Annotated in this window: 186 protein-coding genes, 2 tRNA genes and 1 pseudogene (2 of these 189 running past the window's edge); 76 read left to right on the top strand and 113 right to left on the bottom strand. The window is 56.9% G+C overall.

Annotated features, from left to right (window positions below; translation table 11 throughout):
• From QMZ18_RS01505 to QMZ18_RS01540, 8 genes are all read right to left on the bottom strand, one after another.
• Nucleotides 1–777, bottom strand: partial view of a hypothetical protein gene (locus QMZ18_RS01505; RefSeq protein WP_282604458.1) — the 5' portion only. 489 nt of this gene lie to the left of the window's left edge; 777 of the gene's 1266 nt are visible here — the first part of the coding sequence; it begins with the start codon at nt 775–777; its stop codon lies off the left edge, out of view.
• 222 nt (nt 778–999) lie between these two features.
• Nucleotides 1000–2028: a serine protease gene (locus tag QMZ18_RS01510; RefSeq protein WP_282604459.1), complete on the bottom strand. Its 1029-nt coding sequence runs from the start codon at nt 2026–2028 to the stop codon at nt 1000–1002.
• A gap of 2 nt (nt 2029–2030) precedes the next feature.
• Entirely contained in the window at nt 2031–3242 is a 1212-nt protein-coding gene (locus QMZ18_RS01515) for a hypothetical protein (protein WP_282604460.1), read from the bottom strand.
• On the bottom strand, nt 3239–3487 hold the full coding sequence (locus QMZ18_RS01520; protein WP_282604461.1) for a hypothetical protein: 249 nt from the start codon (nt 3485–3487) through the stop codon (nt 3239–3241). The genes QMZ18_RS01515 and QMZ18_RS01520 overlap by 4 nt, the downstream gene beginning before the upstream one ends.
• Before the next feature lie 83 nt (nt 3488–3570).
• On the bottom strand, nt 3571–5106 hold the full coding sequence (locus QMZ18_RS01525) for a heme peroxidase family protein (protein ID WP_282604462.1): 1536 nt from the start codon (nt 5104–5106) through the stop codon (nt 3571–3573).
• A gap of 434 nt (nt 5107–5540) precedes the next feature.
• Nucleotides 5541–7460, bottom strand: coding sequence for a S8 family serine peptidase (locus QMZ18_RS01530; protein WP_282604463.1), 1920 nt, complete (start codon nt 7458–7460; stop codon nt 5541–5543).
• A 19-nt stretch (nt 7461–7479) separates the two neighbouring features.
• A complete protein-coding gene (locus QMZ18_RS01535; protein ID WP_282604464.1) occupies nt 7480–8658 on the bottom strand; it encodes a phosphatase PAP2 family protein in 1179 nt (392 codons plus the stop codon).
• Nucleotides 8659–8676: 18 nt separating this feature from the next.
• Complete coding sequence (locus tag QMZ18_RS01540; RefSeq protein WP_282604465.1) at nt 8677–10038, bottom strand: hypothetical protein; 1362 nt, start codon at nt 10036–10038, stop codon at nt 8677–8679.
• Between the two features lie 814 nt (nt 10039–10852).
• On the opposite strand from QMZ18_RS01540, the gene QMZ18_RS01545 reads away from it, so the two are divergent.
• The gene (locus QMZ18_RS01545) at nt 10853–11158 is read left to right on the top strand and encodes a hypothetical protein (protein WP_282604466.1); all 306 of its coding nucleotides are present in this window, start codon (nt 10853–10855) and stop codon (nt 11156–11158) included.
• Between the two features lie 84 nt (nt 11159–11242).
• On the opposite strand, the gene QMZ18_RS01550 is transcribed toward QMZ18_RS01545, so the two are convergent.
• From QMZ18_RS01550 to QMZ18_RS01590, 9 genes are all read right to left on the bottom strand, one after another.
• Nucleotides 11243–12538 carry a relaxase/mobilization nuclease domain-containing protein gene (locus QMZ18_RS01550; RefSeq protein WP_282604467.1) on the bottom strand — a complete coding sequence of 432 codons (1296 nt, stop codon included), beginning with the start codon at nt 12536–12538 and terminating at the stop codon, nt 11243–11245.
• Nucleotides 12535–12987, bottom strand: coding sequence for a hypothetical protein (locus tag QMZ18_RS01555; protein WP_282604468.1), 453 nt, complete (start codon nt 12985–12987; stop codon nt 12535–12537). The genes QMZ18_RS01550 and QMZ18_RS01555 overlap by 4 nt, the downstream gene beginning before the upstream one ends.
• Before the next feature lie 210 nt (nt 12988–13197).
• On the bottom strand, nt 13198–13569 hold the full coding sequence (locus QMZ18_RS01560; protein ID WP_282604469.1) for a carboxymuconolactone decarboxylase family protein: 372 nt from the start codon (nt 13567–13569) through the stop codon (nt 13198–13200).
• 5 nt (nt 13570–13574) lie between these two features.
• On the bottom strand, nt 13575–15263 hold the full coding sequence (locus tag QMZ18_RS01565; protein ID WP_282604470.1) for a thiamine pyrophosphate-binding protein: 1689 nt from the start codon (nt 15261–15263) through the stop codon (nt 13575–13577).
• A 19-nt stretch (nt 15264–15282) separates the two neighbouring features.
• Entirely contained in the window at nt 15283–16080 is a 798-nt protein-coding gene (locus QMZ18_RS01570) for an alpha/beta fold hydrolase (RefSeq protein ID WP_282604471.1), read from the bottom strand.
• A gap of 45 nt (nt 16081–16125) precedes the next feature.
• Nucleotides 16126–16728, bottom strand: coding sequence for an amino acid synthesis family protein (locus tag QMZ18_RS01575; RefSeq protein WP_282604472.1), 603 nt, complete (start codon nt 16726–16728; stop codon nt 16126–16128).
• Between the two features lie 41 nt (nt 16729–16769).
• A complete protein-coding gene (locus tag QMZ18_RS01580; RefSeq protein ID WP_282604473.1) occupies nt 16770–17807 on the bottom strand; it encodes an LLM class flavin-dependent oxidoreductase in 1038 nt (345 codons plus the stop codon).
• Between the two features lie 60 nt (nt 17808–17867).
• Nucleotides 17868–19349: an aldehyde dehydrogenase gene (locus tag QMZ18_RS01585; protein WP_322097114.1), complete on the bottom strand. Its 1482-nt coding sequence runs from the start codon at nt 19347–19349 to the stop codon at nt 17868–17870.
• Nucleotides 19337–19885 (bottom strand): flavin reductase family protein, encoded by a 549-nt coding sequence (locus QMZ18_RS01590; protein ID WP_282604474.1) that lies wholly within the window; start codon nt 19883–19885, stop codon nt 19337–19339. The genes QMZ18_RS01585 and QMZ18_RS01590 overlap by 13 nt, the downstream gene beginning before the upstream one ends.
• 132 nt (nt 19886–20017) lie before the next feature.
• On the opposite strand from QMZ18_RS01590, the gene QMZ18_RS01595 reads away from it, so the two are divergent.
• Entirely contained in the window at nt 20018–20863 is an 846-nt protein-coding gene (locus QMZ18_RS01595) for a LysR family transcriptional regulator (RefSeq protein WP_282604475.1), read from the top strand.
• Nucleotides 20864–20892: 29 nt separating this feature from the next.
• On the opposite strand, the gene QMZ18_RS01600 is transcribed toward QMZ18_RS01595, so the two are convergent.
• From QMZ18_RS01600 to QMZ18_RS01615, 4 genes are all read right to left on the bottom strand, one after another.
• Nucleotides 20893–22539, bottom strand: coding sequence for an ABC transporter ATP-binding protein (locus QMZ18_RS01600; RefSeq protein ID WP_282604476.1), 1647 nt, complete (start codon nt 22537–22539; stop codon nt 20893–20895).
• A complete protein-coding gene (locus QMZ18_RS01605; RefSeq protein WP_322097115.1) occupies nt 22539–23438 on the bottom strand; it encodes an ABC transporter permease in 900 nt (299 codons plus the stop codon). Before QMZ18_RS01605 ends, QMZ18_RS01600 begins: the two co-directional genes overlap by 1 nt.
• Entirely contained in the window at nt 23435–24376 is a 942-nt protein-coding gene (locus tag QMZ18_RS01610) for an ABC transporter permease (protein ID WP_282604477.1), read from the bottom strand. The genes QMZ18_RS01605 and QMZ18_RS01610 overlap by 4 nt, the downstream gene beginning before the upstream one ends.
• Nucleotides 24377–24480: 104 nt before the next feature.
• A complete protein-coding gene (locus QMZ18_RS01615; RefSeq protein ID WP_282604478.1) occupies nt 24481–26073 on the bottom strand; it encodes an ABC transporter substrate-binding protein in 1593 nt (530 codons plus the stop codon).
• A gap of 209 nt (nt 26074–26282) precedes the next feature.
• Here QMZ18_RS01615 and QMZ18_RS01620 point away from each other — a divergent pair, with 209 nt between their 5' ends.
• Nucleotides 26283–27773: a M81 family metallopeptidase gene (locus tag QMZ18_RS01620; RefSeq protein WP_282604479.1), complete on the top strand. Its 1491-nt coding sequence runs from the start codon at nt 26283–26285 to the stop codon at nt 27771–27773.
• A 55-nt stretch (nt 27774–27828) separates the two neighbouring features.
• Entirely contained in the window at nt 27829–29352 is a 1524-nt protein-coding gene (locus tag QMZ18_RS01625; protein WP_282604480.1) for a M81 family metallopeptidase, read from the top strand.
• A 20-nt stretch (nt 29353–29372) separates the two neighbouring features.
• Here QMZ18_RS01625 and QMZ18_RS01630 read toward each other — a convergent pair whose 3' ends face one another.
• Together QMZ18_RS01630 and QMZ18_RS01635 are read right to left on the bottom strand one after the other, a co-directional pair.
• Complete coding sequence (locus tag QMZ18_RS01630; RefSeq protein WP_282604481.1) at nt 29373–30365, bottom strand: carbon-nitrogen hydrolase family protein; 993 nt, start codon at nt 30363–30365, stop codon at nt 29373–29375.
• 243 nt (nt 30366–30608) lie between these two features.
• Entirely contained in the window at nt 30609–31829 is a 1221-nt protein-coding gene (locus tag QMZ18_RS01635) for a urate hydroxylase PuuD (protein WP_282604482.1), read from the bottom strand.
• A 227-nt stretch (nt 31830–32056) separates the two neighbouring features.
• Here QMZ18_RS01635 and QMZ18_RS01640 point away from each other — a divergent pair, with 227 nt between their 5' ends.
• The 5 genes and pseudogenes from QMZ18_RS01640 to QMZ18_RS01655 all read left to right on the top strand — a co-directional run bounded on the left by QMZ18_RS01640 (nt 32057) and on the right by QMZ18_RS01655 (nt 36156).
• The gene (locus QMZ18_RS01640; RefSeq protein WP_282604483.1) at nt 32057–33004 is read left to right on the top strand and encodes a LysR family transcriptional regulator; all 948 of its coding nucleotides are present in this window, start codon (nt 32057–32059) and stop codon (nt 33002–33004) included.
• Nucleotides 33005–33128: 124 nt separating this feature from the next.
• A pseudogene (gene puuE / locus QMZ18_RS36920) lies at nt 33129–34019 on the top strand (allantoinase PuuE); the annotation flags it as partial.
• A gap of 54 nt (nt 34020–34073) precedes the next feature.
• Nucleotides 34074–34562: a 2-oxo-4-hydroxy-4-carboxy-5-ureidoimidazoline decarboxylase gene (uraD, locus tag QMZ18_RS36925; RefSeq protein WP_322097160.1), complete on the top strand. Its 489-nt coding sequence runs from the start codon at nt 34074–34076 to the stop codon at nt 34560–34562.
• A gap of 50 nt (nt 34563–34612) precedes the next feature.
• The gene (alc, locus tag QMZ18_RS01650; RefSeq protein WP_282604485.1) at nt 34613–35650 is read left to right on the top strand and encodes an allantoicase; all 1038 of its coding nucleotides are present in this window, start codon (nt 34613–34615) and stop codon (nt 35648–35650) included.
• Nucleotides 35647–36156, top strand: a complete 510-nt coding sequence (locus QMZ18_RS01655) for an ureidoglycolate lyase (RefSeq protein WP_282604486.1) — start codon at nt 35647–35649, stop codon at nt 36154–36156. The genes alc and QMZ18_RS01655 overlap by 4 nt, the downstream gene beginning before the upstream one ends.
• Before the next feature lie 98 nt (nt 36157–36254).
• On the opposite strand, the gene QMZ18_RS01660 is transcribed toward QMZ18_RS01655, so the two are convergent.
• Nucleotides 36255–36869 (bottom strand): TetR/AcrR family transcriptional regulator, encoded by a 615-nt coding sequence (locus QMZ18_RS01660; protein ID WP_282604487.1) that lies wholly within the window; start codon nt 36867–36869, stop codon nt 36255–36257.
• Between the two features lie 132 nt (nt 36870–37001).
• Here QMZ18_RS01660 and QMZ18_RS01665 point away from each other — a divergent pair, with 132 nt between their 5' ends.
• Nucleotides 37002–39914, top strand: a complete 2913-nt coding sequence (locus tag QMZ18_RS01665; protein ID WP_282604488.1) for a DUF2339 domain-containing protein — start codon at nt 37002–37004, stop codon at nt 39912–39914.
• Between the two features lie 16 nt (nt 39915–39930).
• On the opposite strand, the gene QMZ18_RS01670 is transcribed toward QMZ18_RS01665, so the two are convergent.
• The 6 genes from QMZ18_RS01670 to QMZ18_RS01695 all read right to left on the bottom strand — a co-directional run bounded on the left by QMZ18_RS01670 (nt 39931) and on the right by QMZ18_RS01695 (nt 45587).
• Nucleotides 39931–40608 carry an ureidoglycolate lyase gene (locus QMZ18_RS01670; protein ID WP_282604489.1) on the bottom strand — a complete coding sequence of 226 codons (678 nt, stop codon included), beginning with the start codon at nt 40606–40608 and terminating at the stop codon, nt 39931–39933.
• 138 nt (nt 40609–40746) lie between these two features.
• Complete coding sequence (locus QMZ18_RS01675) at nt 40747–41466, bottom strand: PEP-CTERM/exosortase system-associated acyltransferase (RefSeq protein ID WP_282604490.1); 720 nt, start codon at nt 41464–41466, stop codon at nt 40747–40749.
• A gap of 886 nt (nt 41467–42352) precedes the next feature.
• Entirely contained in the window at nt 42353–43339 is a 987-nt protein-coding gene (galE, locus tag QMZ18_RS01680; RefSeq protein ID WP_282604491.1) for a UDP-glucose 4-epimerase GalE, read from the bottom strand.
• Between the two features lie 231 nt (nt 43340–43570).
• A tRNA-Leu gene (locus QMZ18_RS01685) sits at nt 43571–43646 on the bottom strand.
• A gap of 188 nt (nt 43647–43834) precedes the next feature.
• Nucleotides 43835–44047: a hypothetical protein gene (locus QMZ18_RS01690; RefSeq protein WP_282604492.1), complete on the bottom strand. Its 213-nt coding sequence runs from the start codon at nt 44045–44047 to the stop codon at nt 43835–43837.
• Between the two features lie 106 nt (nt 44048–44153).
• Nucleotides 44154–45587 (bottom strand): mannose-1-phosphate guanylyltransferase/mannose-6-phosphate isomerase, encoded by a 1434-nt coding sequence (locus QMZ18_RS01695; protein WP_282604493.1) that lies wholly within the window; start codon nt 45585–45587, stop codon nt 44154–44156.
• Between the two features lie 764 nt (nt 45588–46351).
• On the opposite strand from QMZ18_RS01695, the gene QMZ18_RS01700 reads away from it, so the two are divergent.
• Entirely contained in the window at nt 46352–47203 is an 852-nt protein-coding gene (locus tag QMZ18_RS01700; protein ID WP_282604494.1) for a THxN family PEP-CTERM protein, read from the top strand.
• Nucleotides 47204–47608: 405 nt separating this feature from the next.
• Nucleotides 47609–48454: a THxN family PEP-CTERM protein gene (locus QMZ18_RS01705; protein WP_282604495.1), complete on the top strand. Its 846-nt coding sequence runs from the start codon at nt 47609–47611 to the stop codon at nt 48452–48454.
• Nucleotides 48455–48752: 298 nt separating this feature from the next.
• Here the strand turns inward: QMZ18_RS01705 and QMZ18_RS01710 are convergent, their stop codons facing one another.
• Nucleotides 48753–49967, bottom strand: coding sequence for a fatty acid desaturase (locus QMZ18_RS01710; protein WP_282604496.1), 1215 nt, complete (start codon nt 49965–49967; stop codon nt 48753–48755).
• A gap of 304 nt (nt 49968–50271) precedes the next feature.
• On the opposite strand from QMZ18_RS01710, the gene QMZ18_RS01715 reads away from it, so the two are divergent.
• A complete protein-coding gene (locus tag QMZ18_RS01715; protein ID WP_282604497.1) occupies nt 50272–51633 on the top strand; it encodes a right-handed parallel beta-helix repeat-containing protein in 1362 nt (453 codons plus the stop codon).
• 5 nt (nt 51634–51638) lie between these two features.
• Here QMZ18_RS01715 and QMZ18_RS01720 read toward each other — a convergent pair whose 3' ends face one another.
• The 3 genes from QMZ18_RS01720 to QMZ18_RS01730 form a co-directional block, all read right to left on the bottom strand.
• Complete coding sequence (locus QMZ18_RS01720; protein WP_282604498.1) at nt 51639–52184, bottom strand: YdcF family protein; 546 nt, start codon at nt 52182–52184, stop codon at nt 51639–51641.
• A gap of 160 nt (nt 52185–52344) precedes the next feature.
• Nucleotides 52345–55155, bottom strand: a complete 2811-nt coding sequence (gene prsT / locus QMZ18_RS01725) for an XrtA/PEP-CTERM system TPR-repeat protein PrsT (protein ID WP_282604499.1) — start codon at nt 55153–55155, stop codon at nt 52345–52347.
• 260 nt (nt 55156–55415) lie between these two features.
• Nucleotides 55416–57104 carry an FAD-binding oxidoreductase gene (locus QMZ18_RS01730; RefSeq protein ID WP_282604500.1) on the bottom strand — a complete coding sequence of 563 codons (1689 nt, stop codon included), beginning with the start codon at nt 57102–57104 and terminating at the stop codon, nt 55416–55418.
• 312 nt (nt 57105–57416) lie between these two features.
• Here QMZ18_RS01730 and prsK point away from each other — a divergent pair, with 312 nt between their 5' ends.
• The 5 genes from prsK to QMZ18_RS01755 all read left to right on the top strand — a co-directional run bounded on the left by prsK (nt 57417) and on the right by QMZ18_RS01755 (nt 65975).
• Nucleotides 57417–59525: an XrtA/PEP-CTERM system histidine kinase PrsK gene (prsK, locus tag QMZ18_RS01735; protein WP_282604501.1), complete on the top strand. Its 2109-nt coding sequence runs from the start codon at nt 57417–57419 to the stop codon at nt 59523–59525.
• 44 nt (nt 59526–59569) lie between these two features.
• On the top strand, nt 59570–60925 hold the full coding sequence (gene prsR, locus QMZ18_RS01740) for a PEP-CTERM-box response regulator transcription factor (protein ID WP_282604502.1): 1356 nt from the start codon (nt 59570–59572) through the stop codon (nt 60923–60925).
• 213 nt (nt 60926–61138) lie between these two features.
• A complete protein-coding gene (locus QMZ18_RS01745; protein ID WP_282604503.1) occupies nt 61139–63583 on the top strand; it encodes an RND family transporter in 2445 nt (814 codons plus the stop codon).
• A 36-nt stretch (nt 63584–63619) separates the two neighbouring features.
• Entirely contained in the window at nt 63620–64543 is a 924-nt protein-coding gene (locus QMZ18_RS01750; RefSeq protein WP_282604504.1) for an outer membrane lipoprotein-sorting protein, read from the top strand.
• A 13-nt stretch (nt 64544–64556) separates the two neighbouring features.
• Entirely contained in the window at nt 64557–65975 is a 1419-nt protein-coding gene (locus tag QMZ18_RS01755; RefSeq protein ID WP_282604505.1) for a DUF1302 family protein, read from the top strand.
• 223 nt (nt 65976–66198) lie between these two features.
• Here QMZ18_RS01755 and QMZ18_RS01760 read toward each other — a convergent pair whose 3' ends face one another.
• The 19 genes from QMZ18_RS01760 to QMZ18_RS01850 all read right to left on the bottom strand — a co-directional run bounded on the left by QMZ18_RS01760 (nt 66199) and on the right by QMZ18_RS01850 (nt 89642).
• Nucleotides 66199–67017, bottom strand: a complete 819-nt coding sequence (locus QMZ18_RS01760) for a PEP-CTERM/exosortase system-associated acyltransferase (protein WP_282604506.1) — start codon at nt 67015–67017, stop codon at nt 66199–66201.
• Between the two features lie 231 nt (nt 67018–67248).
• Nucleotides 67249–68403, bottom strand: a complete 1155-nt coding sequence (locus QMZ18_RS01765) for a glycosyltransferase family 4 protein (RefSeq protein ID WP_282604507.1) — start codon at nt 68401–68403, stop codon at nt 67249–67251.
• 2 nt (nt 68404–68405) lie between these two features.
• A complete protein-coding gene (locus QMZ18_RS01770) occupies nt 68406–69581 on the bottom strand; it encodes a glycosyltransferase family 4 protein (RefSeq protein ID WP_282604508.1) in 1176 nt (391 codons plus the stop codon).
• 40 nt (nt 69582–69621) lie between these two features.
• The gene (locus QMZ18_RS01775; protein WP_282604509.1) at nt 69622–70731 is read right to left on the bottom strand and encodes a glycosyltransferase family 4 protein; all 1110 of its coding nucleotides are present in this window, start codon (nt 70729–70731) and stop codon (nt 69622–69624) included.
• A gap of 90 nt (nt 70732–70821) precedes the next feature.
• Nucleotides 70822–71994 (bottom strand): glycosyltransferase, encoded by a 1173-nt coding sequence (locus QMZ18_RS01780; RefSeq protein ID WP_282604510.1) that lies wholly within the window; start codon nt 71992–71994, stop codon nt 70822–70824.
• Between the two features lie 97 nt (nt 71995–72091).
• Nucleotides 72092–73465 carry a TIGR03013 family XrtA/PEP-CTERM system glycosyltransferase gene (locus QMZ18_RS01785; RefSeq protein ID WP_282604511.1) on the bottom strand — a complete coding sequence of 458 codons (1374 nt, stop codon included), beginning with the start codon at nt 73463–73465 and terminating at the stop codon, nt 72092–72094.
• A gap of 251 nt (nt 73466–73716) precedes the next feature.
• The gene (locus QMZ18_RS01790; protein WP_282604512.1) at nt 73717–75651 is read right to left on the bottom strand and encodes an XrtA/PEP-CTERM system amidotransferase; all 1935 of its coding nucleotides are present in this window, start codon (nt 75649–75651) and stop codon (nt 73717–73719) included.
• Nucleotides 75652–77358: an exosortase A gene (gene xrtA, locus QMZ18_RS01795; RefSeq protein ID WP_282604513.1), complete on the bottom strand. Its 1707-nt coding sequence runs from the start codon at nt 77356–77358 to the stop codon at nt 75652–75654.
• A complete protein-coding gene (locus QMZ18_RS01800; RefSeq protein WP_282604514.1) occupies nt 77351–78619 on the bottom strand; it encodes a TIGR03087 family PEP-CTERM/XrtA system glycosyltransferase in 1269 nt (422 codons plus the stop codon). Before QMZ18_RS01800 ends, xrtA begins: the two co-directional genes overlap by 8 nt.
• The gene (locus QMZ18_RS01805; RefSeq protein WP_282604515.1) at nt 78616–79590 is read right to left on the bottom strand and encodes a FemAB family XrtA/PEP-CTERM system-associated protein; all 975 of its coding nucleotides are present in this window, start codon (nt 79588–79590) and stop codon (nt 78616–78618) included. The genes QMZ18_RS01800 and QMZ18_RS01805 overlap by 4 nt, the downstream gene beginning before the upstream one ends.
• Before the next feature lie 70 nt (nt 79591–79660).
• On the bottom strand, nt 79661–80599 hold the full coding sequence (locus tag QMZ18_RS01810; RefSeq protein WP_282604516.1) for an XrtA system polysaccharide deacetylase: 939 nt from the start codon (nt 80597–80599) through the stop codon (nt 79661–79663).
• Nucleotides 80600–80707: 108 nt separating this feature from the next.
• Nucleotides 80708–81700: an XrtA/PEP-CTERM system-associated ATPase gene (locus QMZ18_RS01815; protein WP_282604517.1), complete on the bottom strand. Its 993-nt coding sequence runs from the start codon at nt 81698–81700 to the stop codon at nt 80708–80710.
• A 74-nt stretch (nt 81701–81774) separates the two neighbouring features.
• The gene (locus QMZ18_RS01820; protein WP_282604518.1) at nt 81775–83013 is read right to left on the bottom strand and encodes an XrtA-associated tyrosine autokinase; all 1239 of its coding nucleotides are present in this window, start codon (nt 83011–83013) and stop codon (nt 81775–81777) included.
• Nucleotides 83014–83040: 27 nt separating this feature from the next.
• Nucleotides 83041–84702, bottom strand: coding sequence for an XrtA system polysaccharide chain length determinant (locus QMZ18_RS01825; protein WP_282604519.1), 1662 nt, complete (start codon nt 84700–84702; stop codon nt 83041–83043).
• Nucleotides 84703–85460: 758 nt separating this feature from the next.
• The gene (locus tag QMZ18_RS01830) at nt 85461–86096 is read right to left on the bottom strand and encodes an XrtA/PEP-CTERM system exopolysaccharide export protein (RefSeq protein WP_282604520.1); all 636 of its coding nucleotides are present in this window, start codon (nt 86094–86096) and stop codon (nt 85461–85463) included.
• Nucleotides 86097–86309: 213 nt separating this feature from the next.
• Nucleotides 86310–87824: a glycosyltransferase family 39 protein gene (locus tag QMZ18_RS01835; protein WP_282604521.1), complete on the bottom strand. Its 1515-nt coding sequence runs from the start codon at nt 87822–87824 to the stop codon at nt 86310–86312.
• A complete protein-coding gene (locus QMZ18_RS01840; RefSeq protein WP_282604522.1) occupies nt 87821–88249 on the bottom strand; it encodes a GtrA family protein in 429 nt (142 codons plus the stop codon). Before QMZ18_RS01840 ends, QMZ18_RS01835 begins: the two co-directional genes overlap by 4 nt.
• A gap of 1 nt (nt 88250) precedes the next feature.
• Complete coding sequence (locus QMZ18_RS01845; protein ID WP_282604523.1) at nt 88251–89258, bottom strand: glycosyltransferase family 2 protein; 1008 nt, start codon at nt 89256–89258, stop codon at nt 88251–88253.
• Nucleotides 89259–89414: 156 nt separating this feature from the next.
• The gene (locus tag QMZ18_RS01850) at nt 89415–89642 is read right to left on the bottom strand and encodes a hypothetical protein (protein ID WP_282604524.1); all 228 of its coding nucleotides are present in this window, start codon (nt 89640–89642) and stop codon (nt 89415–89417) included.
• A gap of 423 nt (nt 89643–90065) precedes the next feature.
• Here QMZ18_RS01850 and QMZ18_RS01855 point away from each other — a divergent pair, with 423 nt between their 5' ends.
• The 3 genes from QMZ18_RS01855 to wecB all read left to right on the top strand — a co-directional run bounded on the left by QMZ18_RS01855 (nt 90066) and on the right by wecB (nt 94159).
• Entirely contained in the window at nt 90066–91409 is a 1344-nt protein-coding gene (locus QMZ18_RS01855; RefSeq protein WP_282604525.1) for a putative O-glycosylation ligase, exosortase A system-associated, read from the top strand.
• A 263-nt stretch (nt 91410–91672) separates the two neighbouring features.
• On the top strand, nt 91673–93043 hold the full coding sequence (locus QMZ18_RS01860; RefSeq protein ID WP_282604526.1) for a glycosyltransferase: 1371 nt from the start codon (nt 91673–91675) through the stop codon (nt 93041–93043).
• A 9-nt stretch (nt 93044–93052) separates the two neighbouring features.
• Nucleotides 93053–94159, top strand: coding sequence for a non-hydrolyzing UDP-N-acetylglucosamine 2-epimerase (wecB, locus tag QMZ18_RS01865; protein ID WP_282604527.1), 1107 nt, complete (start codon nt 93053–93055; stop codon nt 94157–94159).
• Nucleotides 94160–94234: 75 nt separating this feature from the next.
• Here wecB and QMZ18_RS01870 read toward each other — a convergent pair whose 3' ends face one another.
• Entirely contained in the window at nt 94235–95287 is a 1053-nt protein-coding gene (locus tag QMZ18_RS01870; protein WP_282604528.1) for a polysaccharide deacetylase family protein, read from the bottom strand.
• A gap of 282 nt (nt 95288–95569) precedes the next feature.
• Between QMZ18_RS01870 and QMZ18_RS01875 the strand changes: the two genes are divergently transcribed.
• Entirely contained in the window at nt 95570–98068 is a 2499-nt protein-coding gene (locus QMZ18_RS01875) for a right-handed parallel beta-helix repeat-containing protein (RefSeq protein ID WP_282604529.1), read from the top strand.
• A gap of 238 nt (nt 98069–98306) precedes the next feature.
• Here QMZ18_RS01875 and QMZ18_RS01880 read toward each other — a convergent pair whose 3' ends face one another.
• Nucleotides 98307–98885, bottom strand: a complete 579-nt coding sequence (locus QMZ18_RS01880; RefSeq protein ID WP_282604530.1) for a lectin-like protein — start codon at nt 98883–98885, stop codon at nt 98307–98309.
• Nucleotides 98886–99067: 182 nt separating this feature from the next.
• Nucleotides 99068–100147, bottom strand: a complete 1080-nt coding sequence (locus tag QMZ18_RS01885; protein WP_282604531.1) for a GNAT family N-acetyltransferase — start codon at nt 100145–100147, stop codon at nt 99068–99070.
• 190 nt (nt 100148–100337) lie between these two features.
• Here QMZ18_RS01885 and QMZ18_RS01890 point away from each other — a divergent pair, with 190 nt between their 5' ends.
• Nucleotides 100338–101531 (top strand): GNAT family N-acetyltransferase, encoded by a 1194-nt coding sequence (locus tag QMZ18_RS01890; RefSeq protein ID WP_282604532.1) that lies wholly within the window; start codon nt 100338–100340, stop codon nt 101529–101531.
• A gap of 138 nt (nt 101532–101669) precedes the next feature.
• Entirely contained in the window at nt 101670–103568 is a 1899-nt protein-coding gene (locus QMZ18_RS01895; protein ID WP_282604533.1) for an asparagine synthetase B, read from the top strand.
• Between the two features lie 27 nt (nt 103569–103595).
• Here QMZ18_RS01895 and QMZ18_RS01900 read toward each other — a convergent pair whose 3' ends face one another.
• The gene (locus tag QMZ18_RS01900; RefSeq protein WP_282604534.1) at nt 103596–104348 is read right to left on the bottom strand and encodes a YdcF family protein; all 753 of its coding nucleotides are present in this window, start codon (nt 104346–104348) and stop codon (nt 103596–103598) included.
• 237 nt (nt 104349–104585) lie between these two features.
• On the opposite strand from QMZ18_RS01900, the gene QMZ18_RS01905 reads away from it, so the two are divergent.
• The 3 genes from QMZ18_RS01905 to QMZ18_RS01915 are packed head-to-tail and all read left to right on the top strand — an operon-like array spanning nt 104586 to nt 106914.
• Complete coding sequence (locus tag QMZ18_RS01905) at nt 104586–106181, top strand: FAD-dependent oxidoreductase (protein ID WP_282604535.1); 1596 nt, start codon at nt 104586–104588, stop codon at nt 106179–106181.
• The gene (locus QMZ18_RS01910; protein WP_282604536.1) at nt 106178–106618 is read left to right on the top strand and encodes a hypothetical protein; all 441 of its coding nucleotides are present in this window, start codon (nt 106178–106180) and stop codon (nt 106616–106618) included. The genes QMZ18_RS01905 and QMZ18_RS01910 overlap by 4 nt, the downstream gene beginning before the upstream one ends.
• A 47-nt stretch (nt 106619–106665) precedes the next feature.
• On the top strand, nt 106666–106914 hold the full coding sequence (locus tag QMZ18_RS01915) for a hypothetical protein (protein ID WP_282604537.1): 249 nt from the start codon (nt 106666–106668) through the stop codon (nt 106912–106914).
• Between the two features lie 199 nt (nt 106915–107113).
• On the opposite strand, the gene QMZ18_RS01920 is transcribed toward QMZ18_RS01915, so the two are convergent.
• Nucleotides 107114–108517, bottom strand: coding sequence for an MBL fold metallo-hydrolase (locus tag QMZ18_RS01920; protein WP_282604538.1), 1404 nt, complete (start codon nt 108515–108517; stop codon nt 107114–107116).
• Nucleotides 108518–108770: 253 nt separating this feature from the next.
• On the opposite strand from QMZ18_RS01920, the gene QMZ18_RS01925 reads away from it, so the two are divergent.
• Together QMZ18_RS01925 and QMZ18_RS01930 are read left to right on the top strand one after the other, a co-directional pair.
• Complete coding sequence (locus tag QMZ18_RS01925) at nt 108771–109946, top strand: glycosyltransferase family 2 protein (protein ID WP_282604539.1); 1176 nt, start codon at nt 108771–108773, stop codon at nt 109944–109946.
• 121 nt (nt 109947–110067) lie between these two features.
• Nucleotides 110068–111144, top strand: coding sequence for a glycosyltransferase (locus QMZ18_RS01930; protein ID WP_282604540.1), 1077 nt, complete (start codon nt 110068–110070; stop codon nt 111142–111144).
• A 147-nt stretch (nt 111145–111291) separates the two neighbouring features.
• Here QMZ18_RS01930 and QMZ18_RS01935 read toward each other — a convergent pair whose 3' ends face one another.
• From QMZ18_RS01935 to QMZ18_RS01960, 6 genes are all read right to left on the bottom strand, one after another.
• A complete protein-coding gene (locus tag QMZ18_RS01935; RefSeq protein WP_282604541.1) occupies nt 111292–112749 on the bottom strand; it encodes a lipopolysaccharide biosynthesis protein in 1458 nt (485 codons plus the stop codon).
• 324 nt (nt 112750–113073) lie between these two features.
• On the bottom strand, nt 113074–115911 hold the full coding sequence (locus tag QMZ18_RS01940) for a tetratricopeptide repeat protein (protein WP_282604542.1): 2838 nt from the start codon (nt 115909–115911) through the stop codon (nt 113074–113076).
• A 446-nt stretch (nt 115912–116357) separates the two neighbouring features.
• Nucleotides 116358–117938 (bottom strand): SEL1-like repeat protein, encoded by a 1581-nt coding sequence (locus tag QMZ18_RS01945; RefSeq protein ID WP_282604543.1) that lies wholly within the window; start codon nt 117936–117938, stop codon nt 116358–116360.
• 309 nt (nt 117939–118247) lie between these two features.
• Nucleotides 118248–118871, bottom strand: a complete 624-nt coding sequence (locus tag QMZ18_RS01950; protein ID WP_282604544.1) for an HD domain-containing protein — start codon at nt 118869–118871, stop codon at nt 118248–118250.
• A gap of 110 nt (nt 118872–118981) precedes the next feature.
• Nucleotides 118982–119404: a fasciclin domain-containing protein gene (locus tag QMZ18_RS01955; RefSeq protein WP_282605579.1), complete on the bottom strand. Its 423-nt coding sequence runs from the start codon at nt 119402–119404 to the stop codon at nt 118982–118984.
• Nucleotides 119405–119606: 202 nt separating this feature from the next.
• Nucleotides 119607–120029 (bottom strand): nuclear transport factor 2 family protein, encoded by a 423-nt coding sequence (locus tag QMZ18_RS01960; protein ID WP_282604545.1) that lies wholly within the window; start codon nt 120027–120029, stop codon nt 119607–119609.
• A gap of 340 nt (nt 120030–120369) precedes the next feature.
• Between QMZ18_RS01960 and QMZ18_RS01965 the strand changes: the two genes are divergently transcribed.
• The gene (locus tag QMZ18_RS01965; protein WP_282604546.1) at nt 120370–120939 is read left to right on the top strand and encodes a TetR/AcrR family transcriptional regulator; all 570 of its coding nucleotides are present in this window, start codon (nt 120370–120372) and stop codon (nt 120937–120939) included.
• 3 nt (nt 120940–120942) lie between these two features.
• Here the strand turns inward: QMZ18_RS01965 and QMZ18_RS01970 are convergent, their stop codons facing one another.
• On the bottom strand, nt 120943–121119 hold the full coding sequence (locus QMZ18_RS01970; RefSeq protein WP_282604547.1) for a zinc-finger domain-containing protein: 177 nt from the start codon (nt 121117–121119) through the stop codon (nt 120943–120945).
• Between the two features lie 448 nt (nt 121120–121567).
• Here QMZ18_RS01970 and QMZ18_RS01975 point away from each other — a divergent pair, with 448 nt between their 5' ends.
• On the top strand, nt 121568–122539 hold the full coding sequence (locus QMZ18_RS01975) for an ABC transporter ATP-binding protein (protein WP_322097161.1): 972 nt from the start codon (nt 121568–121570) through the stop codon (nt 122537–122539).
• The gene (locus QMZ18_RS01980) at nt 122536–123717 is read left to right on the top strand and encodes an alpha/beta hydrolase (RefSeq protein ID WP_282604549.1); all 1182 of its coding nucleotides are present in this window, start codon (nt 122536–122538) and stop codon (nt 123715–123717) included. Before QMZ18_RS01975 ends, QMZ18_RS01980 begins: the two co-directional genes overlap by 4 nt.
• A 16-nt stretch (nt 123718–123733) precedes the next feature.
• On the opposite strand, the gene QMZ18_RS01985 is transcribed toward QMZ18_RS01980, so the two are convergent.
• Nucleotides 123734–124312 (bottom strand): septation protein A, encoded by a 579-nt coding sequence (locus tag QMZ18_RS01985; RefSeq protein ID WP_282604550.1) that lies wholly within the window; start codon nt 124310–124312, stop codon nt 123734–123736.
• 275 nt (nt 124313–124587) lie between these two features.
• Between QMZ18_RS01985 and QMZ18_RS01990 the strand changes: the two genes are divergently transcribed.
• The 13 genes from QMZ18_RS01990 (at nt 124588) to QMZ18_RS02050 (ending at nt 139742) form a co-directional block, all read left to right on the top strand.
• Nucleotides 124588–125757: a 2OG-Fe(II) oxygenase gene (locus QMZ18_RS01990; RefSeq protein ID WP_282604551.1), complete on the top strand. Its 1170-nt coding sequence runs from the start codon at nt 124588–124590 to the stop codon at nt 125755–125757.
• A 92-nt stretch (nt 125758–125849) separates the two neighbouring features.
• Nucleotides 125850–126371 (top strand): rhodanese-like domain-containing protein, encoded by a 522-nt coding sequence (locus QMZ18_RS01995; RefSeq protein ID WP_282604552.1) that lies wholly within the window; start codon nt 125850–125852, stop codon nt 126369–126371.
• A gap of 360 nt (nt 126372–126731) precedes the next feature.
• Nucleotides 126732–127061 carry a heat shock protein HspQ gene (gene hspQ / locus QMZ18_RS02000; RefSeq protein ID WP_282604553.1) on the top strand — a complete coding sequence of 110 codons (330 nt, stop codon included), beginning with the start codon at nt 126732–126734 and terminating at the stop codon, nt 127059–127061.
• Nucleotides 127062–127205: 144 nt separating this feature from the next.
• On the top strand, nt 127206–127883 hold the full coding sequence (locus QMZ18_RS02005; RefSeq protein ID WP_282604554.1) for a GNAT family N-acetyltransferase: 678 nt from the start codon (nt 127206–127208) through the stop codon (nt 127881–127883).
• 137 nt (nt 127884–128020) lie between these two features.
• Nucleotides 128021–128097, top strand: a tRNA-Arg gene (locus tag QMZ18_RS02010).
• Nucleotides 128098–128349: 252 nt separating this feature from the next.
• Nucleotides 128350–128883, top strand: coding sequence for a molybdopterin-dependent oxidoreductase (locus QMZ18_RS02015; RefSeq protein WP_282604555.1), 534 nt, complete (start codon nt 128350–128352; stop codon nt 128881–128883).
• Nucleotides 128884–128932: 49 nt separating this feature from the next.
• A complete protein-coding gene (locus QMZ18_RS02020; protein WP_282604556.1) occupies nt 128933–130816 on the top strand; it encodes an ATP-binding protein in 1884 nt (627 codons plus the stop codon).
• A gap of 167 nt (nt 130817–130983) precedes the next feature.
• Entirely contained in the window at nt 130984–133413 is a 2430-nt protein-coding gene (locus tag QMZ18_RS02025; RefSeq protein ID WP_282604557.1) for a PAS domain S-box protein, read from the top strand.
• A gap of 11 nt (nt 133414–133424) precedes the next feature.
• Nucleotides 133425–134894 carry a sigma-54 dependent transcriptional regulator gene (locus QMZ18_RS02030; protein ID WP_282604558.1) on the top strand — a complete coding sequence of 490 codons (1470 nt, stop codon included), beginning with the start codon at nt 133425–133427 and terminating at the stop codon, nt 134892–134894.
• Nucleotides 134895–135418: 524 nt separating this feature from the next.
• The gene (locus tag QMZ18_RS02035) at nt 135419–135592 is read left to right on the top strand and encodes a hypothetical protein (RefSeq protein WP_282604559.1); all 174 of its coding nucleotides are present in this window, start codon (nt 135419–135421) and stop codon (nt 135590–135592) included.
• A 271-nt stretch (nt 135593–135863) separates the two neighbouring features.
• A complete protein-coding gene (locus tag QMZ18_RS02040; protein WP_282604560.1) occupies nt 135864–137282 on the top strand; it encodes a nucleotide sugar dehydrogenase in 1419 nt (472 codons plus the stop codon).
• Between the two features lie 102 nt (nt 137283–137384).
• Entirely contained in the window at nt 137385–137570 is a 186-nt protein-coding gene (locus QMZ18_RS02045; protein WP_282604561.1) for a transposase, read from the top strand.
• A 48-nt stretch (nt 137571–137618) separates the two neighbouring features.
• Nucleotides 137619–139742, top strand: a complete 2124-nt coding sequence (locus QMZ18_RS02050; RefSeq protein WP_282604562.1) for a DUF4114 domain-containing protein — start codon at nt 137619–137621, stop codon at nt 139740–139742.
• Between the two features lie 465 nt (nt 139743–140207).
• On the opposite strand, the gene QMZ18_RS02055 is transcribed toward QMZ18_RS02050, so the two are convergent.
• The 7 genes from QMZ18_RS02055 to QMZ18_RS02085 form a co-directional block, all read right to left on the bottom strand.
• Nucleotides 140208–140354, bottom strand: a complete 147-nt coding sequence (locus QMZ18_RS02055; protein ID WP_282604563.1) for a hypothetical protein — start codon at nt 140352–140354, stop codon at nt 140208–140210.
• Nucleotides 140355–140470: 116 nt separating this feature from the next.
• Entirely contained in the window at nt 140471–142426 is a 1956-nt protein-coding gene (locus QMZ18_RS02060) for a hypothetical protein (RefSeq protein WP_282604564.1), read from the bottom strand.
• Nucleotides 142427–142436: 10 nt separating this feature from the next.
• Nucleotides 142437–143954 carry an MBOAT family protein gene (locus tag QMZ18_RS02065; RefSeq protein ID WP_282604565.1) on the bottom strand — a complete coding sequence of 506 codons (1518 nt, stop codon included), beginning with the start codon at nt 143952–143954 and terminating at the stop codon, nt 142437–142439.
• 78 nt (nt 143955–144032) lie between these two features.
• Nucleotides 144033–145220 carry a tetratricopeptide repeat protein gene (locus QMZ18_RS02070; protein WP_282604566.1) on the bottom strand — a complete coding sequence of 396 codons (1188 nt, stop codon included), beginning with the start codon at nt 145218–145220 and terminating at the stop codon, nt 144033–144035.
• Nucleotides 145213–146502, bottom strand: a complete 1290-nt coding sequence (locus QMZ18_RS02075) for a hypothetical protein (protein WP_282604567.1) — start codon at nt 146500–146502, stop codon at nt 145213–145215. The genes QMZ18_RS02070 and QMZ18_RS02075 overlap by 8 nt, the downstream gene beginning before the upstream one ends.
• A 190-nt stretch (nt 146503–146692) precedes the next feature.
• Entirely contained in the window at nt 146693–148315 is a 1623-nt protein-coding gene (locus QMZ18_RS02080; RefSeq protein ID WP_282604568.1) for a glycosyltransferase, read from the bottom strand.
• Nucleotides 148299–149912 carry an HlyD family efflux transporter periplasmic adaptor subunit gene (locus tag QMZ18_RS02085; RefSeq protein ID WP_282604569.1) on the bottom strand — a complete coding sequence of 538 codons (1614 nt, stop codon included), beginning with the start codon at nt 149910–149912 and terminating at the stop codon, nt 148299–148301. The genes QMZ18_RS02080 and QMZ18_RS02085 overlap by 17 nt, the downstream gene beginning before the upstream one ends.
• Before the next feature lie 321 nt (nt 149913–150233).
• On the opposite strand from QMZ18_RS02085, the gene QMZ18_RS02090 reads away from it, so the two are divergent.
• The 3 genes from QMZ18_RS02090 to QMZ18_RS37005 all read left to right on the top strand — a co-directional run bounded on the left by QMZ18_RS02090 (nt 150234) and on the right by QMZ18_RS37005 (nt 152327).
• On the top strand, nt 150234–151715 hold the full coding sequence (locus QMZ18_RS02090; RefSeq protein WP_282604570.1) for a mannose-1-phosphate guanylyltransferase/mannose-6-phosphate isomerase: 1482 nt from the start codon (nt 150234–150236) through the stop codon (nt 151713–151715).
• Between the two features lie 178 nt (nt 151716–151893).
• On the top strand, nt 151894–152112 hold the full coding sequence (locus tag QMZ18_RS02095) for a hypothetical protein (protein ID WP_282604571.1): 219 nt from the start codon (nt 151894–151896) through the stop codon (nt 152110–152112).
• 29 nt (nt 152113–152141) lie between these two features.
• Nucleotides 152142–152327, top strand: coding sequence for a helix-turn-helix transcriptional regulator (locus QMZ18_RS37005; RefSeq protein ID WP_367575937.1), 186 nt, complete (start codon nt 152142–152144; stop codon nt 152325–152327).
• Nucleotides 152328–152457: 130 nt separating this feature from the next.
• Here the strand turns inward: QMZ18_RS37005 and QMZ18_RS02100 are convergent, their stop codons facing one another.
• The 5 genes from QMZ18_RS02100 to QMZ18_RS02120 form a co-directional block, all read right to left on the bottom strand.
• On the bottom strand, nt 152458–153549 hold the full coding sequence (locus tag QMZ18_RS02100; RefSeq protein ID WP_282604572.1) for a DUF2927 domain-containing protein: 1092 nt from the start codon (nt 153547–153549) through the stop codon (nt 152458–152460).
• Between the two features lie 31 nt (nt 153550–153580).
• Nucleotides 153581–154318: a sulfite exporter TauE/SafE family protein gene (locus QMZ18_RS02105; RefSeq protein WP_282604573.1), complete on the bottom strand. Its 738-nt coding sequence runs from the start codon at nt 154316–154318 to the stop codon at nt 153581–153583.
• Nucleotides 154319–154321: 3 nt separating this feature from the next.
• Nucleotides 154322–155347 (bottom strand): TauD/TfdA family dioxygenase, encoded by a 1026-nt coding sequence (locus QMZ18_RS02110; RefSeq protein WP_282604574.1) that lies wholly within the window; start codon nt 155345–155347, stop codon nt 154322–154324.
• 195 nt (nt 155348–155542) lie between these two features.
• On the bottom strand, nt 155543–157762 hold the full coding sequence (locus QMZ18_RS02115; protein ID WP_282604575.1) for an ATP-binding protein: 2220 nt from the start codon (nt 157760–157762) through the stop codon (nt 155543–155545).
• The gene (locus QMZ18_RS02120; protein ID WP_282604576.1) at nt 157746–158741 is read right to left on the bottom strand and encodes an ABC transporter substrate-binding protein; all 996 of its coding nucleotides are present in this window, start codon (nt 158739–158741) and stop codon (nt 157746–157748) included. Before QMZ18_RS02120 ends, QMZ18_RS02115 begins: the two co-directional genes overlap by 17 nt.
• Nucleotides 158742–159217: 476 nt before the next feature.
• On the opposite strand from QMZ18_RS02120, the gene QMZ18_RS02125 reads away from it, so the two are divergent.
• The 3 genes from QMZ18_RS02125 to QMZ18_RS02135 all read left to right on the top strand — a co-directional run bounded on the left by QMZ18_RS02125 (nt 159218) and on the right by QMZ18_RS02135 (nt 162337).
• Entirely contained in the window at nt 159218–160396 is a 1179-nt protein-coding gene (locus tag QMZ18_RS02125; protein ID WP_282604577.1) for a metallophosphoesterase, read from the top strand.
• A gap of 185 nt (nt 160397–160581) precedes the next feature.
• Nucleotides 160582–161202, top strand: a complete 621-nt coding sequence (locus QMZ18_RS02130) for a helix-turn-helix transcriptional regulator (protein WP_282604578.1) — start codon at nt 160582–160584, stop codon at nt 161200–161202.
• Between the two features lie 187 nt (nt 161203–161389).
• The gene (locus QMZ18_RS02135) at nt 161390–162337 is read left to right on the top strand and encodes a PEP-CTERM sorting domain-containing protein (RefSeq protein WP_282604579.1); all 948 of its coding nucleotides are present in this window, start codon (nt 161390–161392) and stop codon (nt 162335–162337) included.
• A gap of 55 nt (nt 162338–162392) precedes the next feature.
• Here the strand turns inward: QMZ18_RS02135 and QMZ18_RS02140 are convergent, their stop codons facing one another.
• Nucleotides 162393–164624 (bottom strand): mechanosensitive ion channel family protein, encoded by a 2232-nt coding sequence (locus QMZ18_RS02140; RefSeq protein WP_282604580.1) that lies wholly within the window; start codon nt 164622–164624, stop codon nt 162393–162395.
• Nucleotides 164625–164842: 218 nt separating this feature from the next.
• On the opposite strand from QMZ18_RS02140, the gene QMZ18_RS02145 reads away from it, so the two are divergent.
• From QMZ18_RS02145 to QMZ18_RS02175, 7 genes are all read left to right on the top strand, one after another.
• Nucleotides 164843–165322, top strand: a complete 480-nt coding sequence (locus tag QMZ18_RS02145) for a Tat pathway signal protein (RefSeq protein ID WP_282604581.1) — start codon at nt 164843–164845, stop codon at nt 165320–165322.
• A 50-nt stretch (nt 165323–165372) separates the two neighbouring features.
• Complete coding sequence (locus QMZ18_RS02150; protein WP_282604582.1) at nt 165373–166158, top strand: MotA/TolQ/ExbB proton channel family protein; 786 nt, start codon at nt 165373–165375, stop codon at nt 166156–166158.
• Nucleotides 166118–166555, top strand: coding sequence for a biopolymer transporter ExbD (locus QMZ18_RS02155; RefSeq protein ID WP_282604583.1), 438 nt, complete (start codon nt 166118–166120; stop codon nt 166553–166555). The genes QMZ18_RS02150 and QMZ18_RS02155 overlap by 41 nt, the downstream gene beginning before the upstream one ends.
• Nucleotides 166556–166579: 24 nt before the next feature.
• On the top strand, nt 166580–166996 hold the full coding sequence (locus tag QMZ18_RS02160) for a biopolymer transporter ExbD (RefSeq protein ID WP_282604584.1): 417 nt from the start codon (nt 166580–166582) through the stop codon (nt 166994–166996).
• 111 nt (nt 166997–167107) lie between these two features.
• Entirely contained in the window at nt 167108–167701 is a 594-nt protein-coding gene (locus tag QMZ18_RS02165) for a hypothetical protein (protein WP_282604585.1), read from the top strand.
• Nucleotides 167702–167787: 86 nt separating this feature from the next.
• Nucleotides 167788–168099, top strand: coding sequence for a DUF3303 domain-containing protein (locus tag QMZ18_RS02170; protein ID WP_282604586.1), 312 nt, complete (start codon nt 167788–167790; stop codon nt 168097–168099).
• Between the two features lie 291 nt (nt 168100–168390).
• Entirely contained in the window at nt 168391–169335 is a 945-nt protein-coding gene (locus tag QMZ18_RS02175) for a LysR family transcriptional regulator (RefSeq protein ID WP_282604587.1), read from the top strand.
• 189 nt (nt 169336–169524) lie between these two features.
• On the opposite strand, the gene QMZ18_RS02180 is transcribed toward QMZ18_RS02175, so the two are convergent.
• From QMZ18_RS02180 to glmS, 3 genes are all read right to left on the bottom strand, one after another.
• On the bottom strand, nt 169525–170808 hold the full coding sequence (locus QMZ18_RS02180; RefSeq protein ID WP_282604588.1) for a methylaspartate ammonia-lyase: 1284 nt from the start codon (nt 170806–170808) through the stop codon (nt 169525–169527).
• A 26-nt stretch (nt 170809–170834) separates the two neighbouring features.
• A complete protein-coding gene (locus QMZ18_RS02185; RefSeq protein ID WP_282604589.1) occupies nt 170835–172295 on the bottom strand; it encodes a methylaspartate mutase subunit E in 1461 nt (486 codons plus the stop codon).
• Nucleotides 172296–172375: 80 nt separating this feature from the next.
• A complete protein-coding gene (gene glmS, locus QMZ18_RS02190) occupies nt 172376–172873 on the bottom strand; it encodes a methylaspartate mutase subunit S (protein ID WP_282604590.1) in 498 nt (165 codons plus the stop codon).
• Nucleotides 172874–173238: 365 nt separating this feature from the next.
• Here glmS and QMZ18_RS02195 point away from each other — a divergent pair, with 365 nt between their 5' ends.
• Nucleotides 173239–175752, top strand: coding sequence for a response regulator (locus tag QMZ18_RS02195; protein WP_282604591.1), 2514 nt, complete (start codon nt 173239–173241; stop codon nt 175750–175752).
• A 128-nt stretch (nt 175753–175880) separates the two neighbouring features.
• Here the strand turns inward: QMZ18_RS02195 and QMZ18_RS02200 are convergent, their stop codons facing one another.
• The 6 genes from QMZ18_RS02200 to zwf form a co-directional block, all read right to left on the bottom strand.
• Nucleotides 175881–178184, bottom strand: a complete 2304-nt coding sequence (locus tag QMZ18_RS02200) for a spermidine synthase (protein ID WP_282604592.1) — start codon at nt 178182–178184, stop codon at nt 175881–175883.
• 180 nt (nt 178185–178364) lie between these two features.
• Nucleotides 178365–179285 (bottom strand): transcriptional regulator HexR, encoded by a 921-nt coding sequence (gene hexR, locus QMZ18_RS02205; RefSeq protein WP_282604593.1) that lies wholly within the window; start codon nt 179283–179285, stop codon nt 178365–178367.
• A gap of 32 nt (nt 179286–179317) precedes the next feature.
• A complete protein-coding gene (gene eda / locus QMZ18_RS02210) occupies nt 179318–179959 on the bottom strand; it encodes a bifunctional 4-hydroxy-2-oxoglutarate aldolase/2-dehydro-3-deoxy-phosphogluconate aldolase (RefSeq protein WP_282604594.1) in 642 nt (213 codons plus the stop codon).
• 34 nt (nt 179960–179993) lie between these two features.
• A complete protein-coding gene (edd, locus tag QMZ18_RS02215) occupies nt 179994–181835 on the bottom strand; it encodes a phosphogluconate dehydratase (RefSeq protein WP_282604595.1) in 1842 nt (613 codons plus the stop codon).
• Between the two features lie 99 nt (nt 181836–181934).
• Nucleotides 181935–182681 carry a 6-phosphogluconolactonase gene (pgl, locus tag QMZ18_RS02220; protein WP_282604596.1) on the bottom strand — a complete coding sequence of 249 codons (747 nt, stop codon included), beginning with the start codon at nt 182679–182681 and terminating at the stop codon, nt 181935–181937.
• The gene (gene zwf / locus QMZ18_RS02225; RefSeq protein ID WP_282604597.1) at nt 182665–184158 is read right to left on the bottom strand and encodes a glucose-6-phosphate dehydrogenase; all 1494 of its coding nucleotides are present in this window, start codon (nt 184156–184158) and stop codon (nt 182665–182667) included. The genes pgl and zwf overlap by 17 nt, the downstream gene beginning before the upstream one ends.
• Nucleotides 184159–184632: 474 nt before the next feature.
• On the opposite strand from zwf, the gene pgi reads away from it, so the two are divergent.
• The 4 genes from pgi to QMZ18_RS02245 all read left to right on the top strand — a co-directional run bounded on the left by pgi (nt 184633) and on the right by QMZ18_RS02245 (nt 190448).
• Nucleotides 184633–186336, top strand: coding sequence for a glucose-6-phosphate isomerase (gene pgi / locus QMZ18_RS02230; RefSeq protein ID WP_282604598.1), 1704 nt, complete (start codon nt 184633–184635; stop codon nt 186334–186336).
• Between the two features lie 65 nt (nt 186337–186401).
• Nucleotides 186402–188234, top strand: a complete 1833-nt coding sequence (locus QMZ18_RS02235; protein ID WP_282604599.1) for a methyltransferase domain-containing protein — start codon at nt 186402–186404, stop codon at nt 188232–188234.
• Between the two features lie 161 nt (nt 188235–188395).
• Nucleotides 188396–189568 carry a mechanosensitive ion channel family protein gene (locus QMZ18_RS02240; RefSeq protein WP_282604600.1) on the top strand — a complete coding sequence of 391 codons (1173 nt, stop codon included), beginning with the start codon at nt 188396–188398 and terminating at the stop codon, nt 189566–189568.
• Between the two features lie 574 nt (nt 189569–190142).
• Nucleotides 190143–190448 (top strand): hypothetical protein, encoded by a 306-nt coding sequence (locus QMZ18_RS02245; RefSeq protein WP_282604601.1) that lies wholly within the window; start codon nt 190143–190145, stop codon nt 190446–190448.
• A gap of 110 nt (nt 190449–190558) precedes the next feature.
• Here the strand turns inward: QMZ18_RS02245 and QMZ18_RS02250 are convergent, their stop codons facing one another.
• Nucleotides 190559–191176 carry a DNA-3-methyladenine glycosylase I gene (locus QMZ18_RS02250; protein ID WP_282604602.1) on the bottom strand — a complete coding sequence of 206 codons (618 nt, stop codon included), beginning with the start codon at nt 191174–191176 and terminating at the stop codon, nt 190559–190561.
• 316 nt (nt 191177–191492) lie between these two features.
• On the opposite strand from QMZ18_RS02250, the gene QMZ18_RS02255 reads away from it, so the two are divergent.
• Complete coding sequence (locus QMZ18_RS02255) at nt 191493–191894, top strand: hypothetical protein (protein ID WP_282604603.1); 402 nt, start codon at nt 191493–191495, stop codon at nt 191892–191894.
• Between the two features lie 41 nt (nt 191895–191935).
• On the opposite strand, the gene QMZ18_RS02260 is transcribed toward QMZ18_RS02255, so the two are convergent.
• The 3 genes from QMZ18_RS02260 to QMZ18_RS02270 all read right to left on the bottom strand — a co-directional run bounded on the left by QMZ18_RS02260 (nt 191936) and on the right by QMZ18_RS02270 (nt 195583).
• A complete protein-coding gene (locus tag QMZ18_RS02260; protein WP_282604604.1) occupies nt 191936–193216 on the bottom strand; it encodes an EAL domain-containing protein in 1281 nt (426 codons plus the stop codon).
• A gap of 270 nt (nt 193217–193486) precedes the next feature.
• A complete protein-coding gene (gene rfaE1 / locus QMZ18_RS02265; protein WP_282604605.1) occupies nt 193487–194962 on the bottom strand; it encodes a D-glycero-beta-D-manno-heptose-7-phosphate kinase in 1476 nt (491 codons plus the stop codon).
• A 21-nt stretch (nt 194963–194983) separates the two neighbouring features.
• Entirely contained in the window at nt 194984–195583 is a 600-nt protein-coding gene (locus QMZ18_RS02270; RefSeq protein ID WP_282604606.1) for a D-sedoheptulose 7-phosphate isomerase, read from the bottom strand.
• A gap of 303 nt (nt 195584–195886) precedes the next feature.
• On the opposite strand from QMZ18_RS02270, the gene QMZ18_RS02275 reads away from it, so the two are divergent.
• Nucleotides 195887–197176: a hypothetical protein gene (locus QMZ18_RS02275; RefSeq protein ID WP_282604607.1), complete on the top strand. Its 1290-nt coding sequence runs from the start codon at nt 195887–195889 to the stop codon at nt 197174–197176.
• A 61-nt stretch (nt 197177–197237) separates the two neighbouring features.
• On the opposite strand, the gene QMZ18_RS02280 is transcribed toward QMZ18_RS02275, so the two are convergent.
• From QMZ18_RS02280 to cobT, 3 genes are all read right to left on the bottom strand, one after another.
• Nucleotides 197238–197807 (bottom strand): ActR/PrrA/RegA family redox response regulator transcription factor, encoded by a 570-nt coding sequence (locus QMZ18_RS02280; protein WP_282604608.1) that lies wholly within the window; start codon nt 197805–197807, stop codon nt 197238–197240.
• Between the two features lie 73 nt (nt 197808–197880).
• Entirely contained in the window at nt 197881–199305 is a 1425-nt protein-coding gene (locus tag QMZ18_RS02285) for an ActS/PrrB/RegB family redox-sensitive histidine kinase (protein WP_282604609.1), read from the bottom strand.
• Between the two features lie 103 nt (nt 199306–199408).
• Nucleotides 199409–200434: a nicotinate-nucleotide--dimethylbenzimidazole phosphoribosyltransferase gene (gene cobT, locus QMZ18_RS02290; RefSeq protein WP_282604610.1), complete on the bottom strand. Its 1026-nt coding sequence runs from the start codon at nt 200432–200434 to the stop codon at nt 199409–199411.
• A gap of 285 nt (nt 200435–200719) precedes the next feature.
• Here cobT and cobS point away from each other — a divergent pair, with 285 nt between their 5' ends.
• Both cobS and QMZ18_RS02300 read left to right on the top strand, forming a co-directional pair.
• Nucleotides 200720–201517 (top strand): adenosylcobinamide-GDP ribazoletransferase, encoded by a 798-nt coding sequence (cobS, locus tag QMZ18_RS02295; protein WP_282604611.1) that lies wholly within the window; start codon nt 200720–200722, stop codon nt 201515–201517.
• Nucleotides 201518–201527: 10 nt separating this feature from the next.
• A complete protein-coding gene (locus tag QMZ18_RS02300; RefSeq protein WP_282604612.1) occupies nt 201528–202181 on the top strand; it encodes a histidine phosphatase family protein in 654 nt (217 codons plus the stop codon).
• A 45-nt stretch (nt 202182–202226) separates the two neighbouring features.
• Here QMZ18_RS02300 and betC read toward each other — a convergent pair whose 3' ends face one another.
• Nucleotides 202227–203762, bottom strand: a complete 1536-nt coding sequence (betC, locus tag QMZ18_RS02305) for a choline-sulfatase (protein ID WP_282604613.1) — start codon at nt 203760–203762, stop codon at nt 202227–202229.
• 148 nt (nt 203763–203910) lie between these two features.
• Here betC and QMZ18_RS02310 point away from each other — a divergent pair, with 148 nt between their 5' ends.
• The 3 genes from QMZ18_RS02310 to QMZ18_RS02320 all read left to right on the top strand — a co-directional run bounded on the left by QMZ18_RS02310 (nt 203911) and on the right by QMZ18_RS02320 (nt 206088).
• Nucleotides 203911–204816 (top strand): LysR family transcriptional regulator, encoded by a 906-nt coding sequence (locus QMZ18_RS02310; RefSeq protein ID WP_282604614.1) that lies wholly within the window; start codon nt 203911–203913, stop codon nt 204814–204816.
• Nucleotides 204817–204901: 85 nt separating this feature from the next.
• Nucleotides 204902–205057, top strand: a complete 156-nt coding sequence (locus QMZ18_RS02315; RefSeq protein WP_282604615.1) for a hypothetical protein — start codon at nt 204902–204904, stop codon at nt 205055–205057.
• Between the two features lie 287 nt (nt 205058–205344).
• A complete protein-coding gene (locus QMZ18_RS02320) occupies nt 205345–206088 on the top strand; it encodes a lipid-binding SYLF domain-containing protein (RefSeq protein WP_282604616.1) in 744 nt (247 codons plus the stop codon).
• A 149-nt stretch (nt 206089–206237) separates the two neighbouring features.
• On the opposite strand, the gene QMZ18_RS02325 is transcribed toward QMZ18_RS02320, so the two are convergent.
• On the bottom strand, nt 206238–207260 hold the full coding sequence (locus QMZ18_RS02325; RefSeq protein WP_282604617.1) for a cobalamin biosynthesis protein: 1023 nt from the start codon (nt 207258–207260) through the stop codon (nt 206238–206240).
• Nucleotides 207261–207360: 100 nt separating this feature from the next.
• On the opposite strand from QMZ18_RS02325, the gene QMZ18_RS02330 reads away from it, so the two are divergent.
• Both QMZ18_RS02330 and QMZ18_RS02335 read left to right on the top strand, forming a co-directional pair.
• Nucleotides 207361–207534, top strand: coding sequence for a hypothetical protein (locus tag QMZ18_RS02330; protein ID WP_282604618.1), 174 nt, complete (start codon nt 207361–207363; stop codon nt 207532–207534).
• 73 nt (nt 207535–207607) lie between these two features.
• Complete coding sequence (locus tag QMZ18_RS02335) at nt 207608–208240, top strand: SCO family protein (RefSeq protein WP_282604619.1); 633 nt, start codon at nt 207608–207610, stop codon at nt 208238–208240.
• A gap of 42 nt (nt 208241–208282) precedes the next feature.
• Here QMZ18_RS02335 and QMZ18_RS02340 read toward each other — a convergent pair whose 3' ends face one another.
• The 4 genes from QMZ18_RS02340 to QMZ18_RS02355 all read right to left on the bottom strand — a co-directional run bounded on the left by QMZ18_RS02340 (nt 208283) and on the right by QMZ18_RS02355 (nt 212495).
• Nucleotides 208283–209353: an ABC transporter ATP-binding protein gene (locus tag QMZ18_RS02340; RefSeq protein ID WP_282604620.1), complete on the bottom strand. Its 1071-nt coding sequence runs from the start codon at nt 209351–209353 to the stop codon at nt 208283–208285.
• A 3-nt stretch (nt 209354–209356) separates the two neighbouring features.
• The gene (locus tag QMZ18_RS02345; RefSeq protein WP_282604621.1) at nt 209357–210211 is read right to left on the bottom strand and encodes an ABC transporter permease subunit; all 855 of its coding nucleotides are present in this window, start codon (nt 210209–210211) and stop codon (nt 209357–209359) included.
• 21 nt (nt 210212–210232) lie between these two features.
• Entirely contained in the window at nt 210233–211111 is an 879-nt protein-coding gene (locus QMZ18_RS02350; RefSeq protein ID WP_282604622.1) for an ABC transporter permease subunit, read from the bottom strand.
• A 76-nt stretch (nt 211112–211187) separates the two neighbouring features.
• Nucleotides 211188–212495, bottom strand: a complete 1308-nt coding sequence (locus QMZ18_RS02355) for an extracellular solute-binding protein (protein ID WP_282604623.1) — start codon at nt 212493–212495, stop codon at nt 211188–211190.
• Between the two features lie 551 nt (nt 212496–213046).
• Here QMZ18_RS02355 and QMZ18_RS02360 point away from each other — a divergent pair.
• Both QMZ18_RS02360 and QMZ18_RS02365 read left to right on the top strand, forming a co-directional pair.
• Nucleotides 213047–213910: a bifunctional transcriptional activator/DNA repair enzyme AdaA gene (locus tag QMZ18_RS02360; RefSeq protein WP_282604624.1), complete on the top strand. Its 864-nt coding sequence runs from the start codon at nt 213047–213049 to the stop codon at nt 213908–213910.
• Nucleotides 213911–214006: 96 nt separating this feature from the next.
• On the top strand, nt 214007–214711 hold the full coding sequence (locus QMZ18_RS02365; protein ID WP_282605580.1) for a M48 family metallopeptidase: 705 nt from the start codon (nt 214007–214009) through the stop codon (nt 214709–214711).
• 51 nt (nt 214712–214762) lie between these two features.
• Here the strand turns inward: QMZ18_RS02365 and QMZ18_RS02370 are convergent, their stop codons facing one another.
• Nucleotides 214763–215182, bottom strand: a complete 420-nt coding sequence (locus QMZ18_RS02370) for a glyoxalase/bleomycin resistance/extradiol dioxygenase family protein (protein ID WP_282604625.1) — start codon at nt 215180–215182, stop codon at nt 214763–214765.
• A gap of 149 nt (nt 215183–215331) precedes the next feature.
• Here QMZ18_RS02370 and QMZ18_RS02375 point away from each other — a divergent pair, with 149 nt between their 5' ends.
• Complete coding sequence (locus QMZ18_RS02375; RefSeq protein WP_282604626.1) at nt 215332–216591, top strand: multidrug effflux MFS transporter; 1260 nt, start codon at nt 215332–215334, stop codon at nt 216589–216591.
• On the opposite strand, the gene QMZ18_RS02380 is transcribed toward QMZ18_RS02375, so the two are convergent.
• Nucleotides 216569–218689, bottom strand: coding sequence for a transglycosylase domain-containing protein (locus tag QMZ18_RS02380; RefSeq protein ID WP_282604627.1), 2121 nt, complete (start codon nt 218687–218689; stop codon nt 216569–216571). The two genes, QMZ18_RS02375 and QMZ18_RS02380, sit on opposite strands and share 23 nt — an antisense overlap.
• A 291-nt stretch (nt 218690–218980) precedes the next feature.
• Between QMZ18_RS02380 and QMZ18_RS02385 the strand changes: the two genes are divergently transcribed.
• Entirely contained in the window at nt 218981–219709 is a 729-nt protein-coding gene (locus tag QMZ18_RS02385) for a hypothetical protein (protein WP_282604628.1), read from the top strand.
• Here the strand turns inward: QMZ18_RS02385 and QMZ18_RS02390 are convergent.
• From QMZ18_RS02390 to mutM, 10 genes are all read right to left on the bottom strand, one after another.
• Nucleotides 219651–220556: a hypothetical protein gene (locus QMZ18_RS02390; protein ID WP_282604629.1), complete on the bottom strand. Its 906-nt coding sequence runs from the start codon at nt 220554–220556 to the stop codon at nt 219651–219653. The genes QMZ18_RS02385 and QMZ18_RS02390 overlap by 59 nt on opposite strands.
• Before the next feature lie 60 nt (nt 220557–220616).
• The gene (locus QMZ18_RS02395) at nt 220617–220988 is read right to left on the bottom strand and encodes a helix-turn-helix domain-containing protein (RefSeq protein WP_282604630.1); all 372 of its coding nucleotides are present in this window, start codon (nt 220986–220988) and stop codon (nt 220617–220619) included.
• Nucleotides 220989–221182: 194 nt separating this feature from the next.
• Complete coding sequence (gyrB, locus tag QMZ18_RS02400) at nt 221183–223624, bottom strand: DNA topoisomerase (ATP-hydrolyzing) subunit B (RefSeq protein WP_282604631.1); 2442 nt, start codon at nt 223622–223624, stop codon at nt 221183–221185.
• 35 nt (nt 223625–223659) lie between these two features.
• On the bottom strand, nt 223660–225039 hold the full coding sequence (gene recF, locus QMZ18_RS02405) for a DNA replication/repair protein RecF (protein WP_322097118.1): 1380 nt from the start codon (nt 225037–225039) through the stop codon (nt 223660–223662).
• A gap of 60 nt (nt 225040–225099) precedes the next feature.
• Nucleotides 225100–226218, bottom strand: coding sequence for a DNA polymerase III subunit beta (gene dnaN, locus QMZ18_RS02410; RefSeq protein ID WP_282604632.1), 1119 nt, complete (start codon nt 226216–226218; stop codon nt 225100–225102).
• Between the two features lie 361 nt (nt 226219–226579).
• Nucleotides 226580–228121, bottom strand: a complete 1542-nt coding sequence (dnaA, locus tag QMZ18_RS02415) for a chromosomal replication initiator protein DnaA (RefSeq protein ID WP_322097162.1) — start codon at nt 228119–228121, stop codon at nt 226580–226582.
• Nucleotides 228122–228942: 821 nt separating this feature from the next.
• A complete protein-coding gene (gene rpsT, locus QMZ18_RS02420; protein WP_282604634.1) occupies nt 228943–229206 on the bottom strand; it encodes a 30S ribosomal protein S20 in 264 nt (87 codons plus the stop codon).
• A 138-nt stretch (nt 229207–229344) separates the two neighbouring features.
• Nucleotides 229345–230121: an enoyl-CoA hydratase gene (locus QMZ18_RS02425; protein ID WP_282604635.1), complete on the bottom strand. Its 777-nt coding sequence runs from the start codon at nt 230119–230121 to the stop codon at nt 229345–229347.
• A gap of 84 nt (nt 230122–230205) precedes the next feature.
• Nucleotides 230206–230658: a hypothetical protein gene (locus tag QMZ18_RS02430; RefSeq protein ID WP_282604636.1), complete on the bottom strand. Its 453-nt coding sequence runs from the start codon at nt 230656–230658 to the stop codon at nt 230206–230208.
• A gap of 15 nt (nt 230659–230673) precedes the next feature.
• Nucleotides 230674–230686, bottom strand: the final stretch of a protein-coding gene (mutM, locus tag QMZ18_RS02435) for a bifunctional DNA-formamidopyrimidine glycosylase/DNA-(apurinic or apyrimidinic site) lyase (RefSeq protein ID WP_282604637.1). 860 nt of this gene lie beyond the right edge of the window; the window shows 13 of its 873 coding nt (coding positions 861–873); its start codon lies off the right edge, out of view; the stop codon is at nt 230674–230676.

The following is a 230686-nucleotide window of genomic DNA, read 5'->3' on the forward strand; positions in this document are numbered from 1 at the left end:
AAGATTTGCCCTCCGCTGTTTCTCAAGATCGGAAATTTCATTATTCGGTGACCTTATCCACTTGTTCCAAATTCTTTCGGCCGTTGCTCTTCTATTAAGGCTGAACTCGCTGAGAACAAGGTTTTTAAGTCTTTCCAATTCGCGAGTGGCTTTGCTTAAATCTTCTTCGGTGGAAAGCGATGATTGGAGCACCGTCAAGCCTTTCAACCAAGCTTTAATTTCAAGCGTCGACATCCAATGATAGCGCAACGCATCTTCGACCCGGAGGTTCTCTATTTTATCTGCGACGAGGTATGAGCCTGGGCTATGCTCGGCGAGACGAAGCGCAGATTGCCCTTCTAGAAATGGAAACTCTGCTTCCAGACCCATTGGGTCATTTAGGAACATCAAGCCGCCAATTGTGTTGAGGGGGCTGTTAATTGCAAGGCGTTGACTGCTCGAGAGTCCAATCTCTGGATTGGTCATCGCTTTTACAGTGCGGCGAACCTCGGCAAACAACCGACTGCGATTTCTTCTGAGTTCGTCAATCGAACGCCGCTCGTTATGGTAGTCTGGTTGGAGATACATGAAGGAACGAAGTTGAAGTGCAATTTCCAGTGCATCAGACTCCATATCGGAATAGAATTTTATCAGTTCTTCATTGCTACGCTCTTCGATATTATGGGATCTGAAGTCGATGAACGATGTGACTAGGATAAGAGCAGTCAAACTCCACATCAAAATGTAAAAGTTATTGGCTCGACTAAAGCTGTCTTCAGCGGCTTCGAGATGGGTCATGTACTGTCACTCGACAATTTAGAGATTTGAGCTCTCGTGTCGCTTAGGGTTTCATTTCAGACACGAACGTTGAGCACGATGCTTTCTTCTGGCGTTTCATAAGTGTTCTGAGAATTTGGCAACTTATACGTAAAATATTGATATTTATCGCATAAATCACAAAAACGTCACGAGAATTTTTGAACTGGCACAGTCATAAGGGCGCTCTGGAGAGCTACGCACTCAAGACGACCAATTGGAGATTGCATCAAAAATCTCGTTCGTTACACGGCGACCTAGGTTTGCAGTTCCTTGCGTGTAAACATGAGTAGCAACGACCCAACGTTGTCCACTTTTGTTTGAAAAAAAAATGGGTGCGCCGCTTTGCCCCGCTTCGGTATCCACCCGGTAGTATATGAATGCCTCGTCGTAGTCAGTTGATCGGCCTGCATCATACCACTGCGTACCGAATGCCTTAGACTCTCCAGGATACCCAGCGCTTTGGATGAGGGGCCGTGCAGATAAATCACTATCGGTGAAAACCGCATAGCCAAACCAACCGGTGGCCGACCCGATTGTCTTATCGGCCGTCTTTATCATACCGAGATCGTATTGCTCGTCTCCCCGATCAACCCAACCAGCGAGAGCATCTCTTTTCACTCCGTAGGTTTCGCCGAATGGCGCAATTCGTCCGTCGCGCCCAGGAATCACCCGGATATTCCTCGCCCAGGACTTAGAATGTCGATCGAAAACATTGTGGCCCGCGGTGATCAGGGTGTCAGGGCCCGAGAACCAAGCGCTACCTGTCGCTCTCGAGCCGTTTTCATAGACAATTTCCAGATGGCAAATACTGCGAAAGGGAACACGCGACGTATCGTTAATTTTTACCCACGGCTGCCCCTCGAAAAAGGCATTTTCGGGCTGTAGCCACTTTCGCACTCCTTTATCGAGAAGAGTGTTGGAAGAGGTAGTGCATAGCACATCCGACAAAGATGTCTGATCGACAATTTGCGATCCATAGCCATGACTATAGGCACGACTTAAGGGGAAATCCGAAACCCTTTCCAATATTCCGCCAAGATGCGTTTCCGTCATCCAGCTTCTTTGTATCCGCCTTTCACGCTCCTGCTCCAATGGCTCACGCTTTTGCGAAGAATGATCCGGCCCTGCGTGGACGGGTACTTTAAGTTCTCCCTGCGTAACATCAGTTCCGATCGCATAGGGGTTTTCGTCATCTGTGATTTCAAGATGCACTTTTGAATCGTCAGCCATAACTACCTTCCTGTTCCAGACGAACCGGTTGTCGAAGCTCCACTGGGTGCGCCACCATTCTCTGGTGCTTCGGCCTCTGGCTGAACTGTCTCGCTTCCAAATTGCAACCCTGCGTTCCCCACCGAGAGGTTAAACAGCATGGATCCTGGCTTATAGTTTTCCTGCTTTAACTTTGCCTCCCTTGCTTCCTTCTTCTTTGCGTCAAGGTTGATTTTTTTGTCGATCAGGGTTGAGCGCGCATCAAAAAGCTCTCCTTGCTTTGTTATGCCTTGTATGAATGAACCGACGAGCTCGAAGGGAAGAGCTGCAAGGCGTTCGGCTTCACTACCGTCTGTAACGTACTTGTAGTCGACGAGCATCCCATTGTGCAGGCTTACGTCGCTTGACCACTTGGTAAAGACGCCACGCTTAACCGCAGCGGCGTAAGTCGGGCTGCCGTTAGGCAGGTACACATTGGTTTGTTGGATTGTGTCGTCGAAAAATCGTGCCGTGACGGTGTAGGAAACAGGCAAGCGGTAACAAAAGCCGACACTGCATTTACTGCTATCATCGATAGGGTCTAGCGCCTTATCGGCACCAAACGACCGTACGACGGAAAGCGCCACAACAGAACCTTGCTGTCCTAACAAACTTTCGGCTTCTAAGAGGAAAGGTTTTTCCGCCAATTCCTCCCGATCAATCGACCCAAAAGCTCCTAGGATTGCCTGATTGATTTCACTATTGAGGATGTCAATCTCGCTGACCAAATCTTCGGAAACGGAAGGTTTGGTCAAGGCCTCGAGATCGACCTCTCGACTGAGCACTAACTTGCCATCGGCGGGCTGGCTTTGCGCGACCAGAGCGCCCACTGATTTAAGGGCGTTCTGAGCAGCTTCATCCAGGCGCCCGTCTGATTCGTAGTTGAGTGTGTTCAAGAGCCCAGTTCTACTAACCTTCGCATCGAAAGTCTCAGCGTGAAAGGGACTGTAAATTGACTTCAATCGATACCGGTGTTGTTCGTCGGCGATGTAGACAGGCTCAGACGCAGAAATTGATATACCATCGCCATTAGTATCGACCGATACGAAGAGTGGAAGTTTTGTCGTCGGCAGGAAGTAAACCGGACCGAGGTTGTTATCGTCTTTGTCACCAACCGCGACCGAACTGACACCTGTACAAGACTGAAGACTTAATGTTGTAAAGCTCAAGGCGATGAGCGAGAGCTTGATATTCATGATGCCTGCCTCCCCAATGGGGTATTCGGCTTGCTGAGTTCGACAACTTGCTCTTTCTTGCCAGGAGGGATGAGATAGCCCACGGCGAAAACAACGATTGTTGTGATTGCAGCCGAAACCCCAGCAGGAATTTTTATTGGATCACTTTCGACCTCCACAAACCAGATCAGGACTTGCACGATAGCCGCACCAAGGGCCGCTGCTGTGACCTTCTGTCCAGGAGAGTTAGAATTCATACGGAACATTTTTTTCCTCCCTTAACTTGAAGTTCGAAATTATCGAACTTCAGGATTTTAAAGTTTGACGCGAATTGAACTGTCGTTGCTCACTACCCAATGGGATTGACGTCATCGACGAACTTGATGAGGTCGGCCATTGTGAAGTTACCGGCGTCGCTTCCCGGAAGTTCAGGACGCCAGTTTGAGCGTTGCCAGAGAAACGACCCGTGATCTCCATGCACCAAACCAAGGAAGGTCTCTGCGATAATTGTCGAACCCACAGGTCCAAGCCGTTGACCCCCGTGAAGGACCTCGGCTTCTTTGAGAATGTAGTACCAAAGAGGCGTATTCGCCTGCAGCCCATGCTCCTGAACGACGGCGCCATCCGGTCCGCTGATTAGGTCTCCTGCAGAGAGCAGGTCGGCTCCAATGAACGCTGCAATTGCCTGGCCGGAAGGTAGTCTGAGTTGAACGCCGCGCTTTAGGTTTCTAAAGGCAAGGACACCCTGCAAACCGGATTCTCCCGGTAAACTGTGCAGATCAGAAGCAAGTTTCGGATCGATCAATCGCGAAGCGTTGACTGGCGTGCCGTCCAATCCAAGATCATAAAACCGACGCCAATCAATGATCCAATTCCCAGGGAGCGAAGCGAGTTTCCCGCCAGGAATGCCCGGTGTTGGGTCAACGCTGGGATCATTAACTAGATCACCTACGATCGCACCGGACTTGCCAGTGAACCCGAAGAGGAGACGAAGAGTGGCTGGCGTTAAGCCGCCTTCACGGAAGACCCTGTTGAAGTCGTAAACCTGCCTAACCATTGAATGGCCTAGGCGATAGGCCGCGGCAGAAAATTCGACGGGCATGAAGGGAGTGGTCTTGAAGCGGTAGAAACGGCGGCCTTCATGTTTGATCTTTCGGATCAATCCCGGTTCTGTCAATCGCTCGACAAAATCGAACAGCACAATCCACTGATAGTGCCAGGCAACGATTCGACGAGCTTCTGTATACTGGTCTGCACCGGTGAGATCCGGGCGGTTTGACGAAAGAAAATCGATCACCGCGTTATGAAACTTCAAAAAAGCGAGATGCGTTTGAGCAACGACGAGGTTCTCGTCATTGCGTTCATCTCCGATGAGGGGGCGACCGACGCGGTTTCGCGGTAGGTCATTTGGCAGTGGGTTTGGGATGTCCTGCTCTTCGCTTGGCAGAGTCACACCCAAAAGGAACTTGTTACTTGGACCATATGGCGTCCTTGACTTTCGAGCGTAAAGCTCAGGACGAACGCCGGGACCATCGCCGTACAATGAGTCGAGATCCAATGCAGGAGTCCGAAAGTTTTCGGTTATTGTCGGATCGGTCGCCTGATCGGATATTGGCGTCGTATCCAGCGTAAGATCGTGATCAACAAATTGTCCTAAATAGGTGAAGCCTGCGGGGATAGTGCCGTTGTCTCCCGAAGGCGCTGTTCCAGGCTGGTCAAGCATTGACGCAGCGAGGTCAGCGAGCTTTGCGTCCGACACCTGGAGAGCAGGGAGATTGGGAAACATTCGCCCGAACTTCCCTGGGTCGCTGTTGGTCGAGAAAGCGTCGAGAGTAGAGATATCCAAATCTCGGGTGCTGCTACCATGGTTGTTTGAATAGGACATGTGCCACCTCCATTTTTTCACTGTGTTTGAAGAACACTGTTGGTCCTGTCGAAAAATCCGAAATCAACAGCGACTAAGTTGACTGGCTCTCAGCAGTTCTTGAGAGACGACAGTAATTGTGCTCGGATCGGAGGTGCGATCTGCTTTTGGTCGTGCGGTCCGGACACTTCGAGCAAACCAACGTTCAGTGCGAACGTTTAAGGCCTTCGTCTATCAAAGCACCGTAGAATTAAACATTGGAAACTCGGTTTCGCGTGAGTTAGTAAAGAGTTATTAATTCGTTATTTTGGTTAAAAATATAAAAGAAAGCCTCGCTACAATATGTAGCGAGGCTTATTGCATTCGTTGACGCTCAAATAGATAGATCAAGTCTTATATCTACAGAGATTTCTAAGAGCTTTAGCGCGGAGGTTAATTGAAACGGAATGCCAGCCCTAAGTTCGATTCCATCTAGCATCCGCAAAAATCACCAGCCCATCGCCTCCGCGTTCCTTGTTGGGTGCCGGAGCTCCCTGTGCATGGGCAATCAATTGCGCTTTTGCGTTCGCGAAAGTAGATTGGCCATCAGACATTAAATCCGCCAGAAAGCGTGTGACCTGAGGCGCGGCAACACTCGTTCCATTGATTGGAAGACTTGATCCTGAAAACGTCCCGGAAGCTAACACACCGGGTTGGGATCGCGAGCGATCGGATACTGCTGAAACGTCTGGCTTGAAAGGGACATGTAGAAGATTTTGTTTTTCATCTCCGCGTCCCGAATAGCGTGCTATCGTCACTGAATTCTTCGTATAACCCGCGACAACGATAGTTCGTGAATTCGTGGAGAGGCCGCTTTGTGTGCCGCAACGCTTGACGACACTGTTATCTTGGTCTTCCAATTCCAACCGCCCTTGCTCGTCAAATCTCTTGTAGTTCGGGTCGTCAAAATAGGACTGACGGCCATTGGTGCGATATCGATAGGGAGCTTCGTCGCGCTGTACCCAAGCATCGATCTGTTCGCCTGGCCGTAAGAATGTCTCGACAATCACCTTCCAAAGGCCGGCGGGTGCTCGTTGACGGGTACTATCGAAAATCTCTGTAGGCGCTACGGCAATGAGTATCCGTTGTCGATCGGAATTGGGATTGTCCAGAGTAACTCTGGCAATCACATCGCCGTTTGGACCATCACGCAAGAGCTGTGCCTCCCCGGCCAGGGCTAGAGTTGTCGAAACGCCCCCAGGTGGTGAAATTTCCACTGTCGGTGTCGTGTCCGCCGGTATCCAGATCTCTAGATAGCTCGAGGTTTGATCGCAGGGTTGAATCCGCCAAGGCAACGACAGAAGCTGGCGCGCATCTCTTCCAATTTCACTACAAGCGTGTTGGCGATTTAGATGGCGGTTTCCCGCAGGCAGAACAACTTGCATCATTACGCCTTTGCCCGCTGTTTGATCGTTGGCAAGCTCCTTCTCTAAGATTTGTTCAACCTGCCCTTTGCTGTTATGCGGCCCTCCACTGATCGCGTAACTGAAGTTGATGACAACTGGCAGGCGGTCGAGTTTCAAAGCAATTCTCATCTTTTCCGCTTGCTTTCGGATAAATTTGACCGCGGCGGTGACGAAGGGCACATAAGTGGCCCCCGAAGTTTCCTGTGTCATTAAAAATGGTAACTGGACTGTAATCATGCGCCGAAGATGTGATTTATCGAAGCCCTTTTCATCTGGTCCGTAACCAGCAGCAAGATCCGCCATATGGGTTCCGTGTGACGCTCGTCTTACCAGAGCAGACTCGTCAAATGCCTTGTCTTTGACCAAGCCGAGCTGTGAAAGAACTACTGCTTCATCGGCACATGCAGCGCGTTTTTGATCAATTTCAGTCGAGGTGATGACCTTACCGTAGGGAACGTCGCCAGCACTATCGGCGTCTTGCACCCAGGCGTAATCGACACGAGATCGACCAAGGGCATCGACGAAACGATCATTGGCGATGTTGATCCCATCGTCGATCACCGCAACAATCACGATTTCCTTTTTCTCTTCCTCTGTCAGTCCCTGTAGAGCTGGCGGCACTTCGTAAACGGCCTTTGAATCCTCAGTTCCATTTCTATTGAAACTCCTTTCTCGAAGCGGCATCGGGAAACGCACATCTTCACGAGCGCGGGCTGGCGGTGCAGACGGCCCGCGTGCGGGCGACGCACTCACTGGATTACCCGGAGCGAGCTTTAGATCGATCGTTCTGGCAAAGTCTTCTGAATGATCGTTTGGTCGTTTAGCTCTCTTACGGACCGTAAAATCCTCCCCAAGTCCAAGAAGCCAATCGCAGTAAGGATCACCGCATTCGGGTGTGGTGGAGTCTGGAACCCAAGTTAATGTTGCCATTTTCTTATCCTCCGAGAACTCATGCCCACTCTTCGAGCGCTAAATCCCACAGACCCTTCAGTGGCAAACAGACGTCTTGATCTCCAACACTTAGTTCATTCGATCCGACCTTAACGACATTTTTGACTGGGTTATTATTTTCTTTGGAATAGTCGACTAGTTGTGCAGAAACACGCTTCAATTCGCTGTCGAAGTTAAGCAACTTTTGGTAATCGAAATCCTGTTCACCAATTCCGGCTGCATTAAAAGTAGCTGATTTCAGATTTTTACTTGACCCGGTGGCCCTGTCAGCAAGGTAGTGTCCTAATACTACTCCCATCATTGCGCCTGCAATACTGTCGATCGGGAAGTGAACACCTGCGACCGTTCGATTGACCGCGATACGCGCGGCTTGGCGCAAGAGCATGTCTTCGACGCCCGAATTGACAGTGGAACTAACGAGACGAGAGAGCATTGTTGCGACAGCGAAGGCCTCGGTCGCATGGCCACTTGGCAATGCCCCGTGACCCGGAGTCTGGATCATTGGTTGAACCTGTGACGAGAAGCGGTCGGGGCGCACACATGCTAAGGAGTGCTTCGCACGCTTTGCCGCCATCGTCGCAAAGAACTGCGCAACTGTAATCAACTCCAATGTGTATTTATTTTTTTCCGGATAGATGCCAAGAACATTTGCGAAGAACGGGGTGGGATAACCCAGTTGCGAAACAATTTCCGCCGCACGATCCACGCGGAGATCGATGTAGTTGCGCACAACTTTCATTTGTTCCGCGAAGTCGGTCATCGAAGGACGAATGAGTTTAAGCATCTCCTGTCTTTGTAGGGTAGCCGTTGCACCTAAATCACCGCTTTCAGCCACGTGATACATGACAATGCCAGGCAGCTGATTATTATCGATATCTAATTTCGAGTCGGAAATCTGCTCAAAAGCCACTCGGGACAGCAAGTCAGCTTCAATCGTAACTGCCCGCACCTGTGGGTCCCAAGCCTTGATGTTGGCTGAGGCATTTCCCCTCATTGGTGAAGGAGTTGCCACTTCAAAGCGACCAGCGATGGCGTCTCGGGCTGTTATCAGGGCGCCGGTGACAGCCATACTGCCGCCGCTCTCACCACCGCTTGCACCACTAGCGCCGCTTGCGCCGCTTGCGCCGCTGGCTCCACTTGCACCGCTCGCTCCACTTGCAATACTTGCAATAGACATTGTTTATCTCCCCAAGATTTAGTTTGTTGGCACACCAGATTTACGAAGGGCCTCCGCCCATTCACGCCCTGTGGCGAAAAGGGCGGCTGGATGATCCTTCAGATAACCCTCAACAGTCAGTGAAGGCTGGAGCCGAACCAGTTCAACGGCTGAAGTGAGAGCTTCTTCTGTTCGGCCCAGTGACTGAAGCGCGATTGTCCGTACACGCAGTGTTGAGATGTGTCGCCTGTTGGCCTTGAATGACCGGTTCGCCAATTCGAGCGCGCCGGTGAAATCGCGCAAGGAAAGCCGGGCAGTGGCCGCAAGGCTATCGTATAGGTATTTGTATGGATCGACCGGCGAAAGCCTTTGTGCCCGATCGGTACAAGAGACAGCTTCGGAACCTTGGTCGACAAAAGCATGCATCGTCCCTTTGAGCAGCCATGCGAGCGCATTGTTGGGATCAAGCTCGATGGCTTCGTCAAAGCGTGCAGCTGCGACATCGAAGCGCTTTACCAGATTGTTCTGAACAAATCCGTCGACCGCCAATGAAAAGGCGCATTCCGGATCGATGTCGAGGGCACGCCGACCACTGTCCGCAGCAGTTGCTGCGTCTCGGGCGAAATCCACACTCCAGCCTTGACCAACACTCAGCACGTACCACATCGCGAGCCAGGCATGTAACGCTGCGCAGCGTGGAGCGCGTGAAATGAGTTCCTCAAGTCTGGGCCTAGCTTGGGAAAAGCTACCGAGTGCCTGCCGGTGCATGAGAGCAATTGCGGAGACAAGAAGATAATGGCTCTCTACGTCATACAGTTGCCGGGCATTCGTGGTTTCGATCGATGCCGACACCACTTCTCTGCCGATAGCACGTGCCAGTAAGTAGGCAACTTCATCGTTGCCGTCGACGAACTTAGAGACCTGCCCGGTCAGATCTTGAGACCAGCGTAGGGTTCCGCTTTCCACGTCCGTAAAGTCAACGCTCAGATGGTAAGCATCGTTTCGTACTCTGACTCGCCCAGAGAGCACATAGTCGACCCCGATACTCTGCTGAAGGTCACCCAATGTGATGACTGTCGTATCGACGTTCCGACAGGAAAGATGGGAAATGACATTCATGAGCGTTGAGCGCGATAGAGCGCGAGTAGCTTCCTCAGAAAGCATATCCCCAATCAGAGATTCGTAATCGCTTCCTGGCTTGCTCTGTAGTGGCAATACGGCGATTGTCGGACGGATATCAGTTATCTGGCGCGATGGTTGCACCAACTCAGCGATGGCTAGAACTGGGTTGGAGTGGCGATAGTTATTGAGCCATGTTTCGAATGCCGGTGTCGCCACACTGAGGCCTTCGAGGAATGTGCCGTCAGACTTATGTCCGACCAATTCCCACGTATCGGGCACTAACTGTATGTCGTCGTTAGTTGTCTTTAGCAGCGTTTCAAATCGGTCATCGAAGAGCTTCTTTAACTCGCTAAGCGCCCCTCTTAAGCTCAGCCTCTGATGCTCCGCACCAGATCTCCACAACATATCGCCAAGATGAGCTCGTGTTCGACGCCCATCCGGCGCTGTCGCAAGTAATGCCAACAACGCGCGCTTCTTGTTACCAGCAATTCTGACTTCTGTGCCGTCAGACCATTTTGCAGAAAACGGGCCGTACAAACGTATCTGCAATTTTGGGACACCGATAATCTTTGGCATTACTGCTTCCCCCAATATTGGGGAGAGTTTCTAACATAAATTTACTCTTGAAAAGTGTTCTAACGATTAATTAACGGATTTCAAACACCTGCTCCGCGGACGGGCGAGCAATATTGAGACTGCTGGAATCAACGATTGGAATGCACCCGTGGTCGATTGGAAAAGTGAAACAGACGACAGCATACGTGCTGACAAAATTGAGAAACTTCGTGACCTCAGCGACTTCTGCCAGAACTGGCCCGAACTACGTGAATTTTTAGATCCAGACACTGGGCACAATGCTGAGGCAGTGAAATCGAAACGTGCGATCGTAAGCTGGCTTGTTTTGCTCGCAGATCGTATCTGCGCAGCGGACGAAATCTAGCTCTATCGACCGCCGTGCCCAGCATCGATTTTAACAGTATCGGTCTCGGCTAACGACAAAGGATGGAGGCTTAGTGGCTCTGATCTTTGGAGCTGTGAGACTCAAAGAAAGTACAGGTTTTACAAACTTACTTACAGAATAATGGAGGAAAAAATGGCTTGGAATTTACCCGATAACTACGATCCACCTGCACTTGAAAACTTGAAACGCCACTTTGCAACTATGCAGTTGGGCGTGAACTCTACCGCCCTAAGAATGTATCAGATTGTTGTGAAGGGCAAAGTCCCTATTTATGCGGACGACTTTGATGAAGTCCACGTAGTTACGACTCGAGAGGAAGAAGGTATTACATCTTCTCAAGCACGAACCGCGTTCTCAAGGAGCTGGGTGCCGAGCGAGCATGTCGCGGCCATGACTGATATAGCCATGCGTGATGGCCAATCCTACTACGCGGATTAACTACCAAAGTTTATACTCGGTTTGCGGATGCGGGGAAGTTTCCTCCTGGGCGCCCGCATTCGCAAAACCGATTAAAAATGCAATTCAAGGGCTTTCCAGTGAAGGATTGTTTGTCAGTGTGCGTGACTTCCGCTTGCGTTTATGCTTGCCACCGCCATCGGGTTGCTGCTTCCGCAGCCCGAGATAAAACGACACATCCTTCCTCAAGTCGTCCAATTGCTTTGTCGCCTCGCGCCTCATTGTGCGCAAGTCCTGTTGCAGGGTGCGGCGTTCCGATAGCTGCCCTTTGATCAGTTTTTCGCGCTCTAATACATCCCGTTTTGCGGCATTTTGCGCCTCCATTTCGTTCTGCTTTCTGATTTTTCGCGTTTTACCACTGATCCAGTCCCACAATCCCAACACGCCTTTTCGGAACCGCGACGCCCGTGCTTGGGCTTCCATATCGGCACGTGCAGCCAGCTTTTCTTTCAGCGCCTGCCTTTTTGCGCGTTGATCGGTCCGCAGCACCGCTTTCTTCTGCTGGATTGCCTTCGATGTGCTTTCGGCTTGCGCTTCAACGCTGCGGATCAGCTCCTTCAGCTTGTCGGTCATCCGGCCGGTGATTGTTTCTCTTGCCTGCGCGACGCTTTTCAATCCGTCAGGGTCCCCGAGCTTCGCCTTAACCGCGCTGGTCCTTTCGCCCGTCAAACGCGCTACCGGGTACACTTCTCCCCGCCAATCCACTGCAACAAAAGTACGCCTATCTCCTCGTGCGAGCACAAAGCCTTGTTCTTCTATCGCATGCGCAAAGGCGGCGCGGCTGTCCGATACCGCCCAGCAATCCATGAATGTTAGTTTCAAGGCACGCGGGTCCTGCTTTGTTCGCTTGGCTTGTTGCCATTCCGCTTGTGTGAAGTTCAAAGGATTGCGCTTTGTCCTGTCTCGTAATCCCTTGGGTAGCCGCCATCCATGCTCAAGAAAGAGTTCTCGTGATACGACCTGCAGCTTCATCTTGAAGTACGGCAGGGTGATTGCTGTCATGCTTTCGACATTGATCCGCGACCAGACAACATGCGCATGCCGACGGCCTTCCTTCTCATGGAAGACAATCGCGCGTGGCTGGCCGTTCAGCTTGAGCCTTTGTTCGATTGTCTCTATAGCGTCCTCAAAGGCCTCTACGGGTACGTCCTCCGTTTCCGGCGGGTTGAGGCTTAGCGAGAACAGGAACTGGCGACAGCGTGTGCCTTTGGCCACCGCATCGGCCTCTTGCAACGCCCCGCGCAAATCCCGAGAGGATAAACCCCGCAGCTCATGCACCTCGACATGATCGTTTTCATCAAGGCGCAGCAAATGGGCGGCCAACTTCAACGCGCTGCCACGTTGAGAGCCTTTGAGGATCATTCAGATTCCTCTACCGGATATCCGAGCGCCCGCATCAACTCTGCCCGTATGGCCAACACAGCGGCACAGGCCTTGATGATTTCCTGCTCAGTCTCCTCGGTCAGGGGAAGCGCACCGATTGACGCCGCTTTGGCAAGCTCATCAAGGTTACTGACCAATCGAAGTTGCCCGATCATCCCCAAAACCTGCGCGAGGGCCGCATGATCCTTCACAGGGGCATAACCGCGCGTCCGGCGGGGTTTCAGATCACCTTCAAACAGCTTTGTCTTGATAAATGCTCCAAGAGGCGTGCCTGCCGCTGCAACTTCAAGCTTTTGACGCTCTTCGATATTCAGGCGCAAGGAAAAAGGTGGATCTTTCTTTCGCCTGCGGCGCGGCTTCACATTCACCGCAACCGCGAATGAATGTTCTACGTTTTCAGGGGGACTCTGGTTCGGGAGATGGCTCATGGTTCCATCTCCATATGTGGGAATTCACTATGCTTTAGCTGGTGTTCCCAGTCCTGCAAAACCTCGAAGAGTTGGTTCGATTCCTCTACTTCAAGGCCCACCAAATTTCCACAAAATTTGTCCCCACCTCGGTTGGCTATTTGCTATCGAGGCCTCGCCGATATCCCCCAAATCTGATCGCTGCGCAGTGCTGCATAGAATTCCATGCGTTCAGCCTTCGAATTTCTCGACTTCCTCTACCAAGATTGGTGCAGCGAGGCTGAGTGAATGAATACCCATGATCGTGGTCAGCTGGATCGTCTCCAGAATCTCCTCTTTCGTCGCACCCGCTCTTAGCGCGTTCTGAATGTGCCGCCGGACACCGGGGCCATGCAAATGGGTCGTTGCGGCATTGATCGCGATGAAGATCAATTCCTTATACTTCTGCTCAAGTGGCCCCTGACGCTGAGGGACAGAACGGAACGCCAAAAAAGCCTCCAGAAAGTCGGGATCCAGTTCTCGAAACTGATCCCAAGCCGGGTTCCAGTCGCCGGTCGCCTTTTGGGCGTCCATATGCGGATATTTCTTTTGATCGTCGGACATTGGACTCATCCCCCCCGGTGTTTGAAACTGTCGCGGCGGAAGCTGTAGAGCGCCGCCGGGTCGACCGCGACATCGACAACTGCCGGTTTGCCGCAAACCAGCGCCGCTTCGATGGCTTCACGCATCTCATCAAGTGTTTGAGCCCGGAACCCGGCAGCTCCATAGAGCTCTGCAACCTTATCGAATCGTGGGCTACTTATGTCGGCACCGATATAGCGTCCGCCAAAGAAATCACGCTGATAGGCTTTCTCTGCCCCCCAGCATTTATTGTTCATCACCACCGTGACCGTATTGATTTTGTGATCGACGGCGGTGCTGAGTTCCGACAGGGTCATCCCAAAGCCACCGTCTCCCATCAGACTAACCACGGGACGTTCGGGCTGCGCGAGTTTCACGCCCAAACCGCAGGCAAAAGAGAAGCCGACCAACCCGAAGTCGAGCGGCGTGAAGAGGCTTTTTGGATGCCAATAGTTCAAGGCATCCGTCGCCTGAAGACACAGTGTGCCCGCGTCCATGGTCACAGCTGTATCCTTGGGCAAAACCTCGCGCAGCGCCTTGAATAGACCAGACGGCTGGATCGGCAGAACATCCGTGGCGGCATCCTCATCCCGCGTCGCAAGATAAGCAACGCGTTCAGACTTGTAGGCTCCGGTCCAGGCTTCAACTTCAGCTCTTTTGTTCATGGATGTGATGGCTGCGCGCAGCTGAACCGCTGCAGTTGGCGCATCCGCCCAGATACCGACTTCGATGGGAAAATACCGGCCAATGGCGGTCGGCTCGAGTTCCACATGAATGATCGCGGCATCCTCGTTGATGTTGTCGTAGCTGTAGAAGGTTGCATTGAATCCGATCCGCGTGCCGAGCGCGAGGATGACATCGGCCTCCCGCACAAGTCGCGACGCGACAGGGTTGCCGCGCGGTCCCATCTGGCCCGCGTTCAGGGGATGGTCGAAGGGGACTGCGTCACCGTGACCGGGAGAGGTAACCACCGGTGCATTCAGAGTCTCGGCCAACTCCATCGCCTGGACATGACCGCCGGTGTTCTTAATCCCACCGCCGGCGATGATGACGGGGCGCTCAGCGTTGCGCAGCAATTCCGCCGCTTGAGCGATGGCGTCTGCTGCGCCTGCGGGCACGGATTGGGAACGGTAAGCTCTGGGCTTCTGAAATGCGGGAAATTCAGCAGTCGCGGACAGTACGTCGCGCGGCAGGTTTAGCTGGACAGGGCCCTTACGCGGCGTCATCGCGACTCGAAAGGCTTCGCGGAACATTTCCGGTACCCGGTCGGCACCCGTGGCCGTCCAGGTCTTTTTCGTGATCGGACTGAAGAGCGCCTGCTGATCGACCTCCTGAAAGGCATCGCGATAGACATGCGACGAGGAGAGAGCGCCGGCGATGGAGACGATCGGCGTAAAGGCCGCAGCGGCCTGCCCCAGACCCGTCACGAGATTTGTCGCGCCCGGGCCATTTTGCCCTGCAAGAATGACCCCAGCATTACCGCTGGCACGTGCATAACCATCGGCCATATGGGTACCGGTGCGCTCGTCATGGACCCCGACAAAGTTGATTTCGGATGCGTCGTAGAGCGCATCGAACATTTCCATGGTGGCCGAGCCGATGAGTCCAAATACCTGTTCGACCTTCTCCGCCTTCAGGGATTCGACAGCGGCCTGACCGCCCGTAAGCTTTTTCATCTCGGGTTCCTTTACGTCTCTATACCGGCACATCATCGAGAAACGCCTCGAGGGCCGCAGCAAAAAGATCGGGCCTTTCCACCACCCCCATGTGCTGCAGACCAGGCACGATGACGGTCTGCGCCGCTTCGATTTCAGAGGCGATGGCGTAGGACATCGCCGGTGTGCTGCCACTATCGTTTTCACAGGTCATCACCAGTGCGGGCAACGTGATCGGCGGATTCGGGCGGATGAGTTCAACCACGCCCTTCGCCAGCACTTGCCGATGCAGTGCATAGTTTTTTGGATCATTATCGAGCACGAGGCTGCGCACCTGCTCGATAATCTCCGGCCGTTCGGCCCGGAACTCAGCCGTAAACCAGCGTTCCAGTGTTGTTTCAATCGTCGCCGCGGGCCCGCCCGCTTCGGTTCGTGCCGCCCGCTGCTCGACCAGCGCCTGCGCTTCCGGGCTCCGTTCGTGCGGCGAATTCAGGATGCCGAGCGCCGTGACCCGGTCAGGAAAATCCATGGCGAATCGGCGGTTGATCATGCCACCCAGCGAAAAACCCACGACCGCTAAGCGGGCAATCACCAGTTCATTCAGGAGATCGCGCAGCTGTTCGGACAGAACCGTCAGCGAAGGCGTTCGCTCAGGTAATGCACTTTCCCCATGACCACACAAGTCGTAGGTCAGAACGCAGTAATGTCTGGAGAGGATCGGCAAGTAATCGTCCCAGGTCGCACGCGTCAGGCCAAGACCGTGGATCAGCACGACAACGGGTGCATTCAGCGACCCGTGTAGATCGTAGGCCGTTCCCTTGCTGCTTAGTTTGGTCATCTGTTGCCGCCCTTCGCGACCCTGCTGCAGAACCACCGAGCTGGCTTAAACGCCGGCTGGATTATCCAAATCCAGGTTGTATTCTCTCAAGTCGTCTTCGCGGCAGCCCAGCCGGTCATGCGGACGGCCTCCGACCGAGGCGCCCAGCGCCACGATCAGTTCATCATGGGCAGGAGCGTCGGGGATCGACAGCTGAATCGTCAGGTAATGGGACCGGCGACCGCCATCGTGCTTATCCATCAGCGGGATGGAAATCGGCGCGTTGGCGCCACCCCGGGTGTTGGAGAAAGCCAGATAGGTCTTGGCCCCGACGGCCGACCGGTATTGATTGCCGAAGGGCACGGTGTGGATCAGCGCGGCGGCATGCTCCATCTCGCCACCCATGCCGACGACGGAACACTTCCCATAGGCTTCGACCGCATCACCCGAGCCTGCGGCCTCCACTATCATATCCGAGAGTTTTTTTCCTATGACGGGAGAAATCTCACGGATCTCAGGACGCAGATTCTCGACAAATCCGCTACCGGCCCAAGGGTTCTTCAGTATCGCAACAGCGGCAATCAATTTCAGTGGACGTTCCGCGACACGGCCACCGTCTACGAAGGTATCTTCCACATGCAAAAGGGTGCGGCGTATCTCCAGAGGCATTTCATCGTCCTGTCGTTGGCAGTCGGACTGCAGAATTGGGGTCAGCCGAAGGCCGGGATAACTTCATTGCAGAAGAGCTCAAGCGAGCGTTTCTGTTCTTTCAAGCCGAGTCCCATGCTGGCGTAGTAAATGAACTCGTCCACGCCGCGTTCCTCATAGAGTTTCAGCTTTGCGATCGCCTCATCCGGCGTGCCGAACATAAGGTTTTCGGTCAGCATCTGCGGGTCATATTCGTCCCGGTTCTCGAGCTCTTCGAGAGGGATCTGTCTTGGAAACCCGTTCTCCACATCGCCGAGGTTCTTAAAGAGGTTCTCGAACTGCCCAAGCTGGCGCTGAGCGGCCTTGACCGGAACGTCTCGTTCCGACGCCGTATCGTAAATTGCGGTGTGGCGCATCATCGCGATGGTGGGACGTTTCAGTCCAGGATTCGCCGCCATCGCCTCTTCAAGACGCTGCAGATAAAGATCCACTTCGGCCATGGGCCGAGTCAGCGGCCAGGACATGATGTTGTAACCATTCTTTACGGCATAATCGAAGGTGATCGGCGCGCGTGCCGCGACCCAGATCGGCGGATGCGGCTTTTGAACCGGCTTAGGCACGGAGGTCGCGGTCGGAAAGGTCCAGAATTCGCCGTCATGGGCGTAGTCGCCTTCCCAGAGAGCTTTTACCGCCGGCAGCATTTCGTGCATGTAGCGCCAGGCGTCCGACTGCTTTAACCCAGGCGCCATTCGGTCGAACTCGCGCTGATAAGCGCCCGAACCAATACCGAATTCCAGCCGGCCGCCGCTGATCAGATCCGTAAAGGCTGCCTCGCCCGCCAGCTTAATCGGGTTCCAGTAAGGCGCCACGGCTACCGCCGTACCCAGCCGGATGCGATCCGTGTGGCTCGCCCACCAGGTCAGGATTTGAAAGGGATTAGGCGCAATTGTCATTTCGAGCGCGTGATGCTCAGCCGCCCAGACGATGTTGAAGCCACCACGGTCGGCCATCTGCACCATGTCCAAGGTGTGCTGACGCACGTCTTCCATAGCGGTGTTGCCGTCCATGCGCTCCATATTGATCGCGAGTTGAAATTTCATCGATATCTCCCATGGTGTTCAGCGGCGGCAGGCTTCTTCACTGACGCCGCCGTTTATTCTTCAACGCGCGACGAACTGACTGCCCAAGGGTTCGTCGGAAGTGTTCATCCAGACCGTCTTGGGACGGGTATAGTCATAGATCGCCTGGAGCCCGCTTTCGCGCCCATAGCCCGAGTTTTTCATGCCGCCAAATTCTGCAATGGGAGAAACCGCGCGGTAGGTGTTGACCCAAACGATCCCTGCCTTCACTGCTTTCACCATCCGAAGCGAGCGTGCGCTGTCGCGGGTAAAGATGCCCGCAGCCAAACCATGTTCGGTTTTGTTGGCCAAACGGATTGCATCCGCTTCGTCCTTGAAGCGCACGACACTGAGCACCGGGCCAAAAAGTTCCGTGTCCACGATCGTCAGATCAGAGTTCGGGCAATCGATGATGGTGGGCTCGTAGAACCTGCCGCTCATCCCTTCGACCGGCCTACCGCCGCAGAGCAGCTTGCCGCCTTCAGTCTGAGCACGGGCGACTTCGCGCTCGATATTTTCGAATTGCCCCTGAGTGCAGATCGGCCCCATTTCGGTCTCTTCAGCCAGCGGGTCGCCGATCCGGATCTGTTTGGCCAGAGCCGTCATGCGTTCAAGAAATTCATCGGCGATCGAGTCTTGAACTAACAGGCGGGAGCCGGCAACACAGCTCTGTCCTGCCGCACCGAAGATTCCCGAGATGGCACCGTTTACCGCGCTTTCGACGTTGGTGTCTTCAAACACGATGAAAGGCGATTTGCCGCCCAATTCCAACGACACTTCCGCAAAATTTTGAGTGGAATTTTGAAGAACCTTTTGAGCCGCAACGGGCCCGCCGGTGAAGGAAATTCGCGCGATAAGCGGATGCGAGGTCAGCACCTTTCCGCAGGGGTCGCCGTGACCGGTAACGATGTTCACGACACCCGTCGGGATGCCGGCGCGTTCGATCAGTTCGCCGAACTCCAGCATCGCTGCAGAGGCAAATTCAGATGCCTTCAGGACAACCGTATTCCCGGCCGCGAGGGCAGGGCCGATTTTGACCGCCGACAGGAATAGCTGGGAATTCCATGGCACCACGGCCGCGATCACACCCAGCGGCTCACGGTTCGTAAAGACGAAGAGATCGGGTTTGTCGATCGGCAGGGTTTCGCCGTGAACCTTGTCTGCGCAGCCGGCGTAGAAGTGAAAAAACTCGCTGATGTATTTTGCCTGCCAGCGCGTCTCCTTCAGCATCTTGCCAGTATCGATCGTTTCCGTCTGGCCAAGGGATTCGGAAGTTTCCGCGAGCAAATCGCCGAGGCGGCGCAGGCAATGACCGCGTTCCGTCGGCGACATCTGCGACCAGGGACCGTCGTTAAAAGCGCGGTCGGCGGCGGTGACGGCTCGATCGACATCTTCTGCGGTTGCTTCGGGAATCCGCGCCCAGACTTCACCGGTCGCTGGATTACTGCTCTCAAAGGTTTTTCCGTTGGAGGCCGCAACCCATTGACCGTCAATCAACATTTTGTAGGTTTTTATGTCCGACACCGGTGTGTTCCTCCCGAAGTTGCCTGTTGCGGAACCACACGATGGTAAGCGCCATCAAGGTAGGCCAGGGGTTCGGCCATGCCGCCCCGTACCGCAGCCACCCGGCCGACGAAAATGCTGTGACTCCCGGAGGTCACGACCTGCTCTACGACGCAGGAAAAGATCGTTGCGCCATCAATTTCGGGAGCTGCTCCGGAGCTGTCGTCAAAGTCGATCCCATCAAAACGGTCGCGCACACGATCGTCGTCGCAGCCGGCAAATCTGTTCGCGATCTCGGGGTTCGTCCGTGACAGGACATTCACACAGAAATTGCCATTCTTGGAGACGGCCCGCGCAATACGGCTGTCGGTCCGCAGGCAAATCAGTGTTGTCGGTGGATCCGCAGAAACCGAAGAAAACGCGCTGACAGTTGCACCGTGTCGACCTGCCGGTCCGTCGGTCGTAACGACCGTGACGCTGCTCGCGACCGTCCGCATCGCTCGAATAAAAGCATCGCGCGGGACCGGATGATTGCCGGCCGTATCATGCTGCGGCATTGCTCACCTCCATTTCGGCCTCATTGTTGTCTGCCCTCGGGCCGATCCGCGGAGAATGGCAGCATCAGATACATTTGAAAATTGAATAATTTGGCACTATAAATTAAAAATTATTGCATTAAGGCTTTCCAATTGAACACCGCTAACCTGCAGACTTTCCTGGCGATCGTAGAGACCGGCAGCCTTGTTCGGGCCTCGGAACGATTGAATGTCACCCAATCCGCCGTCACCGCCCGTCTGCGAAGCCTGGAGGATGAACTCGGCCAAACCCTGCTGAACCGGCAAAAATCCGGTGCAACGCTGACCGCCTCCGGAACCAGGTTCTTGCGGTATGCGCAGGTCATGACCGGGCTCTGGCGTCAGGCGCGGCAGGAAACGGCGCTACCGGAGGGGACGGAATCAGTCTGCAACTTCGGCTGCCACGTAGATCTGTGGCCCGGTGCCGGAAAGATCTTCTTCGATCAGCTTTACAGGGAACGACCACAGATGGCGCTCTCTGCCTGGCAGGGTGTGCAAAGCGAACTTGATCAATGGATGGGTGCGGGGCTTATCGATGCGGCGTTGGCGTACGAGCCAACGGCCCGTGGCAAGCAGACCATCCATACGCTACGTGCGGATAGACTTCTGCTCTGTTCCGACCGGGCAGACACCCCGATACGCTTCGACCCCCGCTATATTTACGTGGATCTGGGTGAAGAGTTCCGCAATCAGCACGCGGCCGCCTATGCGGATGCCGGAACCGCCCGTGTGACTTTCGGATGCGCTGCCTGGGCACTGGAATTTCTGCTGGCAAACGGCGGCTCTGCTTATCTGCCGGAACACATGGCCCGGACCTACCTTGCGTCCAGCCGGCTATTCACGCTGACCGACGCACCGGTCTTCACCCGCAACAGCTATCTGATAACCAATGACGCCACAGCCGGCGAATGGCCCTGGTTAAAGGAGCTGCTGGACAGGCTGTCGGCCAAAATCCCTTAGAGACTTCGGTAGAGGCTTAATCGCCTAACCTATTCTGCAGCGGCACCGAAAGTGGTGTTGCGGCCTGGGGCGGCAGCAAGCAGGGATTTTGTGTAAGCATGACTTGGCGAAGCGTAGACCTCCGCGGTCCGCCCCTGCTCAACCACTACACCCCGCTGCATCACCATGATCCGGTCGCAGACCTGGGCCGCGACCCGCAGATCATGGGTGATGAATAGCATCGCCAGATCGAAGCGCTGACGCACGTCATCCAGCAACTCCAGCACCTGCGCCTGCACCGAGACATCCAGGGCCGAAACCGCCTCATCGGCAATCAGAACCTTCGGCTCCATGGCCAAGGCTCGGGCAATGCAGATTCGCTGCCGCTGACCGCCTGAGAACTGGTGCGGAAAACGCTCCAGCGCATCCGGCGAAAGGCCCACCACATTCATCAGATCGCGCGCCCGTACGATCGCATCTTGTTTCGTCAAACCGAAATTCATCGGCCCTTCGACAATCGACTGACCGACCGTACGGCGCGGATTGAGGGAACGATAGGGATCCTGGAAAACGATCTGCACGTCGCGCCGGTAAGGGCGCAGCGCGCGCTCGCCCAGTCCTGCGATATTGTTCCCGGCGATCATGATCTCACCGGCGGTCGGGTCAATCAGACGGACGATACAGCGCGCCACGGTCGATTTTCCGGAACCTGATTCTCCGACCACGCCAAGGGTCTCGCCGCGGTGAACCACCAGTTCGACGTTCTGTGCCGCATGTACCTCGCGTCCGCGCTTGAACCATCCCAGGGAGCCATAGGTTTTGTTGAGGTTGCGGGCGGTCAAGGCCGGGCGCTCCACATCGACCGCCTCACGTGCCGGCGGCGTCAAGCTCGGGACCGAGGCCATCAGCATCCTGGTGTAGGGATGCTGCGGGCTGCCGATAACTTCGGCAGCCGCCCCCTGCTCCACGACCTTACCGTGCTGCATCACGATCACCCTATCGGCGATCTCGGCGACCACGCCGAAATCGTGAGTGATGAACATAACGCCGGTCCCGTGCCTTCGTTGAATATCCTTGATGAGCTCCAGGATCTGCGCCTGGGTCGTCACATCCAGGGCCGTGGTGGGTTCGTCGGCGATCAGCAGGCCCGGCTCCAGGGCAAGCGCCATGGCAATCATGATGCGCTGCCGCTGGCCGCCCGAGAGCTGGTGCGGGTAGGAATGAAACAGCTGCTCGGGTTCGGGCAGATTTACATCCTGCATTACCTCGAGAACCCGGGTGTTGCGCTCCTGCGCAGACATCGGACTATGGATCTCAAGCATTTCGGCAATCTGATCGCCAACCTTCATGACCGGGTTCAGCGCGGTCATCGGCTCCTGAAAAATCATCGCCATGCGCTCGCCGCGCAGTGCGCGGAGCTGGGTCTCGCTCTTGGTCAGGAGCTCATCGCCCTGCAGCAGAACCTCACCGGCTACGGGCGTCAGATCCTTGCGCGGTATCAAACCCATGACCGTATGGGCGGTCACCGACTTGCCTGAGCCGGACTCGCCGACCACGCAGACGATTTCTCCCGCACCGACTTCAAAGGAAACATCCTCGACAGCGAAATCCCGGTCGGCACCCTCGGGTAGCCGGACCGTCAAGCCACGGATCGACAGAACGCTGGTATCGGTCCTCTTCGCGTCATCGCGGCTCATCACATTTTCCTCGCGATGCGTGGATCCAGGGTATCGCGCAAACCGTCGCCAACCACATTGACCGCCAAGACCGTGATCGCCAGCGCAATGCCTGGATAGAAGATGATCCAGGGCGAAAGCTGAAAATACGTCCTGCCTTCAGACATGATGTTCCCCCAACTCGGGATCTCCGGTGGTATTCCGGCACCGATAAATCCAAGGATCGATTCCGTCAGCATTGCAGAACCGCAGATATAGGTCGCGAGCACAATCAGCGGAGCAATTGTGTTGGGCAGAATATGCCGGATCAGGACAAGGTGAAGCTTGGTGCCCGATGCGATCGCGGCTTCAACGTAAGGCTCTTCCCGAACCGAGAGCACAACAGAACGTACAAGGCGGACCACACGGGGAATTTCCGGAATCATTATCGCGGTCACAACAGTCATCATGGTCGCGCCTGACAGCGAAATCAGTGCGATGGCCAGCAGGATACCAGGGATCGACATCAGTCCATCCATCACCCGCATGATAACGGCATCAAGCGCGCGGATATAACCGGAGACCATGCCGACCACCAACCCGATCGAGACCGCGATGATCGACACCGCAAGACCGACAACAAGCGAAACGCGTGCGCCGTAGATCACCCGGGCAAAGGTGTCGCGCCCCAGATAATCGGTGCCGAACCAGCTTTCGCCGGACGGCGGCTTGAGACGTTTGATTGGATTGAGTTCAATCGGATCGCCGGTGAAAAGCGGCCCGAAAATGGCAATCAAAACCATAATCGACAGCAGGATCCCGCCCCAGAAAATGGAGGGATGGCGCCACAGCAAAACGGCGAGATTTGGGTCCGATGCCGATGACGGCGGCACAGCGAGCAACTCGTCCGTTTTGCCGGAGCTAGTGGGCGTGTCCGTCAATATCTGATCCTCGGGTCAAAGAAGCAGTAGCTCAGATCGATCAGCAGATTGATCAGGATATAGACGAAGCTGAACAGCAGGATGAGCCCCTGAATGATCGGGTAGTCCCGCTTCAGGATGGCATCCAGCACCAGCCGGCCCAGACCGGGAATATTGTAGACGCTTTCGGTCACCACGACGCCGCCGATCAAAAGGGCAATACCCAGGCCAATGACGGTGACAATTGGCACCGCAGCGTTGCGCAGGGCGTGGCGCAGCAACACTTTCAATTCGCTCTGCCCCTTGGCACGTGCCGTGCGAACGTAGTCCTCTTGCAGGACTTCCATCACCGATGCGCGTGTCATGCGTGAGACCAGGGCAATGAAGATTACCGACAGCGTGAGGGTCGGCAGAATGATATGGCGGACGAACGGCCAGACACCGTCGAAGATACTCTTGTAGCCTTGAACCGGTAGCCACCTCAGTTCCATCGAGATTACGTAGATCATGATGTAGCCGAGAACGAAGACTGGGACTGAAAAGCCGCCGACTGAAAACAGCATCACAAAGCGGTCGATCAAGCTCCCCGACTTCCAGGCCGCCAAGGTGCCAAGCGGGACGGCAACCACCACCGTGAAGATGATCGTGGTCAGCGTCAGTGAGATCGTCGGCTCCAATCGCTGGCCGATTAGAGTCGTAACCGGCAGATTGGTGAAGATGGATATCCCCAAATCGCCTTGTAAAAGGCTGCCGATCCAGGTCACGAACTGAACAACAATCGGCTCATTCAGACCAAGCTGTTCGCGAATGCGGATGATGTCTTCCGCGGTAGCATAGTCACCTGCAATCACGGCGGCGGGATCACCGGGTGACAGCCGTAGCATGAGAAAAACAAACAGCGCAACCACACCCATGACAGGAACGGTCGCGAGAATACGTCTAAAAATATAGCCGATCATAATGCCTCCGGCATTTCCGCCATCCGGACAACGACCAGTCTATATGACCTGGCCGGGCCGGACAGCGGAAACGGATCCAGTTGCTGTATAGCGTGCCGGAAGCGTTACTCGACGGACATGTTCCAGAAGAACTGTACCGGCGACTTGATAAGCCCCTTCACATTGGAGCGGTAGGCGACGGGGACAAAAAACTGGCCCAGCTCACCCGAGGCGCCGATTGACCAGAGACGTTCCTGGACCTTGGCGGCGATTTTCTTTTGCTCCTCAACACCTGTTGCTTTGGCAAAGGCCGCGCGCTGCGCTTCGAGTTCCGTATCGCTCGGCCAGCCGAACCAGCCCTTGTCTGGATTGCCGGAAAAGGCAATCGACATCGGGTTGATAACATCGGCACCAATCCACCAGGTATGGAACATGTTCCAGCCACCGTCGGCCACTGGATCACGCTTCGCGCGCCGGGACGTCAAGGTCGACCAATCCATTGCTTGAACTTCGACCGTCATGCCGATTTTGCGAAGTTTTTCCGCGGTAATCAGCGAGAATGCGGACAGCAGCGGAATATCGGTCGGCTGCATGATCACGACCGGCGTTCCGTCATAGCCGGCAGTCTTGAGTGCCGCGGCAGCCTTCTCGATATCACCGGTCTTCATGACCTCACTGCCAACTGAGTTCTCCAGCGGCGTGGCGCAAGGATAGACGCTGTAACAGGTCTTCCAGAACTTCTGGTCTCCAACAGCACCGGCCATATAGTCTTCTTGTTTCATGGCCATGATCGCTGCCCGGCGAACGTCCGCATTATCGAACGGCGGCAAGAGGTGGTTGAAACGCGCGAAACCGATGTTGCCGAGGGGATCGTTGATCTCGACCGTGATGCCTTCCTGGTTTTCGAGCAATTGCATCAGATCGTTTGCAGGTGATTCGAAGTAATCGACCTCGTCGTTGATCAGAGCGTTCATCGCCGTCGTCTGATCCGGGAAGTAGGTCCATTCGACACGATCGACCTTGGCGACTTTGCCGCCGGCCGCAGCCGAAGGCGGCTCGGAGCGCGGCACGTAGTCATTGAATTTGACATAGACGACCTTCGAACCCGGCACCCATTCATCCTTCTGGAACATAAAGGGACCGGAGCCGACATATTCTTCAATCTGTTTGAAAGGATCGGTCTCGGCGATCCGCTTTGGCATCATGAAGGGCACGTTTGAAGAGATCTTGCCGATGGACTCCAGCACCAGGCCATAGGGCTCTTTCAACTTCATCACGATGGTTTTGGAGTCGCCTGCCGTCAGACTTTCGATCGACGCAAAAAGCTGCTGACCCATACCGTCGCGCTTGCCCCAACGATCGAGCGAAGCAATGCAGTCCTCTGCGGTGACGTCGGCACCGTCATGCCATTTCAGCCCGTCGCGCAGCTTGAAAGTCCAGGTCAATTTGTCGTCGGACACCTCCCAGCTATCGACCATCTGCGGCTGTGGCGTGAAGGATTCGTCCATCGCAAACAGTGTATCGTAAATCAGATAGCCGTGGTTGCGGGAGATGTAGGCCGTGGTCCAGATCGGGTCCAAATTCTTCAGATCCGCATGCGGGATGACACGTAATACCGACTCCGCAGCCGCCGGCGTTGCCGTTTGCACAGCCCCCATTGAAAGCGGCAGCATGATTGCCGCAGCCGTTAAAAATTGTCGTTTTGTCCAGCGTAACATTTTCCTGCTCTCCTGTTTGCACGAGTCGTGAGCGCTCGGGCGATTTAATTTTTAATTACGGAAAAAGACATGGTTACTGTCGCAATTGTACGGAGCGAAGCCATTGAAGAGTCAATGACGTTTTTTGCGCTTGACCCAAAGATCCTTCGTCAACACCCTCATAGAACCGGCCGTAAGCCCGGAGAAAAACAGCAAAAATGAGGGTGTCGATGCGAATTCTGACCGCGATGATGAAGCATGAAACAAATTCCTTTTCGCCGGTAAAAACGGACCTCGCACGATTCGAAGCCTGGGGATTACATCGTAATGAAGCGGTCCTCGAGGCCTATCGCGGCACCAATATGCCGATTGCGGCTTACATAGAGTTGGCTGAACAGAGGGGCGCCGAAATCGTCGCCCCGGTCGCGTCGGAGGCCATGCCCAGCGGATTGGTGGAGCGCGAAGCATATGAGACTCTGGTCACGTGGATTCTGGAGCCGCTCCAGGAAGGCGGCATCGATGCGGTTTTCCTGGATCTTCACGGGGCCATGACCGCAGAACATGTTCCCGACGGCGAGGGTGAACTCCTGCGCCGAATTCGCGAAATAGCGCCCGATGTGCCGATCGCCGTCACCCTCGACATGCACACCAACCTGACGGAAACCATGGTTTCCAATTGCGATGTCATGATCGGTTACAAGTCCTATCCCCATACCGATATGTACGACGTCGGCAAACAGATCGGCATTGTACTATGGGATAAGATCGAAGGCCGCACGAACCCGGTGATGGTCTGGGGCCCGGCACCTGTCCTGGCCCAAACCCTGCGCATGGGCACCTCCGACGAGCCGATGAAATCGCTTCAGGACGCGACCCGGCAGGAAGAAGCGCAAGCTCCCATTCTTGCTGCAACGGTTTTCGGCGGCTTCCCCATGGTGGACGTCGAACATGCCGGCGTTTCTGTTGTAACCGTCGCGGACGGCAACCTGGATGCGGCCGAAGCCTGTCGGAACCGCCTTCTGGAACAGGTCTGGCAGGTACATGAAGATCTGGTCTACGAACACCGCACGATGGCAGGCGCACTAACTGAAGCGAAAGAAAGAAACGTCGCGCCCATTGTCCTGCTCGATCATGCGGACAATGTCGGTTCGGGAGGCACTTCGGACGTCATGACCGTAATCGAGGCTGTCATCAAGCGCGGGTTACAGGGTGTTGCCGTCGCCACCGTTTTTGACCCCGAAGCCGCAGCTCAAATGCATGCCGCGGGCGAAGGGGCGGTGATCGAGACTAATCTCGGCGGAAAACTGGCAATGCCCTCGATCGGTTTGGAAGGAAGACCCCTGCGGCTGTCTGGGAAAGTCCTCAAAATCACCGACGGCCGCTGGATTGTCCGGGGCCCGATGTACACCGGCGTTGAAGTGGATACCGGGCCAACCGCCGTGTTTGAAACAGGCGGTGTTAAGATCGTCGTGACCTCGAAACATCATGAGCCCTGGGACAGCGGTATCCTGTCCGAGAACGGGATCGATCCACTTGCCTGCCGCTACATCCTGCTCAAGTCGCGAATTCATTATCGCGCTGGTTTCGCGCCGCTTGCCAAGGCAACCTACACGCTGGACGGAGAAGGCGTGACGACATCAGATAATTCAATTCTGACCTATGAAAATATTCGTCGGCCGATTTACCCACTGGATCCGGCTGAAGCAGTCGAGCAGATGTAGATCCACGCCTGAGTCGCACCGGATCTATCACTATTCCTGAACCTTCGGAGATACCATGAGCCGCCCCAGAATTGCCGTTGCCGGATTCCAGCATGAAACCAATACCTTTTCGCCGGTGCCGACAAGGTACGAGGACTTCGAGGCCAGCGGCGCTTGGCCGGCTCTGACCAAGGAGACGGATATCTTTGCCGTCTTTCACGGGCTTAATATCCCGCTCGGAGGATTCATCGACGCGGCGCGAGACGAGTGGGATCTGGTGCCTATTCTTTGGAGCAATGCGGAACCGGGTGGTTACGTCGCCCAGGACGCCTTTGATCGCATTGCCGCCATGATCTGCGACGGCATCGCTGAGGCGGGCGCCCTCGACGGTATCTATCTGGACCTCCACGGAGCGATGGTCACCGACGATTTCGAGGATGGCGAAGGCGAGCTGCTGCGCCGTTTGCGCGACGTGGTCGGGCCGGACCTGCCAATCGCGGTAAGCCTGGATCTGCACGGCAACTTGACCAGGGAGTTCGTCGAGCTGGCTTCGGTGCTGGCGATCTACCGCACCTATCCTCACGTAGACATGGCGGCGACCGGTGCGCGGGCGAAGCTGTTGCTGGCGCAACTGCTGGCCAGCGGGCAACCTTTCGCGAAAGCATTTCGGCAGCTCGACTATCTCATCCCCTTACAGGCGCAGTCGACCATGCGCGAGCCCGGAGAACGGCTTTATGGACTATTGCCGGGTTTGGAAGGTTCCGCTGTTGCCTGCATCGATCTCGCGTTCGGGTTCCCGCCCGCCGATATCCATCACTGCGGCTCATCGGTCGTGGCCTTCGGGACCGAGCAGGCGGCCGTCGATCACGCAGCCGACGAGATGCTGAAAGCGCTGCAGGAAAGCGAAAGCGAGTTCCACAATCCGCTCATCCCGGCCAACGCGGCCGTGCGGCAGGCCATGGAAATTGCCGCGACCGCCGGCAAGCCGGTCATCCTGGCAGATCCCCAGGACAACCCCGGCGCCGGCGCGATCGGCGATACCACGGGCCTACTGAAAGCGCTGGTACAGGAAGGGGCAAAGCAAGCCTGTCTCGGAATGCTTTGGGATCCGGAAACTGCGTCCAAAGCCCACGAGGCCGGTGTCGGCAGTTCCTTCACGGCCTCTATCGGCAACTGCGTGCCGCAGCCGAATTGCGGCGCCCTGGATGTCCAGGTCCGGGTCGAGGCTCTGTCCGACGGGAAGTTCCTCTTCACCGGTCCGATGTACGGCGGCACCCATGCCGATCTCGGCTCTATGGCTGTGCTTCTGATCCTCGACGACAACAGCGAGGTACGCGTGGTCGTTGGCTCGCACCGGGCGCAGAATGCCGACCAGGCGATCTTTCGCCACATCGGCATTGACCCTACGCAACAGAAACTTGTCGCGGTCAAAAGCGCCGTCCACTTCCTTGCAGACTACCAGCCTATCGCGGAAGAGGTCGTCTTTGCCGAAGCACCCGGCGCCAACCCCTGTCAGCTCGATCTGATTCCCTTTAAACGGCTTCGACCGGATGTGCGATTGGGCCCGAACGGACCTGTCTATTCATCGGCCGCCGAGTAACTGACGCTTCTCATCGAAGCTCAGTCCTGGAAGCTTGCCAGACCCTGACGCTTGCGGTTGACGACGAGACTGGTCACGTCAGGTCGTGAATAGTGGCCTGCGGGATCGAAATTCTGGCGCTCCTCGCGGACCCGGCAATGATCAATCTCGGCGACCAGAAGCGCCTCGCGATCGACGACCGGCTTGATCAGCCATTCGCCGTCGGGGCCGGCAATGCAGGATCCGCCGTTGGCAAAGAAGGTCTCACCACCTTCGAGAATTTCCTCCAGGCTCGGCGTAGCCGCCGGAAAGTCCTCGGGCCGCATAAGGCCCGACACCGAAAGAATATAGGATCGGCTTTCCTTTGCGAGGAAGCGTGTAAGATCCTCCGTGTTGTGCAGGCCGCCGGGCCAGACCGCAACATGCAGATCTTCACCCTGCGCATAGAGCGCGGCCCGTGACAGCGGCATCCAGTTCTCAAAGCAGTTCAAACCACCGACCTTAAAGGGCGGCAGGTCGTGTACCCGCAAGCCGTGACCGTCGCCGGGCGCCCAGGCCAACCGCTCTTCATAAGTCGGTTGCAGTTTGCGATGCACAGAACGAATCTCTCCTTGCGAATCGATATAGACCAGACTGCAATAGAGGCTGTGGCCGCTGCGATCCGATGCCCGTTCCATGCATCCGAGATAGACCGAAATTCCCTTGTCCTTGGCTGCTGCGCAGACTCCATCCAGATCACCGCGCTCGATCACGACGCCCTGGTCCAGGTAGTGTGCGTAGAGCGCTTTCTGCTTTGCATCGTTGAAGCGTGCGCCATCTGTGCGCTCGATCCAAAAGGGGTAACCCGGAACGAGCGCTTCCCCGAAAACCACCAGCCGGCAATCCTGCTCTGCCGCAGCGAGCACTTGAGCAACCACTTTCTCCAGGGTGCCCGCACGGTCAAGCCAAACAGGGGCGATCTGTGCCAGGGCGACACGCAAGCTGTCCTGCGGGCGCGCGGGTCGCAGGTCGTGCGCGGGCGTGACGATTTTCATAAGGATACCTTCCAGGTCTCATGCAAACTAATTTGAGGCCGCAAAGAGCACCCTAAGAAGCAGCGTGCGTCAACGCCAATTCTGGTTTCATGCTCTGCAATGCGAAGTGGTAAAATTCATATTTCCGTGAACTTTCACTTCTTGGCCTTCCGCACGCTCAGTTTGGCAAAGCTCATTACAGTCAGGGAGAGGGAGGGACACAAGCAATGCATCATGAACCGCAGTCACGAATAGAGCGCGGGATCAGCGCTTGATCGCAGACGCTTCTTCGAACCAAGTGGCAATCAGACGCCGTTCCTCACCACTGATCTCAGTGATGTTGCCGGGCGGCATGGCATTGGAGCGTCCGGTTTGCAGATAGATTTCGTGGGCATGGCGCAGGATCTGCTCATCCGTTTCCAGTATTACGCCCTTGGGCGCCACACCGATCCCGTCCCAGTAGGGCTCCTGCGCATGACACATGCTGCAGCGTCCTAAAACGGTATCGCGCACCTCTTCGAAGGAAGCCGAAACATAGAGCGGGTTCTGCGATTCGCTGATGTCATATTCCGCGGAGGTTTCGCCAGGAAAGGTGGAAAGCCAAACGATCGCAGCGAAGCAGACCGCGGCAGCGCCCCAGGTCCACCAGGGTTTACCTTTCTTGGCATGCATCGAATTGAAGAAATGCCGGATGATGGCCCCCATCACCAGGACCAGGGAAACGATGATCCAATTCCACTTGGTCCCGAAGGCCAGCGGATAGTGGTTGGACAGCATCAGGAAGATGACCGGCAGCGTCAGATAGTTGTTGTGGGTCGAACGCTGTTTCGCCTGCAGCCCGAGCCGCGCTTCGGGCGTTTCACCAGCCCGCAGAGCGGTCACGACTTTTTTCTGATTGGGGATGATGATCAGAAAGACGTTGGCCGACATAATCGTCGCAATCACCGCACCGGTGTGCAGGAAGGCCGCCCGGCCGGTGAAGACCTGTGTAAAGCCCCAGGACAACAAGATGACGAAGGCGAAGAGCGCGCCATACAGCAGCCAGTCGTTCTTACCGAGCGGCGAACGGCACAGGAGATCGTAGATCCCCCACCCAAGAGCGAGCCCGGCAAGGCTGATCAGGATCGCACCCCAGGCCGGTACATCCAAAACGGAACGATCGATGAGATAGAGTTCGGCACCTGCATAATAGACCACCACCATCATGAAAAATCCGGTCAGCCAGGTACTGTAGGATTCCCATTTGAACCAGATCAGGTGCTCCGGCATGGCCTCGGGCGCGATCATATACTTCTGGATATAATAGAAACCGCCGCCGTGGACCTGCCATTCCTCGCCCGTGACACCGGGTGGAAGACCTTCGCGTTTACGAAGTCCGAGATCGAGTGCGATGAAATAAAACGACGAGCCGATCCAGGCAATCGCCGTAACGACGTGGAGCCAGCGGACGCCGAAATTCAGCCATTCCCAATACAAAGGATCCATCAAAACACTCCCACACACCGCCGGTTAAGCTTCACGAGTTCATTGAGCCGTAGGTTCAATGCCACCGGGCCGTAAAACTTGCCCGCAAGACCATATATTCCGACCCCGCGGGATCGGACGAATGAGCAGAGTAACCGTCCTTGCCAACTTTAAGAAGACCGAAGCAGTCGGGATTACTTTCAAAAAAACCCGAAAGAAGATAGCGTTACCCCAAGGGAGTCAAAAAGATGTCGTTGTTGGAGAATATCCGGGTTTTCGTCCGTGTTGTGGAGTTGGGGTCGCTGTCGGCCGCCGGCCGTCATATGCGCATTTCGCCGGCCGTTGCCAGTCACCGGATGAAGGAGCTGGAAAAACATGTCGGCGTCCGCCTGTTCAACAGGACCACTCGGCAACTATCGCCGACGGAGCATGGCCGCCTGTTCTATGAAGGCTGCCTGGAAGTACTTCATGCGCTGGAGCAAGCGGAAGCCACCGTCGCCGCTGTTGGCGGGCGGCCGCGCGGGGCGATACGGGTTACGGTGCCGCTCGGCCTTGGCCGGCGCGTGATCGGCCCGGCAGTTCCAGATTTTTGCGAACTCTTCCCCGAGATCGAAGTGCGCCTGCGCCTCTCGGACTACATGATCGACCTCGCGCGCGAGGGAGTCGAGGTTGCGATCCGCCTTGCTGTCATGGGTGATTCAAGTCTCACGATGCGTAAGATCTGCGACTGTGAACGGATCCTCTGTGCCGCCCCGAGTTATCTGGAGACACATGGAACGCCGCAGACACCCGAGGACCTCCTGAAGCATCGATGCCTGCTGTTGCGTTATCCCGGCTCGACCCAGTTCCGCTGGCCGCTGCAGACAAAGGACGGTCCCACGAAGCTTGCAATCAGCGGACCGTTCGAATCGGACGACGGGGATATTCTTACCGACTGGGCGCTTACGGGCCGCGGAATCATAATGAAACCGCTATTCGAAGTGGCCGATCATGTGCGGTCCGGTGCCCTGCTACCGTTGCTGACGGAAACACCGCCCGAACCCGCTGTTTTGGCGATCCTCTATCCTCACAGGCGATTGCTCGCACCGAAAATCAAGGCTTTTGCAGACTTCATGCACGACAGATGCCTGAAGAATCTCGGTGAGATGCTCGACGGCCTCTCGCTGACTGAGCTACGCGATACCGCACCTCGGTGAATATGGAAAGCAAAGCACAGAAAGACTTTCAAAAATATTTGGGGAGGCCTAAGGCGGCCGCACGATCTAATCTGTCAGGGTTCGAACCTCTACAATTGCAAAGACCTTGGAAATTAAATCGACAATGAGTCCGTCCTATCCCCGCGACATGGTCGGTTACGGCCGCACGGCGCCCGATCCGCGCTGGCCCGGCAATGCCGCCATCGCCGTCCAGTTCGTGGTCAACTACGAAGAAGGCGGCGAGAACAACATTCTGCATGGCGACGCCGCCTCTGAAGCCTTTCTGTCCGAGATCGTCGGCGCCGCCCAATGGCCCGGACAGCGCCACATGAACATGGAGTCCGTATACGAATACGGCGCCAGGGCGGGCTTTTGGCGCCTGTGGAGACTGTTCACGGAGCGCGGCATCCCCGTCACCGTTTTCGGCGTCGCGACAGCGTTGGAACGCGGACCGGATCAGGTTGCCGCAATGCTGGAAGCCGATTGGGAGATCGCGTCGCATGGGCTGAAGTGGATCGAATACAAAGACTTCACCAAGGACGAAGAGCGCGCCCACATGGATCAGGCCATTGGGATCCATACCAGGATCACCGGATCTCGGCCCGTCGGCTGGTACACCGGACGTTCATCGATCCACACCAACGAACTGGTCGCCGAGAACGGCGGCTTTCTCTATGGCGCGGACAGCTACGCCGACGAACTGCCTTATTGGGTTGAGGGCGAAGAAAAGCCGCAGCTGATGGTGCCCTATACTCTCGATGCCAACGATATGCGCTTCGCAACCCCGCAGGGCTTCAATGCCGGCGATCAGTTTTTCGCCTATTTGAAGGACTCTTTCGATAGTCTCTATGCCGAGGGTCTTGCCGGGGCCCCAAAGATGATGTCGGTCGGCCTGCATTGCCGGCTGGTTGGGCGTCCTGGCCGGGCCGCAGCCCTCGCGCGCTTCCTGGATTACATTCAGGGTTTCGAACGCGTGTGGACAGCGCGACGGGTTGATATCGCCCGGCATTGGCACGAGGTTCACCCCAATCAAAGCGTCAAAGGTCCGGCGGCATCCAAACCGAGCCAAATGAATGGGACGGACTTTGTAGCGAAGTTCGGTGGCGTTTTCGAACACTCACCCTGGATCGCCATTCGTGCACTCGGACAGAGTCGCGGCGAAAACTGCAACACCGCCGACGGCCTGCATCGCGTTCTTTGCGAGGTTTTCCAATCCGCCAGTGAAGAAGAACGACTGGGCGTCCTGACCGCACATCCCGACCTTGCGGGACGGCTCGCATTAGCCGGCGGCCTGACCGGTGATTCGACCAGAGAGCAAGCATCGGCCGGGCTCGACAGTCTCAGCGAGAGCGAACTGCAACGCTTCACCGCGCTCAACGATCGCTATACCGAGAAGTTTCGCTTTCCTTTCATCATGGCCGTCAAGGGGCGCAGCAAGGACGAAATCCTGCAGGCCTTTGAAAGCCGGGTTGAAAACGATCTCGAAACCGAATTCACAACCGCCTGCGCGCAGGTTGAGCAGATTGCGTTGCTGCGCCTGAAGGACATGCTGCCGTAGCTGCGCATGCCTCCCTAACAAAACCCTTTTTATCAAACCACGGAACTCCTATGGCCATTGACCGAATTACACCCGCTCCGCCCAGTCCTGAGGCCGAAGCCTTTGCTGCGGACCGGGTCAACCTTCTGGATCCAAGGCTGGGGGCACGTGCCGTTTCCTGCAGCGACGACTTCTTTGCATCGATGGACCGCATGCTCTCGCCCGCGACCCCGATCTTTGCAGCAGATGAATACGACGATAACGGCAAGTGGATGGACGGTTGGGAAAGCCGGCGACGTCGGACCGGCGGCAACGATCATTGTATTGTTCGCTTGGGGCAGCCGGGGCGTCCGCAACGCGTGGATATCGACACCTCCTTCTTTACCGGGAACTACGCGCCCTCCGCCTCGATCGAGGCCTGCATCAGTGACAGCGAAGTTCCGGGCGAGGATGCGGGCTGGATCACAGTTCTTCCTGCCGTCGAACTTCAAGGCAATTCCCATAATCTATTCGAACTGCCCTCCTTTTCGCTGCACGGCGACTCCGCAGTTACACACCTTCGCCTCTCGATCTATCCGGACGGCGGCGTCGCCCGTCTGCGCGTTTATGGCGAAGTAGCCTATGACTGGTCGGAAGCAAGTGATGAAACGACCGATCTCGCCGCCCTGTTGCAAGGCGGGCGGCCCGTTGCCTGGAACGACAGCCACTACGGACCGCCGCATGTGTTGCTGGCGCCAGGGCGCGGCGAGAATATGGGCGATGGTTGGGAAACCCGGCGGCGAAGGGAACCAGGCAACGACTGGATTATCGTCGAACTTGGACATCCCGGCAGCATCGACAGCGTTCTGGTCGATACCGCCCATTTCAAGGGTAACTTCCCGGAAAGCTGCTCGATTCAAGCCGCGATGGTGCCTGATATGGGTAAGGCGGCTTTGATAGCCTCCTCTCAATTCTGGCCGGAACTGATGGACCGGCGGCAACTCACAGCCGATGCAGAGCACCCCTTCGATGGCTTGGCGAGTATCGGCCCGGTCAATTATGTTCGCTTTAATATCTTCCCAGATGGCGGCGTAAGCCGTCTTCGCCTGCTCGGGAAACCGGCAAAGTGACCAAGACATTAAAGCCACAGCCTTTGACCCGTGATGCCTTTGCCTCCTTCGGCGAGGTCATCCAAACCAATGGCGCCAACAGCTTTCAAATCAATGAGGGCACGACCACGCGCTTTCACGACCTGGCCAACGTGGATACGGCGGAGCAGAATGGCCGGCCGATCATCTCAATCTTTCGGGGTGATCCACGGCCAATGCCGTTTCCCATCCGTATCATGGAACGCCATCCGTTGGCGTCGCAGGCCTTCGTGCCTCTGTCCGCCAAACCTTATCTCGTTGTCGTGGCCAAACCGGAGATCATGGACGGGAAGAGCATCACAGCCGAAGACCTCTACGCCTTTACCGCACAGCCGGGACAAGGCGTGAATTACGCCCGCAATGTCTGGCATCATCCACTCATTGCCCTGGATATTCAGTCAGATTTTTTGATCGTCGATCGCGGCGGTGACGGCGACAATCTGGTCGAAGCCTATTTCGATGAACCAATTGCCGTACTGGACTGCTAAATCGAATCACGTTTTGTCGGAACCATCTTGTGGATTCACCAGGACGACTGGTTGCCTATAGCAGTTCCGTCTAACCCGGATCTGCTCCAGTGTCCTCATCAGCGGCTTTTAAGGCCTGCAACATAGTTTTCGATCAAGGAATCGGTTAGACCTTCGACTGTTTCGACGCCGACCAGCGTCAGCTTGTTGGTCAGGGTCAAGGCACAGATCCCATGAATGCTGGCCCAAAGCACACGCGCAGTCTGGCGAGCCTCTGCTTCATCCTTGCCAACGACCGGTTTCAAGCGGGCCTCGATAAAACCGAAGAGGGCGTCGATCCGTTCACCATACCAAACTGGCAAAGGCGCTTCAGGAGACAGATTGTGTTCGAACAGTGCGCTCCAGCAGTTATAGTTTTCCCTGGCGTAATCGATGTAGCAGGCGGCAAGTCCCTTGAGCACGTCCAAGTCGCTGGCGTGTGATTCCTGATCGTCATCGCCAAGGCGCTTTTCCATATAGGCGAGGAGATCCTCCAGCGTCACTGCGTTGATATGCAGGACGATGTCGTCATGATTTTCGAAGACATTGTAGAGCGTGCCGACCGTATAACCGATGCCGAGTGCCACTTTGCGGGCACTGAAACCCGGCAGGCCGTTCTCCTGGATCAAATTCCTTCCGACCGCGATCGCCATCGCCTTGATCTCTTCGCGCGTGTGGTCGCTGCGCCGCGCCATGATACCCCCGAACTACCCATCAAACCGCTTTAATTAAACAGCGTTCATTATTATATTGAACGTTGTTTAATTGTGCCTTATCTTCCCTGCCGGCGCAAGAGAACGATCCGCTGGAATCGAGGGACTACAGCCATGCCTGAAACATCTTTCATCGTCGTGTCTATTGCTTGCATTGGCTTCATCTTTGTCTCCTGCATCGCAACCTGGTTTGCAATCAGCAGGACGAGCGAGCTCCGGCAGCAGGTCTCCGATCTAAATCAACGGGTTGGCGCACTAGCGCACGCCCTCTCGGAAGCTGGGATCGCAAACCTTGAACTGGCAGTGACACCACCGCCGACCGCAAAGACCATGCCTGTGGAATCCGAATTACCGCCACCACCGGTCGTCCCGCGAGAAACGCCGAGCGAAATTCCCAAGGGAATCTGGACAAACAAACCCGTCGCACCGGTAGGCCTGCCAAAGGAAGAGTCCCAATCTGCAGAAGCCCCGGAATCAAAAGAGACGCCAGCGGATGAACCTGGTGCGGCTTCACCTTCTCTCTCCGAATCAACCTCCCAAGACGAGCATACCGATAATCAACCCCACGAGCCGCAGGCGGAAAGCCCGGCGCAAGAACAGATTGCAGCCCGCGGTGTGGCTGTTGATTTGGGAAGCAGCCGCTCGTTCGAACACGATTTCGGTGCCCGGCTGCCGGTCTGGATCGGCGGAATTGCCTTCGCGCTCGGAGGTTTGTTCCTGGTCAAATACTCGATCGACAACAACCTGCTCAGCCCACTGGTCCGGGTTCTGTTGGGCGGGCTTTTGGGTCTCGGTCTGCTGGCCGGCGGTGACGTCATCAGAAAACGTCCCAACTTCGCGAACGGACGGCGCATTGCCCAGTCCTTGTCAGGCGCCGGTATCGCCGTTCTTTATTTGGCGTTTTACGCCGCCACCAGCCTCTATCAGCTGATCTCCCCCGCACTTGGCTTTGCCGGCATGGCTGCCGTCACGGCGACGGCGATCGTGCTGTCGCTACGCCATGGAAAGCCGATCGCGTTGCTGGGGCTGGTCTTCGGATTTCTCACGCCGGCGCTGGTGCAGTCGAACAGTCCTTCTGCGCTGGTGCTCTTCGCCTACCTTCTGCTGCTCTTCGCCGGTGCGATGATTCTGATGCGCCGGAAAGACTGGTGGGATCTGGCCTTACCAACATTGGGCGCCAGCCTCGGCTGGGCGGTTATCTGGATTGCCTCTTCGTTTGGCGACGACATGCTGATTGTCGGACTTTTCCTAATTGCGGTCGCAGGCCTCGTCGCCTTCTTCAATCAGGGACACAGCCCGAAGACAGGGTCCGCGTGGCTTCCCGAGTTGGATCTGCGAACCGCATTTGGTTATCTGGGTCTCGGCGGCGCTAGTTTTGTAATGGCGGCTGGAGTCAGCTTTGCCGGCTTCGGTCTGACCGAATGGGGTCTCTCGGCGCTTCTTGCGCTCGGCGGGATATATCTGGCCTACATCGACGACCGGCAGTATCGGCTGGTGCCCTGGCTTTCGATGGCAGCCAACGCCTTTCTCCTGCTTTCTTGGCATCAGTACGACCTCGCCACCTACTGCGGCACACTGATGGCATTTGCGGCTATCTATGGCGGATGCGGTTATGGGCTGCTGTGGCGGGCGGACAAAGCCGTCCCCTGGGCCGGGCTCAGTGCTACGGCAAGTCTCGGGTATTATCTACTCGCCTACTACAAACTACACTTGGCACCGGTGTCGCAAGACACTGCGGTTCACAGCACTTTTATCTGGGGCAGCATCGCCCTGGCATTCGCGGCGGTCGCCATCTATTCGGTCCGCGCCATCCAGAAACACTTCAGCGCAGAACAGCAGAGAGAATATCTGCTGGCCATCTTTGCCGTAGCAGCAACGGCCTTCGTCTCGTTGGCGATGACCGTTCTTCTGGGTGAGAAGAACCTGCCGCTGGCCTTCGCTGCCGAAGTCCTGGCCGTGGCCTGGATCAGCCGCAGAGCTGAGATCTCCGTACTGCGCCCGGTTACCGGTATCCTGGCGCTGGTTTTTGCCGGCCTTTTGGTTCCGCAGATACTGCTTTTGGTGCAATTGACCGCCTTCAGCCTGATCGAGTTGAAACTTCCTTTGCAAGCGAGTGTTCCGATCGTTGAGGAGCCCTTGATCAGGTTGGGCCTGCCTGCACTGTTTTTTATCGGCGCAGCGGCCTTCCTGCGTCGTAAAACGGACGACACGCTGGTCCGCGGGTTGGAGGTGGCGGCAATCGCGCTGGGCGCGGTGATGGGCTACTACTTCACACGCCAGCTTTTGCATGTAGACGAGAACGTTCTTTACGTCAAAGCCGGTTTCCTGGAACGCGGCATCATCACGAATGTCTTATTTCTCTATGGTCTGTTCTGCTTGTGGGCCGGCCGGCGCTTCCTGCGCTCTGCGGTATCCTGGAGTGGCATCGTCCTCTGTGGCATCGCTCTGTTCCGGATCGGATACTTCGATCTGTTCCTTTATAATCCCATCTGGTCGCACCAGGAAATTGCCGGCTGGCCGCTGCTCAACGCGCTCTTGCTGCCGTTTGGCCTGCCGATCATCTGGACGCTGTTGGCCAAACGCGAGCTCGCGCTCTTTGGTGGAATTGGGCAAGCCGGCCAATGGATCCGCATACTCAAAGCGGTGCCCCTGCTGCTCGCGTTCATTTGGATCACGCTGGCTGTTCGCCAGGTCTTTCAGGGCAGCTTCCTGGATTCCTTTACCGCGGGAAATGCCGAGGTCTATAGCTACTCTGTCGTTTGGATTCTTTTTGGCGTCGGCCTGCTTTCTGCGGGCATCGCGACCCGCGACCAAACGCTGCGTTACGCCTCGCTTGGGATCATGCTGCTGTCGGTCTGTAAGGTATTTCTCTACGATACCGCTGAGCTGGAAGGGCTTTACCGGGTGTTTTCGTTCTTCGGTCTCGGCATTTCGCTGCTTGCGCTGAGCTACGTCTACACGCGCTTCGTCTTTGGTGGAAACGACGAGAACTCTAAACCGGATCAGGCCGCCGGAGAATCGCGGTGACGGAAATCCGAAAACACTATCGCTGCAACGGTACGGAAAGGTAACACCCGAATTCGGCACCGAGATCCGCGCTGACACGGGCATGGACCTTCCCCTGCTTATCGAAAAAGCGTTGCTGGTCGTGGACCGGGAAGATTCCTTCGTGCCAGATGCTGGGGTGAATGTAGAGGCCTTTGCTTCCATCGCACCAGAAAGCCACAACGTCCTCGGGCTTGAGGTCGTCACCCGGCAAGGCAAGCGGTACGACAAAGGGATTTCTTTCCAGCGGGAAGAACAACTGGCCACCGTCCGGATGATAGTTGAGATGCCAGAGCAAAACCCGGGTGCGGGGAACTGTCATTGCCTCTGCCGACGCCTGTTGCGGATCGCAACTCCAACCGAGCACGTAGTCGCCGCCAACCGCGTCATTTCGCCCGGTGAGGACATCGCCCTTCCAGAGGCCCTCAAAAATGCCTTCGGTCGTACCGGCCTCATCGCCGGTTCCCTCATCGACCGGGCGCCAACCCTGCGCCGGCCAGCGTGTGATTTCAACTTGGCAGTCTTCAGGTCGATCGACCAGATACCCGTAGCCTTTCAGGCTTTCTGTATTGGCTTCGATCAACGGCACCTCGACCAAAGGCAGTGAGGGTTTTTCGCTGGCTTCGAAGAGATAAGTGGGAGCGTTCGTCTCGACGGGGGTCGGCAGTGCGGTCATGGGACAGATCTCTCACGCGCGGTGGACTGATTGCAACGCCAGCATCTTACAGAATGTGGTCGGAAATCAACGAGCGCAAACGTGAGTAGAGGCGCTTTTTATCTGCCCGAAAGAAAGACAGCCGGCAGGTCTTCTGCTTTAGGCAGCGACCAGAACGCGCCGTTCCGCCAGCCGACCGCGGTCGGTCATGACTTCATAGCAGTCGAAATTGTGCTCTCGAGAGGTCGCAACCATTTCCTCGATATTGGCGGCACAGGGTTGGCGAAGGCCGTGATGTTCGATCAAGTCGCCAATGGGGGCATAGAAAATGCCGACACGCTGCAACAGGCGCAGCAAAGCCGGCTCCATGACCGCGAGCCAGTCTGTAATATCGTGCGACCGGCTGATCTCCATGATCGCCCGCATCAGTCCCAGCGTTATGTGTTGCATCACGACCGGCCTTCCGGGTGATTCACCACCATACGCGGTATCCGAAAAGCGGCGCCGGAAATCCCGGGAAATTGCAAAGCGGGAAACCTCGGCGGTCTGGGCCAACGGAAAACGCCGGCGGTCGGAAAAGGCCGGATCGTCGCTGAACTCCTGCAACGGAAAACTCCGCAGGGGCTCATTGGGTCGGTGCCGGACCAACCGCACGCCCCCGGCGACATTACCACTTGCCCGGTGAATCAACAGCCCGTGCAGCGAATGCCCATCGTAGATATCGCGCTCAAGGCCTTCCGGGTTTTTCGCCTCGTAGGAATTTTCAACACAATAGACCTGATAGCGAAGCTGGAATGCTTTTAATTTCAGCTCATCGGTCGTTGCTTCGACAACTTCGAAATGATGATGAAACAGATCGACGAGACGTATATCCGCCATAAAGAAAGAGAACCTCTTAAGACGACCGGAACATTAGTTCCAGCCTGGCCTGCGCCGATTTGGTGAATAAGACGCCGCAATGACCTGCAGCACCTGGGAAAGACGAGACGGAAGCACCAGGAACACGTGATCTGCTGTTAGCGGAAAACCCCGAGCGAGGATGCGCAAGACGCGCATCAGCTCTTCACCCCAAAGTCAGGAAACGATTCCCGACTGAAGAAACTACACCCCATGGTAGATATTACTTTCTTGTTCTTTTCTTGTATATGAAACTAGCAGAGGAGAGAAATATCGAGATGTGTTATTTTTGTGGTACTGAGTCGATTTTCTAATTATGACGGGTTTTTTACTTTGAATGAATTTTCTTTATTCTAAAACAGATTCAGAAAAGGCAAAGTAATTCAAATTATTCGGCCCACCTGGTTTTCACCATCCTGACTCAAAACCACCTCTTGTTCCATAAGGTTAGTCTTTTGAATCAAGGTAATTATTATGGTTAACAGGTTTTAATTCTCGCGCAGTCGGCCCAAATAATGCGAGAGGCCGGTGAAACCAATTTGCGAATTTTCGATAAGACTTAATTCCCGTTATCGCGATACTTGCTTAACAAGTTCGCCATCGCGGAGTTAAATCAAGTTCTAAACTTATATAATTATGGAGATTTCAGGCCAAATCCGGCCTGGAGCGCTGTCTTTTGTGCCGCGGATAACCAAAAATGGCCGCACGCATATGATAGAGTTATGCCGTTGATTCACGTCCTCACCGGCTCCATGAAAAACGATCAGGCTTGAACGCCGGGTCATTCATAACTGCTCGAAACTCTTAAAATCAGACCTTATGGAAGTTTGACACCGACTCTCGCTCGGCCGGAATCACCCGCGACGCATCACGCAGCGGCGGAGGCTGCGCGCTTACGTTCCCACTCAAGGGCCGTGCGCACGATCAAGTCGAGATCGTCATGCCGCGGAGTCCACCCCAAAACCTTACGGATGAGAGAACTCTCGGCGATAAGTGCAGGCGGGTCACCCGGACGCCGGGCATCGAGTTTCACGGGGAAATCGACGCCGGATACCCGTTTCACCGCGCCGATCACGTCCAGAACACTGCTGCCGTGTCCGTAGCCACAATTCATGATGCGCGATTCGCCGTCCCGATCCAGATACGCCAGCGCATCAATATGCGCCTGCGCCAGATCATCGACGTGGATATAATCCCGTACACAGGTTCCGTCTTCAGTCGGATAATCGCTGCCGAAAACGGTCAAGCCGGGACGTAATCCCACCGCCGCCTCCGAAGCCACCTTGATCAGGTGTGTCGCTTCCGGTGTTGATTGTCCGATACGCCCCTGCGGATCCGCACCGGCAACATTGAAGTAACGCAGGATCACGTAACTCAACGCCGATGCCGCGGCCAGATCGGAGATCATCCGTTCGCTCATCATCTTCGACGCGCCGTAGGGATTGATCGGCGAAAGCGGTGCCGTTTCGTCAACCATGCTGTTTTCGGGAATGCCGTAAACGGCAGCGGTCGAGGAGAAGACGATTTTTTCCACACCATGGCGCGCGCAGGTCTCAAGCAGGCCCAAGGTGTTTCTGGTGTTGTTACCATAGTACTTCAGCGGGTCGGCAACAGATTCAGGCACGACGATGTTCGCCGCAAAGTGCATGACCGCATCGAAACTATTGGCTTCGAATACGCTGTTCAGACGCTCCAGGTCGGCCAGGTCGCCTTCCACCAACGACCCCGCAAGAACCGCGTCCCGGCAGCCGGTCGAGAGATTATCGTAAACGACAGCTTGATGACCGGCTTGATCAAGCTGCAGAACAACGTGGCTGCCGATATAACCTGCACCCCCAGTCACCAATACACGCATCGTCGTGGTCGCCCCAGTTTGTTGCTGTTCGTTTGTCTCCGGCAGAGCCGCGCCCTGGCCGCGAGGATCATAACGCAGATTAACGGAAGAATCTTGTAGTCAGGTTACCAGAAATCGCCGACCACCGGCAGGCATTACTTTAACTCAAAAATAGCGCAGCAGGGATGGATCACTGCCGTGAAATCCGGGCTTGTAATCTGGCCCGTAATACACCGTCTGATTTGTGGATTTTGGTAGGCGGGGGTAGGAATCGAACCTCCGACTTCTCCCGTGTTGCAAGAGCGCTCTACCACTGAGCTACCCGCCTATTTGTCACCTGTGGCCGCGCCACGTCCTCAAACTCGAATCACTGAGCGCTAGAGGACAGTTTTTGTTATTGACCGCTTCAACCACGAACGCTCGCACTCTAGAATCAAAAAACGAATCTAATCTTAAACAACTAAGCAAAATTTCGTCCGGCGTCCCCTCTGCTCCGGACAACGAAAACCTGTGGAATCAGTTCACCAAATACCTTTGGCCGAGATAGAACATAGCCCCATATCCGATGACCGCTATGGCGACCAGCAACAACAGCGCGCAGCGTCCGCGCAAATTGGCCGGCTTTCGGTCTGAGCCCTTGAGTTGCTCGTTCTGCCCGGAAACCTCCGAACCGGAAATCTGCGGTCCGGTAATTTCCAACGACGCAGAAAGCCCGTCTGCCTGAGCCATTGAATTAATCCCATCGATGTCGGAGGCGCCTTGTTAACCAATTGAACCTCCAGATGTCAATGACATAGCAGCATTGCACAGCTCGGGAAGTGTGGAATTGGCAGCTTCAGTCCCGGCCGTAAGTGTCCTCGATTCGGATGATGTCATCCTCGCCGACATAGTCACCGACCTGGACTTCGATCAGATGCAGCGCCTCAGCCTGCTTGTTCGCAAGCCGATGAATCACGCCTTTGGGGATATAGACCGACTGATTCTCGTTCAGAGTCGTTTCCTCCTCGCCGCAGGTAACCGTGGCGACGCCCTTGACGACGACCCAATGTTCAGAACGGTGCTTGTGTTTCTGAAGCGAGAGAATACCGCCCGGCTTTACAATGATGCGCTTCACGCGAAAGCGCTGATCTTCGTCAATGTCTTTGTAGTTACCCCAAGGACGGTAGACCCGGCGGTGATGTATCGCCTCGCTCCGGTCTGCGGACTTGAGACTGTCCACGAGATCCTTGACCTCGCCTGCCCGGGCTTTCGGTGCAATCATCAAAGCGTCGTCGGTCGAGACAATAATCAGGTTCTCCAGGCCGATGGCCGCGATCATGCGGTCATCTTCCGCCCTGATGTAGGAGTCGGAAACGTCGCGCAGAAGATGATCCCCGGCGCAGACATTGCCTTGCGCATCCTTTTCGGCGATATCCCACAAAGCCGGCCAGGCACCAACATCGTTCCAGCCAATATCGGCGGGCACAACGGCCGCCTTGTGAGTGTGCTCCATCACTGCGTAGTCGATGGAGTCGCTCGGACAGGCCGCAAATGCCGGCTCATCGAGGCGGACAAAGTCCAGATCCCGGAAACTCTGTTCCAGCGCCAAGTCGCATTGTTCGAGGATTTTCGGAGCAAGGCGCTCTACTTCATCGAGATAGGTCTGAGCCGGCAAAACAAACATGCCGCTGTTCCAGAGATAATCGCCCGAAGCCAGGTAGCCCTCGGCGGTCGGCAGATCCGGCTTCTCGACAAAGGCGGAAAGCCCAAAGGCGCCCGCGTGCGAAGTCAGGACCTCCCCCTGCCTGATGTAGCCATAGCCGGTTTCCGGGTGGCGCGGTGTAATACCGAAGGTCACCAGATGCCCGCCGGCCGCGGCACCCGCCGCTTTGTCGACTGCCGCAGCAAAGGCCTGCTGATCAGCGACAACATGGTCGGACGGCAGCAGCACCATGATCGCATTGGGGTCTTCGCGCTGTAGCATCAACGCGGCGACGGTGACTGCCGGCGCCGTATTGCGCCCTAAGGGCTCAAGGACGATTGCGCGCGGCGAAACACCTGCCTGCTGAAGCTGTTCGGCGACAATGAAGCGATGCTCATTGTTCGCAATGATCAAGGGTGCATGATACCGCGTCTTGTCGGAGACGCGCAGCGCGGTATCCTGCAGCATGCTGTTGTCGCCCGACAGCGGCAGGAGCTGCTTGGGGTAATGCGCCCGGGACAGGGGCCAGAGCCTCGAACCGGAGCCACCGGAAAGAATCACTGGATAGAGTTTCGATTCGTTTGCCATTCAGCGAGTCTTCCTCAAATGAATTCCCTCTCGATAGCCCGACTCGGCTGCGCTGCAAGCTGCCGCATCGGGGAGAATATCGCAACTTCCTCCAAAAATGCATGGACGGAAATTCGAAAACAAACCTCATTGCCGGGATTAAGATTCAAAAGATTGTACGTCCGGGCCCCCTGGCACCGGCGAAGACTATCCGAATGAAGCTTGCAAATACTTACCGGCGGACGGCTTTCCGCCCCACATTTCCGTTAAATTCGAACCTGCTGCCCAACGCGTAAACTTCCATTGAAACCAATGTCAATTGCTGCGTCGCAACCGATGGCTCAGCGATCCGTCCGACACGATTGCTGAAATTCAAGGAGTCGGCGAGCCTTACAAATGAAGGTTTACGCTTGGTCGACTGCAGGTTTTTTGCGATATTTCATGGCTGTAGGTTGGTTATTTGATTACTCCCAAATCTCCGATTCGTTTCGATTCGCTCCGCGAGGGAGAAGGAGCTGCGGAAGACTGTTGAAAATTCTTACACCCTGCAATTCGCCGAATAGTGTACTGTTTTTATTAATCTTTTCTTTACTTTTTAAGACAGGTTGCAGCGATTCCAGACAGGGCGCGATTTTGCTGTGACAATTTATTGTCGGAACTTTTTACAACCGCACACGAACAATAATGCATCTCCAGGCTACGCTCTTGATTTTGAACAATTAATCAAACTGGCACACGAATTGCTTATTTGAGGGGGAAGTTCATTAGCGAGGGTAGTGAAATCAATGTCTAAGTTTAGCAAATTTTTGGGCGGTACCGCAGTCGCGTTAACGCTCTTTGCTGGCGCAACACAGGCGTCGGCAGCATTAGTGACCGAATGGGGTTACGTGGTAGAAAGTGGCTTTTCCGCTTTCGCTCCTCCGGCCCCTGATCAAACGTCCGCTCCCAACGACAGCACCAACAATGGCGTCGTCGGCTCCGTTCCCAATCCGGGAATCGGGGGTTTGCCGACAACTCTTTCCTGGGGTCTTGGCTCAAACGGTGGTCCGTCCAGTAGCCTGGTTGTAACTCCAACTGTTACCAACCCACCGAACCTCTTCACCAATGCCGGACCGGTTGCGGGTGCAGATATCACCCATAACAACAACATCATCACCGGTGACAGTATCGCACTCGACTCTGCGACTCTGGCTTCGACCTTGGTGCTGACACCGATCACGCCTCCGGGCCTTCCGATCGGTCCAGTTCCGATCTTGTTCAGCATTCTGTTTGAAGAGACCGAGAATGCCGGCGTAGGCGGCGGCGACTGTACACCGGGAACCGGTGGCGAGCCTTGTGCGGACATCTTCGTGCTTCAGAACGATCCTAACCTGGAGTTCAGCTTTCTCCTGGATGACTTCATCTACACGGTTGAGCTGGTTGTTGACGGCCTAGGCCCGCTGTCTGACGCAGCCTGTGCCGCAGCAGGCGAAGCCGCGGGTTGTCTCGGTTTCATCACTCCGGAAGAGCAAGCAACGACGCTGAATACATCCTTCACGATCTCGGCTCGTGGCGTTCCTGAGCCCGGCACCCTGGCCCTTCTCGGCCTCGGTCTGCTCGGCCTTGGTATCGCACGCCGCCGGAAGGCAGCTGCCTAAGTCAACTCCGACTTAGAGTAATCTGAAAAGGCCCCCCGCCTTCTTGGCGGGGGGTTTTTTTGTGTTCTGATTGAGGCATTTCGGGCAGTGAGCAACAAGACTGCACGGCAAGGCACTAAGGTACTTTGGACAGCGTTTAACTGAGTGTTGATATATTTTACAGTCCCATTCAACCCGATAAAGCGCTGTTTTAATTACCCTTTTTACTGTTCTGGACAATAATTCCGGTGATACTGCGCTGGCTGTGACTTTTTTGAGACTGGAATTTGTCGACGTATTTTACATTGCTGGGTTCGCCAAAAACCAAAATTCGCGTAAATCTTTGATAATCATTAGAAATTTTTCTTGGCATGCAGATTGCTTATAAAGTCGGGAAATTCACATTTGCTAGGATTCATCGTTATTATGTCCAAGTTTTCGAAGATTTTGAGCGGTACGGCGGTAGCCTTGACCCTCTTTGTTGGTGTCGGTCAGGCATCCGCTGCCCTGATTACGGAATGGGGCTACGTAGTCCAGAGCGGTTTTTCCGACTTTGATCCTGCTGCTCCCAATCAGGGCGCTGCTCCCAACGATACCACCAACAACGGTGTCGTGGGTTCTGCCCCTAACGCAGGTCTCGGCGGTCTGCCGACCGTTCTTTCCTGGGGTCAGGGAAGCGGTGGTCCTAGCCAGCTGTTCGTTACGCCGACGGTCAACAATCCGCCGAACCTCTTCACCAACGGCGCAGCTGTTGACGGCGCGATGCTGACGCATGCCAACAACACCATCTCGGGTGCCAGCCTGACGCTGACCAACGCGCAGCTGACTTCTACTCTGCTGCTGACGCCGTTGGCGCCAGTCGTCGGCGGACCGATCGGTCCTCTGCCGATTATCTTCAACATTCTGTTTGAAGAAACTGCAAACGCCGGTATCGGCGGCGGTCAGTGTACCCCAGGAACCGGTGGCACCCCTTGTGCAGACATCTTCGTGCTGCAGGATCCGGGCGCTCTGTCGTTCGACCTTCTCATCGATGATTTCATCTATACGGTTGCTCTGACAGCTGCCGGCCTCGGCCCGCTGTCCGACGAAGCCTGTGCCGCTGCTGGCGAAGCAGCCGGCTGTGTCGGTTTCATCACGCTGGAAGGTCAGGACAACGAGCTCCAGACTTCCTTCACGATCACGGCGCGCGGTGTTCCTGAGCCCGGAACGCTGGCTTTGCTCGGCCTTGGCCTGCTCGGCCTCGGCATGGCACGCCGCCGCAAGGCTGCCTAAGCCCACCCCGGCTTAGAGTTACCAAAGAAGACCTCCCGCCTTTGTGGCGGGAGGTTTTTTTGTGCCTTGAGTACGAGAGACGATGACGCCCCGGCCACTTGAGTGCCATAAACCACAAAGCGGTTGCAGCAAGACATGATCCGCCTCTAGGGCTCACAGCCGTGGCCATCTTCCATGCTTTATGAGCCGCACAAGTTCTTCAGGCCGAGACCTCAAGCTGTTGGTATGTAAGATCAACGACCGCCCGCGTCCAATCAGAACCGATTGAATGCTGCCCTGAGACTCACTTCATTCGGGGTTAAGGCGTCGTCGAGCTTTGCGCAGCGTCAGGGTGGGCGCCGGGATGGGCGTCGTGATTACGACCCGCGGCCGCGTCCCGCCATACTTGGGCGAAACCCGCCCAAACCGACCTCACGACGGTACCGCGATAAGACGCATCGGTCGGAAGCTGCGTCATCAGACGGGCGTGAGCGGTTCCCAGCGCGTGATAAGGCAAACCTGGGAAGAGGTGATGCAAGGCGTGAAACCGAAGGCCGACCGGGCATAGCAATAGATTGATCAGGCCGCCGAAAGGTACATTCACCGAGTCTTCGATCTGCTGCGAAAATCCCATAGCAGTCTCATCGCTGCGATAGCGATGGGTTCCGCCGACCGCACGCAACGAGTTCATTGTCCCGACAAAGACCAAGACCATGTACCAGACCAAAGCGACATCCAGCGGCAAAAACCCAAAGACCAGCGCAAGGACCACACCGGCGGCATAGAAACTGGCAAGAGTCTCCTCGATGACCCAGCGCTTTCTCTCGGTTCCGCGTGAAGGAACGTCACGGGTAAAATCCATTTTCAGCGCCATGGCGGACGCGCGCGTCGTCACAAAGGACCGCAGCGGCCTGGAGAGCAGCGACAAGGGCGCGAGAAGACTGAAACGCAGGGCCGACAAGGGTGGCAGCGTAAAGTTCAAAAGAAAGTGCGCCGCAATGTGCCAAGGCGCCTGAGAGGCGAAGGGCAGGTACTCCCCGTCTTCCTTCGTCCCATAACGGTTCTTGTTATGATGTGCCTTGTGAATCCCGTGATAGAGAAAATCGGGTACCAGCAGGGGAATGCCGCAGAGTGCATTCCACGCGATACGAAAACCCGGGACCGCCGCTTTCTGAAGGTGCGCCAGCTCATGGGTAAAACAAACCGAGCGATAAAGCGCGAGACCGGCAATCAGAATATAAAGCAGCTGAAGCTGCGACAGTGTTTCCGAGCCGACAGCCAGCGCGAAGGCAATCCAGCCGATGACAGCGCTCGTCAGAAAGTCCAACCAGTAGAGCCACGGCTTGGGTGTATAAAGATTCGCAACGATGTCACGCATTTCCTTGACCGAAGGCTCTCCGGCGCGTGGTATGCCCGCGCTGGCGTCACGCGTATCAGCAGTTTGTTGCATCAATTCGCTCGAAACGTTCCCGTCTGCCACCACGGACTCTGAAGCAGGCAGATTGACTTCGGATTGTCTCAACGAGTCGGACATGAATGGTACCTTGGCATCAATTGGATCACGGACTGGACTTTGGATTGAGCTTCAAAATGTTGGGCACTGGCACATTGACGACCAGAGAACTTCGCAAAACGCGCCAGCACAAAATGAAAACCGACACTACATGAATTAGCCCTAGCCGAAGAGATTTAAGCTTCTATAAAGATTTCGTTGGATCCAAGCCAATGCTCGTTGAATCTCTGTGACCTCTGAAGAACGGACGTTAATTTTGTATATCCTGCGGGCCGGAATTCGCGGCAAATGCCTCAAATTGCGGATAATGATGGAAAGTCATCGCGTGAACTCGAAAACCTCTGCGATCGCGGCCACGATCCTGACAGGCTGGATGCTGCTTACCGGCCCCATTGAACCCGCACAGGCTTCAAACCTCGTGACGCTTTGCGCACCTGAGAGCTCTCTCGACAACTGTCACTATCGCTCGTTTGGTGAAGCCATTGCGGCGCTTCAGGACGGAGACAGGCTTCAAATAGAAGCTGGCGAGTATCGAGAGGGCGCAATCCTTACCGCAAACCGCGTGACGATCGTCGCCTCAGAGGGCGCCGCCTTGCGGGATACTGCCGTAGACGGTAAGGCCGCGCTGGTCATTTTGGGGAACGATAACGTTATCGAAGGGCTGGAATGTTCCGGCATCGCCGTGCCGGCCCGCAATGGCGCCTGCATCCGCCTGCGCGGCCGAAACCTGACCCTGCGAAAGGTTTATTTTCACGACAGCCAGCAGGGACTGCTATCGGGAGGCGAGGTTGGCGAGGTTGTCGTCGAGGACAGCAGATTCGAGCGCTTGGGTTCCGTCGGGCGGGCACACGCCATCTACATGAGTGGCGGTGATCACCTGATCGTACGGCGAAGCCATATCCTGTCGTCAAAGGATGAAGGACATGAGATCAAGAGCCGCGCCCGCAGGACAACCATTGTGGACAGCGAAATAGGGTCTGGCCTTGGCCGGGACAGCCGGACCATAGATCTGCCCAATGGCGGCGAGATAACAATTACGAACAATATCATCCAAAAAGGCTCGAACAGCGTTAATCCAGACCTGATCGGCATCGCTTTGGAGAGAGACGTAAAACCGCATCCGGAAGGCAAGATCATCATTTCCGGGAATACGCTGATCATGGATCGGCCCGGCCGCGTTCTGCACTCCCTGGTTCCCGCCGAGATGACTGGTAACTTCATTGTTGCTGGCTCACCCCTTGGAGGGAATGAATGGTACCCAGACCGCTTGGCCGCCGGCCTGCCCATTGCACCCGCCCTTGAGCGCGTCGTGCTGGACGCCGGCAGCCAGGATGACCAATACAAGCGGACTTCGCAGTCGGAAGAAGACGCGGCCCTCGAGAGAACGGATTTATCTCAGGTCGACGGTGTTTTGGCATGGCGAGGCCACGCGCTGACTCTGACTTCGCCTGAGGTGTCCGTCGTCACACTGCTTTCGTCTCAACCCGGCAAAACAGCTTCGTTCAACGATCTTTACAGCCTTATTGAACCCGACAAAAGTGACACGTGGTCTTCAGCACACGACCGGCAAACGGTCGTGCTCAGCGCCATCAAGACTCTCCGCAGGAAATTCCGGAACGTCGACAACTCCTTTACGGCCATGACGTTCAAACCCGGCGAGGGCATCGTCTGGGACGAGAAGCGATAGGTCGGTCAGACTCTAGGGCCAATACGATGCCTGCCCAGCAGAATCAAACCGGCATACCAGACAAAGGCCGCTGTTTCATAGAGTGGATAGTGCCACCAGTGCCTAAAGGGGCTGCGTCCCCAGGCTCCGGAGACTCCGCGAGCAGCCACTTTGATTCCCATCGAACGAAAGGCCATAAGTGCCCGGGGTAAATGCAGACGATCTGACACCAGGAGGGCGGACGACCATCCGTTTTCGGACATAATCCTGGCGGAATTCACGGCATTTTCGAGCGTGTTGCGCGACGCCCCCTCAATCACGATCCGGCTGGGGTCGACACCGGCTTCAATTGCCATCCGGCGCATCACCTCCGCTTCGGCCGGCGGATGGCGTCCCAGGCCGCCGGTAAACAACAATCGATCCGCAATACCTTCGTGATACAGCTCCAGGCCGCGACGCACTCTGCGGTCCAAAGTCGGACTCGGGCGGCCGCGAGACCAGACCGCGGCACCCAATACAACAATCACATCGAATCGCCGCCTCTTTCCTCTCAGCAGCTCGTCTTGTGCCATCGGTATTTTTCCCAGGAACGGGTCACCTTGGGCATCTCGTTCAATTGGCCAGAGTCCGATCGTTTATCTCAGAATCAGAGGAGAAAGTGAACCAACCTCTAGATCATGTTGTTGGAGGGCGATACACTTCAGCAAGAGCCTCAATCTAGGCGCAGGGTGCCTAGCCGCCGAGCTCGCTCAAAAGCGCACGCGCATCCGCCTCGGAAGCGAAGCCACTGTGTGCCTTGAGCAGATCATTGAGCTTGGATTTCGCATCCTCGACCCGGCCCGTCTCCTTTAACGCAAAGGCATAGTGAAACTGAACCTCAGGGTCCTTGGGTAGTTTCGCGCTGGCATCCGCCAACATCTCCACGCCCCGCGCCGCTTCGCCGCGTTGGACGAGAATCCAGCCCACCGTATCCATGATCGCCGGCAATCCAGGTGCGACCTTCAAGGCCTCTTCGCCATACTCCAGACCCCTGGGATCATTCTTTTCCTGATACAGCCAGGCCAGGTTGTTCAGGACAATCGGATTACCGGGATTGCTCTTGTTCAAAATCTCATAGTTCATGAGGGCATCGTCGTGATCGCCCGTTTCCAACTGTACTCCGGCCAGAACCAGGCGCGATGCCCTGTCATTTGCATTGGCTTCAACCCATGTCTTGAGGGGTGGCGCAGCCTCCGCCTTGTCCATCACCTGTGTACGGGCTCGGAACAAAGCGATGGCCAGAGGACCACTGGGACCCTTTTCCCATGCGGCTTCGTAAGCCTTTACCGCTTCCGGAAATTTTCCGCCCTGAATGAAAACGTCTGCCATCAGCTGATGACCGTCCGGCGCATCCGGGAGTTTGTCGCGCAGGGCCTCAGCTGTTTTCGCTGCGGTTTCCAGATCGCCCTTGCCGATATCGATTTCCACAAGTGCGCGATGAGCATCGCCATTGTCGGGCGCGATCCGAAGCAATTCTTCATAGGATTTGCGGGCCTCGTCGACATTGCCTGCAGAAGCCTGAGAGCGGGCCAGCAAGAACCGCCCGTTTATATAGGCGGGAGCGAGCGTAACCAGTTTCTCAAACTTCTCGGTCGCGACGTCAAACTTTCTTTGGCCAACATAAACCTGGCCAATGGCCTGCAAAACGCGTGGATTCTCGCCATGACGCTTTTCCAAATCCTCCAGAATCGGGGCCGCTAGATCGAATTCGTCCTGGCTGGCATGGTAATTGGCAAGACGTAACGGCGGAGCCACGGCCTCTGGATTGGAATCGATTGCCTTCTTCAGCCAATCAACCGCCCCATCTGAATTTCCGGCCGTCGCGTCCATCTCCGACAAGGCGATCATGGCGTTGACGTAACCGGGCTCCAGCTCGAGGATTTCCAGGTACCGTTTGCGGGCGTCCTCAGGCTTGTTCTCCACCATGTCCAGGCGCGCAACGTTCATTCGCGCCGGCAGATAGTCTGCATGTGCCTCGATCGCCTCTTCAAAGACCTTTCGTGCTTCGGCCCTTTCACCCCTTACGCTCAAAGCACTGCCAAGCAGGTTGAAAGGAATCGGACTCTCCGGCAGATCCTTGCGAAGCTGTGTCGCGACCTCCAGAGCCTCGTCGAGTTTGCCGGTTCTGATCTGCATCTGGGCAAGTATGATCTTCGATGCAGAGGCATCAGGACCACCGATGTCGGGCGATGCTTCCAGCACGTTGATGGCTTCTTCGGTCTGACCCGACCGCAAGTGACTGACTGCGAGACCACGTGCGATTTTCACGTCTTCGGGTGCCAGGTCTGTGGCGCGATCCAGATAGGTCGTGGCCTCCGAATAACGCTGTGCCCGCAGATAGGCCTCGCCGAGCATCGCGAGAGCCTGCGGATCGTCCGGCCTGGCTTCGGCAAGGGGCTCGAGAATGCCAAGGGCGCGGTCCAGTTCACCCTTCCGCAGATAAGTTGCCGAGAGGATTTTTTTCGCCGGCACATAGTCTGGAAACCGTGCAAGGTAACCGGTCAAATAGCTTTGCGCCCGTTCCAATTCGTTGGTCGCATAACTGATCGCGCCAGCCAGATAAAGCGCCGGCGCAAAACTGTCGAGATAGGGACCGATCTCCTGAATGGCGTCACGCGCAGCTTCAAAGTCCCGGGCCTTGGTCAGCACGAGCGCACTTAGATAATGGGCTGTCGGATGCCGGGGGGCGAATTGCTTCACCGCATCCAGATCGGCCTGTGCTTCCGTATCTTTGTTTTGGGCGATCAGGGACGTCGCCCGGCCGAGCAAAGCCGGGATGTTGCTGGCGCTGAGTTGCAATACCTTATCGAAACTCGCGATCGCACCGTCAAAATCACTGGCAAAGCGGCGCAGTTCAGCCTTAACCAACAAGGCATCGACCGAATCCGGGGTCAGGGCGAGCGCACTGTCGATCTTCGCTTCGGCTTCCGGGAACTTCCGCTCGGCGCCGTAAATACGGCCCTGCAGTATCTTCGCCCGCGCATCCTGCGGACTGAGCTCGGCGGCAGCATTCGCCTCTTCGATCGCCTGATCGAATTGCGAAAGGCCGAGATGTCCGCGCCCTCTGATCAGCCGTACATCGGTTTCAAAGGCAGTGTCCCGGTTGCCGGTTTCGACCTCAGCCAGCGCTTCGGCGAATTTTCGCTGCTGCAGATAAGCCTGCCCCAGAGGGATGAGAATCGTATCCCTTGCGACACCTCTGGTCTCTGCCGCTTTCAATTCCTTTTCCGCCGATGCGCCGTCGCCGATCTGCACGTAGATCCGGCCCAGCAGCATCCGCGCTTCCACGTTGTCTCGATCCTGCTGTAGTGCATTTTTCAGCTGAATGATCGCTGGATTGAGCTGTCCCTGCTGAAAGTAGACCAGCGCCTCCTCGTAGTAGGCAACGGATTTACTGCTATCAGTTGCCGCTTGCAGTGAAACAGGCGCAAGCAATGCCAAAGTCATTGCGACGGTCGCCAGCAGGCGGGTTCGCTTCGTTCTGGGTTCAGATCGGTTTGACATATTCTTGTCCCTGCTCATTCGCTTTCGGGGTCATTTCGTAACCTGACATCGGTCACATCGCCTTCTCGGCGCTCAAGTCTGCCTGATGATAGATCATTCGAGGTTCAGCTGTCCTGAATCTGAACCTATTCGAGGATAATCCGTTGATCAAAAGGACGCGAGCCATCCAACACGCCAAGTGAGATGTAAGTGCACCAACTAATTAAAACAATACAATATCCTAATATCTTAACACAGTTTGGATCAATCCGCGTCATCTGCTAATCCCGGATCGCAGCCTCCTTGCCGGCTAGATCTTCGTTCTTCTTATCAGCCTCCGAGGCGACGGAATGATACCGGCCCGGCGATATCAGTTGTTCAGGGTCGATGGCATGCTTGATCTTATTCACGGTTTGCCAAAAGACCGAGCCCTCATGGGCAGTATAAAGTTCCATCGACTGCAGATTCATGCGATAGGGCAGAAATCCGCGATTTTTCCCTTCTTCGAAAAGCGCCCGGTAGCAAGCCTGAGCGCGTTCCTGCTCCACAGCAGGGTCGAAGAGTATGGGCACGGTGCTGTCAAAACAGCGTTCAGAGATCGTTGTGAGGGTAATCAGGGGATTGATTCCGAACCGTGGGCAAATCTCGTTCACCATATCGACGTAATTCCGCGCTGCGGAGGCCGTCATGGGGACCAAAGGCGCGTACCACATGATGCCGCAACCGTCCCGGGCGGGATCTAATGCTGACGACTTGGCATTTTCGGGGTCAGCTGAGGGAGCCCTGCCGGATTTCCAGTAGGCCAGTTTCAGCGCCGTTTCCCGGGGCCGCCCCAGCAGAATATCGAGAGTCTCATCGAGCGTTCCCAGACGTTCTTGCAACACCCGGCCCGCGGCGCCCGGCAAGAGCGAAATCATCCTGTGCAAGATCCCGAGGTTGGTTTTTGAGAAAAACCGCAATCCCTTGGCTTTCGGCCCCAGAACACGCTTCACGCGACGGCGCATGGCCGGAACCGTCTCCTTCGTTCCATAGAGAGCACCAACTCCGAACCAATGAGGGAGACGGCGGCGGCGGGCCATAGAGTCGACCACCGATGCCGGGATCGCCTCTCCAACGCCGACCTCGGCCTGCGGATAGGGCTCAATCATCGACAGCACCCTGAGCCGGTTGAGGATATTGATTGCGCTCAGGCCGTCTCCAAGGCTCTGACGAAGCGCCCGTGCGGCCTCGACCGCGCCTTCCAGATCCTCGTCCTTCGGCAACTCAAAAACAAAGAGCTCGACCTTTTCCGGAACGCGCGCCAGAGCAATGGTCATCTGGGTCACAATCCCGAGGCTCGACTGGGTAAAGATTCCATCCAAATAGGGACCGACACCCCATTTGTAGGCACCATCCACACCCGTGCCGCCCGCCTCTGCGATGGCGGACTGGTAGATTTCACCGCTTGGAAGAACCGCACGGAGTGCGGTTACAGCCGAAAAATGATCGCCGTGAGGTGTGATGCCGTAACCGCGCTCAAGCGCATTCCCCAAAAGACTACACGTGGGCCCAGCGCCGGTCACCGGCACCAGGAACGGCAGATCCCGCTCATCCAGATAGTCCCGTAGCTGCTGTTGGGTGACGCCCGGCTCCAGCGTGACCAGTCCAAGGACCGGATCCAGATCGAGAATTCGATTCATGCCGCTTAGATCGACGACGACACAGTTGTCCGCGGCCGGCGTCGCACTGCCGTAACCCCAATTGTGCCCCGTGCTGATGGGATAGAGCGCTAACTTTTCCGCCCGCGCGGTTTCGACAACTGCCGCCACTTCGGTCTCGTTGCACGGTAGTACGGCGGCCGAAACCTGCCTCGTCACCCCAATGCAGTTTTGGCTGTAAACATCGCAGTCACCGTCAAGGCGCACGGAACCAGCGCCCAGGGTCTGACGCCACGTGGCAATCGCACGATTGAGAGAACTTGAGCCGGACATCATAGGACTCCGCAAAGCGGAAAGAGTGAAGAAAATCGTGGCCTGGGCGAAAGTATATTCAGCAATGCATCATGATAGAACATTTAACGAAAACAACAGCAACATGAAGAGGAGCGCCCCTGAAACTATCCAACGCTCTCTCGATCGGAATTACGGAAGTACAACCTTGACGAATTTTACACCCTTAGGGAGATAACCTGTAAGTGTTGATATTTCTTTGACTCACAATGGTAATTCGGAAAGACATACGATTAAACGCGCGCGGATATCCGATGGCGGTGCCATAGCCAGCGACGAATGATATAAGGGGGGATGATCGTAGAAACTGCTCTTATCGGGACAATCAGCTATTTCGTCGGTGCAGCGGCATTCCTGATTCTCGCGCTCTTGCTGGCCGTCAACTATGAACGGCGTCTGCAGGGCAGCCTGTTGATCCTCGCCTGCTTCGTGACCTCGCTTTGGCTCGCCCTCGCGACTTACGAGAACTGGAGCGGTTCCAGCCTGACAGCCATGATCGAAGCCTTTGAAAACCTTCGATCCGTCTGCTGGCTCGCCTTTCTATGGAGTGTCCTCCAGAGCGGCACGACCGACACCAAGCATGGTCTGGGGCGCTACATCGTCTCTATCTTCATCGCGTTCTCGATCGTGTTGCTCGGTTATGAGCTTTACCAGCCCCTGTCTTGGGAAGCCGGTTTCACTGTCCGGTGCCTGCTGCGGCTGATTCTCGTGATCGCCGGTTTGATGCTGATCGAGACACTGTTCCGCAATACCAGCGAGGATGACCGCTGGAAGATCAAATTTCTCTGCATAGGGATCGGCGGACTCTTCGCCTATGACCTGTTTTTCTATGCGGATGCCCTCCTGTTCGGTGAAGTAAATCCGGGCTTTCAGCAGGCGCGCGGTGCCGTGCAGGCCATGGTCGTGCCGTTGTTGGCTGTCTCATCGCGCCGCAACGAAATGTGGCGCACCAACATTACCGTCTCGCGAAAAATCGCCTTTTACTCCACAACCCTGACGACGAGCGGCATCTACATCATCATCATGGCGGGGGTCGGCTTTCTCCTCCAACAATTTGAGGGTGCCTGGGGCACCGTCATTCAAGCCACTTTTTTCTTTGGGGCCATTATCGTCCTCGCCGTCCTGCTGATCTCGGGGACCGTCAGAGCGCATATCAAGGTCCTGATCGGTAAGCACTTTTACGCCTATCGCTACGATTACCGCGAAGAATGGCTGCGCTTCACAAGGACCGTTTCCGAATCTCAGGAAACGGAGGAACTGGGCGTCCGCGTCATCCAGGCCATTGCGGATATCGTGGAAAGCCCCGGTGGTGCGCTCTGGCTGCGCCAGGACGACCGTTACGTCGTTTTCGCCGCCTGGAACATGGCGGTGTCGAGTCTGCGGGCTGATCAAACGGCGTCAATGGTCCGTTTTCTGGAAGAACGCCAGTGGCTGATCGATATTGTCGAAGCAAACAAGGATCCGGAGAAGTACGGCAATCTGGTTTTGCCCGATGAACTGAACCAGCTGAAGAATGCCTGGATCATCGTGCCCCTAACGCACCATGCAGCCTTTATCGGCTTTCTGCTGCTTGCCCGCCCGCGTGCCGTGCGTTCACTGGGTTGGGAAGATTACGATCTGCTGAAGACGACGGGACGGCAGGCCGCAAGCTACCTGGCCGAGCAAAAGAACGCGGTGGCGCTGGCCGAATCGCGGGAGTTCGCCAAGTTCAACCGGCGATTTGCGTTCGTGATCCATGACATCAAGAACCTCGTAAGCCAGTTGGAACTTCTTTCTAAAAACATGGAAAAGCACGGTCACAACGAGCAGTTCCGCGAGGATATGACCGATACGCTCAATGATGCCGTCTCGAAGATGCGGCGCCTTATGGACCGGCTCGGCAACGATCAACCGACCGCCAAAGCCAGTAACTTTGTCGAAATCCGGCCTTTGTTGGAGAAATTAACTCGAATTAAACAAAGCGATTCCATAGATTTATCTATCGATTGGGGCAATGTCGACGTCACGGTCGCCGCGGATCAGGATCGCCTGAGCGCAATCATCAACCATCTACTGCAGAACGCGATCGATGCAGTCGAATCCGGAGGCTGGGTGAAGATCAGCCTCGATCGTAAAGGCGATACGGTCTTGATCGAGGTCGCCGACAACGGGCCCGGCATGGATAGGGAATTCGTCCGGAATGAGCTCTTCACGCCGTTCCGCTCCACAAAGTCGCGGGGCATGGGTATCGGCGCGTACCAGTGCCGCGAGTACGCGAGGGAACTTGGAGGAGATCTTGAAGTCATCAGTAATCCCGGTTCGGGAACCACGATGCGGATCGTGCTTCCCATCGTCGACAGTACGGTCGTAAACGATGGCACGGGGCTGGGTAGCGTATCGCCGGCCATACCTGTCACACGCTGAGGCCTTTGAATAACCCTGTAGCAATAGTGGTATAGAGATCTGTTATGAGCGAACCGACTCAAAAGCTTTTGGTTGTTGAAGACGATGATGGATTGCGGCGGCAACTCCGTTGGGCCTTTGACAATTGTGAAGTGGTTCTTGCCGGCGATCGCGAATCGGCTGCTGCAGCCGTGAAGGAACACCGGCCGCCGGTCGCTCTGATCGACTTAGGATTACCGCCGGACCCGGACGGTCCGACCGAAGGCCTTGCGACACTTCAGGAAATCCTTTCGATTGCGCCGGATACGAAGGTCGTCATGATGTCGGGTCAGACCGAGCGTGAATATGCGGTTCAGGCCGTCGCGCTGGGTGCTTACGACTTTTATCAGAAGCCGATTGAAATCGACGTCGTCAACCTGACCATTCAACGCGCCTACAATTTGCATGCGCTCGAAAGCGAGAACCGGCGGCTTTCGCAGTCAAAAGCCGGTGCGGTGCTGCCGGGCGTAACCACGACAAACGCCGAGATGATCAGGATTTGTGGCGAGGTCAAGCGCTTCGCCAGCGCCAACGTCGCGGTTGTGCTGATCGGCGAAAGCGGCACCGGTAAGGAACTGCTGGCCCGTGCGACCCATGAGCTGAGCGAGAAGGCCAAAGGCCCTTATGTGGCCATCAACTGTGCCGCCATCCCCGAGCACCTGTTGGAAAGCGAGCTTTTCGGTCACGAAAAGGGTGCCTTTACCGGCGCGGTAAAGACGACGGTCGGTAAGGTCGAAGTTGCCAACGGCGGCACTCTGTTCCTGGATGAAATCGGCGACCTACCGATGTCACTTCAAGCCAAGCTATTGCGATTCCTACAGGAACGCGTCATCGAGCGAATTGGTGGCCATAAGCAGATTCCCGTCGACATCCGGCTGGTCTCGGCCACAAATAAGGACCTGCTCAAGCTGACGGAAACCAATGAGTTCCGCGAAGATCTCTATTATCGGCTCAGCGAGGCGGTCATCAAGATTCCACCGCTCCGCGAGCGCCCAGACGACGCCGTCGTGATCGCGCATCAGCTGCTCAATAGCTTTGCCGAGGAACAGGGCCGCAACATCACGGCTTTCACCGCCGACGCTCTCGCATCAATTTCCAGCTATGAATGGCCCGGCAACGTCCGCGAACTGCAAAACCGGGTCAAGCGTGCGGTGGCGGCAGCGACCGGTACCAAGATCACCGTCGTGGATCTGGACCTGCCGAACTACGAGCAGCCGGCTCCCAGCGGCACCTTGCGGGAGTATCGAGAGCAGGCTGAACGCACCGCGCTGACCAGGGCGATGGTTGAAGCCCAAGGCAACATATCAAAGGTGGCCAAACTGCTCGACGTCAGCCGTCCAACCGTTTACGACCTGATGCGCCAGCACAATATGAAGGTCTGATCAGGGCACGCTGATGCCGATGACCTTAGATCAAACCGATCGAGGCCGTGATTCAGTCTCATTTTCGTGCAGTTGAGCGGCGACTCGAATTCTTGTTTATCAAATCGGGGGCGGTCGCCCTCAAACACAGCAAATCATCGTGATTTCAACGCTTTCCTAACCTTCTTGTGGTGATCTTTCCCCCTGTTTGAGGCGGACGGATTGACCAGCGCAATGGGGAAAACACGGACCTGGCGGTTCTTTGAGGCTGTCACGGCCTATCCAAAGACCATTCTTGCGGTCGTAGCGATCATCACGATCGCGACGGCGAGCTTTCTGCCACGCCTGACCAAGGACACCAGTGCAGACGCCTTCATGCCGGCCGGCCATCCGGCTGTGGTCTTCCGCGACAAGGTCAAGGGAACCTTCGGTTTGAAGGATCCTTTGGTGGTCGCAGTTGTCAACAACGGTCCCCAGGGCGTCTTCAATCCGGAAAGCCTGAAGCTGATCAAATGGCTCACGGACCGGATTACGGAACTGCCCGGGATCGACGCCGACCGCGTCACGAGCCTGGCCAGCGAAAAGAACATTATCGGCGTTCCCGAAGGCCTGCAGGTCGAACCCTTCTTCACCGACCCACCGCAAACACAGGAAGAATCCGATGCCGTCCGCGATGCAGTGGCGGCTTTTCCGCTCTACAACGGTAATCTCATCGGTCAGGACGGCAAGGCAACCCTGATTGCAGCTGAACTGCTGGATGAGGAACAGTCTCAAGAAGCTTATCGACAACTGCGTGCCTTGGTGGAAACGGCACCACGCAGCAACGGCGAGGAAATTCACGTCGCCGGCCAGGGCGGCGTGATGGGCTATCTCGGTCAATACGTCGACACGGACGCGCAGCGGCTGAGCCCGTTGGCAGCGGTGATCGTGGTCTTTATCCTGTTCCTCTGCTACCGGAATTTACGTGGCGTTCTGCTGCCCTTGCTGGTCGTAGGCGCGACTCTGGCCGTTGCGATGGGTGCCATGGCAGCCGCCGGAAAACCGATCTACACCATCACCAATGCTCTGCCGGTGGTCCTGATCGGCATCGCCGTCGCCGATTCAATCCACATTCTGGGCCAATACTACGACGAACTCATGCTCCGGCCGAAAGCCTCGGCCCGCGAGCTGGCGGTGCGCACCATGATGGCCATGTGGCGTCCGGTCACCATCACCTCCCTGACAACGATAGCCGGCTTCATGGGCATCTACGTCTCTTCGGCGATGCCGCCGATGGAAGACTTCGGTCTCTTCGCCACCCTGGGCATCGCAACCGCGATGATTCTGTCGTTGGTAGCAGTTCCCGCCGGCCTGACGCTCGTGAAACCGCGCATGTCGCCCGCTCTCAGGGCAGCCCGCCAGGCCAGTGATGCGCTGGGCGCAGCGCAGTCGGAAGCCTCAAGCCAAAGCCGGGGGGAGCTCTTCGGCCGGCAAATTGGACGCGCGGTGGCGCATAACCCCAAAACGGTACTCGCAATCGGTCTGCTGGTGATCGGCGCCGGCTTGCTTGGTTTGACACAGCTGCGCGCCGACGAAGCGCCGATCGACAACTTTCAGACCGACGAACCGATTGCCGTCGCAGATCGGGTGATCAACGATTTGATGAACGGCACAACGACCCTGGACGTCGTAATCGAAACGCAGGAGGCGGAAGCGCTTTTCGATCCGGAGCGGTTGCGGCGGATCGAAGCCTTACAGCGCTTCATAGAGGGCCTGCCATCCGTGAAGTCGACGGTTTCCATCGCCGATTATCTGAAACAGATGAACCAGGCGCTGTTCGACAATCAGGCCGATGCCTACGAACTGCCTGAAACAGCAGACCAGGTCGCGCAATACTTCCTGCTCTATTCCATGAGCGGCGACCCGACCGATTTCGAAGAGGAAGTCGATTACGACTACCGCCTTGCCAATGTTCGGGTGACCATGAACAGCGGACTCTATAGCGCTGAGACCGAGGTGATCGCCGCACTTGAAGACTACCTGGCGGCTGAATTCAACAGCGCAGACATGACGGCACGCCTCTCAGGACACGTCACGGTTCACTATAACTGGATGAACCAATTGCTGAGCGGACACCTAACCAGCGTGCTGATTTCCCTGCTCGCGGTCTGGGTGATGTCGTCACTGACCTTCCGCTCCATCATCGCCGGCAGCCTGACCCTGATGCCGGTGGCTATTTCCGTATTTCTGGTTTACGCGCTGATGGGGGCCGCCGGCATCCGCCTCGCGATCGGCACCTCCATGTCGGCGGCGATTGCCATCGGCATCGGCGTCGACTTCGCCGTCCATTCCCTGGATCGGCTGATCCTGCTGGCGGGCGACCGGGCCAGAAGCCTGGACGAGGCCATAGAAGACCTCTTTCCGACAACCGGACGGGCACTGTTGTTCAACTTTCTGACCGTGTTCTTCGGTTTCGGGGTTCTGATCTCCAGCCAGGTCCCCGGACTGATTCGCTTCGGAAGCCTCGTGGCGGTTGCGGTCTCGGCCAGCTTCATCGCAAGCATGACCGTCCTCCCCGCCCTGGTGAAGCTTCTGCCGCCTGCCTTTTTGACCGAACAGTTTCGGATCGCACAGGCCTCCCGTGAAATCTCGGTCCGATGGGAGCGGCTGGGCATCAGCGGCACGCCCGATCGTGCTTGAGAACCCGATCGCGCTTGAGAAAAGGAACGCTCCAACATGAAAATGCTCTCTCGCTGTCCGCAAACACTGACCGCTTGTGTCACCGCCCTTCTGCTTACCGGCGCTGCAATGACCCCGGCCTGGGCCGCAACTTCTTCCAAGTCTCCTGATGACCGGGCGATCCAGGCTGCCCCGGTCGAACAGCCGGTAACGCCTCAGCCAGCCACTTCGGCAGACGGGACGCAAAGCCTACCGAGCGGGGATGAGATCGCCCGGCGCATCAACGCGCGCGACGACGGTGTCTCGGTGGTCCGGAGCATGACGATGGAATTGCTCGACAAGCGCGGCAAAAAGCGGACCCGAAAAACCCGGTCCTTCCGGAAGTACTTTGAGACTGAAAAGCGAATTGCGATCTTCTTTCAGAAACCCAGGAACGTCCGCGACACAGCCTTTCTGACCTTTGATTATCTGGAAGACGGCGAAGAGGACGCGCAGTGGCTCTACCTGCCGGCGCTTCGCCGGGTCCGCCGCATTTCCGGTTCCGACCGGGGCGACTACTTCATGGGCACCGACTTCACCTATGACGACATTCGCCAGGACACAAAGGTTTCCCGCAGCGATTATGTACGCACGACCTTGGGCATGGACGAGGTCGATGGCCGTGCCTGCTATATGGTCGAAGCCGTGCCCGCCAACGAAGATGTGGCCGAGCAACTCGGTTACAGCCGCACACTCAGCTGTGTGGACGCCGAGATCTGGATGGTCCTGAAATCTGAAATCTGGGACCTGCAGGGCAATGCGCTCAAAACCATCTACACACGCGAGATTCGTGAAGTGCAGGGCATCTGGACCGCCCATCGCCTGGAAGCCGAGAATCACAAGACCGGTCACAAGACGACCTTTATCATCAGCGAAGTCGATTATCTCGCCGACCTCGGCGACGACCTCTTCACCCGCAGCGCCCTGAAACGCGGTTTGTGAGGCGTTTGGCAACATGACCATGCAACTTCGGCAAACGGCAAGAACACAGATGAAGCCGCGTTCACGCAGCACGCTTCTAGGAACTGCTGCCTGGGGTTTCACCGCCATTCTAAGCCTGTCGGCGCCATCAGGTCCCGCCATGGCCGAGGATGACGGATTGGGCGGCTATCTTGCCGACACGATCGAAGATGCTGTTACCTTCACGGCCACGCTACAGCATGAATCGGCGCTGGATATCGATGATGGCAATGGACAAAAGGTTGAGACGACCTTTCAGCCTGAACTTGAAATCGAATTGCCCGAGGGTTTCAATCTGACGGCAATCGGACGGGTTCGCTGGGACACCCGCGACCGGCTCGAGCCGGGCAGCCCCACACAGGACACGACCGCCACGATCTCGCGCCGCTGGCTTGCGAATGACGATCTCGATTTCGAATTGCGCGAACTCTACCTGGATGCACCGACCGATTTCGCGCACTTCCGTATTGGCAAGCAACAGACGGTTTGGGGCCAATCAGATGGCTTGAAAGTCCTTGATGTGGTCAATCCGCAGGACTTCAGAGAGTTCATCCTGGACGACTTCGAAGATTCGCGTATTCCGCTCTGGACGATCGCCGCCGAAGTTCCGATCGACGACTTCACCGCAGAATTCCTGTGGATCCCGGATCAAACCTACAACGATCTGCCCGAAGCCGGCGCCCTCTATGCCCTGACGGCGCCGAGGTTCGTGCCCGAGGCCGTTCCGGGCTTCACCGTGGTCCAGCGCGAACCGGATCGGCCCGACGACGTTATTGCAGATTCCGATGCCGGCGCACGGTTGCTCGGGATGCTCGACGGCTGGGACCTCAGTCTGAATTACCTCTACCACTATGACGACAATCCGGTGCTGCGCCGCCAGGTACAGGGTTCCGTTGTCACGATCACACCGGAGTACGAGCGGACGCATCTTCTCGGCGGAACCTTCAGTAATTCCTTCGGCGATTTCGTTGTCCGTGGTGAGCTCGGATACTCATTTGACCGCTTTTTCCTGACCGAGGATCTTTCAGACAGTGACGGTGTCGGCGAAAGCGACAATGTTTCGTCCGTCATCGGGCTCGACTGGTATGGGCTGGACGACACGTTGGTCAGCGCACAGGTGTTCGGCGATTATCTGACGGACGATATCGACGGTTTGCTCCGCGACCGGTTCGAATCGACCACCAGTCTGCTGGTACGCCGCAGCTTCCTCGACGAGGATCTTGAAGCCGAAGTGATCTGGTTGCAGTCCTTGAACAGCGGAGACGGGCTTGTCCGGCCGAAGATCACCTACAGGCTCGACGACAACTTCAAGATCTGGGCGGGCGCCGATATCTTCTTTGGCACATCGGACGGAGTGTTCGGTCAGTTCGACGACAATGACCGCGTCCTCTTCGGTGTTCAATTCAGCTTCTAGATCGGATCATGTTTGTCGGAACCACCTTGTGGTTTCGTCAAAGCATGTGAATCCACCCTATCTCACGTGGTTAGAGCAGCGTCACTTTCATGAGAGAAGTGATCGGAACCTGTGTCGACCTTCCAATTAGGAGGGTGAGGCCGCCTTACGCTTTTTCAGCGTTTCAGGAAAAGATTGTCGGTCTTAGGCCGGGCAGACCCGAAGGGGCAGTCAGACAGGGACGTCAGCTGTCGCCCGATGCCGCCTTGGGCAGAAGCTGGCCGTCATCGGTACCGACCTCCCAGAACTCCCGCCGGGCCTCGCGCGAGGTTTTCAGCAGCGTTTCCAGTGCGGCATAGCAGGGCTGGCGGCGGCCGTGATAATTCACGACCGGTCCGATCGGCTCGAACTCCAGGCCGAAACGGTGAAGCAGACGAATCAGAGCGGGCTCCATCACAGCACAAACATGGGTGATGTCATGCTCTATGCACATCCGTAAGACGCTTTTCATAAGGCCCAACGTGATATGCGGAAGAACACGGCGCTCGAGCTTTTTGCGTTCTACCGGGCTATCTTCACTCTTCGCCCAATTGACATCTGCATAGCGTTCCTCGCCTGCACGACGCCGAAACTCACGGGAGATGGCGTAGCGGGAGATTTCGGCGGTCGTCTCCTCGGGAAAGGGGATCCGTTCGGTCTGCCAGACATCCTGGATCGGAAGCCGATAGGCGGAAGCCTTAGCAGGCAGGATCAAGCGCACGGCACCCATGGTGGTCTGGGTAGGGCGATGGATCAGCAGGCTGTGTACGGAGTGTGGATCGTATTCATCCATCTCCATTTCATTGGGATTGCCTGCGGGGTCCTCAAAGGGGTTCTCGACGCAGTACACCTGGTACCGGAGGCGATGCGCCTGCTCGATCTCTTCCGCCGTAATCGCCGGCTTGGTCTCGAACCAGTGCTTGAAAAGCTCTGCTAGGCGGGCGTTCTCAGAAGGCGCCGCGGGCAGACCGGACACAGACATTTGACTCGGTGTCGCAAGTGTCTGCGATTGAACAACGGCCATTGAGCACTCCTGAACGGAACCTTAATACAGTCGAGCACCTTAGGCTTTACCTCTTAAATTATCGTAAATACGAAAATTGTTCATTCTTATACTTTAGTAATTTAGTTGCAATTTTAGAGAAGTTATCAAATACAATCTGAAGTAATATTCTTATCTTGAGTTCTTATTCAGCTTGATTTCTATCATATTGCGCTCACCGGAAGTAGTCTGCGGTGAACAAGTGTTCAATTACTATTTAGTGTGCGACTTTGTCACCAAAGCCTCGATCCTCTTGGCGTTATTCTCCCAGGTCAGGGCCTTTTCGGTGATGGCAGTACGTGCGGCCTTGCCGATACGTTCGCGCAAATCATGGTCGCTGCATACGCGCTCAATGGCTTCCCGAAACCCGGTCTCGGTTTCCGGGTCGAAAAGCAGGGAATCGGCACCATCGGTCAGTATCTCTTTGATGTTGCGCATATCCGGCGCAACGATCGCCCGGCCAAGGGCCATGTATTCGAAGAGCTTCAAGGGAGAGGCATAACTGGTGACGGCGGGCTGAAGCGCGACATCGAAGGCCGCAATGTATTGAGCGACCTCGTCACGGCCGATTACGCCGGTAAAGGTGACCTGATCGGAAACGCCGAGCGACTTGGCTTGAGCCTCGAGTGCTTCGCGCGCCGGGCCGTCACCGACGACCAGGAGATGAAGCTGGGCGCCACTGCGATCCTCGGCCAGAAGATCAACCACATGATTTAGTCCATGCCACTCACGGACAAAGCCGGTAAAGCCCAGAACCAGGCTTTCCGTAAGCTGCATACGCTGCCGCACGGCTTGCGTATCGATATCGCTCAGAAAGCGGTCTTGATTGATTCCGTTGGGAATGACCTGAATCCGCTCCTCCGGGACTCCGGCACGGCGCAGATGATCAGCCAGCACGTCGGTCACCGGAAGCACATAGTCCGCTTCTCGCCAAGCCGTCTCCTCTGTCCAGCGGGCGAGCCCCTTGAGGGCAACATTCCCAAAGCGGCTGCGTTCCTCGAACAGCGGCGCATTGACCTCAAGCAACATGGGCAATTTATAACGGCGCTTCAGCCAGACACCGGACAGCAGGAAAAGATTGCTCCGCTCGTAAAGCACATCAGGCTGATGCTCAAGAAATGCCTTCCGGAGCCGGCGATAAGCGACCAGGGAATAGGCGAATTCCATCAGTTCGTAAACGGCCTGAGGCAGATGGCGCTTTAAAGCAGCCACAAGGCCGTTTTCCTCGCCGAATTCCTGTTTTTCGCTGCCGCCGGGCGCGACCTTGACGATCTCGTGTCCCAAGGCGGAAAGCGCGGTCATCAATTCCTCGATATGGACCGCTTGCCCGTCTGTCGAACCGGTTCGGTGATGATAGAGTATCTTCATCTTCAACCCCGCCGTTCGAGAATGGACTGAAACAGGTCGTACTGCCCCTGAGACGTCGCCTGCCAGCTAAACAACTCCGCATGCGCCCGGGTCGCCTCGCGGGCCGGCGGGTTCTTTAAGACGGAAAGGACGGTACCTGCGATCGAATCCGGCGTCCGCTCGTGTATCAGTGCTCCAGCCGCAGCCGTAGTGATGACCTCGGGCGCCCCCCAGACGTTCGTCGCGGCCGCCGGTGTTCCGCTGGCCATGGTCTCCAGAAGCACGTTGGCCCAGCCTTCCCGGCTGGAAGCCAGAACCAGAACGTCGGCAGCGCTGTAGAGCTGCGACATTTCCTGGTGCGGAATGGCCCCGAGAAATCTTACACGGTCCGCCAGACCGAGTGACTTCGCCAGATCGCGCAACGCCGCATCCTCCGGGCCGATGCCCGCGATCAGCAAGGTTGCATCCGGGATCTGCGGCAAGGCCTCGATGATCAGGTTGTGGCCTTTACGCTCGATCAGGTGGCCGACCGACAGCAATACGGTGCCATCGACCGAGAATTTCTGCTTGGCCGCTTCCCGGTCCTGCGGCTGAAAAAGTTCGAGATCGACACCATTGCGCAGCACCTCGACCCGCTGACCGTCGATCCCCATTTTCACCAATTCGTCCTTGAGCGCCTGACAAACGGTGATCAGGCCATCGGCCTGTTCCGCCGCCTCGATGATCAGCCGCCGGGGTGTCGGGTAGTTGGGGATCAGATTGAGGTCGGTCCCGCGCGCGGTAATGGTGAAGGGCTTGTTCACGGCTTTCGCGATATAAGCCGCGGCAACCCCATCGGGGTAAAAATAGTGCGCATCGATCAGATCGAAATCCGGCTCCTCACGCAGCAGCCGCGCAACCAAAGGCCTGACCGCTCGATACATCAGCGAAGGCGTCAGATTCATGCCGATCTTGGGAATGAGCGGATAGCGCGGGTAGGTGACATCCAGCCCGAAACGGCGATCGCTCTTGGGAACCTTCGCAAAAGTGGCGTAGTCGCCGAAGACGGAGGCCGAGGAAGGAAACCACGGCACCGGTGCAATCACCTTCGCAGATACGTCCGTATGATCGATCAGATGCCGGAGGCGGTTCTCGACAAAGACGCCGTGATGCGGCTGCGCCTTGTTGGGGAAGAGCGTCGAAAAGGTCAGGATCTTCATTTCGGCATCCCCGGGATATATGTACGGCGGCGAACAGGTATCATGCGTCGAAGACCTTCTCGTAGGCGGCGAACATCTTTTCCGCGGCATAGACATTTTGCGCATGGGCACGATTGCTTTCACCGATCTCATGACGCAACGATGTCTCACACAGCAGTGTTTCGAGCGCCCTGCGAAAGGCGTCGTCGTCGTGTTTCGGCGTCACGAAGGCTTGGGCGTTTTCCGGCAGCATCGCTTTCACATCACCGACGTCGAGCGAAGCGATGGCGCGTCCCGACGCCATGGCCTGGAGAATGGAATTCGGCATCTGCTCCGTATCCGACGTCATGGCAAAAACATCGATCAATCCAAGCAGCTGATCGATGTCTTCGCTATGGCCGGCGAATACCACGCGTTCGCCGATCCCCAGCTCTTTCGCCAGGCTTTCGAGGCCGGCGCGCTGGTCGCCGTCGCCAACCAGCAGCAAGCGGGTCTTCTGCTCAATCCCTGAGAGCTGTGCAAAGGCCTTCAGGAGCCGCGCAAGGTTCTTTTCCACCCTCAGGGGGGCCACCGTTCCGACGATCAGCTCGTCCGGGTGCTTTGTGAATCCCGGAAGGATATCTTCGACCGGTTCCCGCGCGAATAATGCGCAATCGACGCCGTTCGGAATGTGCTTGATCTTATGTTTGGGCAGTTTCCAGATATCGGTGGCAATACCGACCAGTTTGAACGACGGCACGACAACCTGCGACGTGCGCGCCAAAGCCAGGCGGCGGAAATAGACGCGGCGGGGAATCTGGCGTTCCGCCTCTTCGACGCCAAATCCGCTTTCCAGATGTACATGGCGGCACAGCGGCGCCAGTGTGTTTGCCAAGGCCCACTCTGTGGCACCCCAGTTGAAGGTCAGGAGCAGATCGGGCGCCTGGGACTTGATATAGCCGCGGATGGCGCGCAGACGTCCAGGCAAGCCCTTCGCAGATCCTTCAAACGCGTGAACCTCTGCCGGAACGCCAGGTTTGAGCCGTGAGCGGCAGTCCGTCGGCCCATCCAGGGATAAGACCGTGTGCCGGTAGCGATCGCCGAAATGGTTGATGATCGTGCTGATACGGATCGGCACCCCGCCATGGGCAAAGGTGGGGAATACATGCAGCAGATGAGGTTGCGCGGTCATGATCAGGCCGCCGGAACGCGTTTCGAAACGGACAATCCGGGTGTCACGGCAACAAACCGGGCAGGCGCGCCGGTGCTGCCGGCCGGAAATCTAACCGAGCTCATTGAGCCAGCTCTCCAACTGGTCGACCCGTCCGTCCCAGGAATTTTCGGCCGCGACACGCTGACGCTCGGCCGGCGTACTGACGCCACCGTTTTCGATGGCATCCTGCAGCGCCGACAGCCATTCGGCCTCGTTCCCGGCAACGGCTACGACTTCGCTGAACAGCTTGATGACACGGATATCCGCGCCCACGACCGGTTGGCCGGTTGCAAGATACTCGTGCAGCTTCAAGGGATAAAGATCGGTCCACCAGCCGCCTTTTTCCGAGCGGTAGCACATGACATTAACGTCCATGTGGGTGTTGTAGGCCGGCAGGCCATGATAAGGCTTGAAGCCCAGGAAATGGACATTGGGCAGTGCTTTCAGGGCACGATAGACCTCACCGGTCTCCGGCGTCAGGTGCTCTTCGTGCACCAGCCCAATGAAGACCCAGTGCCAGTCCGCCCTTTGCTGCGCAATGGAGAGAGCGAGCGCTAGGTTGACCTTTTCATTGATCTTGCCGACATAACCGATGCGCGGATGCGGAATAGCCGCCAGATCTTCCGGGCAATCGCACCCATTGGCATCGATGAAGGCCTGAGTATCGGCACCGTTGGGCAGCTGTTTGGCTCTGGCAGGGCCATCGTTTGGAAGTGCCTCGGCCATCCCTGGCGAACTCGCAACGATCAGATCTGCGCGCGCAACCAGCTTTTCCTGCATCCGCGCCTGTTCTTCAGTCCAACCAGGCATCGATGAAAAGGTGTCGTCCGCATGATAGATGACCGAACAGTCCCCCAATGCCTCGACGTAAGGCCAGAAAACCGGGTGAAAAACATAAACAAGCGGGCGTTTTGCGGCGGACCAGCCGATGCGTTTCTTTATGCCGGCAAGATAGCTCCGCACGACGAACCGGTCCCAGGCCGGCACCTTGGGCCAGCGCAGCTGCCATCTGCCGGGCATATGAATGTCGACGTCGTAAAGATGCTGTGAAGATTCGAACCAGGCGGATTCGCGCCAGTCATCGGTAAAACGGTCCCAGGCAAACAGCGTCCCGGTGGAATAAGCAACCGGCCAGCCGCGGCCGCCGAGCCGGGAGGTAATTTGCTGGCGGGTCTGCCAGTCATCTCCCCAGCGGTTCGTTCCCATGACGATTACCGGTCGATCGCGCTCGATGTCTGCCATAGTGTTTAACTCACCGTCTTCCATGACCGCGTGCGGCGGAAATCATTGCTCATGCGAATATGTTGCGATAGTCAGCAGCCGGATCGGCAACGAATCCTCAGCGAACGCCCTGCGGCCAGAGAACAACCCTCACCGTTTGCGCGATAATACTCAGATCGAGCAACAGGCTGTAATACTTAATATAATAGAGATCGTACTGAAGCTTCTGCCGGGCGTCTTCGATCGAGGCACCGTAGGGATAATTCAATTGAGCCCAGCCGGTGACGCCGGGCTTCACACGATGGCGCTCCGAGTAGTAGGGAATGACATCGGCGAGCTGTTCAACAAAGAACGGCCGTTCGGGCCGCGGGCCGACGAGGCTCATATCACCCCGCAGAACATTGAGAATCTGCGGAATTTCATCGATCCGCGTTTTTCGTACGAAAGCGCCGACGGCAGTCACCCGGCTGTCATTTGCCGCCGCCCACTGCGGCCCGTCACGCTCGGCATCCACCCGCATGCTGCGGAACTTGGTCAGAACAAAAGTCTTCCCCCGGAAACCCATACGCTCCTGCCGATAGAAGATAGGTCCCGGGCTCTCCAGACGCACAGCAATGGCGGTCGCAACGATGATCGGCAGCAAAAAGATCAGCATGACCAGACTGACGGCAATATCCAGGGCCCGCTTAAAGGCCTGCTGCAGACGCCCCCCCGGAAAACCCTCGGAAAAGAGGAACCAGCTCGGGTTCAGTGCGTTCAGGTCAATGCAGAGGCTTTCGCGTTCGCGGAAGCTCATGTAGTCGGTGATGGCAGTGCCGTTCAATCTGCAGTCAACCAGCGACGGCAGGGGCAGATGGCCCCGGCGGTCCTGAACCGCGACTACGATCTCATCGATGCCGTTTTCTTCGACATACTCGACCAGCTTGATGTCGTCCGGCAGAATTCGCTCAGGTGTCACCTTGAGCTGCTCTCCGGGGATCTGGACGAAGCCGGCACAGACAAAACGGCAGGAGCGGCCGTCGTGCTCCCGGTCTTCCAACTGTGCAGCCCGTTCACCAACGCCGATGATGATGATCTTGTGCTTGAGCTGGCTGTTGTCCACGATCTGCAAAAATACAAGGCGCAGGATGATCAGCGCTGGAAAGGCCGCAAGCATGGCGATCGCCAGCGCGGAACGCCAGATAGTCAGATCCGGAAGCGTGTAGAAAATAACGGACAGGGCAAAGGTGCTGATCAGGAAACTGACGAACAGGCGCGTGAAGATGTCCGAGAACTTCGACGAAAACTGCCAATTATAGAGACCGAGAGAAAACATCGCCGTCATCACGACGGCGGTAAAGAGAATCATCTCCGGAATGAATGAAATCAGTCTCGCGACTGCGTCGACATCGGCTTCCGCGGACACACGTAGATAAATGCCGGAACTGACCGACAGCGCGAGGGTCGAGGATTCCAAAACTGCAAGAATGACGAGCGGGCGGGAGAAATGCATGAGGCAGACTTATACTTATGATCCCAAGACGGCAACAGTTGTCTCAACTACCGGACGGTCCGTTACCCAAATGACTTACCGAAAAACCTTTTGACAGATGACCATCGCGGAGTCGCGACACTTGAACATTAAATCGTAGAGATTATTACACAAACTACTTAACGGAATTACTACATAACAAGTCAGTAATAACCCCGACCAGTGTCAAGAAACAGCTCTGTAACTCCAAATTCAGCGAGCTGACGGCGATCTCAGGCAGTTATGCGCGCCGGCTCAGATGCAGGCTCATGCCCGCTGTTGTGGACCTTGCGCAGAAACGACTCGAACATCACAAGCGACCAGATCGCCGCGCTGTGTTCGCGCGCACCGGACTGATGCTGATCAACCAGCGTTTCGATGAACTTCATATCGAACAACCCGGTGTCGCCCAGAATCTCGCTTGAGAGGGCCTCACGTACGCGTTCGCGCAGGGGCCCGCGGAACCACTGCGCCACCGGCACCGCAAAGCCCATTTTATCGCGATAGAGAATATCGTTCGAAAGATGAGGCTCCAGCGCCTTCTTCAGGATGTGCTTGCCTTCGCGTCCCTTGAGTTTGTGCTGCGGCGCAATTCGCGCCGACCACTCGATGAACTTGTGGTCCAGAATCGGAACACGCACTTCGAGGGAATTTGCCATGCTGGCACGATCGACCTTGGTCAGGATATCTCCAGGCAGGTAGGTCTTTAGGTCGGCATACTGAACCCTGCTCAGATAGTGGTCGGTCGGCGCTTCGCGCATGAAACGGCCAACCACCTCAGAAGCATGATATCCCTGCAGCTCCCGGCCCATGTTGTCCGAATAGAGACCGTGGCGAAGATCGTCGTTAAGGATCGAGACCGAGTCGAAATAGCCGCCAACCGTCCCGCGCGCGAGCGCCTGGAAGGTGGTTTTCGCCCGCAGTGGCTTCGGCGCCCAATCGAGTTTCGGATAATAGCGCCCAAGGGCCGAGAAAAGCGGCGCGCGCAAACCGGCCGGCACGCGGCTACGAACCTGTTCTTCGTAATGGTGCCAGCGATAGCGGCGGTACCCGGCAAAGAGTTCGTCGCCGCCGTCACCTGACAGCGCAACAGTTACCTTCTCCCGGGCCAGCTTGCAGACCTGATACGTCGGCATCGCGGAGCTGTCGGCGAAGGGCTCATCGTAAAAAGAGATCAGTTCATCGACGAGATCGAAGGAATCCGGATCGACTTGGCGGACGTGATGGCGCGTCCCGAATTGTTCTGAGACCTGCCCGGCATACTTCGATTCGTCGAAGTCAGGTTGCCCGAACCCGATCGAACAGGTGTCGACGGGCTCGTCTGACAGTCCGGCCATCAAAGCGACCACCGCGCTTGAATCGACACCGCCCGAGAGAAAAGCCCCCAGAGGCACTTCTGCGATCATCCTGATCTTGACCGCTTCTCGCAGCTCCTCGATCAGAGATTCACAAATTTCGTCTTCACTGAGGTTCTCGACGTCATCAAAACGCACGTCCCAGTATTGCCGTGGGCTGGCCGGCAGGTCGTCGCGCCGCTGAATCAGGATATGCCCCGGCGCCAACTTATGGACACCGCGGTAAATCGTTTTAGGATCCGGCACATAGCCGTAGCCGAAATATTCCTCGACCGCCAAGGGATCCAGGTCCCGCTTCAATTCAGGGTGAAGCAGCAGGGATTTGAGTTCCGAACCGAAGATCAGCGTTCCGCTGGGCAACAGGGAATAATACAAAGGCTTGATGCCGATCCGGTCGCGGGCGAGAAACAGGGTTTCTTTATTGCTGTCCCAGAGGGCAAACACGAACATGCCGCGGAAGCGTTCGACACAGGCCTCACCCCATTCCGCCCAGGCGTGAACGATGACCTCGGTGTCGGACTGTGTCTTGAAGTGATAGCCGGCCGCTTTCAGTTCCTCGGTCAATTCCTTGTAATTGTAGATTTCGCCGTTGTAGATGAGCACCACCGAACGGTCTTCGTTGAACAGCGGCTGCTGGCCTTCGGCAAGATCTATGATCGCCAGGCGGCGGTGTCCGAAGCCAATGCCCGGCGCAGTGTAGAGTCCATCTTCATCCGGACCGCGATGGATGATCGAATCGTTCATCCGCGCGAGCAGATCACGATCTATGGTGTTCTGACCCCGGGTCTCAAAAAGTCCGACGATGCCACACACTTACTGATCTCCATTCAGATTAAGTTCGCCTTGAACGCTTCCCGCGCTCAGCTGGTCGGTGACTGCGTTTTTCCGCTTGGCTTTCTCCGCCTGCAGCAGATCCTGGTCGGTCTGCTGCAACAGCGCACTCACCGATTCCATCTGCGCTGTGAAGTCGCGCAGCACAGCATGAGCGTCAACAGGTGCGTCAATATAGTCAGTGGCAATCGCGATCGCGGCCGCCGAACGGACGCCGCCGAACAGGCGCGCCTTTACCTGTAAAAGCTTGGCAACATATGGACTGGCGGTAAAGCGGCCATCGACCCAATACCAATACCATACAACTCGGCCACGCCGCTGTGCGAGCAAGCGCACGTAATTCACGTCGCGTGCTTCACCTTCGATGACCGCCTCGAACTTGCCGCTTCCGGCGCGATCCCAGAAGCGACCATCTTCGAAGCGGTTGCTGGAGTTGACGACCTCCGCGTCCTGGCGCTGAGAGGTATAGAACGCCAGGTAGAAATCAACCTGCTGCTCGTCTTTCAGGTAGCTGCTGTGCAGCTCGGTATCGGCGCCAACGAAGCTTGGCTGCCAGCTTGGACTGGCCAGATCGACTCTTTCCCAGGGCGGCTGCACGGCGATGGGGCGAATCGGCACCATGGCGGTTCCCGAACCCTGGTACTCTGTAAGATGGCGACCGGCATCGGCGCTGCCGGCAATGACCAAGACGGCAACAGCCGTCAAGACCGGTGCGAGGAGGCGCGGGCTCACCTGTTCAACCGCGCCGGATCCATTTGCGCGTCGTCGCTCCGCAGGTGCCGCTTCACGAAACGAAAAGCCGACCGCGAGCAAAAGTACGGTTACGAAGCTCAGGAAAATAAAGCCGTAGGTCAGATGGTCGGCCCCAACCGCCACGGTAAAATCACTCACATGCGCGAGAATCACGATTCCGAAGGCCCGAAAACCATTGGCAATGACCGGAATGATAAAGGACAACGCGATGAAGGCGAGACGGCGTTTTGTGCTGCGATAGAGCTGATTGGCGCCGATGAACCCCAAGGCGATGGTACTGATCAGGAATCGTACACCTGCACAGGCTTCGGCAACTTCGAAGCTGCCCGAAGGTATGTGGATGAACAGTCCGTCCAGATAAACCGGAATCCCCACCAGTTGGAGCATGTAGACGACAAAGACCGCGGTGACGTCCTGAAGCGGCGCGATCAGGAATTCACCGAAGGGAATGGTGAAGAACAGAAAGAACAATGGAAAGGCGATCCGCCAGGCGATGCGCCACCCCAGGATCGTGATGACCGAAACGACCAGCATGCTCACGAAAGCGAGCTGCTGAACCGCCTGGGTTCCCGAAACATTGCCGACAAGCCATCCGAATGCGAGCACCGCCAGCAGCGGAAAACCCAGCTTCGCAATCCTAGGCGCCAGACCCGATAAACGCTTGCGCCGGATCCACACCAGGTAGCCTGAAACCGGTGGGATCAGAAAACAATGCCCAAACAGCGTCGAGGACATCCAGGTGTCGACCATCGACTGCCCGGTTTCGAAAAACAGCAGTATCAGACCCGCCCAGGCCACAAAGATCGCCCCGAGGCTCCAGCGCCACTGCAGACGCAACGCAGCCTCGGCCGCAAACCCTTCGGCGGATTCCGCGGCGGAACCCGTCTTCAGAGTGGCAGCCTCTTTCGGCGCTATGTCGCTGTCATTCTCAAGCATGGTCCTGTCTCGGTGAACCTGAAATAACCTGCGAATCTGGGACCGATTGCGCGGTGCCTTTCAGCATCGCCGTCAGCCGGTCAATGTTCGCACTCCAGGCGTAATCCCGCATCACGCGGGCGCGGGCATTCTTTCCTAACAGGCATTCCTTGCCCGAGTCTAAAACAGCGAAGATTTTTTCAATAAATTCATCGGGATTGTCGGCCTTCAGAACCTCCTCACCGCTCTGCGCATCAATCCCCTCCAAGGCTTGGGAAGTCGCGACGACGGGTTTGGCCATTGCCATGCCCTCAAGGACCTTGTTCTGGATACCCCGGCTGATCCGCAAGGGCGCAACCACGGCAGCAGCATAGGCGAGATAGGGCCGGACGTCTTCCACACGGCCGGTGACCGTTACGCCCTCCAGCTGCGATAGCGCCTTAACTTCGGAACCGGGTTTGGAGCCAACAACGTAAAAATGGATGTTTTCGCGTTTCTTGCGAAGACCCGGCAGAACCTTTTCCGCGAACCAAATCACCGCATCGGCGTTGGGCCAATAATCCATCGCACCCGTGAATACCAGGGGGCACTCGCTCGTGCTAAACGGTGTTTCGAAGCTATGGGCCGAATCGAAATAGTCAAAATCGACTCCGTTGTTAATATGAAAAGTCTTGTTGCCGCTTTCCGGTGCCAGGCCCCGGAAAAATTCGGCCTCTGCCGGCGAAACAAAGAGACTGGCATCGCATTCAGCCGCGGTCTTTCGTTCGAATTCCAGGAGCTTTCGCCCTTCGCGGTCATAGATCCAGCTTGCCGGCCAGGGTTTGGTCACCGCGTATTGACGCCACTTGTCGGAATCCACATCGACAAAGTCCACGATGCAGCGAACCTTTTCACTGAGAGACGCAGGAATGTACTGCGCGACGGCGCCCGAAAAGACAAACACGGATTCGAGTGTCCGCTCCTTCGCCAAATTGTCGACCCAGCGCTGCAATCCCCTGTTGCGATAATAACTCAGGGTCATGGGATCGCCGTTCATCAAGGCGGTCGAAGACCATAGCTTCGCCGACAGAGGCTTTAAATCGGCGAAATAGCACTGGTCGCAGACGCTTCGAAGATGGTCGGTATATTGAACGTCTTCCTGTGAATCGATAAAGCACCCCAGATGCACACGATAGTGTTCTGCCAGTCCTTTCAGGATATTCCAGGAGCGAATCTTATCGCCCTTGTCCGGCGGATAGGGGATCCGATGCGCCAAAAACAGGAGTTCCGGTTGCTCGCTCATCCCAGATTTCTCGAAATAAAGGGCCCGATCGTGTTGGCGACAGGCAACGGCAGCTTACGCCAGGCCGAGATGAAGATGCTGTATTTTGGGTTTGTCGGATTAACTTCAGGCAGCGCATCCGCACCCAGAAGCTTAAACTCGTGCACGAGAGGTTCGGGTTCAAACCCCCAGTGTTTTTTGAAGTCGAAGGCCCCCGTTCCGCGCTTACTCCGTCCGAAATCGAACACCCGATAGCCGGCCTCGCAAGACCGGCGCATCAGATCCCAATACATAAAGTCGTTGATCGCGAGTTTCCGGTCGCTCGAGGTGCCGCCACCGTAGTAGGGGACCACCTCGTCGCGAAAATAAAACGACATGACTCCGGCAACGGGCCGCCCCTCATGGGTTACGGTCAGGATCTCGCAGTCATCGCCAAAGACTTCTTTCAACATCCGGAAGTACTTGCGCGAAAACACCGGTGTTCCGAGGTTCCGCACGCTTTCCGCATAGATCCGATGCAGGCGTTCGGTATCTTCGTCGAGCTCTCCAACCAGTCCAGACTTTAAACCCTTGCGCACCATCGCCCGTTGTTTACGTGGAATTGCGGCGAGGTTCTTATCCGGGTCGGGATCCATGCTCTTTCTGAAGGTGACGTAGAGATCCTCTTTGCGCGCCCAGTCCGCATGGACTGGTGATCTCAGCCGCAACTCGAGATAATCGACTCCCAAAGAAGCCGCGAGCGCTTCCGCTTCGCCATAGAGCGCCGACTGGGCTTCGGCATTCGAGGACGCCGCGCCTCCGTACACACAAAAAGCATTGGAAATCAGTGCATTACCGAACAAGCGGCTGCGCACATGTACGAGGGGCAGAACTCCGGTCAGTTCACCATTCTCTTCTGCATAGAGAAAGTAACAGTCGTGACCGAAACTCTCCTCGACCACCTTTTTCCAACCGGCTCGGTGGAAAAACGTTGCCGACTCACAGGATTCCACGAAAGCATCCCATTTACTTACGGCCGCATCATCAAGGCGCCTGATTACAATCCCCCCTACCACAAACGCCTCACGCCGCCATACGATGACGTTCGAGAAAGACCCGGTCGACCCGGTCCCAGGAGAAGTCGTTCAGGACCACCCGCAGCCGTGCTTCCATGCGCCCCAGATTGGTGTAGTGACGGAACTTGGATTTGGCCGAAGCGCCCGGAATCCGCGGTTGCTCGGGATCGATTTCCCAGGGATGGAAATAGAACATGCATGGCTCGCCGTCCTGCTGGTTCACGCGCCGCATGGCCCAGCGGGAATAGAGATAGGGCAGCAGGCGAAAATAGCCGCCGCCGCCACAGGGAAATTTTTTACTGCCGACAGTCACCGTCGTGACCGGTATTTCCAGGAGATCGTTGTCTTTTGATGGCGTGAAAGCAAATCTCGGCGCCGACGGCATGCCATAGAGATCATGATTAATCGGATAGACGCTGGAGCTGTAGACATGCCCTTCACGCGCCAACACATCGAAGGCCCAGGGTGTGCGCTCGTCGATCGAAAAACTGGCGGCGCGATAGCCGGTCACAGCGCAGCTTCCGATATCCTCCAGGATGGCTTTGGTTCGATGGACATCTGCCTGGAACTGATCTTCGGTCTGATGATGAACACGGGTGTGCTCGTATCCATGGCTGGCCAGCTCGTGGCCTTCCGCGACGATACGACGAATCAAATCGGGATAGCGTTCCGCAACCCAGCCCAGAGTGAAAAACGTCGCTTTTGCGCCATGATCGGCAAACATCTGAAGAATGACGTCGGTGTTTCTCTCGACCCGGCAGCCATGACTGTCCCAGTCATCACGGGTGATCTGATCTGCAAAGGCAGAGACCTGGAAGTAATCCTCAACGTCGACCGACATGGCATTGACGATGCCACCGCCGGCCACCGCACGACTGCTGTGATCTGATTCCGCCGCGATGGCGCCTGCCGCCGGCGTATCGGACATTTCCGTGTCTCGTTCCATTTACCGCCTCCATGGCGAGCGCTGTGAAGCTAACGGGCTACTGCGCAACCGCCGACACCCACCGGTTTCCACACGAACGGCATCAGCCGCAGAAACCAATCCTTCGGGTTAATTCTTACCGCGCCCACTCTCCAGCGCGGAGACGCGTTGAAACAATCTGTCAAGATCGGGATTCGTACTCGACGAACCGTCGGAAAGCCCGTTGGAGCCCCCTGTTGTCAGTCGGGCGTCCTGCGGCGTCTCTATGACATCGTGATTGTCGCGCGCCAGCGTCATGGGAGGAAGAGCAGCTCCCTCCTTGCGCATGTCGAGAACCACATCCTCAACATCCTCTGCTTCGATCTCGTGCCTGTCTTCAAGATAGCTTGCAAGGAGCAAACGGTCGCAGAGAAGGTTTATACGCCGTGGAACACCTGCCGTTTCGGAATAAATAATCGGATAAGCCGCTTCGTTGATGCGTGGATCTTCCTGCCAACCGACCAGTTTGAGACGATGTTCGACGTAAGAGCGCACCTCATCGGCATCCAGCGGCTGCAAGTGGTACGTCGCAATGACCCGCTGACGCAACTGCTCCAGACTGGCACTCGCGAGGGTTCTGCGAAACTCCGGCTGTCCGACCAGATAAATCTGCAACAGCGATTTGTGTTCACTCTGGAAATTCGACAGCATCCGCAGCTCTTCGAGTGAAGAATGCTTCAGGCTTTGCACTTCGTCGATAATCAGCAGTGGACGGCTGCCATCGCGATGGCATTCGAGCAGGAAAGCCTCGATCCGCTTCAGAATGGTCGCCTTGTCCGCACCTTCCTGCGAAAGACCGAATGAAGCCGCAACCAGGCGCAACAGACTGTCCGCCTCGATCTGCGTCGTCACGACGCGCGCCGTAATCAGCCGCTGCCCCTGCAACGAGGACAGGAAATAGTCCATCAGGGTGGTTTTGCCAGCCCCGACTTCACCGGTTATGACGATGAAACCTTCACCTTTGCTCAGACCATAGGTCACGTAGGCAACCGCTTTCTTATGCGGCTGACTCGTATAGAAGAACCGGTAGTCCGGGGTGAGCTGGAACGGAAGCCCTGTCAGATTGTAGAAATCGGTATACATATCCTTAGGCCGGATCCCTTTGTTGCGCTGCGGCCCGTAATCTAGCCTTTAACGCTATCGCCTGTGTGTGAAGCTTATGATTTCTCAATGTCGCCGTACGCATAGTATCCGCCGTAGTAGGACCCAAACTGCGTCGCACCGAACTGTGGGCGTGCCTTGTTTAGAACCATACCGATGTTTGGACAGGTGCTGATCAGATCCAGTGCCGACTTCACCGCCGAACGGCGGGTTCCTTCGGCTTCCACCACGAAAATGATCTGATCGGCATGACGCGCCAGGATCGACGACTCTGTCGTTGCCAGTACGGGCGGCGCATCGAATACGATAATCCGATCCGGATACCGCTTGGAAATCTCCTCGACCAAACGTTTCATGCGCGTGCTGGCGAGCAGCTCCGTCGACATGTGGTTCGGTTTGCCGGCCGGTATGATCGAGAGAGACTCGACATTGGTCCGGAGAATCACGTCGCCCACATCGAGCGACGGATCTTCCAACAGATCCAAGAGTCCCTTGTCCGCGGAGATGCCGAGCCGGCTTACAATACTCGGGCGTGAAAGATCGCCATCAATTAACAGGACCGTCAGGTCTTTCTCGGTCGAAATGCTCATTGCCAGGTTAATCGCGGTAAAGGTCTTCCCTTCGCCCGGGACCGCACTGGTGACCATGATCAGATTGTGCAGGTTGCTGTTTTCCTGCCAACGGTTGCGCAGAACAGAGTTCTTGATGATCCGAAACTCTTCGGTCGTCAGCGAACGTCCTCGGTCTGGCGTCAGAATTCCTTCGACCCGCAGGCGATTAAAATCGATCATTACCTGCCGGCTGCCACGCGCTGGAAGCGTCGTGCCCGTCGGCGCGGCTGCGCCATTGGGGGAATAGGTGCCTGTAGGAGGCGTATGTTCCGCGGGGGCGGGTACTGGCCGGGCCGGTTCGGCCTGCACTGGCATCGGCTGAACAGGAGCTGCCTGAATGGGAGCTGCCTGGACCGGTGCTGGTTGGACCGGTGCTGGCTGGACCGGCGCAGGTTGAACGGGTGTCGGCTGAGCCTGGGCCGGCTCAACAGGCTCTGCGTGAACCGGGGCCGGCTGCGGAACCGGCACGGGTTGTTGCTGAGGTATCGCCTGGGCGACAGGCTCCTGCGCAGATTCCACCGGTGCCGGCTGCACGGAAGCGGCCTCCACGGAAGAAAGGACGGTTTCAACCGGCGGAAAGTTCTGATGCGTGCTCGCAGACCCCAACTTCGCGGCTGCTTTTTCAACCAGTGAAGGGCCGCCGCGCGCCTTGGCCTTAGACCTGCTGCCGTCTGGACGGTCCATAACTCAGTATCCCCTCATCTCAAAACCTCAGTTGTCGCCGAATACGCCGGAGATCAGCGGCATGAGTTTGCTGGAAATCGTTTCGTTGAGTACCGCCGGAATGTTTCCACTTTCCCTTACAATATCCAGATTACTTAATCCGACCTGCTGCTCAAGACGCATCAAGGATCCATAAGTACCGACCATCGCCACAAGAACTATCGCCGTGCCTGCCAGCTTGGAAAAGCCCCAGCCGCGTTTGGTCAGATCCTGGACCGCGGTCACCGTACCCAATACCGGGAGCGCAAAAGCCGCGCCAAGATTGGAGGCATCGTGGAAAGTATCCTGAATAAAGATCATCACCCACGACAGTCCGACCCCTGCGCCAAGGCCTGCGAACAGGACAACCGTCAAAAACAAACCGCGGTTCGGTCCATCAGGCAAAGCCGGAATTTCAGGCGGATCTACGATACGGAACTGCACGGGTTCGGCACTGACTTCGCGCTCCTGCGAAAGCCGGGCAGATTCACGTCGCTTGAGAAGCTCGTCGTAATTGGTTTTGATGATCGCGTAATCGCGGTTCAGCTTCTTCAGCTCGGCCTCAACAGCCGGTACATTTGCACGCAGCCTCTCGAGCTCCTCGATCTGACCCTTGATCTGGTCCACGCGGCGTTGATTGATCTGAATGATCGACTGCTGCTCGATCAGGCGCAGCTGCATTTGCGCGTAGAGCGGATTTGGCACGCCCGTTTCTTCGGCCGGCTGGTCTCCGATGCTGAGCTCGCTCTCCAACGCCGCTTCCAATTCGCGTTCGTTTTTCGCTTCCAGCGCTGCCAGTCTGCGCTGCGCAATCACGACGTCTGGGTGCTTTTCCGTGTAACGGGTCAAGAGTTCCTGGATCTGCGCCTCAATCTCAATAATCCGCAGCGTCGTGTCCGATGGCGGCCCCGAGCTCAACCCAATATTTGAAGCGCCGCCGATCAGTTCCGGCACGGATGCCAGTTCACGCTGCAGGAGCGCGCGCTGGGTAATTGCGGCATTCAGATTGTTTTCTGCAGACACCAGACCGCTCTCAGCCCGCTCGACCCGGCCGTGGTAGCCGGCCGCTCCCGGAAGAGCATCGAAGTTTTGCTGCTTGAAATTGGCGAGGCGCTCTTCGGCCTGCTCGAGCTGACGCTCGTAATCCTTGATTTGTTCGCCGATAAACCGCTGGGCCGTGTCCATATCATCGCGGCTCTGACCCAGGTTACCCTCGACGAAGATCGTCAGCAGGGCATCGACAACGTCGCGTGCACGAACCGGATCACCATCCTCGAAACTGACCTTGAAGAGGTTCCCGCCGTTCGACTGAACCCTGGTTTTATCGTCCAGCCGTTCGATCAAGCGCTCCATCTGATCCGGTGTCGTCGCGGTGATGTCCAGATCGGTCATCCGGGCGACTTTTTGCAGATTTGGCCGGCTGAGCAGTGTCTGCTGCATAAGCCGGATTTCGGAGCGGATGTTGGTATCCACCGCCAGTCCCTGCAGCAAGGGCCGCAACATGCTGGCCGTATCGACGTACAGACGGCCGGACGCAACGTACACGTCGGGAATGGTTGCAACGTAGAACCAACCGCCGATGCACACGAGCCACGCCGTGATCATCGCATACCAGCGCCGCTGCCATACTGCGTTACAATAGAATATAAACTGTGCGTAGATGTCGCTCATCTCGACGCTCGACCGTCCTTTAAGTACGTCCTAATTTCGTGCTTCGTAGGATAAATTTGCAATCTGCAGCTTTGTGCTAGGCGCATTTTCTATCCGATTTGTTTAAAGATTCAATATTAACAATTCCTGACAAGCAGGTGATTTTTGTTGGCGCAATGACTTTGTGCAGACAACAAACTCACTACAACCAGCCCAACTTCCGCAAAGAACTCCCGGGCAGCTACAATCAGCACTGCCATCTTCCTGCATCAGCCTGAGCAACGATTGGCGTGGTATCCTTCTCGCTTTCCAGGTCAGTTAAGTCCCAATTGTGGCAGGACAATGACAAGTTTCCGTTCACACACCCAATTGATTTGTACGTGAGGTTGAAGCCCAGGGCTTCACGGCGTCAATCGTCCAACAGTTTCGTTTCCCAGATAGCTGTCTCGCCACCAACAATGTTCGTATACGTGTTTTAACCCTTTGGCGTACAGGAAATCGAGAAATTTTTTAATCAGTTCAATGTGAAGCCGCCATAACGTCGATCGATTCTGCAGTATATTCGACCTATTTTTAACCTTCCGATCACTCCGAATGGCCGGCCAGGACAGCAAATCAGCAATCACGCCTTCCCCGCGCAGCATCGGATAGAGGGCAAATGCACTTAGCGGCCTAAATCTACTCTTAATTGCAACAACATCCAAATAAACACGCACTTTAAACGCGCGAGGGGCGCCATCACGGCACCCCTCTTAATAGCATCTAGTGATACAATAAAACTAGAAAACGCTTTCCGGTACGATCAGAACGTCACCAGGCAGGATCGCAACATTCGCGGTAATATCGCCGTCCTTGATCAAATCGTCCAAGCGAACCCGGAATTCTTTCTGATCGTCACCGACCAGCCGCACGATCGTCGCGTCGTTACCGTCTGCGAACTGCGTCAGTCCCCCGACCGAAATCATCACGTCGAGCGCCGTCATATTTGCGCGATAGGGAATGGCCCGCGGTTGAGACGCCTCGCCAAGCACCCGTACCTGTTGGGTGAAAGGACCGACGAAACCAGTCACGATGATGGTTACGATCGGATCTTGAACGAATACCGCCAGCTTTTCTTCGATTTCGCGCGCCAGCTCACTCGGCGTTTTGTTGGCAGCTTCCAGATCCTCCATCAAAGGAACCGAAATGCGGCCGTCCGGCCGAACCGGAACTGAAATCGTCAGCTCCGCATTACGCCAGACAAAGATATTCAAGTTGTCGCCGGCACCAATCCGATACATCGGAGCAACCGACTCTTCCCCCAACTTGGCGGCCGGAAGATCTCCCTTATCACCGGAACAACCAACGAGGAACAACGTAGCCCCCACCACCAAGGCGGTAAGAACCTTTTTTGCACCCAACGGACTAAGAACCATCTGGACCCCCTCAAGCTATTACAGTGGGTTTTACACCCAACCTCTTCGCTGGTAAAGACGCGGTGAGCCGAAAGTCCTTGAAAAATAGGCTCGTTCACCGTGATCACCACGCTTATAGCGCTAAATCGGTTAAGATTTAACCATGCTTTTTCTCTCGCACCATGGCCTCGAATCGGCAAAAGCCATTGCGTTCTGACTGTCTCTACGCCCGGATCAGCCGCTCGCCGCCGTGTCAGGAAGCCGATAGAGCTTGATTCCCGGATGCCCTTCGGAGAGAGCGTTCTTCAGTTTATAGGGCAGGAAATCTTCCACACCGATCATCCTGAGGATCGTCCCCGCAAGCTTCGAGCTCGGCGTAACGGTCTCAAGCAACTCCCAGGATTCCTGCGGCTGGTAGCTGCCGATGACCTCCTCCGACACCCAGTTGTCCAGGGATTGTGCGCGCGGCTCGTTGTAAAGATAGAGGCTTCCCGGCGGCGGCGGCGCCTTCAACACGGATTTTCCATCGTCGCTCCATTTCAGCAGCAGTTCCGCACGGCGATGTGTCAGAGGGTCGGTGTAAAGAGCTTCCCCATAGCGCGCGGCGGCAGCCGTGAGCGCTCTCTCACCGAACATATGGTTCCGGTTTTCCACATAGATTCCGGCAAAGTTGCCCGCCAGAACCAACAGCAGCACCGCAGCGGCCCAAAAATGGCGGCGCAGGCGAAACGACTCGGCGATCGCGAGGGCGGTGAGGACCGAGGCGCAGATCGCCGAGATGAGGAAATATCTCGGATTGAGTGGCAGCAAAGACTGAACGGCGCCTACGCAGAGCAGCCAGATAAGCCCCACGCTGCCGAAGAACACGGCGCTTTGACGAACCGCCGGAGAAACCGATTTGCTCAGCAGGAGCCACAGGCCGGCAGGAAGGACGACCCAAAAAAGGACCGCAAACTCCTGATTGGCGAGTAAGACCAGCAGGGGATCGATGATCGGGTGCGCTATGACGTTGCCGGCCACATCGATGCTGCGATCGATGGTGCTGTCGTGGTTCAGGGAAATATTGATCCGGTAAAGCGGGTCGCCCGTCATGATGAAGAAATAGACGACTTCGGCGAGCCATACGGCAAAGAACCCCGCCGCCATGACGAAATGCTGAAGCCGCCGTATGCCGTAGCCGGTCAGGAACGCGACCCCGTAGAACACCAGGAAAAAGACGGTTGTTTCCCGGGTGAGAAACCCCAGCCCCGCGAGGGCGCCGGCGGCCAGAAGAAAGGGCCAACTGACCTCCCGTCTCGCCGATTCGTAAAAGCAAAACAGGGACGCGAAGATAAAGAAGGCCTCGATGATATCGACCGATGCGATGGTCGCCCAGGTCACCAGCAAGGGGCTGGTCACCAAGAGGACGGCGCCCAGAGAAGCGGGCAGGGCGCCCAACGCGCGGTGAAGCATCAGGACAATGAGTGCGATAAGCCCCATGCCGTAGATCAGTGTGGGCAGGGTCATGGCGAATTCGCTTTCGCCCAGGGCGAGGAACGACAGAGCCATTGGAACAGTGATGGTATAGCGGACCGTGCCGTGCCCGCCGACATAGGGAAACGACTCAATCCAGCCGTAGGCCCCGTCGGCATAGGTCACATCGTCCGAACCGAGATACCCGACCCAGGCGTAGGCAACGAGCAGGAGGAACGCGACTAGCGAAAGCCCCACGACCTTGCGGGGTGAATCCGCGATAGCGGAGAACGTCATTGTGGAACCTCTTCGGACCCGGGTTGCTTCTTATTCTTCTTGAACACGAGATGGCGGCTGATGAAGAAGCTGGAAATGATGACAAGCACATCGACGCCGATCTTGGCCGGCAAGGTCGGCGCCGCGAGAATGTCGATAAAGATGTAGAGCAGAAAGTTCGCGCCGGCGATATTCACGGCCAGCAAAGTGACGTAACGCAGAGCCTGCTTGTGGACAGGGTCGCTCTGATCTCCCGCAAAGGTGAGGTATTTGTGCAGGATAAATCCGGTAAGCGCGCCCGCAATCTTGGCCAGGGTATTCCCCAGAAGATGCTGATCCGGCCAGGTCAGAACGACAGCGGTAAAGCTGCCGAGGTCGACCAGATAGACAACTCCGCCGACAGCGACGTAGAGCACCGTCTGCTTGATAAAACTGGCGTCGAACATTTTACCCGGTCCGTTCCGGCGCTTTAAGACGCTCAGAGGCTTTCGGCAGCAAAACTCTATCGTACTTCGACCTGATAAGCGGAACCGTCGGCTCGTTCCCGATGTCATGAGAGAGAAAGGCGATGAAAAACTGAACACTCAGGATAATCGGCAGGACGGCGATCATCACCGTGCCGGTCGATGCCGGAATACCGGTCTGGATCGAGTGAGACCACTCGATCGCGCCAAATATCATTCCGAACAAGCCGAAGAGAATGCTGAAAAAGAGGTTTACCGAGGCGACGGAAAAGTCGCGCAGAAAATAGGTGTAGAAAATTCGCCGGACCGAGGCCTTTACGTGCTTGATCAGAAAACTGACGGCGATATCTCTGACCTTGAGATTGCTTTCCTCGTCCGCGTAAACCGCCTGCATCGGGAAATCGTGAACGACTGCACGAATGCCGCCGAGATTGATCAGCATGTCGGTTTCGAAGAAGTAGCGCTCGGAAATGTTTTCGAAGTTCAGGCGTTTCGCCGCAATCGCGCTAATGGCCGTGAAGCCGTTTGTCGGGTCGAAGATCCGCCAGTAACCGCTGGAGATTTTCGTCATGAAGCTCAGAACGGCGTTGCCGAACAGCCGCACGGGCGGCATGGAGTGAACGTCGTAGAGTGAGTAAAAGCGGTTGCCCTTAACGTAATCGGCATCGAGATTGACGATGTGACGGATGAGTTCGGATATCAACGCCGGATCCATCTGGCCGTCGCCGTCCACCTTAACAATGATGTCCATGCCGTCGCCAAGCGCGAGGCCGTAGCCGGTCATGATGGCGCCGCCGACACCTTTGTTCTTTTCGTGCCGGTGCACCGTAAGGCGCGGATCGGCGCAATTTTCCTCGATGAAGGCCCCGGATCCCTCAGGGCAGCAGTCATCGATCGCGTAAATCGCCTCGACTTCGTCGCCGATGGCTGCGAGCACGGGCAATACGAGGCTTTTCACCTTAAAGCAGGGGATGACTACAGCAACACGCATTCTTCACTTCTTTGTTTCATCGAACCGGCTGGCATAGGCCGGCACACTTGTCCGCATCCGGGCAACGGCGGGTTTAGAGTCCTTTTCGGAGGGTGAGGCGATGGCCAAGGCCGTCCATCGGCCGCTTAAGCAATTCGAAACTTTCACGAGAGGGCGTCAGGAACGAAAATCCTGATCGTGAAGCCTGCTTTGCACCGTTCGCAGCTTATTTTCGGTCTCCAGCTGTTTTTCGGCTTCAAAATCCTTCATCTTGAACCACCCCGTCTGCTCTCCGATCGATTCACTGGCATCGTTCTTGATCGACCAGTGTATCAAAGCGCCGACAAGGCCGATCGCAGAGAGCAGCAGACCGGCGCTCAACAAGCTGGATAAAAAGTCGATCATCCGTCGTCCTTGGCTTCAATTGTCGGGCGTGGTTTCAATTATCAGGTCAAACCGGCTTCGGGCTGACAGATCTACCACAAAAACAGTGACGAAATTCCTTCGATCCTTGGCGGGACCTTACGGAGGAGCGCGTTGAGCCCAAACTCGCTCCGATCCCATAGAATTCGGTATCAATCACCGGCTTAAATAGCATATTCCACTCCCACAAAAACACTTATAATTGAAGCGGTTCGTGTTTGAGTCCCCGCAGAGATCGAGACCACAGCCTGACGGGATGCAGGAGCATATCTGTTTGTAGGCTTCTGTTGCCCCCAGACGCCAACCCGGATATTTATGGTCCGTCAAGCTGTTGTACCGTATTGTCCGTTGTAAGTTTTGCTGTTGAGTTAAATTTCAGACGTTCACAAGGTGGTTCGCGCCGCGATGCGGGATCTCTTCATCACTGCCAATATTCTTTTGACCTTTCCGGTCATTTTCATGCGGCCCTATGTCGGGATCACCATGTGGTGCTGGCTGTCCTATATGAATCCCCACAGGTTGACCTGGGGATGGGCTTACAGCATGCCGTTCGCACTGGGAGTCGCAGCGATTACGATCGTTGGGTTCGTGATTTCGCGTGAACCAAAACGCTTTCCGTTAAACGCCATGTCGGTGCTGATCGTGATGATCACCATCTGGGTCAGCATAACCACCGTCTTTGCGATCGTGCCCGACCAGGCAGCGGTCAAATGGGACCGCACAATCAAGATCCTGGCCATGACATTCGTGACCATGGTGCTGGTCACCAATCGCGAACGCCTGCAGGCGCTGATCTGGATTATTGTTATTTCCCTGGGTTTCTATGGCGTAAAGGGCGGCATCTTTGCCATCCTCACCGCCGGTAATTACCGGGTCTGGGGTCCGGCCAACACCTTTATCGGCGATAACAACCAGCTCGCCTTTTCGCTGCTCGTTGTCATGCCGCTGATGCGCTACCTGCAGGTCACCACTGAAAACATATGGATACGGCGCGCCCTGGGTATCTCCATGGTGCTGACGGGTCTGGCTGTGTTCGCCTCCTATTCACGCGGCGCGCTGCTCGCGGCAACCGTTATGGCCTTGATGCTGCTGCTGCGGGCTCGCAGAAAATTAATGATCGTCATGGGACTGGTGGTCGTGCTGAGCGTCGGCGTGGCCTTTGCGCCGGAACAGTGGATCGAGCGCATGAACACGCTCGAAACCTACGAAGAGGACGGGTCCGCAATGGGCCGTTTCGACGCTTGGAAGTTTGCCTTCGAAGTTGCTAAACGGAACCCGATTTTTGGCGGCGGTTTCCTTGTGCAGTTCGAACATGAACTCTTCATGGAGTACGTCCCCGAAGCCGTGAAACCCCGGGCCTTCCACAGCATCTACTTTGAGGTTCTCGGGGAGCATGGATTCATCGGCCTTGGATTGTTTACGATCCTGGGGCTCGTCTCTGCATACAACTGCAGGTGGATAAGAGCGCGCACAAAATACCGTACCGAGCTTCGATGGGCTCACGAACTCTCCACCATGATTTTTCTGAGTCTCGTTGGTTATGCCGTTGGCGGCGCCTTCCTGAACATGGCTTTTTACGATCTTTTCTATCATCTTCTGACCATTGTCATGGTGGCGAAGATCCTGGTTCATCAAAACCTGACGAATACCATCAAAGCGAAGGTCCAGACTCCGGCTCCCGTGCCCGGTGCCACGCCGGCCTTGCCTGCTTATCAGGCGCGAAATGATTTCTTAGTATCGAACCGATAGAAAGTTCTCGACAAATTCAGAGCTTAGGCATTACGGCAGGAACGCCGAGGCCTTGCGTGATGTCTCCATTGCTGAGGCAGGCGGCAAGAACAGTAACGCCCACAGCATTTGACTAAGACCGTGACTGCCGGATGCAGTGTACGAATTGGGGGAAAACAACGGATCGTGACGGCCAGCAATCTTTCCAATCCCAGAGCTCGGCAGACGCGCTGCACTCGACAGACGCGCCACACTCGACAGGCGCGCAACACCTGGAGCGGCCAGTGAAAATACTCATGGTGTCCTGGTTCTTTCCGCCGGCCAATACCATTGGTGCCGTTCGAATGGGACGCATGGCGCGGTTTCTCTCTCAGCAAGGTCACGACCTCAAGGTTTTGGCCGCGGAAGAATTGCCGTTTCCCAAGACGCTGCCTCTGGAGGTGCCGGAGGAGCAGGTGCTCTATGCCCCCTGGGCGGACGTCAACGCCTTGCCCGACCGGCTGACGGATGCGGCAAAGTTCGTCCTTCGCCCGTTCCTGTCATCGGGAAAGCAACAGAATTCTGGCGACTCGGCGGGATCTGAAGCGCAGATCTCAACAACTGCCGAACAAACGCAGACACCAAGCACCCCAAGCGCATTAAAACGTCTTCGCTCCTCTCTGGGGGGCCTCTACAGCAATGCCGTAAACCTGCCCGATGCCCGCATCGGCTGGATGCCCTATGCCATGTCCAGGGGCCGGAAACTTCTGAAAGAATGGAAGCCCGACGTTATCTATGCCACTGGGCCGCCTTTTACGGGCCTCCTGATCGGTTATCGCCTCAGCAAGCGATTCGATGTTCCATTGATCACCGAACTTCGCGACCGCTGGGTGGACGACCCCTATTATCCGCCGCCGGACTGGCGCTTGCGAATCGACGGATCGCTTGAACGCCGGGTGATCGGGCGTTCTTCGGCACTGGTGACGGTCTCCGAGCCCTGGGCCGAGGATTACCGGGCCAAGTACGGCAAGCCGGTCGCGGTAGTCTACAATGGCTACGATCCGGAAGCACTTGAAGGCGCGCCGAGCATGGGGTCGTCGGAAGACGTTGCATTGCGGATCGTCTACACCGGCGGCATTTATCCCGGCCGCCGCGATCCCGCCCCGCTGTTTGCGGCGATGCAGTCCCTGAACCTCAGCCCGGACCGCATTCGCATGGACTTCTACGGAACCAACCCCGATCACGTCTGGCCGATCGCCCGGCAATACGCGGTCGAACCTCTGGTTAGCGTCAATCCACCGGTCACCCACCGCGAAGCCGTCGAACTGCAACAAAACGCCGATATATTGTTATTGATGCAATGGAATGATCCGCGCGAACAAGGCAATGTGCCCGGCAAGCTGTTCGAATACATGGGCGCCCGCCGGCCGATCCTGTTGCTTGGCCTCGAGGATGGCGTGCCCGCCGCGTTCCTGCGGGAGCGGGAGGCGGGCTTCTACGGCGGCAGTCCAGAGCGGATTGCGGAACAACTCAAGATCTGGCTCGACATGAAACGCACGGGGGGCATTCCACCGCTGCCGGAAGCTGCGCGCAGCGGCCTGACCCGCGATGATCAATACAGCAAACTCGATCGTTTCCTGGGGGAAATCATCTCCCCGGGCGGCGCAAAAGGATAAGCCCAGCAGATGTCCGAACAAAATCTGGCCGTAGTCCATATCATCGCCGGCGCACGGCCGAACTTCATGAAAGTCGCGCCGCTGTTTCATGCCTTGAAGGCGGAAAACTGTTGCCGTCCCGTGCTCGTTCATACGGGGCAGCACTACGACGTGAACATGTCCGACGCCTTCTTCAGCGATCTTCAATTGCCCGAACCCGATCATCACCTGGAAGTCGGCAGCGGCACGCACGCCGAGCAGACCGGCCGCGTCATGATCGCTTATGAGAAAATCTGCTTCGAACAGCGCCCCGACTGGATCGTGGTGGTCGGCGACATCAATTCGACCGTTGCCTGCGCATTGGTCGCGGCCAAGCTCTGCATCCCGGTGGCCCACCTGGAAGCCGGCTTACGCAGCGGCGACCTTACCATGCCGGAAGAAATTAACCGGATCGTGACCGACTCGATCGCCAACCTGCTCTGGACCCCTTCGCCGGACGGCGACGCGCATTTGAAGGCGGCCGGCGTGGATGATTCGCGGATCGACCGAGTCGGCAATATCATGCTCGACGCCTATGAGATGCTTCGCGGAAAAATCGAAGCCGCTGCGACCTACGAAAAACTGGATTTGACGCCGGGTCAATATGGCGTGGTCACGCTGCATCGCCCCTCCAACGTGGATGATCCCGCCAAGCTGAAAACCCTGGTCGAACGAATCTCCAGCGCGGCGCAACGCTGCGATCTTGTATTTGCCGCTCACCCGAGAACGCGTCAGAAGCTCAACGATTTCGATTTGATGACGTCTCTCAGTAACGCCAAGGGCGTTCATCTCGTTGACCCCATGGGGTACGTGGAATTCATGGGATTGGTTCGCAAGGCCAAACTCGTGATCACGGATTCAGGCGGGATACAGGAAGAAACGACGTACCTGGATATCCCCTGCATCACGGTGCGTGACAATACAGAACGACCGATCACCATTACCGACGGTACCAATCGCCTGACGGCGCCCGATGCCGTCGAAGCCGCAGTTGATCAGGTCCTGGAGGGTGAGTGGCCCAAGGCGAAAACCATCGAGATGTGGGACGGCAAAACCGCAGGCCGCGTGGTTGCCAGCCTGAAAAGCCGGCTGCACTAAAGGACGAGCGGAAGCGGGTTAGGTTGAGAACTCATAGTTTTGTCGTAAAGAACGTCAAGGAATATGAGTTTTAACCTAAGCGCCAGCGGCAACGGCCGCGGCTTGTGACGGCGTGGCCGCCGGTGCAGACTCATTCAATTGCGCGCGAAAGCTTGCCGGTGTTGTCGGCTTTCCACCCAACTCATTCATGAAAAAGTCGAAATAGCGGTCCAGGGAATCCAGGAAGCCACGAAGTTCGGCTTCGCTGCGCACATAGGGCGTATGTCCGACCGCGAGCGATGGACTGTGGTAGGTAAAGGAGAACATCCGGCACCCCTGTTTCATCAGACTTTTGGTCAGCCGGCGGTGTTCGGCATGATTGGCGCCCTCAGGCGACAGGCGGATGCGTTCCAGCATGTGGCTTCTCGAGAGAATTCCAGGCAAGCGGACCGAGAGTCCGAGCGGACCGGAAACCAAGGGGAAAAGCTGCTGTCCGAGCGAAGAAAGCGCCCCGTAGAAACCGCAGGAGAGCGGTAATTCAAGCAGCCGGGCGTCATCGTCTCCGAACCAGTAGGGCTGAAAGGCAAAGTCACGAAAATCCGGACCGCCGTCATTGGTGAAAGCCGTATAGGGAACGACGCTCACGTCGACCTCGTAACCCAGCTCAGCCAGGATCGAGGCGGTGTTAGGGCCGACGCCATACCGCCCGGCCTTATAAACGGTCGGACGCCGCCCAAAGTTCCGTTCAATCGTATCCGTCAGTTGAACCAGCTTGCTGCGTTCCAATTCGGCGGCCAGGTTGCCTGGATAGGAGTTGAGTGCGCAGACCTCTTCCTCATAAGGCGGACTGACCCAGGGATGCAGATGCGCACCGATTTCACAGGCGCCGGCTTCCATCAGCGGCTTTAAGCAGGACACAGCGGATTCGGTTGCCGCAACCGGATAGTCGATCACATAGGTGGGCACTATTCCGTAACGCGCGAAGATTTCCTGCGCCGCCAGCTGCGTGGCAATAGACTCTACCGCGACATTGTCGCGCGAAAAGGGCTGGTCCCAATCGAACTCCTCTTCCGTGTCGATAATCACGGTCAAGAGCGGCGCCATATCGGCGGGCAGATCGATCGGTCTATTTGCCGCTTTTACAAGCATGTTCCAGCACTCTCTCCGCTGTTCTTTCAAAGCGCTTCAGGGCCCCGGCAAGCGCTCAGCCGGCATAGTCCAGATCAGGCCGTGAAGAGTTAACGATAAATTCAACGTCCTGCAAACTTGTGTTGATCGCTGTCCGCCACAATATAGAAGCTGCTGTTTAATATCTGGATTCATTTAAGCTTCTGTAACTGCATTGTGGCCGCTCAGCGGCGGAATGATTATTGTGACCGTCCAGACGGAGGCCGCGAGGCTGCCGGCGGAACGAATAGGAAGAGATTTGCGATGAGACCTTTTGGCCCCAGCCGTATCGCCGTTGTCTCGGGCGTTCTCATTGCCGGGCTCGTTGGCGTCACCGCTGCCGGCCATGCCGACGCGCCGGGCGTCACGTTCCAAATTGCCGAACTCCCAACCGGCGGCAACTGGAAGAGCGGTACCATCCGCCGTGGCAGCGACGGCAATCCAACCATCGAAAAAGACGGAAGCGGCGAGCCGAGAATTCAGGTCCCGCCACCGCGCAATAAGATCGAGCAGCTGCCGGTCGAAAACATCAAGAACCTTGGCGCAAAAAAGACAAGCGCGCGCAAGGCCGTACCCCCGCCAAAGCCCGTGCAAGTTCCAAAAGCTGCTCAGGCTCCAAAAACTATTCAGGCCCCCAAATTGAAGCAGGCCGAAAAGCCTGCGCGCGCAGCGAAAACGGAAATCGCACAGGCAAAACCCGGCAGCGCGCAGTTTGCCGTCCAGCAAGCCGCGATGCCCGGGCTCGCAAAGATCGTCGCCGATCTAAAGCCGGGCAGCTGGTATCAGGTTCCCAACACGGAAATCAGACAGGTCCTGGCATCTCGCGACATGGCCCCCGAAAACGGTGGCGTCAGCGGCCCGGGTTCGGTGGTCAGAGCCTGGAACGGCGCCACCTTCGATGGCCGGTTCTGGTATTTCCATGGGGGCGGTCACAAGGATTACAGCGGGAACGAAGTCTACGCTTTCGATTTCGTCGACCTCAGTTGGGCGCGGCTGACAGACCCCAGCCCCTTCGTTTACAAAAATCCTGAGACCGGCAAGTGGGACGCGCCTAAGAGCCGCAAGCATCCCTGTCCGCGGGTTCCCGATCTTGACGGCGATGGAAAGTTCGACGCACCGGTACCCGGGCATACCTACGACAGCATTGTCTACAGCCCCAAAACCGAAAGCTTCTTCCTTTGGTCGCAGGTGCCCTTTTGCATCGGCGGCAACGGCTGGTCCGGAGCACCGGTCTGGGAGTTCAACCCGAAAACCAAGAGTTGGACAGGGCATCGGCCGGATAACGGTAAGGATATCGAGGGTTACAAGTCGGCTGAGCTGGACCCGGCAACCGGGAACATCCTTCTTGTTTCCCGCTATCGCCTGTCGATCTTTGATGTCGAACGCAAGCAGTATACGACCATGCGCAAGGTGCGGAATACGGGATCGGACGGCACCGCCGCGGTCGATCCGGTCCGCAGGCTCCTTGTCCTCAGCGACCGCGCCGGCGTGAGATCCGCCAAGCTCGGCGACGGCTCGAGTGTAGGTGGACTGGAGAACAAGACAACCCGCCCGGCCTTCAATCAGACCGCCGGTGTGGCCTACAACTCACGGGACAAAAACCTGGTCTATTGGTCGGGCGACCGCAGGGTCTTTACGCTGGATCCCGTCAGCAATGAATGGGGGCTCTACGAGAACCACGGAGGGCGTGCCCCCAAGCGCAGCCGCCCCTATTCGAAGTTCGTTTATATCGACGCGCTGGACGTATATGCGGCCTACAGCAACCCCAATCAGGGCATTTGGCTCTACCGCTTGCCAAAAGAAAAACCGGTCCCCGACCCCAATCGCGTCGTGTCCCTCTGTCATGGCGAGAGCTGCCAGAAATTCAGGTATATCGGCAAGGCCTTCAGGGAAGCGAAGGACGGCGCCGTAATCACCATAGGCGGCGCAACCTTTTACGAATCCGCCATTCTAAAGGCGAACAACGTCACCGTACGCGGATCAAAGGGGACGCACCTGCTGGAGACAACCGCCGAAGGCAAGGCCACCCTGGTCATCAAGGGCAACAACACGACGATTGAAGGCATCGAATGCTCCGGCATCGGCGTCAGCGACGGGAACGGCGCCTGTATCCGCCTGGAAGGCGACAATCTGGTGCTGCGCAATGTCTATTTTCACGACAGCCAGCAAGGCCTGCTGACAAAATCCAAGGGCGGCGGCAGCATCCTGGTCGAGGACAGCAAGTTCGAGCGTTTGGGCGGCGCCTGCGGCATCAAGTGCGGCCGGGCGCACGGCATCTACATCGGCCGGGCAACCGAACTCACGGTCCGCAACAGCGTCTTCCTTTCGGCAAAGGACGAGGGCCATGCGATCAAAAGCAGGGCCGCGAAGACGACGATTGAAAACAATGTCATAGCCTCCCTCGACGGCAAGGACAGCCGGTTGATCGACATCCCGAACGGCGGAACCGTTGTCATCCGGAACAACGTTCTTCAGGAAGGCAGCAAAAGCAGCAACCCCGACATCATAGGGATCGGGTTGGAGCTGGCCTACAAGGGCATCAAGGGTTTCCCTGTCAATTCCAGTTTGATCACAGGCAATAAAGTTGTCATCGAGCCCGCAAAGCGGCCGCGCAGCTTTGTCCACAGCCGGGACGTTCCGGATCCGGAGGTCAAAGAAAACATCATCATCGGCGGCGCCAAACCCGGCAGCGAGAACAAGTGGTACAAGACGCGTGAAGAGGCCGGCCTGGGTCCCTATCCCGAACTTCCAAAGATCAACTGATCTTGTTCCGGGCGACAGGGTATCGTGTCAGCGCCAAACCCGGCGCAGGCAGGAATCAGCGGCCGAAACAGCGACCGAATCAGCAACCCGGGCCCGCTTTGCGCGTGTTGCTGACGAAAACGCTCTTCCGCTCTATCTCATTGAATTAGGCTAGGTTCACCGGGACGAAGGACCGCCCTTGGCGATCTCGTCCAACCCGGATCTACCCGAGGTCTTCGCCAGACTGCCGCAGCGAGGGCTACTTCCAGTACTGCCCCTTGGCCGGATACTCGACGAACATGATCTTCCAGTGGACGTTTCTGGCATTGGCGTTCCAGGTAAAACCGGACCTGGTCGACCAATAGTGTACCGCGTAGAAATAGTTGAAGTTGCTGCAACCATCGCTTCGGTTCGGATTGTTCGGCCGTTTGCCCTGCACATTCCAAACCCGACCCCAACGCTGAAAACCGTTCTTTTCGTGCAAACGGCCGTTCGCCCAGATCAAGCGGTTGTACTTGCAAAGGTACTGGAGGCCAAACCAGGAGGGTTTATCTGGCTTGAAGGTCTCACGCAGAAAATTGTGCGTCGCCTTGTCCCGCACGACGGCAAGCCGGCCACGGCGCCCTTTATAGGAGCGTTTTGCTGCCAGGCCTTTGACCTCCAGCCAGCCGCTCTCGTCGCGCACGAAGCGGCCGGGATACTGATTCTTCAAGCTCACAAGCTCGAAATAGCTGTCGGTCGGTTCGTAGTAGACGGGGCTGTCCATCAAGGGCTTGGCCAAGGCAGCCGTCGCACTACCGATCATAATCAATAGAGCCAGAACTACGTTTCGCATCATTTCAAAGCCCAAACTTGTCTTCGTTCAAACAATATAATTTACGCGTTCGATTCCGTGAGTCAACTCTCTGATCACAGGGATCCTGTGTCATTTTGGTTAACAAAACGGCAGAAAACAGGGATTTTTACCGGTATTCTCAGCGAAACTCACAATGCCGTGCCATGGATTGCAACGGCAAGGAATCACCCCTTAACCATCGCTTTCAGCCGGGCAACACCCACATGCCGCAGGGCCCCGACCGCCCCCTGAAGGGTACGGGGGTTAAAGGCAACAATGCCACGCCGCTCGCGCCGCTCGCTCAACCACTGCTTTTTGTAGGCGTCATCGCCACGCCCGTAATCGACCTCGACGACCTGATGGTTCGTCAGAACATGTTCCAGAACCTTGACGGTCAGAACCGATCCTGCAGAGAGTTTCTTGAATTCTTCATCATAGGCCAGCTTGAAGATCGTCGCGCGGCCGCCCGATACGATCCAGATCTGCGACGCCGCGGGCCGGTCTCCTAGATAAACCGTCCCCAAGCACAGGCAGCCGGCGGCGGCGGCTTCCTTAACCAAGCGGCGGGTGAAATCGGGAAAAGGCTCCGGCTCCTTCCAACTGTTGGCATAGATCACGTCGTAGGCGTCCATCGCCTGATCCAGTGCGGCCCCCTCTGCAAGGATCTCGAAGCGGACCTCTTCCATCTTTTCGAGCTTGCGTCCCTTGCGTTTGACCGTGTTGCGCAGCGCCGACGGCCGCCGCGCCATGAAGCTTTCGAGGCTGTCGCCATCCGTGCTTTCGTACCAGTTGCCGAAGTGCGCATAGCTCTGAACCACGAACCCGGCCCGGCTCAATGCCGCTTCGAAAGCGGAAAAGAAAGGTTCCGCCGGATCGAGAGATTCGAAATTGATACTCTGCCAGGCCGGTTTCTCCGCGGCCAATGCGCCGGCAAATCCCTCGGCAGCCGCGTCCGGCGTCACCGCCGTCGGATGGATGAGCGGCAGGAAAAGCGTGGTGTACATGGTGCTGAACCCGGTCAGCGTCCGCGCGTTGCCGGCCGCGACCGAGGCTACGCCGCTGCGGGCAACCAGCAATCCCACCGCCGTTCCGTCATCTTCTTCGAGGCCATAGAGCTGAAGGGCATCCCCAGCCTCTCGCGTGGTCTCGGCAAGTGTCTCGAACCAGGGCCGGCTCGCATAGAAACTCTCGCGGGCGGTCGCTTCGAAAAGCGCCGAATAGCCCGCGGGCAGAGCATTAAGGTCTTTATAGAGTTTCGATTGCATACTGGGTGAGACCGGCACAGTGATTGGCTGAAAAATGACAAGAGACGCAATGATTTTGAAGCTTGAGGGGCAGATCGGCCGCCACGAGCGCCATAAGTAAGAAACTATTCACAGATCCACATAGCATTTCGTTAACGGCCTATGCTACGACCTTTCGCAAATCTGCGACGGACATAACCGTAACAGTTCGATGACAACTTCCGATTCGCCTTCATCCATCACAGACGTAAAAACCGAGGCTATGACCGCACCCTACGAGGTTTCCTGCGACCCGATCGCCAAGCTGTCCGATCTCGGTACGGCCTGGCAGGAGTTGGAGACCCGCAGCGATTCCTCGTTCTTTCAGTCCTGGTGCTGGATCGGAACATGGCTGGAGACCCTGCCGCCCCACTTCAATCCCCGGATTCTGCGCGTGACCTCGGACGGACGGCTCGTCGGATTGGGAATTCTGATCCTGCATGCCGGTAACCGTCATCGGATCATGCCCGTCGGCCGCCTGCTGCTCAACGAAACCGGGGATCCCTATCACGACCGCTTGACGCTGGAATACGGCGGCATCCTGAGCGACAGGAACGCAGGCGCAGAGGTGACTGCGGCGGCCCTGCGCTGGCTCGCAAGCCATGACCCGGACTGGAGCGAGCTTTGTCTGAGCGGCCTGCTTCCTGAAACTCTGGCCGAGGTCTCCAGTGCGGCATCCGATCTCGGGCTCTTGACCTGGATTCCGGATCTCAAGCCCTGCGATTACGTGGATCTCGCGCAGGTGCGAAGCGGCAAGGACGATTATCTTTCACAGCTCAGCCGCAACACGCGCCAGCAACTCCGCCGCGCTCTGCGGCTCTACGAGGCGGACGGCCCGCTTACCCTGACAGCGGCAGGCAGTCTGGAAGAGGCGCACAGCTTCCTGGATCAGCTCGCCGAACTGCACCAAAGCTATTGGATTGCGCGGGGCGAAACGGGGTCCTTTTCCAATGCCTATTTCAGTCAGTTTCACCGGGCATTGGTCACCGCGGGCTTCCCGGAGGGAAAAATACAGCTGCTGCGCGCCGACGCCGGCGGCCGGCCCATCGGCTATCTCTACAATTTCGTCCATCACGGCTACGTCTACGGCTATCAGAGCGGCTTCAGCTATGACCAAGACCCGAAGCGCAAGCCGGGACTGGTCACCCACTATCTCGCAATCGAGCAGAATCTGGGGCAGGGCGCCAGAATCTACGACTTCATGGCGGGGCATGGACAGCACAAGCGCAGCCTGGGCAATGCCACGCAGGACATGACCTGGCTTGTCTTGCAGCGCAATATATTCAAGAATCGGCTAGAGCAGCAGCTCAGACAGCTTAAACAACGCCTCGCGGAGCGCAAACAAGCCGAAGCGAAGGCCGGTTGATATGACGGGCGCTCAGGCTATAACGAGCGCAAAAGAATACAGCATTAAGACTCTGGAAGGGTCGGCGCTGTAGGTGATTAAACCGAATTGGGCCCTGAAGAGGGCGCAGCGGGTGCAATTGAAAGGTCGACGCCGAATATGAGCGGGCTTTGTGGTTGGTTGGGCAGCGCCGTGACCGAGGGAGATGCCAAAGGCGTGCTCTCGGCCATGACCGGCGGACTCTATGACTTTTCCGGGTCGCAGGTGCGCGCCGAAAGCAATGCGGGCGCCGGCCTTTCCGTCAAGGGACGGGATGCGGGAAGCGGGCAGACCGGGGGTATCAGCCTCTTTGCCGAAGGCGCCGTCATCGCGGCCATAGAGGGCTACCCCCGCTGGCTCGATTCCGAACTGGAAGCCCTTGCTCTTCGTGACGGCCAGGCGGCCGCGCTGGCAGAGGCCTACAAACGTCACGGCCGTGACGCGCTTCAACGGATCATGGGTGCCTGGGCTCTCGCCATTGTGGACAGCGAACGGCAGACTGCGTTGCTGGCCATCGACCGGCTCGGCATACGGCCGCTCTGCTATGCTCGACCAGCGTCCGGCAAGGGTGTGGTGTTCGGGACCACGACGGATTGCGTAACCGGCCACCCCGAGATCAACGGAAGCCTCAGCCACCAGGCGATCTTCGACTACATGTTCTTTACCCGCTCTCCAGCACCGGGAACGATCTTTCAGGAGATCGGCAAACTGCTGCCCGGCCAGTGCCTCTGGTACGAAGACGGCGAGGTCAAGACGGCCGCTTACTGGCGGGTCGACTACAGCGACGATGCGCGCAGCCGGGACGAACTGTCGGAAGAGCTGATGGCCGTCCTGCGCCGCTCCGTGAGCCGTGCGACCTCCGGTGCGGACTTCGCTTCGACCGGATCGTTCCTCAGCGGCGGCATCGACAGCTCGACAGTGACCGGACTTCTGGCCGAGCAAAGCCGGGGGAGCGCTAAATCCTACGGGGTCGGCTTCGACTCGGTCGAGCACAACGAGATGGGCTACGCCAGGATCACAGCCGAACACTATGGCGTCGAACATCTGGAATACTACGTCACACCCGCTGATATCGTCGATTTCATTCCCAAGATCGCCGACATCTACGACGAGCCCTATGGCAACAGTTCCGCGGTCGCGGCCTACTACTGCGCCAAGATGGCGCGCGAGCACGGAGTCGATCTGCTGCTCGCAGGCGACGGCGGCGACGAACTATTTGCCGGCAATGAACGCTACGCGGATCAGAAGATCTTCGAAGCTTACAACTACATTCCCCGCTGGCTGCGCGGCGGCCTGCTGGAACCCATCGTGATGAATGTTCCCGCCGGCGACCGTGTGATGCCTCTGCGCAAGGCGCGCAGCTATATCCGGCGGGCAAAGGTTCCCCTGCCGGACCGCCTGGAGAGCTATAACTACTACAACGAAGTCGATCTGAACGATTGCTTCATGCCGGGTGTCGTCGAGGCAATCGACCGGCAGAACCCCTACCATCTGCTCCGGATGCATTACGACGATTCGGGGGCGGAGTCGTCTCTGGATTCAATGCTTTATCTCGATGTCCGGACCACCCTGGCCGATGACGATCTGCGCAAGGTTGAGCAGACCACGGCTTTGGCGGGCGTCGATGTCCGTTACCCGCTGCTCGATGAAGAGGTTCTGGCTTTCTCCGCAAAGATTCCTCCGGCGATGAAACTGGAAGGGCGGAAGTTGAGATCCTTCTTCAAGTACGCCGTCCGTGATTTTCTTCCGCCAGCCACTCTCACCAAATCAAAACACGGTTTCGGCTTGCCGTTCGGGCTCTGGCTCAAGACCGATCCGGGCATGCAGTCCCTGGCCTATGACAGTCTCGCGACCCTCAAGAACCGAAACATCTTTCAGCCGGCGTTCCTCGATTCGGCGATCGAAACGCACCGGAACGGGCATTCGTCTTTTCATGGCGAATTGATCTGGGTCCTGATGCTTCTGGAGTTGTGGTTTCAAAAACACCGGGACCAAACCAGCGTCGCGACAGCCGCCTGATCAGGCGGAGCACACGCGACGGGCATATCAGGTATAAACCCAAAGATACCAAATCTGGCCGAGCCACTCATGCAGAGCATAGTAGCTGCCGTAGAGGGCTCCGGCATTGGGGATGAAATCGCCCAGTCCGATGTCGATGATCCCGCCCAGGCGCGTCGGTGCCGGAATAACCGACAATCCTGCGGACTCAAAGACTAGTACCGCGCGGCGCATATGCCACGAATGGGTGACCAGATAGACGGTCGAGACGCCGTGCGACTGCAGCAACGCTTCCGAATTCGTGGCGTTTTCCTTGGTATTGAGCGACTCGTCTTCCGTCCAGACGGTTTCAACACCGAATTCTTCGGTCAAAACCTTCGCCATGGCGTCCGAGAGCGGCGTATCGAAATCACCGGTAATGCCGCCGGTCGTCATGACCGGCAGTCCAAGATCCCGGTGCAGCTTAGCGGCATAGCGCAGGCGTTCCAGGGTCAGGCCCCCTGCGGTGTCACCGCCATATTCCGGCGCATCCACATACATGCCGGCCGCGAGCACAACAATCGCCGAATCTTCGGCAACCGGCTGCGAGGTATCTAGCGGCGGATGAACCTGTAAACTGCTCAGCAGCACGCCGCTTACAGCCGGCAGCGAGAGGAGCAGCAACCCGGCAACCGCGATCATAATGATCCGGCGCCCCAGGACCGGCCAGCGCCGGGTGCAAAGCCAACCGACCAACGCCAGCAGGATGAAGTTCATCGGCGGCAGAAACAGTGGTTTAATGTAGTACAGGAATGATAGCATTTCCGACCTTTCCTGGAGCCGCCCCCGAATGCGGCCTGCAGGTAATTCGAGCCTTCATGACGAACCGGTCCGCCGTGAGGCTGCGCGTCAATGTCACTTGCTATCCGGGTGCCGTCAAATCCTTCCTTAACGCAATGCACGCAGACTGGCTCACTTATTCATCAGGCCGGCGCTCTTGCCGTTTTAATCCGACCTGATACAACTGGGCGCGCAAAAAGTCAGAGGGATTCGAAGACGATGGCGTTCGTGGATACGCGCAGTCTGGCCGACGGAGAGGTCATCGAAGCAGATATCTGCGTGATCGGTGCCGGACCGGCCGGTGTGGCCATTGCAACAGCGTTTGCGGGAGATTCCACGCGTATCGCGTTGTTGGAAAGCGGTGACATCGGTTACGACGAAGAGACCCAGGCGCTGGCCGCCGGCGAGGTCGTCGGGATCCCCTATCCGGACCTGGAAGGCGTACGCTTGCGTATGCTCGGCGGCAGCACCAACCACTGGGGCGGCAATATCCGGCCGCTCGATGCGATCGATTTCGAAGTCCGCGACTGGGTCCCGCACAGCGGCTGGCCCTTCGGTCTGGATGAACTCCTGCCCTACTACAGGCGCGCCGCGGAATTTTGCGGTGTACCGCACGAAGCTTTTGAAATCGCGGCCCAGCAGTCCGCTGTCGGCGCATCGCCCTGGCCCTTTGCCGACGACGCCGTTACGTCCCAGGTGTTCCAGACCGTCGGCGGCGAGGCACGCGCGCTTGGCCTTTATCACGAAGAGGCGCTCGAACAGGCAAGTAACGTTACGACCTATCTCTTCGCGAATGTCGTGGACATCAAAACCGATGACCTCGCATCAAAGGTCAGCGAGCTGACGATCAAAACGCTGAACGAAAAGACGCTGACGGCCCGTGCGTCTCACTACGTCCTTGCCGCCGGCGGAATCGAAAACCCGAGAATTCTACTGCTGGCAAACAAGACGCGAACGGCGGGCCTTGGCAATCAGAACGATCTTGTCGGCCGCTACTTCATGGAGCATCTGACCAGTCCCGACTTCGCCGCGCTCTTTCCTTCTGATCCTCAGCTGGATTTCCGCTTTTATAAGGATTTCGAGGCCGAATGGGGCGAAACCTGGGGTATCCTGACGCTTTCCGAGGACACCCAGCGCCAAAGCGGACTGATAAACGCCCGTTTTCAAGCCGCCAAAATTGTTAATGAATTCAACAAAAATATCGACGATCCCAGCATGCAATCACTGACCAGGCTGGTCCGCTCGGGATCGCAAGGCAGGCTGCCGGACGACTTCGGACAGCATCTGGCAAACGTGATCGCCGATATCGACGATGTTGCAGAGAGCGGTTACTACCGCCTGTTCCATCACCCCGATTATCCGCTGGTCTCGATCGATCTGGTGGTTATCTCAGAGCAGGTCCCCAATCCGGACAGCCGGGTTTATCTCGGGGAACAGACAGACCGCTTCGGACAAAGGCAATGCGTCCTGGACTGGCGCCTGACCGATCTGGACAGCGAAAACCTGACTCTCATCTCCGAACAGATTCAGCGCCAGTTCGGCCGCAGCGGACTCGGGCGGGTACGGATTCGCCTGCCGGAGGGCGGCTACAAGTCGATCGATCCGCATCCTCACTACCATCACATGGGAACAACGCGCATGGATAAGGATCCCACGCGCGGAGTGGTCGATGCCAATTGCCGGCTGCACGAGCTGCCGAACCTTTTCATTGCCGGCAGCTCAGTCTTTCCCACGGTCGGCAACGTCAATCCGACCCTGACCATCATCGCTTTGGCCTACCGGCTCTCGGATCATCTGAAAGGGCTGAAATCATGACCCTGTTATCCGCCCCGAACCGCCGTATCCTGTTGAACGCTTTGCTGGCCCTGCCGGTTTTGGGCGGCACCGCTCAGGCCTCTTCGGCCCTGAATGCAGGCGCCGGCCAACGCGCAGCGGCAAGCGGCCGCCTGACCGGTGTTTTTTCAAATCGGCAAAGCGCCGCAATTCTGGGTCAGGCCTATCTGATGCGGCACCCAGAAGAAGCCGATGCCGATCACCTCGAGCAAAAGCTGCTCTCGCCTGCAAATCTACAGGTTCTTTTTCCTCCGGGTACAACAGCGAACGGCGCCGGACTCACCGACGTATCACGGCTGAAACGGGGTTTTCAGGAATTGCGGCGGCAGGATTTCGATCAGGGCAACGTGCTTCAGATCGACGGCTGCATGCTCTCGGTGACAGAACTGCGGCTTTGCGCCCTGGCGGCACTGACCTGATCGCCTCATAACAACGGCAAACGCTACCGAAAGAGCAATCAGAACTCATGACCCAGAAAGCCCGATCACCTTGGCGCTTCTTGATCCTGTCCATTGCCGGGCTGTCGATTGCATGGCTGGCAGCTATGCTTTACCTGGACATTGCCCACGAAATGTTTCCGCAGGTATTGCTCGGGGGGCTGAAGATCCTCGCCGCCGGTTACGCAGTGCTCTTCATCCTGGTCCTGCCAATCATCGTGATCAGCAGACTGCGCGGCCGCAAAGACAAAAGAACAGACTCCACCCCAGTAGCTTAGAGGGCGATTTACGCTCTTGACTGTTTTCGTGACAAGCGATCAGACGTCACCTTAAACGTCCTCTAGATCGGATCATGTTTAGTCGGAACCACCTTGTGGTTTCGTCAAAACATGTGAATCCGCTCTAAATCATATGGTTAGAGTAGATTCACCGGGACGACAGATCGCCTAAGGCGATTCCGTCTAACCCGGATCTACTCTAGGAAAAGACCGTCCAGCGTTTGAGGTCGTAGAGATCCTCGTCGACGCGGCCGATCGCCTTTTTGACACCCTGTTTCAGCTGGTACATCAGTTTTGGCTGATCGCCGAAGCGCGAGCGCGGCGGCGCTGTCCGGTTGTTGAGCACCGGCAGCAGTTCGCGATGAAGGTTCTGCTCGGCTTTCTCCCTGCTCGTGTACTCGAAGATGCAGCCGGATCCGACGAAGAGCGTCTCGTGGCCAAAGTCGCTCGACAGCGTGCGCCGCAGATAGGACGACTGGGTGGTCAAAATGACGTCGTAGCTCTGTCGGTCCAGGTCGGCAAGATTGCGGGTCGAGAGTTCAAGCGTCCTGCCCTTCTTGCAGAGTTCTATCGCACTGTCGGCGCCGCGAATAACCACCAAAAAACGGTAATCACCGCTATATTCGATCAGATAAGGTCGGCAGATTTCGACTCTTTCTGCAATCTGCTCGCGCAGATAATCGATAAAATCGGCGTCAACCGCCTGATGCTTGTTGACCTTCTCGATCTCCCGCTCGAACAGGGCCCGAAGATCACTCTCGCGGACATCATGGAACCTGACGTCTTCGATGACCTTGCCGTTTTCGATGGTAAAGCCTGGTCCGATATCGATGACTTCAGCCTTCGACTGGGGATATATTTCGGCGTAGGCTGCAATCGGACGCTCTCCATTATGCGTCGGCTCGTTGGCCCAGAAGAGATCCTTTTCCAGGAATGCAACATCTGCGGCGAAGGGGAATCCAAATTTCGGATCGATCTCGTTTACAATACGGGCCCATTGACGGTTAAAGTGCTTTTGCCGTTCGATCGCCGACTTCGCGTTGTCTTTTCCGGGAATCACATAGCAATTGGGAAAGTGCGAGGCGATACCGTAACCGCAAAAGACACAGTCGACCTTGGGATAGAGTTGCTTCAGGCGCGCCACAATGCTGTCCTGGATGTAGCGGGGCGAGGCGTGGAGCGCGTCGTTGAGATTGAAGGAGACTTCTTCGCCGTCCGACAGGACCATCAGCGTATCGTCGGCATAGGTCGGAATGATGCGGCACATGACCCCGTTCCCAAGGTCGATTTCTTCATCCTGACCGACTTCTATCACTTCAAAACCAGCCCGCACCAAGGAGGGTGTCAGGTCCAGCGTGTCGGAGACCAGCACTTTGGTCGTCTTTGGAAAGCGGCGCAGCGTGCCGAGATGCAGGTGATCGGCATGCCCGTGGGAAATATAGATATAGTCCATCGGCGCCGCATCAACGGCCTCGAGAGACGGTTTGGGATAAATCCACCATTGCGCGCCGAAACAGGGGCCCTGCCACCATGGATCGGAAAGGATCCGCAAACCCTTCGTTTCGACAAGAACTGCCGCATGTCCAACGAATGTCGTTTTCATTAGATGGCCTTTTTATGCTCTACGTGGTAAGGGGAATCAATGACTGGCAGGTCTGCCTTGAACGTCCGCGCTACTCTTCATAAACAAGACTATATCTAAATAATATTCATTATTTTTTGATGTAAATCATTCACACATCACGGCGGCGCTCAGCATTTGACAGATTACTGCAAACAAGTCCTCATGAATAGCCGCCGTCGCTGGCTGAACAGGCCTCAAGGCACTACGTCCCACCAACATCGAATGCTTACGAATGTCGCCTAACGTAACCGTCATCGTACCGACGTTCAACCGCGCGAAGTATCTTCCAGAGTGTCTGGATAGTCTGACCGGCCAAACGGCCAAGGCCGCCCGGATTATCGTTGTTGACGATGGCTCGACGGATGAAACGCCAAGCATTCTAGAAGGTTATGGCGCAGAGATCGATGCCGTTCGCAAGGACAACAGCGGCAAATCATCAGCCTTAAACCTCGCTTTGCCCATGGTCGACAGTGAATACGTCTGGATCTTCGACGATGACGATGTCGCGCACCCCGATGCTCTGAAGCATCATCTCGATGGCTTGGAGGGCAAGGGCCGGTACGGATTCAGCTATTCGTCCTATCAACGGGCCGGAACAAATGCAGACGGGAGCATTCAACCCGGGCCCATTCGTCACGCAGATCACTACGAGGGGCGTGCTCTCTTCGTCCAGCTGCTGGAGGAAAATCTCCTGCCCCAGCCTTCCATATTGGTCAGAACCGGCTGCTATCGGGAAATGGGGCCTTTCGACGAGCGTCTGGTTCGCTCGCAGGACTACGAAATGCTGTTGCGGTTGAGCCGGCGTTACCCAGCCGCAGTCGTCGAAGAGGTCACCTACTATTACCGCGAGCACGCAGGAACGCGGGGCAGCAGCAGCGACAGCTTTGGGATCAAGGCGCTGGATGACAAGTGGGTCAAGTATGACCGGATCATCTTCCAGGAACTCTATCACGACCTGGCACTCTGGGAGTATCTGCCTCAACTGACGGCGGAACGCAGTCTGAGCGGCGCAGAACGGCGGCACGCACTGATACGGCGCTTCTCGATCATGATGCGTTACTGTCTATGGGATCTGGCACTGAGCGATCTTTCGGAACTGCTCGAAAGCGAATCAGGCAATTCCGGTTTGATTGCTGAGGAACAGGAAATTTTGCGCCGCATATTTGAAAACAGAGCTGCGCTGATGTTTCGCTCCGGTTACGACGGACGCCGGTTAAGAACTGGCTTCAGCAAGGGAGATCAGACTCTGGCAGGCGGCATACGGACCGAAATGTCCAGAACGCTTTACTACGAGTTCCACAGAGACTTTAACGCAGGAAACTACCGCAAGGCATTGCTGATGCTGACACGGCTGATTCCCTTGCTGGGCACGAGAGGGGTCTTTGGGGCCATGGGGTCAAAATTCTAAACCTGGCGGCCAGATAATTTGGTTTGGAAACCTTGCCGGCCGGACTGACGCAAAGGCACCGACACAGCCGGAGCCCTGAATATCCGGGCCACTCGCTCCGGACAAAATCGCAGGATCTTGCATGCGCATACTTTTTGGAACCGGTCACAGTTATCTGCCGCAACGGGCAGGCGGATCCGAATCCAGCACCCACGACCTCTGCATTGAACTGCAGAAACAGGATATCGAACCAGCCGTTCTGGCTTCGATCGAGCCGGACGGCTGGCTGGGATTGCGCAACCGCGTGGAACGTAAGCTCTTCAGAAGCCGGAGTTTCCCGATGGACCGCACCATGGGTTATGCGGTTTACCGCGGATGGCATCCGGAACAGGGCGTCGCCGAGGTCGTCGGCCGGTTCCGGCCCGATGTGGCAATCCTGCAGGCGGGCAGTCCTCTGCGCCTCGCCCGTATGCTGATCGACCAGGGCACGCCCACCATCGTTTATCTGCGGGACACTCTCTTTCAGGAATTGGGCGGCGACGTCACCGAGCTGCCGAAAGTCCGCTACATTGCAAACTCCTGCTACACGGCATCACGCTTCAAGGCGGAATTCGGCCTGACGGCAGACCCCGTGCCGCCCCTGGTACGGCCGGAGGCTTATAAAACCGAGAGCCGGCGTCACAGTGTCACCTTCATCAATCCGCATCCCTACAAGGGTGCGGAAACGGCCTTCAATCTGGCGGCGGCCCGGCCCGACATCCCCTTCGATTTCATCGAGGGCTGGCCGCTGGCCGATGACGTCATGGCGGATTATCAGTCGCGCGTGGCCGCGCTGGAGAACGTAACCTGGATGCCGCGGCAGGGCGACATGCGCGCCGTCTACGCTAATGCCCGCGTCGTGATCGCACCGAGCCCCAAGGAACGGGGCGAGGCCTGGGGACGTGTGGTTACGGAAGCTCAGTTCAGCGGCATCCCGGTGATTGCCAGTAACTCCGGTGGCCTGCCCGAGTCGGTCGGACCAGGCGGCCTGCTGGTCGAACCGAGCGACTCTCCGGATGCCTGGCTCGAGGCCCTGTCGGAAGTCTGGGACGACGAAGATCGCTACCGGGGTTATGCCGAGGCTGCGCTCAAACACGCGCAACGGCCCGAGATCAAACCCGAAGTACTGATCCGCAAGGTGATCGATATTTGCGAGCATTGCCGCACGAACTTTTCCTGAGCGCCAAGTCCCAAACGCCGAGTCCCGGGCGCCGAGTCCCGGGCACCGAGTCCCAAGCAGCGAATCTCAGCCACCGAGTCTCGATTCCTGAGTGTTTCAGGGGAAGCAACCCGCGATCACGCATCGGCACCGGGAGGAAACCTCGGTTCAGGTTTTTGCGCGGCCGAATTTTCCCATGGCCGCGTGATAGGCATTGATGATTTCGCCGCCGAACTCATGCTTGAAGAGGTAGATACCCGCAAGCCAACCCGTGCCCATCCCGCAAGATGCGATCAGCAGCGGCGTCCAGAGATTGCCCGGACCCGGGTTCAGATAAAAGAGCGCAAAGGCGGGAACGATGGAACTGGTTACAGTCACCATCAGACTTTTCCAGGTGGCGCGCAGCACATCCCGGTTGCCGATACGGACCAGCGGTTTGAGGGCATGATAAAAAACAAAGTAGGTCAGGATGTAGAAGATCACCTGACCTACGGCCACGTGGATGATGCTGTAGTTGGCGGCCGCGAAAACTATAACGACACGAACCGACTGCAGGAGAATCTGCGCTTTCAGCAGTTCGTTGATCCTGCCCATGCCGAGCAGGATCTGGCCGCAGAGAGACCAGATCGCCGACGCCATGCCACCCACCGCCAGGATCTGGACCAGAGGAACGGCGGCATCCCATTGATCGCCGAACATGATCCGGATGATGGGGAAAGCCATCAAGGCCAGAAAGGCGTAAAACGGCCAGGCGAACAGGGTCAGGGTTCCGATCGCCTTCAGATAAGGCTCTTTCAAATTCACGCCTGCGCGATGCCCGGACGCAAAGGCCGGCAAAGCAACCTGTAGGACCGCGTTGGTGAATTCGCGCGAAAACATCGAGATCAGGCCCTGCGCGCGGCTGAAGATGCCGACGGCGGTGAAACCAAGCATCCGGCCGGCAATCAAATCGATGGAATTCATGCCGATCTGAGTGACCAATGCATCCAGGCTCGACTTTCCGCCAAACGATGCGACATGGCGCCACTCGACGAAGTTCGGCCAGATAATGCTCTTGTTGGGCCGATGGAAGGCCGCGATCACCGCGGTCGTGGAAACGCCGGCCAGCGAGGCCCAGGCAAGACTTGCAAAGCTGTAGCCCTGCCAGGCCAGGACGACGGCGACCGTTGCGTGAACGATCGCGCTGATGATTCGGATCTGGTACAGCGCCTTAAAGGCCATATTCCGTCTGAGCAGCGCGAGGGTCGGTGAGCTGAAGGGAATAATGACGAAGCTCAGACTCAAGATCAGAAGGACCGAGCGCATTTCGGGCTTGTTATAGATGTCCGCGATCAGCCCGCTGCCCAGAGCGAGCATCGCCGCCAGCGACCAGGCCAACAGGAGTGTCACGCCTGCGGCCGTACGGATACGGTCCTCGGTGAGCTCCTTTTCCTGGATCAGGTAATTCCCCACGCCGAAATCGCGCAGAGTGTGCGCAATGGCGACAAAGGCCAGACCCACCGAGTAAACGCCGATTTCGAGCGGAGTCAGCAGGCGCGCAATGATAATCGTCGAGACGATATTTATGATCGTGACGGAGTATTTTTCCGCCAGGGAGATCAGCAAAGAAATGCGGACACTGGTCATAGACTTCCTTAGCGCATAGGTGGCGCCGCATTCCTTACTCTATTGGGCAAACAAAAGATAACGGGCTTCGCCGGTCCGGCGGCCGAATCGGCGAGGTTGCAAAATAGTGCTAAAACCGACCTCAAATCCAGCCCAAGCTAACCAGCCTTCCATAAAAGATCTGCCGGTTGATTGCGCACACACCCCCAGCCGCGGAGCGCAGGGGCAAATTGGTCTCAAAGCAGAGAATTTTTGGTTAATAAATGATCTTTTGCCGCCGGCCAGCGTGCTGAAGTACCACCAGCTCGTGCCAACCGTTAGGGCAGCCTTGTTCGCCGGTCAGGTTCACCGCCGGCGATAACTCTTGGCCGCCTTGGCAAACCAAAGGCGCGCAGTCTCGGCATCGGTCTCGACACCACGACCCATCAGATAGGCCTTCCCAAGCGCCGCCTGCGCCTCGGCCAGGTCCTGCTCTGCAGCGAGCCGGTAGAGACGCAGGGCTTCCGCCAGATCTTCTTCGACCCCCAGACCGCGGTCATATAGGGCCGCCAGCCCGAACTGTCCTTCTGCGACACCCTGTTCCGCCAGATCTCGATAGAGTGAGAGGGCTTGCACATAGTCCTGCTCAAGACCAACGCCTTCCTCCAGGAGTTTTGCCAACAGCACCTGCGATTTAGTGTGATCGGATTCCGATGCAAGACGGAATAAACGGGCAGCTTCAGTGTCGTCTTTCACTACGCCGGCGCCAAGCCTGTAGGCCTTTGCCAATTCGTATTGGGCATCGGCGTCGCCTTGGTCTGCCGAACGACGAAACCATCGCACAGCCTCTTCGGCCTGTTTCGACGTTCCTCGTCCCAATACATAGGCGAGGCCGAGATAGTACTGAGCTTTGTCATCGCCACCATCTGCCGCCAAGCGAAACAGGCGCAGGGCTTCGACGCGGTTCCGGTCCGCACCCGATGCATAGGTATAGTGAATTCCGAGCTTTCGTTGGGCACGGGTAAAGCCTTGATCAACGGCCAGTTTGTAGAGGCGCACAGCCTCTGCCGTATTCTTTTCGACCCCTTTGCCCTCTGCATAGAGATCGGCAAGTCCGGTTTGTGAATAGGCGCTCCCCTTTTCCGCCCCCTGGCGATAAAGGCGCGCAGCCTCTTCGTAATCTCGCGGCACACCTTTGCCGGTATTGTACAAGAGGGCCAAGGACCCGAGCGCAGTGGTGTAGCCCTGTTCAGCGGCGAGCTTATAAAACCGGGCAGCCTCGGTGTAATTCCGATCTACACCACGGCCAAAATAGTAGAGATCCCCAAGGTTCTTCTGAGCGTTTGCGCGGCCTTGATCCGCGGCGAGAAGATAGAGGCGGGCCGCCTCTTCGTAGTCCTGAGGCACAGCTTCGCCAATGTCATAAAGGTATGCCAGTTCGTTTTGGGCACGTGCATGACCTTGATCTGCCGCCAGCCCGTAGAGGCGCACAACTTCTCCATAGTCTTGCCCGACCCCCTTACCGCTCTCATAGAGATCGCCAAGGTTCGCCTGGGCGTTGGCGTGGCCCTGGTCTGCAGCAAGCCGATAGAGCCGGGCGGCTTCCTCATTGCTCTGTGGAACACCTTTGCCGAATTCGTAGAGATATCCGAGATTATACTGCGCGCGCGCATAGTTCTGATCTGCTGCCAGCGCGTAGAAGCGCGCCGCTTCCGCAAAATCCTGTTCGACGCCATCACCATCGTAATAGAGATTGCCGAGGTTGGTCTGGGCGTGGGCGCGCTCCTCATCTGCGGCGAGGCGATACAGGCGCGCGGCCTCCGCAAAGTCCTGTGGAACGCCTAAACCCGTATCGTACTGGTATGCCAGGTAGTTCTGGGCGCGCGCATGACCTTGTTCCGCAGCCAGGCCGAAGAGGCGTGCCGACTCGCTATAGTCTTGCTCAAAACCTTTTCCACCATAATAGAGATCGCCAAGGTTGGCCTGGGCGTTTCGTCGGCCCTGGTCCGCGGCAAGCCGGTAGTATCGGGCTGCCTCTGCGTAGTCCTGTGGGACGCCCTCGCCGTACTCGTGGAGATATCCCATATGATCCTGAGCGCGCGCGTAGTTCTGATCGGCAGCCAGTGCAAAAAGACGCGCAGCTTCGGCAAAATCCTGTTTCACCCCGTTTCCATCGTAATAGAGATTGCCGAGGTTGGTCTGCGCATAGGCACTGCCTTGATCAGCGGCCAGCCCATAAAGACGAACAGCTTCGCCGAGGTTCTGCTCTACGCCCCTGCCGCGTTCGTAGAGATAGCCGAGGGATCCCTGTGCGGTCGCATAGCCTTGGGCCGCCGCCAAGCTGTAGTATCTCGCAGCTTCGGCATAATCCTGCGCGACGCCGTCGCCACCGTAGTACAGATCGGCCAGATTGGTTTGTGCGTATTTATTGTCCTGGTCGGCGGCAAGTTCGTATAGCCGCACGGCTTCGGCGTAATCCTGCGGGACTCCCTTTCCCGTTTCGTAAAGAACGCCCAGCGCATTCTGCCCGCGCGCGAAACCCTGGTCGGCGGCAAGCCTGTAGAGCCTCGCAGCCTGCTCGTGGTCCTGCACGACGCCTGTGCCGTCGTAATAGAGATCAGCCAGATTGACCTGGGCATAGGCTTCGTCCTGTGAGACGGCAAGACGATAGAGCCTGGCGGCCTCTTCGTAGTCTTGCGGCACGCCCTCGCCAATTTCGTAAAGATATGCCAGGGAGCTCTGGCCGTAGTAATCGCCTTGATCCGCCGCCAGGCGATACAGGCGGGCCGCCTCGGCGTAGTTCTTCTCAACGCCTTCGCCCCGTTGATACAAATTGCCCAGCAATCCCTGCGCTTCGGCATTGCCCTGCGCGACAGATAACCGCAAATTGCGCAGCGCCGCGGGGAGATTTTGCTCCACTTCCCAGGCAAAGTAATAGTGCCGCGCCAACCTGTATTGCGCTTCCGCATCGCCCTGTTCGGCGCCACGCTTATAGAATTTGAAGGAGCGTTTGATCTTCTGATGACTGCCGTCATGCTCAAAATCGCGCGCCAAACCTACTTGAAGCAGCACACGGCCGGAACCGTCCGATCGCGGAGCCTCGACCAAGGGGACAGCAATGGCGAGCTTCACAGTCAAAAGGACCGGAAAGCTCAGGCCGCCGGCAAGAACGCGCAGCAAATTTTGACTCAGTGGTGATCTCATAACGACGCCGAAAAGAAACAAACTAAGCAGCTACTCCCTCAGAATTTGAAGCCGCAACTATGCCGCTGACGAATAGATTTTTCCACCCCCTGGCGTTGCGCCCGCCTTAACAGGGACCTGAACAGCGCGGCGATTTCCCACACCGCTAGGTTGAGAACTCATATTCCTTGGCGGTCTTGACGACAAAATTTTGACTTCTGGCAAGGAGTTAGGAGCGGAGCGATACTGATGCATCGTGCCTCTGCCAGAACTGGACTGACGAAGCCACGCTGTCCAGAACGTGGTTCCCAGAACTCATAATCTTGTCGCCCAAAGGGGGTCGTATTTTGGAAGAGTTCAAGGGCGTCGAGCCCTCTCACCGGGCCTTCAGGCCCGCTTTCAAGATCTCTCCTGCCTGAAACCTCCCAATATACGATCAAGGCCATCAAGGAATAGGAGGCCTCAACCTAGCGATCGCGGTAGTTCTCGGCCGCCTTGGCAAACCAGAGGCGCGCAGTCTCTGCATCCGCTTCGACGCCACGGCCCGTCAGATAGGCTTTGCCCAGCTCCGCCTGCGCTTCAGCCAGACCCTGGTCCGCAGCCAGACGGTAAAGGCGAATGGCTTCCGCCATATTTTTTTCGACCCCTGAGCCGCGCTGGTAGAGGCCGGCCAGACCGAACCTGCCTTCTGCAATGCCCTGCTCTGCGAGCGCCTGGTAGAGCGAAAAGGCCCGGTCGTAATCCTGTTCCACGCCCGTACCCTCCTCATAGGATCTCGCCAGGAGGATCTGAGCATCGATGTGACCGGAATCAGATGCCAGGCGAAGGAGACGAATTGCCTCCGCTGCGTCCAGCGGTACTCCGGCACCAAGTCTGTAAGCGTGCGCCAGCCTGTACTGGGCGTAGTCGGAATCCTGGTCGGCCGCCTGTCCGTAATAAAGCGCCGCCTTTTCAAGGTTTTGCTCGACGCCCAGACCCTCGCTGTAGAGATCGCCAAGGCTGGCTTGCGCATCAGGGTTGCCCTGGTTCGCGGCCAATTCATAGAATTCCCTGGCCTGAATGAAATCCTGACCGACCCCGTCACCGCGATAAAGCATATTTGCGAGGTTGGTTTGGGCCGTGGAATCGCCCTGATCCGCCGCCAAACGATACCAGCGGACGGCTTCTTCATAATTCTGAGCCGTCCCCTCGCCATATTCGTAAAGATACCCCAGGGAAATCTGGGCGGCTGAGGAGCCTTGGTCGGCGGCGAGGCGATACAGGCGGGCAGCCTCGGCAAAGTCCTGCGTGACCCCCTGCGCATGGTAGTAGAGGTCACCGAGTTGGTTCTGGGCGTAGGCTTCTCCCTGATCCGCCGCCAAACGATAAAGCCGGGCAGCCTCGCTGTGATCCTGGGCAACGCCCCGGCCGATTTCATGGAGGAACCCGAGCGAGCTTTGGCAAAAGGCGTTGCCTTGATTTGCACCATAGCGATAGAAGCGGGCCGCTTCTCCGTAGTCCCGCGGCACGCCATGGCCCCGCTGGTAGAGCGCGCCCAGGGAACCTTGCGCGAAAACCTGGCCCTGGTCCGCCGCCAAACGGTAAAGACGCGCGGCTTCCTCATAGTCCTGTGGAACACCGCGTCCGTTGTAGTAGAGATCGGCAAGATTGTTCTGGGCGTCCGCGTATCCCTGCTTCGCGGACAGCCGGTAGTAATGCACTGCAGCAGGCAGGTTCTCGGGCACGTTCCATGCAAAGTCGTAATGCTGCGCCAGCCAGTACTGCGCCTCGGCATCCCCTTGCTCGGCGCCGCGTTGGTAAAACTGAAGATCTATCTGGTTGCGCGAATGGCTGCCGTCGCGCTCGAAATCATCAGCCAGACCGGCCAAAAGCACAGGATCGGCGGCCAGCTCGGATCGAGGTGTTTCGGATCGAGGTGTTTCAGGTCGAAGTGTCTCATCCCAGTGAGCAGCAAACGCCGGTGACAAGCTCAAGGGAGACAAGCCCAACGTGACCAGGCCCAGCATGGCCAAAGCAAAAGTGACCAGGCCCAACCAAGCCGAGAACATCAAACCTCCCCCAAAGGCCCGCAAAACTATGAACTTCTGATTCGCACTCATCTTAACGCCGAAAGAAAACGCGATGCGCCCGTACTCCGGCGCAATGCCAGACCCTGAAGCTTGTTCGTTTTCTATGACTCAAAATACCCGTAAATCAGTCTCTGCATCAATAGGTTAGAGAATGATTCGCCGTCGTGGCCGCGTTAACCATGAACGACGGCACTCATCGTCGCCAGTTAAGAGGCCTTTCCTGCTCGGCCATTGGGCAGACCGTTGGACGAGGCACTGCCGCACTGACGGGATATCAACCCTCGGTTTTCATGTCTTCGGAGCAAGCGCACGTGCCTTGACGGCTTCTACATCCACGCCGCCCGACATCATCTTCCGCTCGGCCTGTTGCTTGATCGCACTGCTCATGGCCCGGAGAAAGGAATCATGGGCGCAGGGTCTGTCCATCTTGTTATAGACGAGCCCATATTCGATCTCCTCCCACGTCGAAAAGTCCGCCAGATTGTGCTGCAGCTGCACTTCCAGGTTATCGAGCGCTCCGGCGAATTTCGCCTCGGGCGTTTCCCTGTCCTCGAACTCCCGCCAGAGCTCGGCAATATGGGTACCGTCTTCACCGCCAAGCAGTTTGCGAATGTTCTCCATCGCCGCCGCTTCCCGCACGGCTTTGGTTTCCTTGCGCTCGCCGGTTTCGAAAAAGGGCACGTCTCCGGCTTCGGCCTCGACCAGATCATGCACGACAATCATCTGCAGCGTCCGGCTAAGATCAACCGGATGCTCAAGATGACGGTGCATGACCATGGCCATCAACGCCATCTGCCAACTGTGTTCGGCGACCGATTCGCGGCGGCCATCGGAAAGCCAGCTGTGGCGCAGCTCTTTCTTCAGGCCCTCCGCGAGTTTCAATAGATCCAGGATAGGTTCAACGGCGTCCATGAGGTTCGATGTTCCGATCTCGAGCGTGGGAATTTGCGGAGCATAACAAAAAAAGGCCGGCAACGTGCCGGCCTTTTCGGGTACGCGCTTAATACCAGGGAGCGTTGATACTACTTCGGAATCACAACCGTATCGATGACGTGGATGACACCGTTCGAGGTTTCGATGTCGGCTGTGATCACCTGTGCTGAATCTACCTTCACACCATCCATGGCATCGACCGCGAGCTTAGCGCCTTGTACGGTCTCGACCTCAGCGGTTTTGCCGGCGATATCGCCCGACATAATTTTACCGGGTACGACGTGGTAGGTCAGGATCGCCACCAGCTTGTCCTTGTTCTCAGGCTTCAACAAGTCTTCCACCGTCCCTTCCGGCAGCTTTGCGAAGGCTTCGTCGGTCGGTGCAAAAACGGTAAAGGGACCGTCGCCCTTCAGGGTCTCGACCAGCTCCGCGGCCTCAACCGCGGCCACCAGCGTTTTGAACTGACCGGCTTCAACGGCCGTATCGACGATATCTCCTGCTTTCGCCGCCATACCGCTGAACAAGAGTGGCACGGCCGCCAGGGCTGCAATGAGAGAAAGGCGTAACTGTTTCACGTTCGTCCTCCTGAAAAGTCTGTTTGGTTACCAGGAGATACGGGGACGCAGCGGAAGAGGATCACAGCAACACAAATAGGTCACAGCGGGGGTCGTTCTTGACCGGAACGATCAGACCACAGATGTGCCCTGCCGGGTTTTACCGCTCCCATCGAAACTCGCGGTCGGCCTCGGCGATCGGCGCATCGTTGATGCTGGCGATCCGCTGACGCATCAGGCCGTTTTCATCGAATTCCCAAAGTTCGTTTCCATACGACCGGAACCACTGGCCGGAATCGTCGTGCCATTCATAGCGGAAAGTGACGCCGATGCGATTCTCGGTGAAGCACCAGAGTTCCTTGCGCAGGCGGTAGTCGAGTTCACGGTCCCACTTTCGTTTCAGGAAATCCCTGATGTCGTCCCGGCCACTCAGGAACTCGGCCCGGTTACGCCACTGGGAATCAAGCGTATAGGCCTTCGAGACACGATCCGGATCACGGGTGTTCCAGGCGTCTTCAGCCGCCTGGACTTTCTGTTTTGCGGTTTCTTCGGTAAAGGGAGGAAGAGGGGGACGCTGTTCCATGAGAGGCCTTTCTCGGTTTCTGCAGCTATTCGGAATGCTTGAATTTTACCGTTCGTCACAGTATGTACTAATTGGTACAATTGATCATGAAACCGGCGAGTTCAAGATAAATTTTCGCGGCCCCGGCAATTGAGTAAAATGTGTCCGAAGAAGCAGCACCGCGATGTGCCCAGGAACCCGGGGACGAGAGCCGGGGACAAGAGCCCGAAAGAAGAGATTGAACCGGGCAGTAGGATTTGGCGGAATGGATTGGGCCGAATGGATTGGGCCGAATGGATTTGGCAGCTGGGGCAGATTGGATCAGGTTGCCAGCTGAGCACCCGGAGCACAGAGGACGATTATGCCGCGAGTGGTATCGGAACGCAGTGACGCAGTGACCGCCCTGGCCGAGGTCTTCAGAACCCACGGCTTCGAAGGCACGAGCCTTTCTGTCATCACCGCAAAGACCAAGCTGGGTAAGGGCAGCCTTTATCACTTCTTCCCGGGTGGGAAGGACGAGATGGCGGAAGCCGTGTTGGAGGAAATCGGCAGGTGGTTCGAAGACCGGGTCTTCAAACCACTGCGCGACGAGCCGGATGCCGAAGCCGCGATCGAAAAGATGTTCGAAGAAGTCGATCGCTATTTCCGTTCGGGCCGCCGCGTCTGCCTCGTGGGTGCCTTTGCCCTGGGGCAGGAATGCGACCGCTTCGAACGCCAGGTTCGCGGTTACTTTGAGACCTGGGTCATGGATCTCGAATCCTGTTTGATCCGGGCAGGGCGTAACGAAACCCTGGCGCGCGATCTATCGGAAGACGCCGTTATCGGGATCCAGGGCGCATTGGTCCTGGCCCGGAGCATCGGACAATCGGCGGTGTTTGAACGAACACTTTTGCGCTTGAAGAAACGTCTGCTAGAGCGCGATCACCCCTGACAATCAATGTCCGGATGAAACCGCACCCTCGGCAAGTACATAACGACGGCCGCAGTAGGGGCAGTCGATGTGGCCTTTGCCTTCCATGTTCAGGTAGACACGGGGATGGCCGAGCGGGCCGTTACCGCCGTCGCACGCGATGGTTTCGGACTCTACGGTCAAGGTTTCGGCCGGTTCCATGTTAACTTCCCCTGTTTGTGCAATCCCGCTGGTCCAACGGCGCTGCAGCACATCTTCGCACGGATTCTCACGCAAATCCGATCGACATTCAAGCCGGACTTGACCACGCCTCATATCCCCGCAGCACCTTATCCCAGAGTGCGTCGTTATTTGTGGCGACAACGAATACCCCCCTCTCCTGGGTATAGGAGGCGCAAATCCCCGTGTGCGGGGTTTAACGGGCGCGGTTTGACCCTTATCTTTGCGGATGATACCCATTGGCGCAGCATGATCAATGGCATTAGCCGCAGAACAACCGGTCCATTTGACCGCTGCATCAAACGGGCTGCGGCGCTGTTGGGTTTTTGCGCTCCTGCAGACCGCACCAAGGGTTACGACCGAAATTCACTGAGAAATGCGAACAGCAATGCCCGACAGCCTGACCGCCAAAAAACTGAATGACGTCATTATGGATGCCAACGTGACCACCTTGCCAAAGTACGCCGTAGAGCTGAAGGGTCTGACCAAGACCTATAGTGCCAGCGGCAAGAGTGAAGCCAAAAAAGCTCTGATCGACGTCGACCTGGCGATCCCCAGGGGATCGGTCTTTGGATTGCTTGGCCCGAACGGCGCCGGCAAATCGACCATGATCAACATCCTGGCCGGCCTTGTGAACAAGACGAGCGGCAGCGCGAAGATCTGGGATCTCGATATTATCACCAACACCCGTCAGGCCCGCGCGGCCATCGGTGTGGTTCCTCAGGAACTGAACGTCGACCCCTTCTTCACACCACGCGAACTGCTGGAGCTGCAAGCGGGCCTTTACGGCGTGCCGCCCGGTGAACGGCAGTCGGACGAAATTCTAGCGGCGCTGGGCCTTTCCGATAAAGCCAATGCCTATGCCCGGACACTCTCGGGCGGGATGCGCCGGCGCCTGATGGTCGCCAAGGCCATGGTTCACAATCCCCCGGTTCTGGTGCTGGACGAGCCCACCGCCGGTGTCGATATCGAGCTGCGCCAACAGCTCTGGGCCCATGTGCGCGAATTGAACGAAAACGGCACGACGGTCCTCCTGACCACGCACTACCTCGAGGAAGCCGAAGAACTCTGTGACCAGATTGCAATCATCAACCACGGCCGGGTCATCGCCTGCGACACGACCCCCGCATTGCTGGCACGCCTGGACAACAAAGAGCTGGCAATCGTTCTGGCGGAAGATCTCGATGAGGTACCCGAAGCACTTGCCGGCTTCAACTTCGATCATCCCGAACCGCGCAAGCTGGTGTTTCATTACCGTGCCAGCGAAAGTGCCGTTTCCGGTATTCTCGATGCCGTTTGCCGCGCAGGGCTGAAAATCGCCGACGTGACAACGGATCAGTCAGATTTAGAGGATATATTCTTGCAGCTCACCCGTGGCGCACATGATGAGATTGCAAGTTGATCAGACAAAAGACGACCGGGCCGCATCGATCGGCACATAAATCCTGGATGATTACCACTATTGTCGCCTTGGCGGTCACGCTGCTGGCGGCCTGTGCGCCAAACCTGGCGCCTCGGGGCCCGGGCGACAGTGCTCCCATGCTTTCGGACAGCAGCTTCACGACATCGGACGGCCTGGACTTGCCGTTACGCTACTGGCTGCCGCCATCGGCTGCACAGGCAGCCGCAGCAGACGCAGACGCAGACGCAGACGCAGACAAAGAGCCGGAGGTCAGCGAAGCCGATATCAAGGCCGTGGTTCTCGCCCTTCACGGCTTTAACGACTATTCCAACGCCTTTGACGGTCCCGGCAAGGTTCTCGCCTCCATGGGGCTGGCGGTCTATGCCTACGATCAGCGGGGATTTGGCGAAGCACCGCACCGCGGACTCTGGGCCGGAAGCGATGTGCTGACCGGAGACCTGGCGGATGCCAGCCACGCGCTGCGGCAACGCCATCCGGGAAAGCCGCTGTATCTGCTGGGCGAATCCATGGGCGGCGCGGTCATCCTGGCGGCCTACAACTCGACCACCCCACCGGATGCCGATGGCGTTATTCTGTCTGCCCCGGCGGTCTGGGCGCGCTCAACTATGCCCTGGTATCAAAGAACGGCGCTTTGGCTCGGCGCGCGCGCTATTCCCTGGGCCAGACTGACCGGATCCGGTTTGAAGATTCAGGCCTCCGACAATATCGAAATGCTGCGCGGACTTGGGCGCGACCCCCTGGTCATCAAAGGCACCCGGGTCGATGCCATCCATGGTTTGGTGAATCTGATGGACGACGCCCTGTCGGCCGCGCCGCTGCTGGACCGGCCCGCCCTGCTGCTCTATGGAGACAAGGACGAGATCGTCCCGCGCGAACCCACGCTTCAGCTCTGGGCGATGCTGCCGGCCGCACGCCGGTCGGACCAGCGCCTGGCGCTCTACAGCAACGGCTGGCATATGCTGCTAAGGGATCTGGACGCCGGGATCGTTCTCGCGGATATCGCCCAGTGGACGGAAGATCAAACACGGGCGGCCGGCAGCAGTCATCCGCTGCCGTCCGGTGCGGACAGGCTGGCCCGAGAAGCTCTGGAAAGCTACCAGGCACCGCTCGCCGACACAGCCGGCAACACCGACGCGCCGCTGCCTGCCGATTCCTGATCCGAGGTAAAAGCCGTCAGCTTTCGCTGCTGTCCTCTGCCGGCTCGGGCAGGGCGTGCTTGTTCATGAGCGGCAACTGCGTCAGGACAAACAGGAAGGTCAGGCCCATCAGGCCAAAGACCTTGAAGTTCACCCAAAATTCCTCACTCTGAGTGCGCCAGACGAATTCGTTCAACACGGCCATGGCGGCGAAAAACAGGCCGAAATGCAGTGTCAGGCGCCGCCAGCCGGCCTCATCCATGGGCCAGGCCGATCCCATCACGGGCTTAAGCAGCGGTTTTCCAAAGGCAAGACCGCCCAGCAGAATCACCGAAAACAGGGCTTGAACGATAGTCGGCTTGAGCTTGATGAAGGTATCGTCGTTGAGAAGTATCGTCAGGCCTCCGAAGATACCGACGATCACCGCTGTGATCAGGGGCATCATAGGCACTCTGCGTGTCATGACCAGCGACAACGTCAACGACACGGCCGTGGCGGCCATCAAACCCACCGTGGCGACGATAAGGTCCTTTTGAGCATAGTAAGCCACGAAAAAAACCACCAGCGGACCATACTCGGTCGCGGGCTTGAGCCACTTAGGCGCGTTATCTTTCATATCGATCCGAACAGCATGAGAACCAAAGCTACAAAACAGTATCGCAGGTGATACTGCAAGACGCCTTATGTTGGGGTAAACGCCGGAATGTCCAGCCGTGAATGCGAACGGCGGTTGGACAGCAAAGCGCAAAATTGCTGAGCAAAGGTGAAGATTTGCCGCAGCGCATGTGCATTGACGCGCCGAGACGCGACGCCTAACTACAAGAGGCGCCCAACGATAAAGACATCTTACGACAAGATACAGCCGACCTTCAGGAATTGGACCGCGAAGCTTTGACCTCTTCTCATCAGCCCCCCATCCCTCAGACTGCCGCCCAACAGACCGACACCCATCAGTCTGCAGACAGCCTGCCGACTCTTGCGGAACGGCCGTTGCTGGCGCCGGGTGACCGGCTCGGCAACTTCGTTCTGCCGGGCAGCGATGGATTCCTCTGGGTTTTCTATGAGAAGACCCGTGGCTTCAGAAATCTCCTGTTCGTCTTTCCGGAGGAGACCGCCGAAAACACGACGTGTTTGAACCAGCTGACCGAGGCCTACGATACCCTACAGGCGGCCCGGATCGATGTCTTCGCGATCGGGCGGCTGCAGGTCGAACAGGCCAGCAGGCTCGCGCAAGGCCTGACTGTTCCCTTCCTGCTCTATGCCGACCCTCAGGGTAAAGTATCCGACGAGCTGACCGGCAAAAGCGGTTTTACGAAGGGACAGGCCTTTTGCCTGCTGCTCGACGAAAATCAGCGCCTGCTTAAGACCATGGCATTTGGCGATATCGGCGCACGCGGCCTGGCCGCGGACGTGGTGGAGTTTTACCAAACCCGCCTCCCGGAGGCGCTGGCACCGGAACCGCAACGCACGGCCCCGGTCCTGATTGTCCCCAAGGTGCTGGACAGCGCGGATTGCGAGGCCTTGATCGCCCGCTGGCGGCACCACAATGAAGAAGGCTTCGTGACCACGCGGATCGACGGGGTAGACACCCGCCGGATTGATCCCGGCATGAAAAAGCGGCGCGACCATCAAGTCTTGGACACCGCGCTGGATCAGAGCCTGACGCAGATCGTCGGCCGCCGGATTGCCCCCGAGCTGGCCAAAGCCTTCTATTTTCAGCGCTTCCGCTTCGACCGCTTCGTTATCACCTGCTACGACGCGGAACGCGGCGATTACTTTCGGCCGCACCGCGACAATACGACCCCCGACACCCAGGCCCGCATGTTCGCGCTGACCCTCAACCTCAATACCGAGGACTACGAAGGCGGCGGCCTGCGCTTTCCCGAGTACGGCCCGGAGGGCTACCGGCCGCGCAGCGGGGACGCGATCCTGTTCTCCTGTTCCTTGATTCACGAAGCGCTCCCGGTCACCAGCGGCCGGCGCTTCACCCTTCTGAGCTTCCTGCGCGACCCGGCCCTGCAGGAACAGATCGAACGGCAGGCGAAGGCGAAAAAGACCTAGAACGCGCCTTGACACAAGTTCGCGCGCTTGTGACTGGCTTTTTACCCCTTTCGAACCATAGTCTTAGTCACAAATGTTTAGCGCAGGACGCCATGACAGACGACACCAACCGCATTGCAGACCATACAAGCCGCCGCAGGCTCCTGCTTGGCCTCTTGGGTATCGTCACCACCGCAAGCATCCTCCCGTTCCGTCCAATGGCAGCAGCCGCGGCGGGTAAGAGCAAGACCGAGACGGCGACGGCAAGTACGGACATCTCGGGCCCCGAAGCGCTGGCCCTGTCGCAGCGGGGCGAGATGACGATCGTCGACGTACGCTCACCGCAGGAATGGAAACAGACCGGGTTGCCGTCGGGCGCCCAGGCCGTGACCATTCACGATCCCGAAGGCCTTGAGGGTTTTGTGCGCGCCCTGAAGCGATCGGTCGGCGACAATCTGGATACGCCGGTGGCGCTGATCTGTGCCCGCGGCAATCGCTCAACCAGAGCACAGAACGCGCTGCGCGCAGCCGGATTTACCCGGGTGCTGAATATTAAAGAGGGTATGTTGGGCAGCACAGGCGGCCCGGGATGGCTGGCACGGAAGCTACCCGTCGACCGCTGCACCCGCTGCTGACCGGTCTGCACTGACCGGTCTGCGCTGCCTGGTCTGCACCGTCTAGTCTGCACCGTCTGGTCTGCGCTGACTGTTCAGGCACGGCGCGCAACATAAATTAGAGGCAGATGATCGTTTTCACTGATTTAGCCTAAAGCGTTCAGGATCCGGAGGCCGCTCCAGCAAGCCATAGGCCGTGCAGAGGGGGCTGCGCCGCATTACTTCAGGTGGTACGGATTATTCCTAGCTTTACGACAGCGGGTAGCGCGGGATAAAACCGGCATTAACCACCTGAATGTTAGACTTCTCAGGCCTGATATCGACGCTCTGATTTCGGCCTGAGGCCTACACAGCGCTTGTTCGCGAGAGAAAAAGGAAGTTATGGAGTCCTCGACCGCAAAATTCGGTATCGGTGAGATCGTCCGCCACAGGGTCTATCCCTTTCGGGGCGTTATCTTCGACGTGGACCCGGTGTTCAGCAACAGCGAAGAATGGTACGAGTCCATTCCCGAGGACGTACGTCCCGCTAAAGATCAGCCCTTCTATCATCTCTTTGCCGAGAACGCGGAAGGTCCCTACGTTGCCTACGTTTCCGAGCAAAATCTGCTGCAGGACGAAGACAGCGGCCCGATCCGTCATCCAAGCGTTGAAGACGTCTTTGAAGGCATCAAAGACGGCCGCTATCACCTGCGCGCCGGCCAGGCCAACTAACAGATCTACCCGCCTCGCTCTGCTGCGGGCCACCCGCTTTTCATAACTCCGCTCGCTTTACTTGACTCCGCAGCGGTTGAAGTGGAACAAGCAGTCCTGATCTGAAAGTCAGCCCGTTTTCAGCCTCTTGAACTGCATCTCATCATGCCGACTCAAAAACCCGGTGATAACCCTTCACAACTCACGGATGGCGAGGCCTTTGACGGCCTGACATTCCGTGATGCGACTGCCGCCGATGCCTTGGCAATCGCCAGGCTGCACAGTGAAAGCTGGCAAAGCGCGTATCGCGGCCTCCTGACCGATGCCTATCTCGATGGCCCTCTGGCCGACGAACACCGCGCGCGCTGGCAGGACCTGCTGGCCGCCGACGGTGATGCGGGCCCAGGACCAGGGGAGCAGGAGGCAGGATCGCAAGCAGCAGAGACCGCCCCACCCGGCCAGAAAAAGCACAGGCCCGAAGGCTTTGTTTTCGTGGCCGAGCAGGCGGGCCGGCTCCTCGGCTTCATCTCGGTATGGTTCGATTACAAGGAAGGCTACGACACCTACGTCGATAACCTGCATGTCCGCCCGGGCTTACGGGGTGGGGGCATCGGCGGCCGGATGCTGAGAGAAGCCGCGGCACGGGTGATTGCGGAAGGCCGCAAGAGCCTTTCCCTCGAAGTCCTAAATGAAAACCTGTCCGCGATCAGTTTCTACAGAAAGATGGGCGGGGTCAGCCGGGAACACGGCCGCGAAGACATGGGCGGCGCGATGGTCGACTACCACCTGATCGCCTGGGACGACGCCCGGAAACTGGTTGATTCTGCTGCGCCGGCGCAGTGATTCGCGGCCGCCATCGAGAGCAAATTGAGAATTGACGAGGCCTCTTTACCAAGCCCCCGGCTTGCAGTATGTTCCGCCGCACCTCATAAGAGTGCGATCGCTTTTCACTGACTTTGTGAAAAACCATCAGACTCCAAGGACCCGTAGCTCAGCTGGATAGAGCGCTGCCCTCCGAAGGCAGAGGTCACAGGTTCGAATCCTGTCGGGTCCGCCAATTATTTCAAATAGTTACGACTTTCCACAGCATGCGGTTCTGACAAAGTAACCACATCGCAACCGCGGCCTTTGCAGAGTGGCAAGACTTTGCATTTTGCAAAGATTATTTCCCCAAAATGAAAAACTCTACCCAAGAAGCCTGCAAATCTGCCGGTGAAAGGGCATGGCATGACCTTTGCTGACCCTTCCGGTTAGGGCGTGACAATCCGGGGCGCCTGTAAGCAATAGCCGAATGCAAAGGATTGCCAGGATGCTCAAGTCTCGTCTCGCCGCGGCGTTTCTCGCTGCAGCTATAATCTCACAGAGTGCCACCCTGCTGGCGAAAACCGAAGGCAGCCTGCCGGTACCAACCGAAGGCGTACTGCTCGAAGTTACCGGTAAGCTGATCCAAAGCAACGTCAAAGACGCGAAAGGCCCTGTGGCTATCCTGGATCGGTCGATGCTCGAGGGACTGGGCATCACAAAGATCGAAACCTCGACGGATTGGACGGATGGTATACAGTCCTTTGAAGGTCCTCTCGTAAGCGATCTGCTCGAGCGCCTGGGCGCCAGCGGCACCACAATCCTGGCAACAGCCGCAAACGACTACACTGTCGAAATCCCCGTTTCAGACTTTCTGCGCTACCCGGTCATCCTGGCCATGGAGATGAACGGCAAGCGCTTAACCCTTCGGGACAAGGGGCCGATCTGGATCGTGTATCCCCGAGACCAATACCCCGAGCTGGACGACCCCCTCATCAACGGGCGCTGGATCTGGCAACTCAAGCGCCTCGAGATCCGTTAGGCCCGCCGGCAGGTCACTCCAGGACACAGGAATGGGAAGGAAGCGAAAAATGAAGCAAACAGCATTCCGCTACACGCCAATGCTCCTTGCCATTGCCGTTTTCCTGGGATCGCTTGGCTACAGCCTGACGGCAACCCGGAACGGTCACCAAACGCTCGAACAGATCTCTGACGAACGAATATTCTGGAGCGCAGCGCAGGCCGAAATCGAATCGCTCCGTTTTCTAAATGCGCTGGAGCGCTTCGGGCGTGCAGACCCAGAGATAGCGCCCCGGGACGTGAGCGAACGCTTCGAGATTCTTTGGAGCCGGCTTGCTCTGTTTCAGGAAGGTCAGATCGGCGCACGCCTGTCGAATTTTCCACAGGTCACGCAAAAGATCCAAAAGCTTTTAGTGGTGTTGACGGCGCAGGAGCGCGCGGTCATGGCTCTCAGCTCCGACGACCCTGCCGGCGCAATGGAAATAGCGGCTGCGTTTCAGCCCTGCACACAAGCGCTGCGTCAAATTTCAATCGCTGTCGCATCTGACGAAGAACAACGATTCTCTAGTCTTCGCAACGAGTTAGGCGATCAACATTGGCACATCCTTGCCTTTACCCTCGGCTTGCTGATCACAGGGGGCCTGCTCGTTTACCTGCTGGACCGCGAACGCCGAATCACGGCATCGCTGGCGGCCCGCAATGCACGACTGGCGCAGGAAGCGACGCAAAGCAATCAGGCAAAGTCCAACTTTCTGGCGATGATGAGCCACGAACTCAGGACCCCCATGAACGGCGTGCTGGGTATGATCTACTTATTGCTAGGTTCGGGCCTCGACCCCAAGCAGCGGGACTATGCCGAGCGGGCTAACCGCGCGGGAACCGCCCTGATCCGAATCATCAACGATATCCTCGATCTGACGCAGATGGAAATGGGGCGGCTGACGATCGAATCGGAAACCTTCCGGTTACGCGATGTCACGCGCTGCGTCACCGACCTCTTCGGTTCCGTTGATCGTGAAAAAGGCGTCACCATCCGTACAACGCTGGACGAGGATATTCCCGCGCAGCTGCGAGGTGATTCAAAACGTCTGCAGCAGATCCTGTTCAATCTCGTTGGAAATGCTCTGAAGTTTACGCCTTCGGGCAAAATTGGCGTCGAAGTCAAACGCGTCGGTGACGGGCACGTCGAAGCCGGGGGCACAGGAGCCGGGCGCAGCGGGAAAAAAAGCCCTGACCTGCGCCTGCGCATCGAAGTGACGGATACCGGGATTGGCATAGAAAAAAATAAGCAAAAACAATTGTTTGAAGACTTTTCACAACTTCATTCGGTTTACACACGGCAGAATCAGGGCGCAGGACTCGGGTTGGCCATCAGCAAACGCCTGGTCGTACTCATGGGTGGAGAAATCGGTGTGATCAGCGATGTAGGAAAAGGCAGCACCTTTTGGTTCGAGCTGCCATTCGACGTACCCATTGATGCAAAGGCGGTCTCCGTTCAAGCTTCCGCTGAAGCAGGACGTACAGACCCAAGCCGTCAGAACACAGTGCCGCAGGACTCCGCCGGTGCAGCCTTCAAATCTCACAGAGGGCATATTCTGGTCGTGGAAGAGCTCGCAACGGACCGTGAGATCCTGAAAGTCTATCTGGAAAGATCCGAATATGAAGTCAGTTTCGCCGAGACCATCGCTGAGGGTATCTCTTCTGCAGATCAAGAGCGTTATGATGCGGTTCTGGTTAACCTGCCTTCAAAGACAGTCCGCAGACTGATCGATCGGGATCAGGACGACCTGGCCCCTCTCGGCAATCCCGATATTCCCATAATCGGGATGCTGGATTCGTCGGATCAGGAACTGCTGGCGGCCTGTGCTTCGAGCGGCCTGAGCGCCTGTCTGGCCAAACCCTTGAACCCGCAGATCCTCGCGCGCACGGTCACAAACTGTATTGTGCCGCGATGATTCCCAACCTGGAAAGCATCTTGCGCAGTCTCCGGAAGGACCTGGGGTTGATAAGCGAGTTATTATCGCTTCATTAAAACTATAGGTGCTCTAATCGACCTATCCCGTTGTATAAATTAGGCATACGCCGTCCCGCACAGAAACGGACAGCCGGTGGAAGAACCGCTATGACCGAGCGAGATACGCTTCGGCAGACAGAAGCGATAAATGCGGCAAGCATCGCAAATGCGATGGATTGCATTATTACCGTCGACGGGGCCGGCAAAATTCTTGCCTTCAATCCGGAAGCGGAAAAGACCTTTGGTTTCGCGGCAGATGAGGTTATTGGACGCTCCCTGAGCGAAAACATCATACCTGATCGGATGCGCAACGCTCATGAAAAGGGTCTCATCCGCTTTCTGAAAACGCGCGAAGCCAACGTTGTCGGTAAACGCATCGAAATTCCTGCGCGCTGCGCTGACGGTAGGGAAATCAGTGTCGAACTCTCGGTGACCGCCTTCGAAATCGATAGACAACCCTATTTCACCGCATATCTTCGCGATCTTTCGCAACAGGGGGAAACCAGCATCGGGTCATCCGGTGACAAAAGCGACGGTAATACCGCCCAGCGCCTGGCGCGGTTGGGGAGTTGGACCTGGGATCTGACCCAGACAGAGGAGATAGCGTGCTCGGCCGAACTCTGCGATATCCTGGGTTGCGCCCGGGACTTTACACCCGACTTCGAAGGGCTGCTCGGCTTCATCCACCCCGAAGAGCGGGATCTGGTGCGACAGGCAATCGGCGAAGCGAAGCGTGACGGGATGCCCCACGGACACAGATCCTTCAAGAGCGACTTCCGCGTGGTGACCCCGGAAGGCCGGGTCAAATTTGCGACAGGAGTTGGCGAGGTGACGTTCGACGACGACGCCAAACCTCAGTTGGTTTACGGCACCATTCAGGATGTCACCGACTTGCGCGCCGTCGAACAGGAGCTGATCGCGGCACGGGACGAGGCCAATCACGCCAATCATGCAAAGTCCGAATTCCTGGCCATGATGAGCCACGAAATCCGAACCCCGATGAACGGAGTGCTCGGAACCCTGGGATTGCTGCAAAACATGGAGCTGCCGGCGCAGCAACACGATCTGGTCCAGTCCGCACGATCTAGCGGCGATGCCTTGCTTGATATCCTCAACGACGTCCTGGATTTTGCCAAGATTGAAGCAAGCAAGCTGGAACTGGAAGAGGTGGCCTTTTCTCTGCCCGTCCTGATCCGGAATATCCAGCGTTTCTGGGGTCACCAATTCGCAAACAAGGGGCTATCCTTCAGTGTTGAACTACCTGACGGCCTGCCGGCCTTTTTGGTCGGAGATACGGGGCGGCTGCGTCAGATCCTTCAGAATTTCCTCAGCAACGCGCTGAAGTATACTGCCGAAGGGCGCGTTCGCCTGATTATTTCAAGGGACGACAGTGCCAGCGCCTGGGAGGAGGGCGCGGTCCGAAACTTGCGTTTCTCTGTGATCGACAGCGGCGTCGGTATCGCGAGCGGCAAACAACAATCTGTCTTCAAGGCTTTCGATCAGCTCGACCGTGCAACCATGGACGGCGTAGGCGGCACCGGCCTGGGTCTGGCGATCTCAAAGCGACTTGCCGAATTGATGAAGGGCGAGATCGGCTTCTTGAGCGAAGAAGCTGTTGGAAGCACATTTTGGATTCAGCTGCCGTTGGAAAGTGCAGCGGACGCTCCTGAGGAATTGGACAGCGAAATTGCAGATCCAGCCGACGTCACGCCCTTTCGCGTTGGTTCAGACAAAAGGAAACCACGCATCCTTTTGGCCGAAGACAATACCACCAATCAAATTGTCGCCAGAGAACTGTTGCTTCGCCGGGATTGTCATGTCGACGTGGTGGCAAACGGTAGCGAAGCTGTTGAGGCCGTTCAGGCGCGCCCATATGATCTGGTTCTGATGGATATATCCATGCCGGTCATGGACGGGATTGCGGCCACAAAAACAATCCGCGCCGAAAACTGTCCCCATAATAATGTGCCGATCGTTGCGCTGACCGCCTACGCGATGAAGTCCGATCAGGAAACCTTCGCGGCAGTCGGTATGAATGGCTTCGTTGCCAAGCCGGTCCTGGATGGCAAACTGCTCTATCAGGAGATGGAGCGTATTCTATACGCCGCCGCCTCTTCTGAACAACCAGGTGCCACACCCGCCGCAACAGATATTCTTATCGATCAAGCCACGTTATCCAGCCTCACGGAGAGTCTAGGCGAGGAAACAATGGCCAAGTTACGGGACAGCTTTCAGGGTGATGTTGAAAGATCCCTCAAGCAGTTGCATGAAGCTGCGGAGCAAGGCGACGTCGAGGCCCTGGAACACAGCAGTCACACCTTAAAGAGTGTCAGTGGGACCTTCGGTGCAATGCGTCTCCAGGCACAGGCCTCTGCAATCAACACCGCGAGTCGCAACAGCGATTTCGAAGGGGCTAAGGCCGCTTTGCAGGGACTGGAGACGACCTGCCGCGACACCCTGAAAGTCTTCCATGAATCCAATTTGGCACGACCGGTAGGAAGTGACACAGACATAGCGTCTGATCCGGACAGAAAATAGGCTACGCCATTATGAGCAAAGAAAATACAACACGCGTCCTGCTAGTCGAAGATACACCTTCACTGTCAATCGTGTATCAGGAATATCTTTCCAAGGCGGGCGTGAAAACGGAACTTGCGGAAACCGGTGCTGATGCCTTGCGATTGCTGGAGAGCGGCCGGTTCCGCGTCGTTCTTCTTGATCTTAAGCTACCGGATATGAACGGCATCGACATCCTGAAGCAGATCACTGAACGCGGTCTTCCTGCGGCCGTCGTTGTTATAACCGCAGATGGCTCGATCAACACCGCAGTCGATGCCATGCGCCTCGGGGCCTATGACTTCATCGTCAAACCCTTCTCGGAAGACCGCCTGATTACGACAACGCGCAATGCTCTGGAGCGCATCGAACTGCAGGCAACTGTCGAAACCATTCGCGACGATTTTGGCCGCGACCGATTTCAGGGTTTCATCGGCAGCTCTCTTTCAATGCAGGGCGTCTATCGCGCAATCGAATCCGTCGCCCGTTCCAAAGCCACGGTCTTCGTCACAGGTGAAAGCGGGACAGGCAAAGAAGTTTGCGCCGAAGCGATACATCGCGCCAGCCCCCGAAAATCCATGGCCTTCGTTCCGCTCAATTGCGCGGCCATCCCCAAGGATCTAATTGAATCTGAAATCTTCGGGCATCTCAAAGGCGCCTTTACCGGCGCCACGAGCGATCGTTCAGGTGCCGCCTCGCAAGCCCACGGAGGTACGTTGTTTCTCGACGAAATCTGCGAGATGGATCTGGCGCTTCAGACCAAGCTGCTGCGCTTTCTTCAGACCGGAAAGATCCAGCCGGTCGGCGGTGACAAACTTCAGGCCGTTGACGTAAGAATTATCTGCGCCACCAACCGTGACCCTGCACAGGAAGTGGAGGAAGGCCGGTTCCGTGAAGACCTCTTTTATCGTCTCCACGTCGTACCGATACATTTACCGCCTCTGCGGGAACGCCAGAACGATCCCGTTGAAATCGCACAAACCTTCCTGCGTGATTATGCCAAGGAGGAAAGCAAGGCCTTCAAAGGCTTCGCGCCGGAAACCGAAACGGCACTTCTGAACCACACCTGGCCTGGAAATGTCCGTGAATTGCAGAACGTAATCCGTAATACGGTGGTTCTGCATGACGGTGAAGAGGTGCTGCCGGAGATGCTTCCACAATCCCTCGGCAATTCACCGGTTCTGCAGCGGCCAGAGAGCGGTGCCGAAGCCCCTCGGGTCGCAGCCCAAAGTTCCCGCATGATCACGGGCCCCGCCAACGGCGCTCTAGGCAGCGCCAATCAGCTTGCTGGCTCGGCATTCGACATCGCGGGCTTGAAACTCTGGCAAATCGAGAAACAGGCTATCGAAGCGACCATTGCCGCCTGCGGCGGAAGCATACCAAAAGCGGCCACCCAACTCGGAATCAGCCCTTCAACCATTTATCGAAAGAAAGAGTCCTGGGACGCCCAGGGGTCTGAGTGATCCACATCGAAGCGGGCGGCCCTCTCGCTCATCGAACCAAAGCGCCAGCCATCTCTCGAGAATAGCCGTCCTCAGTTCAAAAACAGACAACCGAATTCCTCATCGTAGCACTGGAGTCGCTCCGGCTTGGACGGAACCGTCCCCGGGCAATTTGCCGACCCGGTGATTTTGCTCTGAACATGATATGTAGAATGGAATCACGCGCTTAGCGGGTCCACGCAAGTATCATCGCTAATCTGCGATTCATCGTCCCAATTCGCGAATCTCCCGCCCAATTCTGTATGCCAAAACCTGTTTCGGCGTCGGCCCCACAGCCCATCCCCGATGATTCCTGCTTGCGGGATTTCGCAACAATTCTCGACCAAAACCCGCTCAATTCTGCCGTTTCCTCGTTGAATACAGGTCGGCCGCATGGCGCCTGTCTGCTCCATGCGAACAGATTGACAGCGCTTTGGCACAGCGATTGCGTCTTCTCAATCAGGAAAGCCCTCTCGCTTTCCAGAAGATAGGAAAGGGACTTGATCATGGCGCTTTTATACCAGGACAGCGAGATCACAGACGAAGGTCGCTCCAATGTTCTCAAAAAGACGACCGCCCGGCTGATCGAAACCCTCGGCAAAAAAGGGGCAATTTCCTTCGCCCTAAAAAACCACTGGGCCGGCGTGCTCATGGAGATTGAGCGGAACCGTCTCTCATAATCATCAACCACACCATTACTGACCGAGAGACCCGTTCAAGCCCCCTTGCCGATCCAACGGCAAGGGGGTTCTTCGTTTCGCGTTTTCGTCACAGCAGAGCTTTGCATCCTGAAAAGATTCTTCGCGCATTCGCATTTTCGAAAGCCGGTTAAAACTCAAAAATAACCATATAACTAATTGTTATTTCTATTATTTTTTATAATTCCGCTATTTGGCACGCTTCTTGTGATGCAGCTCGTCAAGAGATCGTCATCAAGAAGGAAGCAAAGCCATGAATGCCTATGTGTCGAATTATCTGCGCGCCAAGTCAGCCACTACTCTGCAGCAGCAAGGCCTGCCGCTTTCGACGGTATATCCGTCGATCAGTGTTTTCGGTCTTGGTTACGTGGGCGCCGTCTCGATGGCCTGCTTTGCCAAACTGGGCTACGAGATGATCGGCGTCGACATTGACGACCAGAAGATCGATGCGATCAGCAACGGCACCTCGCCGATCGTTGAAGCCCAGTTAGGTGAGCTTCTTTCTTCCGGCGTTGCCTACGGGCGGATTACTGCGACCAAGGACTTTGTTACTGCGGTGCGGGACACCGATATCACAATGATCTCGGTGGGGACGCCGACCGCCGAGGACGGTGGCTGCGATACCCGCTATATCAGTGCCGCCGCCAGAAACATCGGTGAAGCCCTGCGCCTTAAAGATACTTACCACCTGATCGTCATGCGCTGCAGCGTGCCGCCGGGAACGACGCTCGATCTCGTTGTTCCGGAAGTTGAAAAGATCTCCGGTAAGAAACTCGGCGAAGACTTCGGTCTTTGTTACAATCCGGAATTCCTGCGCGAAGGCACGGCCGTCGCAGACTTTTTCGATCCCCCCAAAACCGTCATTGGCGCTTCCGACGAGCGTGCGGCTCAGACTCTCGCAAATCTGTACGGCCGGGTTGACGACAACGTCCTCTTCACCTCGATCGGAGCAGCTGAAATGGTGAAGTACGCGGACAACACCTGGCACGCGGTCAAGGTCACCTTCGCGAACGAGATCGGACGCCTTTGCAAAAGTATCGATGTCGACAGTCACGAGGTCATGAACGTCTTCGTGCAGGATCAAAAACTTAATCTGTCCCCTTATTATCTGAAACCCGGATTTGCTTTCGGCGGCTCTTGCCTGCCCAAAGAAGTTCGGGCCATGCAATACCTGTCGGACATCAACGGCATCGATGCACCTTTGGTTCAGAGCTTGACCAACAGTAACCGCGCTCAGGTCCAGGAGGCCTTCGACATCATCGAGTCCCTAGGAGTCGAGCGGGTCGGTTTCCTTGGAGTCACCTTCAAAGCTGACACCGATGATTTGCGCGAGAGTCCTGTGCTCGACCTGATGGCGATGCTGTTGGAGAAGGGTTACGAGGTCTCGGCCTACGACCCCAACCTGATTGACCACAACTTTTCGTCCGCGGCTTTCGATTACATCTGCCGCACCTATCCGGCGATCGCACCGGTTCTCAAGAAGCTGCCTGAAATCATGTGTGAAGATATCGAGGCGCTTCGCTCCCGCAGCGACAGCCTCGTGGTCACCCACAACACAGCGCAGTTCCGTCGTGCCGTAACGCTACGCGATGAAACAACGAGCGTCGTCGATCTCGTCCGCCTATTCCCAGAACCTCTCGAAGATCAGAGCTATCACGGCATTGCCTGGTAACTGCATCTGACGCAGCAGGCATCCCCGGCCGCCGCCAGAAGCCACACCTGCGGCGGCCGGGGGATCCGAACCTTCGATACAGGAACAACAGGAGGAACCAGGATGGCTCCCTCGAAATTTTCGGACTTTGAAATCCTCGCAATCCTGCGCCAAGCCCAGGCAGGCGGGGATGTCGCAGAGGTCTGCGCAATCAATGGAATATCAGTCGCGACTTTTTACCGCTGGCAAAAGGCCTACGGACATCTTCTTCAAGCCGGCCGCCCGGAACCACCCTGTGGCCAGGCCTAAAGAGCAACACCCGGCATCTCATGAACATCATCCAAGGGAGACTTAACAATGGCTAGCTTACCCGCCACGCACCCCGTCATCGGGACGTCGGCAGACGACAACATTACCGGCACACGCCGCTCTGACGTCATCGCCGGCATGACCGGCGACGACACCATTACCGGCCAGACCGGCCACGACGAAGTATGGGGCGGTCAAGGAAACGACGAGCTCTACGGCAACAGCGGTAACGACCGCATCTACGGTTCCGGTGGTCCGACCATTATCAACGTTTCGACCATCCCGATCGGCAACGACTATCCTGTGCGCGTGATCTTCGAAGGCGAAACGGCGGGTTACCGCAACAGCTTCGGCTACTACAAGATCGACAGCGCCACCAAAGAGATCTACGACGTCGAAATCATCTGGCCGAATGCGTCACTGCAAGGCAGCGGCGGTGACCTGGTGGCTGGGCAGAGCGACGCACTGTTGGATGTTCAGGCCGGTGACAACGTCGGTTTCTTCATAGTTTCCAACGGCTTCAGCTACAATGACTTCGCCGCGTTGGGCGAAGGCACCTATGCCTTCCAAAACGCCAACGGAACGCCGGCAACTCTGGACAGCGACGACCCGAAGCTGGTCTTCGAAACGGAGAATGGCGAGACGACTGAAATCGTCTATCACCAGTATCACACCGCGGCCTACGACGAGACTCTCGGACTGAACCCGGACGGCTTGCTCCATACGGCCGGTATTCTCAAGACCGACAAGGGCACTCTGACAATCGGCTTTGAAGATCTGCTGAACGGCGGTGACCTCGATTTCGACGATTCGGTCTTTACCATTGATCTGGGTCCTGCGAATGCCGTGATCCTCAACGCCCACTACCGCCAGGAGCACGGCCTACCGGACCTCGTTGCAAGTAACGAAGGCAACGGCGAACCCATCATTGTGATCGAGGATGATGACATTCTGCGCGGCGGCACCGGCAATGACGAGCTCTGGGGTCACAAGGGCAACGATCTGCTCTACGGCGACAACGGCACCGACGAGATGCACGGCGGCAGCGGCGACGACATCCTGCACGGTGGATCGGGTGATGACGAGATGTACGGAAATCTCGGCAACGACTTCATCTATGGTGATAGCGGCAGTGACTACATGGTCGGCGGATCCGGCGACGACTATATCGAGGGCGGGAATTACAACGACTCTCTGATCGGTGGATCCGGCAACGACACCCTGAAAGGTGGCAGCCACCACGACGACCTCGCCGGCAACAGCGGAAACGACCTGCTCTACGGCGAGAACGGGAACGACCGGCTCGAGGGCGGCTCCGGCGACGACACGCTCGACGGCGGTTCCAGCCAGGATACGCTCTTGGGCGGCAGTGGCAATGATCTGCTTGTTGGCGGATCGGGCCACGACAGACTTGAAGCCGGTTCCGGCAACGACAGCCTGAAAGGCGGCTCGGGCACAGACAGCCTGTTCGGTCACAGCGGCAACGACGTTCTGGATGGCGGCAGCGGCAGCGACTTGCTGGACGGCGGCTCGGGCATCGACACCGCCGACTACAGTGACTGGAGCAAGAAGATCTCCGTCGACTTGAAGGCCGGCACGGTCAAGGGCAACGGCACCGACATCCTGGTGTCGATCGAGAACATCTTTGCAACCGGCCATGACGACAAGATCATAGGTGATCACAGGGAGAACGAGATCCATGCCGGCGACGGCGCGGACCGTGTCTCCGGTCACGCCGGCAATGATCTCCTCTACGGCGGTAACGGCGAAGACTATCTCAACGGTGCAAGCGGGGCGGATGTCCTTTTCGGCGGCGCGGACGATGATCTTCTGCGCGGCGGCAAAGGTGCCGATGAGATCACCGGCGGCACTGGTGATGACATCCTCTGGGGCGGTGAAAACGGAATCAACGACCAGACCACCGACACCTTTTACTTTACCATCGGTGACGGCAGCGACAGCATCGCCGACTTCGAAGTTGGTATGGACCTGATCGCACTCAGCGACCTGTTGGTCGACGAAAGCGACGACCTGCTCTCCGCCCTTAGCGATACTTCGGAAGGTGCGGTTCTGGATCTCTCGGCATTCAACGGTCAATCTGGTGACAGTATACTTTTTACGAGCGTTACCGTCGACGAGCTGAATGATGAGGCCTGGCATATTATCGTGTAGCTGGACGATGGAGGCTTGACAGTCAAAACCCGGAAACCGGGCACAGAAACCGGAAACAAAAAGGGATGAAACTGAACGCGGCGCTGACCTCCCGCCGCGTTCTTTTTTTTGCGGCAAAACGTCCTGGTTACTAACGCACCAAGACCGGATTGATCTCCAGCACCGCGAGCCTGCCGCCGACGGCCTTCTGAAATACCTGTTAAAGCCGTCCGGACACGCAAAGGCACCTCGTTGCAGCGCCGGACATATCGATCAGACTTGCGCCCACCCCTGCGAACCTGCAGCTCGCAATCGCCCTCAACACCAGAATCAGCGCCCAAAGCGATAACACAGCAGAGGATTGCACGGGCGCGCTCTGCGGCAGTACCGCCAGGTCAGAAGCCACCGCAAAGCTGTGCGCGAAAACCACAACCTGGAAACCCAGCGCCGAATACCATCCGGCCCATCAACCAGCCGTCCAGTCGCTCAGCCTTCCAGCCGGCCCGAAATGAGCGTTTGAGCCGCCATGCAGACGATCCCAAAATCCGTTCTGCAGCGGAACACCACGAAAGCCACGAAGAAGGGGACCAGAAGATCTAAGGGCGGCGGCGCCTCCGCTCCAGGCGAAGACATGGTATCGACAGCAGATCCGCCTGAAACTCAGGGGCGTGATACTGTCACCCTTCGAAAGGCACAGCGCCGCCTGTCGAAGGGACGGAACATCGCCGGGCTGTTTGACGAAACAGGGATCAGGGCGCGCGCGTTACCGAGAAAAGCGGGCTGCGTGAAATGAAGTCCCGCAGAGAGTCGAAGGACCAACTGCGTGTCGGGCGGCATCCGTCGGCGCCGCACTGCGATATCGCCAGATCCAGGCTGAAGAGCGCAGCCGGATCGAACAGCATGGCGTAAGCAAGATGCTGATCGCTCGAAACGCTGCCGGGCAGCTTGCGGGTGTGGAGGCGGCGCATGGTCTCGGAGGCATAGGCATGCCAGCCGGCACCGGGCAGCCAGCGCGGGCTGCGCGGCCCTTTACCATCCAAATCGCGCGGCAAAACGGCGCCCTCGGCCAGCAGTCGGTCGAGCGTGCGTGCGATACCCTGCTCCTGGGCCTCTCCGAGCCGGTAGGACAAAGCAGAAAGCCCCAGGAGGCTGATACCGGCATGGTTGATGTCTTCATAGCGTTTGGGCGCACGCGCCTTCTGTTTCGGACGGTGCAGAGAGACTTTGTCGGCTTCGGTCCAGCCGTCGTAATAAGGCGCCGCCCAATAGCGCCAGAGCGCGCCGTTCTGACCAATCTCCCAGCTCTGGACGAAGCGCGCCGCAATGTCGTGCGCCCGCCGGACCAGTGCCGGTTGCTTTGTTGTCTCGCCGACCCGTTCCAACACCACCGCCCAGCTCAGGTGCCAGTTCCACGGTGCCCACAAGCCGTCGAAGCGAAAGGGCGCGCCGTAAGGAATACGGTAAAGCCCGGCCTGTTCGTCAAAGTAAGGTTCATAGCTGCTGACCAGGCATTGCGCGTTGCGTCCGATTGCCTGTTGCAATTTTAGCGGGCAGGCCTCGCCCAGGGCTTCGCAGGAGCGCAGCAGGCTGCCGGAGATCATAGCCTGATTGATCATGAAGGAGACCGGGCTGCGCCGGTCGGTCGAATAGATACGAGACGCCCAGGCACAGGAAGGATTGTAGGTGCCCCCGATCGTTTGCTTGCTGTTTTGCTGTTTCAGGGTGGCGCGCATGGCGCTGACCGCAAGTTCGGCGAAGACCGGGTGGCCGCTTTTCCGGAACAGCTCGGCGAGCACCATGGTCCGGTAGCTCTGGCTCCAGCTCTGCTTGCCCGCTTCGTCCGAGGCGCGCGCCATGGGTTCGCCCAGGTTGGAGAGCAAAGCACCTGAAAGGGCATGAAAGGCCTGGCGGGCACTGTCACTGCCGCTCACCGAGAGAACCGGAATGCTGCCGCGTTCCTTCTCCAACTCAAAGGCGAAGAATTCGTCCGCTTCGGTCGCCTTGACCGCTTCGATCTCACCGCTGACGAAATCCAACAGGACGATATCGCTGCCACGGGCCGGATCACAGTAAACCTGAAGGCCGATCCCGCGGTTCAGGACCTTGGTGCTGAGAACGGCACAGCCACTCAGGCTGCCGATGCGCTCCTCGTCGGGCAGCAAGCCGCCCCCTGGTCCGCGCCGGTAACGGAAGAACTCCGTTCGCTGCGCCTTCTTGTCGAAAACCGAAACCGTCAAAGCCTCCTTTTTATAGGCCAGAACGTTGACGATCTGCAGCCGCGGCCATTCAAGCACCTTGTGGCCATCCTGGATCAGCTCGACCTTGGCTTTCGGCCCCTTGCTGATGCGAATATGAACCGACGAACCTTGACGATCCATCCGGAAGCCTGAGATGCGGGCCACGTCGTTGAGATCGTGGCCGTCGATCAGGGATTCGCCATCGAGAGTCACGGTGGCTCGATAAGCCCCCTCCTCCCAGTACTTTAGGATCTCACGCCCGCCTACGCGCGACACGGACATCAGGCCCGCAGCTGTGACGCCCTTGATCGTGGCCCGGCCGGTCGCTGTATTGAAAGACATGTCACGGCCGCTTTGCGAGAGGATCCAGCCTGCTTCGCCCGTCGTGGATTGGGCGGAGGCAGGTCCGCCGCTCACAGCCGCCAGCAGGAACGCGGCAGCAGCGACGGCACACTTGCGATGTTTCACGGCGCCCTCCTTAAAAGTTGAAGTAGATGAACTCGGTCAGATCATCGAGCCTGTAGAGCTGGATGATGGCGGTCACGGCAATCACCGACATGGCCAGCGCCCAGCCGCCAGACGGCCGCCAGGCAATACCTCCGAAGATCCGTTCCGCCATCCCGCGGGCGGTGACGAGCGAAGCTTTGACATCGATCACCGGGCGATAGCGTTTGACCAGCTCAATGCCGTTCGGTGCCCATAGAACAATGGCGCCCAGAAGGACAAACTGCGTCCAGTAGAGACCGCTGTCCGACAAAGTCGCCGCCCAGACCGAAGGATCGTAGTAATCGGTAATGCCGAACATGCCCTGAACAACGGCCAGCGCTCCGCCAAAGCTTTCAGCCCGGAAGAACACCCAAGCCACGACAACCGCCAGCAGAGTGATGGCCTGTGACAACGCGCGACGCACTGGCCCGGGCACAAGAGTGAAGTGATTTTCGCCGCCGGCGAGACTGCTCCAGGCATGGTTGACGATGAGATAAATTCCGTGCAGCAGACCCCAGAAGACGAAGTTCCAACTGGCACCGTGCCATAAGCCTCCCAGCACCATGGTCGCCATCAAATTGATGTAACGGCGTGCCTTGCCCTGCTTGTTACCGCCGAGTGGAATGTAAAGATAATCGCGCAGAAACCGCGATAGCGTGATATGCCAGCGCCGCCAGAATTCGACGATCGAAACGGATTTATAGGGCGAATTGAAATTGATCGGCAGAACGATCCCGAACATGCGCGCAAGACCAAGCGCCATATCGCAATATCCCGAGAAGTCGAAGTAGATCTGGAAGGTGTAAGAGAGCGCGCCGATCCAGGCAGCTTCCAACGGAACGCTCTGACCGCTATCGGCCAAACCAAAGACCGCGTTCGCCAGGGGAGCGACGCCATCCGCCAGCACGATCTTCTTGAACAGGCCGATCGCAAACAGCGTGCCGCCGACCGACAGGTTCACGAACATCCTCTTACGGAAAACGCTCAAACGGAACTGCGGAATTGTGTCCTTCTGCAACACGATCGGACCGGCGATAAGCTGCGGAAAGAAAACAACAAAAAGACAGTAGCGCGCAAAATCGCAGTCGGCGACCCGGCCTTTGTAAGTGTCGTAGAGAAACGAAACCTGTTGAAAAGTGAAGAAGGAAATCGCCAACGGCAAAATGATATCCAGCATCGGCAATTCGACACCCGGCATTAGGTTTACATTTGCGATCAGGAAATCGGCATACTTGAAGTAAGCCAGTGTCGCCAGGTTTCCGATGATCCCCGCTATGAGCAGGCTTTTTCGGCCCGTTGCCAGGATGCCCCTGTGCAGCCCGAAATTCGCGACCACAGAAGCCAGCAGCAGGACCAGATGCAGGGGACTCCACCAGGCATAGAAGGCGATGGAAGCCGCAATGAGCCACCAGACAATGCCACGCTCCCAGCCCAGCCAGCGCAGGATCAGAAAGCCGATCAAAGTCGGCGGAAGAAAGAGATAGATGAACTCGAGTGAACTAAAAACCATGGTACATGGACCTCCACGTCCTGAACGATGCGTTACGGCCGATCGCCGCTCCCCCGAACTTCCAGTCGAAGCGACCGCTTAACCGACATCTTCCTTGCCGCCCGACATGGCGAGCAGGTCTTTCAGTAGCGTTTTTGAGCCAAGATGACCGAGCGCGGTCCCCCTGCGCGCCAACTTGATCGCGCCCTCAAGATCTTTCGGAACCAGCTGGCCTTTCGCACAGAGGCGTGCAAGTTCTTCCATTGAACCGCCGTGGCCGGCCTCAACACCCTTTTTGAACCAGGCCGCCGCGTCCTTGCGCCTAAGACCGTGGTCTTCTTTGAGATGCAAACGGCCCAGCGCCGTCATGGCACCGCCGTGCCCCAGATCTGCTGCACGGTGCAACCAGCCGAGGGCTTCCTGACTAGCCTTGGCTGCATCGTCCGTCGCCAGCATCAGATTGGCGAGGTCGTGCATACCGCCGGCATCCCCAAGATGGCTGGCGTGCCGCAACCAGCGTGCTGCCACGATCAGATTTGTTTCGACGAACTCGCCGTCGCGATAGAGGCGCCCAAGCATCTTCGCGGCGCTGCCTGAGCCATTCGCCGCCTTATCCTTCAAGGCTTCGATGGCCTTCGACGCAAGGAACTGGGCACGCTTGGGATCGGGTGTCATCCCAAAGCGCCCCTTTTGAAGTGCCCTGGCAAATCGGATCGACGCCGACTCATATCCCGCCAACGCTGCTTCGCGATAGTGGATGACAGCCTGATCGACATCCCGCGCCACACCCAGCCCGCGCTCGTGATGCATGGCCAATTGGACGTGCGCCTTCCTGTAATCCCATTCCAGAGCACGCATAAACCATTCGACGGCAATGCGACTGCAGTCTTTTCCCTTCGAACGCTGGTAGAGCCGGCCCAGTTCGTAAGCGGCCTCGCCGCGAAACGGGAACTGGTACTGAACTGCCCGCAGTAACATCTGGCGCGACTTTTCCAGATCGCGCTCCGTTCCCCAGCCCCGGCTGTAGGCTTTGGCCAGATGAAACATGGCCGTTGGATAACCTTCATGGGCATAGCGTTCAAAGGTTGTGGCTGCCTCCTGCCACTTACCAAGTTTCTGAAGTCCGCGTGCCTGCTTGATTGCTTCGGTGACCTGCGGATCGACGGGTGCATTCTTTTCAACAGCATCCGTCTCTTTCCACATATAAAGGGACGCTATTATTATCCCTACACCTGCGAACATCGCCAAAGCAGTCGCCGGATAATCAACCTTTCGAATATCAGTCATTGCTCCACCTCCAGATACGGCAACCCCCTCCTTCCGACATCGTCACGATGCCGTCGGAAATTTCATGTGTGGTATCAGCCGCTGTGACGGGACAGCTCAGTTCGCCGCGACGTTTACGGGCTTTTTGAACCGGCTCCGACTCTTCTGAAACCAGTTGAACCAGCTCGCCGACAATGTTTCGCGCAGCCTTGGAATTGAAGTGGTAGGCGTCGGTAAAACGCTCCAAGTCTCGGGTAAGGCCATTGTCGAAATCAAAATCGACGACCGGCGCGAGTGCGGCCAGACGGGTCCGGAAACGATGATTCAATTCGGCGTGCCCATAGGCCGTCATCCGCTGCTGCATCTCGGTGATGGTCGGCGGAATCACAAAGATCAGCCTGACACCGTTAGCCGCACTCCAATCGGCCATTTCTGCGACCCGCGACCAGAGCTCTTCCGAGAACTTGAAGGATTTCCAGTCTGATCGGCCGTTTTTTCGAACCTGTCGTTCGAAGCGCGACGGCAACTCCCTGGTGATTTCAAGTGCGGGCCAGGCGGCTGCCCAGCGCCCATAGCCCCGGCCCAAACCCAGGTTCAGACCTTTGGAAACGGCTGGCAGACTGATGGGCCCATCCAGTTCGGGAAGCCTACAGCCGTAACAGGCCTCGGGGCTCAACAGGCGCACCAGCGGCACCTCGCCGGGAGCTTCGAATTCGGTGGCTCGTGCAGGTGATACAAGCCGCGGCGTCCAACTTTGGGCTTCTTGGATCTGCGCGGCGTAGCGCTGATTCAGATGACGCCAGCCGACTTTCGCGACGAACCAGCTTGTGTAGTAATCAAAGGCATTTCCGGTCAACTTTATCGCTTCAGGCACCCGGTTCATGCCGCCCTTGTGGTCTGGATCGAAGGACCGAAGCTGAATGCCGACCACAAGTGTGCGCAACTTCGGGTCGTTCTTTACGTAGCGAAAGGTGTCGTAAATCTCATGAACCGTTGCGCCGCCGTAAGCGAAGTTGAAAACTTCCACTTGCCCGAGTTCGTTCCAGTATTTGTTGCGCAACGCCCGGGCCCGGCTGTCGCCCAAGATCACCGTCTTGGCACCTTCTTGCGGATAGCGGGCCATCTTCCAGAGAGGGTAATGCGCTTTTTCGCTGATCTTTTGCTTATTCAGATCCAGGTCGACCGCCGCATTCATGTCGTAAGGATCGACGATGACGTTGAACAGAGCGGGCGACAGACCGGCTGTGACCGCCAATCCCAGTGCAATGGCGTAAAACCGCCCTCTTGCTTTGATACCTGTCATGGCACAATCCCTCCAGAATGACTTTGACCTGTGAGGAGCAATCGCTGTGCCATGATGCGATTTATATTTTTACTATATTTTTCAGCGGGTTATTTTTATTCAATTCGACTCAAATGCGGAAGATTTGCCAGATTGCAAAGAGGCCTTTGCCATAATCGAAAGAGTTCCGCTCTCGCAGAATGCTAAGGATCTACATTCCGAGCGCGGCCTGAATGGTGGTCATGGTGGGAATTGGGACCAGGTTCGCGTAGTGCACTGTCCCGAGGACCAGTAGAGCCACGGCGATCGCCGTGCACCAATTGGCCATGAGATTCCGTGCGGTCTCTACCAGAGAACCGCCATCCATACCGGCCGACTGGTTGCCGCGATTCGACCATCGCTGTTTAGAGAGGCGGAAAATGCAGTAAACCTTAACCGAGGCGTTGATCAGCTGATTAAGGTACAGGATCCAGGGATAAGCCATCTCGATGCGGCGTGAATAGCCGAACAGAAACAGGGACAGCAGCATCCGGCTGATGGCGATGAAGATCAGATAGGACGCGATGTAGGAGGCGCCCTGCATCACGGTCGCCATGACGGCAAGCGCCGGACTGACGAGCATGGTCCACATGGAAATCCGCTGGTCGACCAGGCACCACCAGATGAAAAACGGCATCCGGCGCGGCCCAAGCTTGATTGCACGCGCGCCGTTGCGCAGCATATTGCCGGACCAGCGGCGAAAGTTCTGAACCATCCGGTCCATACCGGAACCTTCGATCACCTCCACCGTATAGCCCATTGCATCCGGGACGTAACGCATGTGGGCTCCATGCTTGAGCATGTAATACCAGGTGCTCTTGTCATCACCCGACAAAAAGCGAAAATCGCCCCAAAGCCAATGGTTTAAGTGATCCGCCTCAAGCAGACGGATGAATTCGAGCTGCAGCAGGTTCTTGGCACGGAACACCGACATACGCCCCGTCAGCGTCAGCACCCGGCCGGAAAGGGCATGCGACTGCATGGCCAGGCGACGCTGGGCGAAGCGCATTTTAAGCCAGGTCTCGATCCAGCGCGGGCCGATGCAGATCACTTCTTCATCGGTCGTGCAGGCCTGTAGATCGGGATAAAGCTTGAACAGCGGCATACAGCGGCTGACCGCGCCTTCCGCCAGGATAAAATCGCCGTCCATGAAAACCACCAGGTCGTCTTCATGCACCGGCAACCGGTTCATGGCCCGCAGAACCAGGCCGATAGCCGCGCGTTTACCCGAAACGTTCTGGCGGATGATACGCAGCGTGATGTCGATATCTGCTGCCTCACGCTCCAAAAAGTTGATGATAATATCTTCGTCGAAGCGGTCGGACGACCCCAACCAGATGGTCCCCGGCACGCCGGAGTTGCGGATTTCCAGGACAATCGAACGCACCACCATTTCGGTGATGCTCCGGTGCTCCTTATAGGTCGTCATCATGAAATGCATATGGCGGGGCCGCCAGCCGGAATCCCAGATCTTCTGCCCTTGCCGGCGCATTTTAGGATAGACGAAACGGCCATAAATATAGGCCCGCACCGCATGGGTGAACCACCAACCGTAGCGCCAGACACCGAGCGCACCAATCACGAGCGTGATCTCCCTGGTTTCGATATCCCAGATGCTGTTCGGCAGAGTCAGGATACCCAGCAGGCAGCAGGCGAAATAGAGGGCGATGCTGAAGAGGGCGGCGGGAGTCCACTTGCGGAACCCGGTCGACCAATCTGTCGGGTCATCCAGATTCGGCACCTGGTCCAGAGCTGGAATCTTGGGGGTGACCCAGATGTCAGAGGGCTTCTGCATCTGCTTCTTCCCTGGACAAGACGCTGAAATCGGAGATACGCGAATAGATGTCGCTGGTCAGCCGACGGTCGAAGATCACCACAGCGGGCAGACCGGCACGGATTTCTTGGTTTTGGCGACTTTCCCGTTGAATCTTAAGGGAAACCGCCGCCGTCCGCTCACTCGTGCCGCGCCATGTGTAATGGTCGCTTTTGCCGTCAACAAAGGCAGAGCTACGGTCGATCGCCACGACCCGGGCCACGATGTGGCGGCCGAGCGCAGGCAGAAAGACCTGCGCTTCATCATTCAGACCCACTTCCAGGATTTCCTCCTGGTTCAGAAAGGCCGTAATCGTCAGGTCGGAATCGCGCTCCAATACCAGCAGGGGTTCATCGCGCAAGACATTGCTGTCACCGGATTGGAACAAAGTGACGATACGTCCGTCAAAGGGTGCACGGACAACCTGGCGCTCCTGCATAACCTGCAGAGCGTGCAGTTGCATCGCCGCCGTCTCGAATCTACTGCGCGCCTCGCTGACATCGATCGACATCATGTCCAGGTCGGTAACGAATTCCTTGTGGTTATAATGGCGCCGGCCGGAGACTGCGTCCATTGCCGAAGCGCGTTCCAGATCCAGCTCGGCCTCACGCAACGCCGCGGCGGCTGTCGCTTGGCGGTTCCGGGCTTCATCCAGCTTGGCAGCCGTGGCGTAACCCTTCGCCGCAAGAGCGTGGGTGCGCTGCAGATGTGCATCCGCGGCTTTAAGCGCTTCCTTGCGGGCTTCGATCCGCGCCACCACAATGTCCCGGTCGGTACGGTTGATAATCTGATAGAGCTTCAGACGTTCTTTTTCGACGCGGAACTTTTGCTCGGCGCGCCACAGCGCATCCTTGACATCGTTGTACTTGATCTCAGCGTCACTGATACGCCCGGCTAAACGCAGATTGTCGATGCGGGCAATTTCATCACCCTTTCGCACGCGGGCGCCCTCAACGAACCGAATCGGACGCACGATACCGTCGACCGGCATTTTCACGGTCTGTAAGGGGGCGGAGACAACAGCCGACTGAACCTCCAAACGCATGATGTTGCTATACAGCAGAAGCCCGACATAACCGAAGACGAAGATTCCGAGAACAATGTAAAGACTTGACATGACTAAGGTTTTTACCGGCCACCGGCGAACCGCCGTGCCTTGTGTCGGATTGGGATCGGGTTCGGTCGAGATTGGCGTGACGGGCACATCGATGCGGCAGATGGCGTCTTCGATCGTGCCCATTTTGCCGCGGATGAGATCCTGGATGAAATGGTTCATCAGGTCGTGGGAGCGTTCGGTCAATTCCTCAAACTCGAACGCGATCACGCGGTCGTCTTCCGAAATGCGGATAACGCTCGCTTCCACATCGAAGGAAATGTCGTAACCCTGGAACGGCAGTTCCAGCAACAGCTCAACCTTGTCACCGACGGCTGGGTAATCGCCTTCGAAACCCTCGATGCTGACACCGCCAAGACTCCAGTCATGGGAACGGTACTTAGCCCCGCAGCCGAACGTGACATGCAGAGGCGCAGTCACACGATGGTGGCGGCGTTGGCATGGTCGCTCTCGTACAATCCTCATGGTGCTCACTCCTTTTGCCATCCCAGCAGCAATCGGCGTGCCAGTTGTGACGCGCGACAAAACCGGAGAGTTCCGCCAAAAACGCGATGGGTGTGCCCCGGAGTTCTTGCCAGATTGCAAAGACCGTCCTTTGCGCATTGCACAGAGATCGCAGGTTGCAATCCGCAAAAACACCGCATCAAGTCATCGAATACTTTCTTTAACTATCTGTTTTTTCTAATTTATTTGAATTAGTCAGCTGTCAATTCGAAAATTGGCAACATCCTTGCGATGACGTCCTGCAACAGCGGCCATGCCGCGCTAATGCGAGGAGCTTTTGCCATGACACGCCGTCTCATTACCCCTGTCATTCTCGCCGGTGGATCCGGTACCCGCCTCTGGCCGCTCTCCCGCGAGGACAACCCGAAGCAGTTCTGTAATCTCTTCGGTGGCGAGAGCCTCTACCAGACGACCTTAAGGCGCGTTTCGGACACGGAACGTTTCGCCGCACCCATCGTATTAACCAACAAATGCCATAAAACACTGGCCGAAACACAGGCTGGCACGATTGGCGTCACGCCGGCGGCCATCGTCTGTGAACCGATGGGACGAGACACTGCACCGGCAATCGCACTCGCGGCCCTCCTGGCCGGCGGCGAGATGGAAGACGTACATCTGCTGGTGCTGCCTTCGGATCACCGGATAGAGGCCCCAGCGCTCTTACAGGCCGCGATCGACTCGGCCTCCGCTCAGATTGAACGCACCCCCTCGCTGGTCACCTTCGGCATTGCGCCGGACCGGCCTGAAACAGGATACGGATATTTACGCGCCGGCAGCATGAACCTGAATCAGAACGGCCACCACAGTTTTGCGGTTGAGGATTTCATCGAAAAGCCCGATCGCTCAAAAGCCGAGCGGCTGATCGCCGATAACGATGTCTACTGGAATGCCGGGATCTTTCTCTTCAGCGGCCGCCTGCTGATCAAGGAATTGCAGCGGCATGCGCCGGAGGTTCTCAAAAGCGTTCGCATGGCTATAACCCACGGGGATTGGCATGGCCTCTGCTTCGAGCCTCAGGCCCATGCTTTTGGCAGCGCACCTAAACTTTCCATCGATTACGCGGTCATGGAGAAGACCCGTGATTGCTGCGTTTTTCCCGTTAAACCGGGCTGGAGCGACATGGGTTCCTGGTCGGCGGTCTGGACTCAAGCTGAGAGCGAGCACAGCAAGGACGGTAACCTTCTGCGCGGCGACGTCCTCACTGCCGAGACTTCGAACTCGCTGATTCAAACTGACGGTCCCATGGTTGGCGTGGCCGGCCTGGAGGACGTGGTGGTCGTGGCAAACCGGGACGCCGTTCTGGTCACCAGCCGCAAGAACCCGCAGGGCGTCAAATCACTGGTGGCGCAGATGCAATCCGAAGGCCGTCGCGAGCACAGGCACCACGCAGGCGAAGACCGTCCCTGGGGCCGCTTCGATTCCCTGGACGTGGGCGACAGCCATCAGGTTAAGCGCATTAAAGTGCACCCCGGCGGACAACTTTCCTTGCAGTACCATCATCACCGCGCCGAACACTGGATCGTCGTCGCAGGCACGGCACGGGTCACGCTCGACGACAAGGTGATGGACCTCAAACCCTGCGAGCAGGTCTTCATTCCTCAGGGCGCCGTGCACCGCTTGGAAAACGTGACCAATGATCCCGTGGAGATCATCGAGGTCCAGTACGGCAACTACCTGGGCGAGGACGATATCGTGCGTCTGGAAGACGTTTATGGCCGCAACGCGGATGACAAGACCGAAAAAGCGGGCACCGCCGTGGCCTAACGAAGCAATCGACGAACTCGGAGCCATTTTTAACCCCGCACGAACCTGGCTCCACTTCCGTACCGGCGTTCTCTTCCTTCGTAAGCCGGTACGGAAGCCCCTTTTTTTACGCCAAGAGCCCTAGACGATTTAAGGCCCCTGACCCGAGAGGCCTGCAAGCGTTGCAAGGAAATGATAAATGCATATCGACGGAAAAATCGAAGACGGCTACGTGATCATCTGCGACGAGGACCATAGCTTCGTTGCCAACCACCTCGGACTCGCGGTGGAGTGTACCCACTGTGGCCGGCTGGCACTGGGCGTTGATCTGGCCGAGTTGTTGTTCTCTTCATACGAGCGCGAGCACTCAACACGAAATGACGCAATGGAAACTAGCACAGTAACTATCTCCCGTTAGCGAGCGAATGGCTGGTCCAGCTGTATGGCTTGAGCGAAACCGAGGCAATAGTCGCCGATCGCCTTTCCACAGGAGCCAGTATCGACGAAATCGCTTCAGAGCGCGGCGTGAGTGTCGTAACAGTTCGAAATCAAATAAAATCGGCACAGGCGAAAACCGGAGTCAGTCGGCAGGCAGAGTTGGTTTCACTGGTTCTACGCAGTACCCACTTCTGATGAAATCGCCTGGCGAAGATCCGGCACACACAGAAGGGGCGAACGGCGACACAACACAGCTCTAAGCAAGGATTCCAAATTGATTCTGGCGGTACAAACAATATGCCCGAACACCTTCTGGGCGCAGAGGTCACAGGTTCGAATCCTGTCGGGTCCGCCAAAATCCGGAAACTGATCGGTTCAATTGAGCCAGCGGCTGTGCGGCCGGCTGCTCGCCGTGGGGACGGGTCTCCTTCAGGATCTGGCGGACGATGGGCATGGCCTGCTTTCGTGTCATGCCGTTCTCGATCCGCGGATCATAGAGAATCCGGAGCATCATCCAGTCGAGCTCGGTCGGAAAGAGATATTCTTTGAAGGAGTCCGTGAACATGGTGTTGAAGAGGGTATCGTCGTCGTTAAACAATCCCATGGACTGAATGGTTTCCTCGTAAACGCAAGATTCCAGGGTGAGACTCGGGATGTTCAGGAAGAAAACAACCAGAGTGCTGCCTCTCACGTCATCCGCTTTGAAGGTGGTAAATGCGAGGCAAGACTCGAGGTCTTCCCTGACGATCGTGTCGAAGAGGGTCGCCAAATTAAAATAGAAATAGCGTCCACGGGTTTTCGGGGGATGTTCCTTTGCCAACTCCCGCATGTCATCTGCAAGCGCCTGCATATCCGCCAAGCCATTAACGAAGATATAGGCCAATGAATCGCGCATCCCGTGTCTCGGCAACATCGGAATTTCAAGGCGGGTGTTCTCTGCGATCTGCTTCGCTGCTTGGTCAAGCGTCAGATAGAGTTTGCCGGTGATGGTCCCGCCTCTGTAAAAAATTGTCTGTCCGATATTCTGTTCATACTTCCAGAGCCTGCCTATGCGTGAACCTTCACGTTCATCCCCGTTGGGATACGCATAATCGACTTCGAAGTCTTCGCCGCCCGTAAGCGCAACTTTGGCAAAACTCTCTGCAATATGAGCATTGGTCATGAGCGCGGTGTGATCGACCGGTTCGCCGGGACGCGACCGAGGGCCATCGACAATGTATCCCTCCGCATCGACCGTGAACTGCGCAAGGGTCTCTGCCGGCGGTTCTTGGATCAGCCTTGGATCCGACAGCCGGATGGGATCCGGAACCAAGGTCGGCGGGATCGCTACGTAACGGCTGCCGGCACAGCTCGCCACTAGCAGAGAAAGCAAAGCGACGCGGGCAGCAAGAGCGAACCGGCCGATGGATATCGACATTATTGCCGTGCGGTGCATTTACGTTCCAAACTCACATCTTAAACAACAGCGCGACGCCGCTGATGAAGACCACCACGCTGATGATCCGGACGTAGGCCTTCTGGCTCAGCTCGGTGTGGATGCGGCCGCCGGCCCACAGACCCAGGGCGACGATCGGCAAGGCCGCGATGGAACCGAAAAGGACCCCGCCCTGGAGAAAGCCGAACAGGGCGTAGGCGCCCAGACGAATAGCGCCGTCGATCAGGAAATTGATGGCGAAGGTCGCCCGAAAGGCGGATTTCTCTAGGGACCTCAGGCCAAGGTAGATGACGTAAAAGGGCCCTCCGGTGCCGAAAATGGTGCCGACGAAGCCCCCAAGGAACCCAAAAGGAGCCGCGAAAATGCGCGATCCTTGCAGCGCCGGCAGGGGCAGCAGCTGATATATTGCATAAAAGATCACAAAACCGCCGAGTGCTTGCGCAAGCACGGCCTCTTTGGCCAAGGCAAAAAGAACCACCCCCGCCCCCACCCCCAGCAAACTAAAGGGAATCAGGGGCAGTTGCTCGCGCCAAGCAATCGAATTCCGGTTGCGCAGCCCTTGGCTGGCCGATCCGACATAATCCAGGAATACCACCAGCGGGACGATTTCCTGCACAGGGAAAACCTGCGCAAGCAGGGGAACGGCAATCAAACCTGAGCCGAAGCCCGCAATACCACGCACCATGTACGCAAGAAACAGCACGCCTCCAGCATAGATCAATGGCTGGTATTCAAGGTTTTCCAGCGCCAACACCTATTCGGCGGCCTCTGTACTCTGCTCGAGCTCGATGCCACCCGCCCGCCGGTTCCAGAGACGCAACAGGTAACGCCCGCCGTTGGTACTGTCATCCTCAAAGGCTGTGCGTGCATGCGCCAAAACATGGTTGTTAACGTATTCGATCTGTCCCGGTTCCAATCGGAACTCGATCCAGTTTTCCGGCGCATTGACAATCGCCTTCATTGCCACCAACGCCGCATCACCCTGCTGATCCAAATGCGCGCACAACAATTTATAGCCTTTCCGCACATAATCGTCGTAGTGACGCACGGTCAATTTACCGTCCGACTTGGCGAAGACCGGATGCCGGCTGCTCTTGCTTTCCTCCGGCAGGTGTTCAGCTTGCCGGTCCCACCAAAACGGGCGGTACAGCCTACCGAGAAGATCCGGATGCCGTCCACGCAGTTGGTTATGAGCCGTCGCGAGGCTTGCAACCCTGCTAAGACCACCGGAACTCGCAGGGCGCATGCAGACAAGCGTGGTGATCTCCGGCGTCTCGGACAGCCAGCCGCCGTCAGTATGAAAGTCCTGGTCCAGATTGGTGATTGAACGGCGAACACCGTAACCCAGCTTGGCTCCAGAATCCTTCACCTCATAGAGACGTGTGCCATCGACCTTCTGCATCACGACGGGTCCAAGCATAGAAGTCAGGACCCAGGCAACGGCCTTGGCAACCTTATCTCCCCAGCGTTCCACCGGTAGGCGGTCGAGAACCGCAAAACCGACTCCTTCGTTAACGCGCGTCCGGACGCTATCCATCAACTCTGTCGCCGCACTGAGGGCAAAGCGATCCGGAGTCAGTGCTTCAATTGATCCGCCGTAACTATTAAGGATTCCAGCGAGATTATCGAGTTCTGCCATAACGTTAGCAGGAATCGGCATGATCCAATCATTGGGCGTGAGATCTGCAGCGTGCCAGGCGCAGGGCGCTTTTATCGCCTGCTCCAACTGAGCGGGATCGACGTCAGAGGTCCCGGAAAACCTCGCGCCATCACCGATCATATCTGTCTTCCTTCGGTCGCCGCACCGATCAACTTCATATAAGCACACATATAATAATGGTAGAAGATCTCCAGTCTGCTCAATTATTCGGGGAATGACAACGTAGAGATTGAATGCAGTGTGTTCGCGGATCTAAGTCGAGAACATATAAATCGCGATCGTTCTGACGGGACTGATTATGGTTATGAACAGACTCTAGGCCGACTTAGCCGCAACATCCTTGTCGAAGGATCGCGTGTGCGTCGAGCTGACAATACGTTCGGGCGGGAAGGTCACCACGGCCTGAGTGCCCTGACCGACAACGCTCTCAAGTATGAGGGAGCCGTCATGCTGCTCGGTGAAGGCCTTGGCCAGAGGCAGCCCCAACCCGGTGCCTTCATACTTCCGGTTAAGCTCACCATCGATTTGCTGAAACGCAGCGAGCGCTTTGGGTATGTCCTCTGGGGCTATACCGATACCGGTGTCCTCAACGCGGAACACAAACCCTGCCGCCTCATTGCAGGACACACTTAAGGTAACCGTCCCTTCAGCGGGTGTGAACTTCACCGCATTGGAGAGAAGATTGACCAGAATCTGTTTGAGTTTGCGCGCGTCCGCCCAAACCAGCGGAAGGTCGGAGTGCGGTTCAATCCGCAGCTCGACCTGATTTTCATAGGCGCGTTCGACAATCAACGACCGGACGGACTGGATCACATCCTGCACATCGATGCTGTCCTCAATCAGCGGCGAATTGCCGGCCTCGACTTTGGCCAAATCGAGAATTTCGTTGATGATCAACAAAAGATGACCGCCTGCGCCATAGATGTCCTCAACATATTCCTGGTGCCGCTCGTTCTCGATCCTGCCTGATACGCCACGTTTCATCAGATCGGAAAAGCCGATGATGGCATTGAGCGGCGTGCGCAGTTCATGACTCATATTGGCGAGGAACGTGGACTTGCTCCGGCTTGCAATTTCGGCTTCTTCCTTAGCCTGACGCAGTTCGGTCTGCGCCTCGACCTCAGCGGTGATGTTGGTGCCGGTGCCCCGGTACCCAAGGAACTCGCCATCTTCATCCAACACTGGTTTGCCGCTGATCGAAAGCCATAGCGCCTGACCCTCAGGATTGTTGTACTCGTAGCGGAAATCACGGAACGGACGATGCATCGCAAGATCGGTCAGGTGCTGTTGCCATTTCACGTCATTGGGGCTGTGTTTGGCCAGATCGTTGCGGGTTTTGCCGACGACGTCTTCGGGCTTCATTCCAGTGGCTGCGGTCAGCTGATTGGACAGATAGGAAAACCGGAGTTGTTCATCGGTGGCCCAAAACCAGTCGGAGGCAATCTCGGCAAAGTCGCGAAACCGTTCCTCGTTTTCACGCAATTTCTTTTCGTCTTCTCTTGCCTGTCGCTGTCGTCTTCGGTGGTTTGCCAGCGCCAATATCAAAAATGTTCCCGCGATGGCGGGCAGGACCACGAAAATTCCCACAAACCAGCCGCGAACAACCTCCAGACCCGGGCGCGCGGTGATCTCCAAGAAGAAAGTTCTGCCTTGGGCGAACAACGGCAGCTCCATGACAAAAGGGTCAAAGATTAAGGGATTGTCGATCGCCGTTTCGCTGTCGTGCCGATAGAGAGGCCTATCATTCTCCAGATTATAATCGCGCTCGTCGAAGCTGCGCACAACGAAGCGGTCGAAGTGGAGATTGGTATCGTCAAAGAAGCGATTGGAATCCAGAAAGAGCGCGACCAACCCGCTGACCTGAGCACGCCGCGAATCAATCGAGTTCGGTGAATCGTAGCCAAAATAGATGGCCTTGAATGCAAAGAAACCCCGGCCGACATGGGGAATTTCGGTCACATCGGAAGCCATCACTTTTCCAGTATCAATCGCCCGCCGGATCGCGCTGGCCATTGCAGGGTCGGAAAATGCATCAAAGCCGACGAGTTGCGCAAATTCGGGATTGAAAGGTTCCAGGGAAACAATGGGCATCGCCAGTTCGCGCGAGCGCGCACGAACCACCTTGCCGCCCTCAGCGCGTTCGGTGAGTTGAAACTGTGGAAAGCCCTCCATCCGCATGCTCTCTTCCAGATCGGCGCGCTCGTCGGCACGCAGGGCCGAAAGTTTCGCGATAGTACGGATGTGCGGATAGGCCTCCAGAAGCTCGCGTGACAGGTTGGCAAACTCGTAGGGTTCGACATCGTCGCTGGCATGATGGAGTTCAACCAAGGTTGTCAGCACCGCGTCGGCACTGGCAAAACGGTGGCCCACTTCACGCTCGAAGCTGTAGGCTTGCTGCGTAAAGATTCCCTCGGCATTCCCCAAATCAGTTTTGATCGCCAGGTTGCTCAGCCCGGCGCAAATAGCGCCGACCAGGAACACCAGGACGGAAATCTCCCAGGTTTTAAAGAGGCGATCGTTAGGAGTTGGAGTCAAACCCGGTAACTCGCTTGGCTTTCCGCTTCAGGCCGCGCGGCAATCGAATTTCCGCCGCCGACAGAACCTCCGGGTTGATCCAGATATCGCGGCGGCTGTTGGCGACAATCGGAATTTCGCCGGGTTGCATCCCATCCAAAATCCTCAACGCGGTTTTACCGGCCCACTCGCCCTGTTCCTCAGCCACTTTCGTAATGCCAATCATGGTGTAAGGCATCATCCAGTAATGATTCGTGACGCTCAGACGCTGTGCCGCGCCGCCTACAAACCGGCGCACCTGATCAGGATCCCAATCATTAATGCCGGCGTTGCTGCCCATGATGATGAGATCGTGTTCCTGCGCCCGTCCATAAGCTGCCATCCAGGCCTCCATGGTTCCGGCCAGGACAAATTCAAGCTCGATACCAAGCCGCTTCGAGGCGGCCTGAAAACGCTTTAAGTTCTTTTTTTCGGTTAGAGTGTCCGCTCCGAGATAGAAAGCGCGACGAATGCCCGGGGATACTTCCTCTGCCCGCTTGAACATCGGTTCGATCGGTGCAACCTCGATCATTCCCGTGACGTTGCTATAAGGAAACCCGTAGGATTCGACGGTCCAATTCACGCCACTGAAGACGAATGGCAGTTCGGCGTCCCGGTAGTACTGCTGTATCAAGTACTTCGCAGCATTGTCGTCGGCTGTGATCACGATATCCGGGCTCCAGGACTCAATCATCGCCTTGGCCTCCCGCGCCTGCTTCTTCTTGTCGTCTTCCGACTTCAGGCGTTTGGTGTCCATGTCGAACTGCCGAAGTTCACAGCGCGCCTCGAGCACTGCCCGCAAGCCGCGTTCGACCCCGTCCGACCAGGCATAGCCCTTGTGATAGGAGGAAACGAAGAGGCATTTCGAAGTGCCTTCATTCGCGGTGTTTGCGCTGGCGACCGCGGCCGTAAAACCAGAAATCATCAATCCGGCGCCCAGAATTTTCCGGAGTGTTTGCATAAACCCAAATCCCCATATGACGTTATCTACAAAAAGTTGCGACGCCGATTGATTGCCGCCAACCGCCAGATACCTCGCTTCAAGCAGCACCAAGTTGCCTGGAAATATCCCACTCTCATTGAAACTTACGTCAGTGAAAAATTGCTTAATGGGGGCTCACAAACACGGGATAACAACAATGTTATCTCGCGGAAAAGTTGATATCCCACAACCCTGGCTAAATACCAAAAATGGAAGCCACCAGGGCATGAGAGGCAATTACCTGTAAGTACCGCCCAACGATGATGGGATGAAAGCATCGGCGATGATCAGGAGGAAGGCTTTTGCATTTGGCTTCCGCTCCGCGTTAGCTCAAGATTCGATCGTCCAAATAGTTGATATTTATTACTTTTCATAGATCTATAGCAAATGTCGGATGTCACCGTTCTCCGTGCCGCGCAATAACAACCCTGCAAACGCCCGGCGGAACCGCGAAAGTGACGGAGATTGCTGTGAAGATCGAGCGAACCATTCGGATGAACGGCGTCGGCCACAGCCGAGACAGCTTCACAAGCGGCGCCTCAGCAACCAGTGCCATTCCAAGAAACCGAAAGCCGCCGCCCCATCGAAGCCGGATTTTCAGCACGCCATCACTGCTCATCGCTCTCGGGCTCTCGTTGACCGTCTCAGCCGCTCTTTGGAGCGAGCCAGGCAGCACTGAAGTCGCATTGCTTCCAAACAGCGCGCTTGTGGAGGTCGAAGAAAATCTGACCGTCGCTTTTTTGGGCGATCATGGCACGGGCACCGACGCCCGCAAGGTACTCGAATTGATCAAGGCAGAAGGTGCGGACCTGATCCTGTCTCAGGGCGATCTGGGCTACGATTCCTCGCCGGAGGCTTTTGAACGCATGATCCACGAGATTCTGGGGCCCGATTTTCCGTTTGTTGCGTCGCTGGGCAACCATGACCGCAGGGACTGGCGGCGCTACAGGGACTTGCTAAAGGCCCGCGCCGACAGGGTTCCGGGCCTTGTTTGTGAGGGTGAAATCGGGATCAAGGCAGCCTGCACTTACAAAGGTTTGTTCTTCATAACTTCTGCGGTAAAGGTTTTCTTTTTTGACTCTGACATCCTTCACGCTGACTTCATATTCGATCAGCTCGCGCATACAGATTCGAGATGGCGGATCTGTTCCTGGCATTTCAATCAAGCCGCGATGCAGGTCGGCGCAAAGGGAGATGACGCAGGTTGGCGGGTCTATGAGGCCTGCCGACTGGGCGGCGCATTAATCATGACCGCGCACGAGCACTCCTATTCCCGAACGCACTTGATCAGCAAATTTACGGATCCGCCCGACGTGGCGTCCTATGATACCGATAAGCTGCACATCGAACCCGGCCAAAGTCTGGCGATCGTCTCCGGCCTCGCCGGGCGCAGTGCCCGCCCCCAGCTTCGCTACGACGACTGGTGGACTGCCGCCTATACGGCGACACAAAAGGCACAGCCGGGCGCACTCATCTGCCGCTTTAACGTTGAAGGTCAAAGGGACCGCGCCGACTGCAGCTTTAAGACGATCGGTGGCGCTGAACCCGACCGCTTCAGGCTTACCGCGTTTCGCGACGGCAAATCAAAAGATGGACGAACCTCGTTCGAAAACCCATTAGCCACAGCAGACTGAATTTTTGAACCACGCTCAAAATCGGTCCTGTGCAACATTTCATGTTATTATCAATCTTTACGAATTGCCCGGTGCCTTGCGATGGCAGCCGTGAGGCTTTCGTACCCAGTTGAGATTTGGGCTGTGACAGTTTCTCCGGCGCCCATAAGCCGGGTACTGTTCCGTAACCCCTTGGAGTCAGTCACGTGAAGCATCTTAGCGAACGACAGACCAGATGGCTGCTGGGTGGCGCCGGCTTCGCCTGTTTTTTCTTACTTATGACGCTGGAGATCGTCACAGAGGAAGACGACGTCTCCCTGGTTGATCTTATTGTTGATGCCATCGCGATTTTCCTCACGATCGGTGCCGCAACGGGGGTCGCGTTGTTGGCGCAACGCATGCAGAGTCAGCATGAAGAGAAGATGACGCTGCTTCGGGATCTGGATGTCGCGCGGGTAGAAGGCGGGCGTTGGCGCAGCAAGGTACAAACTCATCTAGCCGGTCTAAAAGAAGGTATGGACGTGCAGTTTCGTGACTGGGGTTTAACTGCCGCTGAATCCGAGGTCGGTCTCCTCATCCTCAAGGGGTTGAGCCATAAAGAAGTCGCTTCTCTTCGCAAAACCACCGAAGCGACCGTACGTCAGCAAGCTCAGTCGATTTACCGTAAGGCCAAATTGCCTGGAAAAACGGCATTTTCCGCCTACTTCCTTGAAGATCTTTTTGACGCCGAACTCCTTGAGAACGGCTCCACTGCCCGCAGACTCAAACCGCCTCTTCACGGAAGAAGCGTTCAATCGCCAAAAGAGACGCCTGTACCACGCGCATAGCGAACTCACGGGTATGGGCTTTCTGCTTGTTCAGACACCTATCTAATTGATTTATTGATAATAATACATCTACGCAGCTATCCACCAAACAGCGGATTTACCTTATCCCCGTTCCAGGCGTTGAGTCTCAAAGGCGGTGACCAGCAGTCGTCACCCGGTTTTCGAACTGACGCAGGGATAATCCGAAATGCCTTTTCAACTCGCAGCACGTGTTTCCAAATCAGCACAGCAGTATCTACGCGGAACAGAGCCCACCGAAAAATCGGGCCATGTTCACGAACGTCGGACCCTTCCTAAGTTCGCCGCATCACTTGCGATCTGCCTGGCATTGTTTCCAGCAACGGCGGAAGGGATGCCGTTTTTGCCTGACTTTGACGCCGCGACTTTTCTGCCGGGAACGGCTATCGACAACACCTACTTCCCGATTTTGGGTAAAAAGACGCGATTTTTTGAGGGCGAGAAGGAAGAGGACGGCGAGACAATCGTTGAGCGGTTCGAACTGACCCCATTCGGCAAAGGACCAACTATTCTTGGTGTGGAGACAACAATCCTCCTGGATCGTGCCTATGAGGACGGAATGATTGTCGAAGAGACATTCGACTTTTATGCCCAGGATATCATCGGCAACGTCTGGTACTTCGGCGAAGACGTTACCAATTTTGTCTACGACGACGATGGCAACCTGATCGGTACCAATTCAGCGAGTAGCTGGCGCGCTGGCGTCAACGGCGCCTTTCCAGGCTTTATCATGCCTGCCGATCTCACGATCGGATTCAATTATTATCAGGAATTTGCGGCGGCCGACGAAGCACTGGACCAAGCGACCACGATATCACTGGGTGGCATCATCGACCTGGACATCGGCGCCTTCGAGAATGTCCTGCAGGTATTCGAAACCTCGGAACTCAGCCCGGATGCGAGAGAATTCAAATATTACGCGCCGGGGCTTGGTCTCGTGTTGGTCGAGGAAGGTCTTGATACAAATTTAGAAAATCCGGAAATTTCCGTAGCATTGATCGACGTCAGAAAGGTCTCCGAGCCCGCGACATTGCTGTTATTTGCGATGGGCGCGGCCGGCGTTGGATTGACCGCGCAATTCGCCCGCCGCAATCGGCGGCCCATTGGAACCTGTTAATGGGGTTCAGCATTAAAACCCGCACCTTCGTGGCGTCCCGTTACCCCTCGGGGCGTCACGCATTTTCCGCGGTGTCGGTAGAGGCGGGGCCACTGACCAGCCGCGCGGCGGCGCCACCCGCCGCATGCAATTTATTCCGTGCCGGTTTGGGTATTTCGTCATCCTCCTGCTCGTCCTCGACCGTCACCTTCACCTCCGGCCGAGCAAATTCGATATCATTCGCCTGAAAGGCCTGCTGGACCGCGATGTAGGCTTCCTTGCGGATTACGAACTGCCGGCCCGGTTTAGCCATAAATTTTGCACGGATCACCAGTCCATAATCGTCGACTTCGAAGACACCCTGGGACTTGAAAGGCTGAATGAAATCCTCGCCGATTTCCGGATGTTCCAGCAATTCCGCCCCGATCTTTTTGAAGATCTTTTTCACCGCACGCACATCGGTATCAAAAGGCACCCGGAACTTGAGCTTCATAATCGCCCAGTCTCGGGAATAGTTGGTCAGGGTATCGATGGTTCCAAAAGGCACCGTATGAATGGCACCGCGATGATGACGCAGCCTGAAGGACCGCAACGAGATCTTTTCGACCGTGCCTTTGACCGAGCCGACGTCGATGTACTCCCCGAGACGGAAGGCGTCGTCAATCAGGAAGAAAGCGCCGGACACGATATCGCGAACCAAAGTCTGGGAACCAAAGCCGATGGCGAGACCGACCACACCGGCGCCGGCCAGAATCGGGGCAATGTCGACCCCGAGCGATGACAGGACGATCATCAGAACGATGACCCCCAGCACCATCTGCACCGAGCGCTTGAAGAGAGGAAAGAGGGTGCGCATACGCGACATGCCTGTGCCGCCGATCTCAGCTTCGGAAAGATCGTGGCCCTGGGCGGCAAATTCGGCATCTTCCTCGGCAATCTTCCGATCGATGTAAATTCGCACGCCCTGCCAGAGGGCATAGGCGACAAGCAGCGTCACTGCGACTTGCATGGCCGCTTCCGCCAACAAGGTTGCATAGCCGCCGCCGCTCATCGTGAGCGGATTGATCCGCCAGGCGGAGGCAAGCGATACGACGACGAGGACCAGCAGGGTGAGGCGGCCGGCCTTGGCAAGCGCTGTCCGGACATCATCGGCCGCAGCCTCGAAACGCGCTGCATCACGATAGAACAGGGCATCCAGGCTCGGAATCACCGCGAACAGCCCGATTGTAAAGAGTGCCGCGCCATAGGGAACGAAGTCATACAGAAGCTCGCGCACCACGATACCGATCCAGAGAAATCCGGTAAAAACGGCAAAGATCCAGGGCCAGGCACAGGCAAATCGGGTGCGTGACGAGTCCGCTGCCGCTCCACTCTGGATGTCTTTTCGGATCAGATTCCTGCCAGAAATGATCGTGTAGATCAGCAGGGAGACGGTGGTCGTGCCCACCAAAATCAAAAACAGTTCGTGCACATAACCAAGAATTCCCAAGGTGCCGAACAGGGCGCAGGTGAAGAATGCAAATGCACCGAAGCCGACCGTAATCAGGAAGGTCCTGTGCATATAGGCCGCTTCAGTGTCGTCATACAGCGGAAGACGCAAGGCAGAGCGCTTGGGCGCGTGGAACGCCTGCGACATCGCTATACTGGCTCGGAACACCCCGGTTGCCGTCAGGTAAAAGAAGAACGCGATCCGGTCCTTTTGCGTCGTATCGAAAAACAGCACGAACACCGTGGTCGCAACCGCAACGAAAATTCCCTGCAATAGGAAACGCTTAAGCAGAATCATGCCGAGAATCATCACCTTTTTCCGGGTGCTCTCGACCTCCTGCGGCGGCGCCCTTTCGGCAGCAGCTATCAAAATGGGTCTCAAACCCGCTTCGGCGAGCGCCCCTAAACCAAATGCGATGGCCATAGTTGCAAAGAACCACACTAAACCGCCATCATTCCGGTCCGCACTGAACTGCGCCCACGCCGCCGGAAAGATCGCGGGCAGATCGCCGACCGCTGCAAAGATGTGCTGCACCTCTTCGCTAATCAGTCCCATATCACGCTGTAGGCGATAGATGATCACGGCAGGATTGAACTCTTCGCGGCCCGCACCATCCTTCGCTTCGGCCTCCGCCAGGCGGCCAACCAGAAGCTCACGCACCTCTTTGTCCGACAGCCGGGAGATCAAGGCTTCCGCTTCAGCCTGCTTTTGCGCAGAAGATTGCACTCCCGTCTGAGCTTGTGCGGGGCTATAGACCAGGTTGCCGCCAAAAACGAAGATACTCGTTAAAAACGCAAGTGCTATTGCAAAACGACCCAAATCAATCTCCGGCAATTTTATGAAAACGTTGATCATTTTGGGAAATTTTCTCGAAGAAACTATTTCCAGAACGCAGGATGTTATCAGATTGCAGAATCTTATACATAGAATTGACCGGAAATTAGCCACGCCTCTCAATAAGTTGTAAGCGATCAACGGTTGCGCTTAGGTTAAATTTGCGATTGAGAGTCACTCTCATTTATGTCATAGATCAGTCTATGAGTGAGAGAACACCTTCTACAACATTGACCGCCAAGAGTTTGTTTCCGGCTCTGCTCCCAATAGGCACACTTTTGCTGGCACTGGGAATTTCGCCGGCCGTCAGATCACAGGACGCCGCTGACAGACCGTCGGGCGTAAAGATCGAGCTCAACAAACTGGAAGCGTCGGACAACGCCTGCCGGGCCTATTTGCTATTCGAAAACCGCAGCGCCTCATCCTTTGAAAGCCTTAAGCTCGATCTGGTTCTGTTCGATGGCGAGGGTGTGGTCGCCAAGCGGCTTGCTGTCGAAGGCGCCCCCTTACCGAGGGAGAAGACCAGCCTAAAGGTTTTCGAAATCGCCCGGCTCCCCTGCGAACGCATCAGCCGCATGCTGCTGAACAAACTTACGTCCTGCAGCGATGACACCGGCGCGCGCAGCGACTGTTTGGAAATGGTTTCAACCACCACCCGCGGCGAAGTTCCCTTCATCAAGTAGGGCACCCCATTGCAATCAAACTACCTCTGAAATAGAGATTTGGCGATCTGATGAACGAACAGGATGCAACCTCTACTATTTTTCCCCACAACACTTTGGAAGACGGCACCAGCGGCGGGGAAGCACTCCGCGAATTTCATTTATTGATCGAAGCCGGCGGGCCGGTGGTGATGATCCTGATCGCCATGTCGGTCTTCGCCCTTGCCATCGTTCTTATGAAGTTATGGCAATTCCAGGCCGCAGGCATCGGAGAACAGCAGCGCGGTTTGCGGGCCATCGCCATGTACCGCGCCGGACAGACGCAAGAAGCACTTCTGTCATTAAAAGGCGCGCGGAGCCCCCTGTCCCAGGTGGTTGGCCTGGCCATTCAGGGTCAGTTCCGAGGGGATCTCGCGGAACAAAAAGTGCGCGAAGAGGTCCTGCGTCATGGCACGAAGCTGCTGGAAGGCCTGCGCAGTTATTTCCGGCCACTGGAAGTCATCGCCAGCCTGGCACCCCTTCTTGGTCTGTTCGGGACGGTTCTGGGCATGATCGAAGCCTTCCGTCAACTCGAGCAGGCTGGCAATCAGGTCAACCCGGCAATCCTCTCCGGTGGCATCTGGGCGGCCTTGCTTACGACCGCAGCAGGGCTGGCCGTAGCCATTCCAGTGGTGGCAATCCTGAACTGGCTGGAACGCCGGGTCGAGCGCCTGACCCATGCAATGGAAGACGCGGTCACCCAGATTTTTACTAAAGACCTTCGGGCAAATCTGACGGCAACTTCCGCCCGATGGAGCCGTGATGAGAGAACGCTAGATGAACCCACAGACCTACGCGCTGTCGCCGCCGGGGAATAAAGCCCTTGGAGCATTTGGCGGCTGCGCCACCAAACGGCGGCAGCTCATCAGCCTGACTCCGCTGATCGACGTGGTCTTTATTCTGCTGGTCTTCTTCATGCTGGCATCGTCCTTTTTGGATTGGCGCTCGATCGATCTCAATACGCCGGGGAAAGGCCGCAGCGAAGCGCAGCTGGAAGGCGCCGTGCTGGTGGAGGTACGGAATGAGGGTCTGAGGCTGTCAGGGGAAGCCATTACCCACGAAACTCTGATCCAACGGATGCGCGAAAACTCGGACCGGAGAGTGCTCGTCAAACCGGCGCAGGGCGTGGTGATGCAGGACACGGTCGCGGTGTTGGACAGTCTGGCCACCGCCGGCGTCAGCGATCTGTCGCTGATCGCGGATCAGGCCCGCTGAAGCGGCGAGGCCATAGGAAGATCTATGCGATTTTTGCGGGCGAACAACAGGCTGAATAACCATGACGCAGGCATCCTGCCGTTAATCAACGTGGTCTTTCTTCTGCTGATCTTCTTTATGTTGGCGGGACACCTGGCGGCCAGCGACCCCTTCGCCATTACACCGCCAAAATCGCAAAGCGAAGGCCGGAACAGTCCCCAGGATTTGGTGATCCTGGTCTCAGCGGATGGCCGTTTCGCCCTTGATGGCGTTGAGATGTCCGAAGAGGGCGTGATCAAGGCCGCCAGCGAACGGTTGCGGAAATCGCCAGCTGGAGAGACGCCGGGCCTACGACTGAAAACCGACGGCAATGCGCCCGCGGCCAGGATCGTTAGGCTGATGCAACGGCTCCGACAGGCCGGAATCCAAAAGCTCAAACTGCTGACAATCCCCGCAAACTGACCCTGTACTTCCTTTTCCCGGGCGGCCACAATCCGCCTCCAGCTTGAAGATCCGCCGCCGCGCCATCATTTAAAGGGTCTAAATCGGCGCCAACGGGTAGGAGTTTTGCAGATGTTCCGGCTCCTTAGAGGTCTGTCTAAGGTTGCTGCACTTTTCATAGCCGCTCTGGTCTACGGCTGCACCACGCCCACGCCCTATGCTCCCGCATTGGACGGCAAAGGTTACAGCCAGCAGCAGACCCAAAGTGACCGTTACCGGGTATCGTTCTCGGGTAATTCAAAAACGTCACGCGAGACGGTGGAAAATTATCTGCTGTATCGGGCAGCGGAAATCACAGTGCAGTCTGGCCATGACCACTTCCGGGTGGTGGCGCAGGATCTGGAATCCACAACAACATATTACGAAACCGTCACACCTCCACCCAGTTTCGGCTACTACGGTCGTTATGGGCGGCGCTCGCTCAGGCACCGCCATCACAGTCATGGTTTTCACGGTTTTCCTTACGCCACGTACCCCTACGGTCAGTTCGCAACTGTAACCAGTCATCCGATCACCAGCTACGAAGCCGTGGCCAACATCATCGTCTTTTCGAAAGCCGATGGCGTCGATCGTAAAGCGATAGATGACGACCACACTTATGATGCACGCGATGTAATCCAACAACTCAGCCCGATAGTCGTGCGGCCAGATGCCAAGGCGGAATGAAGCGCGTCTTGTAGCCTCTTAATCTAGAAGCTGATTCGCGCCGCACTTTGATGCAAAGTGGGTCATTCAGAGTTAAAGAGGCCGCGATGCAATTCATGGTAATCGAAACCTTTCGCAATCAGGACGCCAAAGCGGTGTACCACCGGTTCGCGCAAAAGGGACGCCTGATGCCCGACGGCCTCACCTTTGTCGACAGCTGGGTGACCGCAGATCTCTCTAGGTGCTTTCAGGTCATGGAGTGCGATGACGTCACTCTGCTCCAGAGCTGGGTCGCTGAATGGTCCGATCTGGTCGAATTTGAGATCGTTCCAATAACCGCCGGCAAGGACACGGGCGCCGCCCTGCACGAATGCACTGCGAAACCGGAACGTGACGCAAACGATACGCTAAAATCTTGAGGATCAGCACAGCCCTCTTCGATCAGCAAGGCCCTCTTCGATCAGCAAGGCCCTCTTCGATCTGGACGGTACCCTGCTGGACCGGGAAAGCTCTCTGTCCGCCTTCGCGACCAACTCATGCAACAGCAGCGGCAGTGTTTTGCCCGAATGCTGCTGAAATTATCTAATTGCGCGATTTTTTGGTGTTGCGCATCGAGACCGTGCTCAAGATCATTGCAGAGAGCTTCTTGGCTTTGTGATCATCGAAGACAAAGAGGTTGACTTCTTCATCTCCAAACCGCAATTGGCGACATGACCAAAGACGCAATTTCAAAAATTTCACTGCGTCAGTTACAGATCTTTCTGTCTGCGATAGAGCACCAAAACTTTATCCGCGCCGCAGAGCACCTCGATCTTACGCCTCCCGCGATTTCCATGCAGATGAGCCGCCTCAGCGAAGCCCTTGGAGCGCCTTTGTTCGAGAAAGACGGGCGATCCATCCAGCCAACGGCTGCTGCCACAGCATTGGTCCCTTACGCAGAGCGTGTGATAGCCACACTGCGTGAAGCAAACGACGTAATCGAAGACCTGCAAGGCACACTCGACAGCTTAGTGCGCGTCGCAATGGTATCGACGTCGCGCAACTTCGGTCCTCAATTGCTACAGAAGTTCAAGCAACTCTATCCGGAAGCCAAACTGGAGATCAGCATTACGAACCGGCGCGGCGTCATTGGGCAATTGGAAACGGGGCAGGCCGATCTCGCGATCATGGGCCGAACCCCACGGAGGTTTGAAGTAGAAGCCTTCAGCTTTGCCAAGCACCCTTACGTATTGATAAGCCATCCGGACCATCCGCTTACAGGCTTCAAGCGCATTTTACGGTCTGATTTGACGGGGCATAGATTTCTGGTTCGCGAGGCTGGATCCGGGACACGTATGGTACATGACCATTTCTTCAAATCTGCGGGGCTGACACCGCCAAGAACTCAAGAAATGGACAGCAATGCTAACATCAAGCAGGCGGTTATGGCGAATATGGGTCTCGCCTTCATATCAGCACACACCATTGCCTTGGAGCGTGAAACCGCAAAGCTGAAAGTGCTCGATGTCAGCGGGATGCCCGAAGTAAGGAACTGGTATGTTCTTCATCTGCGCGGCAAGAAACTCTCACCTGCCGCGCTGAACTTCCGTCGTTTTGTCGAAGAGGAGGGGCCTGGCTTCATGCGGGCTTTTTTTGGCGAAGATCTGTCTCCCTAATAGCCGTCTCGCAGCTCAAAATTAAGGCTCGCCGCGGTGGAATGGACTGCCTCTCTTTGCCAAAGCCGCGTCGGCACCCCAACAGAGCCCGCCAAGGGTTCAGCCTCGAGCAGGCTATATTTCGACGGGAGGAAAGATTGCTCAGGGCGATTCCGTCTAAACCCGCGCCAGTCTGGAATGCGGCATTTGTTAGGTGAGGCGAGGGGCGGGCGATGACGCCCGTCCGACTTCGTTAGTCTTGGCGGATAGGATGGCGAGATTTCGCTTCATTTCGTTCGCGACCACGGTCATCCCTTCGTCGAACCCCATACCGGGTTTGACCAATAGACGCTGGGGCCTGGTCGCCAGTGCAATGCTCAGGCAGCAGCGCGCCGATATGTCGGTCTCATTGCAGGTTCCACCTTGGTAAGCTTCCACGCCGTTTTTCTTACTGTAGAGCACGGCCTCGACGCTGTTGTGGATGCTGCCTAGATCCGGTGTCTTGATCTGCACCATGTGACAGCACTCCGAATCGACAAAATCAACAACATCCTGATAAGTATTGCACCACTCATCCGCCACAATGCGCACCGAACAATCACGCGCTGCCAGCGCAGATTTGATGGCAGAGAGTAACTTGATCTGTCCGCTCTTTGAACCGGCATCAGCCGGCCCTTCGATATAGAGCTCGAAGGGATAGGCGCGCTCTTCCAGCACCTTCAAATAGTCGGCGATCCGGGCGGCGTCATTGTCGAAGATCAGCCCAATGGTTCCATAGACATCAATATGCAGCTGCGGATGATAGGATTTATCGTGACGCAAACGTTGAATACGTTGCGCCAGCCAGGCTACATATTCGGCTAGTTTCCCACCGTTTTCTCCGAGCTTTTGGGGCACGTTGTTGATGAGGCCGTGCGGCAGCGCGTCTACACGTTTCAGGATCATCTTGTCTACGGCACCATAACGGTCATCGCCGCTTTGTCCGAACAGCGACAAAGGTTCGACCACCATCGGCAGACCGAACTCGTCGCATATGACTTCGGTTCTCATTCGACCGCTGGCTTTGGCGGTCGCATCCAGGAGAGACTGGGAAAGCCCATACCGGATCGCAGTGTGAAGCCGTTGGCCCTCAAGTTGCAGCTCATCAAAGAACCGGGCGTTGTCAATAAACCTGCTGACATCCAGACCCATTAAGTGTTGGGTCAGGTTGTCCTGCAGAAAGGGGATAAAGCGTGCAGCCGTAAACAGTGGATCTCGCCCCGCAGTGCCGGAATATTGGACGGCAACGCAGTCGCCTTCTGCCCTCTGACCGTTTTCCAATTCAAGAATGATCGAAACGCATTCACCGCTTTGGCGGATCGTTTCGAAGCCGTTTGTCTGCGCCGGGCCGACGTAGATAAATCCATCCTGCCTGGCGCCTGCCTTGATGGCGGTCTGGTCATCGAAATAGAATGCCGCAAATCCCGGCACAAAATGAACGTTTGTGATTTTCATCTTTAGTCTTCTTGTAACTGAAGAGGTCAGGCCGCCGGGCGGCCGATAAGCTTGGACGCTGAGATGGCTTTAACGTCATCGACCACCATCTTGAAGGACGCCTCACGGCCTTCGGCTTTCGCTCTATCGGCGATCTTCTCTTGGTGAAAGGTGATGACATCTTTCGGGAGCGGTACATTGCCGTGGTCAAACACCCGAATGGCTCCATAATTGTCACGCACCGGGGTCAGCTTGCCCGCATTGGCGTCGGCCGGGGCAAAGGGCACATCCATGACACCCTGCTCAAACGCCATTACTGCCCCACGGGCAATATCTCCCTGCCCCAGTTTCAGAATTTTGCGCATGATCGCATGTACTTCAGCTTCGATAATCTCGATTTCTTGCGTAATCTCAGGTGTCTCAATCCGGTTCTGATCTGAAATCATATTGACCATTTGCCGCGTCGCCTGAAGTCCGGCCTGGTTCGCTTCCATTGACGGTATGCCGCTTGCCTCATGCGGAGTCTTAACAATGATCTTTGTTGCACGCGCATATTTCGCGGTCATAGCTCCCAGACAAATCACCGCGCTGGCTCTCGCTTCGTTTTCCGGAAAACCTCCCATCCATTGATGGAAGACCGTCGTCAGCAGATAGTCTTCATACCCGGCAGACAGGAAGTAATGATTGGCGAGCTTACGCAACGACCGCAACGCCGCAACATCCTGCGCGATGTTGCCAGCTTGCCCGTAACCGAGCGTTACGCACTTCACCCCTTGCTCCAGCGCCAGCAACCCCTCAAGAATGGCGACAACATGGGACACAAATGGCGGAACCAGCGTACCGGTCAAGGGTCCGAAGGGTTCACGGTTGATACGAATTCCCTCGTCCTCGAAGCGGCCGACCAACCGGTCGCAGTATTGCCAATGCCGAATGGAATCTGCCAACGGGACTTTCTTGGCATAAGGAATATTGTAGGAAATTCCCCCGCCTTCGTAGCTGGTAAAGCCGGAGCAGAGGGTGATCTCTGCCATCAGACGGGCATCTGGCGTGCCGTGCCGGACCTGTACGGGCTTGGTTAGGCTGTCCACCAGCCGTTTGCATCCTTCAACTCCGTGATTAACCGCCGGAAATCCATTGAGAAGCGATGTTCCTGCGGCTCGTGATTTGTCGATACCGTCCTGAGCCTCTCGATAGCGATTGTGACGCGTGTAAGCATCTACGGTTGTCGGCAGAACGTCGCAATAGGGTGCAAGACCGTTCAACAGCGCGGTATGTTCTCGAATCAGTGCCACTCCGGCACGCGGCTGCAACAACGTCCTGCCCGTCGCCTCCGCTTCGGCCAGCGCACAAGAAAACCGCATTTCCGGCTGCAGCGCCTCCTGTCGCGCAACACCCGCTCGAAAATCCACATCAGATCCGGTAATCCAGCTGTTCAAAACAGTTTCGCGCTCGGCATCAAACTCGGCGTCGTTCAGACGCGTGTTTGTGATCTCAAGATTTTGAGTCATTGTTTTTTTGAGTTATCCCGGCGGCCACGCGGGCAGCCGCTTAAAAATGAACGCTGGCGTTACTCGGGTGGGCGCCAGTGTCAGCTGAACCGCAGCTCATCAAACTGCTTCCCGCGGAATGCCCCGGAGTTGTGGCCATAAGACGGCGGGAGGCGTTTGGAATACACATCGTCCTTCAACAGACGTACAACATCATCAAGATCGACACTTGGTTTGAACACGCGGTCAAACCCCATTTCCTTGAACGTTTCTTCCACCGCAGAAAAATCGCGTTTACCGATCACCAGATTGCCACCAACGTAAAGCACGATATCGGTCAATCCCCGCTCTTCACAGCGGGTGCGGAAGCCCTGACAGTCGATCTCGCCGTGGCCGTAAATTGACGAAACAAGGATGGCATCCGCGTTGCCTTCGACCGCAGCCGCAATGAATTCGTCCTGACTTACCATGACGCCCAGGTTATCCACCTCAATCCCATGCGAAATTAAAGTGGCAGCGATGATCTTATTTCCTACAGCGTGGCAATCGGCGCCAATCACGCCGAGCACCACTTTGAATTCTGACTCTTGATCTGACATGGCCTTGCCCTTGTGATGAAAAGAAACTCCGACCTTGCTACACGACCCAGCGAACCATTCAATATATTTTATCAGAAAAATATAATAGGTAATTTTTATTTATCTTTAAAAACACACCTGACAGACCGCCGCTGCGCAGAAGATAGAAAATTGCGAAGCCCAAATGGGTTGGCTAACGACTGGCCGTGATTCCAGGCTCCAACAAAAGAGGTTGGCAGAAGTGAAACAAGGCCGACCGCAGGTGGTTTCTCACAGGCTCTCAGAAAAATTCCGACAGATTGCAGCAACTTAGAGGTCTTTTAATCAAGTTAACCTCACAATAAGCGCGTATAGGTGCAAATTCGATATCAAGGATGTGCGGTAATATGCCGGACTCGATTACACGAGAGTACCTCCGGAAACGCTATTGGATGGCGACGGCTGCTATTTTGGTGGTGCTGCTTGTCTGCACCGTCGTGGGCTGGTCACTCGTCGTTTCGCTTCAGGCCAATGCACAGTTCGCCCAGGCCTTCAGCCAACTGATTGAGGCCACGCACCACTTGCAATCCGAGGTCAACCGCGCAGTCGACGACCACGGCAGCAATGCCGCCGAATTGCACAATGGCGTTCACTCCGGAGACGAGGACGCTGAAGCCGCCGATGCCACTGCTCATCATCTTGGGGTGGCTCATGCATTCGAAGAACTGGCGGTGGTTTTTACGGCCATCAGAAAATCTGACTTGGATGGTGTAGGTGGCGGGGACGATGAAGAAAACGTCGACCCCGACGAACGAAACTGGGATGTGGTCGCCCACCGATTGTTTGCGGACCTGGACAACGAAGTCTCTCACTTCGGGCTCACCACCGGCCAAATGCCGGACCGGCTCATGACCGTGTGGGAAGGTGGAGATGAGCGTATCGACGGTGGTTTGGAGACGCTGATCGGTAAAGTTCTGGAGCTTTCAACGACCATCGTCGAGGCAGAAGACAAAAACAGTGCCGAAAGCCGCGAAGCCGCTCAGGCCCTCGAAAATCTGATCTTGAATCGGGTCAGTCTGGTTTTTCACGACGTCGCACCGATCATCAACGAGGAACTCACATCCGGTGCATCCCTGCTCCTGGGTATTCTGCTTACATCCGCTTTCGCAGTCATGAGCGCGATTCTCTTCAACGTAATCGTTATTTTCACGCCCCTGGAAAAAGCTGTTGTCGACAGCCAACGTGCAATCACGCGCCAGCGCGACCGGGCCATCGCCGCCGAGGAAGCAAAGCGAAGCTTTCTTGCGGTTATGAGCCACGAATTGCGCACACCGATGAACGGCATCATGGGTTTTGCGAACCTGTTGCTGCGATCCGGCCTGAACGAGAAACAGAGAGATTACGCCGAGACCATCTACACTTCAGGCGATACATTGCTCAGCCTGCTCAATGATATTCTCGACATTTCGAAGATTGAGGCCGGCTCGCTGGAGCTGGAAAAAACCGATTTCGATCTCAAGGATGTGGTCAAGAGCGTCGTCACGCTGCTCGGCCCGCGCGCTTATACCAACCGCCTGGAACTCAGCACCTACATCGACCCGAGCTTGCCGCAATGCCTGAACGGCGATGCCGGACGGGTCCGCCAGATTCTGTTGAATCTGGTCGGCAATGCCATCAAGTTTACGCCGAGTGGCGCCATCGCAATCGAAGTGACAGAGGAAAAACACGCGGGCCAAGGAGAACGCGACGTCCGCATTGCCGTCACCGACACAGGCGTGGGTATCCCGAAAGACAAGATCGAAGCCATCTTCGAACGCTTTGTCCAAGTTGAGGACGGATCCAACCGCAAGTATGAAGGTTCAGGCTTGGGCCTTGCCATCTGCAAGCAACTGGCAGCCCTCATGGGTGGCCAGATCGGCGTGGAAAGCACTGAGGACCAGGGAAGCACCTTCTGGGTGACTATCCGACTCTCCGATGCCGATCCGACAAGCCGCCAGATTGCCGATGCGGCGCCGGCGGAACTGTCAGGACGCAGAGTGCTTGTCGTCGACGACAATGCGTTGAATCGCCGGATCTTCAAACTGCAGCTGGAAAGCCACGGTGTCGACGTCGAACTTGTTCCAGACGCCCGCAGCGCTATGAAGCAACTCCCGGAAGCAAAGATAAACGGCCGGGCGTTCGAGCTCGCCATCATCGACCACATGATGCCGGAAACCGATGGAATCACCCTCGCCAAATTGATCCGCGCCGAACCTGAACTGCGCGGCATAAAGTTGATCCTGTCTTCTTCGTCCGGCCTGACGGCAGACCAACAGGCCAGGGTCCTGGGGTTCGATGCAACCTGTCCGAAACCGGTCCATCAGGATAAGGTTCTGGAAACCATTCAGCGCTTGTTGTCCGGCGCCGCAGACGAAGTCGAAAGGGACGCACCCGACGCCCAGATATCCGTCAGCTCCAACGTCGTCGAGATCGACAAGAACAGTGATCCGACACAACGCATCCTGATTGTCGAGGACAACGCGATCAATCAACGCCTCGCCATGACCGTGCTCACGACAGCCGGCTTTACCGTGGACGCCGTGGCAGATGGTTCAGAAGCCGTTCGCGCCGTCCAGGCGCTTCCCTATGATCTTATCCTCATGGATATCCGTATGCCGGTCATGGGCGGGGTCGAGGCAACCAAGCGTATCAGAGCACTCGATCTCGCCGTGTCCGACTGTCCGATTATCGCCATGACCGCGAATGCTATCCGTGGCGACAGAGAAGAATACCTGGCGGCGGGCATGAACGACTATATTTCCAAGCCCATCGATATTCGCGGTCTGGTTCAAAAGGTCGAGGAATACGTCGGCATGGTGAAAAAGGCGGACGACAGCGACGTGGCCTCAACTGATGAGCCTGCTACGAAGAATTGGGCGTGACGCTCCTCTCCATCAACAAGCAATGCAAAATCGTACCGAAGATCTCGCCTGGATTCCCACAGGAGCAGAGGCAACTTCATAGATTTCTATGATGTGACGAAGACTGATCAAGTCCTGGAACCTTACCGCTACCAGCGAAGCGCCCCTAGAATGTCGGAGAAATCGTCGGTCCAGAGCCGCCCTTTGGGCTGGTCTTCGAGATTGCGCCAGCCTGGCTGAAGATCATGACCTGCCAGGTCTTCGCTGAATGCCGTTTCCAGAAACATCAGATCGGCATCACGGTGGGCGAGAACCACCCATTTCGAACCGACTTTGTAATCGTTGAGATAACCCTCGCCCGGCAGCACAAAATTCTGGAACCGCCCGGCGAGTCCCGCATCTTCAGCCAGGCGCGCGACGATCGGCAAAAGATCGAGCGTGCGGTTGGATATATGGAAAGCCATGACCCCACCCACAGCGAGCTTTGCTTGATACAGCGCGAGGGCCTCACGGTTCAGGAGATGCATGGGAATGGCATCGGAACTGAAAGCATCGAAAACGAGCACGTCATATTTGCCATCTTCCTCGCTCTGCAGGGAAATCCTGGCATCGCCAATTACGACGGGTGAGCGCGCGGCACATGCGGACAGATAACGAAAATGTTCCGGATCCCGCGCGATACGCTCCATCGTCGGGTCGATTTCAAAAAACGTCCAGTCCTGTCCCGGCCGGCGATAGCAGGCCAAGGTCCCGGCGCCGAGACCCACCGCGCCGATCCGTAAAGGATTCTGACCTGTCGTATCCAAAGCTTCGAACAACTGTCCGATCGGGCCTGCGCGATGATAGTAGGTCAAGGGATCGCGCCACTTTTCCGGATCGCTATGTTGCGCACCGTGGAGAGTCGTGCCGTGCGTCAAGAGATTGAAGCGGCCATCCGCGGTCTGCGTGATCCTGCTGATGCCGAAGAAGCTGCGATCCTGCGCGATGACCCGCTCGCTCCGATCGGTAACGGCCATTGCCAGAAGCACCGCGGAAAACCCCAGAGACAGGCGGATTGGCCGTGCCGAAAAACCGTATATCGAGAGAGCGATAAGCTGGAAAACAACAAAAACACCGATCAAACCCAGTTCCGAAAAGTCGGTTTTAAGAGCAAGAAGCGGAACGGCCAGAGCTGCAAAGATGATCAACGGCAGAACAACATCCAGAACCAGCTTTGATCTCGCTAATGGCGTATTCCCGTCCTTTGTCTTTCCAAACGGCCGCAGCAAACAGGCGAGCACGACCATCAGGGGATACTCGACAACCGACTCAAAGATGACAGGCGCAACCAGAGCGGCAAAGAACCCTCCCACCATGCCGCCAAACGACATCCAAAGGTAAAACTCGGTAAGGTGGTCTACCGCAGGCCTGCGGCGGGCAAGCTCGCCGTGGCAGACCATTGCAGTCACAAAAAACGCAATGAGATGAACCGGAGCAGCAATCCAGACACCGAAAGGCCAGATAAAAGACGCCAGCAGCGGAACAAGAACGATCGGCTGCAAGCGAAGCATCCAGCCGTGCCTCAGGAGGGGCCGCCGACTGAACACAATCACAAAGGTCAGTAGATAGAGGGCCAGGGGAATAACCCACAGCAAAGGAACGGCTGCCACGTCGGTCGAGATATGCGTGGTAACACCCAGCAAAAGACTGGAAGGCACGAGGGCCAGAACAATCCATTTTAGGCGTGCGCTCCAGTCCGGGCTCTCGGAATCGGCTCCAGCAACGTCCGGGTTTGCTTCAAATTCGGCGCAGACCGGTTCATCGACGGTGCGCCTGGCAACCCGCAAGCAAACGAATATCAACAGGGCCAAGAAGCCATAGGCGAACATCCAGCCACGGCTTTGTTCTCCCAGCGTGAGGACCGGCTCAATCAAAAAGGGATAGCCCAGCAAGGCAATAAGACTGCCGATATTGCTGGCACCGTAGAGAAAATAGGGGTCTTGCGCGTGCGGGTGACCCGTTGTGGAAAACCATTTCTGCAGGAGTGGCGCCGTCGCGGCAACGGCCAGAAAGGGAAGTCCCACAGATTGAGTCAAAGTCCACAGCAACCAGAGTTCGGGCTGTCCGGGCCATGGTCTTGCGTCGAACGGCAGCCCGATCGGGAGCACCACAAACGCTGATGCGAGAACAAACAGATGAAGATATGCCTGCCGGCGCTCCCCCAGCAGCTTGACGCTGAAATGCGCATAGGCGTAGCCCGCCAGTAAAACCGTCTGAAAGAACACCATCGAAGTGTTCCAAACCCCGGGAGCACCACCGAGCGACGGCAAAACCATCTTGGCGAACATGGGCTGAACGGAAAACAGCAGCAGGGCACTCAAAAACAGGCTGCCTGCAAACAGCGGCAGCGCGCCCGTTTGCGCCCGACCTGAAAGGGACGCGCCGCTATGCTGCGCCGTCTGGTAACTCGCCATGGACCAACCCATCCGGAATGAGGTGGGTTTGTTCTATCCGGTGGGTGTTAAGAATTGGGTAAGAGTAAGATTTACATAGAGTTTGATCGATTTTCACTGTTTTGGTGAAAAGCGTGAATCAATCTTTAATTCAGTGATTTAGACGCTCATAGACTGTCTTCGGTCTGCCGCCGCGGCCAATCAGTCGGCACTCGAGTGGCCGCTGATCATAGTCGTTCTACCAGGACGCAGGCTCTCCTTGATACGGGCCAGCCGATCCTGAAATCCCGCTCCGCGGCCCAAAATAACGCCCGTTGACAACACGTCCAGAATTACCAGGTGGACAATGCGCGACGCCATGGGAATGTAGATATCGGCGTCTTCGGCTGGATCGATACCGATAACGATGTCGCAGACCTGAGCCAACGGACTGCCGGCCGCGGTTAAGGCCACCAGCTTGGCACCCCGGCTCGCTGCCAGTCTGGCATTTTCGATCATGGGTATGGTGCAGCCCGTGTTGGAGATAAGAACGACAACGTCACCTTCGTCCATTCCCGCGGCCTGCATCCGCTGCATCACAATATCCGATTGAGCAACCGACGGAACGTCGAGGCGCACGAATTTGTGCTGGGCGTCAACTGCGACCGCCCCCGAACCGCCAATTCCGAAAAAGGATATCCTGGCCGCAGCCGCGAGCGCATCGACGGCACGACCGACTTCAGTCATGTCGATCCGCTCCTGGGCCCGCGACAAAGCCGCCGTCGTGGCGTCGAAGATTTTTCCGGTGTAGGTTTCCGGCGTATCATCCGCCGCGACATGCCGGTTCACGAAAGGCACACCACGCGCCAGACTCTGCGCCAGCCTGAGTTTTAACTCGGGAAAACCCGCACATCCAAGAGAGAGACAGAAGCGGTTGACAGTGGGATCGCTGACACCGGCTTTGCCCGCCAGGACTGCGGTGCTCGATTTCATGGCCGCAGCCGGGTCATCCAGCACTGCAGCCGCGACTTTGTGCTCGGCCCGGCTCAATTTGTCGGCGCGAGCGCGGATCACTTCGACGATGTTGGCTGTCTCGTCGATCAGGGCCTTTGGGTCTCCCTGCTTATCGCTGTCACCATCCATATCGCGCTTACCTTTGCGGATGAAACAGGGCGTCAGCCCTTTCCAAGCTTTGCCGCGTTGCGAGCCAATGCTTCGATCGCACTCCAATCACCGGCCTTAACCAGTTTCGAGGGCGTCACCCAGGAACCGCCGACGCAGATCACGTTTGGCAGCGCAAGATAATCTGCTGCGCGCTTTGCATCGATACCGCCGGTCGGACAGAACTTCACTTCAGGCAGAGGCGACGCGAAGGATTTCAACGCGGGAGCTCCGCCGGAGGCTTCGGCTGGAAAAAACTTCTGATGCGAGATGCCCTCTTCCAGCAACGCCAGCATTTCGCTCGCCGTTGCAGCACCCGGCAGATAAGGGACGGCCGCACTACGCGCGGCATAGACGAGGGAGGGGGTCGCGCCCGGACTGACGATGAACTTGGCCCCAGCTTCGAGAGAATCGACGAGCAGTTCCGGCCGGTTCACGGTGCCGGCGCCAACGACCGCGCCGGGCACGGCATCGGACATCTTTCGGATGGCATCCAGTCCAACCGCCGTGCGGAGCGTCACTTCGATGACTGGCAAACCGCCACTGACCAAGGCTTCCGCCATTGGGACAGCCGAGTCCAGATCCTCCAGCACGACCACGGGCACCACCGGAGCCATCGCCATGATTTCCGCCATTGCACTGCTTGGGCCCGCCATAATTTTCTCCCTCGTCCTTTTCGTTCGTTACTGTCTAAGCCGCCGCCGCAGTCTGATCCGCCGTGTCCCTGAGCACCGTCGCGCCCTGCTCGGCACCGCTTACGGTCTGCCGGAAGACGGCAAAGAGTTCCCGGCCCATGCCGAATTGATGACCGGAAAGATCTTCACGCGCGGCATCGCGCGTATCCCAGACCTCCGGCGGCACATTGGCGTTCAAGGTGCCGCTTTCAGCATCGAGACGCACGAGGTCGCCGTCCTGCAGCCTGGACAGAGGGCCAGCGTCCAGGCACTCGGGCGTTACGTGAATAGCGGCCGGAACCTTACCCGAAGCGCCGGACATCCGGCCGTCGGTGACCAGCGCCACCTTATAACCGAGGTCCTGAAGCACGCCTAGTGACGGGGTCAATTTGTGCAGCTCTGGCATCCCGTTCGCTTTCGGTCCCTGAAACCGCAGGACTGCAACGAAATCGCGATGCAGATCTCCTGCCTTGAAGGCGTCGAGAAAATCCTGTTGCGAGGTAAAGATGATAGCGGGAGCCTCGACCAGACGATGCTCGGGTTTTACAGCCGAGATCTTGATCACCGAACGCCCAAGATTGCCGGTCAGAAGCTTCACGCCGCCATTGGTACTGAAAGGCGCGTCGGCCTTGGTGAGAATTGACGTATCCAGGCTCTCGGACGCACCGTCGCGCCAACGCAAGGCACCGTTGTCGAGCAGCGGTTCACAGCGATAACGCTCCAGACCTCCCTCGCCGACAATGGTACGGACGTCGGCGTGCAGCAAGCCGGCATCCAGCAGTTGACCAATCAGAAATGCCATGCCGCCGGCCGCGTGGAAGTGGTTCACATCGGCTTGGCCATTGGGATAGATCCGGGCGAGCAGGGGCACGATCTCGGACAGTTCTGCGAAATCATCCCAAGTGATCTCGATGCCGGCGCAGCGCGCCATGGCGACCAGATGGATGGTGTGGTTGGTTGAGCCGCCGGTCGCCATCAGGCCGACGATACCATTGACCACCGCGCGCTCATCGATGACTTCGCCGACCGGCGTGTAGTCGTTGCCAAGCGCGGTAATCTCCGTGGCCCGTTTCGCTGCTGCACGGGTAAGAGCGTCACGCAGGGAAGTGTCGGGATTGACGAAGGAGGAACCGGGCAGGTGCAGGCCCATGATCTCCATCAGCATCTGATTGCTGTTCGCGGTGCCGTAAAAAGTGCAGGTGCCACGGCCATGATAGGATTTGGCTTCCGCCTCCATCAGCGCATCGCGCCCGACTTTACCTTCGGCATGAAGCTGCCGTACCCGTGCCTTTTCATCGTTGGGCAGACCGGACGTCATGGGGCCGGCGGGGACAAATATTGTCGGCAGATGCCCGAAGCTGAGCGCAGCCATCAGGAGGCCTGGGACAATCTTGTCGCAAACGCCCAGACAAAGCGCGGAATCAAACATGTTGTGTGACAGGGCAACAGCGGTCGACATTGCGATAGTATCGCGGCTGAACAGCGAAAGCTCCATGCCCGGTTGCCCCTGCGTGACGCCGTCGCACATAGCAGGTACGCCGCCGGCAAACTGAGCAACGCCACCAGACTCCCGCACGGCCTCCTTGATGATCTCTGGAAAACGTTCAAAAGGCTGATGTGCCGAGAGCATGTCATTGTAGGAGGACACGATCGCGACGTTGGCTTTTTCCTCGCCCTGCAGATCGTGCTTGTCAGCATCGCCGCAGGCTGCGAACCCGTGCGCAAGATTACCGCAGGAGAGGACACCGCGATGCGGTCCCTTCGAGCCTGACGCCCGCAATCGCGACAGATAAGCCTCCCGCACGGTTCGGCTGCGGATTGCGATCCGCTCGGTCACTTCACTTAACTTCGCGTTCATGGCTACCTCCTTCGATCTACCCAACGTAAGAGGCCGGACAACAGCATTGCGGCAGGCAATCGGGATTTTCAAATGCGCCCTGAGTTGCAGCGCTCTCGGTTATGGCGCCCAAAAAACATCGACCGGCACTGAGGTCTGGCGCAGCAAGGCCCGTACCGGCATGGCTTCGACCGGACCTTCTTCCAGCGCCGTCTCCAGCACGTCACGTTTTGTCTCACCGGAGATCAGTAACACCAGCTGCCGGCAGTTGAGCAGATTTGCAAGAGTGAGCGACATACGCGCCTGTGCGGCACCGGGTGGATGCGCGGCGATGCAGGCCCGTTGGCTGTCTGGGTCCAGCGCGCGTTCAAGATTGGCATCGCCGGGGAACAGCGACGCGGTGTGACCGTCGGCGCCCATCCCGAGCAGCACGAGGTCATAAGGAACCGTCATCCCGGCCAGGCGCCGGGCACATTCCACTTCACCATCTTCCGGCGTCTCGTCCGGCGTCTTGAGGCTGATAAATTCGGCAGCTGCCGCATCACCGGTCAGCAACTCCCGGCGCAGCATTGCCGCGTTACTGTCATCTGAAGTCTCGTCGACCCAACGCTCGTCGCTCAAGGTCACTGAGACATCGGTCCAGGGAATAGGCCGTGATGCCAGTTGCTGAAACAAGCGCGCCGGAGTTCCGCCGCCCGAAAGCACCAAACTGGCCCGACCGCGTTCCGCGATGCCGGAGTTGATCGCGTCGCTCACATAGTTGGCCAGAGTGTCGGCGAGTTGGGCGCCATTTTCGAAGATGTGCTTTTGAATCTCAGCCATGACTGCGCCAACCTCGCTCGTTGCGGCTTCACTCAGCATCGTCATGCCAGGTTCGTCCATCGCGTTCGATCAACGCGATTGCCGCTGAAGGACCCCAGGTTCCAGATGTGTAGGCTTTGGGGCGTTCCGAATTGTTCTGCCAGCCTTCCAGGATCGGTTCGACCCAGGACCAGGCGGCTTCGACCTCGTCACGCCGCATGAAGAGGGTAGGATTGCCACGCACGACATCCATCAGAAGGCGCTCGTAGGCGTCCGGATAACGAACCTTGAAGGTCTCGGCAAAACTCAGATTGAGCGGGGCCGAGCGCAGGCGCAGTCCGCCAGGACCGGGGTCCTTAGTCATGAGGCTTAACGTCACGCCCTCATCCGGCTGCAGGCGGATCACCAGGCGGTTGGGCTCTACCTGCCCCGCGCCCGCCTCAAAGATCGAGTGGGGCACCGGACGAAACTGAATAATGATCTCGGAACTGCGTTTCGGCAGACGCTTGCCGGTGCGCAGATAGAAGGGCACGCCGGCCCAACGCCAGTTCTCGATTTCCGCCTTGATGACGACGAAGGTCTCGGTCGTGCTGTCAGCGGCCGTGCCATCCGCTTCAGCACTCAATTCTTCAAGATAGGCCGGCACCGGGTGGCCGTCGACGGCGCCCGAACGGTACTGGCCGCTGACGGTCTTCGCCGAAACGTCGCCACCGGCGATGGGCCGCAGCGCTTGCAGGACCTTGAGTTTTTCGTCACGCACGGAATCCTTGTCCAGGCGGACCGGCGGCTCCATTGCGACAAGGCACAGCAGCTGCAGCAAATGGTTTTGGACCATATCGCGCAGCGCACCCGAGCGGTCGTAATAGCCGCCACGGCCTTCCACACCGATCTTCTCTGCCACCGTAATCTGGATGTGATCGATCGACGCGCTGGTCCAGAGCGGTTCAAACAACGAATTGGCGAAGCGAAGCGCCATCAGGTTCTGGACTGTCTCCTTACCCAGATAGTGATCGATCCTGAAGATCTGGTCTTCGTTGAAGACAGTGCCGACTTCGTCGTTGATGCGGCAGGCGGATTCCAGATCCCGACCGATCGGCTTCTCGAGCACGACCCGCGCCTGGGGTGTGACCACGCCGGCAGCTTTCAGATTCCGGCAGATCGGCCCGAAGAGATCGGGGGACGTGGCAAGATAGAACACACGGGCGCGCTCTTCACCGCCTTCCAAACCCTCGACAAGCCCATCCCAGCCATCGGACTTGGTGGCGTCCAGTTTGACGTGCGAGATACGTGCGGAAAAACGCTGCCAGACGTCGTCGTCCCAATCAGCCTGATCGAGATGCCGCTCGAGCCCATCCCGCAGCCGCGCAGCATAATCCGCCGAGCTGAGGTCGCTCCGCGAGACGCCAAAGATTCGGCTTTCAGCCGGAATCTGGGCATCCCGGTCTCTGAGGTATAACGAAGGCATGAGCTTGCGCATAGCAAGGTCACCGGTTCCCCCGAACACCACGATGTCGAAAACATCGACCGGTATAATCTGAGCCATCCGTTCTCCAAATGCCTGATAGTGCAAACAACGGCCTCCCCAAAAGCGGGTTGGCATTCCGATACCGCCATCTCAATGGACCGCGCTGACATAAGAAAAAAGAAGTCAGAAAAGCGGCACGATTCGGATGGCCTGCGGTTATCGTTTGCGAGAATCAGTAACAGATTTGTAATTTTACCACATTGTTGTGGCACTATAGCCCATTTTTATGGTTACATGCAAGCCATTCTGTAATTTAATTACAGAAAATTCCAGCCCAATCCGCAATCCTGTTTTGAGCGCACCAGCAGGCCTTCGCGGCGCGGGCGCTGTCGTGTTAGATCATGCTTCTGTGCTCGGTATTCGGGGTTTGATGATCCAGATATCTTTGCCGGAAACAGAGCATCGGTTTGAAATTGTTGCTGTTCGGCCGACAACATCGAGTAGCTGTCGTGCCAAGGGCCGGTAACGCCAAATCCTGGGAGACTGCGCGCTATGCCAGCCACTTCGTCAAACAATTCACCGAAAGCCCTGCCAAACCGCGCTGGCGCCTGGTCGGCCCTCTCGCGCCATGCCGAGCTCGTGGAAACTCTCCGGCTCCGAGATCTGTTCGACAGGGACAGCAGGCGCTTCGATAACTTCTCTTTGAGCCTCGATGATCTTCTCGTGGATTTTTCCAAACAGCGAATCACAGCCGAGACTCTTCCGCTGCTGCTCGATCTCACCAAAGATGCTGACTTGGATGCGGCCCGCCGCGCCATGTTCGCGGGTGAAAAGATCAACACGACGGAGAAGCGCGCGGTTCTCCATACCGCTCTGCGTAACCGTTCGAATGATCCGGTGCTCGTGGACGGCAAGGATGTCATGCCGGAGATCAATGAGGTGCTGGCTCAGATGCGGCGCTTCAGTGATAAACTGCGCGGCGGTGCTTGGCGCGGGTACCGGGGACAGGCCATCACAGACGTGGTCAACATCGGTATCGGCGGATCGGACCTCGGTCCGCAGATGGTCACCCAAGCGCTTACACCCTACGGCCGGGGCGGGCCGCGTCTTCATTTCGTCTCCAACGTCGATGCCAGTCACCTGATGGAGATCCTTCGTCCTTTGGATGCCGCCACGACGCTCTTCGTCGTCGCCTCTAAGACCTTCACCACTCAGGAGACCATGACCAATGCAGCGTCGGCACGGCAGTGGTTTCTGAGCTCCGGCGCCAATCAACCTGACATCGCGAAGCACTTCGTTGCAGTCTCGACAAATGACACGGCAGTTCAGGCCTTCGGAATTGATCCCGAGAATATGTTTATCTTCTGGGATTGGGTCGGTGGCCGCTATTCCCTCTGGTCGGCCATTGGCCTGCCCATCGCCCTTGCCATCGGGATGGATGCCTTCGAGGATCTTCTTGCAGGCGCCCACACCATGGACCAACACTTTCTGGAAGCGCCCCTGAGCGAGAATATTCCGGTCATTCTCGGACTGCTCGGCATCTGGAATGCAAACTTTCTTGGCGCTTCAAGCCATGCGGTTCTGCCCTACGATCAGTATCTGAGCCGCCTGCCCGCCTACCTTCAACAGGCGGATATGGAAAGCAACGGAAAGTCCGTAACGCACGACGGTGCCGCCATCGACTACGCAACCGGCCCTGTCGTCTGGGGTGAACCCGGCACCAACGGGCAACATGCCTTCTATCAGTTGATACACCAGGGCCGGCACATGATTCCCGCCGACTTTCTGGCGCCCCTGGAAAGCCACAACGATCTCGGCCCCCACCACAGGATCCTGCTCTCCAACGTGTTCGCGCAGGCCGAAGCGCTGATGAAGGGTCGCACCCCAATGGAAGCTGAGGCGGAGATGGTCACGCAGGGGATTACTGGCGAGTCATTGAAGCACTTGGTGCCGCACCGGGTTTTCGACGGTAACAAACCCAGCACGACAATCCTGTTCCGAAAGCTCACTCCCTACACACTGGGCAAGTTGATCGCGATGTACGAACACAAGATTTTCACTCAGGGTGTGATCTGGAACGTCAATTCCTTCGACCAGTGGGGCGTCGAGCTCGGCAAGCAGCTGGCCAGCCGCATCTTGCCGGAACTGACCCAATCTTCAACCGAGAATCAGGTGCAGGGCGCACACGACAGCTCGACCAACGGCCTGATCCAGCATTATCGAAATCACCTGGCACAGGCAGGCAAGAAAACCTAAAGACCAATTTGCCTAAAATACCGGACAATCCGTAGAACTCGAAGACTGCAGGAGCCAGCCCAGCGATGGCCAATCGGCAACAACGGCGCGATGTCACGAAATCGCATATGGACAAGGGCGCACAGGCCTTGCGCCGTGGCGACCCAAAGGAAGCCGCCGTGTGGTTCGGAAAGGCCGTCGTCAGCGAACCGAAGAATGCTTCAGCCCACCATAACCTGAGCTGTGCATTGGCGGACGCCGGCGCCCGGGATCTGGCAGTCGTATCATCCTGCCGGGCGCTGGAACTCAACCCGAAGCACGACAACGCAATTAAGATGCTGGCGTCCTTCTTGAAGACACCGGATCTGGTTCTTAAACGGCTGCCCGGCCCGAAGGCCCTGTTGGTCGCCTTCGCGGCTCCCGATACGAACCACACCACGTTCGGTCCGCTCGCCGCGCAGATAATCCGGCAAACGTCGGCGCTCTCGCCGGCCTTCGAACGGATGCAGACAGAGGGGGCCGAAGCGGCAGCGGAATGGCTACTCGGGAAAACCGGCGTCAAGACCCTGGCCGAACCCCTGCTGCTTGCACTTCTGACCAAGACCATCAATCAGGATCTGGTGCTCGAAGAACTGCTGACAGCGTTACGCAGGACCTGCCTGCTGAAATTTTCAAGTTCTGAGACGACAGCGCCACCCCTCCAGCGCCTTATGTCGGCCCTGGCCGTTCAGGGCGCCATCAACGAGTACGTTTTTGTCACCACCACCGAGGAAGAAGAGGCGCTCGATCGTCTTGCACAAGTGATTGGGGCTCAGCTCGACACCGACGGGCGCATTGGAAACGAGGCGCTGCTATTTGCGCTCTATCGTCCACTACAGGATTTGTCCGGCGCGCAGAAGCTGCTGGAGGTGAACCCGAAAAAGCTGCCTGAAGCCCTGCGCCGTGTCGTCGACTTCACGTTGCGCCAGGAACAGGAGGAAACCGCCCTCAAGGCCGGCTTGACACGGCTTCGGCCGATCGATGCAGCTGGCTCGGCCATCGTCGCCGAACAATACGAGGAAAACCCCTATCCGCGCTGGTTAAGCATGGATGTGCCACCCGCAGGCAGTTGGATGAAACGTTTGCGCGAAACTGTTGGAGACTTAGCGTCTGGCTTGGCCGACGAACCGGAAGACATATTGGTAGCAGGCTGCGGCACTGGCCGGCATGCATTGTATTGCGCGCTGGGGTACGGTCCCAAAGCCCAAGTCCTAGCAATTGATCTCAGTACTGCGTCGCTCGGTTACGCCTTACGCAAGACCAGATCGATAAACCCGAAGAACCTTTCGTTCCTCCAGGCCGACATTCTGGATCTGGACCTGCTGGAGCGCGATTTCGATATCATTGAGTCTGTCGGCGTTCTTCATCACATGGCGGACCCGATGGCCGGTTGGCGGAAGCTCTGTAAGCGACTTAAACCGGGCGGCGTCATGCGTATCGGCCTGTATCGAGACTTAGGCCGGCAGGATATCATGGCCGGGCGCGCCTACGTTCAGGCGCAAGAGCTGGCTGGAGATGCCGACGGCATTCGCAGGTTTCGACAGGCGATAATGGGTGCTGACAGTACGTTGGCCGGCGAAAACTGGTGCCACAGCCTGCTGGCCACACCCGATTTCTACAGCGCCAGCGAAGTTCGCGACCTCGTGTTTCACGTCCAGGAGCGCAACTACCGGCTCCCCGAAATTGCAGAAGCCATGAAAGACTTGGGACTGCAGTTCGCCGGCTTCGACGGCCCCAAACCACTGACCGACGCCTTTCGCCAGAAGAATCCTGACCCCCGATCGCTGAATGACCTCAATGTTTGGTGGGATTTCGAACAGCAGTATCCCGAACTGTTCCGGCGCATGTACGAATTCTGGTGCGTGAAACCCGGCGACTAGGCCAAGTTCCCGAAGAGATAAACATTGTGTTGTGCCGCTTCCAAGGTCCAACCCAGCATTGCCCGCGTCCAATTTGTCCGCTAGTTAGTCTGCGCAAATTTCAGGCTGGCTGATCCGCACAATGCGCCAGCCTATACAAGAAGTCGGATTGAGGATCGTCGATGCAGGAACTGACCAATTTCTGGAACACCGTTACCGAAGTCTGGACGCAGGGCTATCTCGGTATCGATATCGGCCGCATAGTGACGGCGATCGGCATCATCGCAGTGGCGATGTTGCTGCGCGGTCTTTTTACCAGAATAGTCATCCGACGTTTGCGTGCGATGGTCGAACGGTCGGAAACTTCGATCGACGACGAGGCGCTCGATGCGCTCGAGGGGCCGCTCAGGCTGGTTCCCGTCGTAATCGGTCTTTTTTTCGCACTCGAATACCTGAAACTCGACGGCCTCGCACAGACTGTTGGGGTCAATTTCGAACGATCGCTTGTCGCCTTCGTTATCTTTTGGGGGCTTTACCGGCTGGTCGATCCGCTCAGCTTTCTGCTGCACCGACTGGACCGGATTTTCACCGCCATCATGGTCGAGTGGCTGGTCAAGGCGATAAAGGGGGCGTTTCTCTTTCTCGGCGCGGCAACGATCCTGGAGGTCTGGGGTATTCAGGTCGGCCCGATCATCGCCGGACTCGGACTGTTCGGTGTCGCGGTTGCCTTGGGCGCGCAGGACATGTTCAAGAACATGATTTCCGGCATTCTGATCATCGCCGAGAAGCGTTTCGAACGGAACGATTGGATCAAGGTCGACGGTGTCGTCGAGGGCACCGTGGAATCGATTGGTTTTCGTTCGACCCGGATCCGGCGTTTCGACAAGGCACCGGTTCACGTGCCGAACTCCTTTTTGTCCGACAATGCGGTTACCAACTTCTCGAAAATGACCAACCGCCGGATCTACTGGATGATCGGCGTCGAATATCACACGACGGCGGAACAGCTGCGCCAGATCGTTCAGGAGATAAGTGACTATCTCAAGGAAACCCCCGATTTTGAAACAGACCCACGGCGGGCAACAACTCTGATCAATGTCGACAGCTTCAATGATTCGAGCATCGACATCATGCTCTATTGCTTCACCAAAACGACCAACTGGGGCGACTGGATGGTGATCAAGGAAAACTTGGCGCTGAAGGTAAAGGAGATCGTCGAAGGTGCCGGCAGCGGCTTCGCTTTCCCAACGACCACAATTCACATTGAAGGATTTCCAGGCAAGGATTCCACCCCGGAAGGTCTAGGTATTGAGGGCATAAGGGCTGAGCCGGGATCTGCGCCCGAAGCACCTTAGGCTTTGGGTTATGGGTCCAAAAAAGCGATTGGCCTGACCTAGAGTCTGATTGCATTTCACTAGATCAGATAGACGCGGAAATTCGCTCTGCAGTAAATTGCGGGGTCAGATTTATAGGGTCAATTGGAACGCCTTGCGAGATTCCAATTGACCCAAACCTGCTCACCGAAGGGTTCCCAACCTAGACTGTTTCCGTCAAGAACGGCAGTCCGCCAGGCTGTAGAAAAATCTCCACTTCAAGATTGCGGCAGCAACAAGGCAAATGATTGACGAAACATTAACACAACTATGTCAATCCAAGCGCGAATTTATACAGTATTACCGTTCTATGCCACAGAATCATTAAAGTCACCATTCAGATTTTAAGGCGATGTGATAATTCAATGTCATCAAAATTGACGAATTGATTGTCCAGGAATTCTTGCCAATTATCGTTCCGTCAATGCGCAAACAGACTGAGCGAGCGGCGCGTTTCAGTCAGTACCGCGCAAAGTCCGGATCGGTTTCCAGCGGGGATTAACTCCTCCTGAAAAAAGCCGCCCCGGGAGTTGAAGCGAAACGTTACGAGGATGATATGACTGCAGAGATTGAATGGGTAACAGGTGTTCTTAGGGTCGGCCGCAGCTTCGAAGAGCACGGTGATCCCTATGACTTTTCCTGCACGATCAACCGTCGTGGCGATTGCGCGGAACTGATTGGCGGTAATGGTACGATCACACCACAGATCTGGCGAGACGTGAAAGAAGCTCTGATGGCGCAAGGCGTTACCCATGCCCACTGGGATCGTCTCAACAACGCGCCGCGATCGATTGTCGCGAACAGCGCCAACCAACTCTCAATCCAACCCAGCGAAGTGGCCCACTACACACTGAACAGTTAGAACAGGATCGTTTCTGATCGGAGCGATCAAAAATCCGGATCAGCCTCTCACTTAACAAGGAGAGGCTGATTCACGTTTTACTCTGATTCGATATGAAACGCTCCTTGGTATCAGACCTGATCATAACGGAAACACTCCATCGTATGGTCATTGACCATCCCGGTCGCCTGCATGAAGGCGTAGCAGATTGTCGGTCCGACAAAACGAAACCCCTTTTTCTTTAAAGCCTTCGACAAGGCTTGCGACTCAGCCGTCTCGGCGGGAACTTCAGCAAGGCTCTGCCAGCGGTTAACGATCGGTGCACCGCCGACAAAAGACCACACAAAGTTCGAAAATGCGCCACCGCCGGCCCGCGTCACTTCGGTGAGTGGATCAGCTTGTGTTTCGGCAGCCATGATATCCAACCAAGCTTGCGCATTCCCAATCGTCGCCGCGATCTTTGCGCGGTTGCGCACAATGCCCGTATCTTCCATCAGTGTGGCAACCTTGTCAGGGCCATACCCCGCGATAGCTTCAGGATCGAAGTTGTCAAAAGCCTGACGATAGGTCTCACGCTTGCGCAGCACGGTGATCCAGGACAAGCCTGCTTGCGCACCCTCCAAGATCATCATTTCGAACAGCATCCGGTCGTCGTAAACCGGAACGCCCCACTCCTGGTCGTGATATTCGACGTAGAGCTCTTCCGCCCCAACCCAATCACAACGCCGCAGTCCGCCACGGATCATCATTTGTTTCCATTTTGTTTATGTTTTGTACACATTGAAAGCATACATCGACGGGTCGAAAGACACCAGTAAATCCTGCCGAACATCTGCCCCCCAGGCCTCTTGCACTGCTGCATTCCTATCTGCCCAACAAAATGACAGGGTATGAAAACCTATTAACCCTAGAGATATTGAACCACTTCATAGCGTTAGCGCATCCAAATTGCGTCTGACAGAACACATATCGCGCTAGGAATTGAAGCCTTTACCATTTAGAAAGCTTGCTGTGGGAAACTTCACGAGAAGTAGAAAATCCACGCATCCAGCCAGGGAGGCAAAGTTGCAAGCGACACCAGCAGCCCAAGCCGTGCACAAGGCACGTGATTTCAAGCATAGGGCTGATCCGGGCGCGAACAACGATAACGCCGATCCCTTCCTTTCCCATTACTTTCGTCGCATCGACCCGGACGTTGCCAACTCCTTCAACGAAGAACAGTTGGGCGCGATCAGGACGATGTTCTCCAATCGTGGTATCGCCGCACACTCACTTGAAGTGCGCCGAACACTCTCATTCGGGCGCAAACGCTTCTACTTGATATTCCTGCTTGGCAGAGAACGAAGAGCCTACGAACGGAACGGACGCTCGGGTAGCCTCGCGCAACGCTTCAATCTGTTCTTTTATTTCGCCGTAACCGCAGCCTGGTTGGTTCCAGGATTTCTGCTGGCCAAGTTGATCGGCTGATCACGGCCAACATCCAGCGCGCCGAAAAACCAACCGATTGTTCAGATCGAGCGATTGCGTTCGAGAAGCGCCGCCATTTCGGCGGCCGGCAAGGCAGGACTGAAGAAATATCCCTGGTAGCTATCGCAACCCAGCGCGCGCAAGGTGGCATACTGCTCAGCCCGTTCAACGCCTTCGGCGAGGACAGTCAGACCAAGCCCCTGCCCCATTTCAACGATAGCCCGCAAATCCTCGACACCATCGTCCGCATCCATAAGGCCAGCCACGAAAGAGCGGTCGATCTTTACTTTGCCGACTGGCAGGCGTCTTAACAGCGACAGGGTGGCGTAGCCGGTTCCGAGATCGTCGAGTGCCAAATTGATTCCGAGATCGAGAATTGGTTTCAAGCGCTCCGATACCTCCTCCGGATCGCTCGGGTCCGACGTTTCCGTCAGCTCGATTTCGATCTGACAGGGCTTTACACCTGATTCCGCCACGATCTCGACAATGCGATCGACATGGGACTTCTGCTGGACCTGGGCAAGCGACAAATTAACCGCACAACTCACCGACGGCAGCCCCTGGTTGGCCCAGTCGGCCGCCTGGGCGCAGGCTGTCTCCAACACCCATTCACCGATACGCGTAATCGTGCCAGTTGCTTCCGCAGCGGGAATGATGTTGCCCGGAAGCTCGAGCGTACCGCTATCACCGCAGAAACGAACCAGGGCTTCTGCCCCGATCACCTGGCCGCTCGATACCGCGATCTGGGGTTGATAGTGCAACCTCAACTGTCCCTTTTGCAGAGCCACTTCAAGGTCTTCCGCGTCCATGAGCGGGTGATTGGCCGCAGCCCCGACTTCGGCTGCAAGGATATCGACTGCGGCAGCCTCAGTCCTGGCAGGTGAGGGGCGCGCAAACTTGTGCTGCACCCCTTTACCCGCCAGTTCTGCAGCCGTGGCAGCGGCGGACAGCAATCCGTCGGGATCCTGAGCCGTTTCGGGATAGACGGCGACGCCAGCCCCTGAAAAATTCAGGCTGCCGCACAATTCATCAACGATCTGCGCCGCGAAGGCCAAGGCATCATCCTTGACGAAGCAGTGGTCCGCGATCGCGGCAACAGCGGTGTGATCGACACAACACGCGGCGCGCAGGTTGCCAAATTGCGACGCAAGCCCTGCGGCGATTCCTTGAATCTCCTGGGCGGAATTCCCGTCGGCAGCAAAGTAAAAGACGGCGAGACCGGCATCGCCGCGCTGCGCCGCCTGAAGCGATGCCACGAGGTGATCGTGAAACAGCAGGCTGCCAGGCAAAGGGCGCCTCGGCTTTTTTCGTCGCTCAAACATGTGTGATCGCTTGGGTTTTGCCCCACCACGGCAACAGCCGTAGCGCGGTCAAAACCGACCAGTCGCGGACAACCAACAGAATTCCACTTCGACGCCGTTATACATGATTCGCAATGGTATCGTCTAACGCGAGAAGACCCGAAAAACGCTACCAAGCGGTGTAATATCTTTAGACTAACATATTTTTACAAAAAAAAAGCACTGCGTATCTCCAGTAGCGGGAATTGGAGTAAGATCCCTGACGTGCAGCCACCTGACGCTCAAAAACCCTTAGTTGGATTCAGCAAGCCGGGTAATCGTTGCGGTAGTCGAATGACCAGGCTGCAGCTCGGCCAAAACCACGGTTCCACCGTAGGATTGAACCTCTTTTGCCCCCACAACTTCCTCTACCGTGTAGTCGGCGCCTTTGACCAAAACGTCGGGACGCAGAGCCTCGATCAAGGCAAGTGGTGTGTCTTCGCCAAATACAACAACACGGTCGACATCTTCCAGTGAAGCCAAAACGACGGCGCGCGCCGTTTCCACCTGAACAGGACGTGCGGGGCCTTTTAGACGGGCAACGGAAGCATCACTGTTCAAACCGACCACGAGTCGGTCACAGGCCGCCCGGGCCTGCCTGAGCAGCGAGATATGCCCTGGATGCAGTAGGTCAAAACAGCCGTTGGTGAACCCCACCTTGAAGCCCGCCTGCCGCCAACGCACGATTTGATCGAGCAAGAGTTCCTGATCGACGAACTTGGCTTCAGCCTGTGACAGCCGGGACGCGTAAATAGCCTGACGAATCTCCATTGCTTCGGCTACCGCCGTACCGGTCTTACCGACAACGATACCGGCCGCCACATTCGCCAGACCGGCGGCCGCCTCGACCTTGATACCAGCCGCAAGAGCAGCTCCAAGCACGGCCACCACTGTGTCGCCTGCACCCGACACGTCATAGACCTCCCGCGCACGCGCAGGCAGATGACAAGCCTCACGGCCCTGTATGACGAGCGACATGCCTTCTTCACTGCGGGTTGCCAGCACGCCACCAAGTTCGGCGCTCTCAATGACCGCCCGACAAGCCTCGACGATGGCGTCATCGCCCTGTACCGGCTGGCCCGAGGCTTGTGCAAGTTCGCGTTTGTTGGGGGTTACCAGCGCCGCGCCGCGGTAGTAGCTGTAGTCGACCGCTTTGGGATCGACCACCACGGGACAACCTAAGTCCTTGGCGCGGGCGATCAGATGCGAGACAACATCGCCCGGCAGAACCCCTTTGCCATAATCGGAAAGAATCAGCGCACCGGCCTGTTCAAGCGCCTGTTCGGCTGCCGCCAAAAGACCGTCCCTGGTTGATGCCGACATCGCAAAGGGTGTTTCCCGGTCGGCACGGAGCAGCTGTTGTCCAGTGGCGATGTAACGTTCCTTGATGGTGCTGGCGCGTTCACCATCGATCATGAGGCTTATTGAGCCCGGCTCATGGCTTTCCCGTTCGACCAGTTGCCGGATTTCACGCCCCGCAGGATCGTCGCCAACCACCGAAATGAATGTCGTCTTTGCGCCGATGGCGGTCAGGTTGCGCAGAACATTTCCGGCGCCGCCCAACATTGTCACTTCGCGCTCCAAACGCAGAACCGGGATCGGTGCTTCCGGCGAAACCCGGTCAACCGCGCCATAGAGAAAGCGGTCGAGCATAACGTCGCCAACCACCATGACCCTGGCACCGTCGAGGCGGTCGACAAGTTCGAGCAGATCAGTTGGCTCGGTCATTGGGCAACCTCACTCATGGCGTTACACCAGTCCCAGAGACTGTTCGAGTGCCCCGCAGAGCATCTGCCCCAAAGTGATGTGCATTTCCTGAATGCGGGCCGTCGTTTTCGAAGGAACAATCAGCAGGGGATCTGCCAGGCCGACGAGACGGCCACCATCGCCACCTGAAAAGGCGGCGGTGACAAGACCTTGATCACGCGCCACCTCCAGGCCACGGATCACATTTGGGCTGCGTCCCGAAGTGGAAATGCCCAGGGCCACATCTCCAGGCTTGCCCAGCGCAGCCACCTGACGGGCAAAGAGCTCATCAAAACCCAGATCGTTGCCGATCGCGGTCAGCGCCGAGGTATCGGTCGTCAAAGCGATCGCCGCAATGGGTGCACGGTCCTTGACGTAGCGCACGGCAAGCTCGGTCGCGAGATGCTGCGCGTCGGAGGCCGAACCACCGTTTCCGAAAAACAGAATCTTGCCGCCGTTACTAATGGTCTTAACTGAGGCTTCAACCAGCTTTGAGAAAGGTGCCGCCAGGGCAGCCTCGGTCGCGGCCGCGACCGCGCTGTGCTCAGCAAATTCAGCCGCATAAAACTTCGACAGATCCAGATGTTCACTCGCCAACGACATTAGCGTCCTTATCGCTCAAAGTTACTTCGTGTTCGAGGGCGACACACGAACTCGATCGATTCCGCCAAGAGTGATCGCCCTCAAGAATTTAGTCAGCCATGCCCCAGCGCGACAACATTAAGAGTCCATCGATCATGGGTGCGAACCGGCTTGCGGCCGCACTTTAGTCCTTCAAGGCACCTGCCGCGAGAGCAAAATAGCCTGCCCACGACGCCTTGGTTAACGCTTTCTCAAGAGCCCAAACCCTAGACTTGGTATGACCGGAAAACCAACTGACGCCGGTCAGAACGGGCAAAACAGCTGATGCGAAGTTCCGGAACAGGTCTGCTTCCCAATCAGGAAGCCATTTTTTACGACTATGCTCAGCGTCTGCAGCGCAACGCTGGCGGCAGACGAGCCTTGCATGCACGCTTGTCGAAACTGCAGCCAGACAATCGCCGCGAGCACCACCTGCGGATAGCACAGGCGACCCTCGATGAGGTCGTCCGGCTCGACGACGGTGCACTCTTTCGTTTTGGGAACGACGATCTCGTCATTGTCTGCGGCCGCGATCTTGCCGAACAGATGGATGAGGCCGTCAAACGCCTCTCATACTTCTTCAGCGACGATCCCTTACTGAACATCGGCTCAGCCCACAGCCATCATGGCGACGAAAGCTTGTGCAAGCTCTACCTTCTGGACCAGGACTACGACGAGTTCGTCGCTCTTGCCCAAGGCTTCGCCAACAGCCATGCGGACGAGCTCGCGGCTGTTCAAGACGCCGCGGCAGCAGCCCGGGCCAGAATGATGCCGCTGAAGCCCAACCAGCTCGGCGACATCGCTACCGCGATTGCCCAGGCCGATCTCTCAAGCATGATGCAGCGGCAATCTACCTTTCTGCTGGATGCCGACGGCCGACCGGAACCGGTGTTCCGGGAGATCTATTTTTCCATCGATCATCTTCAGGAGGTCTTGATCCCAGGCCATGATATTCTCGCAAATCGATGGCTATTCCAGGACCTGACCCGTCACCTCGACCGGCGGATGATTTCGTTGCTGGTGCACAACGACGACGACAGCCTGCGCCAGTCCTACAGTCTGAACCTCAATGTCTCGACTCTCTTGTCATCGGACTTTCTGGCGCTTGACGAGACTCTTAACCCCGACGTGCGGCGGAGCATCGTGATCGAATTTCAGCTCATCGACGTCTTTGCCGACGTCGCGAGCTTTCTCTTTGCCCGCGATTTCCTGCGTGAACGGGGCTACAACGTCTGTCTGGACGGCACAACCCATCTTTCCCTGCCTTTCGTGGACCGCAAACGACTGGGATTCGACATGGTCAAGCTGTTGTGGGACAACGACTTCAGCAACACGATGAAATCGTCACGCGGGCCGGAGCTCCGCGCCGCAATCAGCGAGATCGGGCCCGATCGGGTCATCCTCAGCCACTGCGGCAGCGAAGACGCACTTCAGACCGGCAAGGGTTTGGGCTTGAGCCTTTACCAGGGGTTTCACATCGACCGGCTGCGCGATTCCCTTCGTACGCCAGGTGAATCGGCAAGTATCCTCAGCAACGCCATGGCACGCCACAGAGCGTCCGAACGAAAAGGCTGACATCAGCGATTACGCGTCGAACGACGCGTAGCGTGCAGATCATATCCTCAGAGCCAGATGCTCAGTTCCGCGGCGCATACTTGGCCAGGATCCGTTGCAGGGTCCGGCGATGCATCCTCAAACGCCGCGCAGTTTCCGACACATTGCGATCGCATTGCTCGTAGACCCGTTGGATATGCTCCCAACGGACTCTATCGGCACTCATGGGCAGATCCGGCGGCGGCGGAAGGGCCTCTCCACTTTCCAGCAACGCCGCCTCCACCTGATCCGCATCAGCGGGCTTGGGAAGGTAGTCAGTTGCGCCGACCTTGACGGCGGCAACGGCGGTCGCAATGTTGCCGTAGCCGGTGAGTACGATAATGCGGGCATCTTCCCGTACCTCGCGAAGAGCCTGGACCACCTCGAGACCGCTGCCGTCCTGGAGCCGCAGATCTACTACGGCATACGCGGGGCACAAGGCCCGCGCCCGGGCTGCTCCCTGTTCGACCGACGTCGCAAGAGTGACATCGAAACCGCGGCGTTCCATGGCGCGTCCAAGACGCTCACAAAACCTTTCATCGTCATCGACGATCAGCAAAGGACGGTTCTGCGCCTCGCCTTCTGACTCGTCGGTACTTTGTTCATCTCTCATCCGATTTTCGTTTTCGATCATTTCGATCCTTTCACCGGGAACTCTCGCTCTAACATAAGTAATAGAGGCTGGTTCACGTTTCGCTTTGACTCAAAATAAACCGATCGGGCTCCAAGGAGTCACGAGACCAGGTTATCTGTACCTCGGCACCGCCCCACTGTCCGTTATCGAAGGTCACTGACGCGCCCGTTCGCCCGAGCAGTGTTTTGGCGATAAAGACACCGAGGCCCATGTTTCCGCCATCACCGGAATTACGATGACTGTTGTCTCTCACCGACGATCTTTTCGCTCCGGCACTGGGCTTTAGCCACGCCTTGCCGCTGCGATGTTCCTTCGCCCGGGATTCCTTGGCATAGATATAAGGTTCTCCCAGACGACCGAGTATCGCGGGATCAAATCCCGGACCGTCATCGATGATGGTGACGGACACGGATTCCCGATCCCACGCGAGACGGGCGTCAACTCTGGCATCGGCGAACTGCATGGCATTCTGAATGAGCAATCCCAAGCCATGCAGCGCCTCGGGACTGCGAAAGACGATCGGTTGGTCGTCCTCTTCGTCGAACAGGCAGTTCATCGTTATGTCAAACTGCACGCCATCTCGTTCATAGGGCGCGGCCGCAGCCTCAACCAACACTTCCAGGGGCAGGCGGTTGAAAAAATCGTCTCTCTCCTCTTCGGACCAGGCCGTCAGGTTGGCCAGGATCTCGCCGCAGCGGTTGCTTTCGCTCAACAGAAGCTCGACATCGTCGCGGCCTGGGCTTTCGGCGGGCAGGTCCCGATTGAGCTCACGTGCCACCACCGCAATAGTTGCCAGGGGGCTGCCCAGTTCATGGGCTGCGGCCGCGGCCAGGCCGCCAAGGGCCGAAAGGCGCTGTTCGCGCGCCAAGGCCATTTGTGTCGCCGTCAAAGCGTCATACATGTCACGCGCTTCGGCCGCGATACTGGAAACATAGGCCGCTATAAACAGGGCGGCGACCACCAATGCCGCCCAGGCGCCGCCGACATAGAGCGGCGGTAGGGCAAAACCGGCAGCCATCCAGGGCAGCGGATAGTGCCAGAAAGCCAGGGCGGAAACCGCCATGACAGCCAAAATAGAGAGGATCACCGTGCTGCGCCGCGACAGATTCGACGCGGATACCGTGACCGGGGCCAGAATGAGAATGGCGAAGGGGTTGCTGAGACCACCGGTCAGGCCCAGCAGAACCGCGAGCTGCAGCAAATCGAAAGACAGGGTCAGCGCAGCGTCACGGTCGCTCAGCCAGGGGTCGGCCCGGCGGGTCGCCGACAGCACGATGTTCAGGACACCCGACATCGCAACGACCAGCAGAGCCGCGACAACCGGCAGTTCGAAGTCGAAACCGAAGTAGATGATCGCCAGGGCGCCCAACTGCCCGACCAGAGCGATCCAGCGGATCACCACCAGGGTCCGAAGCCTGACCTTTCCACTGAGCCCGCTCTCGGCGGAGGGGAAGAGAGAGACGAGTAACCTTCTCATGGCGATATATGACGTCCTGAACCCAGCGAAGACAAGCCCTCAACGCCATGCACGACAAGCGTTCCTCTGCCCTCGCCTCGCCGGGTTATGGAGAACAATACCGTCAGGCCGGGCCGCTGACACCGGCCTCCTCAAAGGTGGCCATACCGCTGTGGCAGGCGCAGGCGGCCTTGAGGACCAGAATGGCCAAAGCTGCACCCGAACCCTCGCCCAGGCGCATGTCAAAATCGACCAGGGATCGCTGACTGATGGTGTCGAGAAGGCGCTGATGACCCGGCTCGACGGAGCGGTGCGCGACTTTGCAGTGATCCAGCGCACGTGGATCGATCGCGTAGAGGACGGCCGCCGCCGCAGTGCAGGCAAAACCATCGAGAAGAACCGGTGTCCGGGCCATGCGTGCCGCAAGGACGGCACCTGCAATGGCCGCCAGTTCCAGTCCACCGACGCACCGCAGAGCCTCGAGAGGATCGGTCATGATCGACCGGTGCCGCTCACTCGCCTGATCGATCAGCTCAATCTTGCGTGACAGGGTCGGGTCGTCGATCCCGGTGCCGCGGCCTGTCCAATCGACTGCAGAACCTCCAAACAAGACCGTACAGAGTGCCGCGGCAGCCGTGGTGTTGCCGATGCCCATCTCGCCAAGCGCCAGAACATCGATGCCGTCCTCCACCGCCATCATCCCGTAGGCCATCGCCCGGACGCAATCTTCTTCGGTCATCGCCGGCGTTTCGCTGAAATCCGCGGTGGGCTCGTCAAGCGCCATCTCGTAGACCCGCAGATCAACATCCCCCAGCGCACAAAGCTGGTTGACCGCTGCGCCGCCATGAATGAAGTTTGCAACCATCTGCTTGGTCACCTCTGCCGGATAGGCCGAGACACCGCGCGCGGCAATTCCGTGATTGGCGGCAAAGACCGCCGTATAGGGTCGTTCGACGGCCGCCGGATGCCGGCCCTGCCAGGTCGCCAGCCATTCAGCAAGCTCCTCAAGCCGTCCTAGCGAGCCGGCTGGCTTGGTCAGCTGCGCCTGTCGGGCGGCGGCCTCTGCAGCAGCCATAGTATCCGGCCCGGGCAGCTCCTTCATCATTCCACGGATTTCGTCGAACGTCGCCACAACCGCTTTATCGCTCATGGGGTGTTCCTCATGAATAAATCCTAGAGCACGATCGGTATCGTTTTGACCGACCAAGAACGTAGTTCGCGCTCTAACCACATGAAATAGAGACTGATTCACGTTTGACTTTGGTTCAGAGTTAAACGATCAGGCTCTAACACCGGCTTATAGCCTCTATGCCACTTGAAGCAACCGTCTTATAACGACACCGGCGGTTTTCGCGGTTACGCGCGCCGGAACAGATACGCGGAAGCAGTCTCTGCCTTCGCAGTATGGAATGAAGAGATTGACGGTCCGAACCGAATGCACGAACAAAATGACGCGAAAATCTCTTTTGCCCAAGTGGTGTGGAATGACCTGAAGCTCTGTCTGGTCTTCATGACCCGGATTCCCGCTCGTCTGGACGAGCCCACGCAAAAGCGAAGCCTCGCTCAGGCATCGGCACTGTTGCCGTTCGTAGGTGTGGCCGTAGGCTTAACCGGCGCCGCTGTTCTTATCGCAACCCAGGCCGCAGGACTGCCGCAAGCGGTCGCTGCCGCAACAGCGGTGGCCGCAACGATTTTGCTGACCGGCGCCCTGCACGAGGACGGCTTGGCGGACGTCGCAGACGGCTTTGGCGGTGGCCTCGAAAAAGCCCGCAAACTTGAAATTATGCGCGACAGCCGTATCGGCAGTTACGGAGTCATCGCTATCGGGCTATCACTAATTCTCCGCATAAGCCTGATTGCCGAGATTGCGCGCCGGCCGGACAGTCTCTGGCTCATTGCAGGTGCCCTGGTGGCGGCACATGCAATCAGCCGGGGCCTGCTTCCGATGGTCATGGCCGCCCTGCCTCTGGCCCGGTGCGACGGTCAGGCAGCACGCGCCGACCGGCCCAGCGGACGCAACGCCGGGCGTGCGCTTGCATTCAGCCTGCTGATTGCCGCAATTTGCCTTGGTCCGGCAGCCGGGTTCGCTGCCTTTATCGCTGCTGGCATCGCGGTTGTCATAATGGCTTGGCTTGCGCAACGGCAGATCGGTGGGTATACGGGCGACGTCCTAGGTGCATCCGAACAGATGGGAGAGATCGCCGCGCTCGCGGCCATCGCTGTAATTCTATGAGAACGACTCGATGAGTACGACGACACGTTGGTGGTGGGTCCGTCACGCACCCGTCACCGAAAACAATGGAAAGATCTACGGCCAGGACGATCTCAACTGCGACTGCACCGATGCGGAAACCTTCGCACGTCTTGGCGGACTGATGCCGAAAGATGCCCTCTGGGTCACCAGCAATTTGAAGCGCACCCATCAGACGGCAGCCGCAATCGTCGAAAACATCAACGACCACCAAGTGCCGGCCCCTCTGGTCGAACACGACTTCGCCGAACAGCACTTCGGTGATTGGCAGGGCATGACCAACGTGGAACTGGCTGCCCAAAAGGAAGGCGACTGGCATCGCTTCTGGCTGGCACCGGCCGCCGAAGCCCCGCCAGGTGGCGAAAGCTTCGTCAATCTTTACGAACGCACCAGCCGGGTTATTCACCGGCTATCGGAAGAACATGCCGGACGGGACATCGTCGCCGTGACCCATGGCGGCACCATCCGCGCGGCTATTGCCCTGGCACTCGGGCTCGAACCCGAGCGCGCCTTGAGCTTTTCCATCGACAACTGTGCACTTACGCGGCTCGACCACATCACCGGAACCGCCGGCACACATGCCCCGAAGCCGGATGTGGTCTGGCGCATCGGCCACATCAATCTGGTACCCAAGACGCTGCTTTAGTGGTCGACACTCTGCACCGATCAGCTAAATCGGCCAAGCTCTGAATCAGCCTTCAGGTCTTGGAAAGCGCGCGTTCGCCTCGAGCACATTCAGATCCATATGATTTCGCATATAGCGTTCTGACGCCTTTTGCACAGGCTGAAAATCCCAGGGATGGTAGGTTCCGTTGCGCAGCGAATCATAAACCACAAGACGGCGTGCCTGGCTGCGGCGTACCTCCTCCCGAAACGCCGCGACATCCCAGTGCGCGCGTATTTGGTCGGTAAAATAGGCAAGCGACGCCGCGTGAGCGGGATCCGAGGCCAGATCGGTCAATTCGAGCGGATCAGCTTCCAGGTCGAAGAGCTGAGGCGGATCCACTTCACAGAAGTTGAACTTCCAACGTCCCTGACGGATCATCATCATTGGATCGATAGAGGATTCCGCAGCATATTCCGAATAGACAGGCCGGTCCTCGCCATTCTCGCTTCCACGCTCGCCTCGAGCCAACCCAAGCAGACTGCGCCCATCGCCGGCAATTGAATCATCGAGGTCTAATCCGGCAAGATCCACAAGCGTCGCCAGCACATCAAGAGTCGAAGTCGGCTCGGTCACATTGCGCGCGGTAAAACGGCCCGGTGCATAGAGAAACATCGGAACCCGGTTTGCGCCTTCGAAGAAACTCATTTTGAACCACAGGCCGCGTTCGCCAAGCATGTCCCCATGGTCGGCGCAGAAAAGAACGACCGTGTCGTCTTCCAGATCGCAGGTCTTCAGGGTGTCCAACAGCTCGCCGATCTTTTCATCCAGATAACTGATGTTCGCAAAGTACGCGCGGCGGGAGTCGATGACGTTCTGGTTCGAGATCTTAAAATTACGATAGTCGTTGGCATCAAAGATACGCCGGCTGTGCGGATCCTGTTCTTCGTAAGGAATGGGAGATACGGCGGGAAGTGGCAACGTGTCTTCCGGATAGAGATCCCAATATTTCTGTCGCGCGACATAGGGATCATGTGGATGGGTGAAGCTGACAGTCAGGCAAAGGGGCTGACTGCGATCGGTGCGCGCAAACTGCTGCAGGCGCAGCTTGGCGTGATAGGCGACCTCATCGTCGAATTCCAGCTGATTGGATGTCTCGGCCACACCGGCGCCGGTCACCGATCCCATGTTGTGATACCACCAGTCGATCCGCTGGTCGGGCTTACTCCAGTCAGGTGTCCAGCCGAAATCGGACGGGTAAATGTCAGTGGTCAAGCGCTCCTCGAAACCATGCAATTGATCGGGTCCAACGAAGTGCATCTTCCCAGAGAGAGCGGTTTTATAACCTGCATTGCGCAGATAGTGCGCAAACGTCGGCAGGGTCGAAGGAAGTTCTGCGGCATTGTCATAGACGCCGGTGCGCGAGGGCAGCAGTCCGGTCATGAATGAGGCTCTGGACGGTGAGCAGAGCGGACTAGGGCAATAGGTCCGCGAAAAATTCACCGCACCGGCGGAGAGTTTTCGGAGATTGGGAACGTTAAGAAATTCGGCGGGACCCTTCGGGAAAAAACTGCCACTGAGCTGATCCACCATGATGATCAGAATGTTCGGTCGAGAGCCCATGGCACTTTCCTTTCTGGCTGTTCGCTGCAACACCACTAGAGGAGTTGCCTGCAACGCATAAAAATATTGATACTTTAAAAATTGCATCTCCCTTACTGCACTGTAAATATGGTAATTTGGAATATATAAACATGGTTTTCTTTATATCATGCTTCATCCACACATAGCCGATCTGCACGCCTTTCACGTGGCTGCGAACCAAGAGAGCTTCACGCGCGCGGCGCAACAGTTGAAGCTGACACAACCGGCTTTGAGTCAAAAAATCAGACGTCTCGAAAAGCTGGTTGGTGCGCGCCTGTTTGTTCGAAAATACCGCGGCGTAACCCTGACAGATGCGGGGCAACAGCTGCACGAAGCGTCGCGCGGCGCACTTGATCAACTCGACCTGAATTTTCGCCGGGTTCTTGAAGGCCAGGATCGAAAAAGAGTCCGCATCTCGACCGATTTTGCCTTCGCTTCCCACTGGCTCATGTCGCGATTACCACAACTCCGTCATGATCTCGACGGTCTGGACCTTCAGGTCCTCACTTCGCAACAACCGGACCAGCAGGAAGGCGTTGCGATCGACCTGTCAATTTCACTCTTGGAGCGCCACCAACCGTCTTCTAACAGCAAGATCCTTTTCAACGAGCGCGTGGTTGCCGTCTGCAGTCCGGATTTAGCCGCGCGATACGGTCCCTTTGACAATCCACACGAATTGCTGAAGGCGCCTCTCCTAAACCTGTCGTCGCCTCCGAACGCAGCCTGGCACAGCTGGCGCAGTTGGTTCTCCGCGCTTGGGATCAATGACATTTCACAGGATTATACCCAGACGAGCCTGAGCAACTATACGCTGATTCTGCAGGGCGCGGTCGAAGGGCAGGGGATTGCGCTTGGCTGGCTTGGACTGGTTGACAGCTTTCTCGACACGGGCCTGTTGTGCATGGCGCGCGACGAAATCGTTACAAGTGAACGCGCTTATGTCATGGAGTGCGCCAGGGATGCGCCCCTTCACGTACGCGACGTGTTTGAATGGATCGGCGGTCAATGCGCAGTGAGTCCAACGCAACGCTAAATCGAAGCCGCGCGGAACACTCACGACTACAACCTATGATACGGGGAACCGGGGCGCGCGCACAGATAGGACACAGGAGAGCGCCTTGAATCTCGAATCGGGCCTCCCAGATGTAGAAAGCCTTTCCTGTGCCCAAGGTGAGCCGGCGCGAGACAAGCGTGACGGCAACGAGGGCTCCGGCAGCCTGTTTGAGCAAATGAGTGTGATCATTCTTGAATTTGGCGATCAAGAACGTGGATGACTTTATAGCACTATGATTGTAAAGCTGAATTTCGTTTTTCTTGAGGTTAAGAAAAACGATCAGACTCTAAGGATTTCGCCCACAGACGCCCCTCATCCTCAATAAGGTTTCGATCAGCGCAAAACGGCGTTCCGGCCGACTCCCGCTCCATGATAGAGTTTTGATGAGGATGTTTTCGGATTCGCACTGTTTGAAGTCATAAAAAGCCTAGCGACACCAAAGGCCAGATGATCATAAGAACCCCACGATCATAAAGGTCAGCGGCCACAAGGAATGGAGATCAATCGATGAATGTTATTGCTGGTTCCAAATTGAGGGCACGATCCCTGTTCCGCGGCACTGCCAGGCAGATCCTTGCTGCCTTGGTTCTTTGTGCTGTTGGCTTCGGACTGACGAATGGCAAGGAGGCGCAAGCGGCCACCGCAGCCGAGGAACTTGTGGCAGAATCGCGTTTTACCATCGAACGCCTGCTGTCCGACCCGGATTTTTTCAAACTGAAGCCGTACATCGAGCAATCCCGCGGCATCCTGATCATCCCAGAGTTGGTGAAAGGCGGCTTCATCGTCGGCGGTGAAGGTGGGTCAGGCGTGCTGATGGTACGCGGCAGCGATGGCACCTGGAGTTCACCTGCCTTTTATACGCTCGCGGCGGGCAGCGTCGGCTTGCAGATAGGCGGGCAAGTTTCCGAGGTGGTCTTCACCCTCATGAATGACGGTGCGGTAAACGCGATGCTCGGCAACGAATTCAAGCTCGGTGCAGACGCAAGCGTTGCGGTCGGACCGATTGGCGCGGGCCTGGAGGCTTCGACAACCACCAATTTGGACAAGGATGTCTATGCCTTTTCGAAAGCGGTCGGTCTGTTTGGTGGCGGCGCCCTGGAAGGCGCAAAGATTTTCGACCGGACAGAATGGAACGAAGCCTACTACGGCAAAGGCGCGACGCCGAAGGCCATCGTGGTTGAGCGGCGCTTTGCCAATCCCGGCGCTGACAAGCTGCGCGCCAGCCTTCCAACAGCGCCTGCTACGCAGTAAGGACCCTGTATCGCGTATCGGGCGAGGGAGAAAAAGCAACCTGCGTTAAATCTGATGCAGCATGCTTCAGCTCATTAAAGAAGAGCAAACAGCAGATGATCGGTTCAGATTATCTGCTGTTTGCTTTTGAGGCATCGTTCCCGGCGATCTCAATCAATAGCGATTGCACGCGTCCAGGCCAGGGCGGCCACAAAGCCCGCATTGATCAGACAGCCGACGGCAAAAACGGCAACAGACCGCTCGATGTGACGCTGATCGAGCGGCACGCCGGCAGAACCAAGTCCGCCCTGAGCAGCCTGCGACTCCAATCCAAGGACGCCGCCCATGGTTGCCGCCAGACTGCCACGGCTTTCCCAGGCCCGCCGGATTGCCTCCCGCGGAGAACATCCGGGAATGAAAACCGCCGCGAGTATGAGAACAATGTCGGCAAGAAGCATGGGTAGAATGGAAAGCGCCGTATCAAGCCTCAAAGCGGTTGCTGCAAAATCGGCTCGACCTGCGGCCTCGTGCCCTTGAAGCGGGTCGCGGCCTGCAGGCCGGTTCTGCAGTTGACGCGCGGACAGAAAAGCGGCGGCGGTCCGTATGGCCTGCTGCAGAAACACACCCGGTAAACCCAATAAGACAAACCAAAAGACCGGGGCAACGACCCGGACGGCAAAGGCGCGCGCCAGTCCGTCTATCGCGGCGGCGGCAATACCGCGATGATCCAACTGACCGAGCACATCCGGCGTTATTCGGCCGACAACCAGGGGCCTCAAGGCCTCTTGCGCGGCTATGACGCTGCCGCCCACCAACGCAGTTGACACCTCCGACGCCTGTAAACAGGGCGTGCGCTGCCCAACGATCAAGGCCAGGAGGAAAACCTCGAAAACCCATGCGAAGGGATAGTTCACAAGAAGCCACTCCAGCACCAGCCCACAGAAAAAAGCGGCGAGCGACAACACGACGGCAACAAAGGCTCCGCGCAATAGGAGATCCAGCCCTCCGCGATCGGAACGGTTCAGGCGGCGCTCCAGCTTTGTAATCAGATTGGTCAGGGGCAGATTCGGCTGCAGATACCGCCGCTTGGCTATCCAGGGGCCACCCAAGTAGGCCTCCAGAGCCAGAGCAGCAAGCAGCAGAAACAGGGGATCTGTGGCACCGTAGGCACCGGGATTGGAAGACCAGGTCATGATCCGATCCTGCGGCTTGTCTCCGAAGCCGTCAAATGGATGCGGCCTCACACAGCAAGATGAATTGGCTCAAAACCGGTATGGCAGGATCGGCGCATGAATGTCAGACCTTGAAGACCTGCGGCATCGGGACACATTTGCAGTTGAAGATTGCGCCATTAGAACGCACATAGTCCGCCAGGGACTGTTCATCGCAGTCTGGTTGCTTGAGTCGGAAACCCGGATCGTCGAACATCACCTTCGGGCGAACGGTTATCAGTTAAAGATCGTGTGAATCCCGTCACCGAAATAGGCCGCCGCCTCGGCAGGGCTTTTTCGGCAAGGTCACAACAGGAAAGGGCCCGTAAATGCCGCAAAGTTCAATCGCCCGCGCGATCATGATATTCGGGGTCGGCCTAATTCTGATGCTTGGCGCTGCAACCGCCTGGACCTTGCTACGCCCGGCTGCCCAAGTCAGCGAGTCCAAATCCAGTGGCGAAGCGCTCATCGGGGGGCCCTTTGAACTGGTCGACCAGTTCGGTCAGCCACGCAACGACGCAGATTTTCTCGGCGGCTATATGCTGATCTACTTCGGCTATACTTACTGCCCCGATGTCTGCCCGACCTCGCTTGGCATTATGACCCAGGCGATCGACCAATTGGAAGAATCCGATAAGGCGAAGGCTGAAAGAATTACGCCGGTCTTCATCACGATCGATCCGGAACGTGACAAGGTCGAAAACATGAAGCAATACGCGGAACACTTCCGGCCAGACATGATCGCTATGACCGGCAGCAACGATCAGATCGCGAAAGCCGCGAAAGCCTATCGAGTCTACTACGCCAAAGCTGCGGACGATTCATCCTCGGACTATCTGATGGATCATTCGTCGATATTCTATCTGATGGGTCCGGACGGAAAATACGTGAAGCACTTTACGCACAACGACGACGCTAACACCATTGCCACAGCATTGGCAGAACTCGTGCAACCTGAATAAAATCAAGCTGTGGTCGCGCAGATATGAGCTGCGATCACCTCGTTAAATCAGTCGCTCACCGCTGTCCTGACGGAACACCATTGCGCGGCCGGCCTCAAAGTTCAGCTTGATGCGCTCACCCGGCAAGTGCTGCGACGCTTCGCCGGCACGGACGCAAAGCTCATGAGGCTCGTTGCCGTTAAAGCCGGCAACGGCACCATAGATCAAACTGTCAGCACCCAACTGTTCGACCAGATCCACTGAAATTTCAAAGGCACCGTCGGCATGCGGTGCGATGTGCTCAGGCCGGATGCCGAGCATAAGCGGCACGTCCTGCGGCAGGGCATCGAAACCCGCCATCGCCGTGTCGCCCACCTGCAATTGGCCGTTTTCAAAGCGGGCAGGCAACAGGTTTATGTGCGGCGAACCGATGAAGGATGCGACAAACAAAGTTTTTGGATCGCTATAGAGCTCCATCGGAGACCCCATCTGCTCAATCAAACCTTCGTTGATTACCGCAAGACGATCGGCGAGCGTCATGGCTTCGGTCTGGTCATGGGTGACGTAGATTGACGTCACGCCCAATTCCCGTTGAAGTCGCTTGATCTCAATGCGCATCTGAACGCGCAGCTTGGCATCGAGGTTACTCAGCGGTTCATCGAACAAAAAGAGCTTAGGACTGCGCACAATAGCCCGGCCCATGGCGACACGCTGCCTTTGGCCGCCCGAAAGTTGGGCAGGCTTACGCTCCAGAAAATCCTCAATCCTCAACATCTTTGCCGTCTCGCGAACCTTGGCTTCGATATCGGACTTCGCCATGCCACGGTTGATAAGCCCATAAGCCATGTTGCGGAACACCGTCATGTGCGGGTAGAGCGCATAGTTCTGGAACACCATCGCCACGTCGCGATCCGCCGGCGACGTTTCGTTGATACGCTTGCCGTCGATCGTCATCTCGCCTTCGGTGATGGACTCCAAACCGGCAACCATGCGCAGCAGTGTGGATTTGCCGCAGCCGCTGGGACCAACGAAAACGATCAGCTCACCGTCGGTGATGTCCATATCCACGCCGCGTACCGCGTGCGCCCCGTTATCGTAGCGCTTGTTTACACCCGAGAGAGTTAAGGTTGACATAGTCTATTTCTCGCTTTCCACCAGGCCTTTGACGAACCAGTTCTGAAACACCAACACCACGAGCACCGGCGGCAGAGTCGCCAGGATCGTCAGAGCGAAGGCCTTCTGGAATTGGGGCAGTTCGCCCCCTTCGGACAGAACCTGATAGATCTGTTTGATGCCGATTACGATTGTGTAGCTGGTTTCTTCCGTGGTCATGATCAACGGCCAGAGATACTGGTTCCAACCCACGACAAACATGATGATCAGGATCGCCGCGATCATGGTCTTGGACAGCGGCACCAGAATGTCGATCAGAAAACGCAGTGGACCGGCGTTGTCCAGCCGTGCCGCTTCCAGCAGTTCCTCCGGCACGGACTTAAAGAACTGGCGGAAAAAGAAAGTGCCGGTCGCCGAGGCAATCAGCGGCACGATCAAACCCGTATGTGTGTTGAGCAGCCCAAGGCCGGCGACGACTTCGTAGGACGGCACGATGCGCACTTCCAGCGGCAGCAGAAGGGTCATGAAGATGACCCAGAAAAGCGGCACAGCGAGGCGAAAGCGGAAGTAGACGATGGCGTAGGCCGCCGACATGGAAATGACCACTTTGCCTATCGCGAAGCCCAAACCGAGGATCATGGAATTGACCAGCATGCGCGAGGCAGTGACTTTTTTCATCACGCCGCCTTCGACAAACAGAACCTCGTTATAGGTTTCGAAGAAATGTCCGCCGAACCAGTATTGCAGTCCTTCGTTGAAGAGCGTTTCGGGCGCATGGGTTGAGGACATGAAGGCGATATAGACCGGCGCCGACATGAAAATCATTCCGCATATCAGGATCGCGTGGGTCGAAAGAGTGCGCCAAAACGAATTGCTCATGATGTGAATCTCCCCCCGCGCCTAATAGTGAACTTTTCGCTCGATGAAGCGAAATTGGAACACGGTCAAAACCAGAACCATGATCATGAGAATGACTGACTGCGCCGAACTGCCGCCGAGGTCTGCGCCAAGGAAACCATCGGTGTAGACCTTGTAGACCAAGGTGTTGGTTGCGCCTCCGGGCGCGCCTCGGGTCGTGGTGTCGATGATACCGAAGGTCTCAAAGAAGGCGTAGGTGATGTTGATTACCATCAGGAAGAAAGTGGTCGGCGCGAGCAGCGGGAAGGTGATGGTCCAGAAGCGTTTCTCGGGCGAACGGCAATCCAGAGTCGCCGCTTCCATCACGCCTTTGGGAATGCTTTGAAGCCCGGAGAGGAAGAAGATGAAATTAACGCTGACCTGCTTCCAAACGGAAATCAGGATAACCACGAAGCTGGCGTCGAAGGCGTCCAGTTTCTGATTGAAGTCCCAGCCCAGGATGTTCAGGGCGGCGTAGAGATCGCCGACAAAAGGATTGAACATCAGGTTTCCCATCAGGCCGGCCACCGGCGGTGCGACAGCATAAGCCCACATCAGCATGGTCTTGTAACTGCTGGAGCCATGGAGAACTTCGTTCGCACGGACCGCCAGCAGTAATGCGATCGCGAGTGAAAAGAAGGTGACAAGTACGGAGAAAATTATGGTGAAGCCGGCAGACTGCAACCAGGCGAAATTGAGAATCGTGTCTTCGTAATTCCGGAACCAGACGAATTGCGAAGAGATGCCGAAGGCGTCTTCAAGCAGGAACGACTGATAAATCGCCTGCGCCGCTGGCCAGAGGAAGAAAACGACAATGATCAAAATCTGAGGCGCAACGAAAAAGTACGGCACCGCGCTGCGTTCGAACTGCACCCGTTTCATGGCAACAACCTTGTGGGATCAAGCGGACAGGCAAACAGGCAGCGGGCTATGCCCGCCGCCTGCGCAACAGCCTAAATCAATTGTAGGTGTCGTGGAAACGCTCGAGGAGAGCGTTGCTTTCCTTCTCCATATCAGCGAAAGCGTCCGGGACGGAGCTGTTGCCGGTCAGGATGTTTTCGTAAGCCTTGTACATCGCTTCGCGGATCTGAACGTAGTAGCCAAGACGATAACCCTTGGTCCATTCGCCGCCGGGCTGGCTGAGTTGCAGGATGCCGACCTCGGCGTCCGGCGTATCTTTGTAGTAACCCTCGGTCTTCGCCAGATCGTAGGCGGCAGTCGTGATCGGAACGTAACCGGTCTCTTTGTGCCAGGAGAACTGGGACTCAGGGCTGGTCAGAAACTCGAAGAAGTTCGCAACTCCCTTGTACTCTTCATCGGAATGACCAACGAAGGAGAAGAGTGCGGCGCCGCCGATGAAGGTGCCCTTGGGCTCATCAATAATGCTTTTCCAGTATGGGAGGTAGGTGGTACCGAACTCGAATTTCGCGCTCTTCTTCAGACCGCCGAAGGAGCCGGAGGAACCGAGCCACATGGCGACTTTGCCCTGTACGAAGGCGTCCTGGTTGTCGCCCCAGGCCTTGCCGTAGTAGCCATACCAGCCCTTGTCCAGCCACTCTTTGACCTTGGTCCAGTGCATGATCATGTGCTCGTTGTTGTACATGATCTTGGCATCGGTGCTGTCATAGCCGTTGTTCGCGGAGGCCAGCTGAATGTTGTGCCGACTGTGGAAGTTCTCCGAGAAGATCCAGGGGCTGTGGCTCTGCGCAAGGGCTTCGTAACCAGCTTCCTTGAGCTTTGGTGCGATCGCTTCGAAGTCTTCCCAGGTCTTGGGCGCTTCGACGCCGGCTTTATCCAGAGCTGCCTTGTTGTAGTAGAGCAGCGGTGTGGAGCTGTTGAAAGGCAGGCCGATCATCTTGTCGTCGGAATCCGCATAGAAGTAGCGGACACCGGAGATGTAGTCGTTGCTGTTGAAGCCTACACCATGCTCTTTGAGCAGGTCGGCGACCGGGTAGACCGCACCCTTGGCGTTGATGATGGTCGCGGCACCAGCATCGAACACCTGAATGATGTGCGGCGCGTTCTTGGCGCGGAACGCGGCAATGCCCGCGGTCATGGTGTCTTCGTAGCCGCCCTTGTAAGTGGCGACGAGTTTGTATTCGGACTGGCTGGCGTTGTACTTATCGGCGATCTCGCCGACAACTTCGCCCAAGCGGCCACCCATTGCGTGCCACCACTGGATCTCAGTCGCCGCAAAGCTGGCACTCGCAGACCCGCCGACCACGGCCGCTGCTGCTAGCGCGATAATATGTTGTTTCAGTTTCATTTAACGTCTCCCTAGAGATTGCGCCGGGACTGCCGCCTTGTGACGGTGTTTCGGATCGCGCGACCCTAACGGCGGGCCGTGATTATTTTGTTACAAGGTTGTTAACGTTTTCATTTCCGAATGTTAAACCTTTCGTTACGAAAATATTACACTTTTTTTGCAATTCGGGCGAATTAGCTCCGGATCGACCGCTTTGCCCGCATCACTTGCCCTGCGATTCATGAGAATTTTGAATCCTATAGGGACAAAATTACTCTCGACGGTTTCTGAAGGTGACAAGGCGGTTACGATCGCGCGAAAGGCATCGCGAGTGCCGGCAACAGATCAGTCAAAACGGCAAAGACTTAAAGTCAAACGGGCGGACTCCGGGCTCTTTTTGGCATATGCTGGAAGTGTAACTGGTTCGGTTTTTGGACATCCCTAAACGAAGCTGTAGCGGTCACGCCCCCGAGATCGGCGTAGCGGCTGCGCAAGCTTCGGATAGCGGCCGCAAATCGAAAAGAGGTAGAAACCAGGCGTTGGTTCCATCGAAAGTGATGTAAGGATACTGGATGTCATCGTCTCCCAGCCCTGCACAGGTCGATCTGGTTCGTGAGGCTTGCGCATACATCGAAGCGCGGGAAGACGAGCGGATCACGCTGGACGAACTTGCCCGGCAGGTTCGACTCAGCCCCTGGCATTTTCAGCGCCTTTTCAAGAAGATCATGGGAGTGAGCCCGCGTGACTATGCCGCCGCCCGCCGCAGCAAGAGATTTCGCGACGAATTGAAAAACGGTGAATCCGTGGCAGGTGCGACCTACGGCGCGGGTTACGGATCTTCGAGCCGGGTCTACGAGTCGGCACAGCGTCAACTCGGCATGACTCCCGCCTCCTATGCCAAGGGCGGCGAGGGCGCCAGGATTGCCTTCAGCATCGTCGAATCAATTCAAGGGCTGCTGCTTGTTGCGGCAACACAAAAGGGTGTCTGCTTCGTATGCCTGGGCGACGACGTGGGCGATCTGGAAAAACAGCTTCGAAAGGAGTTTCCACGCGCGGCTGAGGTTTTTCGCGACGACAGCACGATCGGCCCAGCGGTGGAAAGCGTCGCGGAATATCTTGCCGGTGAACTGCCGCAGATCGATCTTCCGCTCGATGTCCTTGCAACTGCCTTTCAGCGCCGTGTGTGGCAGGAGCTTCTGGCGATTCCTCTCGGCGAAACCCGTAGTTATTTGGAGGTTGCCGAAGCCATGGGATTGAGCCAGAGCCAACGCGCGGTTGCCAACGCCTGTGCACGCAACCCCGTCGCCCTGCTGGTGCCCTGCCACCGTGTGATCCGCGAAGACGGCACCTTGGGTGGCTACCGTTGGGGCAGCGACCGGAAAACAGCCCTGTTGGCGCAGGAAGCCGCGATGGCGGAAGTGGTTCCCGCCCTCTAACTTGCCTAGATTAGGCATTGGTCTTTGAAGCAGCCAAAACCTTTCAGTCAAGCGTCACTTGCCCTGAATCATATCAGGCGATATACAAAATAGGTGATGCAAAATGTACTCGACCCCCAGATATTGCGGTTTGGTGACCGTCAGATCCCGCTTGAGGTCCGCAGGCACACCCGGGCGCGCCGCATCACTCTGCGCCTCTCGCCTGACGGCACGGGTGTCAAACTGGTGCTTCCGAAGCGCGCCGCCCTCAAGGAAGGGCTTGCGTTTGCTGAGCGAAACCGCAGTTGGATTCTGGCGCGGCTCTCAGAGCAGCCAGACAGGACTGTTTTTTGCGATGGCGCCACGGTTCCGGTTCTCGGTGAGACTCAGACCATCCGTCACGATCCGGCTGCCCGCCGTGGCGTCTGGCGTCAGGATGATGTTATCTGGGTTTCCGGATTCGCCGAGCATCTGCCCCGGCGGGTCACCGACTTCCTGAAGGCCGAAGCGCGCAGGGAAATTTCCGCAAGAGCGCGGTCGAAAGCCAGGTCCCAAGGCCTGAAGATCGCGCGGATATCGCTGCGCGACACCTCCAGCCGATGGGGCAGTTGCAGTTCCAGCGGCAACCTGAATTTCTCCTGGCGTCTGATCTTCGCGCCGGAACTAGTGCTGGATTATGTCGTCGCCCACGAAGTCGCCCATTTGCGCGAAATGAACCACGGACCCGCTTTCTGGCAATTGACCCGGCAAATGACGACTGATGTCGGTCAAGCCAAGACCTGGCTCAGCCGTCATGGGGCGTCATTATTACGATACGGTTGAAAACGTTTTCAAATTTACCTGTGAAACGGCCCAAATTTTCGGTTTGCCGCCTTACTTCGCGAGACCAGGCACCCAAACATAGCCCGCCGGGTCAGCAAGGTAGCATTCACGTAACCCATGCGGCTTGTCTGCAGATTCCGCAATCACAGCGTAGCCCAGCTCTCGGGCGCGCTGCTCTGCCTGGTCCGGATCGATACCATATATACGCAGTTCAAGCCCAACACCACGCAATGCCCCGTCGCTGGTCAGAGCGAGCAGGGGGTGTGCGTGATAGGTATGATCGGCATGCAGCATCCAGCTATGGTCCCCATGGCTCAGAACTGCAAAATCGGCATCGCTGTAGACGGTCTCCAGTTCGAGAACCTTGGTAGTAAAGCTCAAAACCGGCTCAATCCGCGGCACCAGAAGATTAACCCCCATCCCGGTAAGAGATCGGCCGAAAGCGTCGGCAGGCATCCAATCTTCAGGCATGAAATCTCTCGCTCATCAATTTGTGATCGCCCGCAAACGTTGCAAAAAGAAGTTTCTTTCTCGCAAGACTTTCGCTCAAGAGCGTTAACGACTATAACCGCAGGTAGGTTCAGTCCGTAAAGGTCCACTCCTTCCGAGATTCGAGGTCCATGTCCATCGCTTCGCAGCGTCACCGTGCGGAACAGCTCTCCGTCATTGCCTTCCTCACGATGGTCGTGGCCCTGGGGCCGATCTCAACGGATCTCTATCTGCCTTCTCTCCCTTCGATAGGGGTTGCCCTGGGCTCGGACACAGCCGGGGTCCAGTTGACGCTCTCGGTCTTCTTGGCCGGTTTTGCGGTCAGCCAGTTGATTTACGGCCCGCTGTCCGATCGCTATGGCAGGCGTCCTGTGTTGTTGATCGCCCTGCTGATTTACTTCATGGCAACGGTTGCGTGTTGTTTTGCAGATTCCATCGAGTGGCTGATCGCGGCGCGCTTTGCCCAAGCGCTCGGCGCCTGCGCAGGACCGGTGGTCGGCCGCGCTGTTGTGCGTGATGTCTTTGGCAGGGACCGGTCTGCACGGGTATTGTCATATATGGCAACAGCCGTATCCGTCGCACCGGCAGTCGGCCCAATCATCGGTGGTTATCTGGAAATAGGCTTCGGGTGGCGTGCTAGTTTCATCGCTCTGGGTGTGTTTGGCGCTTTGGCGTTCGCAGGCATCTACGCACTCTTGCCTGAAACAAACGTCCGTCGCGACCCGACGGCGACTCGGCCGGGAAAACTGATCTCTAACTATTTCTTCTTGATGCGGACAAGGCACTACGTCGGCTGCGTCCTGATTTGCACCTTTTCTTATTCGGGAATTTTTTCGTTCATTTCAGGATCGCCCTTCATCCTGATCGAAACGATTCAGCTCTCACCCAGCAGCTACGGGCTTTGTTTTACTGCAGTGGTAATCGGCTACATGTTGGGTTCATTCACCTCCGGGCGACTGACTCAGCGCGTGGGAACCAGCCAAATGATCCTGACTGGAACAGTCCTTCAGTGCGTCGGCGGCATGGCTGGAATCCTGCTCGCAATGTTTGGAATTCTCGACGTTTATTCGATCGTGGGCCCAACCTTTGTGTTTCTCATCGGTACCGGACTGGCAATGCCGAATGCGATGGCCTCAGCCATTGGACCCTTCCCGCAAATGGCTGGCACCGCCTCTGCTTTGCTGGGCTTCACACAAATGACCGTTGCGGCTGTCGTCGGTATTGCCGTGGGGCACAGCGGTGACGGAACCGCATTTGGAATGATGGGTTCAATTGCGTTGGTCTCAATTTTGGGGCTATTGAGTTTTGTTTTCCTGCTGGGGCGCAAGTTCGACTCTCGTGCTGGCGACAACACGGTCCTTGCACCCGCTAGCGATCCCGGTCGTTCTTGAACGGCTCCCACTTTGGCCGCTCACGTTTCTTTTCGGAATCCGAAACACCAAGATTACGCAAAATTCGACCGATGAACCCGCCACCTTGATCCTGTGCGGCATCACTCGCCGACTCCTCGGCTGAGTCTACAGCCGCAATAGCACCGACTGGTGCCGAGGTGGGGCCAGTACCCGGCAGAACCTGTGGAGCGACGCCCTCGAGAGCGCTCGACATGACCCGCTTCCACAGCTGAGCCGGCAGGGAACCGCCCGTGACCTTGTTCATGGGCGCGCCGTTGTCGTTGCCGAACCAGACGCCGGTGACCAGCTCACCGGTATAGCCCACAAACCAGGCATCGCGGAAATCCTGACTGGTTCCCGTCTTTCCCGCCGCTCTGCGATCGATTTGCGCCGCTTTTCCAGTGCCCCAGGAGACCACCGAAGACAGCATGTCGTTCATCATCAGCAGACGCTCTTTGGCAATGACCCGTCCGGTACCGGCGCCATCGCGCCGAAACAGCAGTTTGCCGCCTCGGCCACGTATTTCTTCGACGCCAAATGGCCAAACGCCGCTGCCGCCGTTAGCGAAAGCGGCGTAAGCGCCGGTCAGGTCCAGCAGTGTCACTTCGGAGGTCCCAAGGGCAATGCTGGCAGAGGTATCGATCTTTGAAGAAATACCCAGACGCCGGGCGACTTCCGCAACGTTTTCGCGGCCGCTTTTTTCCGATACCTGAACGGCAACCGAATTCATCGAGCGTGCCATGGCCTCTCGCAGTGTGACATCGCCGTAGTAACGTCCACCGTAGTTTCTGGGTGCCCAGCCTTTGATGCGAAGCGGCCCGTCAATCATGCGGCTATCGGGCGTAAGGCCGTGCTCTAGGCCCGCCAGAAAAACGAATGGCTTGAAAGCCGAACCCGGTTGCCGCAAGGCCTGCGTGGAGCGATTGAACTGGCTTGATACGTAATTGCGTCCGCCAACCATAGCCCGTACGGCGCCGTCAGGGGCCAGGACAATCACGGCCCCCTGTTCGACGGAGTTTGCCTTCCCTTCCTCGTCCAGCAAAACGGTCAACTCGCGCTCCGCCACTTTCTGCGTATGCGCGTTGAGCGTCGTGATGATCGTAAGATCGTCGTCCACCGCTCCAACATAACCTTCAATCTGCCGCATGATCCAATCGGCGAAGTAGCGGGCCTGCCGACCGGCACGCGGCCGGCCCCGGGCCTTGGCTTTCAATGACTGCTTGGCCTCAGCCTCGGAAATGAACCCGGCGTCGACCATCGCACCCAGCACAAGCGCTGTCCGCGTGTCCGCCCTCTCAGTGCTTCGCGCCGGGTTGTAGCGTGACGGCGCTTTCAGGAGGCCGGCAAGAAGTGCGGCCTCATACAACGAGACTTTACTCGCAGGCTTGCCGAAGTACTGCCGCGCCGCCGCATCGAAGCCGTAACTTCCGGTTCCCAGAAAGACGCGGTTCATATAGAGCGCAAAAATTTGATCCTTGGTGAACCGCTGTTCGAGCCGTAACGCGAGCAGGGCCTCCTGAATCTTGCGTTTCAGGGTCCGGTCCGGCGAAAGAAACAGATTCTTGGCAAGCTGTTGGGTTAGGGTAGAGCCTCCCTGCACGAAACGGCCCTTGCGGATGTTCGTCACCATCGCGCGCGCGATGCCCAGGACATCCAATCCAAAGTGATTGTAGAAACGACGATCTTCGATCGCGAGGATTGCCTGGGGCAAATGAGGCGGCAGATCTTTGAGCGTGATGGGTTCGCCGTAGAAATCGCCGTAGGACGCAAGCTGCACGCCGTCAGCAGAAACCAGACGGATTGACGGGCGGCGGGTCATCTGTTCGATGGAGTTTACATCGGGCAGGTCGTAGGCATACCAAGCAATTACGCCCGTGAGGATGACACCCGCCCAGATTGCCAGCACCAAACTCCAGGATGCGAGGCGCAACCCCCAGTGTCGGGAAGTCCTGCGGCGTGCCGGTGCTTTGCTACGCGCCTTGGTATTGCGCGCAGCCTTCTTTCTTCCCTTAACGGCCTTAGTGCCGGGAGAACCAGAACGCCGCGATTTATCGCCAGCCTTGGGTTTTGCCACGCTTTTCTTGCTACCTCGCGTCATGCCGCCGCTTTTAAAGCATCGCCGCCGTCACCGCCAGCGCTCCCGAGTTCGAGCCACGAATTTGCCTCGCGCCGTTGAAGCGGGAAACTATGGCCGTTTTATGACTGGCATCATTCGACAGTTGTGCCTTCGTACAATTTAACGACCAAAGGAGTCATTCATTGAACAAACCGCCTAGAATTGCATACCCACGTATTAGAGGAATGTTTGCCTATTTGGGTGATGTTACACCACCCCAATGGAATTCGTCGTACACAATAATACCGACTAACAGTTGAAATGGAGCTAGTTATGACATCGCACGCTATCGATTATTTACAAGTTTCACGCTACATCACGGATATCGATTCCTTTGCCAAATCGCGCGGAATACGATTAGCAATCAAAAACGATTTTGATGAACTTCGGGATCTGTGCAAACGCCTACCCGGCAAACCGGTTCCTTTTGCGCCGTTTAACCCCGACTACACGGATGTCGGGCCGCACAACGCCTTCTGGATTGAGGGGAGAAACGGCGGGGGAGATGTCGTTCATGTTCAAGCGGTCAGATGTGACGATCTATCTGATACAACATTAGCCAACCAAATACACTCCTTGCTAGAACCATATGCAACCCAAGAGGTGTTGGAAACGACGGAGGATCTGGACTTTTGCCAATCTCCTACCGCCAGAACAATAAGCGGCAAGGTGTGTTATCACGGTGAGATCTGGTTGCGCGGAGGTTCAAACGGTTATCGCGGAACTGGGCTATCCGGAATACTTCCCCGTCTTATTCTGGCGCTTTCGCTTGCTAAATGGGCGCCAGACTTCATATGGGGATTCGGTCATGCCTGGCTGGTCGAACGGGGTATTCCTCAGAAATACGGCTACCATAACATAGAGCCAAGAGGCGCTTACATGGAGACCAGCAAGCTCAGCAGACCAATAAACTCCTGGATCATGTGGCTTAGCCAATCGGACCTTATAGAATTGACGCATGATGAGCGTCAGACCGATTTGGCTGTAGGAATGGGATATTAACGTTCTCGGTTATGTCAGACAGACAAATGAAAACAGGGGTGCCGTCAGAGAGTTCGCTTGGATAAAGCAATCTCTGATACGGCACCCAGAATGGTTCACTGTCGTCACGCCGGAACAGCGCTCGTACGTGGTGCAAACGGGGTTCTCGCTTCTGCAGAACCCCGTTGTACGCGGCTGATACCATCTTTCCGTATCGCCCACTCGGTCTCGAAACAACCCCCGAGGAGACAATTGACGAATAGGGAAGACTGGTTTGAGTCACGCGTGCAATGGCGGCATTATGCCCAACGTGAAGCCGCAGGAAGAACTCTTCACTTTCGCCTTCTGCGTAGACTAATGCTTTGGAATACAAGGTTTTAAACGCTTGTTCGTCGCCCACATCGAACAAGTGGCCCGTTTTCTCAAAGTACTCGTAGCCGCGCTTGATGACATCGCTACTGTCTTGTATCGAGTCGAATTGCTGTTCTTGAACAAAGATCGTATCGATCAGCTCAACCGCGCGAAACGACGTTGTCTGCCGAATACGCGCGACCGCTACGCTGGGTACATAGAAGGTTTCGGTAACCCAGCCGCCATAAAAGAAATCAAGAACAATCCGTCGGGGCTGCTTATCGATTTCCAGGAACTCGACCATCGATTCGATAGCCTCAGGCGCGGCGTACCACACATCCCACCTGAAAGTGATCGTCGTTGGCGTCAACGAGGCCTTGACCAAGCCAAGCTGTCTGTACGCTGTCTGCTGTTCGCGCATGGCAGATCCTATGGGAACGGCAGACTCTGCCCCTGTGCCGGGCAGCTCGGCTGCCCGCCACTTTCCCATATCATCTATCCACCAGTCTCCAAACATAACGCTATCCCATGCTCACTCGCCACGGGTGATGGCGAAGCAACTAAGAGGAAGACCGCGTCACACTTTTCCGCTGGTTGCCTTTAGCAATCGCAAGAATGAGGACTTAACATTCGTGTCTTCGATGGCGCCGAACGCCCGGGCCACCTCCACCATGCTGTGCGTTACCCTGGTATCCGCCAGCTCAGAAGCCGAAGTCGCCGTTTTACCCTTATCTGCCAAGCCTTCGAAAAAATACACGATCGGGACATTCAGCGCTACGCTGAGATCCCAGAGTCGGCCACTGCCGATCCGGTTCAGTCCTTTCTCGTACTTCTGTATCTGTTGAAAGCTTACCCCCACCATGGAACCGAGGTCATCCTGACTCAAGCCTTGCGAAACGCGGGCCTGCAAGAGTCGTCTGCCAATATGTGCATCCTTTTCACTTGCCATCGTCTTTCGCCGTTCCCTTCGCTTTCCGTATTTTCAATTTTGGCAACACCAATAAACGACCGTGTGCCTCATTGGTCTACGATAAGTTGAACCACGTGACAAAAACAACCTGTTTGTGAACGCCCATTCCTCGGGCATCCGTTAACTTTAACAGGTTGGTTCTCTATCCCGCCGTCTTCCGCTCCCCAAAAAGATCAGACGTCGAGATTCGCCACCTCTAGAGCATGAGACTGAATGAAATCGCGCCTCGGTTCAACAATATCTCCCATTAAAGTGGAAAAAATGTCCGAAGCATCGTCGCTATGGGCGATTTTGACCTGCAGAAGCGCGCGTACATTGGGATCGAGTGTCGTTTCCCACAATTGTTCGGGGTTCATTTCTCCCAATCCTTTATAGCGGGAGAACTTAACACCCTTGCGACCAATCTCGAAAATTGCGTCCACGAGGCTTAAGGGACCCGAAATCGGATATTCTTTGTCCTTACTCTTTAGGACCCCGGCTGTCTGGTAGACTTCGCCGAGTTCTGCTGCCATGTCGTCCAGGTGCCGCGCCTCGACAGAGCGCAATGCCGCAGCGTCAATCACGCGGCGTTCGGTCAGGCCGCGCAGTAGTCGGCTGAAAACCAAACCTCCGCCCTCAGCCGACGTTCCCTGCCAACCACGCTCCAAGTCGGTTGCGAGCATATCGAGACGCTGGGCAACCCGCGCGGCCGCCGCCTCTGCAAAAGCAGTGTCCTCGGCAACTTGAAGGCCCAGGGCACCCGCAATCGCAGCCTGCTCAACAATCAAGCGATTACTGACCTTACGAATGAGCGGCTCCATCAGGTTTTTGGCCTGAACCGCTCGTTTGACCGATGCCTCAAGATCGGCACCTGCCATCTGCGCGCCATCTCCCGCTACCAGAGTACAGCCGCGTGCGCCGCTTTCGATCAAGTGGCCCTCCAGCTCGCGATCGTCCTTAAGGTAGCGCAGCGAGTCGCCTTTCTTCGCGCCATATAGCGGCGGTTGCGCAATATATAGATGACCGCGTTCGATAATTTCGCTCATCTGGCGGTAAAAGAACGTCAGCAACAGCGTCCGGATGTGGCTTCCGTCGACGTCAGCATCAGTCATGATGATGATCTTGTGATAACGGAGCTTGTCGACATTGAACTCGTCGCGACCGATGCCAGTGCCCAGCGCCGTGATCAGCGTGCCGATTTCTTGGGATGACAGCATCTTGTCGAAACGGGCGCGCTCGACATTCAGAATCTTGCCACGCAGAGGTAAAATGGCCTGAAATTTCCTGTCACGCCCCTGTTTGGCTGAACCGCCGGCGGAATCACCCTCGACGATGAAGAGTTCGGAGAGCGCCGGATCCCGTTCCTGACAATCAGCCAGCTTTCCGGGCAGGGAGGCGATATCCAACGCTCCTTTGCGCCGGGTAAGCTCCCGTGCCTTTCGGGCTGCCTCACGGGCGGCAGCAGCCTCGACGACCTTGGAAACAATTCGCTTTGCTTCGGCCGGATGTTCTTCGAAATACTGGCTGAGACGGTCATTGACGACGCTTTCGACAATCGGCCGCACCTCGGAAGACACCAGTTTGTCTTTGGTTTGACTGGAAAATTTCGGGTCGGGTACCTTGACCGACAGCACGCAGGTCAGGCCTTCGCGTGAATCATCGCCGGTCAGATTGACCTTTTCCTTCTTAGCGATCCCCGATGATGTCGCATAAGCATTGATCTGACGGGTCAGCGCAGCCCGGAATCCTGCCAGGTGAGTACCGCCATCACGTTGCGGAATGTTGTTGGTGAAGCAGAGGACGGTTTCGTGATAGCTGTCGGTCCACTGCAATGCGAGTTCGACCGTGACGTCATCGCGTTCGGCAGACATGACGACAGGCGGTTCGAACAACGGCGATTTGGTACGGTCGAGGTACGATACAAATGCCTCGAGACCGCCTTCATAATGCAGGTGATGTGCGACTGGTTCAGCGTGCCTGTTGTCGGTCAGGTTCAAGTGCACACCCGAATTCAGGAACGCGAGCTCGCGCAGCCTGTGCTCCAGCGTCGGCAAATCGAATTCCGTCATGGTGAATGTGTCGGTTGAGGGGAAGAAGGTAATCCGCGTCCCGCTTCGCTCGACGTTTTCAGCCGTAATCTCTAGAGGTGCCTCTGCGTCGCCGTCCAGGAACCGCATCTTGTGTTCCTTGCCGCCACGCCAGATGGTCAGCTCCAGCCACTTCGACAAGGCATTGACCACCGAAACACCTACACCGTGCAGGCCGCCCGAGACCTTATAGGAATTTTGGTCAAACTTTCCACCGGCATGAAGCTGGGTCATGATCACCTCGGCGGCGGATACCCCCTCTTCTGGATGGATATCGACGGGGATCCCGCGGCCGTTGTCCTGCACGGACACCGAGCCATCGCCGTTGAGAATCACATCGACGGTATCGCAATGCCCTGCCAGGGCCTCATCGATCGAATTGTCGACCACCTCGTAGACCATGTGATGCAGACCCGAACCGTCATCGGTGTCGCCGATATACATACCCGGACGCTTGCGCACTGCTTCCAGGCCGCGGAGCACCTTGATAGAGTCCGCACCATATTCGTCGTTTCCACCAGCGATTTCGTTGTCACCGCTATCCGTCATATCTCTCAACTTTCGCTTATTCGCCCGGCTTTTTCCTAACTGGGCGGGGGGTCGCAAACTGCAACCATTCCATCCTGAACATTGAAGAACTGAGCCCGGCCAGCCAATCCAACGAAGACCGAAGCTTCGGTCCCCGTCAGCCAGGCTTGCGCACCCAGCGCTAAAATTTCATCGTATAGAGCTGCCCGGCGGACCTCATCCAAATGTGCTGCTACTTCATCCAGAAGCAGGAGTGGCGGAGCGCCACGGTCAAGGGCCACAAGGCGCGCATGCGCCAGCACCATCGAGATCAGCAGAGCCTTCTGTTCCCCGGTCGAACAGAGCGCCGCCGGCATATCCTTGTCCACATGATGCACGACCAGATCGCTGCGATGCGGTCCGACGGAAGCACCGCCTGTCTCTGCATCCCGTTGACGTGCAGCGGCCAGCAGATCCCGAAGCTCATCTTCCACCGCCAGTGCCGGCTGCGTCCCCAACTGCGCCTCCAGATCCCCGGCAAGCGCGAGCTGCGCCTGGGGAAAAGCACTCACGGCCGCCGCCCCGGATCGGGACAGGCGCTCGAGAAACGCGCGGCGGGCTGCTGCAATGGCGACACCATAACGGGCCATGGTGTCTTCCAGCGATGCCAGCCAAGTGGCATCGGCACGGCCACTTTTCAGCAGGCGCGAACGCTCACGCATGGCATGTTCGTAGGCTGAAATCCGGCCGGCGTGTTCCGGGTCGAAGCCATAGGTCAGGCGGTCAAGGAAACGCCGGCGCCCGGACGCGGCTTCACGGAACAGCCCATCCATTTGCGGGGTCAGCCAGACGACAGCAAGAATCTCGCTCAGCGCCTGTTGTCCGCGAACAAATTCACCGTCGATCTTGACCAGACGACGCTCTCGGCTCGAAGCGCCATTAGCCGCTGCAGCATCTCTTCCGGTTCCCACCGCGCGCTGTCCATCAGGCGAATCAACTTCAGCCGCCACTGCCCAGTTTGCGGCGTCCTGCCCCTCAGGAGCGAGCGACGCTTGCCGGCCGGGTTGCCGGCGCGCAATCTCGGTCAGTTTTGCACCGCGCAGGCCCCGTCCCGGCGACAGGAATGAGGCCGCCTCCAGCAAATTGGTCTTTCCCGCACCGTTGGACCCGGTCAGGATCACTGGTCCGGGCGCGGCCTCAAGGGTGGCGGCCTCATAGCTGCGAAAATGAGTCAACGTCAGTCGAGATAGCCAGAGAGAACCTGCAGTCACATCTGCAGCCATGGGGACCTTGCCACCGCACCTTTGCCCCGGGACATCGCCAGACATCGCACGCAAAGAGCCATGCTCGATGCGATGCCCAGCTGTATGCACTCTGTCGGGGGCCAGGTCAGGGGCCATGTGATCCTTCTGATTAACGATCGCCATGCTCACGGCAGCGCGCTTGGCGATACACATGCGTTTCGGCTTGGATATGGCCAGTCCCGCGGCAAACCCCGTTCCAGGCCAGTCCGGCTATCAGACACGCATCGGCATGAGAACGTAGAGAGCACTCGCGTCCTTGACGTCCTGCACAATCGTCGGTGACGCGGCGTCCGCCATGGCAAAAACCGCACTGTCACCCTCAATCTGCATGGCGATGTCCAACAAATAGCGGGAGTTGAAGCCGATCTCGATGGCGTCGCCACCATAGTCGACCTCGATTTCTTCGACGGCACTGCCGTTTTCCGGGCTGGTTGCCGAGAGGGTCATGGCCGTGCCATTCAGCGCCATCTTCACAGCTCGTGACTTCTCTGTCGAAATCGTGGAAACGCGATCGACCGCCTGAGCAAAAGCCTTGCAGTCAACCTGCAGCATCTTGTCGTTCGACGAGGGAATCACGCGCTCGTAGTCCGGGAAGGTCCCATCGATCAGTTTCGACGTCAGGACGGTCGGACCGAAGGCGAAACGAACTTTGGTATCGGACAGCGCGATCTCGATGGCCTCGTCGCGCTCGTCGATCAGCTTTCTCAACTCGCCAACGGTCTTGCGCGGTACAATGACGCCAGGCATTTCGGCTGCCCCTTCCGGAAGCGGCATTTCGAAGCGCGCCAGGCGGTGACCATCAGTCGCGACCGCACGCAGCACAGCGACGCCATCGGACTCGGTGGCATGCACGTAGATACCGTTAAGGTAATAGCGCGTTTCTTCGGTCGAGATGGCAAAACGGGTCCGATCGACCAGGTTGCGCAGTTCGCCGGCCTGCACGGCAAAGGCCTGCGGCAGCTCACTATCGCCACCAGCCGGGAAATCTTCCTTGGGCAGGGTCGCAAGCGTGAAGGTCGAACGTCCGGCCTTCAACGTCATCTGGGATGCCTCTCCACCGGCCGTCACCTCGACCTGTGCCCCGTCCGGCAGCTTACGCACGATGTCGTAAAAGGTATGAGCCGGTGCGGTCGTGGCACCCGGCTCTCCAACCGCCGCCTCGACCTCATCAACGATGGTCAGGTCCATATCGGTCGCGGTCAAAGACAGCTTGCCGTCGCCGGCTTCCAACAGAACATTTGACAGGATCGGGATTGTATTACGGCGTTCAACAACGCTTTGTACATGAGCCAGCGACTTCAGTAGCGCGGCGCGTTCAATGGTCAGCTTCATATTGGTACGAAACGTCTTTCCCGGCGAGAGTTGTCTGTCACATTCACCTCCGGCAGCGATCCTGCAAAAAGACCGCGCGGAAGCCGTTATCCTTTACCCGTAAACCCTGCAGACTCTTGCCGAAAATCCACAGCGACTCGGGGGCGGCAGTATAAACTGCGCTTCGGCATGAGGTAAACGTCTAGAGCAGCGAAATGCACCGATTCCGAACAAAAATCAGCTGGTTATGACGCTTTATCAGAAGGCTTCGAAAGGCAGGCAGAATATTGTCGATAGGAAGCGGATTTTACAGGAAGCACTGCGGCTGCGTGCAACTCCCTGCACACAGCCAATAATCAATTGAAAAGAAACGGACTTTCGGTCAGCCCTCCAGCATCCGGCGCAATAGCTCCACGTCTTCCGCAAAGCTCGAATCCGTCGATTTGAGCTCATCGATCTTGCGCACGGCATGCATGACGGTCGTATGGTCCCGCCCGCCAAATTTCCGGCCGATTTCTGGCAGTGAACGCGACGTCAGGTGCTTCGACAGATACATGGCGACCTGACGCGGCCGCGCAATGGCACGGGCCCGCCGTGCCGAGTGCATATCCGCGATCCGGACATTGTAGTGTTCGGCAACGCGCTTCTGGATTTCCTCGATCGTTACCCGACGGTCGTTGGCGCGCAGGAGGTCGTGCAGCACCTCCTGCGTAGTCTCGAGCGTGACCGAGCGTCCTACCAGTGTGGCGTGGGCAACAATGCGGTTCAGCGCGCCTTCGAGCTCACGCACATTGGATGTGATTTTGTGAGCCAGAAACTCAAGAACCTTTGGCGGAATTTCGACATCTAGCTGTTCTGACTTGGACTGAAGGATCCCAAGCCGAAGTTCGTAGGTCGTTGGATGGATATCCGCCACCAGCCCCCAGCCGAGCCGGGAGCGCATGCGCTCCTCAACTCCTTCAAGATCGGAGGGGCTCTTGTCGGCGGATATCACCACCTGGCGGTTTTGATCGACCAAGGCATTGAAGGTGTGGAAGAACTCTTCCTGAGTGGCTTCGCGTCCGCCGATGAACTGAACGTCATCGATCATCAGGATGTCGACAGAGCGGAACTGCTCCTTGAAGGACATGGTGTCCTTGGTCCGCAGCGCCTTGACGAACTGATACATGAATTTTTCGGCCGAAAGATAAATAATCCGGCGTTCAGGGGTCTGTTTTTTGATCTGCCAGGCAATAGCATGCATCAGGTGGGTCTTACCGAGACCCACACCACCATAGAGAAACAGCGGGTTGAAGGGTGCGTTGCCGGCCTCCGCGACGCGGCGGGCAGCCGCATAGGCCAGCTCGTTCGGCTTGCCGACAACGAAATTGTCAAAGGTAAACCGCGGATCTAGCGGTGCCGAGATATCCCTATCCGAAGCGCGGCCCGATTCGACGTAAAGGCCTGAATCGCCGCTTTCCCGTTCGTCCTTGGCAGGTTTATCCATTGTAACGCCGCCCCGATTCCGATGATCCGGCTTATTCGACTTGCGGCTTCCCATGGAAGGGCCACTCAGCTCGGCCCCGGACAGTCTGCTGCGCATAGGTGCCGCGGACGCATAATCACCAGCGTCATCGGAGTCCGCCCGCCTTCCCTCGGGCCTCGGATTTGGCCGCGATGGGGGCTGTACCACAATCTCGACAGACCGGACCGAATCGTTCTCGTCGCTCCAAAGCGCATGAATCCGCTCAGCATAGTTATCAGCGACCCAATCGCGCATGAACCGGGTCGGCACCGACATGCGTACGACATTCCGCGTTTCGCTGACCAGGGTCAGCGGCTTCAGCCAGCTGCGAAAAGCGGCTTCACCCACTTCGGCCCGCAACCGTCCACGTACCCGCGCCCACTGTTCCGTAACTCGCGCAGTTGCCTGCTCGCGCCCCATGCGTTCCCCCGCTTTGTCCACTATTGCGCCGACCAAACATTCTCGATTATTGACCCGGATTTTTCACCAGCGATAAGCCCCCGCCAATGCAAAAGGTGAAGTGACCGCATCAACGAAATTCTCGACAAAATCCAATACCCTACACTCAAAAAACCCCACGACGCGATGTACGCATCATAGACTTCGTTTGCTTTATGTCGATTTGCCCGCCCCGTATATTCCTCAATACTAGGCAAAAAGAAGTATTCCCCATACCAACCGAGAATTCACGCTAACTTTGTCGTCAAGATTCCCTTGGGCAATTCTATTAAGTAGAATAGCCACAGCATTTTTTATTTATAATTTTGCCGAATTTATTGACACGCCAGAACCCGGCTGAGGACAAGTAGTGTACTCGTGAGGCCGCTTTCTGGCAACAAGATCGAATCAAGAACGCCGACTTTTTTTGCCTAAAAGACACAGTGTGTGTCTCCGAAATCACACTGGCCCTGAGAGGCTGATTGTTTCCTTGCGGCCGGAATTCAAACAATCAGCTGTTAGCAGAATAGGTTAGGTGGCGATCTGGATTCTCTAAAGTTTTAGTCGGGAATGATCACACCGCATTCACTATTTTTTCGTCAGCTCCACAATCCCGCTGACCGGCGAAGATCCTGCAGCCCGTCGCCTGCATCCGATACCAGCCGAAGATGTCATTGACGACACTGGCTTGAAACATCTGATCTCAAATACCAGCCACGAAAAACCGCGCCTCAATTTGGGAGGCGCGGTGGCATCACTGTCTCTAACAGGCCGCGGCGGAAACCGCAGCCAAGATCAAAGATTCAGGCCATCGCCTTGATGCGGGCGTTCAGGCGCGACAGCTTCCGGCCGACCGTGTTGGCGTGCATCACGCCAGCCTGGGCGCCGCGGTGCATTTCCGGCTGTGCTTCTTTGAAAGCGGTCTGCGCGGCAGCTTTATCGCCACCGGAGATCGCCAGCTCGACGTTCTTGACGAAAGTACGAATACGGCCGACGCGCGCGCGATTTACGTCCGTACGCCGCGCTGTCTGGCGGATCCGTTTCTTGGCAGACTTATGATGGGCCATAGGAAAGACCTGTTGTTCTATGCATGTTGAATGAGGCGGGCGTTATAACCGCCGCCCAAAGCCCCGTCAAGCAATGAAAACCAGCAAAATTTCGCAATTTCCGCGACCTGAGGCGCTTTGTGCGCGGCGGGCGAAAATTTACCTGTGTTTCCACTGTGCTGGACGCTTTTCCGCGAAGGCGGACATGCCCTCCTTTTGGTCTTCCGTCGCAAAAGAGGCATGAAACAGCCGGCGTTCGAACTTGACCCCTTCCGACAAGGTCGTCTCGTAGGCGCGGTTGACCGCTTCCTTGGCCATCATTACTGCAGGCAGCGATAGTCCGGCGATTTTCTCAGCCGTCTTCATCGCGTCCTCCAGCAACTCGTCGACCGGAACAACCCGGCTGACCAAACCCGAGCGCTCTGCCTCGGCAGCATCCATCATGCGGCCGGTCAGGCACATTTCCATCGCTTTGGACTTTCCGACGAAGCGCGTCAGACGCTGCGATCCGCCGGAACCCGGTATGGTTCCAATCGTGATTTCCGGCTGGCCAAACTTTGCGTTTTCGGCAGCGATGATAAAGTCGCACATCATCGCCATTTCACAGCCGCCGCCCAAGGCATATCCGGAAACAGCAGCGATGACCGGTTTCCTGGTCCAGGTTACGCGTTCCCAATCGTGGGTGATGAAATCCTCTGCATAGACATCCATGAAGGTCTTTTCCTTCATCTCCTTGATGTCCGCCCCGGCGGCAAAGGCCTTTTCCGAACCGGTAAGAACGATGCAGCGAACCTCCGGATCTTTTTCGAACCCATCGAGCGCCAGCGACAATTCATCGATCAAGGCCGCACAGAGAGCGTTCAGCGCCTTTGGCCGATTCAGCGTGATCAACCCCACATTGCCGCGTGTTTCCACCAGAATGTTTTCATAGGCCATCGTGTTGCGTTCTCCATCAATCGTAAGTGACCGGTGGCCGGTGGAGATTGCGATCTCCGAACCAGGACACCGGCAAGTTTTGGTTTATTTGGGGGAAAGAACAAATCGTACGGTGTGTCGAGTCTGTCCTTCCAGAATATGAATCTCCAGGCGCTCGCTTTCGCGGAAGAAAACACCGCTAGCACCCGTCTCGGACTCACTCGTCCAACCCAACTGCGGCAGGGTCTCGCGGTAGAAGCCGAGAACTTCCGCGCCCTCCACATCTCCTTCTGCATATGCCTCGACCAGACGTCCCGAGGGTTTGTCAAAGATAACCGCGGCGTCGGGGACATCCTGGAGCTGGGGCATGAGAGGGACATCCTCCATGCCGGTCACGAAGGCGGCCGGGTCTTGCGCAACAGCGAGCTGACTCGCGACAAGGGCGTTCAAGCCCAGAAACAGAACCAGCATAACGCGGGAGAAGAGAGTGAAAGACGCAGCACTAAGGTGTTGCCCGCGGCACCGAACGGCATTCGTAGTTGTCTGCGCTCTTAGCATGGCTCCCTGTCTACCTTACCGTTGACAA

The sequence above is a fragment of the Pelagibius sp. Alg239-R121 genome, assembly GCF_947331435.1.
Lineage (GTDB): Bacteria > Pseudomonadota > Alphaproteobacteria > Kiloniellales > Kiloniellaceae > Denitrobaculum.

What these genes read in the sequence shown, in the direction of transcription:
- QMZ18_RS01510 (WP_282604459.1), bottom strand. Translation starts at nt 2,028, where the DNA reads ATGGCTGACGATTCAAAAGTGCATCTTGAAATCACAGATGACGAAAAC.
- QMZ18_RS01515 (WP_282604460.1), bottom strand. Translation starts at nt 3,242, where the DNA reads ATGAATATCAAGCTCTCGCTCATCGCCTTGAGCTTTACAACATTAAGT.
- QMZ18_RS01520 (WP_282604461.1), bottom strand. Translation starts at nt 3,487, where the DNA reads ATGTTCCGTATGAATTCTAACTCTCCTGGACAGAAGGTCACAGCAGCG.
- QMZ18_RS01525 (WP_282604462.1), bottom strand. Translation starts at nt 5,106, where the DNA reads ATGTCCTATTCAAACAACCATGGTAGCAGCACCCGAGATTTGGATATC.
- QMZ18_RS01530 (WP_282604463.1), bottom strand. Translation starts at nt 7,460, where the DNA reads ATGGCAACATTAACTTGGGTTCCAGACTCCACCACACCCGAATGCGGT.
- QMZ18_RS01535 (WP_282604464.1), bottom strand. Translation starts at nt 8,658, where the DNA reads ATGTCTATTGCAAGTATTGCAAGTGGAGCGAGCGGTGCAAGTGGAGCC.
- QMZ18_RS01545 (WP_282604466.1), top strand. Translation starts at nt 10,853, where the DNA reads ATGGCTTGGAATTTACCCGATAACTACGATCCACCTGCACTTGAAAAC.
- QMZ18_RS01550 (WP_282604467.1), bottom strand. Translation starts at nt 12,538, where the DNA reads ATGATCCTCAAAGGCTCTCAACGTGGCAGCGCGTTGAAGTTGGCCGCC.
- QMZ18_RS01555 (WP_282604468.1), bottom strand. Translation starts at nt 12,987, where the DNA reads ATGAGCCATCTCCCGAACCAGAGTCCCCCTGAAAACGTAGAACATTCA.
- QMZ18_RS01560 (WP_282604469.1), bottom strand. Translation starts at nt 13,569, where the DNA reads ATGTCCGACGATCAAAAGAAATATCCGCATATGGACGCCCAAAAGGCG.
- QMZ18_RS01565 (WP_282604470.1), bottom strand. Translation starts at nt 15,263, where the DNA reads ATGAAAAAGCTTACGGGCGGTCAGGCCGCTGTCGAATCCCTGAAGGCG.
- QMZ18_RS01570 (WP_282604471.1), bottom strand. Translation starts at nt 16,080, where the DNA reads ATGACCAAACTAAGCAGCAAGGGAACGGCCTACGATCTACACGGGTCG.
- QMZ18_RS01575 (WP_282604472.1), bottom strand. Translation starts at nt 16,728, where the DNA reads ATGCCTCTGGAGATACGCCGCACCCTTTTGCATGTGGAAGATACCTTC.
- QMZ18_RS01580 (WP_282604473.1), bottom strand. Translation starts at nt 17,807, where the DNA reads ATGAAATTTCAACTCGCGATCAATATGGAGCGCATGGACGGCAACACC.
- QMZ18_RS01590 (WP_282604474.1), bottom strand. Translation starts at nt 19,885, where the DNA reads ATGCCGCAGCATGATACGGCCGGCAATCATCCGGTCCCGCGCGATGCT.
- QMZ18_RS01600 (WP_282604476.1), bottom strand. Translation starts at nt 22,539, where the DNA reads ATGAGCCGCGATGACGCGAAGAGGACCGATACCAGCGTTCTGTCGATC.
- QMZ18_RS01610 (WP_282604477.1), bottom strand. Translation starts at nt 24,376, where the DNA reads ATGATCGGCTATATTTTTAGACGTATTCTCGCGACCGTTCCTGTCATG.
- QMZ18_RS01615 (WP_282604478.1), bottom strand. Translation starts at nt 26,073, where the DNA reads ATGTTACGCTGGACAAAACGACAATTTTTAACGGCTGCGGCAATCATG.
- QMZ18_RS01620 (WP_282604479.1), top strand. Translation starts at nt 26,283, where the DNA reads ATGCGAATTCTGACCGCGATGATGAAGCATGAAACAAATTCCTTTTCG.
- QMZ18_RS01625 (WP_282604480.1), top strand. Translation starts at nt 27,829, where the DNA reads ATGAGCCGCCCCAGAATTGCCGTTGCCGGATTCCAGCATGAAACCAAT.
- QMZ18_RS01630 (WP_282604481.1), bottom strand. Translation starts at nt 30,365, where the DNA reads ATGAAAATCGTCACGCCCGCGCACGACCTGCGACCCGCGCGCCCGCAG.
- QMZ18_RS01635 (WP_282604482.1), bottom strand. Translation starts at nt 31,829, where the DNA reads ATGGATCCTTTGTATTGGGAATGGCTGAATTTCGGCGTCCGCTGGCTC.
- QMZ18_RS01640 (WP_282604483.1), top strand. Translation starts at nt 32,057, where the DNA reads ATGTCGTTGTTGGAGAATATCCGGGTTTTCGTCCGTGTTGTGGAGTTG.
- uraD (WP_322097160.1), top strand. Translation starts at nt 34,074, where the DNA reads ATGAATGGGACGGACTTTGTAGCGAAGTTCGGTGGCGTTTTCGAACAC.
- alc (WP_282604485.1), top strand. Translation starts at nt 34,613, where the DNA reads ATGGCCATTGACCGAATTACACCCGCTCCGCCCAGTCCTGAGGCCGAA.
- QMZ18_RS01660 (WP_282604487.1), bottom strand. Translation starts at nt 36,869, where the DNA reads ATGGCGCGGCGCAGCGACCACACGCGCGAAGAGATCAAGGCGATGGCG.
- QMZ18_RS01665 (WP_282604488.1), top strand. Translation starts at nt 37,002, where the DNA reads ATGCCTGAAACATCTTTCATCGTCGTGTCTATTGCTTGCATTGGCTTC.
- QMZ18_RS01670 (WP_282604489.1), bottom strand. Translation starts at nt 40,608, where the DNA reads ATGACCGCACTGCCGACCCCCGTCGAGACGAACGCTCCCACTTATCTC.
- QMZ18_RS01675 (WP_282604490.1), bottom strand. Translation starts at nt 41,466, where the DNA reads ATGGCGGATATACGTCTCGTCGATCTGTTTCATCATCATTTCGAAGTT.
- galE (WP_282604491.1), bottom strand. Translation starts at nt 43,339, where the DNA reads ATGCGTGTATTGGTGACTGGGGGTGCAGGTTATATCGGCAGCCACGTT.
- QMZ18_RS01690 (WP_282604492.1), bottom strand. Translation starts at nt 44,047, where the DNA reads ATGGCTCAGGCAGACGGGCTTTCTGCGTCGTTGGAAATTACCGGACCG.
- QMZ18_RS01695 (WP_282604493.1), bottom strand. Translation starts at nt 45,587, where the DNA reads ATGGCAAACGAATCGAAACTCTATCCAGTGATTCTTTCCGGTGGCTCC.
- QMZ18_RS01700 (WP_282604494.1), top strand. Translation starts at nt 46,352, where the DNA reads ATGTCTAAGTTTAGCAAATTTTTGGGCGGTACCGCAGTCGCGTTAACG.
- QMZ18_RS01705 (WP_282604495.1), top strand. Translation starts at nt 47,609, where the DNA reads ATGTCCAAGTTTTCGAAGATTTTGAGCGGTACGGCGGTAGCCTTGACC.
- QMZ18_RS01710 (WP_282604496.1), bottom strand. Translation starts at nt 49,967, where the DNA reads ATGTCCGACTCGTTGAGACAATCCGAAGTCAATCTGCCTGCTTCAGAG.
- QMZ18_RS01720 (WP_282604498.1), bottom strand. Translation starts at nt 52,184, where the DNA reads ATGGCACAAGACGAGCTGCTGAGAGGAAAGAGGCGGCGATTCGATGTG.
- prsT (WP_282604499.1), bottom strand. Translation starts at nt 55,155, where the DNA reads ATGTCAAACCGATCTGAACCCAGAACGAAGCGAACCCGCCTGCTGGCG.
- QMZ18_RS01730 (WP_282604500.1), bottom strand. Translation starts at nt 57,104, where the DNA reads ATGTCCGGCTCAAGTTCTCTCAATCGTGCGATTGCCACGTGGCGTCAG.
- prsK (WP_282604501.1), top strand. Translation starts at nt 57,417, where the DNA reads ATGATCGTAGAAACTGCTCTTATCGGGACAATCAGCTATTTCGTCGGT.
- prsR (WP_282604502.1), top strand. Translation starts at nt 59,570, where the DNA reads ATGAGCGAACCGACTCAAAAGCTTTTGGTTGTTGAAGACGATGATGGA.
- QMZ18_RS01745 (WP_282604503.1), top strand. Translation starts at nt 61,139, where the DNA reads ATGGGGAAAACACGGACCTGGCGGTTCTTTGAGGCTGTCACGGCCTAT.
- QMZ18_RS01750 (WP_282604504.1), top strand. Translation starts at nt 63,620, where the DNA reads ATGAAAATGCTCTCTCGCTGTCCGCAAACACTGACCGCTTGTGTCACC.
- QMZ18_RS01755 (WP_282604505.1), top strand. Translation starts at nt 64,557, where the DNA reads ATGACCATGCAACTTCGGCAAACGGCAAGAACACAGATGAAGCCGCGT.
- QMZ18_RS01760 (WP_282604506.1), bottom strand. Translation starts at nt 67,017, where the DNA reads ATGGCCGTTGTTCAATCGCAGACACTTGCGACACCGAGTCAAATGTCT.
- QMZ18_RS01765 (WP_282604507.1), bottom strand. Translation starts at nt 68,403, where the DNA reads ATGAAGATACTCTATCATCACCGAACCGGTTCGACAGACGGGCAAGCG.
- QMZ18_RS01770 (WP_282604508.1), bottom strand. Translation starts at nt 69,581, where the DNA reads ATGAAGATCCTGACCTTTTCGACGCTCTTCCCCAACAAGGCGCAGCCG.
- QMZ18_RS01775 (WP_282604509.1), bottom strand. Translation starts at nt 70,731, where the DNA reads ATGACCGCGCAACCTCATCTGCTGCATGTATTCCCCACCTTTGCCCAT.
- QMZ18_RS01780 (WP_282604510.1), bottom strand. Translation starts at nt 71,994, where the DNA reads ATGGCAGACATCGAGCGCGATCGACCGGTAATCGTCATGGGAACGAAC.
- QMZ18_RS01785 (WP_282604511.1), bottom strand. Translation starts at nt 73,465, where the DNA reads ATGCATTTCTCCCGCCCGCTCGTCATTCTTGCAGTTTTGGAATCCTCG.
- xrtA (WP_282604513.1), bottom strand. Translation starts at nt 77,358, where the DNA reads ATGCTTGAGAATGACAGCGACATAGCGCCGAAAGAGGCTGCCACTCTG.
- QMZ18_RS01800 (WP_282604514.1), bottom strand. Translation starts at nt 78,619, where the DNA reads ATGAGCGAGCAACCGGAACTCCTGTTTTTGGCGCATCGGATCCCCTAT.
- QMZ18_RS01810 (WP_282604516.1), bottom strand. Translation starts at nt 80,599, where the DNA reads ATGGAACGAGACACGGAAATGTCCGATACGCCGGCGGCAGGCGCCATC.
- QMZ18_RS01815 (WP_282604517.1), bottom strand. Translation starts at nt 81,700, where the DNA reads ATGTATACCGATTTCTACAATCTGACAGGGCTTCCGTTCCAGCTCACC.
- QMZ18_RS01820 (WP_282604518.1), bottom strand. Translation starts at nt 83,013, where the DNA reads ATGGACCGTCCAGACGGCAGCAGGTCTAAGGCCAAGGCGCGCGGCGGC.
- QMZ18_RS01825 (WP_282604519.1), bottom strand. Translation starts at nt 84,702, where the DNA reads ATGAGCGACATCTACGCACAGTTTATATTCTATTGTAACGCAGTATGG.
- QMZ18_RS01830 (WP_282604520.1), bottom strand. Translation starts at nt 86,096, where the DNA reads ATGGTTCTTAGTCCGTTGGGTGCAAAAAAGGTTCTTACCGCCTTGGTG.
- QMZ18_RS01835 (WP_282604521.1), bottom strand. Translation starts at nt 87,824, where the DNA reads ATGACGTTCTCCGCTATCGCGGATTCACCCCGCAAGGTCGTGGGGCTT.
- QMZ18_RS01840 (WP_282604522.1), bottom strand. Translation starts at nt 88,249, where the DNA reads ATGTTCGACGCCAGTTTTATCAAGCAGACGGTGCTCTACGTCGCTGTC.
- QMZ18_RS01845 (WP_282604523.1), bottom strand. Translation starts at nt 89,258, where the DNA reads ATGCGTGTTGCTGTAGTCATCCCCTGCTTTAAGGTGAAAAGCCTCGTA.
- QMZ18_RS01850 (WP_282604524.1), bottom strand. Translation starts at nt 89,642, where the DNA reads ATGATCGACTTTTTATCCAGCTTGTTGAGCGCCGGTCTGCTGCTCTCT.
- QMZ18_RS01855 (WP_282604525.1), top strand. Translation starts at nt 90,066, where the DNA reads ATGCGGGATCTCTTCATCACTGCCAATATTCTTTTGACCTTTCCGGTC.
- wecB (WP_282604527.1), top strand. Translation starts at nt 93,053, where the DNA reads ATGTCCGAACAAAATCTGGCCGTAGTCCATATCATCGCCGGCGCACGG.
- QMZ18_RS01870 (WP_282604528.1), bottom strand. Translation starts at nt 95,287, where the DNA reads ATGCTTGTAAAAGCGGCAAATAGACCGATCGATCTGCCCGCCGATATG.
- QMZ18_RS01875 (WP_282604529.1), top strand. Translation starts at nt 95,570, where the DNA reads ATGAGACCTTTTGGCCCCAGCCGTATCGCCGTTGTCTCGGGCGTTCTC.
- QMZ18_RS01880 (WP_282604530.1), bottom strand. Translation starts at nt 98,885, where the DNA reads ATGATGCGAAACGTAGTTCTGGCTCTATTGATTATGATCGGTAGTGCG.
- QMZ18_RS01885 (WP_282604531.1), bottom strand. Translation starts at nt 100,147, where the DNA reads ATGCAATCGAAACTCTATAAAGACCTTAATGCTCTGCCCGCGGGCTAT.
- QMZ18_RS01890 (WP_282604532.1), top strand. Translation starts at nt 100,338, where the DNA reads ATGACAACTTCCGATTCGCCTTCATCCATCACAGACGTAAAAACCGAG.
- QMZ18_RS01895 (WP_282604533.1), top strand. Translation starts at nt 101,670, where the DNA reads ATGAGCGGGCTTTGTGGTTGGTTGGGCAGCGCCGTGACCGAGGGAGAT.
- QMZ18_RS01900 (WP_282604534.1), bottom strand. Translation starts at nt 104,348, where the DNA reads ATGCTATCATTCCTGTACTACATTAAACCACTGTTTCTGCCGCCGATG.
- QMZ18_RS01905 (WP_282604535.1), top strand. Translation starts at nt 104,586, where the DNA reads ATGGCGTTCGTGGATACGCGCAGTCTGGCCGACGGAGAGGTCATCGAA.
- QMZ18_RS01910 (WP_282604536.1), top strand. Translation starts at nt 106,178, where the DNA reads ATGACCCTGTTATCCGCCCCGAACCGCCGTATCCTGTTGAACGCTTTG.
- QMZ18_RS01915 (WP_282604537.1), top strand. Translation starts at nt 106,666, where the DNA reads ATGACCCAGAAAGCCCGATCACCTTGGCGCTTCTTGATCCTGTCCATT.
- QMZ18_RS01920 (WP_282604538.1), bottom strand. Translation starts at nt 108,517, where the DNA reads ATGAAAACGACATTCGTTGGACATGCGGCAGTTCTTGTCGAAACGAAG.
- QMZ18_RS01925 (WP_282604539.1), top strand. Translation starts at nt 108,771, where the DNA reads ATGTCGCCTAACGTAACCGTCATCGTACCGACGTTCAACCGCGCGAAG.
- QMZ18_RS01930 (WP_282604540.1), top strand. Translation starts at nt 110,068, where the DNA reads ATGCGCATACTTTTTGGAACCGGTCACAGTTATCTGCCGCAACGGGCA.
- QMZ18_RS01935 (WP_282604541.1), bottom strand. Translation starts at nt 112,749, where the DNA reads ATGACCAGTGTCCGCATTTCTTTGCTGATCTCCCTGGCGGAAAAATAC.
- QMZ18_RS01940 (WP_282604542.1), bottom strand. Translation starts at nt 115,911, where the DNA reads ATGAGATCACCACTGAGTCAAAATTTGCTGCGCGTTCTTGCCGGCGGC.
- QMZ18_RS01945 (WP_282604543.1), bottom strand. Translation starts at nt 117,938, where the DNA reads ATGTTCTCGGCTTGGTTGGGCCTGGTCACTTTTGCTTTGGCCATGCTG.
- QMZ18_RS01950 (WP_282604544.1), bottom strand. Translation starts at nt 118,871, where the DNA reads ATGGACGCCGTTGAACCTATCCTGGATCTATTGAAACTCGCGGAGGGC.
- QMZ18_RS01955 (WP_282605579.1), bottom strand. Translation starts at nt 119,404, where the DNA reads ATGGCGGCGAAAGCAGGAGATATCGTCGATACGGCCGTTGAAGCCGGT.
- QMZ18_RS01960 (WP_282604545.1), bottom strand. Translation starts at nt 120,029, where the DNA reads ATGGAACAGCGTCCCCCTCTTCCTCCCTTTACCGAAGAAACCGCAAAA.
- QMZ18_RS01965 (WP_282604546.1), top strand. Translation starts at nt 120,370, where the DNA reads ATGCCGCGAGTGGTATCGGAACGCAGTGACGCAGTGACCGCCCTGGCC.
- QMZ18_RS01970 (WP_282604547.1), bottom strand. Translation starts at nt 121,119, where the DNA reads ATGGAACCGGCCGAAACCTTGACCGTAGAGTCCGAAACCATCGCGTGC.
- QMZ18_RS01975 (WP_322097161.1), top strand. Translation starts at nt 121,568, where the DNA reads ATGGATGCCAACGTGACCACCTTGCCAAAGTACGCCGTAGAGCTGAAG.
- QMZ18_RS01985 (WP_282604550.1), bottom strand. Translation starts at nt 124,312, where the DNA reads ATGAAAGATAACGCGCCTAAGTGGCTCAAGCCCGCGACCGAGTATGGT.
- QMZ18_RS01995 (WP_282604552.1), top strand. Translation starts at nt 125,850, where the DNA reads ATGACAGACGACACCAACCGCATTGCAGACCATACAAGCCGCCGCAGG.
- hspQ (WP_282604553.1), top strand. Translation starts at nt 126,732, where the DNA reads ATGGAGTCCTCGACCGCAAAATTCGGTATCGGTGAGATCGTCCGCCAC.
- QMZ18_RS02005 (WP_282604554.1), top strand. Translation starts at nt 127,206, where the DNA reads ATGCCGACTCAAAAACCCGGTGATAACCCTTCACAACTCACGGATGGC.
- QMZ18_RS02015 (WP_282604555.1), top strand. Translation starts at nt 128,350, where the DNA reads ATGCTCAAGTCTCGTCTCGCCGCGGCGTTTCTCGCTGCAGCTATAATC.
- QMZ18_RS02020 (WP_282604556.1), top strand. Translation starts at nt 128,933, where the DNA reads ATGAAGCAAACAGCATTCCGCTACACGCCAATGCTCCTTGCCATTGCC.
- QMZ18_RS02025 (WP_282604557.1), top strand. Translation starts at nt 130,984, where the DNA reads ATGACCGAGCGAGATACGCTTCGGCAGACAGAAGCGATAAATGCGGCA.
- QMZ18_RS02030 (WP_282604558.1), top strand. Translation starts at nt 133,425, where the DNA reads ATGAGCAAAGAAAATACAACACGCGTCCTGCTAGTCGAAGATACACCT.
- QMZ18_RS02035 (WP_282604559.1), top strand. Translation starts at nt 135,419, where the DNA reads ATGGCGCTTTTATACCAGGACAGCGAGATCACAGACGAAGGTCGCTCC.
- QMZ18_RS02040 (WP_282604560.1), top strand. Translation starts at nt 135,864, where the DNA reads ATGAATGCCTATGTGTCGAATTATCTGCGCGCCAAGTCAGCCACTACT.
- QMZ18_RS02045 (WP_282604561.1), top strand. Translation starts at nt 137,385, where the DNA reads ATGGCTCCCTCGAAATTTTCGGACTTTGAAATCCTCGCAATCCTGCGC.
- QMZ18_RS02050 (WP_282604562.1), top strand. Translation starts at nt 137,619, where the DNA reads ATGGCTAGCTTACCCGCCACGCACCCCGTCATCGGGACGTCGGCAGAC.
- QMZ18_RS02055 (WP_282604563.1), bottom strand. Translation starts at nt 140,354, where the DNA reads ATGTCTTCGCCTGGAGCGGAGGCGCCGCCGCCCTTAGATCTTCTGGTC.
- QMZ18_RS02065 (WP_282604565.1), bottom strand. Translation starts at nt 143,954, where the DNA reads ATGGTTTTTAGTTCACTCGAGTTCATCTATCTCTTTCTTCCGCCGACT.
- QMZ18_RS02070 (WP_282604566.1), bottom strand. Translation starts at nt 145,220, where the DNA reads ATGACTGATATTCGAAAGGTTGATTATCCGGCGACTGCTTTGGCGATG.
- QMZ18_RS02075 (WP_282604567.1), bottom strand. Translation starts at nt 146,502, where the DNA reads ATGACAGGTATCAAAGCAAGAGGGCGGTTTTACGCCATTGCACTGGGA.
- QMZ18_RS02080 (WP_282604568.1), bottom strand. Translation starts at nt 148,315, where the DNA reads ATGCAGAAGCCCTCTGACATCTGGGTCACCCCCAAGATTCCAGCTCTG.
- QMZ18_RS02085 (WP_282604569.1), bottom strand. Translation starts at nt 149,912, where the DNA reads ATGAGGATTGTACGAGAGCGACCATGCCAACGCCGCCACCATCGTGTG.
- QMZ18_RS02090 (WP_282604570.1), top strand. Translation starts at nt 150,234, where the DNA reads ATGACACGCCGTCTCATTACCCCTGTCATTCTCGCCGGTGGATCCGGT.
- QMZ18_RS02095 (WP_282604571.1), top strand. Translation starts at nt 151,894, where the DNA reads ATGCATATCGACGGAAAAATCGAAGACGGCTACGTGATCATCTGCGAC.
- QMZ18_RS02100 (WP_282604572.1), bottom strand. Translation starts at nt 153,549, where the DNA reads ATGTCGATATCCATCGGCCGGTTCGCTCTTGCTGCCCGCGTCGCTTTG.
- QMZ18_RS02110 (WP_282604574.1), bottom strand. Translation starts at nt 155,347, where the DNA reads ATGATCGGTGATGGCGCGAGGTTTTCCGGGACCTCTGACGTCGATCCC.
- QMZ18_RS02120 (WP_282604576.1), bottom strand. Translation starts at nt 158,741, where the DNA reads ATGCAAACACTCCGGAAAATTCTGGGCGCCGGATTGATGATTTCTGGT.
- QMZ18_RS02135 (WP_282604579.1), top strand. Translation starts at nt 161,390, where the DNA reads ATGCCTTTTCAACTCGCAGCACGTGTTTCCAAATCAGCACAGCAGTAT.
- QMZ18_RS02145 (WP_282604581.1), top strand. Translation starts at nt 164,843, where the DNA reads ATGAGTGAGAGAACACCTTCTACAACATTGACCGCCAAGAGTTTGTTT.
- QMZ18_RS02150 (WP_282604582.1), top strand. Translation starts at nt 165,373, where the DNA reads ATGAACGAACAGGATGCAACCTCTACTATTTTTCCCCACAACACTTTG.
- QMZ18_RS02155 (WP_282604583.1), top strand. Translation starts at nt 166,118, where the DNA reads ATGAACCCACAGACCTACGCGCTGTCGCCGCCGGGGAATAAAGCCCTT.
- QMZ18_RS02160 (WP_282604584.1), top strand. Translation starts at nt 166,580, where the DNA reads ATGCGATTTTTGCGGGCGAACAACAGGCTGAATAACCATGACGCAGGC.
- QMZ18_RS02165 (WP_282604585.1), top strand. Translation starts at nt 167,108, where the DNA reads ATGTTCCGGCTCCTTAGAGGTCTGTCTAAGGTTGCTGCACTTTTCATA.
- QMZ18_RS02170 (WP_282604586.1), top strand. Translation starts at nt 167,788, where the DNA reads ATGCAATTCATGGTAATCGAAACCTTTCGCAATCAGGACGCCAAAGCG.
- QMZ18_RS02175 (WP_282604587.1), top strand. Translation starts at nt 168,391, where the DNA reads ATGACCAAAGACGCAATTTCAAAAATTTCACTGCGTCAGTTACAGATC.
- QMZ18_RS02180 (WP_282604588.1), bottom strand. Translation starts at nt 170,808, where the DNA reads ATGAAAATCACAAACGTTCATTTTGTGCCGGGATTTGCGGCATTCTAT.
- QMZ18_RS02185 (WP_282604589.1), bottom strand. Translation starts at nt 172,295, where the DNA reads ATGACTCAAAATCTTGAGATCACAAACACGCGTCTGAACGACGCCGAG.
- glmS (WP_282604590.1), bottom strand. Translation starts at nt 172,873, where the DNA reads ATGTCAGATCAAGAGTCAGAATTCAAAGTGGTGCTCGGCGTGATTGGC.
- QMZ18_RS02195 (WP_282604591.1), top strand. Translation starts at nt 173,239, where the DNA reads ATGCCGGACTCGATTACACGAGAGTACCTCCGGAAACGCTATTGGATG.
- QMZ18_RS02200 (WP_282604592.1), bottom strand. Translation starts at nt 178,184, where the DNA reads ATGGCGAGTTACCAGACGGCGCAGCATAGCGGCGCGTCCCTTTCAGGT.
- hexR (WP_282604593.1), bottom strand. Translation starts at nt 179,285, where the DNA reads ATGGATGGTGACAGCGATAAGCAGGGAGACCCAAAGGCCCTGATCGAC.
- eda (WP_282604594.1), bottom strand. Translation starts at nt 179,959, where the DNA reads ATGGCGGGCCCAAGCAGTGCAATGGCGGAAATCATGGCGATGGCTCCG.
- edd (WP_282604595.1), bottom strand. Translation starts at nt 181,835, where the DNA reads ATGAACGCGAAGTTAAGTGAAGTGACCGAGCGGATCGCAATCCGCAGC.
- pgl (WP_282604596.1), bottom strand. Translation starts at nt 182,681, where the DNA reads ATGACGATGCTGAGTGAAGCCGCAACGAGCGAGGTTGGCGCAGTCATG.
- zwf (WP_282604597.1), bottom strand. Translation starts at nt 184,158, where the DNA reads ATGGCTCAGATTATACCGGTCGATGTTTTCGACATCGTGGTGTTCGGG.
- pgi (WP_282604598.1), top strand. Translation starts at nt 184,633, where the DNA reads ATGCCAGCCACTTCGTCAAACAATTCACCGAAAGCCCTGCCAAACCGC.
- QMZ18_RS02235 (WP_282604599.1), top strand. Translation starts at nt 186,402, where the DNA reads ATGGCCAATCGGCAACAACGGCGCGATGTCACGAAATCGCATATGGAC.
- QMZ18_RS02240 (WP_282604600.1), top strand. Translation starts at nt 188,396, where the DNA reads ATGCAGGAACTGACCAATTTCTGGAACACCGTTACCGAAGTCTGGACG.
- QMZ18_RS02245 (WP_282604601.1), top strand. Translation starts at nt 190,143, where the DNA reads ATGACTGCAGAGATTGAATGGGTAACAGGTGTTCTTAGGGTCGGCCGC.
- QMZ18_RS02250 (WP_282604602.1), bottom strand. Translation starts at nt 191,176, where the DNA reads ATGATGATCCGTGGCGGACTGCGGCGTTGTGATTGGGTTGGGGCGGAA.
- QMZ18_RS02260 (WP_282604604.1), bottom strand. Translation starts at nt 193,216, where the DNA reads ATGTTTGAGCGACGAAAAAAGCCGAGGCGCCCTTTGCCTGGCAGCCTG.
- rfaE1 (WP_282604605.1), bottom strand. Translation starts at nt 194,962, where the DNA reads ATGACCGAGCCAACTGATCTGCTCGAACTTGTCGACCGCCTCGACGGT.
- QMZ18_RS02270 (WP_282604606.1), bottom strand. Translation starts at nt 195,583, where the DNA reads ATGTCGTTGGCGAGTGAACATCTGGATCTGTCGAAGTTTTATGCGGCT.
- QMZ18_RS02275 (WP_282604607.1), top strand. Translation starts at nt 195,887, where the DNA reads ATGCGAAGTTCCGGAACAGGTCTGCTTCCCAATCAGGAAGCCATTTTT.
- QMZ18_RS02280 (WP_282604608.1), bottom strand. Translation starts at nt 197,807, where the DNA reads ATGAGAGATGAACAAAGTACCGACGAGTCAGAAGGCGAGGCGCAGAAC.
- QMZ18_RS02285 (WP_282604609.1), bottom strand. Translation starts at nt 199,305, where the DNA reads ATGAGAAGGTTACTCGTCTCTCTCTTCCCCTCCGCCGAGAGCGGGCTC.
- cobT (WP_282604610.1), bottom strand. Translation starts at nt 200,434, where the DNA reads ATGAGCGATAAAGCGGTTGTGGCGACGTTCGACGAAATCCGTGGAATG.
- cobS (WP_282604611.1), top strand. Translation starts at nt 200,720, where the DNA reads ATGCACGAACAAAATGACGCGAAAATCTCTTTTGCCCAAGTGGTGTGG.
- QMZ18_RS02300 (WP_282604612.1), top strand. Translation starts at nt 201,528, where the DNA reads ATGAGTACGACGACACGTTGGTGGTGGGTCCGTCACGCACCCGTCACC.
- betC (WP_282604613.1), bottom strand. Translation starts at nt 203,762, where the DNA reads ATGGGCTCTCGACCGAACATTCTGATCATCATGGTGGATCAGCTCAGT.
- QMZ18_RS02310 (WP_282604614.1), top strand. Translation starts at nt 203,911, where the DNA reads ATGCTTCATCCACACATAGCCGATCTGCACGCCTTTCACGTGGCTGCG.
- QMZ18_RS02320 (WP_282604616.1), top strand. Translation starts at nt 205,345, where the DNA reads ATGAATGTTATTGCTGGTTCCAAATTGAGGGCACGATCCCTGTTCCGC.
- QMZ18_RS02325 (WP_282604617.1), bottom strand. Translation starts at nt 207,260, where the DNA reads ATGACCTGGTCTTCCAATCCCGGTGCCTACGGTGCCACAGATCCCCTG.
- QMZ18_RS02330 (WP_282604618.1), top strand. Translation starts at nt 207,361, where the DNA reads ATGTCAGACCTTGAAGACCTGCGGCATCGGGACACATTTGCAGTTGAA.
- QMZ18_RS02335 (WP_282604619.1), top strand. Translation starts at nt 207,608, where the DNA reads ATGCCGCAAAGTTCAATCGCCCGCGCGATCATGATATTCGGGGTCGGC.
- QMZ18_RS02340 (WP_282604620.1), bottom strand. Translation starts at nt 209,353, where the DNA reads ATGTCAACCTTAACTCTCTCGGGTGTAAACAAGCGCTACGATAACGGG.
- QMZ18_RS02345 (WP_282604621.1), bottom strand. Translation starts at nt 210,211, where the DNA reads ATGAGCAATTCGTTTTGGCGCACTCTTTCGACCCACGCGATCCTGATA.
- QMZ18_RS02350 (WP_282604622.1), bottom strand. Translation starts at nt 211,111, where the DNA reads ATGAAACGGGTGCAGTTCGAACGCAGCGCGGTGCCGTACTTTTTCGTT.
- QMZ18_RS02355 (WP_282604623.1), bottom strand. Translation starts at nt 212,495, where the DNA reads ATGAAACTGAAACAACATATTATCGCGCTAGCAGCAGCGGCCGTGGTC.
- QMZ18_RS02360 (WP_282604624.1), top strand. Translation starts at nt 213,047, where the DNA reads ATGTCATCGTCTCCCAGCCCTGCACAGGTCGATCTGGTTCGTGAGGCT.
- QMZ18_RS02365 (WP_282605580.1), top strand. Translation starts at nt 214,007, where the DNA reads ATGCAAAATGTACTCGACCCCCAGATATTGCGGTTTGGTGACCGTCAG.
- QMZ18_RS02370 (WP_282604625.1), bottom strand. Translation starts at nt 215,182, where the DNA reads ATGCCTGAAGATTGGATGCCTGCCGACGCTTTCGGCCGATCTCTTACC.
- QMZ18_RS02375 (WP_282604626.1), top strand. Translation starts at nt 215,332, where the DNA reads ATGTCCATCGCTTCGCAGCGTCACCGTGCGGAACAGCTCTCCGTCATT.
- QMZ18_RS02380 (WP_282604627.1), bottom strand. Translation starts at nt 218,689, where the DNA reads ATGACGCGAGGTAGCAAGAAAAGCGTGGCAAAACCCAAGGCTGGCGAT.
- QMZ18_RS02385 (WP_282604628.1), top strand. Translation starts at nt 218,981, where the DNA reads ATGACATCGCACGCTATCGATTATTTACAAGTTTCACGCTACATCACG.
- QMZ18_RS02390 (WP_282604629.1), bottom strand. Translation starts at nt 220,556, where the DNA reads ATGTTTGGAGACTGGTGGATAGATGATATGGGAAAGTGGCGGGCAGCC.
- QMZ18_RS02395 (WP_282604630.1), bottom strand. Translation starts at nt 220,988, where the DNA reads ATGGCAAGTGAAAAGGATGCACATATTGGCAGACGACTCTTGCAGGCC.
- gyrB (WP_282604631.1), bottom strand. Translation starts at nt 223,624, where the DNA reads ATGACGGATAGCGGTGACAACGAAATCGCTGGTGGAAACGACGAATAT.
- recF (WP_322097118.1), bottom strand. Translation starts at nt 225,039, where the DNA reads ATGTGTATCGCCAAGCGCGCTGCCGTGAGCATGGCGATCGTTAATCAG.
- dnaN (WP_282604632.1), bottom strand. Translation starts at nt 226,218, where the DNA reads ATGAAGCTGACCATTGAACGCGCCGCGCTACTGAAGTCGCTGGCTCAT.
- dnaA (WP_322097162.1), bottom strand. Translation starts at nt 228,121, where the DNA reads ATGGGGCGCGAGCAGGCAACTGCGCGAGTTACGGAACAGTGGGCGCGG.
- rpsT (WP_282604634.1), bottom strand. Translation starts at nt 229,206, where the DNA reads ATGGCCCATCATAAGTCTGCCAAGAAACGGATCCGCCAGACAGCGCGG.
- QMZ18_RS02425 (WP_282604635.1), bottom strand. Translation starts at nt 230,121, where the DNA reads ATGGCCTATGAAAACATTCTGGTGGAAACACGCGGCAATGTGGGGTTG.
- QMZ18_RS02430 (WP_282604636.1), bottom strand. Translation starts at nt 230,658, where the DNA reads ATGCTAAGAGCGCAGACAACTACGAATGCCGTTCGGTGCCGCGGGCAA.